We start from the raw sequence: 168,541 nt of genomic DNA, 5'->3' as shown, positions 1-168,541 counted from the left end.
GGCGTGCGATGGCCCCGATACTGATCGGATAGGGTCGGGAGTGATCATTCTGTCATGATTTTTGGTTACTTTTCATCAAGGAAAAGTAACAGCCTTCCCGGCTTGAGGGAATTAAATCAGGAACGACGAACAAAATTACACCCCCGCCCTTGCTCGAGCGGTCTATAACAAGCGAGACGCAGCAGGTTCTCATTAACTATCCGGCCAAAACATCTAGAGGCTACTCCGAATTAACTATGAGATTCCGGTATTCTTCGTGCCTCAGAAACCGGAATGACCTTTTTCCCCGTTAGTCATTCCGGTTTTGGACAAAGCACAGCGATGGATAAATACCGGAATCTTTAGTAACAGTGATTTGGGTTGATCAATTTTCCGCCATTGCAACCTTATGTATGGTCATCCCCACTTAAGGAATGACTCCAAGCGGATAGCGGTAGTTGGTATGTGAGCCATTGGAGTTCTTATGGTCGATCACATAGATGTGGACGTAGAGGTTCTCCCCACTTTTGATGTTCTTCCCCACTATATTGGTGCTGAAATGTGACGTGAGTGCAGGCTGTGGGGTATTACAGTTGTTGCAGTTTATTTCACTCATATAGCTGTAGTACTCGTGTTGCCCAAAGTTGTAAATAGCCCCGGCATTCACATCCACGGTGGTAAAGTTGAAAGACACGACTGAGCCCAGGTCTTTTGAGAAAGTGTGCACGTCGAATTCAATGCTGAGGTCTTCTGTCTTCGTGAATTGTGGGTTGGTAATGAAAGCATTATCCGGCACCATGGTAAAACTGAAAGTGTGATCGCTAAATGTGTTGCGGTCGCCCTTGTCCTCTACTTCCACATGCAGCTGGATCAGGTTGTCACCATTGGCGTAAATAATGGGGGAGAGGCCAAATAGCGTATCCGGCACCTCATCATAGTAGATGGGGTTATCATTGAGCTCCAGAGACACCGTGCCGATTCCCGTTACGGTTAATTGTTTCCCGTTTTTCTCAGGGTCTGAAAGCAGGAAAACCATGTAATCGGCGTACCCAACGGAGGTGATGTAGTTCACCGTATTGGCTTTAGGGTAGAGGATTTTTATTTTGGCTGGCGTGTTGTCAATTTCTTTGTTGAACAAACCATCATCCTTACATCCAAAGGCCAGGAGTAGGGAGGCCATCATTACCTTGTTGAGGCGGGCGTATGTTTTCATTATGCGATTTTTATTCCGCTAGAGACGCCTGATGGTCGAAAATGGTTGGGAGTAGCTGAGCAAGTAGGGCCGGATTTATTTGGGCGGTGATAAACCTGTGTCAGATGGGCGGACAGTTGTAGAAAGGAGAGGTGGTGGTATTATGAAACGGTTGGGTAAGTTTTTCTCAATTAATTTAGCAGTGAAAGTCACCACCCTATGTCTCAAAAGATAAAAATAAGCCCGGAGGAGCACCTCAGGCACCCATTGAGGGTTCATGATCTGTTGTCGGATTATGAACTGGAGGATGTGTGGCGTTTTCCGGTCATTCTCCAACCCGGGCACTCCCTCGATCAGTTTTTGAAGTTGTTTAAATCCGCTGGCGATCAACTGTCTGGTAAAGGACTTGCAGGCCTGCTGTTTCGGTTCAGGTTGTTTTTGGGAAAGCTGTTTCACTGGGATGATCAGCAGCGGGTAGATCACCTGATTCCGGGCACGCTTCGTCATCGGTATGCCGAGCGGGAGCAGCTGACCTTTGCCCAGCTGCCAGATCCGGGCACGGGTGATTTTATTCCTGTGTATCAGCTGGAGAATGAATTCCTCTCCGAAATAGCCAACAAAACGGTGGAAGCTGCCCTGCATATCAGCAGGGTGTCGGAAGGCAGCATATGGGTGGTTCACATGGCCGTCTATGTGAAGCCAAAAGGTGCGTTTGGACGATTTTATATGGCCCTGATCAAACCCTTCCGGCTGTGGATTGTGTATCCGGCCATGATGCAGGCGGCTAAGAAAAAGTGGGAACGCTTTACCAATGAATCAAAACATGATCAATAATCAATGAAGCAAATAAGTGTCATCAATTCAATAGAAGTGCCTGAAGGGCACGAAAATGAAGCCTTAAAAATCAGGGATGTCTATGTTGAATATTTTAAATCAAAACCTGGTTTTGTGAGCTCCACCTTTTATCGCGCGATTAGCCGCAACAATAAGTTCAACTTTGTGAATATAGTGGTGTGGGACTCCTATGAGTCATTTGAATCCGTGGTGAACAGTGGATTTGAAAACGAGGAGGGACTGAATGCGGATAGCATGAAGGTGCTGGGTAAAGGATTTCCACTGCCCATAGAGGTTTCCCCGGGGCAATTCGAAATCATTAGAAACGATTAAGTATTCTTATATAACCAGCCGAGCGCCTACAGGCGCTCGGCTGGTTATTTGCTTTTTGCAGCTTAGTTTCTTTTGATCAGTTTTCGTGTTTCTATTACCCTCTGATCGGGTGAGAGGATTTTCAGGAAATACAGTCCTTCCGGCAGGCCTGATATATCGAAGTGTTTGGGCACCCCGGCGGACTTTTTCATTAGTTCCATCCCGGACAGGTTGTACAGACTCACGGTTTGGTTATAGGCCTTTTCCACTGTAAAGGTGTCCGTAGCTGGGTTAGGGAAGACATTGTATTGCCCTTTGTCCCCAACGCCCAATATGACTTCATTCCCTTCGAATATTCGGAATTCAGTGACACTCACCCAGGCGCCGGTGTATCCTGAGGCGCCCGTGATGGTGATCCGCACATACCTGGCCTGTGTCTGTGTAAACTCATCAGTGACCGGGGCCTCTACACTCCCGGGTGTGGTATTGCCGGTGCGGTCCACCACCTGGGTGTAGTCATCCGCCGCAGATTTTTTCACCTCTATCAGGTATTTGTACGCCCGGTCTTCAAAGAAGATTACTTCCGTTTTGCCTACGACTTTCACTTCGCCCAGGTCCACTTCCAGCCACTGCGGATAGACCTGCGCAGACCAGCGGGTGAGTGTGTTGTTATCCACTGCACCAGCTGGTGGATTTTCTGGTTGCGGTACTTCAGAGGCGCTTGCTGTTTGGTTAAAGGCCAGGTTGCCGGGCACTTCTTCCTGTCCTTCGCTCACAGGCGCTTCACCAGCCTCTGCTTCTATGGCGTGTGTCGCACTCAGCCAACCTACAAAGTGGTCTTCACTACCGTCTTCCGGACGGTTTTGGGCAATGACATAGTATTGGACTACGGGTACCGGTAGCTCCAGCTCCGTATAGCGTTTGAGTAAAATTTCATATGGTGCACTGTGTCGGGCCCATTGCGAACTGCTGTGGTAGCTGGGTGAGGTTTGACCCAATACCGAAAGCGTATAAGTCTCTGCACCGGTACGCAACCGGGCATCCGAATGGGTAAAGAGGCCGTCGTTACCCTGCTGATAAGCTACCTCGGCACATTGCGCCAGACCGATCAGGACGTATTGTGAGTGTACAAAGTCCCGGGTCAGCTCCGGGATCTGACCGGTGGTGCTGATATCATCGATCTGGCTGGTCACGTGGTTATAACCCTCATTGTAGAGCGCAGCGTCATTCAGGAAAACACCCGCCGACATGAGCGAAAGGTCTTTGGAGATAAGCCAGTTGGCCGTTTGGTAGATAGGGCCGTTGACGTAGACCAGTACCTTTTGTACGAAAGTTTCAAAACTTGTGGAGGACCAGCCTGAAATCCCTTGGTCGTAGTATTTGAGTATTTCAGCTCCGGCTATCCAAATGGGCAAAGCCCAGGAAGCTTCCAGGGTAGGTTGGTTGGGCTTGTTCTCCTCGGGAATCAGGGACTCAAAGGTCTCTCCCCATGCATCTGCGATTTCAATGGCCTTATCGCGGTGGGCATCATCCCCGGTCACCACCCACTTGATGGCATGAATGTACAGGGCATGCGCATCCTGACGAAAGGCGCGCTCCTCATCGCCCACGCCGGAGGCGATCACATGTACGTTGGCATATGGAGTAGGGGTATAGTCCAGGTTTCCCAGTGCTTCGTCAGCCATTCGGGCATAACCAGCCACCTGCGGGCTGCCATTGCTGGTTTGGACAGCATCTTTCAAAGCATCCAGTTCTGCCTGACTGCTGAGCACTCCCGGATGGACAAAGGTGTCCGGTGCTTGTGCATAGGTGTATTGCGCTGCTGCGAAAAGAAGGGCGATGATGAGTAGTGATCGCTTCATTATTGATTTCTTTTATGATTTACGGTTTAGTGATAGATCCGGTCCGCGAAAATTGAGCATCTGGATTTGTATCTAAATGTACAGGGGATCAATTCCTCCGAGGGAGTCACCCCCTGGACAGACCAGAGGTTTGGATGATTGTAGACCTATAACTGTACTTCTCTTGCCATGGAGAGTTTCTGGCCTGATTGCTTGGGTATAGGAAGTGAAAAGGTATGATGCTTCGATGGAGTTCGGTATGACATTTTCATATGGGCTCGTGTTGTGATTGTCATTCGGAGTGTGCGTAGTTCTGGGTTTTGTAATTTGTTATGTACTGTAACTCTAAGCTTTGTCGAAGAGCAATATAATGCCAGGCTGAGCTTAAGCATTGTCATCCTGAGCTCCGTCGAAGGATAGGACAATGCTAACAAAGAGGATACAAATGACATCCAACCTCGCCACCTTGTCTGATGGTTCGACAGGCTCACCATGACAGATGGGAAGGCAATGCTTTTCCGACGGATTTTTCTGGAAGCCTTTTACTAGATGAGATTCCCGCCTGCGCGGGAATGACGGTTCTCACAACCATGACAGAATGGGGAGGTAATGCTCCTTAAAGGCGAGCTTAACTTTATTTGGATGCAAGTTCGAACGAGATGGTGCTATCTCGAGAAACCCTTGTAAGATTTAGATTTGAGGTTTTCAATGTCCGCTAAATCTTTATCCCGGCCCAACTTCTGTTTATCCAGAATAAGATCATTTTTGGAAATGATATTGATTTTTGTGCCCTCAATTATTCCTTCCTCTTTGTTGAGATAGCATTTTGCAAAGTCTTTGTGCTGAAAGGCTACCAGTTCCGGAAGGAAATCAAAATGGAATTGGTCAACACGAAATTTGATAAAGGTTTTCTTTGGATCAAATATCATTTTGGATAGATCACTTTCGAGTTCGGGAGAGATTTCTGAAATCGCGCGAATGAGCCTTGTGAAATTATGGTTAGTCGCCATGTACCAAACATCAACATCATATTCAATGCCTGGTGGCATGTTCACCGATGCTCTGGGTGTACCATAAAAGCTAATGGCTACACCCCCTATGAACATGTAATCAACTTTATTGCTATTGAGTGCCCGACCTAATTTTCTGATTCCCTGAGCCAGATCTTTTTCCATGAGCTGGACTTTTTAATCATTTTTTGACCTTGATTAGCCCTAATGATTGCGCGGCCTGATGCTGACGTTCTTTTTCCTTAGCTGAAAGTGGACGATCAGTTCTTTCGGACTTCAATTCCAAGAATGAGCTATATAGTTCTACAGAAGGCATGGGTTGTAAATTTAGCGATAAATACTGTGAATCAAACGTTTATCATGTTAAATGGTTATGGCCAAACCTATTGGTGTGCTCTGCATATTTGGCATGAAAACAGAAGAATTAACTCATGAAAGCGTACTATTAAAAAAGGTCGTTCCGAGCAGCTCAACGAGCAGTCCGAAACGACCTTTCCAGTCTCTTGGTGTTCAATCTTTATCAGATAGCGGCATTGCCTTTTTCGCCCGTGCGAATACGGATGCATTCCTCGAGCGGAACCACGAATATTTTACCGCTTCCTACCATCTCTCCATCATTGGATTCGGTGGCTCTTGTGATGGCCTCTATGGTTCTCTCTTTGAACTCATCGTTTACAGCGATCTCCAGCCGGATGTTGGAAACCATAGTGGGGATGACCTTCTGCCCCCGGTAAATCTCTTCGGTGATCCTCCTGCCATGCCCCGATACGTTACTAACCGTGATTCTGGCAATCCCGGCCTCTATAAGCGACTCCCGGACCTGATCGAGTTGATTTTCTCTGATGATTGCAATTATTAGTTTCATGTTCGTTTAGCTAGGGTTAATCATTCCATATCCTTTTTCTCCATGGTAGGAGCTGTCCAGTCCTTTCATTTCGGCTTCTTCTGTCGCTCTGAGCGGAACTATCTTATTCAGTACAAAGAGTATCAACAAAGTACCCACTCCGGCGTATGCCAGGGCAATAAGAATGGCCAAAGCCTGTACGCCCAGCTGATCTATGACGCCCCAGGTGCCACCGGCCAGTCCGGCAGCGTCTTCCATCCAGCTATCGCGGATGAAGAAAACAAGCAGCAATGCACCCACGATACCACCCACTCCGTGTATGCCAAACGCATCCAGTGTATCGTCATATCCGAGTTTGTTTTTGATCATAATGGCCAGGTAGCAGATGCCACTGGAGAAGATCCCCAGGGCAATGGCTCCCATGGGTTGTACCACACCAGCAGCCGGTGTGATGGCCACTAAACCTGCCAGAATACCTGACGCAAACCCAAGGGCCGTTGCCTTGCCCTGATGAAAACCTTCAATTAATATCCATGCAAGGGCACCCGCTGCCGCTGCTATTTGTGTGACCGTGAGGGCCTGAGCGGTGCTCAATCCACTCTCTATGCTACTGCCGGCATTGAAGCCAAACCAGCCCACCCAAAGTAAGCCCACCCCAATCATGGTCATGACGAGGTTGTTTGGCTGCATCGGCAGGTGTGGGTGTTGTTTCCTTGCGCCCAGATAGAGGGCTGCCACCAGCCCGCTGATTCCCGCGCTGATGTGTACCACAGTACCCCCTGCAAAATCGATGGCCCCGTCTGCCCCCAGGTTAAACAGGTACCCGTCTGACGCCCACACCCAGTGACAAAGAGGATTGTAGATCAGTATGCCCCAAACAGCAATGAAAATGCAGTAGCCCTTGAAAGAAATACGTTCCGCAAAAGCCCCGGCAATGATGGCAGGGGTGATGATCGCAAACTTCCCCTGGAACATGGCAAAAACATATTCAGGAATGCCGTCGGTGATGACATCATCAATGCCCTGCAGCAGGAAGTAGTCCGGGCTCCAGCCGAACCACCCGCCAAGTATATTAGGCCCAAAAGCCATGCTGTATCCGCAGATGACCCAGAGGAGGGTCATAATGCCCATGGCCGTGAAGCTGTGCATCATGGTGCCCAGTACATTTTTGGTTCGCACCAGGCCGCCATAGAACATGGCAAGTCCGGGGATCATGAGCAATACAAGGGTGGTGGATGTCAGCATCCAGGCGGTGGCTCCTGTATCGATGGCCGCTTCATCTCCCGCAAAAGACTGATAGCCAAAAAGAAGGAACATTAAGGAATAGATCTTCTTCACTTATTGTAAGGTTGATTTGATAAATGTTTATGCGAATTTGATAAAAATGAAATAATATTTCGTGAATTCTTTGAACAGATTTTCAATATTTTGATAAATCTGAGAGAATGGGGCTAAAAGTTTGGGGGACTGATCTGGACTGAGAAAGTGAAAATGTTTGATGCTTCGACGGAGCTCAGCATGACATTTTCAAACGCGCCCGCGTTGTGATTGTCATTGGGAGTGTACTGAAGACCTGAGCTTTGCATCTCCGAGCTTAGGCATTGTCACTCTGAGCTCCGTCGAAGAGTAAGACAATGCCAGGCTGAACTTAAGCATTGTCACGCTGAGCTCCGTCGAAGCGTAAGACAATGCTCGTCAAAGAGGATTACAAATGACATCCAACCTTGTCATCTGTATGATGGTTCGACAGGCTCACCATGACAGATGGGAAGACATGCCTACACAATCGATCTATCCCTGGGCCTCTTATCAGATGAGATTCCCGCCTGCGCGGGAATGATATTTCTCAATGACAATACCAGGGTTTTTGGATTCAATCCACGCACCAGTGGGTTCTGCCGTAAGGCCATATACCAGTCAAGCCAGGGGATGAAAATCCCCTGGCTGGTGTTTTGAAGCTAATTTCGAAGGTCTCAAACAAAAAGAAGCTGAACGCCTTCCTCCTGGGCACGACCATAGAAGTCACCAACAGTCAGTACTTCATCTACTCCTTCCCATAGGTCTTCCCGGTTAAGGTGAAACATCTCCATGGCGAGTTTGCAAGCAAAGACCTTTCCGCCGGAGGCTTTGTAGATCTCGAGAAATTCGCTCAGCGGTGGAATATCCAGCTTATCCATTTCCTTTTTCATCATATTGCTGGCCAGTGACTCTATGCCTGGCAGCCCACCCAGCATGGTGGGGATGTGAAGGCCCGGGTTGCCTACGGTAGCTACATGCAAATGATCCATCTTCTTCGGCTGGAGCATTTCTAATCCAAAAAAGGTACAGAACAGCTCAGACTCAATTCCCTCCATTCGGGCGCCATTGGCCAGGATCAAAGCCGCATAGACAGAATCGATCGTGGCTTTGGACTGGATGATCATGATCTTTTTGAGTGGCTTCACTGCTTTCTTTTTATCAAGTACTGGTTTTTCTAGCGTTTCCATGATTCGTTTTTTTAGGTGTGTTTATATACAACTGGCAGGCTTGGGAATACCCGCAATTCTGGAAGCCTTTTTGAGTGGGCCTTCAGGGAAGAGTTTGTAAAACTCCGCAATGCCCACCACCCCTGATTTACCAATTTTCCTGATGGAGAGGGCCGTGCCTTTGACTTGTTCGGCCCGTAGATACTCCAGTACTTCCCAGTGTCTGTTGGTCAGGTCTATCGCTTCTTCATCAGCTATTTGTTCGGCGATTTCCTTATTCCATTGGTTCATGTCCAGCAGATAGCCTTGCTCATTTACATTCACAGGCATATTGGCGATTATAGTTTCCATTTGTTTTTGATTTTAAGTGTTAAATAATTTCTACTTCCTTCTTTTCTGTTTTTTTACCTTTCATGCTCATCTGCGGAGTGATGAATGGGATACTCAGGCCTTTCATGAGCATATTCCAGTAGATCCATCTAAAGCCTAGTTTGCCCAGATGATTGAGCTTATTCTCTTCCAGTAGTTTGAGTGGCCCGAATCCGTCGATCGGAAATTTTCCCGGTAGGGGTTCTGTATCATAGTTAAAGTCGATCAGCATGGCCTTGCCGTTGCCTGTTTCCACAAAACAATTGGCGTGCCCGTCGAAATCTTCCACAAGAGGCGTCCCGTCGATGTAGCGCAGAATGTTCTTCAGGAGAATTTCGGACTCAAAGTGAGCCACAGACCCGGCTTTGGAGGTGGGTAAGTTGGTCGCATCTCCCAGGACAAAAATGTTCAAAAATGCTTCAGACTGCAGGGTGTGTTTGTTGGTGGGGACAAAGTTTAAGTCATCACCCAAGCCTGATCTGAGCATCAGATCATCACCCATATTGGTGGGTATTGTCACCAGTAGATCGAAGGGCACTTCCTTTTCATCCCAGGAAACAATTTTCTTGTTTTCATTGTCCACCCGGGCGATGGCAAAATCAGGCACAATATTGATCCCTTTTTCCTTGAGCAGGTAGCCCAGTTTGGAGGCGGCTTTTGGCTTGGTGAAAGCACCATCCAGTGGAGTCACATAGTCAATAGTGACCCGGTCGCGCATGCCTTTGCTTTTAAAGTAGCTATCTGCGAGAAATGCAAACTCAAGAGGAGCCACAGGACATTTGATGGGCATTTCGGTAATGTGAACTACCAGCTTCCCGCCATCCCAGTTGTCGAGTTTTTCTCGGAGATTATGGGCTCCCTCGAAGGTGTAAAAATCAAAAACTGACTGATGCCATTCCGGACCACTCATTCCTTCCACTTCTTCCGGCGCTATGCGGCTGCCGGTGGCGATGATCAGCAGGTCGTAGGCTATAGATGTTCCGTCATTCAGGACCACCTTGTTGTCCTTGCCTATGATTTGTTCAATGCCCTGTTGGATGTATTCGACTCCCTTGGGGATGTATTCTGTGATTGATTTGAAGCAATCCTCCGGTTCGTAGATGCGAAAAGGGAGGAAGAGAAACCCCGGCTGATAGTAGTGTTTCTCGCGTTGATCCACGATGGTGATTTTCCATTCCTGAGGTAATTTCCCAATGAGGTGGTTGGCCATCATGGTGCCGGCGGAGCCAGCTCCCAGTATCAGTAGATTTTTCATGACTCTTCATTTAAAATGTGATACAAAGGTGCGCCCTGCGGCGATGGGTAGAAATGACGGATGTCACGAGATGAAGTGATTATTGATAGGGTCAACTACGTGAGGAGAGTTGATTTCATTGAAAAGTGGATGCGGTAGCAGGAAGTGAAAATGATTGATGCTTCGACGGAGCTCAGGCATTGTCTCTGTGAGCACTGGCATTGTCACTCTGAGCTCCGTCGAAGGATAAGACAATGCTCGTCAAAGAGGAATACAATGACATCCATCCTCGCCATCTGTGTTCGACAGGCTCACCATGACAGATGGGAAGACGTGCCTACACAATCGATCTATCTCTGGGCCTCTTACCAGATGAGATTCCCGCCTGCGCGGGAATGACGGTTCTCACAACACAATCACCGAGCTCTTCGGGATTTGAAATCCCGGAAGAAAGAGAAAGAGGATTTATAATCCGGTTTTTTAATGCAAGCATAACCTCAAAAATCCATGGACAGCCCAAAGCAGGTTGCAAATCTGAGCTGAGACACAATCGGAATCCTCTTCATTAGTCAATAAAAACAAGATCAAGTAAACCTTTCTCTCCTGCATAATCCCTCGCTGAGCTATACCGGTAATGCTCTGGTTCTGATACTATTTCTGCTTTTACCGGGTTCATGTGGATGTAATCTAGTTTCTGATCAAGAAAGTGATTGGAGGTGATTTCCTTGGCGTCATTGCCATCCTGCCAAAATTTATAATTCTTGATTTTCGGATTGTACCTGCCACTAAATTCAAATCGATCAAGCACCCATTTTCGTCTGCTTTCTGGTTCTTCCTGAATTGAAGCAATGATTGTTTTATTGGTGAATTTTTTGAAGTCACGAAGAATATCAGAAAGGTTATGCTCTTCGTCAGCCGAGGCAATGAGGTGTAAATGGTTCGACATCAGGCACCATGCATATAATTCGAGACCTTTCTGTTGTTGGCAGTATTTGAGCGAGTTGACTATATGGTGTTTGTATACAGGACGTGTAAACACATCCACCCAGTCAACTACAGTTAAGGTTAGAAAGTAGAGATAACCTTGCGAGATTCGATTTTTGATTCCCATTGGATGAAAATAGTGATAATTAAGGGATTATAAATCCCTTAACCCGTAAGATTCGGATAGCATATCCGAATCAGCTGGTATTGCTGCCGGCCTGGGCGTGTTATCAGTTCACCATCCTCCCGAATTGCTCCACTTTACCACTTTCCCCCACCATCCCCACACAAATTTCTAATCGCTCCACTTTTCCCCACCGGGTGGGGTATTTGCTCCTGTTTTGTACAATTCCAGCTTAAAGTAGACCAATTCTACGTCCTGTCATCCAGTGAGTTAACCTGCATATTCACCGTATTGGTCGAAAAATCAACGATTATGGCTTAATTTCAAAGTTTTTATAAAAAGTGGAGTAAAGTGGGGGGTTGTGGTTGACTTTGTCATACTTTTTGATACATTTGTATTGGTGGTTTATATTTTTCTAGCTCTGTGAGAGCAGAGCAAACTCAGACATGGCTTTTTTTACAAGCGAGTATGAGTGCAAATTGGATACTAAGGGTAGGCTAGTCTTACCTGCGAAGATTAAGTCTAGTCTACCCGAGGTTTCCACGCACGAACTCATTATCCGAAAAGGATTTGAGCAAAATCTGATCCTGTATCCAATGTTAGAATACAAAAAGATACATGCCAAGATAGCTGCGCTCAGTGAGTTCAACGCAGAGCAGAGAAAGCTAAAACGCAACTTCTTCAGGAGCATCCAGCAGGTGGATTTGGATAGTGCAGGACGATTATTGATCCCCAGGCAGATGCTCGCTCATGCCGGACTAGACAAGGAATTGATCCTGATAGGGATGGGCAATTACATTGAAATGTGGAACCCTCAGCTTTTTGAGGAGCATCAGATAGATGATTCGGAAGAGTACTCGGCACTGGCCCAGAAATATCTGGACGAGTAAATGAGTACCTATCACACACCGGTCTTATTGGCACAGTGCATTGATGCACTCGATATCAAACCCGATGGAATCTATGTAGATGTCACCTTCGGTGGCGGGGGACATTCCAAAGAGATACTCAGCAGACTCGATACGGGGATGCTATATGCTTTTGATCAGGACGCTGACGCAAAGGCCAACGCTGAAGCATTTCGGCAAAATCGTTCTTTCACATTTGTAGAATCCAACTTCAGACACCTGAAAAGGCAGCTTCGCTTTTACGGGGTGAAGCAGGTAGATGGCATTCTGGCAGATCTGGGGGTTTCCTCTCATCAGTTGGACGAAGGGCAGCGGGGATTTTCTACCCGCTTTGACGGTGCACTGGACATGCGCATGGATCAGGGTGCGGCGGTCACTGCCCGCGACATAGTCAACGACTATGAGCAGGATGACCTCATTCACATCCTCAGTGCCTACGGGGAGATCAAAAATGCTCGCACACTGGCAGCAGCCATCATCCGGGCACGGGGCAGCAAGGCCATCACCCGAAATGAGGAACTCAGGGAAGTAGCCCTGAAAGTGGCGCCCAGAGGAAAGGAAATGAAGTACCTGGCACAGCTGTTTCAGGCCATCCGCATCGAGGTAAACGATGAGATGGGTGCCCTGCGGGAGTTTCTGGAGCAGACCGCCGAGGTGATCAGGCCTGGAGGAAAGCTGGTGGTGATGAGCTACCACTCCTTAGAGGATCGCCCGGTCAAAAACTTTGTGAATTCAGGGAATATGAAAGGACAGGTGGAGCAGGATTTTTATGGCAATGTGATCAGACCCTTCACCCCGGTGACGCGCAAGCCAATCATACCGGATGAGGAGGAGATAGAAAGAAACAAAAGAGCACGCAGTGCAAAATTGCGAATAGCAGTGCGCAGTGAAGATAAAAAATAGAAAATACCAGAGGGTCTGTGCGAGCAGACCAAAAGATTAAAAAAAATGGCAACCAATACGTACAAAATACCAGGCAAATCTTCAGGCAAACAGGGGAGCTTCTTCACCCTGCTGGAGCGGTATTTACCAATGGACGAATCATTGGCAGAGGTGATCCACGTACGTTTCCTCCCACAAATCCTTTTCATCTGTGGGCTGTGCATCGTCTACATAGGCAGCAGGCACTACGCAGAGAAGAAAATCAGATCTATCAGCCGACTGGAAACCCAGGTGGAGGACCTGCGTGCAGATTTCACCACACTCAAGGCCGATTACAAATACGCCAGCAAACAGTCAGAAGTGGCCAAGCAAGCCCGGTCACTGGGTCTGGTGGAAAGTGATGTTTCACCCTACAAAATCATTGTCGCTGAGGAATGAGTATCAAAAAAGCCATATTGCTCCGAGTCAGGATCGCATTTATGCTGGTATTCTTGTTTTCTGCAGGGATACTTTTTCGCATTATCACCGTGCAGTATGCAGAGGGTGATAAGTGGAGAGGGTATGCCGAGACCATGGGTTTGCAGGTAATGAAGGTAAATGCCACGCGTGGCAATATCTATGCCGATGATGGCAGCCTGTTGGCGACCTCTTTGCCCTTCTATCAGGTGGCTTTCGATCCTTACCTTCCGGGAAAAGAGCTTTACAATGCGCACATAGATTCCTTGTGTTACCTGCTCGCCGATTTTTACGGAGATCAGTCGCCCGCTCAGTATCGCCGCAAAATAGATGCGGCACGCAAAGAGCGGAGGCGGTACATGGTGCTCAACCGGCAGGAGGTCGGGTACCAGGAGAAAAAAATGATTGAGCGCTGGCCCATCTTCAGGGAAGGGCGGTTGACAGGCGGGATTATCTTCGAGAAGGTGGAAAAAAGATTTCTGCCTTTTTCGCATTTGGGATACCGAACAATTGGGACGGTCAATTCCGACAACCGCGGCGTAGTGGGGCTGGAGTACAGCTTCAACAGAGAGCTGGGAGGCCAGAATGGAGAGGCACTGTTTCAGAAGATGGCTGGCGGGGGCTGGAAGCCTGTGTATGACGGGTCGGAGATTCGCCCCAAAGACGGCTATGACATCCAGACCACCCTCAATGTCAACCTGCAGGATGTTACCGAATCGGCACTCTACAAAGCACTACAACGCCACCAGGCGGACTATGGTGCGGTGATCCTCATGGAAGTGAAAACCGGCGAGATCAAGGCCATCTCCAACCTGAGCAGAAACAGCAAAGGAGAGTATTATGAGCGCTACAACTATGCTGTGGGCAGCCAGGGTGCCCGTGAGCCAGGGTCTACTTTTAAGCTGGCCAGTATGATTGCGCTGTTGGAAGATAGCGACATCAAGCTGACAGACACCATCGATACTGGCAATGGTGCTATGAAGTTTTTCAATGAGACCATGAAGGACCACAAGCCGGGAGGTTATGGCATCCTCACTGTGAAGGAAGTGTTTGAGAAAAGCTCCAACATCGGTACAGCCAAGCTGATCACCAGGCATTTTGGAGACAATCCATCCAGGTATACGGATTACATCAAAAATATTGGACTCGATCAGCCGTTGGGCTTCCAGATGGTGGGTGAGGGGATTCCTTACATCAAGGATCCTTCGGACAGTACGTGGAGTGGGATCTCGTTGCCATGGATCTCCCATGGCTATGAGCTTAAGATGACCCCTCTGCAAACGCTGACTTTGTACAATGCGGTGGCCAACAATGGAAAAATGATTCAGCCTATCATCGTGAAAGCGGTGAAAAAAGCCAACAGGAACATAGAAAAATACGAGCCCAAGGTGCTCAATCCGAAGATCTGCTCCAAAAGCACGCTGCGGGATGTGAAACTGATGCTGGAAGGCGTGGTAGAGCGGGGTACCGCTTCCAATATCTACAATGAGAAATACAAAATCGCTGGTAAAACCGGTACCGCCAAGAAGGTGGTGAACGGGCGCTATACCAATGCCTACTATACGTCGTTTGCCGGATATTTCCCGGCGGATGATCCAAAATACAGCTGCATTGTGGTGATCGATGATCCTAAGGGCTATCAGATCTATGGTAGCGATGTGGCGGCTCCGGTATTCAAGGAGATCGCTGACAATATCTATGCCCTGGAGACCGAGCTGCATCAGGAGCTGCCGGATCAGCGTACACAGTTTGCGGGTATTTTCCCGGTGATCAGGTCTGGCAAGCAGGACGAGCTGAAAATGATCGCTAACGAATTTGGAATTTCTAACCATTCCCAAACGGAAGCCAGCTGGGTGACTACCGACGTGGTGAATCATTCCGTGTTTTGGGAAGACAATACGCCCAAGGCGGAGCGGATTCCGGATGTGCGGGGCATGACCCTCCGGGATGCCATTTACGTGCTGGAAAATGCCGGACTGAAGGTGAGCGTACAGGGCAGAGGCCGGGTAGCGAAGCAGTCCATTGTGCCGGGTACGAAATTTTCAAGAGGAACGAACATAAAGCTGGAGTTGAGTTGATGAAGACGCTGAAAGACATATTATACGGAGTATCCCTTACTGAACTGCACGGTGATCGTGAGCGGGAGATCTCGTCTTTGGCGTTTGATTCCAGACGGGTGAAAAAGGGAGGTCTGTTTATCGCCATTAAAGGGCTGAATGTAGACGGACACGATTACATCGGGACCGCTGTGGATATGGGGGCAGTGGCCATCCTTTGCGAAAACTTACCAGAGAAGAGAAAGCAGTCAATAACGTACATACAGGTGGATAATAGTGCTGCTGCGATGGGAATCGTGGCAGCCAATTTCCATGACAATCCTTCCAGAAAGTTGAGCCTGGTAGGAGTAACTGGCACCAATGGTAAAACCACCACTGCGACATTGTTATTCCAGCTCTTTCAGCAGCTGGGCTACAAGGTGGGTTTGTTATCCACTGTGGAGAACAAGATTGACCACAAAGTATTAGATGCTAAGTTCACCACGCCAGACAGTCTGCAGCTCAATGAGCTGCTGGGGGAGATGGTGAGTCAGGGATGTACCCACTGTTTCATGGAAGTAAGCTCTCATGCCCTGGTACAGCATCGCACCAGTGGTCTACAGTTTGCGGGGGGCATTTTCACCAATATTTCCCATGATCACCTGGACTATCACGAAACCTTTGAGGCCTATATCAAAGCCAAGAAGATGCTTTTCGATAAGCTCCCCAAGGAGGCTTTTGCACTCGTGAATGCAGATGATAAGCGCGGGATGGTGATGTTGCAAAATACCAGGGCGGAGAAAAATACCTATTCCCTGAAATCGATGGCGGACTTCCGGGCGAAGATCCTGCACAATACCCTGCAGGGTTTGGAGCTGGATGTGGACGGAATCAGCGCCTGGTTCAAACTGATTGGTGACTTTAATGCTTATAACCTGCTGGCGGTTTATGCGGCGGGTGTACTGCTGGACGAAGAGAAAGAAGAAGTACTCACGGCCCTGTCGCAGATAGATGGAGCCCGTGGACGATTTGAGCAGGTCTACAATCCCAATAACATTTTGGCCATTGTGGATTATGCGCATACGCCGGATGCATTGGACAATGTACTGCGGACGATAGATAAACTACGCACGAGGCAGGAGACGGTCATTACAGTGGTGGGTTGTGGTGGAAACCGTGACAAAGCCAAGCGTCCTGAGATGGCTCGTATCGCGGCGGAGTTTAGCAATAAGGTGATTCTTACCTCGGATAATCCAAGGGATGAAGACCCGGCGGTAATCCTGGAGGAGATGATGAAAGGGGTACCCAAGGTGGCTCAGAAGAATACCATGATCATTCAGGACCGGAAAGAGGCCATCCGCACGGCATGTAACCTGGCGGGGAAGATGGATATCATCCTGGTGGCTGGCAAAGGACATGAAACTTATCAGGAAATAAAAGGAGTGAGAAATCACTTTGACGATAAAGAAATATTAAACGAAATGCTGAATGGCCAATAAGACTATGGACTCTTTCAACCATTGACCATTGACCATCTTAAACTAATGACTGAGTAAAATGCTGTACTACCTGTTTGACTTTTTAGATAAACAATTTGACCTGATGGGGGCTAGCGTATTTCGCTACATCTCCTTTCGGGCGGGTATGGCTGCGGTGATTTCTTTGCTCATCACCATCGTATTTGGTAAGCGGTTTATCAATGCTCTCAGGAACTTTCAGATGGGCGAATCTATCCGTGACCTTGGGCTGAAAGGCCAAATGGAAAAGCAAGGCACACCCACCATGGGCGGAATCATGATCATCTCTGCGATCATCATTCCTACACTGCTTTTTGCTCAGATCGGCAATGTATACGTGCAGCTCCTGCTGATCACGGCCTTGTGGATGGGGATCATAGGTTTTACAGACGATTACCTCAAGATCAAGAAGAAAAACAAGGATGGTCTGAAAGGCAATTTTAAGGTGATTGGGCAGGTAGGACTGGGCTTACTGGTAGGCCTGGTGATGGTGATGCACCCCGATGTGATCATCCCCGAGCTGGGCGGCATGGGCCTTGAGGACAGCAGCTCCATTGTGACCACTATTCCTTTTTTCAAAGACAATGAATTTCAATACGACTGGTTGTTACCTTATTTCTTAGAGGATTATACCTGGTTGATTTACGTGTTGGTGGTGATTTTCATCATCACAGCAGTATCCAATGGCGCCAATATCACTGACGGACTCGACGGACTGGCGGCCGGTACATCAGCGATCATCGGCCTCACGCTGGCCATCCTGGCATACCTGTCAGGTAATGCGGTTTTTGCGGAATACCTGAACATTGCCTTCATCCCCAATTCAGGAGAGCTGGTGATTTTCAGTGCGGCTTTTGTGGGAGCCTGCATTGGTTTCCTTTGGTACAATTCATACCCCGCGCAGGTGTTTATGGGCGATACGGGGAGCCTTTCACTGGGTGCCATCATTGCCGTATTGGCTTTGGTCATCAGAAAGGAGCTTCTTATCCCGGTGCTGTGCGGCATTTTCCTGATCGAAAACCTGTCGGTGATCATTCAGGTGTCTTATTTCAAATATACGCGGAAGAAATACGGAGAGGGGCGAAGGGTTTTTCTGATGTCTCCGCTGCATCACCATTACCAGAAAAAAGGATGGCATGAAGCCAGAATCGTGACCCGCTTCTGGACCGTGGGCATCCTGCTGGCTATTCTCACTTTGGCAACGCTTAAACTTAGATAAACCGATATGACTCTGGAACAACTCTCTCGTCTCAATGAAAAATTTCAGCAGAAAGCCTCAGGTCTGGCCGAACTGCTGCCGGGCAGCAATTTGCTGACCTTCTCTACCACCATCATCAGAACCACCAAAAAGCTGGATGTGGTACTGAAAAAGGTTTTAGGGGCAAAATCAGAAGGAAGTTTCTATACCCAGATAGAGGCCATGGAAGAGGAGATGGATGAGTTGATCTTCATGATGGATAGGCTGGATGAGGCCAACCGAAAAAGAAACATTGGTACCATCACAGATGTGGTAAAGGCAGGATACGAGCTGGTATCTCTTTATTCACTGTGTTGTGATCAGATTTTAGAAAGAAAGACTAAAAAACAAGACGAAATTGAATGAGTAAATCTATTGCCATATTGGGAGCAGGCGAAAGCGGAATTGGTGCGGCCATACTAGGGTTGAAGCACGGATATCGCGTCTTTCTGTCAGATGCAGGAGCCATTTCTGCGGACAGAAAGCTCGTGTTGCAATCCTATGGGATAGATTTTGAAGAAGGCGGACACACTGAGGACATCATATTGGCCTCAGATGAGGTGATCAAAAGCCCGGGTATTCCTGATAAGGTACCCATGATTAAGGCGCTGGCGGCAAAGGGAATTCCAGTCATATCGGAGATCGAGTTTGCTTACAGATACATTCCTCAGCATGCCAAAGTGATCGCCATTACCGGCACCAATGGAAAAACCACGACCACACTCCTCACTTATCACATCCTGAAGTCTGCAGGTTTGAAAGTGGCACTTGGTGGCAATGTGGGGGTGAGCCTGGCCAAGCTGGTGGCCGAGGGGGATTATGATTATTTCGTGGTGGAGGTGAGCAGCTTCCAGCTGGATGGTATTGTGAAGTTTAAACCGAATGTGGCAGTGCTGCTCAATATCACACCTGATCACCTGGACAGGTATGATTACGACTTTCAAAAGTACGTGGCATCCAAGTTCAGAATCACCGAGAACCTCAGTCATGAGGAGTCTTTCATCTACTGCGCAGACAGTGAGCCGGTAACAGAGGAAGTGGCCAAGCGCAAAATAGAGGCTTGTCTCTTTGCTATTTCGGCCACTAAAAACCCGAAATGGGAGGCCTATATGGATGATGAGCACCTCATTTTCAATTACCGATTTAAAGAAAAGGATAAGAAACATACCATTCCGGTATCGGAAATCTCCCTGATCGGTAAACACAACATGATCAATTCCATGTCGGCGGTGCTGAGCGCCCTCACCATGGAGGTGTCCATAGAACAGATATTGAAAGGCCTCAAAACCTTTGTGAATGCACCTCACCGGCTGGAGTTCTGTGGAGAGATCGATGGAGTGGGCTTTATCAATGATTCCAAGGCCACCAATGTGGATGCTGTCTATTATGCCTTGGAAGGCATTCGTCAGCGAATCATCTGGATTGCCGGCGGGATAGACAAAGGAAATGAATATGATCAAATCGCTGCGCTCGTGGCTGACAAGGTCAAAGGGCTGATTTGTCTGGGGGTGGATAACAGTAAGCTGACCGACCGGTTCAGTACCACGGTGGAGACCAGAGAAACCCGCAGCATAGAGGAGGCGGTGAGTTTGGGGTATGAAATGGCTGCCAGTGGAGAGGTGGTGTTGCTGTCGCCTGCCTGTGCCAGTTTTGATTTGTTCAAAAACTATGAGGACAGAGGTGATCAGTTTCGCGTGGCGGTGAAAAATTTGAAAGAGACTAAAAGAGCAAAAGTATGAACGTGATCAAAGATTGGGCATACAAGAACTTAAAAGGCGATCCGGTGATTTGGTTCATCGTATTTCTGCTGTCTATGCTGAGTATTTTGGTGGTGTACAGCTCCACAGGTAGCTTGGCTTACAAAATGATGGAGGGTGATACGGAGTATTACCTGTTCAAGCATTCTGCGTTGGTGATGTTGAGTTTGCTGGCCATGTGGGTGGCACATAAGATAGACTATCGCTATTATGCGAAGCTGTCCCGGCTGGCACTTTGGTTGTCCTTGCCGCTGCTGTTATTTACCTGGCAGTTTGGAACCAACATCAACGAGGCCTCCAGATGGATCACCATTCCCCTGATCAACCAGGCCTTTCAGCCTTCGGATTTGGCCAAACTCGCGCTGGTCATCACTTTGGCCAGTATGTTATCCAGACGTCAGAAGAGCATTGATGATTTTCAGAAAGCCATCATACCCATTTTGGTATGGATTGGGCTGATTTGTGCACTGATTGCCATGACCAACGTGTCAACGGCCATTTTGCTTTTTGGTACTTGTATGCTGATGCTTTTTATCGGACGGGTACCCATGAAATACCTGGCCATCCTCATGATTATCGGGGTGATTGCGGGTGGAGTGGCGCTTACATTCGGACAAAGAACAGGTACAGCGGTGAGCAGGGTGCAGAGCTTTTTCAGCGAAGATGAGACACCATTCCAGGCCAAGCAGGCATACATTGCCATTGCCACCGGAGGACTTACCGGAAAAGGCCCGGGACAGAGTGACCAGAGAAATTATTTACCCCATCCATATTCAGATTTTGTGTTTGCCATCGTGCTGGAAGAGTACGGGCTTATTGGGGGGATCACGGTATTGTTCCTTTATTTGGGACTGCTCTACCGGGGCATGAAGGCGGCCGCTGAGAGCCATAGGGCTTATGGAGGGTTACTGTCCGCCGGGTTGTCCTTTGCGCTGGTCATGCAGGCCATGGTCAATATGGGTGTGGCGGTTGGTTTGGGGCCCATCACCGGATTGCCCTTGCCACTGATCAGTATGGGAGGTACCTCGCAGCTCTTCACCGGGCTGGCACTGGGGATCATTTTGAGTGTGAGCCGTGGTGAGATAGATGACATTGGTTCGCCACTGGCGAATAATTTCAAGTCAAAAGAACGAATTAAAGAAGCAGCATAATCGAAAAGCAAGAGACATATCGTCCATTACCATTGCGGATCATGATAAGTGGGGGCGGCACAGGCGGCCACATTTATCCTGCTATTTCCATTGCTCAGGCCCTTCAGGACATGGTGCAGGATGTAGAGATTCTGTTTGTGGGGGCACAGGGTAAAATGGAGATGAAGAAGGTGCCTGAAGCGGGATTTCAGATCGTAGGCCTTTGGATCAGTGGCATTCAGCGGAGTTTGTCTGCGCAGAATCTGATGTTCCCATTCAAAGTGATGTCCAGCCTGTTCAAAGCTTTTGGTTTGATTCGTTCATTCAAACCCCATGCGGTGATCGGTGTGGGTGGGTACGCCAGCGGGCCATTGCTTTATGCGGCTTCCGCCAAAAAGGTGCCTACACTCATTCAGGAACAAAACTCCTACGCCGGCCTCACCAACAAATGGCTGGCTGGCAGGGTGGATAAGATTTGTGTGGCCCACGGAGGCATGGAAAAATACTTTCCGGCCGAAAAGCTGGTAGTGACCGGAAACCCGGTTCGCAAGACCATTTTGCTCAAACCTGATCTGAAACCTTCTGCTTATGAGTTTTTCGGATTGGATTCATCCAAAAAGACAATCCTGATCGTGGGTGGCAGCCTTGGGGCGCGATCCATCAACGAATTTATCCTGGCCGGGTATGATCGCCTGGCAGCTTCAGGTTATCAGGTGATCTGGCAGACGGGGGGATATTATTTTGAAGAGATGAAGCGTAGGGTAACCAATCCCACAACGAATATTCTATTGAAGGACTTTGTACGGGAGATGCAATATGCCTACGCCGTGGCGGACGTGGTGATTTCACGGGCCGGAGCTTTGTCCATTGCCGAGCTGATGCTCACGGGCAAGCCTAGCATACTGGTACCCAGCCCCAATGTGGCAGAAGATCATCAAACCATCAATGCTATGGCACTGGTGGAGCGTGATGCTGCCGTGCTGGTAAAAGATAATGAAGCAGCTGAAAAGCTGATTGACACGGCGTTCGAACTCATCGAGGATGAGGACCGAAAGCGCATATTGAGTGAAAATATTAAGCGTATGTCTCACCCGAACTCGGCCAAAGACATAGCCAACGAAATATTGAAATTGATCGCATGAAGCTGAAAGACATACAAAGCGTATATTTTATTGGGATCGGCGGCATAGGCATGAGCGCCATCGCGCGTTGGTTCAATCAGCGCGGCGTGAAAGTGGGCGGCTATGACCGGGTAGATACCAATCTCACCACACGCCTGTCTTTGGAGGGCATGTGGGTGCACTATGAGGACAACCCGCGTAATATCCCGGCAGACTTCATGGACAGGGAGAAAACCCTGATCATTTACACGCCAGCCGTTCCGAAAAAGCATGAGGAACTGAGATACTTCCAGAAAAAGAAGTTTATTGTGATGAAGCGCTCCGAAGCACTGGGAATCATTTCTAAAAAGCATTATACGGTAGCTGTGGGTGGCACCCACGGAAAGACTACCACTTCTTCTATGGTGGCGCACCTGCTCAACCAGTCGGAGAAGGGCTGCTCGGCCTTTATTGGGGGTATCATGACCAACTATGACTCCAACCTGATTGTGGGCGGGGAGGATGCCCCTGTGGTAGTGGAGGCCGATGAGTTCGACCGGTCATTTCTGTGGCTGTCTCCCAACTACACGGTAGTTACGTCGGTAGATCCTGATCACCTGGATATTTACGGCGATGAGGAGCAGATGAAAGACGCATTTGGTGAATTTGTGAAGCTCTCAGGTGAGGATGGTAATACGTTGATTCACCATGCGGCAGCAGAGAAGATCAACATGCACCTGGAGAACCTCTACTACACCTACGGTATTGATAAGGGTGATATTCAGGCCAAGGCACTCAGAGCTGTCAATGGCATGTTTGTGTTCAACTATCATGGCAATGAGGTGATCAAAGACCTGACACTCTCCGTGCCTGGTTTTCACAATGTGGAGAACGCTGTGGCAGCCGTGAGGGTGGCGCTGGATATGGGCATGGATCCCGAGACGATCAAAGCGGGCATAGCCAGCTACAGAGGGGTGAAGCGTAGGTTTGAATACATTATCAAGGATGAGAAGTTCACCTTTATAGATGATTATGCGCATCATCCTACGGAAATCACTGCATTTCTCAAGTCTGTCAAGGCACTATTTCCCAGAAAGAAACTGACCATCATCTTTCAGCCGCATTTGTTCAGCAGAACGAGAGATTTTCAGACGGGCTTTGCAGAAAGTTTGTCTCTGGCCGATGAAATAATCCTGTTGGATATCTATCCGGCTAGGGAAGAACCTATCCCCGGTATAACTTCGCAGATCATTTTCGATAACATCACCAGGGAGCAGAAAGTCCTGTGTGAAAAGTCAGAATTGATGGAGGTGATGGCCACCAGGAATGTGGAGCTGTTGTGTACCATTGGAGCAGGAAATATTGATCAGGAAGTACCAAAACTGAAGAATTACTACCTAAAAAAATACGAGATTGAATCGTGAGCTAAAAACCATATTGTTCCTTTCTGTTTCAGCAGTTATCATGCTGGTGATCATTGGATTCACCGGGGTGAAAAATGGGGCGAAACCCGTGAATGATGTGCTGGTGAATATCCAGGATCAGAATGGCGATTTCTTTACCGACAAGCTGGAGATTATGAACTTGATCAATGCCGGTAATACTGATTATGTAATGGGGCAGTCTATCAGTATGCTGGACCTGAAGGCTCTCGAGCATAGGGTGGAGGCCAACCCTTTCGTGAAAGAAGCACAGGTCTATAGAGATGTAAAAGGGAACCTGGTAGTGAATGTGGAACAGGCCCAGCCGATTGCCAGGATTTTCAATCGCAATGGCCCGGATCAGTACATTGACATGGACGGCACGCTGCTGCCTACCAATGCACGGCATACGGCGCGGGTACCAATTCTGGAACTGGAACGCTCATTTAGCTGGGCCAAAAACATTACAGAGACCGACTATGGAAAAGATATATTGAATATGCTGAAGTACGTGGAGGAGGATGAATTTTGGAGGGCACAGATTGCCCAGATAGTGATCGCCAAAGATGGAGAGCTGACGTTGCTCCCACAGGTGACCAAGCAGGAAATTAAATTCGGAAAGCCAGATGACCTGGAAGGGAAGTTTAGAAAACTTAAGATTTTTTACAAAGAGATCTTGCCAAACAAGGGGTGGAATACCTACAGTTTGGTAAACCTCAAGTTTAAGGATCAAATCGTCTGTGAATAAAAATATGAGTCTTCGGACTGAAACTGAAAATTGCTAAAGAAATGGAAGATAAAATCATCGTCGGACTGGACATAGGTACCACCAAGATATGCGTCATCGTAGGGCGTAAAAATGAATTTGGTAAACTGGAAGTGTTAGGTATGGGAAAGGCAGTATCCGACGGAGTGATCCGCGGGATTGTCACCAACATTGACAAGACAGTAAATGCCATTGAGAAAGCTGTGGTTGAGGCCAGCGAGCAATCCGGTATTGATATCCGGGTGGTCAACGTGGGCATAGCCGGTCAGCACATCAAGAGCGCAGTACATCACGGGTCCATCACCCGCGACAGTGATGATGAGATCACCGTGGAAGATGTTAATCGACTGACTAATGACATGTACCGCATCGTGATTCCTCCAGGGAGTGAGATCATCCACGTGATGCCCCAGGATTATATCATCGACTATGAAGATGGCATCAAAGACCCTGTGGGAATGTCAGGAGTGAAAATGGAAGCTGACTTCCATATCATCACGGCACAGACCAACGCCATCAATAACATCAATAAGTGCGTACGCAGAGCGGGCCTCGATATTGAAAATCTGATCCTGGAACCTTTAGCATCCAGTTTGGCGGTTTTGAGTGATGAAGAAAAAGAAGCCGGCGTTTGTCTGGTAGACATTGGTGGTGGTACCACCGATATTGCGGTATTCTATGACAACATCATCCGACATACGGCAGTCATTCCTTTTGGTGGTAACATCATTACGTCAGACATCAAGCAGGGCTGCATGGTGATGGAGCATCAGGCGGAGCAGCTGAAGACCAAATTTGGACGGGCCATTTCCGAGGAGGCCAATCCAAATGAGATTGTGTCTATCCCCGGATTGAGAAACAGAGCACCCAAGGAGATTTCATTAAAGAACCTGGCCCATGTGATCGAAGCCCGTATGGAGGAGATCATAGAGATGGTGCACACCGAGATCATTACCTCTGGTTTTCATAAGAAACTGGCGGCTGGTATCGTAGTGACCGGTGGTGGCTCGCAGCTGACCAATTTACAGCAGTTGTTTGAGTACATGACCGGACTGGATACACGCATTGGCTATCCAAATGAGCATTTGGGTAAGAGCAAAGTAGATGCCGTGAAGAGCCCGATGTATGCTACTTCAGTAGGTTTGGTGCTGTCCGGCTTCAGGGCCATCGACATCAGGGAAGACCGATACAATGAGAAAATAGCTAAAGGCAAGGCTTTGAAGCCTCGCAACAAGCAAGGCGCTAAGTTTTTTCAGAATATTCTGGAAAAGACCAAGGGACTTTTGATCGATGATATCGACGATGAAAAGGATTATTAATAAGATAGAGTATTTGAAAATTGATAGAAGGACTGTTCGTCATTCAGCCTTCGAATATTAAACGATAACGTCATGGCAGAAAATATGTATCAATTTGATTTACCCACACACCACAAATCCATCATTAAAGTGATCGGAGTAGGTGGAGGAGGAAGTAACGCCGTAAATCACATGTATAACCTTGGGATCAAGGATGTAGAGTTTGTGGTTTGCAACACAGATATTCAGGCGCTGGAGAGTAGTCCGGTGCCTAATAAGCTTCAGCTGGGAGTGAACCTTACAGCAGGTCTGGGAGCAGGAGCAAATCCTGAAAAAGGAAAGCATGCAGCCCTCGAGTCTACTGAAGACATTCGTGAGATGTTGTCTGAAGATACCAAAATGGTCTTTATCACTGCCGGAATGGGTGGCGGCACAGGTACAGGAGCCGCTCCGGTGATCGCACAGATTGCCAAGGAGATGGATATCCTTACTGTGGGCATTGTCACAGCGCCCTTTATGTTTGAAGGTCGTAAGAAAATTCAGGCTGCTAATGATGGTATTGCTGAGCTAAAAGCCAACTGTGATACCGTTCTTGTCATCCTCAATGACAAGCTGCGGGAGATTTTTGGTAACCTGCCGATCAGGGAAGCCTTTGGGCAGGCAGATAATGTATTGACCACTGCGGCCAAAGGCATTGCTGAAATCATCACAGTCCCTGGTTATGTGAATGTGGATTTTGAAGATGTGAAGACCGTCATGAAAAATGCAGGAGCTGCTGTGATGGGCTCTGCACAGACACATGGTGAAAACAGAGGCCGACGTGCCGCTGAAGAAGCCCTCAATTCGCCGCTGCTCAACAATCAGAATGTGAACGGAGCGGATAAAATCCTGCTCTCCATCATGTCTGGTGAGGACGCTGAGCTGCAGATGGATGAGCTGGCGGATATCACCGATTACATGCAGGAGTTTGCTGGTGAGGATGCTGAAGTGATCTTCGGTCACGGTGTGGATGCTGACCTGGGTATGAACATTCGGGTGACGGTCATTGCCACTGGCTTTGGTGGGGTACAGGAGATTCAGCCTGTGGCCAGAAAACAAAATACAACACCAGCACCTGACTCCAAGCGAGTATACGACCTGGAGTCTTCTCGTCAAATCAGACTTTTTGATAGCTCTAAGGACGAGGAAGAAGAAGATGAGGAAGATTTTGAAGAGAAGAAAGAAACGCCCAGGAAGGATACCTTCACCTACGATTTCCTCAAAGACGAAATCAAGAAGGCTGTAGAGGAAGAGGATGAGCTGGACGACAATGATTTTGAGTTTGACCTGGGAGGCGGCTATGAAGTGTTTGATGAAAGCGACGAGGAGGAAGAAGATGAGAAGGAAGCAGAGGATGATTTTTTCTCGATAGAGAGCCTGGAGCGGGGCCACAGCCCTTCTAAAAAGCTGGAGCTGATGGAGCAGCGCAGAAAGCGCGAGCAGATGCTGGAGGGAACCAGCAAGGAGGATCTTTCTACTCAGAACTTTAAAGAGAAATTTGATGTGCCGGCTTACGAGCGCAAAAAAGTGACTTTTGCGAAAGTGCCACACAGTTCCGAACGTAACATTTCAAAGTTCAATCTCACAGACGATAATCAGATACTTGGAAACAATAAGTATCTCCATGACAATGTAGATTAAGGCAGTTTTCTGCACATGACGAGGGTTGCCCAATTTATTGGGTGACCTTATTTTGAATAAAACGCAGGAATGCTTGATTAAAATATTTCAATTGAGCCTACGTTTTATTAAACTTGGACTTAAGTACCTTAATATCTTAGAAAATGAAAAAAGCGTGGGCCAACTTTGTTAAGACTTTTCAGCCAAAATACAGCGTGGTGGTGAATATGTATCATGTCGTGCCGGGCACACCTGTGAAGAAACATGCTCATAAGCATGAGTTTGGAAAAGGCGAGCTGGATGAAGCTTCTATTTTCTTCCACAAAGTGGTAAAGAAGCACTCTCAGTTGGGATTTCCCAACACGGAAGTACAGTTGATCAAAGGTAAGAAAACGGTCGTTCAGGCTAAAAACTATGGTCCTGTGGAACTGGTGAAAGGCCTCAATGTACAGAGCGCTTAACACCTTCAGGGTAATATAAAACATTCAGAGAGCTCCCACCGGGAGCTTTTTTTGTTGCTTACTTACGAGGTACCTTGGATCAATCCATATTTCTGGGGTAAGTCCATAAGATTATATTTTTACCAATCGCATTAATGTACTCGTAATTCAGAAGACTATTGGCCGCTAAGGCGGGCGGAGCATCCAAGCCTTGCCCGGCCGGGACAAGTGTGAATCATTTTGACTTGGAGATTTCCAAAAAAGACCTCAGCACTTATAAGTCAAAATGATTTTTTGCGTTGGTGCCCTTTCTTTTGCTTCGTTTTCTTTGGGCAAGCAAAGAAAATGAAGGGTTAGCGGCTCAGCCGTTAGCTGGACTATACAGTGAATCAGATCACTAGTGCCAACATCCAACTTCAATGCAATTCCCCCATAGGTTTTCAGATTGATCCCTTTTCTATTTCAGTGAAACATCAACTCATCTTTCCCCCAACTTTCCAAATTGATCCGGTACCTTCAGGTGTTCCATCACCATATGGTAGCCATTCAGAATAAGGACACCCCCAATGAGGACAATACTCCGGAGAAACCTAATGGTTTAGGGTTTGAGAGACGTCCCACATAGGTCTGACGAAGCATTTGCCTATTCCAGAATATCCCTAAACTCCGTAAGTGCTGTACTGTTGCCGATGACCGTGAGCGTGTCACCGAGGAGAAGGTGCGTGTTCCCATGAGGAATGAAGACTTCATCTGCCCTTCGCAGGACCACGAGTGAACCAGAAGGGGGAAATGCCACTTCCATGACCATTTTTCGATGAAGATCCTTTTTGGTGAGGTGTATTTCCTCGATCCGGTACATGCCAAAACTTTCAGACAATGAGGCAAGTGTTTCAGGTCTCATGATCATGTCTTCTACATGGCTGGCCAGGAGCTCATCTATGTCTATCAGTTTCAGGTCCGATTCAGTCTCAACCAATTCATGCGAAGCGGACTGTTTCCTGAGAATGATCTTACTATGATTCAACACGTTTTTGACATGCAGAGCCAGTTCCTGATTGAGTTTTTTGGACTCCGTGAGCATAATGATCAGGTCCGGAGTGCGGATGTCCAATTTCTCAAAAACTGAGGTGTTCAACTCATCCACAGCCCATATTTTGAGGTTTTTTTGTTCGAAATCAGGAATGATTGCTTTATTCTGAACAATTGTCACGCAAGGGATGTCGTGCATCTTGATGCGTTCGGCCAGCAATAAACTAGCCTTACTGCCCCCAAAAATATAAATGCTATAGTAGAGGTCTTCTTCGCGGCTGAAGATCTTATAAGCCAAAGGCGAGAGCAGACTTGTGAAAATGGCTGCCGCCACTATGGCTGCATTGTCCGCGGCTGTAATCACTTGCAGCGATAGGCCTATTTGGGCAGCTGCGATGGTCAATCCCATGCGGGCGGTGAGTAGTACCCCGCCGGCAAGTGCTTTTTTGAGCCCAAAGACTTTAATTAGAATGAGGGCGGGTAATACCTGGGTCACAAAAAAGCCCAGAACCAAAGTGAGTACAAATGGAATGGATTCCCCAAACTGGCTGAGTGCCGATACGTCCAGCTGCACGCCCACCATGATAAAGAATATGGGGATGAAAAAACCATAACTCATGCCATCCAGTTTGAAAATCAGGGCCGAACGTTCTTTGTTGATAAACAGGCTGAGGAGCACTCCGGCGAAAAAGGCACCCATGGCCAGCTCCGTGTCTATGAGGTAGGCAATGAGTACAAAAAAAAGAAGCAAAGCCACTGTGCCTCTCACCCGTATCTGACTGGCAGCATGCTCCAGGGTGTAGAGTACTTTCTGGAAGGTTCGCACTTTGATGAGTCGGCTACCTACCACGTACGTAAGTATGAACACTGCGAAAATGACTGTGAACAGTAAGAGCTCTACCTGAAAACCGTTTTTCAACACGCCTGAATACACGGAAATAAGGATAATACTCATGATGGTGGCAATAGCGCCCTCCATGAGCATAATCTGACCAAATTTGCGGGTGAGTTCCCCTTCGGACTTCAGAATGGGAACTGTAATACTCAATGCAACAGTAGGGAAGAGCAGGATGTAAAACATCAGATCTATGTCCGCAAACTGGCTAATCAACCAGGCCATCGGGATGGATAGAAGCAAGGAGCCGAAGTAAATGAATAGAGCCACAAGCAGTGAATTACTCAGGATATCGATCATCTTGATTCGCCCTTGTGGTAGAGAGGAGATCATCTTTGGGACATCAATCTCCAGTCCCGAAAGGAAGATCAGAAACAGAAAGCCCGTACCTGCCAGGAAATCCATCAATGGGGAGGGTTCGATCAGGCCAAGGACATAGGGACCAACAATGACCCCCATCACAATTTCTACAATCACAGAGGGTACCTTGCTCACTTCCAGCCAGGAGAGTGTCAGGGGGACGATCCAGGCAATTATGAAAATGACAAATAAAGGCCAGTAGTTGAAGGTTTCCATGTGGTATGATTGCTATTTTTTTGAAAAATAAGCAAAAAAATGCCACCGAGGTATTCAAGCCAGCAAGTTTATGACTTGCCTCGTGATACCCCTAATCGATCAATCGATTAAAGTGCCCGGATTAAGCAGTGGCTAATTTTTTGTCATAGGATCCGGTACCCAGCTGATGTAGCAATGAGAAGTGGCTCCTAAGGGCATCCAGAAAGGTTCTGTGTTGATGATAAGGTACATCATACTCCTCGGCTGTTTGCTTCACAATGGCAGAAATATGCCTGTAGTGTACATGACAGATGTGTGGGAACAGATGATGCTCTATCTGAAAATTGAGTCCTCCAACAAACCAGGAGAAGAAAACGCTTTTGTTGGCAAAATTAGCCGTAGTTCTCAGCTGATGAACAGCCCAGTTATTTTCTATGCTTCCATTTTCATCGGGCACATAGAAGTTGGTTTCGTGGATAACATGAGCCGGCTGAAAAATAAGGGCCAGGAACAATCCACTGATGAAGTGCATCAGCAAAAAGCCCAAAAGCACCTGCCACCATGGGAGTGCAATAACAATGATTGGTAGCACCAAAAAGATGGCCAGGTACCAAACCTTATTGAAAATTACTTCAGCAAGGGCTGAAGCGAATGTGTAACCTTGTGGGGCCAGTAGGTCTCTCTTGTTATAGCGAATGACCTGTTCAAAGTCTTTGCTCAAAAACCAATAAATGGTCATGATCCCATAAAGAAATGGCGCATAGAATACCTGAAACCGATAGATGCTTTTACGCTCCTGAGTGGGGGAAAAACGCATCACACCTTCTTTTGCAATGTCCTCATCATGTCCATCTACATTGGTGAATGAATGATGCAATACATTGTGCTGAATCTTCCAGTTGGTGTGGTAGGCGCCAAGAAAATTCAGGAGATAGCCCAATACATTATTCACGTGCTTATTTTGTGAATAAGCACCGTGATTCGCATCATGCATGATGGAGAGTCCTATGCCGGACATACCAATACCCATCAGTGTCCACATGCCGATAACGCCCCAAAGTGAGGTTACTACGCCAGTGATCATGAGGATCATCGGAGTGAAATATAAAGCAATCATGAAAGCAGTCTTGAATTTCATTTCAAGATTGGCATGACGAGAGATGTTATTCTCCTTGAAGTGGGCGTTAACGCGCTTTCTTAGTTCTTTGAAGAATTCAGGACGGTCCTGAGCGTTAAACTTAACCGAAGGTTGACTCATATTGATGGGTTTAAGTCCCCAAGATAACTCTAAAAGCCAGCATTTAAATGAATTATGTGTTTTGTTATTAAAAACCTTGCTGCATTTATACAATCGATTACCCCATTTGTGGGGTCAATAATCTTCGGTGATAGTTGACCTGGCCGAGGTGATAATTCAGGTGTCCCTCCAAATGCATTAGAAAATGCAGGGTGGACATCGGTTTCCCGAAAACTTCTATGGGGTATACACCATGGAATTCCGGGTCCGTTAGCTTGGCAAGCGTAGCAGATACAACTACAGTCGTTTCCCGAATGTCCTCAAGGATTTTAGCTTTCGCTACACCCTTGTCGGAAAACTCTGCCTCGCGGTTCCTCACATACCCGGTCTCACCCAATACCGCTCCAATGAAGTGCTGCAGGTTGCCAATCAGGTGCAAAGCCAGATTACCCGCGGAGTTATTAATACCGGGAGCGGTTTTCCAAAGATCTGATTCTTCAGAGTAGCTTTCCACCTCCACAATTAATCTGTTGAGGTCTTTTTCAAACAGGGTAATGAGTATTTCTTTCATGGGATCAGCCGATGGCCTGTTTAAGGTCTTCAATCAAGTCTTCAATGTCTTCTATCCCGACAGAAAGTCGGATAAGCGAGTCTGTCAACCCGGCTTCCAACCTTTGGTCTCGTGGGATACTCGCATGGGTCATGCTGGCAGGGTGGCCGGCCAGAGATTCCACACCTCCCAGAGACTCTGCCAGTGTGAAAACTTTAAGGTTCTCCAATACTTTGAAAGCTGCGGCCTGACTATCATCCGCTAACACAAAAGAGATCATGCCGCCAAAATTTTTCATTTGCTTTTTGGCCACTTCGTGGTTGGCATGGTTTTCAAATCCAGGCCAGTACACATGCTTCACTTTTGGGTGTGCTTGCAGGTACCTGGCCACTTGTTCTCCATTGTCGCAGTGCCTGTCCATTCGTACGTGCAGGGTCTTGATGCCTCGCAATACCAAAAAGCAGTCCTGAGGGCCCGGTACCGCGCCGGAGGAATTTTGAACAAAGGCAATTTGCTCATCAATTTTCGGATCGTTAGATCCTACAAAACCCATGACCACATCTGAGTGACCAGCTATGTACTTGGTGACCGAGTGCATCACCATATCTGCTCCCATGTCCATGGGATTTTGCAGGTATGGACTGGCAAAGGTGTTGTCCACCACGGTTTTTGCACCCACAGATTTGGCCAGATTCACTACCGCCTCTATATCCACAATGCTCATCATCGGATTGGTGGGAGTTTCTATCCATACCAGCCTCGTTTTTGGGCTCAGTGCCTTTTTCACCGCTTCAAGATCCTGCATGTTCACAAAGGTGAACTTGAGGCCGTACCGCTCATAGATTTTTGTGAAAATCCTGTAAGTACCGCCATAGAGGTCGTTGGTGCTTACAATTTCGTCGCCAGGTTCCAGTGTTTTCAGTATGGCATCGGTAGCACCCATTCCTGAGCTAAAGCACCTGCCAAACCTGGCGTTTTCAAGGGCCGCCAGATTAGCCTCCAGGGCAGTCCTTGTCGGATTTTGTGTGCGGGCATATTCATAACCCTTGTGCTGACCGGGAGAGGCCTGTGCATAGGTAGAAGTCTGGTAGATGGGTGTCATGATGGCACCTGTGGTAGGATCGGGCTCCTGACCAGCGTGTATTGCTTTGGTTCCGAATTTCATAGGTTAACTATTAGGGTCTTTTTGGGGTACGAGTTGTGAGGGAGCAAAGTTAGAAGAATACCTGACTTCCCGAAGTGAATGTCGTGAGGTGGACTGGAAAGTTTTTCCGGAATTTTGACGCCAAAGGGCAACGAATGCAATGATTATTTCGTAAAGTGTTTAAGTTGCAAAACAAAAGACTCACTATCTTCTAAAATACTTAAATATTGTAATGTCATAATGAATTAGGTTAATGTTGGTTTACAATATTGAGTACACCCCCGGTTTCCGGGGGTGTTTTTTTTGATTCATTTTTATTTTATACAAAACATGAAAAAATAAAACCCGGGAAATGTAAACTGCGTAAAAGTTTTTTATACATTTAGTGAATTAATAAAATTACAGGGGATGAAAGGAACCAATTTGGGCGAATTTGAGGAGGTAGTACTGCTGACCATTGCCTCACTGATGGATGAAGCCTACAGTGTGAATATTGTAGATGAAATAGAAAAGGTGACGGGTAGAGCCACCAAGTTGGGGGTGGTGCACGCAGTGCTGAGGAGGCTGGAGGATAAAGGCTATATCAGTTCGGACCTGGGAGAACCTACCAGGGAAAGAGGAGGAAGGCGTAAGCGTTTTTTCAAGATTTCCCATGCCGGTAAAGTGTCCTTGCTGAAGGCCAGAGAACAGCGGGATCAGCTGTGGAGCACCATTCCGGATGTAGTATTTGAAGGACTGATATGAAGAGGCCAGGCACCCCACCCAAATGGCTCGACAGGCTCCTGAGCTGGTACTGCCGGCCCGAGCTGCTAGAGGACCTGCAGGGAGACTTGCACGAGTATTATCATCGAAACCTCCACAGAGGCAGGTTCAGGGCGAATATCATCTACCTGTTGGATGTCATTAAGTTTTTCAGGCCATACACCATCAGAAAACACAAAGCACTGCAAAACCTAAATCCATTTTTTATGCTTGGAAGCTACTTCAAAACCTCAGTGCGCAGCCTGGCCAGAAATAAAGTGTTTTCGGCGATCAACATAGTGGGCTTGGCCATATCAATGTCTGTAGGCATACTGATGATCACTTATCTCAGTGAATTGTTCAGTTTCGATCGATTTCATCAGAATGGAAACCGGATCTACAGAGTCCTCACTACCTATAAGGGCATCACGAATGATGAGCCGATCGACCTGGCGTCTACTTCCATCTTTATAGGCAAGAGACTCCAGCAGGACTATACCGGGATAGAGCGGCTTACCATTTTGAGGAGGAATTTCACAGCTGATCTGAAGGAAGGAGAGCGGATCATTAGTGGGGAAGGGCTTTGGGCTTCCGAAAATTTCTTTGATGTATTTGATTTTGAGTTGGTATCGGGCAATCCTGCCACAGTACTGCGCGACCCCAAATCAATTGTCATCACCGAGTCACTAGCCAAAAAGTTGTTTAAAGATGAACAACCAGTAGGGCGAACCATAGCGCTCATGGGGCAGGAGCGCTATGGGTTTCAAAGTGGAATGATCACAGGAGTGGTAAAGGATCCGCCGGCCAATTCTCATATGGAGTTTGATATGTTGGGTTCTCTGAGTACGCTGGACCATTACGCCGCAGGACAGGAGGAAGAAACTTTTATGACCCAGTATAGCAGTGTCTGGATGAATTATGTATACCTGCTTTTGCCGGAAAATCAGCGCGTGGATGTGGTACAGAAGCATCTGGATCAGATCGCCGCAGAGGAGGGAGAAAAGTATGACCGGTTTTTTATTACCTATGCGCTCCAAAACCTTCAGGAAATTGTACCGGGAAGGGACCTGTCTAACCAGATAGGGCCAACGGTTCAGTGGAAAATGATCTATTTGCTTGTGGGGCTTACTCTGATTGTTATTTTATCTGCCTGTTTCAATTATACCAATTTGTCTATTGCGAGATCACTTAGGAGAGCCAAAGAGGTGGGAATCCGAAAAGTGATTGGGGCTGGACGTGGGCACATATTTACACAGTTTGTCTTTGAAGCTGTTATGGTAGCCATGATAGCCCTGTCGCTGGCTTATGGTCTGTTCCTGTTACTTAAGCCGGAGTTTATTCACCTGTTTTTCCAAAATCAGGTGGTGACACTTGATTTTCAGTGGATTTACTTGCTGTATTTTGTCATTTTCGCCTTTATCATTGGTCTGGCGGCCGGTATTTTACCATCCATATTCCTTTCAGGTCTTAGAGCGTTAAGGGTGCTTAAGGATCCTTCCGGAATGAAGCTTTTTGGCGGCATGAGCCTCCGAAGAATGTTGATTGTGTTTCAGTTTACCCTCTCCATTGGCTTCATCATAGCCGCCACTATTTCCTATCAGCAGTATCAGTTTGCGGTCAATTTTGATTTGGGTTTTGAGACAGAGAATATTCTGAATGTAAGACTTCAGGGCAATGATGCAGAAGTATTGAGGAGCGAATTTTTGAAAATCCCTGAGGTGGAAGGCATCTCCATGTCCGGGATGCTCCCTGCTACTGGCGAAGTATGGGGTGATGATGCCAAGTATAATGACCCTCTGGACTCTGTGAGCATCCATGTCAACTATGTGAATAAAGACTATTTGGAGCTTCACCAATTTGAATTTTTGGCAGGCGGAACCTTCCCGTATGACCTCAAAAAGGATGAAGACCCCAGGTTTACCATTATCAATGAGCGCCTGATGCGTCGATTCGGTATGGAGGACCCACATAAGGCGCTCGGAGAAGTGCTGACAGTGGACAGGAGTAAGAATGTGCAAATTGTGGGTGTGGTGAAGGATTTTCAGCACCAGCGAATTTCTGAAGGTCATGAGCCATTTGCTTTTTTGCAAGGTTACGAGGATTACCATCTACTCAATCTGAAGGTAGCGAGTGACGACATGGTAGAGCTCATGAGCAAGTTGGAGGCGGTATGGAAGGAAGTAGACCGGGTGCATCCCTTTCAGGCAGAGTTTTATGAAGATAAGATTCAAAAGGCCTATACCCAGTTTCAGACCTACTTCAAAGTGATCGGGTTTCTGGCCTTCCTGGCTATATCCATCGCTGCGCTGGGGCTGCTGGGCATGGCTATTTTTACTACCGAGACACGTATGAAGGAGATTAGCATCAGAAAGGTACTGGGTGCCACCGAACAGCACCTGATCTATATTTTGTCCCGTGGTTTCGTGATGATGTTGCTGGCAGCTTCTCTCATTGCTGTGCCGGTGACTTATCTGCTCTTCGAACACCTGGTACTGAATGATCTGGCCAATCGCGTTGTGATTGGCCCGGTAGAGCTCCTTTCAGGGGTGGTAGTGATTTTTTCCGTGAGTATGCTCACAATCGGGTGGCAAACAACCCGCGCAGCCCGCACCAATCCGGCAGATATGCTTCGGGATGAGTGATTTTTTGATGAACCTTAGAAGTTAAAATCCGCTTGAGCGGATTTTTTTGTTTGAGGTGGTTATCTTTATCATCCCTTCCTGTGCTCAATCACCGAACGTCATATGAGAATATACCTTTGTGCGTTATTGCTCGCACTGATCATTTTACCACTTAAGAGTCAGAACATTGACAGCCTCACACAGGCACTCAATCACAGTTCCGGATCTGAACGAATCGATGTGCTCTTTCAGCTTGCTGAGGCTTATATGTATCAGGATTGGGAAATGTCTTTGCAATATGCACGTGAGGTTGAAAACCTTGTGGGTAATGAAAAGAATACTCCATGGGCATTTGAGGCGGCCTATGTTTTGTCCAAAGCCCTGGAGGGGCTTGGAAACTATGACGAAGCCCTGACTTATGCCAAAGAGGCTGTGGAACTGGCCCAAAATGACGCTGACAAGGCAGATATTTTCCACCACCTGGGGCATACTTATGAATCGCTCTCCGAATTTCAGAGTGCTTTGGATTACCATCTTAAAGCCATAGCGTTGAGAAAGAAGAGCGGGGATTTGAAAAAGCTGGCCAACGCCTACAATTCCCTCGCTTTTGTCTATAAAGGGATGTCACTCTACGACAGGGCCATAGTGACCCTGGAGGAAAGCCTGTCCATTAGCCAGGAACTTGGCGATGCATCGGGTGTTTCAAAGGCCACCTTCAATATTGGTCTGATGACCATGGAAATGAACAAGCATGCCGAAGCAATACCCTACTTCAAGGAGGCGATGGTGGGGCTCAATGAAGAGGACTTTCCGCATCAGTTCAGTTACTATTATAACAATATGGCCAATTGCTTTGAGAAGCAACTGCACATCAATGCTGCTTTTTATGATTCAGCCCTCATCTATGGTAAGAAGAGTCTGGTCATCAAAATGCGACTGAATAACCTCCGTGGTATTGCCAACTCTCACAATACCCTGGCAGCTACCTATGAGCGCGCCAGTGATTACAAAAACTCCTTCTATCATGCCACCGAGGCGCTCAGGTTATCAGATAGTCTGGATTTCAAGCCGATAAAGAGGAATGCCCTCAGTTACCTCATTACCGCAGAGCTTGGTCTGGGCAAAACAGAATCCACCAATGACCACTTTGAAGAATACATAGATGTGGTGGAGGAGATCAACGAAGCTTCGTATTCACGAACCCTTTCAGACATGGCTTTCAAATATGAAACAGAAAAAAAGGAAGCAGAGAATTTATTGCTGAGAACGGAAGCAGAGCAGCAGAAATTGATTAATCTGTTACTTCTCAGCTTGGCGGTGGTATTGGTGGCAGGATTGGTCTTACTGATCTACTTCTTCAGACTGAAACAGCGTACTAATGAGAAATTATCAACAGATAAGAAACTGATCGAAGAGCAGGCCAGGCGATTGACAGAACTCAATGACCTGAAGTCACAATTTTTTGCCAATGTAAGTCACGAGCTCCGGACCCCACTCACTCTGATACAAGGGCACGCTGAGGATGCCATGAGTATCAAAAAGTTGCCTGCGCAGGCTTCCGAGCCACTCAAAAAGATTAAGAGAAATGTGCATCAGCTGGCAGTTATGGTCAATGACTTGCTGGACCTCTCCAAGATTGAGCTAAAGCAAAAACTGGTGACAGTGAAACCAGTGGATGTGGATGGTCTGTTGAAGCGGATCTGTGGCGCATTTTCTTCTCTGGCGGAGAGCCGACAAATAGGGCTCTCCTATACCAGCAATCAGCATGAGGTCACGGCGGCAATGCTGGATGAAAATCAGTTTGAAAAAGTAATCAATAACCTCATATACAATGCGTTCAAGTTCACACCTCAGGGTGGTACTGTGAAAGTGACAATGAGCAGGGTCCTGGAAGGGATTGAGGTGCTGGTGACAGACAATGGCACAGGCATCAGGCCAGAGGAAGTTCCCTACATCTTCGATCGTTTTTATCAGGCTAAAGATCAGATGTCCACTTCATTTGGGTCAGGGATGGGCCTTGCCATCTCCAAGGAACTGATCGACATGATGGGTGGTGAGCTTTCTGTAACCAGTGAGCTGGGAAAGGGCAGTACGTTTAGGATGATCCTTCAGCCTACTGACGAAACACCCGAAGCCCTGGTGGGTGACAGTTACCAGCTGGAGGCGGTGACCCCCGCGGACCTGCGAATGGATACGCTGGAAATACCGTCAGATACTTCCGTGATGATTGTGGAAGATAATCCTGACATCAGGTCTTATCTCGGGACTATTCTGCGGGATCACTTTCAGCTGATCATGGCTGAGCACGGGCAGGATGCTTTGGATCAGCTGGAGCGTGAGAGCCCGGACCTGATTCTCACCGATGTGATGATGCCTGTGATGAATGGCTGGGAGTTCATAGAGGCCTTGCAAGGGAAACCTTCCAAGGCCAAAATCCCCGTCATTGTGCTCACGGCTGTGGCTGAAAATCAGGAGCGTATCAAAGGGTTGAGAATGGGAGTAGATGATTACATTCTCAAACCATTTGAAGCTGAAGAGCTGCTGATAAGAATCTCCAACGTGGTGAAAAACCTTCGGGAGCGTATCAGATGGGCCAAAGAATTTGAAGAGGAAGATGAAAAAGTCCAGCTAGGAGATCAGCATGACCTGGTGCTCAATATCAGAGAATATGTCAAAGAACATGTTGCTGAAAAGTCCCTCAATGTACTTCAGGTGGCTATGCACCTCGGTTTGAGTGAGCGTCAGCTTTACAGAAAAACAGCAGAAGCAGTTGGCATGTCGCCCTCCAAATTGATTCAGGAGATTAAGCTGCAACATGCCAGGGAGCTGCTGATCAGCAATCGATTTGATAAACTTTCGCAGATAGCCGGAGCAGTAGGTTTTGATTCTACCTCGCACTTTTCTAAACTTTATTTGGAAAGGTTTGGGAAAAAACCAATCGATTATTTCTCTTAGTGCTCTTTAACCCGGAGGGATGAATATCAAGCCAGCAGACAGACTTGCGCAATTTTCAGAGTATTACTTTTCAGCAAAGCTGAGGGCTATTCGTCAGCTGATGGGTGAAGGAAGGCCCATCATCAACCTGGGAATAGGCAGTCCGGATCAGATGCCTCATGCGGAGGTGATCGGAGCACTTTCGGGCGCTGCTCAGTCTGATGATGCTCATGGTTATCAGCCTTATCAGGGATTACCTGCGCTGGGAGAGGCCATTCGAGGGTTTTATGCCCGAGAATACCATGTGAATACCGGGGATAAGGCAGTATTGCCCCTTTTGGGTTCCAAAGAAGGGATCATGCATACATCCCTGGCCTACCTGAATCCCGGCGATCAGGTGTTGATTCCGGCCTTAGGTTATCCCACCTATACTTCTGTGACCCGTATTGTTGGGGCGGAGCCAGTCTACTTTCCGCTGCTTGAGTTATCCGGCTGGGCACCGGATTGGGAGTTTTTGGAGCAGCTGGATTGTTCCAAAGTGAAAATACTGTGGATTAATTATCCCCACATGCCTACAGGCACCAGGGCGGATAGGGACTTACTGGCCAGGTATGTAGATTTTGCCAGATCGAGAAACATACTCCTCTGCCACGACAATCCTTACAGCTTTATTTTGAACGACACTCCACTGAGTATTTTCAATATAAAAGGTGCAGAAGAGGTGGCCATCGAACTCAATTCGCTGTCCAAGTCCTATAACATGGCCGGATGGCGGGTGGGATGGGCCCTCGGGAGTGAGCAACTCATTCAGCCCGTGCTCCAGATCAAAAGTAATATGGATTCCGGGATGTTCAAACCAGTGCAGTTGGCCGCTATTAAAGCGCTGAACCTCGATCACAGTTGGTTTGAAGGGTTGAATGATCAATACCGGCAGCGCCAGCTTCTTGGTTTCAAAATCATGGACCTGCTCCAGTGTGAATATGCTGATAATCAGTCAGGTATGTTTGTGTGGGCCAAAGCACCCAACGGGGACGGTGAGGCATTTGTGGAGGAGCTACTGGAGCGATATGATGTGTTTATGGCTCCTGGATTTATCTTCGGAGAAGCTGGTAAATCCTATATTCGCCTGTCGCTTTGTGCTTCGGTAGAGGTTTTGGAGGAGGTTTATAAACGCATGTCATGAAAGTATTATTTGTGGGTACCGGATTAATTGGAGGTTCTTTTTCATTGGCCATGAGGGCGGGTGGCTTCTTGTCTGAGGCTGGTGGCTATAGTCGCAACCCTGCCAATCTGGACCGATCCATTGTGCTGGGTATCATCGACCAAAAGTTTGACACCCTTGAATCGGGGATCCTATGGGCGGATTGGATTATCCTTTCTATTCCTGTGGACGTCATCTGCAAGCAGCTTCCCGGAATATTGGATCAGCTGCGGCCAGGACAGGTGGTGATCGATTTTGGATCTACCAAAGGCAAGATATGTGAGGGAGTCGCTACTCATCCCCGGAGGGCTCAGTTTATTGCGGCGCACCCGATCGCCGGCACTGAGTACAGTGGTCCTGATGCCGCGTTTGCCAGTCTTTTCGAGGAAAAACTCATGATTATATGTGAATTTGCGAAAACCGAAGAGAAGGCCCTCACTTCTTTTAAAGAAGTCTGCCAGGGGCTGAAAATGCGTTTGGAGCTGATGGAAGCGAGGGCCCATGATCGCCATCTGGCTTATATTTCACACCTCAGCCACATCACATCGTTTGCACTTAGCAATGCCGTCCTTGATAAAGAAAAAGATGGCGACATCATTCTGGAGCTGGCTGGATCCGGATTTGCTTCCACTGTCCGTTTGGCCAAGAGTTCACCAGAGATGTGGGCGCCTATTTTTATGGAAAACAAAGAAATGGTATTAGAAGCATTGAGCAACTTCCTGCACAAAGCTGAGGATTTCAAAAAAATGCTGGAAGAAAACGATGATTCAGGGCTTCAGAAGTTTTTGGAGTCAGGAAGGAATATCCGCAGAGTGATCAACTGAAAATTCCACATTTTGGGCATTTAAATATCCCATAAATAGGGTATTTATTGGTCAATTTATTCCCGTAATGGGTTTTATTGAGGGTTTCTGTTTTATATTTCGTTTTCACCGCTGGACGAAAGATGAAGTTACTCTGTAAAGTAGTTATTGTGGTAAGCCTCTGTGCTCTATCCACGTACTTTTCATGGGCAGGCGTTTCCCAGAATGCCTTTTCTGGTCTGGACATGGCCAGAGACTCTTTACGTATAGCGGGGGTAATTGTGAAGGTGGAAAGCGGCCTGAAGGCAGGCACTTTATCCGCCGACAGTGCCAGCAGCTTCTTTCACCACCTGGCCAAACAATATCAGCTTACACACGATTTTCAGCAGGCACGCACTCATATCAAAAAATCCCTGGAGTTGTTGGATGATTTGGAAAATAAGGAGCTTGTTGCGGCTAATCATCTTTTACTGGGAGATATGGCGATGGAGGAAGATGACAATGCGATAGCCCTTGAGCTCCTGTCAGCCGCCCTGAAGATTTACGAAAACCTTGGCGACTCGGTGAATTATTTACTTACTCTGCGAAAAATCGGAGTAAACTACGATTACATCAATGATCACCCTACGGCCCTCCAATATTATGAAGAGTGTATAGAGTTGGCTCAGAAATTGGGCCGACAAGATGTGGTAGGTGCATGCTATAACACCATAGGCAGCATTTATTGTATCGAGGGTGAAGAGAAAAAGGGAATTCAGATGTATGAAAAGGCCGTACGGATAGCTCAGGAAACCAACGACAGGGTGCTACTGCATAAACTCTATCATAACATGGCCCTGACCTACAAAGACCTGGAGCTGTTTGGAGAAGCTTCGGCGTTTCTGAATAAAACACTGGTAATCGCAGCTGAGTTAGAGGACCCCAAGTGGTTTGGCTTTAGCTATCAGGCAATGGGGCACTATTACTATGCCTATGGGAAGTTGGATTCAGCTGAGTATTTCATGAAGAAGGCCCTGGGGATAGCGGAAAAAATTAACAATGCTCAACTCCGGGTGAATGCCTGGGAGGTACTGGAACAGGTTTACAGCAGGACCGGACGTTATAAGGAGGCTTATGATGTTTTCAAGCTCATCAAGGTGGAGGATGATTCTATTTTCAATTTGCAAAATACCCAGCTTATTGAATCCATTAAAGCCAAGTACCAGGCTGAAAAGCATGATAGGGAGTTGGCCGAGAAGAACCTTCAGCTACAGGAGGCCGGTTATAACATGGACAGGCAGCAGAATATGCAGACTGCTCTGGTAGTGGTGGTGGCTCTGCTTGTGATTATTTTGTTTCTGATATACAGAGGTTATACACTTCGTAAAAAAGCGAATGACATGCTGCGCCTCAAAAACAGTGAAATAGAATCGCACATGGCTCAGGTGGAAACCCTCAATCAGACAAAAAGCCGGTGGTTTGTAAATGTTGCGCATGAGTTGAGGACTCCGCTAACATTGATTAAAGGTCCTGTGAATCGCGTTATTGCCGAGTATGATCTCCCGGATGAGGTGCGGCAGGATTTAATGATGGTGGAAAAGAATGCCAACAGCCTGGCCAATCTCGTGAACGAAATCCTTGACCTCTCGCGTCTGGAGGAAGGTGAAATAAGCCTGAATGAAAGTACTTTCGGGTTGTGTGAGCAGGTTTCAATGATCGTTAGTTCTTTTACTTCAAGGGCGGAGCAGCTGGGAGTAGCGCTGCATAACCGATGCCCAATGGACGTGTACATCAAAGCTGACAAAGAGAAGATCAATAAGCTCATGGTCAACCTGATCAGCAATGCGCTCAAGTTTACCCCCAGAGGTGGAGCTGTAGAGGTGTTGGTGCACGCGGATAAAGGATTGGAAATATTGGTGAAGGACACCGGATCGGGAATCAGCCCCAAAGACCTACCTTATGTTTTTGATCGGTTTTTTCAATCGACAGACCCCGAGCATCAGATGCAGGGAGGAACGGGTATAGGCCTGGCACTTTCCAAGGAAATAGCGGAGATGCACGGTGGGGAGCTTAAAGTGAGCAGTCAGTTGGGCGTGGGCAGTGTATTTACCCTATCGCTTCCTGCGCACATGATTACTACGGCAGTTGAGGAGGAGGTCGATTCCAGTGAAGATACATCTCAGGTAGGCGCGGCGGAAGCATTATTGTCGCTCGATAATCGACCAAGCTTGTTACTGGTGGAGGACAACAAGGATATGAGCAGTTATGTGGCCTCACTGCTGGTGCCGCATTTTGAAGTAGTGGAAGTAGCCAGTGCCGAAGAAGGTTTACAGGTGCTGAGAACCCAGAACATTCGCTTCATTGTTTCTGATGTGATGATGTCAGGAATGGATGGTTTTGCTTTTCTTCGCGAGGTGAAGGCGGATCCGCTCTGGAGACACCTGCCGTTTATCCACCTGTCGGCTTTGGCGGATGATAACCTTCGCAAGGAAGCGTTGCGGATTGGAATCGACGACTTTCTTACCAAACCATTTGACCCTGAAGAGCTGATCATCCGGGTTAAAAATCTCTATGACAATTTCCTGAGCCGTATCTCTATCAATGTACAGTCGGATGAAGATTCGTATGATGAACGCATCATGAAACGGCTAAAGAAAGAAGTGCTGACCAATATAGAGGATGCCAACTTCAATGTGCTTCGCCTGGCGGATGGAGCAGCGATGAGCGAGCGTCAGCTTTATCGCTACCTAAAGGGAGCTACTGGCCTTACACCACTGCAATTTATTCAGGAGATCAAGCTCACCAAAGCCATTGAGCTGGCACGAAAAAAAGTGTATTCCAGTACCAACGAGCTGGCGTCTGCTGTCGGCTTCAGACAGGCTTCCTACTTCTCCACACTTTTTGAAAGGCGGTATGGGAAAAAGCCGGGTACTTTCCTCAAGTCATGACCCTGAGTTGTTCAGCAACGGCTTTTCGATAGGTGCGACTGATGGGAATTTTCACCTCACCGATTAGTAGCTCCTCTTTTCCAAATTCAGAAATTTGGAGTTGGTTGACCAGGAAGGACCTGTGGGTGCGTATAAATCGCTCGGGTAGTTTATCATGAAGCTCACTGATCTTTTCTTTGGTTATGATTAGCTCAGCAGTGGTATGAATTTTCACATAATCGGCCAGACTTTCGATGTAAAGAATCTCCTCCAATGCCAGCGCCCGATTCTTGCGATCCACCCGGACGATGAGCTGCTCCCTTTCATTTTTCTTTTTAGAGTCCTCCATCTTAGCCAGGAGGTGCTCATTGCGCTGGTAGCGTTTGATCAGCAGGATGAAGGCATTGAGGAAAACGATAAAGTACAGCGTGGAGGTGAGCAGGAATAAATTGGTGGAGTAAGGATTGAGGTTGGCATAGGTATAATTGGCCAGCACAATGAGCGCAATGGTCAGGACGATCAGCTCCAGGTAGATAGAAAAGATAAGCGTGTAGATAAAGTATAGCCCAAAGTGGGTGTATCTTCTGGTGAGGAGGTAGGCCGGAACCAGATAGTAGTTGAAGAAATAGGAAGTAGCGAGTGCCACCGGCAGCAGGAAAGTAACGAAGTAAAAAGCTTCTATAAAGTCACCGTTGGCCTGACCAAAAGTGAGCACCAAAAAGAGGGAAACGGTACTCCAGAAAAGGAGGTGATGGATGATTCGCATGCTTTCAATTTGGCTCCAAATTCGTCAATTTTGATGAAGGGAGCACTTTTTGTCGATGAAATACCGGTTTCGATAGGGATTCTGCATTGGATGAACGTGGAGCAGGCAGCTAGCTTTGAAGCATGATTTTGTTTCATTTAAACACGAAAAATTATGTTTGAATTATTTATGATGGGAGGTCCGCTTTTTATGGGGATCATCACAATTATTTTTATCGCGGCGCTGGTGGTGTCGGTGAGGTTAGCGTTGCTCATCTTCGGAGGAGCGTCGGTAACATCGGATCAGCTTTTCAGGCAGCTGGGTTATATCAAGTCCATTGGACTCTTTGCGCTTGTGATGGGTGTACTCGGGCAGATGGTCGGGCTGTATAGTGCATTTGCTGCAATGGAGCAAATGGAAGGGGGCGTAGCACCGCAGTTGCTGGCTGGAGGATTGAAGGTGTCTTCTATAACCACACTGTGGGGATTGCTGAGCTACGGGATCACTTTACTTATTTACCTGATCTTATCAGCAGTAGCCAAATCAAAACAGGCTTGATTTAAAAAAAACAATCCAGGGTGGTCAGCGACCACCCTGGATTTTTATGGTGCTTGTTCTTAGTTTCCTGAAAGTTTCACACTTTCATATCCCACTGAACTGAGTATTACCTCACTGGCAGGATTGATCAGTTTTAATTTGAAAGTTCCGTCTCTGTCAGAGACTGTGCCGGAGGTGGTATTCTTCTCTACAATGTTCACACCTGCCAGAGGCTTGCCTTTTGGGTCATATACAGTGCCTATCCATACACCTTCCTGAAGGTTTGCACTGATTTTCATGCGGTCATTGTCATTCTCCACTTCATTGATAACGATGATGCCTTTCGAATTTCCGTCGTTGGCTAACTCGTCTTTATTGAGCTTGAAGGTGACAGGCAGCACCATGCGCACGCGTACATTCTTACCACGTTGCATACCGGGGATCCATCCGGCAGAGTTGGTCATCACTCTTTCTGCTTCGGCATCACACCCGCCTCCGATTCCTTTCACCGTGGTGACTTCTGAGATGGTGCCATCTGGCTCCACAATGAACTGCACATACACCCGCCCTTCTATGCCTTTTGCCCGGGCCTCAGCCGGATAGGTCATCTCTTGCCCCAGGTAATTGTAAAAACTGGTCATTCCGCCGGGATATCGGGGCTGGCTTTCTACCATTGTAAAGACCTCACCTTCCATCTTGGATTTCTCGGCTACATAGTCAAAATTGGCTCCATCTTTCATGAGGGCTATGTAGATGACATTGTTGGCTTTGTCAATATTCATGGTATGAATGAGTTCCTCATCGATATCCTGAAGTCCTTCAATATCAGACAGCTGGTCTCCTTCCCTCACTTCCAGTTTGATAAAAGCCAGCTGATCCTTCATTTGCCCCAGATCCGTCTGCATACCCGGAGGTAGCTGATCAAAGGAGATGGCATTGCTTTGCTCGCCCATCTTTTTGATTTCGCCATCCAGTTGTTCATTGCAGGCAAAGGCGATAGCGAGAATGGCGCATAAGGCCGTGAGTGCGCCCACTTTCCAGGGCTTGAGTTGTGTTACTTTACGTTTCATTGCTTTGAGTCGTTTTAAGATTAAACCATCATGGAAGGAGCTGGCCAGGCTCAAACCATTGGATTTTAGAATAGAACTGATCAGTATAGATGAGTACTGGTCCATGCTGTATGACTTTAATGCATAGGCATCGGCCTGGTACTCATGTATTTTTTTAATTTCATTTTGAATCCACCAGGCACTGGGCAACCACCAGAAGCAGGCCCTGAAGAGCTGGAAGAACAGGATGTCGTAGCTATGCCCCAGTTTGGCATGGGCAGATTCGTGGTTGAGCATTGGCGTAAATTCTTCCTGATCCATGGAAATGTTTTTATCCATAAAAATCCAGTTGAAAAAAGTGAAACTGCCGCGCACGTTGGCAGCCCTGCGAACATATATCCCATTGACCAACTCTGGTGTGCTGACATTTCTCAAACGAAGGAGGTAGGCGACGCCTCTGACCACCTGAGATAAGAACCAGAAGCTGATGAGGGCATAGAGCCAAATGATGAAGGAGAAATCGTAGCCGGCATTGGATTTGGCGTTGATCATTGCCGGGTTTAGCAGGTAAGTGACCACCTCTCCAGACGGTGTGCCTTGCTTCGGCGTAAGGAAGGCCACTACCGCGGGGAAATGCAAAAGCGGAACGACAATCGAAAGGAGGGTAGCGCCCAGGAGGTAAATCCGCAGCTTGTTGTAATCAGACTCCTGACGCAGAAAGACAAGATAGCCCACCATGAGTATGCTGTGGATGGCAAAAAGTTCGATGAGGTAATTGATCATGATGATTTCTTTTTGAGTTGGTTGAGGAGTTGCTCCAGTTCACTCACACTCAGGTTTTCCTCCTCTGTGAAGAATGAAACCATCTGCTTATAGGAGCCACTGAAATACTTTTTCACAAAACCCTTCATGAAAGTCTTGGTATAGGTGTCCTTGGAAATAAGGGGGGCATACTTATGTGATTTGCCGTGAGCCTCATGGCCAACAAACCCTTTTTGCTGCAAAATCCGCACAATGGTGGAAACCGTGTTGTAGGCGGGTTTGGGTTCTGGAAGGTGTTCTATGATCTCTTTGACAAAGCCAGATTCCAGCTGCCAGAGCACCTGCATGATCTCTTCTTCGGCTCGGGTAAGTTCTTTGATGGGTTCCTTCATATCACTTCAAACTAAGATTATAGTTCAAAACTATATTTTTAGTTTTAAAAAAGCAATGAGTTTGAACTAATTATTTAGTTAATTCTCCATTTCATCCTTTAAATACCTCTGAGCTTATTTTTTTGAGAATAGAATTGAATTGATAAGGCTCTTCCAGACTGGCATAATGGCCACACTTGTTGATTTCAAAAATTTTAGTGATCCCTTTAAGCCCGCGGATATAATTGACATTCACTGTAGGGTCCTGCACACCCTGGATGACATAGACAGGTCTGGGGTCACTGGCCACTATGGCGGTTTCGTCCAGCAGGTGACCCTCCACCATGGCTCCGTGGTAAAAGGCCGATCGGAAGGTGGGGTCAGTCTGGATAAAGTCATCGCGGAGAAGCTCCCGGCCATTCGGGCCATAGGTAGCTACAGCCATGGTCGTGTCCAGCTCTTCCTCTGAATAGTCTGCTTTGAAATAGGTGTTCAGGGCCTCACAGGGGAGAAAAGCTTCTTCCGCATTGATTGGTTTCTTAAGAGGTGGAGTTCCAAAAATGACCAGGCCCTTGCAGTCAGGAAGCTCCGGTAGTATTTCTATGGCCAAATGACCACCGAGAGAGTTACCGATGAGGAGGAAGGGTTCATGGGCCTTCTCCTTGATGAAATCGATCACTATTGATCTGAGTGAGTGGATGTCGTAGGTTTGAGGATCTCTTGGGGATCCTCCGTGCCCGGGAAAATCCAACCGGATCAGCGTATGATCAATACTGGAGGCGAAGGTATCATTGAATACTTTGCATGAACTGGAGTTACCATGCAGAAAGACAAGTGTACCTTCTCTTGACCCTTTCTTGATTTCAAAGTGTAAATTCATTTACGGAATTTTTGGCCTAACCGAGTTAATTTAATAAATTCAATATAAACCCCGAAATTCAGTATCACTTCGCTCTAAAATTAGACCGAATGGCCTACACCACTGAAACTGAGTCTTTCCACTACAACCGGCTTCAAGTACACCAGTTGCAGGATCTGTACGTCACGGATCGGAACCGGTTCATGGAGGTCATTGATTTCTTTCCACTAATGGTGTCCAGCAATGATGTGGATGGATGGAGTTTCAGAATGTTGAATAAGGCCTTTGCAGATTATTTTGAACGGGACCAGTATTTTTTGTTGAAGGTGGATAATGCATACTCCACCAAACTGGTGCATCCCGAAAGTCTGAAATACATTGCTCATTTCCTGAAAAGCCATCCGTTCCAGGAGTGTGCAGATCAGGTGATCACCTATTTTCAGAATGTCAGGAAACCAAGCCAAAGAGAATACGCCTGGTTTTTAACCTATAAAAAATTTCTGGATAAGGATCACTACTTCAGCCTCTACCACAGGCTACCGGAGTTGGGTCGAACCGGACGAATCCTCCGGGATTTTTTGGGAGAGGTGCCAGTTTCCATTACCAACTATCTTAAGTTCCAATCGCTGACCTATCGTGAAAAAGAGGTGCTGGGGTATGTGGCGCGGGGGCACACCAATCAGGAAATCGCCGAAAAACTGATAGTATCCAAAGATACCATCCGTACCCATAGAAATTCCATCTGGAAAAAACTGGGAATCAAGCGTGTGCAGGATTGCCTGATCTACGACATGTTCTTTGGGGAGTAATCTTTTACCATTTCCGGGCTGTTATCACCTGTTTCAGCTACTACCTTTTTTGTAATCCTTGAGTGTTTCCATCCGGAATTCTCCCTTCTAAAAATACGCTCTTGAGCGTATTGACTGAAAGATATGGGTGAGTCACCTTTGAAAGAGCCTTAGCAAATTCTAAAAAGCATTTACCGATTTATAGGTATTGATCTGGTTATGAGGCTGTTGTAATTTTATTATCATATGGAAGATGGATAAGTCATTCATCCCAACCAATTGTGTGCCTAAACCAACCGCCTTATGAAACTAATTATTTACATCCTGAAAATGACCATCATCTCTATTGCCCTGCTGAGCATTAGAGAAGCGAAATCGCAAACCAATGCCGGGGATTCCCTGGCTCTCGTCGCCCTTTATAACAGTACCGATGGGCCCAACTGGACCAATAATACAAACTGGTTATCTGGCTCGGTCGAAACCTGGCATGGTGTGACTGTAGGTGGGGGTAATGTGGTGTCTCTCGATCTTTCCGACGATGGCACTTTTTCCTATAACGGCAATAACCTGGTGGGCTCGATTCCTGAAGAAATCGGAAATCTGGCAGAACTCACCTTTTTGAGCCTGGCGGAAAACGGCCTGACAGGTACCATCCCAACCACCCTGGGTAACCTGGCTAATGTCCAATACTTATACCTAAGCGCAAATAGCTTATCAGGGGGTATTCCCGGCGAATTGGGAAACATGACTGCCTTGACGGGCTTAACCCTATTTGATAATCAACTGACAGGATCTGTCCCGGCTGAATTGGCCAATGCGACTGCATTGAATCTGTTGTACATTGGGGACAATAGTCTCTCAGGGACTCTTCCAACAGTGCTTGGAAACCTTGATATGGTCAAATTTGATGTGCGCAATAACCTGCTGTCTGGAACCATCCCTTCTTCTTTTTCAAACTGGATCAATGTAGAGGAATTCGGACTGTTTGGAAATGATTTTGAGGGATCGATACCTTCTGGTATTGGATCGAGCCTGGTTTTCTTCGACATTAGCAGTAATGCCTTCAGCGGGCTTCCGACCATTTCAGCTCCCCTGGCGACAACTTTCAATGTCTCCAATAACTCCTTCACCTTTGAGGACCTGGAGCCTAATGTATCAGTCATCACCTCAAATACCGGGCAAAAGTCTTTTGGCAGCCCACAGAACCCACACGTTGAGATTGGAGCAGATACATTGCTCAATGCCCCCCTTCCGGGGGCCGGGGTTAATGATTCTTACTACTGGGAAAAGGATGGGGTGGTTGTTTCAGGGGCGACTGAATCTACCCTTGCTCTCACTAATCTACAGGTAGCTGATGGTGGTGAGTACATTTTGTATGTGACCAATACGTCATTCCCTGGCCTCACACTCAATAGTCAGCCGATCAACCTTTCTGTCGGCCCCACAGGGGACAGTTGTGAGAATGCGATTGAAGCGGTGTTGGGTACCAACTCCACCGTCTCAGCGCCGCGTTGGTTTTACTATTCACCTTCTGTTCCGTTCGAGAAGGTGACCATCTCATCTCTTGGCTCAGGAATGGATACCTATCTTCGGGCCTACTCATCATGTGGTGGCGAAATCATTGCTGAGCATGATGACGTTGACTACCCCACTTATCCTGAATCCGAGGTACAACTTATCCTCACCGATGAAGATACTGTTTGGATAGAGTGGGCAGATCAATGGTCAAGTAATGGTTTTGAGTGGACTGTTACTTCGGAAACGTTTTCAACCACTAATGCAAGCGATTCCCTTGCGCTGGTGGCATTCTACAATGCCACCGACGGTCCGAACTGGCACCACAATGACCATTGGTTGTCTGGTCCGGTGGAAATATGGTATGGAGTACAAACAGAGTCAGGGCGCGTTACTGAGCTGCAACTATCGGGAAACAATCTGGGAGGAAGTCTTCCGGATGAGGTGGGTAATTTGGATCAGCTGCAACATCTCAATTTGAACAATAATAACATTTCTGGAGCAGTACCGGAGAGCATAGGTAACCTCGTCAATCTTGAGGTGCTCGGGTTAACCAATCCAATCAGCTCTTTGCCTGCGTCTTTAGGGGAATTAAGCAATATGTGGAGTTTTAACATGGCCAATTCTCTGGTGACATCCATACCTGAGGGTTTATGGAGCCTGCCTAATCTCTACGACGTGAGGTTAGTAGGCAACTCGGAGCTGGAAATCACACTGCCCGATACACTCGGGAAAAATAGTGTGCTTGACTTTTTCTGGCTGGATGGTTCTTCCCTGTCTGGACCGTTGCCGTTCGGCCCTGACAACACCAGTTTGCGTGTGTTGAGAATCCAAAACATGGAAATGGGTGTTGACTTTCCTCTGGAGATTACCCAGATCCCCAGTTTGCAGGAGTTGAGTCTGGTGGGAAATGGGCATACCGGATTGATACCAGAGGAGCTGGGTGCTCTTACAGGACTTGTTTATTTAGATCTGGGTTTGAATCAATTTTCTGGACCAATCCCCTTGGCGCTAACGGAACTCACCAGCCTCAACTACCTCAGTCTTTTCAGTAACCAATTGTCAGAAGGCATTCCTCCTGAACTCGGCGAAATGACCTCACTGACTGACTTAATATTATCCCATAATCCATTGGGAGGAACGATCCCTCCTGAACTGGGGAACTTGACCAATCTGACCTTTTTAACTCTAAGAACGAATGAGCTAACCGGTACCATTCCACCTGAATTAGGAGCCCTCATCAACCTGGATGTATTCAGTGTCAGGTTTAACCAATTGGAAGGCGAGGTACCTCCTGAATTGGCCAATCTTACCCAGTTGAATGAGTTCCATCTTCAAAACAATTTGCTTACCGGATTACCTGACTTCTCAGCGCTCAGCCCTTCCATTTTTACAGTTTCTAATAACCTGCTGACCTTCGAGGATTTGGCGCCTAATGTTGGTGTCGTGACTGTATATTCCCCTCAGCAATTGGAGGTGCCGGCATACGATACCATCGTGGCAGGAGGATCGGATCTGATGATCTATTACCCGATTGCCGGAGAAGGCAACACTTACCAATGGTCCAAAAATGGAGCAATCATAGAGGATGCGCTGGCTGATAGCCTGGTTCTCACAAACGTATCGGTGGACCATAATGGTATTTATACTATGGAGGCCAAAAATGAGAGTGTACCGAATCTTACCCTGACTACTGATCCATTCTATGTGACTATTTCGGGTACCGGAAACGAACTCACGGAAGGCCCGGAATGGACATACGCCTATGCCTTTGGAGAGACTGCTACCAGGAGCAATACTGCCGGAATGGAAGTAGATGCAGAGGAAAACCTACTGGTTTATGGAAGTGTTGAAGGTACGGTTTTCGGACAAACCATCGCGGGAGATGGGGCTTTTTTGGCCAAGATGGACGCCAACTATAACATCTTATGGCTCACACACTTGAAAGGTGCCGATGCCCGCTCAGGTATTGGCGATAAGCTTGTGCACGACCAATCGTCCGGGGCAAATTATGTCATCGGGCAGCGCGGATTGGATGATCTGATTATTCAGGATTCGGTGATTACCTCTTCCGAAGGGCCTTATAATTATTTCATTGCAAAATTTTCTGCTTCGGGTAGTTTCTTGTGGATTGAAGAGTTTCCTGCACAAATTACCCTGGATGACCTGACCATTCTATCAGACGGGGTGTTGCTGTCTGGTGTGTTTACGGCAGGATCTCTTATTGTGAATGGAGAAACCATGACTAATCAAGGTTCAGGAGACTGTTTCATGATGAAGTATGATGCCGATGGATCCAGGGTCTTTGTGAGGACGGTTGGCGGATCGGAGATAGAGTATTTATGTATTACCGCTGCAGATCAGCAAGGAAATATTTACCTGGCCACAGAGGCCACGTCCCCGGGAGTCACTATGGAGGATGGGGCTGTTTTTCCCATGGAGGATGGCGATGGAAATGTACTCGTAGTGAAGTATGATAACAGTGGGACACGTATCTGGCAGGATTCTTATTCTGGAAGTCCTACTACAGACTATTCCAGCTGGCCTACAGCGCTCACCATAGACCCCGTTGGTAACCCTGTACTCAAGGGCTGGTTTGGAAAAAAGCATGGCTTTGGCTCAGATACCCTGATCAGTCCTTTCAATTACAATAAGTTCTTATTTCAGCTATCGCCTGATGGGTCAGTCAATTGGGCAAAAGGCATTATGGAAAAGGAGTATGGATTTGGTTACAATGAATTGGAAACCGACGAGGAAGGAAATATCTATGTCATCTCTGATCAACGCGGTGATCTTTATATTGAGAACACTAAGTATCCTTTGGTTGGGAACCAGGATGTATACATCCTTAAGTATACCAGTGAAGGTCAGGTAGATTGGATCAAAAGCGCCACTACCACTACTGGAGTGGCCAATTTGGGTGTAATGGCTGTGGTAGACGAGGATAACCTGTATTTGGGTGGTTCTTTTTCTGATCCAGCCTTTGTACTAGATGATTATACACTGTCTTCTTCTGATATTTCTCATGGCTTCATGGCTTCTATTGGAGCAGCGAGTTTATCAAAGGATTCTGTTACCCTGGCAAGCATTTACCAGGCTACCGATGGAGACAATTGGTTGAATAATGAAAACTGGCTTTCGGGAGCTGTGGATGCGTGGTACGGTGTGGAGGTTCAAAATAATAAGGTGATAGGTCTTGCTCTGGCTGGCAATCAACTGAACGGAGAGATCCCTGCTGAAATCGGTCAGTTGACAAACCTCCAAGCTATAAACTTTGCCAACAACCAGCTGATTGATGTGCATGACAGCATCACTACTTTGCCAAATCTAAGAGAGCTTGATCTCTCAGGTAATGAATTAGGACAATTGCCAGTTGGTCTGGAGACTATGTCTCTGGATTCGCTATTTGTCAGTCATAACCAACTGGATTTTGGAGATCTCGAAGCACTGAATGGGGTGCTTTATCACTGGTCGTATGCCCCGCAGGATTCTATCGGTGTGGGGTTGGATACTGTCTTGAGTGTAGGTGAGGATCTGATCCTTATGGCCGATGGAGGTGGAACTGTCGATAGCTACACCTGGAAAAAGGATGGGGAGGTCTTGGTTGATCAACTCACCGAGTCGCTCAAACTATTGAATCTGACCATCGGTGATAAGGGAGTCTATACTTATGAGGTGAATAACTCCTTGCTTCCGGACCTTACATTGTACGGTCGGGAGGTACGATTGGTAGTATCCTCGCTGGAGGATGATTCTCTGGCCTTATTGCAAATTTATGATGCCCTGGATGGAGCCAATTGGGCACGATCGAATAACTGGCGGTCAGGGGCACCTATAGCGGAATGGACAGACGTAACAGTGAAAGACTCCCGTGTCATTGCAGTGGATCTCTCTGAAAATAATTTATCGGGTGATTTTCCGGAAATTTCAAATGGTTTAGTGGGGGCAGACACCCTTGACATTAGTGGAAACCATATAGTTTCTCTGCCTGATCTTTCCGGTCTCGCTTCACTTCGGTTGTTGGATGCTTCTCACAACCGGCTCGGTTTTGCTTCCCTGGAGCTTAACCAGGAACTGACCAACCTGCTTTATATTCCGCAGGACAGCATCGGCGTGCGCATCGATACACTGGGGCAGCAGGGAAGCGAGTACCTCCTTACCAGAGAAGTCTCAGGGTCTGCCAATACCTATACCTGGTTCAAACAGTCGCTCTCAGGTGGAGGGGTCATCGAGTTGGAAAATAGTGGCCCCACGCTGACCATTAACGTGAATGGATTTGGTGATGAGGGCGCCTATTATGCAGAGGTGACCAGTACGGTAGTGACTGACATTACCCTTGTGACTGAGCCGATTATCTTCAAAGTGTCTTCGCTGGAAAGGGACTCTACCGCGCTGGCCAACATGTACGCACAGATGAATGGAGCTAATTGGACTGGAGAAGCGGCTAATTGGCCCAATGAATCATCTATTCACGAGTGGTTTGGAGTAACCATAGAAAATGAACGGGTTACCGAACTTGAGCTTCCGGAGACCGGATTGACCGGTGCTTTGGGTAGAGACATTCTCGATGTGGCGGGACTGGTGTTGGTAGATTTGAAAGACAACAGGATTTCAGCTTTGCCTGATTTCTCAGCTCTGAAAAACCTCACTTCTCTGGATGTTACTGGCAATCATCTGGAATTTGATGACCTGGAGAAAAATATGGACGTATCGGGAATCATCTATGCTTCTCAAAGGCCCGTCGGAGGTTCCGCACAGGAGACCATTCCTCAAGGGGAGGATTATGAGGTAATTATTTCTGTAGGCGGAACTGCGAATAGTTACCAATGGACACTGACCAATCACCTGGGAGCGAACCCTACTGCCGATGTTACCGGTACTTTGGTGGTGAGTGGTATCACCTATGAAACCATGGGTGAATACTACCTGGAAGTCACAAGCAGTTTGGTGCCGGACCTCACTTTGACCAGCGGTGTGTATGAAATACTGGCAAGTGCCGACCTCACGTTCAAGGCACTCGACCTGAATGGAGATCCTTTTGTGGAAGGTGTTGGTTATGCGTTGCGGGTCAATGCACCGGGAATACCCTATGATACATTTGGGATTGTCAATGGAGCAGAAGCGGGGTTTGTGTTTGATGACCTGCTTTTGGGTGATTACCTGATCTCAGTAGAGCCGGAGGACCTTGAAGAATTTCTTCCTACCTATTACCCGGGGACGGATTTGTGGGTGGAGGCAGAGGTATTCAAATTGAGAAATGACAGCACTGAAGAGCTTAATATGGGACAAATCCCACCGGAGCTGCCCCCATTGCCAGACGGAGGGGTGGTGACCGGAGACGTGGGTACCACGCTGGGTGATGAAGAAGGAGGGCGTGTAGAGGCCCGGAGAAAGGTGAAGCGTGCCGGATGTTCTATTCGCAGGTTTGTGAGGAGCGGACGCATAGATCAGGATGGTACTTACGTTTTGATAGCCTATGTACAGTCCGACGATGAGGGCCGGTTTACCTTCACAGACCTGGAGAGCGGCTTGTACCGATTCAATGTGGAATATCCGGGGATACCTATGGATCCAAATTCATTCGTGGAATTTGAAATTGGCGCAGATGGAGTGGAGAGAAACACTTTTGTATTGGCGGTTACAATCACTGAAAACGGGATCGTAGTAGAGAGAACGAACGTTCTGGGCTTTCGCAGGAAATACTTCAAAGACCTGGAAATATACCCCAACCCGGTTGAGGATGTACTGACCATTAATTATCGGAAACTTGTTTCGCCGAATGTAGTGGCGAGGCTCGTGGATATGAATGGAAACCTGCTGGAAGAGCTCATCCTGAAAAACGGATTGGAGCATCAGTTCCAGCTCCAGATGAATCAACTGCCTGCGGGCGTGTATCTCCTCAACTTTGTGGACAGGAGTTCAACAAAAGGTCATATTGTGTCTTACAGGATTATAAAACAATAGGTTGTGGTTTGTGATAATAGGGCAGCTATAGGCGAATTTTCACCGTCGTAGCGCAGCAGCCGGCTCCCAGGGAGCCGGTTTTTTTCTGGGTTACCACTTCACAGCCACTTTGCCAATCGATTTTCTGCTTTCCAGGTAGGTATGAGCATCCGGTAGTTCAGCGTATGGGTACTCTTTGCCTACTGTCGGTTGGATGGCACCAGATTCTGCCAGGTCAATCACCGCCCGCAGTGAACGCTGAAAGGCCTCAGGCTTGTGGTCAGCAATGCGAAGCATATTGATGCCAATAAGGGCAGTGGATTTGGTGACAAATCCGATAGGACTCCACCATCCAAACCCAAAAACCAGTTTGAGCATTTTTATGATGTTGCCACGCGCTTCGGTCATTTTGGAGGCTCCGTAAAGAACAAGTCGCCCACCCGGCCCTAGCAGTTTAAAGTCCTTTTTTACATAGTCTCCACCAATGGGATTGAAGGTAGCGTCTAATTTTCGCCCGAAACCAAGTTTTTCTATTTCTACCTGATAGTCCACTTCCCGGTAGTTAATGGGGTAGTCCACTCCAAGTCCACGGAGATACTCCATTTTTTCCTCAGAACCTGCCGTGCCAAAGATCACACAGCCCTTTCTTTTCAGAAGCTGGATAAGTGCCGTGCCCACTCCACCGGCAGCGGCATGTATGAGCACATGGTCACCTTTGTAAAGGCTCACCGTTTCTTCAGCAGCAAAGTAAGCAGTGATGTATTGTGTGGCCAGGGCCGTGGCTTCCCCCACACTGAAACGTTCGGATATTTTGGCTACAGCCATCGCAGGAGAGATCACATGATCTGCGTATCCCCCAAACCTGGTGAATGCTAACACCCGCTCGCCAACTTCAAATCCCTCTACTCCAGCACCGATTGCTTTTATTCTACCCACATTTTCATAGCCCAGGACAGCTGGGAGCGGTGGGCAGTCCCGGTAAATACCCAGTCGGGCCATCACATCAGCGAAGTTGAGCCCGAACCCTTCAGATTCGATAAGCAATTCCCCACTCCGGGGAGTGGGCGTGGCCTGTTCGCGGAGTTCAAAAGCTTCATTGGCTGCTCCGTTTTTTACAAGGGCAAATACTCTCATGAGCGGTTAGTTTTTAGGTGTATTGAAGTGATCGTTCATTCGGGATTCGAGTTCTGCCTGCCCCAGGTAAGAGGGAGACAGTGACTGTTGCCCCGGAAATTTCTCCATTTGCAGGGTTTGTGTAGGGAAGGCGAAATTGACCCCTAGTTTTTTGCCCAGCTTAATGATCTCAATGAGCACTTCATGCCGGGCCTTTAGCTCGGCCGGCCAGTCTGGCACCTCAAAGAAGATATAAAACATGATATTGAGGGAGAAAGTCGCCATATCGTTGAAATAGATGTTGTAGTAGTCCTTACGCGTGTCCGGATGGTTTTCCACAATCTTTCTCAGGCCTTTTACGAAGGTTTCTATCAGTTCGGGAGGAGTGTCGTAAGTCACTGCTATCTGGGTGTAGAAGCGGCGATACTGGCGCATGCCGTGGTTATCAATGGTACTGTCGGCCAGTTTGCCATTAGGCACATACATCAGGGAGTTTCGGAATGTACGGATTCTGGAAGACCTGAAACCAACTTCTTCTACGCTACCGTCTATTTCGCCGGAGGTGATCCAGTCACCGATCTGGAAGGGCCGGTCGATAAAGATCATCAGCGACCCAAAGAAATTTTTGATGGTATCCTGGGCAGCCAGCGCAAAGGCTAATCCACCAATGGAGAGTCCGGTTAATAGCGGGATGATTGGAATGTCCAGGTTTTGAAGGATAAAGAGGGTACCAACCCCCACTACGAAGGTTTTGAGTGTCTTTCTCAGCAATGGAACAAGTTGATCGTCCAGAGTGCTTTCGGTCTTACGCGCCAGGTTTTCCAAATACATGGCCAGAATATCCACCAGCCTGTAAAAGACAATGGTGCCAAAAAGTGGAAGCAATGCTCTAAGGATAAGCATTGACCAATGAGCCACGTTCGGAGGAAACTGCAACACCGGCAAGAACACCCGAAGGAGCAGGATCACCACAAAAATACTGATCGGTCGGGCCACAGGGAGTAAGAAACGATCGGCCAGACGCTCATACCCGGCATTTAGCAGCATTCGGGTGATGAGTTGCTCAAAGAAGAAAGTGAATATTTTGTGAATGACCACACAAAGCATAGCCAGGATCAACATGCCCAGGTATTGGTAGAGGTAAAGCCCCATAATCTTCCTGGTACCCATTTTGGGAAGCAGTTCTAGCAGTTTATCTGTGCCAAATGGGAACACTTCATCGTGAATTTCATCAATCGAGGTGATCGTGGATTTGGAGTACATCCATTCGTTACCCCGCTTTTCCAGGAAAATCTCTGGCCGGTCTTTGCTGATCACATACTGTGCCCGGTTCCGGGTACTGTCCCGATAGTTGGGGTTTCTCGGCAGCTCATCCATATTGATGTAAGTACCTTCCCCATCCCAGATTTGCTTTAGCTTGATGGCACTCAACATGGCATCTTCTTTTTCGATGCCCGGTAGTCCAAATGGGACAGCCGCCAGATTTTCATTGTAATGATCCTCCTGAAGGTAATAAAGGTGTGTCCTCACCGCGGCATATGGAGAGGATAAATCCACAAACAGCGAGTCCTGAGAAAAACCCCAAAAGGAGATGAAACAAAGTCCAACGAAAAGCAGTTGCTTGCTCATATTAATCTCTTTTTTTGGGGCAAAGGTAACCGTAAAATCCTTTTACCTTTGGAGCCCTTTGTAAAAGCAAACTGAATTTATGAGTAATCCTTTTTTAACTGTATACAACACCCCTTTTGAAGTCCCACCTTTTCATTTAATTAAGAATGAGCACTATATGCCGGCTCTCAATCAGGCCATAGTTGAAGCGCGTGAGGAAATCGAAAATATTGCTAGCTCTGCAGCGCCAACTACCTTTGAGAACACCATAGAGGCACTGGAAAAATCAGGAGCGCTGATGGAGCGGGTTACATCGGTATTATTCAATCTAAACTCAGCAGAAACCAATGACGAGCTACAAGGAGTGGCTCGTGAGGCCTCTCCTTTATTGTCAGAGTTTGATAATGAAGTGAAACAAAACACCCGGTTGTGGGAACGGATAAAAGCGGTTTACGAAAATCGGGCGCAACTGTCTCTGAATGGTGAACAATTGATGCTGCTGGACAAGACCTATAAAGGTTTTGTGAGGAGCGGTGCAGACCTTGACGGAGCCAAAAAGGAACGTTACAAGGAGATTTCTATTGAGCTTTCCAGACTTTCACTTCAGTTTGGTGAAAACCTGCTGGCTGAGACCAATGATTTTCTGTACCTGGTAGAAAGCAAGGAGGACCTGGTTGGTTTGCCAAAGGATGTCATCAGCAGGGCAGCCGGCACCGCTAAGCAGAAGGGTCACGAGGGAAAATGGGCATTCACGCTTCAGGCACCTAGTTACATGCCGGTGATGGAGTATGCCGATAACCGTTCGCTCAGAGAGAGACTTTACAAAGCCTATATGTGTAAGGCGCTGAAGGGAAATGAACGTGACAACCAGGAGATAGTATTGCAGCTATCGAGGTTGAGAGCTGAGAAAGCCGAGCTACTCGGATACGAAACCTATGCGGAGTACGTACTGGAGGAGCGCATGGCCGAAGCACCTGCTAGGGTCGAGGATTTCTTAACCGACCTGATGACACGGGCCCTGCCCAAAGCAAAAGAAGAGGTGGAAGAGCTGCGTGCTTTTATGAAGGAGCTTGGAGCCGAGCACGAGCTTCAGCGATGGGATTGGGCTTATTATTCAGAAAAGCTCAGGAAGAAGAAATATGATCTGGACGATGAACTTACCAAGCCATATTTCAAGTTGGAAAATGTTATTTCAGGAGTGTTTCAAACTGCCGAGCGCCTTTTTGATATTTCTTTCCGAAGAAACGAAGGAATTCCTGTTTATCACCCGGATGTTCAGGCTTATGAAGTGTTAGATAGCAAGGGGGAAGTCACGGCTATCTTTTTTGCTGATTTTTTCCCGAGGGACGGTAAGCGTGGTGGGGCCTGGATGACCTCTTACCGCGATCAGAAAAAGGAGGGAGGCCAGAAAGTCATTCCACATGTATCTATTGTTTGTAATTTCACCCCTTCCTCTGAGGATGTGCCGTCATTGCTCAAATTCGATGAAGTTACCACCCTCTTTCATGAGTTTGGACATGCCCTGCATGGTATGCTGGCGGATACACGCTATGCCAGCCTTTCCGGTACGCATGTATACTGGGATTTTGTGGAGCTACCTTCTCAGATTTTAGAAAACTGGTGTTACGAAAAAGAGTGCCTGGACCTGTTTGCCAAACATTTTGAAAATGGAGAGTTGATTCCCGCCGAATACGTAAAAAGGCTAAAGAAGAGTGCCACTTATCATGAGGCATATGCCACTGTAAGGCAGTTGAGTTTTGCTGCTCTGGATATGAGCTGGCACAACATTCCGTTCGAAAAGGCTGGCAGCCTGGCCGATGTTATGGCTGTGGAGCAGGAGGCGTTTGCCTCTACTGATTTGTTTCCACCTGTGCCGGGTACCAACATGAGTGTACAGTTTGGGCATATTTTCGCAGGCGGATATGCTGCCGGATACTACAGCTACAAATGGGCCGAAGTGTTAGATGCTGATGCTTTTTCTGTTTTTCTGGAAAAGGGAGTTTTTGACAAGGCTACGGCACTTTCTTTCAAAGAAAATATTCTGAGCAAAGGAGGTACTGAACACCCAATGACACTTTATAAAAAATTTAGGGGGAAAGCTCCGGCACCTGATGCTTTGCTGAAGCGTGCAGGACTGAGTTAATATTTGATCTCAGAGTAGAGGGTTTTACCTTCTGCTCTGAGTGTCTCTTGTATGTCCGCTACGAGGCTGTCTAATTCGTTTTTGAGCTTTTGTATTTCCTCTTTCATCAGCGGAGAAGGACCAAAAACCAACTCTTTTTCACTTGGTGAAACTAATTTTTCCCTGTAATTCCTGTCCGTAATGATGCGGTTCAACTGAGCAGACACCACGCCGATCAGGCTCAGGGAATACTCGGGGTTAAACTTGAGCTGCTTTTCCGGGATGGCATAAAGCATGGATCCAATCTGGTAGTTATTGAGGCCGATGGGCTCATGGGCATCCCGCTGGAGTGTGCAAAGTAGCCTGATCATCTTTTTCAACCCACCATTGCACCGTGTGTCTTTAGAGTTGATTCGTGCAATGTTCAGAAAGGGAAGATACTTTCTTCGGGTTTTCTTGGCCAGGTTGTATTCGCTGATACCCCGGTCTATTTCTCTTTTGGAAGCCGTGTATTCAGGGTTTTGTAGCCAGATGGCCGGCAGAATTTTCACTTCACATGTCGGTTTGAGCGTTCTTAGCCGGATGTCCAGCTTACTGCTATAATCCACTTCTTTGAATGACAGATCGCCTGAGAGCACTTCCAGAATTTCCCTGGCCATTCTCGAAACCGTAACCCATGGTTTGTTGTCGCCGGGCTTGGCCAGCACCAAAAGCTCCACTCCACCATAGAGTACCACGTGGGTTTCCGTCTGGATGGCTCCCTGATACCGAAAATCTACATTCAGGTTGATGGCTGCAAAAGCCTTTTCAATTTTTTCCTGAATTCTCTTAGTGATGTGAAAAGTTTTATAGGCATAAGAAGGGTCTATCTCCTGCATTCCTTCCAGCGCATATTTAAGGCATTCGGCATATTCACTTTCCTCAAAGGCTTCGGAGATTATTGATTCCCGGAGTGCTTCGTCATACCTTCTTCCGAGAAGATTTTCCAATAAAACACTATAATCTTTATTCATAGGAGGCCGTGATTCCAAGCAAAATAAGTATTAAGGGTGAAAATATGAATTTTAACTTAATAAAGTAGCATGAAAGACTGTCTTTGGCTCAAATCGGAGCGCCGGGAAGGGGATGCCATTTGGAAGATTCTACCATCAATCTGATAATTTTTTGTGGTCAAAGATGAGGGTGGGGAGTTGTGAGTTGTTTTTTAAGAAAAAAAATGTTTTCCTTTGCATTATTATGAAGCTGATAGCCGTCATATCTCGCACACGATTCTGCTAATTCCTTAGCAGTGCTTAGGGGTTTCCCCTGATTAGTAATTTTCCATTTTTTACATCATAATATCATGTCTGGAGCTATCAGTAAATTTCTGAGAATATTCAAATTATTTATCGCTGCCTTAAGGGGAACAGAAAGTGAGTTCACCTCCGGGAGTATTAACAGGGCTATTTTTCTATTGTCCATACCTATGATCGCTGAGATGGTCATGGAATCACTTTTTGCCGTGGCAGATGTCTTTTTCGTATCGCGGGTGAGTGTCAATGCAGTGGCAACGGTAGGCCTTACAGAGTCTGTACTGATGATCATTTATTCAGTGGCCATTGGGCTGAGCATGGCCACCACGGCCATTGTGGCACGCAGGGTGGGCGAAAAGAAGTTTAAAAAAGCGAGTGATGCCGGGTTTCAATCTATTTTTCTGGCGGTCATCATCGGTGCCCTTCTCGGGGGTGTAGGGTATATTTTCGCTGAGGATATACTGATACTGATGGGAGGGAAGCCGGACCTGATCGCTGAGGGTTTGGGTTTTACGCAGATTATGCTTGCGGGTAACCTGAGTATTTTTCTGCTTTTTTTGAATAATGCCATTTTTCGTGGCGCCGGCGATGCTGCCATTGCCATGAGGGCACTTTGGCTGGCCAATGGTCTAAACCTGATCCTGGATCCACTCCTGATATTCGGTTGGGGTCCAGTGCCGGCATATGGCGTGGAGGGAGCGGCCATAGCGACCACCTTAGGAAGGTCAATAGGGGTGCTTTATCAGGTGTATCACCTGATGAATAAGCGCGGGATTATCAAGATTGGCTGGGCCAATGTGGTGATCAGGTTTAAAACCGTGGTGGAGCTCCTGAAGATTTCATTGGGTGGAATGGGCCAGTTTCTGATTGAGTCGGCTAGTTGGATTTTTCTGGTGAAGGTGATGTCTTTATTTGGTGCCGAAGCGTTGGCGGGGTACACCATTGCCTTTAGGGTGATTGTATTTACCATACTTCCCTCCTGGGGAATGTCCAATGCTGCGGCAACCCTTGTAGGGCAAAACCTGGGCGCATCGGCTCCCGACAGGGCTGAAGAGTCTGTATGGAAGACGGCTTTTTACAACATGATTTTCCTGGGTCTCGTATCAGTGGTGTTTTATCTGGCCGCAGAACCCATTATAGGCATTTTTACGGTTGAGCCGGGAGTGGTGGTCATTGCTGTATCTGCCCTCCAGATCATCTGCTTTGGGTACGTTTTTTTTGCTTACGGTATGGTGATAAGCCAGGCTTTCAACGGTGCAGGTGATACCCGCACTCCCTTGATTGTGAACTTCTTTGTCTTTTGGGTGATACAAATCCCACTGGCTTACTGGCTATCCGTGTACCTTGACTGGCAGGCGAATGGTGTCTTTTTTACCATCGCATTTTGTCATTCGTTGCAAGCGGTTATCAGTATCCTGCTCTTTCGCAGGGGCAGGTGGAAAACGATGATGGTTTAAAAGGACACGGAGATGAGTTCCAGGTTTCTGTCTACAGCACGGTAGATCTGGAACTCATTTTCATATTGCATGACCGAGATGGGCTGGGTGGCTGCAAGAGGCCTTCCGGTTAGCAATTGACCCTCACGGTCATAGAGGTAAAGGTAAGACCCACCCGGATCCACGAAAACGATGAATTCTGTACCAGCCCCCAACTGATAATACTGATGATGAAGCGGTGTGCTGGAGAAGTAATTTTTCTCAAATAAGACCAGACCATTCTCATCAAGTACCTCGTAGCTATTTTCCGTTTGACGCAAAATCAGGTAAGAATCTCCAGTCACATCTTCTATGATCTGAAAATTCGTTTTTGCACCGGGTTTGTACAACTGCTCCCTTCGTGCAAGTCTGCCTTTCAGATTGATTTCTATTAGCTCACCACCGGTGGTCAGGAGGGTAATGGTGGACTTTTCGAGGCTATTGGCACTACTCACAAACAGCTCGTCAGATATTTCTGAGTTGGTTTCCAATGGAAAGCCCGGATAATTATCACCTTTTCTGGTAAGGACGAAGAGCTTGCCATCTTTCCTGATCGCAATGATCACGTCTTTTCCATCTATTCTTCGGTGCAATGGTGCCTGCACGAGGGGTTTTCCGAAATTCTTAGGACTCCAGCCTTGCAGGGGTTTCAGGTCTTTATCGGTGAGGTACATCAAGCCCGTGTCGTCGGTAATGGCATACCTGTAGTTTTTTGTGTTGTCATAATCAATGATCCCGAAATGGCTGATTTCTTTGATTTGAGCAAGTTTTTTGGGAAACTCAGGGAGATAAGCTCCGGTTCGGTCCAGTATATGCACTTCATCTTTGGTAGCGAAGATGTATTGCAGTTTCCCATTCTTATAATAGTCAATTTGTTTCACATCACCGATGATGGGCGCCGTGATACGGTGATCCCAGATCACGGAGAAGTCGGTACCAATCAGGTAGACATTATTGGCCGTATCCTGTACAAATACCTCTTTGAGTTTATTGTTGTGATTCGTGACCAGCCACGGCTTGGTTTTAATGAAATCAGGAAGGATGATGGACCTCAGTGTTTTGATGCGCTCAGGGATACTTCTGTTGGGCAGGTTAGGCTGATAGACAGTTACATTGGTGTAAAATTTATCATCCACGGTGCTAAACTGGAAAGCGAGAAACTCCAGATTCTTAAAGGAGAACTGATTTTCAGCAAAATGATCCTTCCAGGAAGGCTTTAAGGTGTTGAGTAGCTGATTCCAAACCCTGGGCGTGTTCACGAACAAGCTGAAGCTGGCCTCTTTATTGGTTTGATCCAGAAAGTGACTGATGCGAAGTGATTTGGTCCAGGTGCCCTCATTTTCTATTGAAATGGTGAAGTTTTTGAGTTGCTGGAGATTGTTGCTGAAGATCAGGTTATTTCGATACTGGAGATAGTAGGAATCCTCAAAGCCTTTTGCGAGGTGGCCCAATAGTGCATATGGAAAGTTGGCCACAGGTAGTTTTCGGATTTCATAATCCCCATACTGCTCATGATAGAGGGTGTCACCGGTAGTAAGCATATGGCGCTCACCGGCTGAGTTGAAAAACTTGAGGGCTTCACCCATGTCATTGACTTCCAGAATCAACAGTTGATGGTGGTCGCCGGTAGCCGCTGATTCCATGGTCACCAACCCTATTTCTTCATCGATGAGATTAAAGGTATAGTTCACATCAAAGTCTGCTTCCTTCAGCAGCTTTGTTTGGTATTTCAGTACATCCGGGGCAGTCGTCTGAAAGTACTGATGGAGGGATGTGCCCAGTGCGGCCGGATCACGGGTGCTAAAGTGGTAAAACCATGAAGCTTCTGTGGGAATGATATTGGCTATGTCAAATTCTGCTCCGGAGGAGGATTTGAAATTACTAAGAAACTGAGCCGGATGGTCTACAAAAGAGAATCCGGTAAAGTTTGCGGTTTTATCGCTGACTTTCAGGTCAAGAAAGGAGGATTTTGCCAGATCCAGGTTGGTCGGGTCTTGTGTGAATATGTTGATCAGGGCCGTAATCCGGTCCATGTTCAGGTAAAGATTACCATGATCTCTTTCGAGTTTCGTGAGGCCTTTCAGTTCGGGATTTTTCTGATCAAACCCGATCGTTTCATCGTAGGCCACCGTACGGATGGCATCTTCTACCAGGAAGGCGGAGAAACTGCCGATGAAGTAATTCTTGTAAAAAATATAGGTAAAACTATTGTCGGGGCCATCACCTACCAGTTCTGTGATGGTAAAGCCTTCATATTCTCTAGTACGTTTGACATAGCTGGCCTCCCGAAAGTAGGCCTGAGCTTTACTGATGTAGGTTTGCTGGGAAAGGTTCTGAATCTCTACAACGAAGAGAAAATCAAAGGACTTACTGGAAGTAATGTTGAGGGAGATCAGCAATGGATTCTCTCCAAAGAAATTGCGGAAATTTCCCTTGCCTGCCAGGCTGTCCAGCAGATCGATGTGATTGTCGATGTTTTTAACTTCCTGAAGATAGTTGAGATTTTTCCAGATGCTGGTTTGCTTGATTTCCTCAAGGGAAGCCAGAGGTGTGGAAGACTCATAGACCAGCACGGAAGTGCCCGGTACAAAAGACCACAAGGTCAGGTCAGCATTTTTCACCCATTTGTCATAAGTGAAATATCCGGCACCCAGGAGTAATACAATGGATAAGAAAAGGAGAAATCGCTTCAACAGATCGCTGATTTTAGCACGAAGATACTAAGGAATCATTTGAATTTAAACGCAATAAAAAACCCCGAGGGTATCGGGGTTTGAATTTTTAATTTTAGGTGAAACTGGAGGAGAGAAATTCCCGGTTCAGCCTGGCTATGTTCGTCAGGCTGATCTCCTTGGGACATTCCGCTTCACAGGCACCAGTATTGGTGCAGGCTCCGAAGCCCTCTTCATCCATTTGGGCGACCATCTTCTCAGCTCTCATCTTACGCTCCACCTGCCCCTGAGGGAGTAAGGCAAATTGCGAGACTTTGGCGGATACAAAGAGCATAGCAGATGCATTCTTGCAGGCTGCTACACAGGCACCACAGCCAATACAGGTAGCCGCATCAAATGCTTTGTCAGCATCGTCTTTATTGATCGGAATGGCGTTGGCATCCTGAGTATTTCCGGATGTATTCACCGAAACATACCCACCCGCATGCTGTATTCTGTCAAAGGAACTCCTGTCCACGATCAGGTCCTTGATGACCGGAAAAGCCTTCGCCCTGAATGGCTCAATGTAGACCGTATCTCCATCTTTGAATTTTCTCATATGGAGCTGGCAGGTGGTGATGGCTGTGTCCGGACCATGAGGTTTTCCATTGATCTGAAGTGAGCAGGCGCCACAGATACCCTCCCTGCAATCATGATCAAAGGCTACAGGATCGTCTCCCTTGCCGATGAGCTCATCGTTGAGAACATCAAGCATTTCAAGAAATGACATATCAGGGGACACATCCTTGATGTCATAGTTGACAATCTTCCCTTTATCGTCGGCGTTTTTCTGACGCCAAATTTTTAGTTTAAGGTCCATAATTCGGTATTTATTTTCCGTAAAGTGCCTTGCGGCTATTACTTGTAACTTCTTTCTTTTACTTCGATGTTTTCGTATTTCAGCTCCTCCTTGTGGAGTACAGCCTCACCTGGCTCACCCTTATATTCCCAGGCCGCAGCATACTGAAACGCCGGGTTTCTTTTGGCTTCTCCCTCAGGGGTTTGATGCTCTTCCCGGAAGTGTCCGCCGCAGGATTCCTCACGATGTAAGGCGTCTTTGGCAAACAATTCACCCAATTCGAGGAAATCAGCCACTCGTCCGGCTTTTGCCAGCTCTTCGTTGTATTCGTTAAGCGTTCCCGGGATTTTTACGTCCTTCCAGAAGGCTTCCCGGATTTCCTTGATTTCAGTCATGGCTTCTTTCAATCCCTGAGCATTTCTGGCCATCCCTACTTTATCCCACATCACTTTGCCCAACTTTTTGTGGAAGTAATCCACTGATTTGGTGCCCTTATTATTGATGAGCCTTTCCAGTTGATCCCTTACACTTTTCTCTGCCTCGTCAAACTCTGGCGTATCAGTTGGGATCTTTCCGGTCCTGATGTCATTGGACAAGTAGTCTCCGATGGTATAGGGCAATACAAAATATCCATCTGCCAGCCCCTGCATCAGGGCGGAAGCCCCGAGTCTGTTAGCTCCGTGATCGGAGAAGTTCGCTTCGCCAATTACATAGCAGCCCGGTATGGTCGACATCAGATTGTAATCCACCCAGGTGCCACCCATGGTGTAGTGTACCGCAGGGTAGATCATCATGGGCATCTCATATGGATTGTCATCTACGATCTTCTCATACATCTGGAAAAGGTTGCCGTATTTGGATTTGATTACTTCTTTGCCCAGGTCGGTGACCACTTTTTTGTCATTTTCATCCAGTCCCTTCAGGTGTGCCTGCTCTTTTCCATACCTTTCTATAGCAGACGCAAAGTCCAGATATACCGCTTCTCCGGTGACATTCACACCGAAACCTGCATCACATCTTTCTTTGGCGGCTCTGGAAGCCACATCACGAGGCACCAGGTTGCCAAAAGCAGGGTATCTCCTTTCCAGGTAATAATCCCGGTCTTCTTCCGGGAGGTCTGTGGCTTTCAGCTTTCCGGCCCGAATAGCTTCCACATCTTCCATCTTTTTAGGCACCCATATTCTGCCATCATTCCGCAATGATTCAGACATGAGGGTCAGTTTGGACTGGTGATCGCCGGATACCGGGATACAGGTAGGGTGAATTTGGGTGTAGCAGGGATTGGCAAACCAGGCCCCTTTCTTATGTATTTTCCAGGTAGCTGACACGTTACTCCCCATAGCATTCGTGGAAAGAAAAAATACGTTGCCATATCCTCCGGAAGCAATCACTACTGCATGAGCGGAGTGTCTTTCAATTTCGCCAGTCACCAGGTCGCGGGCAATGATGCCCCGTGCTTTGCCATCCACCATGACCAGTTCCAACATCTCATGGCGGTTGTACATTTTGATTTTTCCGCGGGCTATCTGCCTGTTCATGGCTGAGTACGCTCCCAGCAGAAGCTGCTGACCAGTCTGTCCTTTCGCGTAGAAGGTTCTGGATACCAGTACCCCTCCAAACGATCGGTTATCCAGAAGCCCACCATAATCACGGGCAAAGGGCACACCCTGTGCTACACATTGGTCGATAATGTTGGCTGAAACTTCAGCCAGTCTGTAAACATTGGCTTCACGAGAACGATAATCTCCACCCTTTACAGTATCGTAAAACAGTCTGTAGGTAGAATCTCCGTCTCCCTGGTAATTCTTGGCTGCGTTGATCCCGCCCTGAGCCGCGATGGAGTGAGCTCTTCTGGGAGAATCCTGAAAGCAAAATGTTTTTACGTTATAACCAAGCTCTGCAAGGGTGGCTGAGGCAGAACCTCCTGCCAGTCCGCTTCCTACTACGATAACATCAATAAGTCGCTTATTGGCCGGGTTGACCAGGTTGATGTGATTTTTATAATTTGTCCACTTATCTGCAAGCGGGCCTTCTGGTAATTGTGAGGGGAAATTAGAACCTATCTGCATGACTTGATTAATGATTGATGAAGTGATAAAGAGCGATCAAAACGAAACCCAACGGAACAACGATGGCATACGCCTCGGTGAATTTTTTGATGCCTGGGGTAAATTTATTGTTGATCCCCATGGATTGTAGTGACGACTGAAAACCGTGCAATAAGTGCAGGGCAAGCAGTACGAAGGAAATCACATATGCGCCAACCCTTAGCGGATTCTGGAACTTGTGCACCAGCTCATCATAATAGCGGTCGGTTACTTCAGGTAGCTGAGCTACATATTTATAGTTCATCTCCGGAATCCAGAAATCGATGAAATGGAGCCCCAGGAATGCGAGAATGACCAGGCCACTGTAGATCATGTTTTGAGACATCCATGAGGCATTTCCAGTGTCCTTTTTAGCATATTTCATGGGCCGGGAAGCTCTGTTTTTTGCTTCCAGTATAAATCCCATCACAAAGTGAAACAGCACTGCAAAAATTAAAACCGGCTGAAGTAGAAACTGCACCACCGGATTGGTACCCATGAAATGGGAGGCCTCGTTAAAGGCATCTGCACTGATAACCGAAAGCATGTTGGTCGTAAGGTGCATTAGTAGGAATAAGACCAGAAATATTGCCGAAAGGGCCATGGCAAACTTTCTGCCGATGGAACTCGAAAAGGTATTGGAAAACCAACTCATATGATTATCTGAATTTTCAAATTTATGTCGGATTCAAAGGTAGTCCCCAAGTTCCACCCAAACAATCTAAGATCTTATTTTGAATCTGTCTAAATAAGTTTATTTAAGTTCAGTTAGGGGTTATTCTTTAATTTAACTGTTTTGGAATTGCGAACCGAGTGTTTATCTGAGATGTTTAAAGAATTAGGGAAATTTTTCATTGGCTTCATGCTGTCTGTGATCGGGTTTGGAGCATGCGCAACGCATATTTCCGGCGGCTATATCAGCATAAAAAAGGTAGAGGGCACTACTGTTACACTGCGTGTCATTGGTTTTAGTGAAGCGGCTTCTTCTGTCCACTTCGGGCATGGCGTTTTATCTTTCGGTGACGGTACAGTCAACAGTGCAGAGGTGGTGGTGACTCGCAAGTCGATATCAGATCACCATGATTTGGTCAGCTTTGAAGTGGTGCATGCCTATGCAGGACCCGGGGCGTATACAGTAAGTTATTCAAAGGATATGAGGACGGACGGGATTTTGAATGTTACTAACTCAGTCAGCGAAAGTTTTTACATAGAGACGAGTTTTGTGATTGATCCTTTTTTTCAAAATTCCTTTCCTCAGTTTGATGCATCTCACTTACTACTGGCTGCTAACATGAATAGGTTCACACAGGCTGTACAGGCAAGCGATTCGGATGGGGATCTCCTGGTCTTTAGTCTGGTCACACCGAGGAAAGCCCGGGATATGAGCGTTTCTGGTTATCATTTTGCCGGAGCTGAGGTGGATCCTTTTACCGGCAATATGTCCTGGGATGTAGGGAATCATGCGTCTGGGCAAGAGTCATTGTATACGTTTGCTGTTCAGGTGCAGGAGATGAGGAAGCAGGAAGATAATTGGTTGACGTTGAGCCGTACTATTTTGGATTTTAATGTGGAGATTGTTCCTTCTGTAGAGAATCATCCCACTATAGAAAGCGTCCTTTCAGTTTGTGAGGCGGAAGCGTTTTACCTGGAGTTGCAGCAGGCAGGTCAGTGTTCTTTGGAAGTGGACTTACCTTTTTATCAGTTAGCGGATGGTAGTCAGTCCACATCTCTGAATGGCCTATCTGTTCAGGGAGACACTGTTTTTCACTTTGACCTGATTGCCTCCGCAAAAAACTACGATTATGGGCACGTCAGGGTGTATTCTGAAGATTATGTACAGAGCAGAAATGTCTTTTACAGCCACGCGTGTGAATCACTTACAGCTATCAGGGAGCTGGTGACTGGTGTGCCACTCGATTCGCAAGAGATTTCTTTGTATCCCAACCCCTCGGATGGAGATTTTAAAATAAACGACAAATCCGGCAACCTTTCCCGTTATAAAATAATTACCCTATCGGGCAAACAGATTTATACAGGAATGGTCCAAAATCCTTTAGTATCTTTAAGCCATCTAGGTAATTTGCAGCCCGGGACTTATGTGATCCAATTTTTCGATGGTTTTGATCGTTTGATTGGGGTGGAAAAGTTGCTAATTGTTGAATGATTGAATGAAGAACAGCACGGTTAATCCTTTCGTTATTAAAATAGCTTGTTGGCTCATCCTGTTTGGTTTGGGCATCGGCAGTGTTCATGCCACTCACATTCGCGCTGGTGAAATCACCGCCAGGCGGATCAATAATCTTACCCTTACCTACGAGTTTACTTTCACCGGATATCGGGATTCCGGATCGGTCATTCATTTCGGAGATGGCATTTTCCGGTTTGGCGATAGCGAAATCCAGGAGCGGGGATTCAATATCGTGGAAACACCCATTGATAATGAAATAGAAATGGTGCAGTTCAAAGTGGTGCATACCTACCAGGCTGCCAACTCCTACGTGGTGAGCTACGAAGAGAAGTTTCGCAATGAAGGGATCATTAATATGGATAATTCAGTGAATACCACGTTTTATGTGGAGTCCATGATTGTGATTGACCCTTTTTTCGGTCTCAATAACACCCCAGTGCTTTTAGTGCCCCCAATAGACTTTGCGGCCGTAGGTGCCAGGTTTATTCATAACCCCGGGGCCTTTGATCCGGATGGGGACAGCCTTTCATACAAGTTTGTGACACCCAAGCAGGCACGGGGTGCCGAGGTAAATAATTATCGGGTGATGAATGCACCTGAATTTTACAGCATCCCTAACCAGGGAAATGAAGAACAAAATCGTTTTGCCAGTTTGACCATGGATCCTGTGCGCGGCGATCTGGAGTGGGATGCCCCTGGTGACCTTTTGAATCAGGGTGATGTGGCAGAATATAATGTTGCCTTTGTCATTGAAGAATGGCGCCAGGTGGCCGGACAGTGGTTTAAGCTTGGGTATGTCACTCGGGATATGCAGATCATTGTGAAGAAAACGGACAATGAGCGCCCGGAACTGGAAGTTCCCGAGGACTTGTGTGTGGAAGCCGGGGAGACCGTCAGCGAGATTATTCAGGGTACAGATCCTGATGGTCAGCAAGTGAAACTTGAGGCCTACGGAGGCCCTTTTGAGGTCAATGGTACATCAGCAACTTACCAGCCAGATCCAGCTACCTTTCAGGGCCCGCCAGGCTTTTTATCCTTTGAGTGGGAAACAGAATGCGGACACGTGCGTGTGCGGCCTTATGAGGTGCAGTTTAAGGTTACGGATAAGCCGGATGTAGGGCCCAGACTGGTGAATTTTGAAACCCTGTTGATCACTGTGGTAGGCCCTTCTCCGAAAGGTCTTGAATCCAGCATTCAAACTGGAAAATCTATCAGGCTCAAGTGGGATAAGTATAATTGTGTGAATGCCGAATCTATGCAGATATGGAGGCGGGTAGGAGAGTTTGAAATAGAAGCAGATGATTGTAATGTGGGGATGCCTGCTAATTCGGGGTACCGATTGATTGATGAAATACCGATGCTGGACCCTGTCAGTCAGGATCCGATCACTGAATATTTGGACAATAATGAAGGGAAGGGTCTGGCTCCCGGAGCGAAATATTGCTACAGATTAGTTGCTACTTTCCCCTTGCCGGGTGGCGGTGAGAGCTATGTGTCCGAAGAAGTCTGTGACAGCATTGTCATAGATGCACCAGCTATCACCAATGTAGATGTGCTCACCACCAGTGAAACAGAGGGAAGAATTTTGGTCCGCTGGGCTCCACCTTATCAGATAGATCAGGTACTCTATCCTCCGGACTATAAATATGATGTTTTCAGAGCAGAAGGATTGAATCCTGCTGCGACCAAGCCTTATCAGCTGATTGCTTCCGGAATTACAGATACCGTGTTTACAGATATCGGTCTCAATACTTTCGCCAATGCCTATCATTATTTTGTGCGTTTTTATGATGCCGGCGGGGTGCTGGTGGATTCATCGGCCACAGCCAGCAGTGTTCGCTTGGCTCTGAGGCCTTTGTTGAAGTCCATCGAACTCAACTGGGCTGCATCTGTGCCATGGTCCAATACCGTTCAGGATTATCCATACCATTATATATACAGAGATCAGGTACTGAGTGGTGACCTGGATCAAATGGTGCTGATAGATTCTGTAGATGTCACATCTGCAGGTTTTTACTATTTGGACAATGGTAATTTTAACGATGAGGTGCTGGATGAAGACATAGAATACTGCTATGCCGTGACTGCTCAGGGCTCTTACTTCAATCCTCTGCTGCCGGAGCCCCTGATCAATCGCTCGCAGATAGGATGTGGACAGCCCAATGATACCATACCACCCTGTGCTCCTCCCGTAGTGACCATTGCAGATCAGCTGGATTGTGCGAGTATATTGGCCAGTCAGCCCTGCGGATCCAATAATTATACCCAGAAGTTGAGTTGGACATCCGACGAAGATCCGGATTGTGATGATGATATTTCCTTCTATAATGTGTATTTCACGTCTAGCGGTCGAGAGGAAGATTATGCTATCATAGCCACCCCATCTGACACACGGTATGATCATATGGACCTTTCATCTTTGAAAGGTTGCTATAGGATATCGGCCGTGGATCGGTCTGGCAATGAGAGTGAGCTGACGGAAGAAATCTGTAATGACAACTGTCCGGTCTATAAACTGCCGAATGTATTCACACCGAATAATGATGGCATCAATGATGTATTTAGTCCACTTTATAAAAAAGGACTCAACATTGCCAACTTCAATGATGCGGACTGCCCCAGATTTGTTCTTCAGGTGGATTTTAGGGTTTTTGACCGATCTGGATCGGAACTATACGCCTACAACTCATTTGAAAACCCCGAAGGGATCTACATCAATTGGGACGGAAAAAATAAATGGGGTCAGGAACTACCTGCGGGGGTTTATTATTATGTAGCTGAAGTCACCGTGGATGTGCTGAACCCGAAAGACACCAAATGGACGCTGAACGGTTGGTTACAAATTCTGAAGTAGTAGAGAGTCCCGTTATCTTTTTTGATGGGGTGTGCAATCTCTGTAATTCTGCGGTGAATTTTGTGATAGACCGGGATACGGACAGACAATTTCTGTTTGCTTCCCTGCAGTCTGATTTTGCGCACGATAAGTTGGCCCGATATGAGGTGAATCCATCACTCCTTCAGAGCATACTCCTATTGAAGAATGGTCACCTATACCATAAAAGCGATGCAGCACTGGAGGTAGCGAGCCTTTTGGGTGGTCCCTGGCGGTTGCTGTCGGTTTTTAAAATTGTTCCTAAGTTTATTCGGGATTTTTTCTATGACTGGATTGCCAAAAACCGCTATCGGTGGTTTGGGAGGCAGGAAACGTGCCGGGTGCCTACACCTGATTTGAAGGAAAGATTTCTCGATTCTTATTGATGTTTCGTAGCTTTGCACGCTTAAAATAACCAATCAACTCAAAACGTAACATATGAAGTCATTTGTATTTCCTGGACAGGGAGCACAGTTTCCTGGTATGGGGAAGGATTTGTACGATAGCAGCACTAAGGCCAGGCAACTCTTTGATCAGGCTGATGATGTTTTAGGTTTCAAACTTTCAACCATCATGTTTGAAGGTACGGCCGATGAGCTCAAGCAGACCAAAGTGACACAACCAGCCATCTTTTTACATAGTGTGGTTACCGCCCTGATCTCCGATACCTATCAACCAGACATGGTCGCCGGGCATTCCCTGGGAGAGTTTTCTGCACTTGTGGCCAATGGTGCACTGAGTTTTGAGGATGGCCTCACGTTGGTGTCTAAGCGCGCGATGGCCATGCAAAAGGCCTGTGAGCAGCAGGAGTCCACGATGGCTGCAGTTTTGGGCCTTGCAGATGAGGTAGTAGAGGATATTTGTGCAGGCATCGATGAGGTGGTGGTTGCAGCCAATTATAATTGCCCGGGTCAGCTGGTGATCTCCGGCTCCATCAAGGGTGTCGAGATCGCCTGTGAGCAACTCAAAGCTGCGGGAGCGAAAAGAGCTTTAATTTTACCAGTAGGGGGTGCTTTCCACTCTCCATTAATGGAACCTGCACGTGAAGAACTGGCGGCGGCCATAGAGGCCACAGCTTTTGGTGCACCCAAGTGTCCTGTTTATCAGAATGTGGATGCCAAAGGACATGTCGATATCATGGAAATCAAATCAAATCTGGTTTCTCAACTCACCGCTCCTGTGCGGTGGACACAAAGTGTCAATGCCATGATAGCAGATGGAGCCACGTCATTTGTGGAGTGTGGCCCGGGTAAGGTATTACAGGGGTTGATCAGAAAGATAGATTCGGGAGTAGAGACGGCCAGCATCTGATGCGTAACCTCCGAACCATATCGATGATGATCTCCATTTGTCTGCTCATGATCATGGGGGGCTGCCGAAAAGGCCCCTCAAACTCTATAGATAAGAGCAGACAGATCAAAAAAGGAAAGCCCATACCTTGCCCAATTAAAGACTGCTAATGCATAAAATTACCATTGCCATAGATGGCTTTTCGGGTACGGGAAAAAGCTCTACCGCTAAAAATGTAGCGGACGAGTTGGGTTACACCTATATAGATAGCGGCGCTATGTATAGGGCCACGACGCTGTATTTTCTGAGGCAAGACGTTTCCTTAGATGATGCCAGCCAGGTTGAGCATGCCCTGGATACCCTGGATATTCGCTTTGAGGAGGGACATGTGGTGTTAAATGGTGAGGATGTAACGGATGAGATTCGCACAATGCGGGTCAATGAGCATGTGAGTGCTGTCAGTACCATTGCCATGGTGAGACATGCCATGGTGGCTCAGCAGCAGAAAATAGGGAAGGGCAAAGGAATTGTAATGGATGGTAGAGATATAGGTACTGTGGTTTTTCCTCATGCGGAGCTCAAGGTGTTTATGACCGCCAATACAAGAATTCGCGCCGAGCGGCGCCAGACTGAATTAGCAGAAAAGGGCATCATGGAGGAACTTAATGTGATTGAAAATAATTTATCACAGCGAGATGAGATTGACTCCACAAGGTCTGAATCACCGCTTCGTAAAGCAGAGGATGCCGTGGAAATAGACACCTCAAATTTGACTTTTGCCGATCAGGTTCATAAAATTGTATCCTTAGCCAAAGAGAAAATCCATGCAAGTTGAGATAGATCCACATTCAGGGTATTGTTTTGGAGTTGAGTTTGCCATACAAATGGCAGAAGATGAGATGGAAGGCGGGCAGGAACTGTATTGCCTGGGGGACATCGTACACAATGCCATGGAAGTGGAGCGCCTGTATGCCAAGGGGCTACGGACGATCACACGTGAGGAACTGGAGCAGTTGCATGATTGCAAGGTGCTCATTCGGGCGCATGGCGAACCGCCCGAGACGTATGAAACGGCCCTGAAAAATAACATTGAACTGATAGATGCTTCCTGTCCGGTAGTATTAAAACTTCAAAACAGAATTAAACACTCCTATGACAAAGCCGTGGCCAGCAATGGTCAGGTGGTGATCTATGGCAAAACGGGACATGCCGAAGTGGTCGGATTGACGGGACAGACCAATGACGAGGCGATTATCATCAGCTCAGAAGAGGACCTGGATCAGATTGACTTCACCAGACCGGTGACACTATACAGTCAGACCACCAAGAGCACCAAAGGCTTTTACCACATCAAGGCGCTTATAGAGGAGCGGATCAGCAAGGAGAAAGGAGAATTTACCGTAGAGGACTTTAATGCCAATGACAGCATCTGCCGTCAGGTGTCCAACCGGGAGCCCAAAATGGTGGAGTTTTCCAATAAACATGATGTAGTCCTTTTTGTGTCCGGTAAGAAGAGTTCTAATGGGCGGGCGCTATACAATGTGTGTCTGGAAAATAATTCCCGGAGCTACTTCATCGAAAACGAGACCGAAATTGAGCTCGACTGGATTCACTCGGAGGATCGTGTGGGTATTTGCGGAGCTACTTCCACTCCTCGTTGGCTGATGGAAAAAGTAGCTGAATTCCTACAGGCTCAGGAGCCTCAGTTGGCTGGAGTCTGACACTTTTCCTGATGTGGAAAAACAGTTTCCTATTGATGCTGCCAAACATTTCATTTGAACATTTTTTTTGTATTTTTGCTCAGATTTTCAAGTAGATCGCAACTATACAAAATGTCGAAAACGATAAAGCTAAAAAGAGGTTTTGATATCAACCTGGCCGGAAAACCGGAAAAGAAAATCTCAGAGTCTTCTCATTCAGAAACTTACGCTTTAAAACCTACCGATTTCATCAACATGTCCAGACCAAAACTTTTGGTCAAAGAAGGAGATACTGTGAAAGCAGGTACTGCCATGCTGTACGACAAAATGTCGGAAGGTGTGAAGTACTGTGCTCCGGTGAGTGGTGAAGTGGTGGAAATTAAGCGTGGAGAAAAGAGAAAACTACTGGAGATAAAGATACTGGCGGATAAAGAAGTGGTTTTTGAGAAGTTTAAGACTTTCTCTACCTCTGATTTGGCCAATTTGTCTAAAGAGGAGGCCCTCCAGCAAATGCAGGCCGGCGGTGTGTGGCCAAACATCATCCAGAGACCATTCGGAATCGTAGCCAATGCTGAGGATACTCCTAAGGCGATCTTCATTTCGGCATTTGATACCAATCCACTGGCACCGGATGTGGCCTTCCAGTTGGGTGACAAAGAAAAATTCTTCCAGGCAGGGCTGGATATCCTCAGAAAATTGACGCCTGGCAAGGTGCATCTCAATATCAATGGGCAGGCTGAGGTTCCTCAGGTTTTTGCTCAGGCCAATGGGGTAGAGCTGAATAAGTTTTCTGGACCTCACCCGGCAGGGAATGTTGGTGTGCAGATCCATCACCTGGATCCAATCAGTAAAAAAGACATTGTGTGGGCAGTAACTCCTTATGGGGTGGCTCAGATAGGTCAGCTGTTCATAGAAGGCAAGTATGATGCATCCAAGCTTGTGGCCATTACAGGCTCAGAAGTGAAAAACCCGGGTTACGTAAAGACTTACTCAGGTGTGATGCTTGAAAAGCTTTTCGGTAGCGAGGTGCCTACAGGTCATTTGCGATTTATTGCCGGAAATCCTCTTACCGGAGAAAACTGTGGCAAGGCTGGTTATTTGGGTTTTTACCATAATCAAGTCACGGTCATCCCTGAGGGCGACTATGAGGAGTTTTTGGGCTGGATCAAGCCATCAACTAAGAAACTAAGCTTTCACAGAGCATTGGGATTGCTTTCATTCCTGAACAGAGGAAAAGAATATGCAGTAGACACCAATACACACGGAGAAGATCGTCCATTTGTGGTTTCCGGGGAGTTCGAGAAAGTCCTCCCGATGGACATCTTACCAACTTATCTTTTCAAGGCGATTATCTCTGAGGATTATGATGACATGGAGGCACTTGGAATCTTCGAACTGGTAGAAGAGGATGTAGCCCTGTGTGAGTTCATAGATCCTTCTAAGAATGAGATACAGAAGATTTTGAGGGAGGGTATAGAAATGATAAAAAATAGCTAATCATAAACATGAAGCCATTACAAAACCTGTTTGATAAACTAAAGCCGAATTTTGAGAAGGGCGGTAAGTGGGAGAAATTCTACACACTGTACGAAGGGCATCGTACCATTGTATTTGCTCCTGATCTCACTACTGGCAACAAAGGCGCGCAGATTAAGGATGCGGTGGATTTGAAACGGATCATGATCACTGTGGTGATTGCCATGATTCCGGCACTCCTGTTTGGGATGTGGAATGTTGGACATCAGCATTTTATTTCTATAGGTGAAGACGCTGTATTGCTTGACAAAATATTGATTGGTGCCCTGGCAGTGGTTCCAATCCTCATCGTTTCCTACTCAGTGGGTTTGCTCACTGAGTTTACCTTTTGTGTGATCAGAAATCACCCCATTAGTGAGGGCTTTCTGGTTACAGGTATGCTGATTGCACTGATTATGCCTCCGACCATTCCGCTATGGCAGGTGGGATTGGCTACTATTTTTGCGGTCGTTATTGGTAAAGAAGCTTTTGGTGGCACAGGGATGAATATCCTGAATGTGGCACTTACAGCAAGAGCTTTTCTTTACTTTGCATACCCTTCGAATATTTCAGGAGACGTTTGGACCTATTTTGGTGATAAACAACCTGTAGATGCCTTCAGTGGCGCTACGGTATTGTCTTATGGAGCTACTGCCGTTTCTAACGGTACCGATATGATGGCCGATATGTCTGCACATTGGTACGATGGAATGTACTCCTTTTGGAATTTATTTATAGGAATCATTCCCGGATCGATTGGAGAAACTTCTACGCTAATGTGTCTGATAGGAGCAGTTATACTGGTAGGGACTGGTGTAGGTAGCTGGAAAATCATTGCCAGTGTATTTGGTGGGGCCTATTTTATGGGCGTGGTATTCAATCTTGTAGGTTCCAATTCTTATATGGACCTTCCTGCTCACTACCATCTGGTGGTTGGGGGTATGGCTTTTGGTGCAGTATTCATGGCTACTGACCCTGTATCAGCGGCACAGACAGAAGTTGGAAAATGGATTTATGGCTTTCTGATTGGGTTACTTACAGTGCTTATCAGGGTGGTAAATCCGGCTTATCCTGAGGGAATCATGCTGGCGATTCTGTTTATGAACGTTTTCGCTCCACTTATTGATTATTACGTAGTAGATGCTAACAAAAAACGAAGATTAAAACGTGCAACGGTCTAATACATACATTATCTTATTTTCAGTTGTCCTTACAGTAGTTTTGGGCGGTTTGCTATCACTTGCTTCAGTGGGTCTTAAGCCTGCTCAGGACAAACAGGTAGAACTTGACACCAAGAAGAAAATTCTGGGTGCGGTGATGGATATTTCTTCTATTGAGGAGCCAAATGAACTTCTTGCCCTTTATGATAAGAAGGTGAAGTCGCTTGTAGTGGACTACAATGGTGCGGTGGTTACCACTGACACCAAAGGAAACACGATCGTAGCAGAGAAAGTGAATATTCAGAAGAACTATCGCTTTGCTCCGGAGGATCGTTTGTATCCTGTTTTTAAGTTCATGAATGAAAAGGATTCATCCAAAGTGGAGGCTTATGTTTTTCCAATGTTCGGGTCAGGACTGTGGGATTGGATCTCAGGATACCTGGCAGTTGGCAATGATCTGAATACCATCCTTGGAGTGGCCTTTGACCATAAGCAGGAAACTCCAGGGCTTGGAGCAAGAATCACTAGTGATGTGGTGCAAAAACGTTTTGAAGGCAAGGAGATTTATAACGAGAAAAACGAACTGGTTTCCGTAAAAATGGTGAAAGGCGAAGGCAATGCTAACCTGACCTCACATGAAGTGGACGGCATGTCCGGAGCCACGCTGACCGGAAAAGGAGTCAACGAGATGATGGTTAATTACCTTACTTGTTATCAGGGATATATTAAAAAAGTAAAGGCTAGCAGAAGTAGCGTAGCAGTCAATTAATTTTCAAATAACTCAAATTATGAGTACTGAAGCATTAGAAGCACCAGAAGTAAAAGAGGAAGTAAAGCAACCAGCTGAAGCGCTTTTTTCCAAGCGGAGAAGGCGCATTGTGGCTGATCCGTTGAACGAGGATAACCCGATCACCATTCAGGTATTGGGGATTTGCTCGGCTTTGGCGATTACCATCAAAATGGAACCCACATTGGTGATGTCTATCGCGGTGGTATCTGTTATTGTTTTTTCAAACCTGATCATCTCACTAATCAGAAACCTGATTCCGGGACGGGTCCGGATCATCGTTCAGCTAGCCATCATTGCTACGCTCGTAACTTTGGTGAGTGAGGTACTGAAGGCTTATTACTTTGACATGTATAAGGTGCTCGGAGCTTTCGTGGGGCTGATTATTACCAACTGTATCGTTATGGGTAGGCTGGAAGCATTTGCCATGGCCAATAAGCCTTATGATTCTATACTCGATGGTTTGGGAAGTGGATTCGGATATGCCTGGATCATTCTGGTTGTAGCCTTTTTCAGAGAGCTCTTTGGATCAGGTTCTGTATTTGATTTCAAAGTGTTTGAAGCCATAGGCCTTTCAAATTTCCCAACAAATGGTCTGATGGTGGATTCGATAGGGGCCTTCATGGTATTGGGAATTCTTATTTGGGTCCAGCGATCAAAAACAGGTTACGTAGAACACTAAGCTAAAGACATCATGGATATTTTTAATATAGCACTTAAAGCCACTTTCATTGACAATATGATCTTTGCCTATTTTTTAGGCATGTGTTCATTCCTGGCCGTTTCTAAGAAAGTTTCTACGGCCTTTGGTCTTGGATTGGCGGTTATTTTTGTTTTGACTATTACCGTGCCGGTTAACTGGCTCTTGCAGGAGTATGTACTCAAAGAGGGCGCTTTGGCCTGGTTGGGTTCTGATTTTGCTACTGTGGATTTGACGTTCCTTCAGTTTATCATGTTCATAGCAGTAATCGCTTCTATGGTGCAGTTGGTGGAGATGATCATTGAAAAGTTTTCGCCATCACTTTACGGATCTTTGGGTATTTTTCTTCCCCTGATTGCTGTGAACTGCGCCATTCTTGGAGCTTCATTGTTTATGGTACAAAGGGATTATAGCATAGCTCAGGCCACTGCCTACGGGTTTGGTTCTGGTCTTGGATGGTTTCTGGCCATCATTGCACTGGCAGCCATTCGTGAGAAGTTGAAATACTCAAGTGTACCAGACGGATTGAAAGGCTTAGGGATCACCATGCTCATCACAGGTTTGATGGGATTGGCGTTCAAGTCCTTCATAGGTATTGCACTTTAAACTATTCACCTAAGAAATTCAAAGGGCTTTGTCGAATGCGACAAAGCCTTTTTTGTTTTAACTTCATCCCTAAAAAGCAGCTATGTATATTCAATCATTACTGAGGTATTTCCTGAGAGGCTTGTTGCTGGTGACGCCAGTTAGTTTGACGATTTACATCATTGTGGAGATGGTGAAGTGGACGGACAGTTTACTGCCCATCAGCATTCCCGGACTGGGGATGATCACAGTACTGTTTGTTACGGCATTCATTGGCTACCTCGCCAATACCCTCTTTGCCAAACCTTTTTTCGATCTTTTTAGCGACATACTTAAGAAAATTCCGATTGTGAGCTTTCTCTATACGGCCATCAACGACCTGGTGACCGCTTTTGTCGGGGATAAAAAGAAGTTTGACACCCCGGTACTGGTGCCCTTTGATGAGCACGGCATGCTCTACAAGCCCGGTTTTATCACCCAGAAAGATTTATCGGAAATCGGCCTGCCCGGAATGGTAACCGTATATCTCCCTCATTCGTATAACTTCTCCGGCAATGTCTTCATAGTGGATAAGTCACGTCTTATGACGCTAGAAGGCAGCAATACTGAGCTGATGAAGTACATTGTGTCAGGTGGAGTATCTGGTGCAATTAAAAGAAAGCCATAAAATATTTGGTGATTAAAATAAAAATAACTCCTTTTAAGCTTGCTATTGGTTATTAATAGTTGATAATTTTGTCTTAAGAATTAGATACGAGTTGAAAACTTATATACACATATCGTCTTACTCTACCCCGAGGCTAATGTCTCCCAGGCGCTCTGCCTGATATGTTTATATAGGACACTTACGCAGTGACCTGCCCCTCGCTAAAATTCTTTATTCACCTATTCTTTATTAAAATGGACAAATTTGTTGTATCGGTTGCCGATGCATCACATATACATTACGCTGAGCAAATCTGCGATATGATTGCTGACAGTGCCGAAAAAAGAGGCACTGGCATAGCCAGAAGATCTACTGAGTATGTTCAGGGAAAGCTGGCTGACGGAAAGTCGGTGATTGCCCTGACCAAATCAGGTAAGCTTGCCGGTTTTTGCTACATTGAAACATGGGGTCATGGAAAATATGTGGCCAATTCGGGACTCATTGTAAACCCCGATTATCGAAATAATGGTTTGGCCCAGGCCATCAAAGCAAGGGCTTTCAAGCTTTCCAGAGAAAAGTACCCGGAGGCCAAGCTTTTCGGTCTGACCACCAGCATGGCTGTCATGAAAATCAATTCAGATTTGGGTTACCGACCGGTTGCTTTTTCTGAGCTCACGGATGACGAGGCCTTCTGGAAGGGCTGTAGCAGCTGCGTAAACTATGATATTCTCACCCGCAAGAACCATCAGCACTGCCTGTGTACGGGCATGCTCTATGATCCTGAGGAGAAGAAGCGTAAATGGAAGCAGCGCAGCAAAAAGGTGCAGGAGAAATTAATGATGTGGAAACAAAAAGTACAGATTAAATGAGTGATCAGAAAAAGGTATTGCTGGCTTTCAGTGGTGGATTGGACACCACTTATTGCTCACTTTACCTCAAGGAACTGGGATACAAAGTATACACTGTCACCGTCAATACCGGTGGATTTACAAAGGAGGAACTGGACAAACTGGAGGAGCGCTCCCGATCATTGGGGAGCGAGTCTCATTCCAATGTAGACGTTACCGAAGAGTTTTATCAAAAGGCCATCAAATACCTCATTGCGGGCAATGTGCTAAAGAATAACACATATCCACTTTCAGTGAGTGCTGAGCGGGTTTTTCAGGCTACGGCCATTGCCAAGGAAGCCATTAAACTTGGCGTAGATGCCATTGCCCATGGGAGTACCGGTGCTGGCAACGATCAGGTACGTTTTGATATGATCTTCAATATCCTGTGTCCTGAAAAAGAGATCATTACGCCCATTCGGGATAAACGTCTTTCCAGAGAAGAAGAAATACAATACCTGATTGATCACGGAGTGAGTGGTAACTGGGAAAAGTCCTTGTATTCGGTGAACCAGGGTCTTTGGGGCACCTCGGTAGGGGGAAAGGAGACTTTAACTTCAGATCAGTTTCTAGCGGAAGCGGCTTTCCCAAGTCAGTTAAAAGAGACGGGTGAAGAAGTGGTGGAGATCTCCTTTGAAGGAGGCGAGCCTGTTGGTTTGAATGGCAAGACCCTCACACCAGTGCAATGCATAGAGCAACTCAATACCCTAGCCAGTGGCTATGCGCTGGGGAGAGATGTCCATGTGGGGGATACCATTATCGGCATTAAAGGGAGAGTAGGCTTTGAAGCCGCCGCCCCGGTCATCCTCATTAAGGCGCACCATACGCTTGAGAAACATGTGCTCACCAAGAACCAGTTGTTGATGAAGGATCAGTTGTCACTGACTTACGGCAATCTACTTCATGAAGGACACTATCTCGATCCTGTCATGCGTGATATTGAGTCATTCTATGACAGTACTCAGAAGTATGTGTCCGGAACGGTAAAAGTACATCTGGCACCTTATCGATTTTATGTGATCGGTATTACCTCGGAGCATGACCTGATGCAATCCAGCTTTGGTAAATATGGCGAAATGAACAATTCATGGTCAGGCGAGGATGTAAAGGGCTTTTCTAAGATCTTCGGAAACCAAAATATGATTTATCACAAAGTCCACCAGACGGATGAGTAAAATCAGAGTAGGAATATATGGAGCAGCCGGCTATACGGCCGGTGAGCTGATGAGATTATTAATTCATCACCCAAAAACGGAAGTGGTCTGTGCCCAAAGCGAGAGTCAGGTGGGGAAGAAGGTCACCGAAATACATACGGATCTGATTGGAGACACCAGTCTGGTTTTCAGCGCCGATTTGGATCAAAATATTGATGTACTGTTTCTGTGCAAAGGTCACGGAGAATCGCGGGTATTTCTCGAGCGTCACCCGATTCCTGATTCAGTTAAAGTGATCGACCTGAGCAATGATTTCAGGCTAAAGGCTGACGCAGACGGTTTTGTTTATGGTCTTCCTGAACTCAATGGGTCAGCAATACAAAAGGCAACTAAGATTGCCAATCCGGGCTGTTTTGCTACCTGCATTCAGGTGGGACTGCTGCCAGCTGCTCAAGCTGGGATTATCCAGTCGGAAATTCACACCACAGGCATCACGGGGTCTACAGGAGCTGGACAGTCCTTATCACCCACGTCTCATTTCTCCTGGAGAAACGAGAACATGAGCGTTTATAAAGCTTTCACCCATCAGCATTTGGATGAAATTGGAGAAAGTATATCGCAGCTGGCAGGGAAGGCCCATGTGGTGAACTTTATTCCTTTTAGGGGCAATTTCACCCGAGGAATCATTGCCACCTCATATTTTGAGACGGAGGCCTCAGAGGCTGAAGCTTACGCACTTTATGAAGCGTTTTATAAGGACCAGCCTTTCACTCATGTCACCAACAAGAATCCTGACTTGAAAATGGTGGTGAATACCAACAAAGCAGTCGTCTATTTGAAAAAAGAAGGCAACAAGCTTTTGGCTATTTCGATGATCGACAATCTGCTCAAAGGAGCTTCGGGTCAGGCTGTTCAAAATATGAACCTGATCTTTGGACTGGAAGAATCAATGGGCCTCAATCTTAAACCAACCGGATTTTAGAAATGGAGTTAACGGATAGCAATATTGCCATACTGGGGGCAGGTAATCTGGGGATTGCCATTGCCCAGGGAATAGTAGAGGAGAAACTTAAGGATGCCGGACAGATTTGTCTTACACGTAGAAACCTCGACCATGTGGGGCATTTGAAGGCTAAGGGATTTCAGGTGTCCAGCAACAACCTGGAAGCAGTCACACAGGCCAAAATGGTTTTGCTGTGTGTCCAGCCCAAGCAGTTGCCCAAGCTTCTGGAACAGATCAATCCGGGTCTGACCAGAGACCATCTTTTGGTATCGGTCATCACCGGAGTTTCCATTGCTGAGATCAAGAGTCATTTGAAAGTGGAGGTACCGGTGGTTCGGGCCATGCCCAATACAGCCATTGCCATTGGAGAGTCCATGACGTGTATCTGCTCTGAGGATAGTAAGGAAGATGCTTTGGCAGTGCAGAGGATTTTTAATGCACTTGGGAAGACCCTCATCATAGAAGAGAAGCTGATGCAGGCGGCCACGGTACTTGGCGCAAGTGGGATTGCTTTTTTTATGCGCTACCTTCGTGCTGCTACCCAGGGAGGCGTGCAGATGGGTTTTCATTCTGAAGATGCACAGATGATCGCTGTGCAGACCGCCAAAGGCGCTGCCTCGTTGATTTTGGAAAACGGTCAGCATCCTGAAGTGGAGATAGATAAGGTTACAACCCCTGAGGGCTGTACCATCGCCGGACTGAACGAAATGGAGCACCGGGGACTGAGCTCGGCTTTGATAAAGGGCTTGATGGTGTCTTACGACAAAATAAAAAATATAAAATAGCATGCGACATTTTACTTCTGTAAATGATGTAAAAGATCTCGATGGGTTTGTGCAAAAGGCACTTGCTTTGAAGGAATCCCCCTTTGCCCATAAACACCTGGGAGAAACCAGAACGCTCGGACTCTTGTTTTTCAACTCCAGTCTGAGAACCAGAATGAGTACTCAAAAGGCTGCGGCTAACCTGGGTATGAATACCATGGTCATGAATGTGACTCAGGATTCTTGGCAGATAGAAATAGAGGATGGAGTGGTTATGGACGGGGGTAAAGCTGAGCACATTCGTGAGGCAGCTGCGGTGTTGGGACAGTATTGTGACATTTTGGGTGTGCGGTCTTTCCCGGCCCTGCAGGATAGGAAAGCAGACTACAGCGAGAAAATTATCAAGGCATTTATCAAGCATTCCGGGGTGCCCGTTGTAAGCCTGGAGTCAGCCACTCTGCATCCGTTGCAGTCTTTTGCTGATTTGGTGACCATCTCCGAGTTCAAAAAGACACCCAAACCAAAAGTGGTTTTATCCTGGGCTCCGCATATCAATGCCCTGCCGCAGGCCGTCTCTAATTCATTTTCGCAGTGGATGACCCATGCTGATGTTGACTTTTCCATTGTACAACCAAAAGGCTTTGAGTTGTCAGATCAGTTTACAAAGGGAGCCAAAATTTATTACGATCAGGAAGAGGCTTTTGAGGGGGCTGATTTTGTGTACGTCAAGAACTGGTCGTCCTATAAAAACTATGGTGAGGTAGGCAACTATCCCAAATGGATGATTGACCAGTCCAAATTGGTCAATACCAATCAGGCCAAAGTGATGCACTGCCTGCCCGTACGTAGAAATGTGGTGATCGCTGATGAAGTACTCGATTCAGAAAGCGCCATCGTGATCCACCAGGCAGCCAACCGGGTGTTTAGCGCACAGACTGTGCTTAAAGAAATGTTGGAAAACCTTTAGTATATGAAACAACCACTCAATGTCATCAAAATAGGAGGGGCGGTGATCGAAGATCCTGAAAAGCAGCGAGCCTTTTTGGATGGATTCGTGGCCCTCAAAGGTCCCAAAATTCTCGTGCATGGAGGTGGACGCATTGCAACAGAAATAGGGGAACGACTGGGTATGGAAGCCAAAATGGTGGAAGGCCGCCGTGTTACGGACGATGCCACTGTAGATTTGGTTACCATGGTATACGGGGGGCTTGTGAATAAACAAATGACCGCTAAGCTCCAGAGCCTGGGAGTGAATGCTATTGGACTCACAGGTGCAGATGGTTCTATTATCAGGTCGGTAAAGCGTCCGATCACCAACGGAGTAGATTATGGATGGGTGGGTGATCCTGTAGAAGTGAATGCAGACTTTCTAAGTAAAATGATTGAAGCCGGTGGAGTGCCAGTGATTGCCCCACTAACGCATGATGGCGCCGGACACATCCTCAATACGAATGCAGATACCATTGCCGGAACCATTGCTTTGGCGATGGTTGACTTTTTTGAGGTCAATCTGGCACTCACTTTTGAACTGGACGGAGTGCTGGCGGACGTAAACGACCCTGAGTCTTTGATCAATCCATTTAAAGAATCTTTTTTTATCGAAATGAAAGAATCAGGCGCTATTCATAGCGGGATGATTCCTAAATTAGAGAATTCATTCAAAGCTCTGCACAGCGGAGTGAAGGGTGTGAGAATCTGTAAATACGATCAAATCAACTCAAACCATGGCAGCCTCCTTCAAATATAACACGGATCAGCTCCATAGTGAGGCTGTGGATTTGCTAAAGCAACTCATTTCTACCCAGAGCATTAGCCGGGAGGAGGATAAAACAGCCGATCTTATTCAGCGATATTTTGAGGAGCAGGAAGTTCCTGCTGAGCGAAAGGGCAATAACGTATGGGTGAAAAATCAGGATTTTGATGAATCCAAACCCACCGTATTACTCAACTCCCATCACGACACAGTAAAACCGAATGCAGGATATACGAGAGATCCTTTTGATCCCACAGAAGAGGATGGAAAGCTCTTTGGGCTGGGGAGTAATGATGCGGGTGGGGCCTTAGTGTCACTCATCATGACCTTCATGTATTTTTATACCCAGAAGGATCTGAAATACAATTTGATTCTGGCCGCTACTGCAGAAGAAGAAATTTCCGGACCAGGCGGAATTAAGAGTATTCTGAGAGAACTCGGGGAAATCAGCTTTGGAATAGTGGGGGAGCCTACCGAAATGGACATGGCGATTCATGAGAAGGGGCTGATGGTGCTGGACTGCTATGCCAAAGGTGTGGCCGGACATGCGGCACGTGATGAGGGTGAAAATGCTATTTATTTAGCGATGAAAGACATTGAGTGGTTTCGCACCTACCAATTTCCCAGGACTTCTGAGACTTTGGGGCCGATTAAAATGTCGGTGACGATGATTACCGCAGGTACCCAGCACAATGTGGTGCCCGACACCTGCCACTATGTGGTGGATGTACGGACCACTGATGCGTATAGCAATGAAGAAACACTGGAGCTGATCAGGGCACAGGTACAGAGCGATGTACAGGAGCGATCCACCCGATTGCAGCCTTCCGGGATCACCAAAGATCATGAAATTGTAAAGGCTGCTGAGGCATTGGATACGAGGTTTTTTGGCTCACCCACCATGTCAGATCAGGCACTGATGCCTTTCCCAACGGTGAAAATAGGCCCTGGAGATTCCAACCGTTCACATATGGCAGACGAATATATTTTCGTAGAGGAGATCAAAGAAGGCATCATGGGATACCTCATGCTGCTCAATAAGCTTTTTAAATCAAATTAATATTCATGAAACTTTGGCAGAAGTCTACAGACGTCAACAAAAAAGTTGAAGCATTTACTATTGGAAATGATCAGGAGTTGGATTTGCTTCTGGCGCCCTATGATATTTTGGGATCATTGGCACACATAGAGATGTTAGAGAGCATTGGTCTGCTGACAAAGGATGAGTTGGAGGTGCTCAGCACCGAATTAAAGGAGCTTTATCAACTAGCCAAAACCGGTGAGCTCACCATTGATCCGGGGATGGAGGATATACACTCACAGGTGGAGTTTTTACTTACCAAGAAGCTGGGAGAAGTAGGAAAGAAGATTCATAGCGGCCGATCCAGAAACGATCAGGTGCTGGTGGATCTGAAAATGTATTTTCGGGGTGAAATAGAAGAGATTGTAGGTCTTGTAAAATCACTTTCAGATACCCTGCTGAGTCAGAGTGACCGCTATAGGGAAGTGCTTATTCCCGGATACACACACATGCAGGTAGCCATGCCTTCTTCTATTGGGCTATGGCTGGGGGCTTATGCTGAGAGCCTTTCAGATGACCTCATTGCTTTGAGGGCGGCGTTTGATATTGCCAATAAAAATCCACTGGGTTCTGCTGCTGGTTACGGCTCATCATTTCCACTGGATAGAATGAAAACCACAACACTTCTGGGTTTTGAAGAGCCTAATTATAACGTGGTGTATGCACAAATGACCAGGGGTAAATCGGAAGTGGCTCTGGCTACCGCGATGGCCTCTGTAGCCGCAACACTTAGTAAGCTGTCCATGGATGTTTGTATGTATGCCGGTCAGAATTTTGGTTTTCTATCATTTCCTGATGAGTTGACCACTGGTTCCAGCATCATGCCGCATAAGAAAAATCCGGATGTTTTTGAGTTGGTGAGAGGACGGTGCAATCAGCTCATGAGCTTGCCCAATGAATTAAACCTTATCCTCAGCAATCTGCCAAGCGGCTACCACCGCGATTTACAGCAGCTTAAGGAGCATTTGTTTCCGGGTATACAGACCCTGAAGCAATGTTTGGATATTGTGGATTTCGCCCTGGGCCAGGTGAAAGTAAATCCCGATGTGATCAACGACAGTAGGTATGACTACCTGTTTACGGTGGAGTTGGTGAATCAGTTGGTATTGGAAGGAATGCCCTTCAGGGATGCCTATAAGGAGGTGGGCAAGCGAGTGGAGGAAGGCACCTATCGACCGGATCGGGAGATAAAGCACACTCACCTGGGTAGTGTCGGTAATCTGGCCAATGATCAGGTGGCTGCAAAAATAAAAAGGGAACTGAGTAAGTTCCCTTTCATCCACATAGGTGGGTGTTTTAGCAGTCTGACTGCTTAGTCTATCTTTAGTTCAAAGTCGAATGGAATCCTCAAGGCACTGGCAACAGCCTCGCCTTCAGCATTTTTTGCTGGTTCGAATTTGAGATCATTGAGCGCTAGCTCAACAGTTTCTTTTAGTTTACTACATGGATATGCGAGTGCAGTGGTGCTGGAGATATTCCCTTCCGCATCAATTTCCAGGTACATAATCACTTTTCCTTCGACACCACTTTGGTTACTTACCGTTGGGTATTTGATGCTTTCCGCAACTTCTTCCAGATTAATGGCTCGTGCCTGGGTAAGAAGGCCGGGATCCGAAGCAGCAAAGGCAAGTGTGGTAAGGGATACTAAAGCGAGGGAAAATATGTATTTCTTCATTTGATATTTTTAATCTTGTGTTACTCAATCAATACGGTAATGTTAACCAAATATTAATTAATTAACAATTAGATAATATTAAGTTTTCTGAAAATAATGCTTCCTCATTTGCGCTTATTATTAACGAGCTAATTCTTGTTTTCAGGAGCGAGGAAGACCGGCCCTTTGCTATCTTTAATGCCCATGTCTAAACCATTCCATATTTACAGGTCGGGAGCCGGATCAGGCAAGACTTTTACCCTGGCCAGGTCCTACCTGACCATTGCACTTGGCCGCCCAGCCGCTTTCCGGCATATTCTGGGTGTGACTTTTACCAACAAGGCCACAGAGGAGATGAAAAACAGGATTGTGGCCATCCTCAAGACCCTTGCGGCGGGAGAAACTCACCCCATGGAGGCTGACCTGTGTGCTGACCTGGGGATTAACAACAACGAACTAAAAAAACGGGCCTCAGCTACCCTCAGCGATATTCTCCATCAATACGGTCGCTTCAGCATTGTTACGATTGATAGTTTTTTCAATCAGGTCATTCGGTCTTTTGCCAAAGAAATGGGCCTGCAGGGCACCTTTACCATAGACCTGGATCAGAAGACAGTACTGGAGCGAGTGATAGATAAAATGCTCCAGGAGATAGGGGAAGCCGACAAAAAACAACTCAGGAACTGGCTCACAGAGTTTGCTGAATTGAAAGTGGAAGACGGCAAATCGTGGGATTTCCGAAAGGACATTACCGCACTTTCTGGGGAAATCCTGAAAGATGAATTTAAAAAGCACTCACAGGAGGTGCTAAAACTGAGTGAGACACCGGGATATTTTGAGCGAATCAAAAAGGAACTAAATGAGATCAGGTTCGGATTTGAAAACCAGGTCAAAAGGTTTTGCAGGGAATTCTCAGAGTATCTGGAGCAAGAGGGACTCACGATTAAGGATTTCAGTGGGGGAGGGAATGGGCCTGCGGGACTTTTTAAAAAGCTGGAAGGGCTGGTTTTTGAGATTAGCCAGCCCAGGCGGGCCGCAATGGATAACATAGAAGCCTGGCTGACCAAGCCAAACCTTAAAAAAGGACACCTGAATCACTACCTGGAGTCCTTCATATTACCAAGGTACAGTCAGTTGATCCATTATGTCGATCAACATATGGTTCGCTATGCTTCCAGCCTTGAAGTGCAGCGCTACCTCTTTACCTTTGGTATCCTGGCACAGGTGAATAAGTACATCCAAAACTACCGTGACGAGAATGATGTGATGTTAATTGCCGATTTACCGGATTTCCTTCATCAGATCATAAGCGATAGTGATACGCCTTACATCTACGAAAAGGTCGGCTCCAATTACAATCATTACCTTATCGATGAGTTTCAGGACACGTCGGCTTTTCAGTGGGAAAACTTTATGCCATTGGTGAAGAACACCACCGATGAGGGCAATTTCAGTATGGTGGTGGGGGATGTGAAGCAATCTATTTACCGTTTCAGAGGTGGCGAATGGGAACTGCTTCAAAATCGACTCAAGGAGGATATTGGTGATTATCATGTTGAAGCGCACAATTTGGATACCAATTGGCGCAGCGATCAGCGGATTATTGATTTCAATAACTCCTTTTTTGAATCCGCCAGGGATTTTTCAAAGGATCATTTTTTTAATCAGGCAGAGCGTGTGCTGGATCCGGTACTGAAGCAGAAGGTTTCTGACCGTGTGAGTGAGGTGTTTGATACCTTCTCTGACGTGACCCAAAAGGGCGCTAAACCAGACGGAGCGCCGATAGGCAGTGTAAGTATTGAGTTTATCTCTGATGACGATACCGAGGATGATGAGAAATGGGCGGATGAGGCCATCACCAGGACCATTCGCTATGTGGAAGATCTGCAGAGAAAGGGGTATGAGCTTAGAGATATCGCCATCCTCACACGATATAGCAGCGAAGGCAGAAAGGTAGCGGATGCATTTCTGGCTTACAGAAACTCAGAAGAGGCCGATCCGGAGCTGAAATATGACGTGGTAAGCAGCGAGGCCCTGTACCTCACATCCAGCCATCTGGTCAGGTTTATTGTTTCGCTCATCAAATGGCTGAACGACGAGAAAAACACCATTGTACTCAACGAATGGCTTTATGAGTACCGCAGGTACATTTCCCGGGAAGAGACCGTGGAGAGTGACATATTCTCCACTTATCAGGATTGGAAAGCTTTTGTACCCAAGGAGTTTGTCAAGCATAAAGAATACATGAAGACACTACCGCTTTATGAGCTGGTAGAGGGCATTGTGCGAATATTCAGTTTGAATAAGTTCAAGCAGGAGTTTACTTACTTGCAGGGATTTCAGGATGCCATCCTTGACTATTCCAAAAATGAGCGTGGAGACATTCCATCATTTCTGGAGTGGTGGGAGGAAGTACGAAAGGAGCGTGCTATTCAAATTTCGAATGACAACAATGCCATCAAAATACTGACCATCCATAAAGCCAAGGGACTGGAGTTCCCGGTGGTTCTGCTGCCATTTTTGGGGTGGAGCTTTGATCATGATGGCACCAAAGACAACATTCTATGGTGTGAGGGAGCCCTGGCGGATGCTCCGTTTAACAGGCTTCCTGTCATACCGCTGAAATATAACAACAAGCTGGCCAACACTTACTGGGCAGAGGCCTACTACCAGGAAAAGTTAAAAGCATACCTGGATAACCTGAACCTTCTCTATGTGGCATTCACCCGGCCTGTGGAAGTACTCATTGGCTTTGGGAAGTTGCCAAAGCCCAAGGCGAAGTTTGGCAGCACCTATGACTTGATGTTTGCGTTGCTGAGTACCACTGAGTACTGGCAGGAGTCTGCAAGTACTTACCGGGTGGGAGAAATCCCTGGTAAAGAAAATGTCCGTGCATCCACCCTTGAGTTTGGTTTGGACGAGTACCTTTCTACCCCATGGCGCGGAAAGGTGAGTGTGCAAATCAAGGGCTCAGCCGAGCTCAGTGAGGCGGTTTTTGTAGATGCCACCCTGCAAGGGATAAGAATGCACGAAGTGCTCAGTAAGATCCACTATGCTGCCGATCTGGACCAGTATGCAGGGCATGCCGATTTTGATCAATTGAAGGCCATCATCTCGCATCAGGATTTGGCGGACTGGTTTGATCCTAAATGGACGGTGGCCAATGAGGTGCCGATCCTCCTTCCTGGTGGTGATTTTAAGCGAATAGACCGGATCAACAGATCAGAGAAAGAGACCATCGTGATAGATTTTAAAACAGGATCTAAGAGGAGTAAGGACAAGAGTCAGGTGGCAGAATACATTCGTATTTTGAAGGAAATGGAATACCCGGGCGTACGGGGTTATTTGGTTTATTTGAGTGATTTAACTGTGGAGGAAGTATGAAGACAGATCAAGGGAAGCATTCATCACCCACGTTCATCACGGAACTTGCCGAGCGAATTCTGAAGGAAAATGATGGAAAACTGGACCAGGTCACTGTAGTCTTTCCCAACAGACGAGCGGGATTGTTCTTTCGCCAGTCACTGTCCGCATTCATCACCAGGCCTATTTGGATGCCTGAAGTGGCCAGTATGCAGGATTTTGTGGGACGGTTCAGCACGGCCAGACCTATAGAGACCCTGGAAGCCATTTTTGTGTTGTTTGAGGTCTATAAGGCCCATCAGAAAAACGAGGAGACTTTCGATCAGTTCTTTTTTTGGGGTGAGATGATCCTCAGGGATTTTGAGGAGATTGATCAGTATTTGGTCAATCCGGAGCAGCTTTTTACCAGCATTAAATCTCAGAAAGAACTGGATGAGGAGTTTTACTTTCTGGATGAAGAGGATAAGCGTATCATTCAAAGTTTTTGGTCTAGCTTTTTGCCCAAAACCACCAGGAGCCAGGAGGCTTTTTTGGAGACCTGGAAGATTCTCCTGCCCATCTACACGGAGTTCAAAGCGACTTTGCGCAGACGTGGTGAAGCTTATGGGGGGATGATCTACCGGGAAATTGTCGAGCATTTGTCTGAGACCCATTTACGCACGGGACGTAAGGTGTACTTTGCAGGGTTCAACGCCCTCACCTTTACCGAAGAGAAGATCATCAAACATTTTGTGCAGGAGGAAAATGCACAGGTGATATGGGACCTGGACGACTATTACTTCAGTAATCCGAGACAGGAAGCTGGTTTTTTTCTGAGAGACTATGCCCGTGATAGCATTTTGGGAAAGACTTTCCCCACGGAACGGCCTCAGCGATTTGAAACTGAAAAACAAATGGATGCCACAGGGGTATCGCTGGAGGTGGGGCAAACGAAGGCGCTGGCCGAAATTTTAAAAGAACTGTCTTCCAATGAGTCGTTTGATCCGCAAAGGGCAGTGGTGGTACTCCCCAAGGAACACATGCTATTTCCCACCCTGCATGCTATTCCGGATGAGATTGATAAGGTGAACATCACTATGGGTTATCCACTGAAGGACACCCCTGTTTATAGCCTGCTGGAGAGTGTACTGCTGCTTCAAAATATGCGGAAGGACAATCTGATCAATGGTACTTCATTTTACTACAAGCCTCTGATAGAGCTGCTGGAGCATCCACTTCTTTATGTATTGGAGGAGGAACCCATTAAAAAACTTGTACGTGAGATCAGAACCCGAAACAGGATTACCTTGTATCAGGAAGAGATTGTATTGGAGCACCCCATCTTCACCTTGATTTTTCAAAAACCAGAGAATGCTTTCGAATACCTTCTATCCATTCTGAAGGAGCTTTATGCAACCTGGAAAGATAAGAGTCATGACCTGGAGTTAGAGTTTATCAGCAGGTTTTACCTGCATGTCAGCCAGCTGCATGAAATGATGGGGGAACGCTCTCAGGGACTGAGCTATGACTTCCTGATCAAGCTGTTTCGAAGGCTGGCCCGAACCCTGAAAATTCCATTTACAGGTGAGCCTTTGAATGGTCTGCAGGTGATGGGAATCCTCGAAACCAGAAACCTTGACTTTGACCATGTATTCATTCTGAATATGAACGAGGACAGCTGGCCTGCCGCTCCCCGACGTGGATCTTTTATTCCGTATAATATTCGAAAGGCCTTTGATCTCCCGGTGTTTGATCATCAGGATGCTATATACGCTTATCTCTTTTATCGGCTGCTGCAGCGGGCCAGGCATGTTCACTTCTTTTACAACACGGTGGCCGAATTCAACGTGAATGGAGAACTGAGCCGACTGGTGCAGCAGCTTGAAGTAGAATCGAAATTCACCATCCACAAGCGAATACTGGCAAGTCCTATTAAGACGGAGGCCCCCAGGCCTATTGTGATTCAGAAAAATGAACCCATTCTGAGGAAAATGGAGCGCTATCTTGAGGGTTTTGAAGGCGACCGTGAAACCAGGCCTTCCGCATTCACACCCAGTGCCATCAATACCTATCTGGATTGCAGGCTGAAGTTTTATTTTAAATACGTAGAACGACTCTACGAACCCGATGTGGTGCAGGAGGAGATGGATCCCATGGTGTTTGGAAATATCCTCCACGACAGCATGGAGCTGCTTTATAAGGAGTTTATCAAACGCGAGAAACGTGATGTCGTGTACCCCGAGGACCTGTTTTGGATTAGGGAAGGGGTACGGGGAGCCATCAATAAAGCGTTTATCAAGCACTATGGCATTAAGAATGAAAAGAAGTTTCAGCTGGAGGGACGGTCGGTCATCGCCGCGGACATTCTCACCAAATTCATTCATAAGATACTTGAATATGACAAGCAGTATGCGCCTTACCGCATTCTGGGATTGGAGGCAGATAGCAGAGATGGCTACTCCATTGATTTTCCGATAGCGGCAGATGGCAAGGCCAGACGTGTAAGACTTAAGGGAATCATTGATCGGCTGGATATCAAAGAGGGCAAAGTGCGGGTGATAGACTACAAGACGGGTCGTGATGAGAAGGTGTTTACCACGGTGGAGTCTTTGGTGGACAGGGAGGATAAAAACCGGAAGAAAGCCGTTTTTCAGGTGCTTTTTTACAGCTACTTATTTAAGAAGAAATTTGTTGGCGACTATGAAGTAATAGAGCCCGGTATTTTCAACAGTCGGGACCTGTTTAGTAAGGACTTTGAATGGAAGGTTTTTGATAACCAGCAAAAGACAGGAGTGTCTAATTTTGATCAATACGAAGCTGGGTTTGAGCAGGTATTGGAGGATGTGCTCACAGAAATGTACAGTGTGAATCAGCCCTTTGATCAGACCACAGACCATAAGAAATGCGGATTTTGTCCATATCGGGAAATTTGCGGAAGGTAAGGAACGGTTTGCCTGGGGAGGTGGTTGTGTACTTTGTGATTTACGATTAACTTAACCATAATTGCACATTTTTTAAATTCCCAGGGCGAATCGAATGAATAAAATCAATGATTTAGGATCCCGATCAGATCGCAATGCAGCATTTAGTCGTGAGCTACTGGCGGAGGCGGATGACGAGAAGCTCAAGATGATAGTGGAGGAGGCTGCCCGCGACCTGAACACCCCCATCGCACTTGTTACCCTGGTCATGGAGCACGTTCAGTTTTTCAAGGCCCATTATGGGTTGCCACAGGATCTGGCAGACATGAGGGGAACGGATCGGGACATCTCCTTTTGTCAGTTTGTGGTGGATAGTGGAGAGTCATTTGAGGTAGAGAATGCCCTCACGGACGACCGGGTCCCGAAAGAATTGGTAGAGCAATATGATATTCGGGCCTACATGGGTATGCCAGTCACCTTCAATGATACGGTGGTAGGCTCACTTTGCGTGCTGGATACCAAGCCCCGGAAATTCACAGAAACTGAGCGTGATGATTTAAGAAAATTATCAATGCTGGTGAATGGCAGACTCTCGGCACTGGCCAGCCACAGAAATCAATCCAATACGGCGCTCCTGGAGCATGCGGCCTTTCCGGCGCTGGTAGAACTGAGGGGATTGCTAAGGCCAATCAGGTCCGGGATCGATGTGGGACATGCCACCATTCTGGAATTGAGTACTTTTTTGCGGATAGCCGAGCGCTCATTGTATGGCCGCACGTTTTCAAAGGAGGAGATGTTAAAAACACTATCACGCGCCAAGGAAGCGTTGGATAAATACCAGAATGGCTTATACGACATCACCGTGAGTGTGGATGACGCAGAGGATTCCATTGATGCATTGGAGCATGTTTTCCATTCATCCACCACCACTTTACTGTCGGAGATTGCCATCTCCGGGCGGGAGCTGGCCAGGCATAGTACGGTCCAGAGCGGAGGCGTGCTCTTGCCGGAAATTGAAGAGGATATATTTGTTTCCACACCCCGGCCATTCGGAGTGTCGCTTCTGGCGATGACACTCTCTATGTTCGCCTCCAGAATGGTCAATCTTGGTCTAAAGGAAAAGATCAGGATCACAATGGAATCTACAGTCGCTAATGCCGCCCTGGTGTTGGAAGCCAAGGGAATGCCCGAAGCGAACCTATTGGAGATAGTCAAAGAGCTTAAAATACACACTGACGAGAATCCTACCGTATCAGTACGAATGGAAGAAGGTCGGGTTAAACTCCTTTTCTCAGTAGTAAAAACCCGACTATAGTCGCAGGTTTAACCCTCCTTTCCCCAGGAGTCAAAAATCTTCACGTCAGTCCATTTGTCCTTGTTTTCCGCTATATATTTCAAATGAGCCTGATGTTTTTGATATACATCCTGATCTTCTTTACTGGCAAAGGTCACCACCAGACTTACTGAATAAGTGTTGTTGACCACCTCGCGGGGAGTGCCGGCAGGTTCTCCCAGGTGATAGTTGACGATTTCAGGCACCTGACGCAGAAAGTCTTCAGTGGCTTGCTGAAAGGCTGCAATATCCGTCTCTGGCTTCAGCCAAAAGAAGACCATATGAATAAAACGACCATCTATTACTTTGTCTTTTTGTGTGGCTTTCAACATGGTGGGCATAAGGCTTAAACCGGCTAGGGATAGTAGTGATTTATTGAAAAATGTTCTTCTCTTGTTCATGGAATTGGATTTTGAAACCAATTTATAAAAAAATGATCAGTCGCGGATTTCCTTTTTCAGGCGATCTGAAAATTGCTTCTTCACTTTATCAATTTTTGGCCTGGAGACGTTCATAATGTATGGGTTGAAGGGGTGATTTTTTTCATAATCCTGATGATAGGCCTCAGCTTCATAGAAGATGGTGTAGGGAGTTAGTTCAGTGACAATTCTGAAAGAAAACCTCGCCTGAAGATCTGCAATCTTTTCTTCTGCAAGGTCTTTTTGCTCCTGATTGTGGTAGAAAATTGCACTCCTGTACTGAGGGCCTACATCCGGGCCTTGCCTGTTGAGCTGGGTAGGGTCGTGTGCAGTGAAGAAGATGTCGAGAAGTGTGCCGTAATCAATGACCTCCGGGTTGAAGTAAATTTGAACCGTTTCGGCATGTTTGGTGCGACCGGAACTGACCAGGTCATATTTGGCATTGGATTGTGCTCCGCCGGCATATCCGGATACCGCTTCTGTCACTCCATTAATCTGTTCGAAAGACGCTTCTATGCACCAAAAACATCCGCCGGCAAAGGTGGCAGTGTCGAGGGTAGAAAAATTCTGATCGCTTAGTTTGTTGACGGTTTGGGTAGTACTGCTGTTGCCATTGCAGCTCATGGTGAAAGACAGCACCAGGATTAAAAATAAATTTTTCATATTAATATCGTTTGTCATACAACATTGCAACGCAAAAACAGTTTATACCGATGAAAGCAAGCTGCTTTTTGGACGGAAAATGTAGTCGCGAATACATTTGAAAAAAAAGTTGAAACGTTGTGAACCAAAAGGCTAAAACCAGGGTTTAGGTATTGAATTCGATAAAAATATTAAGGTTAGGTTAGGCGGTGATAGATGGCGCGGCTCCCGAGAGGGGGTCGCGCTTTTCTTTTTTATTCATCGGTGAGCTGCAGCCATCGGTTTCTCCTCTTGACTACCGCTTTTTTGAGCTGATTGTTGGGGAGATATGAAAGTGTAATTCTGGGATCCTGGACAGTGGTGAATGTCGCGGTTTTTTCATCTCCAAATTGCTTATAAGTGACTGGGTATTTTTTCCCAATTTCCAGAGAATTGATCACTCTGTTGAGGTCGCTGGTAGTGCTGACTTCTCTTCCGTTCATTAAGAGTATCTGATCTCCTTTTTCTATACCAGCTTCGTAGAAAGCCGTGCCACGAAGGATGGTACTTTGTACATATCCGTCATCATCCAGCTTGGGGTTGCCAAAGTAAGCGGATCCTGGATTTTGAAGAGACATTTTGATACCAAACTCAGCGAATAGTGCTTCAAAGTCAGGGAGGTCACTCCCATAAATTTGATCCCTGAAGAATGCGGCGGCAAATTCCTTGTCTTTGGTTAGTTCACCCAATACGTTTTGCAGGTCCGTCATGGTGTATGGAATCTCTGGTTGCCCGTGTGCTAGCCACACTGCCTTCATGTACGCATCCAGCGTTTTATCATATTTTGTGCGCAGAGTAAGGTCAAGTCCCAGCCCGAGTATGGCACCGTAACTATAGTAACTAATGAAGTTGTTGGCGTAGTTGGTTTCATCATTGGCCGTCCCTGCATCCGTGAATGGCGCATTCTGACTCATTTCTATCGGGTTTCTGAACGAACGTCCCGGGCTGTTGAGGACATAATTCAGCCCACTTACCAGTCCTTTGATGTATTGCTCAGGCTCGAGTATCTTGGCTCTGGTGATTACCAGCTTGTCAAAGTAGGAGGTGAATCCCTCACCAAACCACAGCGCTTCAGACAGATTGGGCACATCAAAATCAAATGGCTCTAATGAGGCTGGTCTGATGCGTTCTATGTTCCAGGCATGGAAGAATTCATGAGCCACGGTACTGATGTAGTAGTTGCCAAAGCCCTTAATGTCACCTGTTCCGGTGCATACGGTAGAGTTTCTGTGTTCCATACCGTCTCCATCCACCCAGGGGTTATAGGCCATTAAAAAAGTATACCTGCCAAAGTCAAATTTTGGGAGAGCGCCGTAAATCTCCTGTTCTTTTAGTACCACGGCCTTTACCCATTCGGTATAGCCATCCAGCTCAGCCTCTGTGCCTTCATGCATCATGGCGATCTCTATGGTTTGACCACCTACGTCCCATCTCCGCCAGGAGATTTCACCCACCAGGGTAGGACTGTCATAGAAGTAGTAATAATCCGGAGCACTAAAAGTGGAATCATTTTTTTTGATCAACTGGGTGGCCACATCCCATTTGGGATTATCAGCCGGGATGATGAGCTGGATTTCCCGATTCTGAAGGGCCGGGGCGTATACAAACGTCGCGGGCATGTTCATATGCAGCTTTTTGGCGTCCACACCCATATATGTGCCATCAGCATGATTTCCATACAAGGTGTAAGTAAAGTTCACATTACCTCCAGTCACAGGTACTTCCCATGAAAAAGGAGTAATTCTTTTTAGAACCAACGGATTACCCGCTCCATCAGTAGCCACTTCTTCGTACACATTCTTCACGAAATTATGGGCGGCATACCTACCTGGAGAAGTATTGGGCATACGGATTTCCAGGGTTTCTCCTGTCAGGTCTGAGAACATGACATTGATGCGCAGTTCATGATGATGTATGTTTCCCAGCTCCAGACTATAGCGGACAGGGGATTGAGCGTTTGTTTGAATGAATGCGGTAAGAATTGAAAGTGCAAAGAGTATTCTGAGCATATGATGATTGAAGTTTTTTTAAGGTTCGAATATACTAAAATGATAAAAGGAGAAGCCCCAATCGATTGGTGTTTTGATGAGTAAATCACAATCTCTTTAGATACTTATCGTCATGGAGAAGGTAAACTCAAATACCTTTGCGGCATGAATAATCTATCTGTGGAGAATCTGGCCAAAAATTACGATGAGCGCCAGCTATTTGAGAATCTCACTTTTGGACTGGAGCAGGGCCAGAAGGCTGCTTTGGTGGGGGTGAATGGTTGCGGGAAGTCCACCCTATTGAAGATTATTGCGGGAATAGAACCTCCGGATCGTGGGGAGGTATCTTTTAGAAAAGGCGTACGCGTGGCCATGGTGCCCCAGAGCCCGGAGTTTGATGACAATGACAACATTGTTCAGGCGGTTTTTGCAGAAGACATTGAAGAGCTTAATGTGATCCGCGATTATGAAATAGCCATTCATAAGGCTACCGTTGATCCGGAAAATGCACCGGATCTTACGGATGTGTTGGAGCGGATGGATCAGCTGAATGCCTGGGATTATGAAAGTCAGGTTAAGCAGTTACTGGGTGAATTAGGGCTACATGACCTGGAGCAAAAGATGGGCGAACTGTCCGGAGGACAACGTAAGCGCGTGGCTTTGGCTCGTGCACTGGTGGTTAAGCCGGATTTTTTGATTTTGGATGAGCCCACCAACCACCTGGATCTGGATGTGATCGAGTGGCTGGAGAGTTACCTGGCCACGGCCAACCTTACTTTACTTATGGTGACTCACGACAGGTACTTTCTGGATAGGGTTACTAATGAGATCATGGAGATCGATCAGGGTGAGCTTTTCAGGTACAAAGGCAATTATCAGAACTTTTTGGAAAAAAAGGCGGAGCGCGAAGCACAGGATGCAGCCACAGTAGATAAAGCCAAGAACCTGCTGCGAAAAGAGCTGGAATGGATGCGAAGGCAGCCAAAGGCCAGAGGTACCAAGGCCAAATATCGGGTGGATGCTTTCTACGAAACCAAAGACAAGGCCTCCAAAGGAATACAGCGTGCAGAAATGGAGGTAAACCTGAAAGGTGAGCGCCAGGGCAAAAAGATTCTCGTGATGGAGCATGTTTCCAAGCGATTTGATAAAATCAAAATCCTCGAAAATTTTGAGCATACCTTCCAGCGGAAAGAACGTGTGGGAATAGTGGGACCCAATGGCGTGGGTAAATCCACTTTCCTGAATCTCCTGATTGGTAATATATTACCAGATAGTGGCAATATGGAATTGGGACAAACGACCAAATTTGGCTACTATACTCAGGAAGAGCAGATTTTCAACCCCAACAGCCGGGTGATAGATGTCATCAAAGAGGTGGCTGAAGTGATTAAGATGGCGGATGGTTCGGTCATTACCGCTTCCCAACTGCTGAATCAGTTCTTGTTTCCGCCGAAAATGCAGTTTAACATGGTGGGTAAGCTGAGTGGAGGTGAGCGAAGAAGACTTCAGCTACTGCGTGTGCTGATGAACAACCCCAATTTCCTGATACTGGATGAGCCTACCAATGATCTTGACCTGATGACTTTGAACGTGCTGGAGGATTATCTCGACAACTTTGAGGGTTGCCTGATGATTGTTTCCCACGATCGTTACTTCATGGATAAGCTTACTGACCACCTGTTCATATTTGAGGGGGAAGGGCAAGTGCGTGACTTCCCGGGTAACTATACAGACTTCAGAGAGCAGGGCGGAAAGCTGGCCAAAAAAGAGGAGGCCCCTAAGAAATCTGCCGATAAGAGTGCCCCGCCTGTAGAGCCGGTAAAGACAGAGAAAAAGAAACTATCCTATAACGAGCAGCGGGAATACGACAAGCTGGAAGGAGAAATAGCTAAACTGGAAAAGGAAAGGGATGTGAAGACCGAAGAGATGAATCAGAAGACCGATTTTGAAGAATTGCAGAAGCTAGCTAAAGAGCTGGAGACCATCAAGGACACCATAGAAGAGAAAGAAATGCGCTGGCTGGAACTGTCAGATAAGGCAGGAGTGTAAAATCATCTTACGGTTAATAAAAAAGGCCCATTCCGACAGGAATGGGCCTTTTTTGTACCAGGTATTGTGCCCGCTTATGATTGGGCCAAAGAGGTTCGCCTTTGGAAATACACGTAAGAGACTATCAGAATGCCCAAAAATACAATGGAGCCTACAGAAGCTGCCAGTGGGTCACCACTGGAGAGGTGTGCGTAAAATGCCGACACAAAAGTGAGGGCAAAGCCAAAGTAAGCAAACTCTTTGAGCCGGGTAGGTACCATAGGTAGAATCAGGGCAAGAGCACCTAGTACTTTCGCGATGCCTAATTCCACTCTGAAATAATCTGGAAAACCCAGGTGCGTACCCATTGCATTTTTCACGTCCTCGTCGGTGAAATATGAAAAGGCTGCAAAAAGCATCATCAATGAAACGATTCCGGTGGTGGCCCAGTAGATAATTTTGTCTTTTTTCATCTTTTTGTTGAATTTGAATCAGTTATGAAGAGAATTGATCAGGTAACTGTACCTGAATCTCAATTTTTCTCGTTTGTATCAGTTTAATACGGCGAAAATAAATAGTTGGCTATACATTAGTAACCAATATCTTAAAGTATATCACTATACTTTTGTATAGTAACCTGATAATCAATTATATGAGTATAGTTTCAGAATTGGAGGAAGTAAGGAGTTGTTCCACGCATTTCGTGCTGGCGATCAACGATACGCTCAATGTCATCAGTGGTAAATGGAAGCTACCCATCATAGGATCACTGATGTATGGTAAAAAGCGCTTTAAGGAACTGGAGCGGGATATTGCTAAAATTACTCCCAGGATGCTTTCCAAGGAGCTAAAGGAGTTGGAGATGAACGGGATAGTGAGCAGAACAGTACATCCTACCACCCCTGTTACGGTTGAGTATGAATTGACTACTTCGGGCGAGTCACTCAAGCAAGTTCTGGAGCCAATGGTAGAGTGGGGGGTGCAGCACCGCAAGCGTGTTTTTGGTAAGTAATTTCATTGCTGGTCCTCCTGGAAGGGGTACGGGGCCTTGATGAGTCATAAAAAAAGGTAGCACCAGATACTCATCTTTTAAAATACCAGTAAAGCGGGAGGGCTTTAGTCAAAGGACTGATGGTTAAATTTAGTGCACAGGGCCTGATAGCACCCTTGCGATGCCCTGACCAGCAGGGATAAATAGCCAGGGAAGGAGGGGTATCAGAAAGCGACCGTCCCAGTTTTCTGTGGTCAGACTCACCATCAGGATTTGGCTAACTATGAACAAGCTGGTAAAGAGTTTTAGCTGATTCCATCTGACCAATCGCAACTCGCGAATACCGAAGTAGTAAATTGGGTAGAGGAAAAGCACAATCAGCAGGTTATGCAAGAGGGAAAAATAGGGCTTTATATGCCCCAGATAGAGTAGGCCTTTCATCAGGGACAGCTTGATAAAATAGAGGGGGTTATACACCACAAATAAAATCAACCGGGATATGGGTGAATGCCTGGGATCGGGTATTTGTAAATTCCCGGGAGGGTCGATCAGCATGCTAATATTTGGATATATGATTTCGGCCTTTGCATAGCTCTCGATAAAAGAATTTGCATAATCTGTCATGACAAAATTCAGGAAAAAAAGAAGTGCGGAGAACACTGCGATCCCGACGGTGGCACGACAAATTCCCGACAGTTTTTTGACCTGGGTATGGAACCAGAGAGAGCCTAAAATGGACATTAGAAAAAGCATTCCAGGTGGCCGGATGAAGGTGGTAATGATGATCAAAATGAACGATCCTAAATATTGTGCCTTGCTGTGTGATGAGCGTAGAGAATAGACCGAAATAATGACCATGCTGGTAAACAAGGAATCCGTGTAAAGAATCATTGTCCATTGATGAATCTCGGGCCATAGGATATAGAAAAGCGTAGCGATCATGGCTGATGGGTAACCACCCCAGGTAACCGCCAGACGATATAGTGCCACTGCGGCAAGTCCGGATGCCAGCACCTGTACCAGGACGATCATTTCGAAGGGAGCTCCTATTCGGTGTATTAATGCGAGCAAGCACGAGTAGCTGCTGTACCAAAAGGTGTAATCTGAAGACCATACCCCTTGATTAATAGAAAGGGCATCGCTGATGTAGAAGGCTGTGTCTACCGGTGACTTGATACCAAAATGAAAGTAGGTGGCTAGCTGAGCTAAAACCCAAAGTACCAGCAAAAGGTACCTGGATGCATTCCTTTCGGTGAAAGTTTTGAAAGCGGTGAATGCTTGTTGAGGGATCATCAGGTCTCCGGAAAGGGTGGTATCGGCAGGTTGTGCTGTCTCAGAAAAGAGAGCTTATCCCAATAACCTCGTTGAAGCTGTATTTTCCCCTCAATCACCTGAAAAAAGCCACAGCCCCGCAGGCCAAGAGGATCTTTCCATTCAAGAATAGCCCACTCACCGTCCTCGAGTATTTGCTCTACTATGCAGGTCATTTCGGCTTGTGCAAACTCCGACTTAAACATTTGATAAATGGCTGTCTTACCTACTATGGGCTCATTGGCCACCTGATGATTGATGGCATCGTCATGGTAAAGGCTGGCAAGGCCCTGGGCATCGCCGGCATTGAATAAATCCACCCATTGCTGAACGAGTGCTTTAGGTTTGATCATATCGGTCAATTTAATTGTGAAATGGCATCTTCATAGAGATGCTCCAGCAAATACTCCTGGCCTACCAACTCCCCAAAGTACAGCTCAAACTGGATCAGGACGGGGCCCAGGTTTTCCATTTTGTGAGTTTCCATGTCAAAGTATAGGTCCAGAATATTGCTGATGGTTCTATCCGTTATTACCTCTTGCATCAGGTATACGTAAGTGAGTTTTTCTGTCGTTTTGAAATCAAATTCAGAAATAATTCCAGTTGTTTTTGAGGTCTCCCAGGCGGTATTGATCATAATTTCGTTGATCAGGCTTTGGCCATCGGTAAGCACCCCAAAGTTGAAAAACGGATATTGCTGTAACTGCTGCTTCAAGGTGTCAGTTTTACCCTCATTCAGGTCACTTAGTCTGTTCCTGATGGACGAATGTCTTTCTTTCCAGGTTTGAACAATGGTGAGGTTTTGTTCGAGCTCCTGTTTGATACTTTTGAGTGCAAACTCTTTCTTCTGATTGGTTTGGTAATCCGTGTACAGCTTATTGATGAGGAGTGCAAACAACACACTGAATACTATAAGAAGGCCATCGGCAAAGTACTTTTTCATATCAGAATTGGTTGCGTCCTAAACTAGCCCTACAATAAAGCAGCACCGAATACTCCCGCACTGTCGCCTAGCTTAGGTTTGATAATGGGTGTATTGAACGATGGATTAAAAACGTGCTTTTTCAGGGAGTCCACCCCTTCATTGTACAACACGTCCAGGTTAGAAACCCCTCCACCTATCACAATCACATCCGGGTCCAGCACATTCACCACGTTGGATAGCCCCAACCCAAAAAAGTGAATTAACCGGTCAATGGTTTTTTGGGCTACCGGATCGGTTCCAGCTTTATAGTCGGCATAGATATCTTTCAAAGATCTTTTTGTGCCTGATTGCTCGAAATAATAGCGCTCCAGTGAAGGACCCGCCAGGATTCTTTCTGCACACCCCTTATCCCCACAGTAGCAATCGCCACCGCTCAGATCCAGAAAAGTGTGACCCCATTCGCCACCGATTCCCTGGCGTCCATTGAGTACTTTACCATTGATGACAATGCCACCCCCGGTGCCAGTGCCCATGATTACGCCAAAGATGACCTTAGCCTCAGGAAACTGCTCATGCACCGCGCCCATTTCAGCTTCTGCCAGAGCAAAACAGTTCGCATCATTGGCAATATTGATGGGAATGTTCAGTGCTTCTTGCAGGAGTTGAGCAAATGGCTGGTTATTGAGCGCCAGGGTATTGCTGTTTTTAAGAAGGCCTGTCTGAGGATCTACAGAGCCGGGCGTGCCAATTCCTATTTGAGTTGGTCGTTCTCCTACCTGCTCCACCAGAATGTCCAGAAGTTTTGTGATCTGACCGACGATGTGCTCCAACCCTTTTACAGCCTCTGTGGGCACCCGTTCCCTTGCCAGTACTTTATGTGATTCATTCAACACAACACCTTCTATTTTGGTGCCTCCCAGATCAATTCCCCAAAGCATATATTGCGAATTTTTTAATGTTAGTATCTAAATGTGCCTAAATTAACCGAAAAATATCATTCATGAATAGACGAATTCTTTATTATTCAATAGTGGTGGCCATGGCTGGCTTTTTATTTGGCTTTGATACGGTCGTGATTTCCGGGGCCAACCTGCCCATCAAACAACTTTGGAATACCTCAGACTGGTTTCATGGTACTTTTATCATGTCTATGGCGCTGTGGGGAACGGTGATAGGTGCCCTGGCAGGAGGTATACCCACAGATAGATACGGGCGTAAGACCACACTCTTTTGGATCGGAGTTCTCTATTTTATTTCAGCCCTGGGTTCAGCCCTGGCTACCGACCCCTATTTATTTTCCTTTTTTAGATTTATCGGCGGGTTGGGAGTAGGCGCTTCCTCGGTCACGGCACCCACTTATACCTCCGAGATAGCCCCGGCCAAGAGCAGGGGGCAGATGGTGGCTTTGTATCAGTTCAATATTGTGTTTGGGATTCTCATAGCCTTTATTTCCAATTATTTGCTCAAAGGGTTCGATGGAATCAATGACTGGCGATGGATGATGGGGGTAGAAGCCATTCCGGCACTGGCTTACACCCTGTTAATATTGGGTGTACCCAAAAGCCCAAGGTGGTTGATTTTGCATCAGAAAGATCACGATGCGGCCCTGGAGGTGCTCAGGAAGACCAACACTGAGGAGGAGGCATTGGCGGTAATAGCGGAAATCGAAAAGGATGGTAAGGCCTCAGAAGCCATTAAGGGAGGGGTGTTTTCCAAGCGCTATAGTATCCCGCTGATGCTGGCTTTCCTGATTGCCTTTTTTAACCAACTCTCCGGGATCAATTTCATTCTTTATTACGCGCCAGAAATCCTGGAGAAGGCGGGTTTTGCTTCTTCTGACTCCCTGCTTAGCTCCATTTCTATTGGTGGTATCAATTTGATATTTACCATTTTGGGAATGTACCTCATAGACAGAGCGGGGCGTAAACAGCTCATGTACATAGGTTCCGTCGGGTACATTGTCAGCTTGCTGATGGTGGCATACGGCTTCTACACGGAGGCCAGTGCCAATTTCAAGTTAGGCTTTATCCTCATGTTTATTGCTTCCCATGCGATTGGTCAGGGTGCAGTGATCTGGGTATTTATCTCCGAGATTTTCCCCAATAGAGTCAGAGCATTTGGTCAGGCGTGGGGTTGTGGTACGCATTGGGTGTTTGCGGCACTGATCACGCTCTTTGGTGCGGTGCTGATCAATACTTTTGACCCCTGGATGGTTTTCGTTTTCTTCGCGGGATTTATGGTGTTACAGCTTTTATTCGTGATGTTCCTGATGCCGGAGACCAAAGGTGTCTCACTGGAGGAACTCCAGAAGCGGTTGGTCAAGGAGTAATGGATTGACCAAAAGGTCAGAACGACTTTAACCTTTCTTCAGTCTCATTCATCGAGTTATTCGGGTTAGTCACCGAGTAATTATTTGATGGGTGACCGTAACGGGCAATATTTGCTTACGTTTTGAATTTAGGTTGGATGTCCTTTATACCCTGGGTTAGTTAATAGCTGAGTAGTTATAGAAGATATTCCAAAAAAACGCCCCTGAGGAGGGGCGTTTTTTTTGTTTTATTCATCCTTAAGGCATTCCACAGGATTGATAAGTGAAGCTTTGAGTGTCTGATAACTAATGGTGAGCAGTGTAAGTACCAGTGTGGCTACCGCGGGTAAGATGACCAAAAGCAACCCAATGTTAATGTGATAGACAAATCCATTCAGCCATCCTGAAATAAAGAAGTAAGAGACAGGAAGCGCCACCAGGCAGCCTATTCCGATCAGGAGGAGAAACCGCTGACCTATCATGGAAATGATGCTGAATATGGAGGCTCCAAGTACTTTTCTGATTCCGATTTCTTTATAGCGGGTTTCTATAATAAAACCAACCATACCGATGAGCCCGAGACATCCTATTAGCACAGCAATGACTGTGAACACCTTGATCATGGAGCTCAGCCGCTCCTCGGCCTGGTACTGCTGGTCAAAGAGATCATCCATAAACTGGTACTGAGGACTATTCAGCGGATCAAATTTGGTCCATATTTCTTCTACATGAGTCAAAGCACTCTGCAGATCTCCGGGAGAGATTTGCATACAGATCGTGCGCATATTCCAGTCACCCTTAAGGATGACCATGGGAGTGATTTCACTGTGTAACGATTCGAAATGAAAATCTTCGGTGACACCCAGGATTCTGCCTGCCCTGTAGATATGATCGTTATATTGACCGTAGGAGAGCTTGCGACCCACGATATCTTCAGGATTATCAAATCCGAGTGCTTTGGCTGCAGCTCTATTCACAAGATAATACCCCACAGAGTCGGTACTCATTTCCATAGCTGAGGTGAAGTTCTTGCCCGCCACCAGTTCTATTTCGAAGGTTTCCAGAAAATCTTCATCCGCCAGAATAAAGGGTAGCCTGAAGGTGGTTTGCACTGCGGTTTCATCTTTGAAAAAACCAGAATCCCAACTGTCTGCCAAACGGCCTGTAGGGACGCGTGAGGCGTAGGTGCCTTTGTGAATGGCAGGGTGACTCAGAAGTTCATTTTTGAAAACATCGAGGTTCCGGATGTTTCTGGTCATGGACAAGTGTAAGATCTGATCTTTGCGGTAGCCGGGGTCTGAGTTTTGAATGAATTTCATCTGGCCCTCGATCACCGCCAAAGTAAAGAGCAAGCCAATGGTGACGGCATACTGAAATGTGATGAGCCAGCTTCTGAAATTCCATTTGTTGCTGTTGATAGCCGCCTCACCTTTAAGGGCCTGTATCAGGTTGATCCTGGAAAGGAAAAGGGCCGGGTATGATCCCGAAATGATGGCGACCAGTATGAGCAGTAGGACAAGACCCAGGAGGAGTTCTCCATTTTCCAGCACATTGAGCGTCAGCTGTTTCCCCATGAAATCGTTGAGATAGGGCAAAGCAAGCCAGGTGAGAAGGATGGCCACGGGAAAAGACAGTAGGTTGACCATCAACGACTCGGTAAGAAACTGCTGAACGAGGGACGATTTCTGTGCACCGATGGCCTTGCGTACTCCTACTTCTTTGGTTCTTCTGGAAAAATGTGAGGTAGCCAGGTTCATATAATTGATACAGGCCACTACCAGTAGCAGGACGCCTATGGTGCCAAAGATGTACACCTGCTGTAAGCTTCCGTTGCTTTCTATTTCACCCTCCAGGTGCGAATTGAGGTGGATACTGAGCAGGGGCTGCAGCTCAAAATCGTAGGCTTTTTTGGCAGGAATTCCATTTTCGAAAAGTCCCACATACTTGTCAAAAAAGTCGTCTTTGTATTCTTCTATGCGTCTGGGATCGGTGCCGTCCTGCAGCCTCAGGTAGGTGAGCCAGTTGTAGTTTCCGGTCACATTGTTCATACTCTCTCCAAACACCGGAACTAAAAACTCCATAGGAGCAAGGTATTCAAAGTGAAAATGTTGGTTTTGCGGCATATCCTCCATCACTGCGGATACCACAAAGGAAGCCTTCATTCCATCCCTGATTATCTGTACAGTTTTGCCCAGAATGTCCTGATTGCGCCAGTCATTGCCAAAGAGTCTGATGGCACTTTGCTCTGTTAATGCGATGGATTTGATCTCCTTGAAAGCTGATTCCGCATTGCCCAGGATAAACCGGAATGAGAAAATATCAAAGACATCATCATCAGCGAAAACTACCTGCTCCGAAGGAAAGACCTTATCTCCAACCTGAATGTCCGGGAAGGCCCAGGCATAGAACCGGGCAGCATGGGTGATTTCGGGGTAATCTGCCTTGAGCCGCTGGGCGTGCCCTGCAGAAGCGAAGGCCCAGTGTCTGTTCACCTCTCCGTCCTGGTTGAAGTTTTTAACCGTCAGCCGATAGATATTGTCAGCATGGACGTGATGCTTGTCATAGCTGAGCTCATCTTTGATGAACAAGGCAATAAGAATGAAAGCGCAAATTCCGGTAGAGAGCCCGATGACATTAATGACGGTGCCGGCCTTGTATTTCCAAAGGTTTCGAAGGGCGACAATTAAGTGATTTTTAAACATGGATCCGTTGGTTGGTATAAGGTGATTGATTTTTGATGATTTGGTGAGTCCGGGACGAAAAAGCCTGATGACCTGCCAGTAGTACCAGAGGAGCGCTTTTAAGGGGCCCTTTGCATGCTTCAGGATGTATTCCTCTTCCAGGTCACCCTGTATATCCTCCAGGTATTCTGTTTTGCAGAAAAAGGCCAGCAGCCGGTTGGCACCCTTTGGTGGTTGGATATTCAGGTCTTCCATCAGGCAATTTTAAAGGCCATATCAGGGATGGCATCCCATAGCTGATTGCGTGTTTCCCGGCTGAGGGCCAGGGCTTTTTTTCCCAGATCAGTGACAGTAAAGAAGCGCTTGCGTTTGCCCCCTCTCATGGCGGTCGCTTCCCCAAATTCCGAATTCAAATAGCCTTTCTGCTCCATTCTGCGCAAGGCACTCTGGAGAGCACCGATGCTCACTTTTCTGTTCAGTCTGGATTCTATTTCGGCTTTCAGTGTCACACCGTAGGCATCCCCAAAGAGGATGGCCACTGTGAGTAGTACAATTTCCTCAAATTCACCGAGTTGAAAGTCTTTCATGCTTTTTATTCCTATCTGTATATAAAATATTAAATTCCTATACGTAGTTTATATAGAAAGGTTAAACCCCAAAGAGTATTTTGGAGTTTCTTGGGGGTAAGCACCGAAAAGCTTTACTTTATACAAACAATAAAACACATTTGACCATGAGAAAGATTTTTTTATCAGCTATCCTCGTACTGGCCACCATAGTGGGTTACGGACAAGCCAAAGTGGAATTAGGACTAAAGGGAGGCCTGAATCTGGCGAACATTAACAGGGAAGATGCTCAGGCTACCTACGAAAGTGCTACCGGGTATCATGGAGGGGCTTACGCCTTAGTGAAGGTGGCTAATATTGGTATTCAACCGGAGCTGCTTTATTCTACCCGAGGTACTCAGGTTTCTTTTAATGACATTTCAGGTGACTTCAAACAGGAGTACACTTATCTGGATATCCCGGTGATGTTGAAACTGTACGCCGTTGCAGGTCTGAACATACAGGTAGGGCCTCAGTTCGGAGTGCTATTGTCTACTGATGGCAAGATCTCCGATGGAAATGGCGGTACCACCTCCATCAGCAAGGATAGTTATAAAAATGCGGATATTAGTGCAGCTTTTGGGGCTGGCTGGGATGCTCCATTCGGAGTGAATTTCACTGCAAGGTACATTTTGGGTCTGACTGATATTGACAGTGGGAGTGAAGAAGCTAAAAACAGAACCTTTCAGCTTTCCCTGGGATTCAGGTTATTCAAAGTAGGGAGCTGATCCCTGACTTTTTGAAGGAAAACCACTCCAGTAGCTACTGGAGTGGTTTTTTTTATTTATCGAATGATTATCAGAATTCAGCGGAAATGAAAAACGATCACTACTGATTGTAAATAGCAGCGTAATGGCCAGTAAAATGCCAATCAGGATCAGTAAGGTTTTGGTACGATTTGTCAACGGTGCGTCTTGTTAGGTAACTCTAAAACGGTTGAAGATGAGTAAACCCTTATCTTCATTTCCATCGACACCTGATCTTCCGGATTGGTGGGAAAGGTCTAAGAAAAAAAGGCCTGCTCAAAATTTCTGAGCAGGCCTTTTTGATTTTTTTGGGAAGGAGGGGATTAACAGAACTCCTTGAAAACCTCCACCAGGTGGTTGGCGATCATTTCTGCAGATCTTCCTTCTATGTGATGTCTTTCCACAAAGTGCACGAGCTCACCATCTTTGAAAAGGGCAACTGCCGGTGAAGATGGAGGGAAAGGCATGGTATATTCTCTTACTTTGGCGGTGGCTTCCATGTCCACACCAGCAAAGACCGTAGCCAGGTGATCAGGCTTCTTGGCGCTCAGGTTGAGGGCGGTGGTCACTCCCGGTCTGGCTGTACCAGCGGCACATCCACACACCGAGTTGATCACGATCAGGGAAGTTCCTTTGTGATCTTTCATGAGGCTGTCTACTGCCTCTGCAGTTTTCAACTCCTCGAACCCTACATGTGTGAGTTCGGTACGCATTGGAGCTACAAGTTGTTCAGGATACATATCGTTTTTGTTTTATAATCAGTTTTTAAAATTTCTAGTCAGAATTACATGAAGCCGAGCTCCAATTTGGCAGTCTCAGACATCATTTCTGTAGTGTATGGAGGATCAAAGGTGACTTCCACGGTCACGTCGTTCACCTCCGGGACGGCCCTGATTTGTCTTTCTATCTCACCAGGTATTTCCTCAGCAGAGGGACATGCCGGTGAGGTCAGGGTCATGAGGACATGGATGTTGTTGATCGGGAAAATATTGATTTCGTAGATCAACCCCAACTCATATACGTCCACTGGTATTTCCGGATCATATACCTCCTTAATGGCTCTCACCACTGATTCCTTCAGGCTCAGATCGTCGGCTATTTGTGTTTTATTTTCTTCTTCCATCGCTATGCGTCGGTTTGAGTTTTAGAACTTAATGCAAGGGCATAAAGTTTCATTTGTTTGATCATTGCCCCAAAGCCATTGGACCTTTGTGTTCCTATAAATCTGTTCATCCCAATTTGCTGGGGGAAAGTAATTTCGGTATTCAGGATAGCTTCGGGAGCCTCTTTAGAGAGTACCCTTACGAGCAGGCTTACCAGCCCTTTGGTGACTGCCGTATTGCTATCGGCCTGAAAGATGACCTGCCCTGCCTCATTCGCAGAGGCCGCCATCCACACCTTGCTTTGGCAACCTTTCACAATGTGGTCATCATTTTTTTTATCCACAGGCATATCAGGTAGTTGCTCGCCCAGCTCCATGATGTAGTTGATGGTCATTTCCATGTCTCCATCGAGCATGGAAAATTCCTCCACTATTTCCTGTTCTTTTTCGGCTATGCTCATGACCTGAATTTCTTTACAATCTCACTGAGGGCCTCAGCAAAGGTGTCAATCTCTTCTACGGTGTTGTAAACAGCAAAGGAAGCACGTACAGTTCCGTCTATCTGAAAATGGTCCATGAGGGGCTGGGTACAGTGGTGTCCCGTTCTCACGGCGATTCCGCGTGCATCCAGCAGCATTCCCAGGTCAAAAGGGTGTACTCCATCTATCAGAAAGGAGATCACACTGGTTTTGTTGGCGGCAGTGCCGATAGGCCTGAAGCCGTCAATGCCATACAATCGCTCCTTACCTCTTTGCAAGAGGGCCATTTCCTGCTGATGCAGGAATTCAAATCCGATGCCCTCAATGAATTCTATAGCAGCTTTGAAGGCCACCACATCTGCGATATTGGGTGTGCCTGCTTCAAACTTATAAGGGATATCATTGTAGGTAGTTTTCTCAAAGGAGACGTCACGGATCATCTCTCCACCACCCTGGTAGGGGTCCATGCTTTCTAATAGTGCGCGTTTGCCATAAAGCACTCCCACACCTGTCGGGCCGTACATTTTGTGGCCGGAAAAGGCCAGAAAATCGCAGTCCAGCTCCTGCACGTCAATCTGATGGTGTGGAGCGGCTTGTGCGCCATCTACCATCGCCACAGCACCTGCTGCGTGAGCTCTGGAGATGATTTCAGCCACCGGGTTGACAGTGCCCAGTGAGTTGCTGATGTAGACCACTGAGACAAGCCTGGTCTTGTCTGTCAGGAGTTGATCGAAATCCTCCAGCAGAATTTCACCATTGGGCTGTACGGGTACCACTTTCAGTAGGGCACCTGTTTGCTCACAAACGAGCTGCCAGGGTACAATATTGGAGTGATGCTCCATGCCTGAGATGATGATTTCGTCTTCGGCTTTCAAAAATTTTCTGGCGTAGGCCTGCGCCACCAGGTTGATGCCCTCAGTGGTGCCTTTGGTGAAGATGATTTCTTCAGCTTCACCGGCATTAATAAATCGCTGAGCGGCTTTTCTGGTATCCTCAAAAGCGGTAGTGGCTCTTTCTGCTAAGGTGTGAATCCCCCGGTGAATGTTGGCATTGTCATTTTGATAATAATGAACCAGCGCATTGGTGACACACTCGGGCGTTTGAGAAGTAGCTGCATTGTCAAAATAGATCAGGGGTTTGCCATTGACCTGCTGATGCAGGACAGGAAACTCTTTTCTGATTTGTTCGACAGATATGCTGGTAGCAACGTTCATTTTATCCAAGCTTGTTGGTGATAATGTCTTCTATTTCGGCCGTTACCAGGTCATTTTTCACTTCCTGGAGGGTCTCATTGGCAAATGCATTGAGCATGAGTGCTTTTGCACGCTTCTTATTGATCCCTCTGGATCTAAGATAAAAGATCGCCTCTTCGTCCAACTGACCAGTGGTACATCCGTGTGAGCATTTCACATCGTCTGCCCATATCTCCAGCTGTGGTTTGGTATTTACAGTGGCTGTGTCGGACAGCAGAATATTATTATTGGACTGAAACGCGTTGGTCTTTTGCGCTTCGGGTCGCACATAGATTTTACCATTGAAGACCCCACGGGAGTTTTCATCCAAAATACCTTTGTAGAGCTCATTGCTGAAGCAATTGGGCTTCAGGTGATCCACCGAAGTGTTGTTGTCTACATGGCTCTTGCCTCCAAGCTGATAAAGGCCATTCATGTGTGCTTCACAGTTTTCCGCATCCACGTTGATGTAGATGTTATTTCTGATCAGTGCTGCTTTGAAGCTGAAGGTATTGGTGTAAAACCTTGAGTCTTTTCCCTGAGTGGCATAAATGCCCTCTACCGCATAGGTACTGGTGAGGAAGTTCTGAATTTTGGTATACCTCAGTTCAGCATTGGGCTGCACGTCCGCTTCAAAAATGGAAACACTCAGGGTGTTTTGCTCTCCACGAATAATGGTTTTTTCAAAGATATTCAGTCGCGAACCCGTTTCGCTGCTTACCAGTATTCTTGGGTAGACAATAGAAGCATCTGCCGTACCATCCACAAAATGGTAGATGAACGTATCCTTATTGTCCTTGTTTTTTGAAGCCTTCAGGTAAAGCCCCTGATTGAAATAAGCAAGGTTCAGCAAAGCGAAAGCATCAGATTCGATGTGTGATGTTTTCCCAAGTAGCCGTTGAATGTCGCTATGCTCAGTGAGGGCCTGATCGTCTAATACCCGGATGGTAAGGTCACTTGAAGGACTGACTATGCTGGAGTACTCTTCTGTGAAGAGGCCGTTGATGAATACAAGGTGGTTAGCATCCTCTGCCTGATAGAAGTGAGATTGACAGTCCGCCTTAGAGAAGTTGGCGGGAGTCATCTCCGCAGCAAAGTTAAATTGCTTGCCAAGTATCCTGCTGATGGGAGTATACTTATAGGCTTCACTTTTTGGTGCCGGCAGCCCCATGGCAGAAAATTGCTCCAAAGCACCTGTCTTAAGTGCTTTTAGTGGGCTCTCGTCTGCAAAATGCTGTCCTATCCATTGCTGGAATTGCTCCGAAATGGTCTGCTCTATACTCAAAACTTCACTCATGATTTAATAGACTTTATATTGCGGCTACTTCTTCTTTGATCCAATCGTATCCTTTCTCTTCCAACTCGTAGGCCAGGGTTTTGTCGCCTGACTTCACAATGCGCCCCTGATACAATACATGAACAAAATCCGGCACGATATAGTCCAGAAGTCGCTGGTAGTGAGTTACCACGATGCTTGCCGTATCAGCAGACCTGAGTTTATTGACCCCATCGGCCACTATTTTCAGGGCGTCTATGTCCAGCCCGGAGTCTGTTTCATCCAAAATGGAAAGCTTAGGCTCCAGCATGGCCATTTGGAAAATTTCATTTCTTTTTTTCTCACCTCCCGAGAAACCTTCATTGAGCGATCTGCTCAACAGGGCCTGATCGATATCTACCAGTTTCATTTTTTCCTTCATTTCCTTCAGGAATGAAACAGCGTCCATTGCTTTGAGGCCACGGGCCTCGCGCACCTGGTTGACGGCAGTTTTGAGGAAGTTGGTGGTGGATACACCGGGGATTTCTACCGGGTACTGAAAGGCCAAAAAGATGCCTTCTCTGGCACGCTCTTCAGGGGCCAGGTCAAACAGGTTTTTGCCCAGGTAGTCTACCGTGCCACCATCTACTTCATATTCTTCTCTCCCTGCCAGCACTGAGGCGAGGGTACTTTTGCCAGATCCATTCGGACCCATGATGGCATGTATTTCTCCGGCTTTTACTTCCAGGTTGATTCCTTTGAGAATCTGCTTGCCTTCTATGGAGGCGTGTAGGTTGTTAATTTTAAGCATTTATAAATGGTATTTTCTTATCCGACACTTCCCTCAAGTGTGAGGGCCAACAATTTTTGAGCTTCCACGGCAAATTCCATGGGTAGCTTGTTCATTACTTCTTTGGCAAACCCATTGACAATCAGGGCCACAGCGCTTTCTTCATCAATCCCCCGCTGCTGGCAGTAGAAGATCTGGTCTTCCCCGATCTTGGAGGTGGTGGCTTCATGCTCTACATGAGCTGAGCTGTTTTCCACATCTATGTATGGGAAGGTGTGTGCACCACACTGATCACCCATGAGCAGGGAATCACACTGTGAGAAATTTCGCGCACCTTCAGCACGTTTCATGATGTGCACCTGCCCGCGGTAGCTATTTTGTGATTTACCGGCAGAGATACCTTTAGACACGATCCTCGACTTGGTGTTTTTACCAATGTGGATCATTTTGGTGCCCGTATCCGCCTGCTGGTGATTGTTGGTGACTGCCACGGAATAGAACTCTCCCTGAGAGTTGTCTCCTTTTAGGATACATGAAGGGTATTTCCAGGTGACCGCAGAACCGGTTTCCACCTGGGTCCAGCTAATTTTGGAATTGTCACCGGCACAAATGCCACGTTTGGTTACAAAGTTGTAAATCCCGCCCTTACCGTTTTTGTCACCAGGGTACCAGTTTTGTACGGTGGAGTACTTTACTTCGGCATCTTTGGCAGCGTATATTTCTACTACAGCTGCATGAAGCTGGTTTTCATCGCGCTGAGGGGCCGTACAGCCTTCCAGGTAAGAGACATAGGAGCCTTCTTCTGCCACGATGAGCGTCCGCTCAAACTGGCCAGTATTGGCCGCATTGATCCGGAAGTAGGTGGAAAGTTCCATAGGACATCTTACGCCCTGTGGGATATAGCAAAAGGATCCGTCAGAAAAGACGGCAGAGTTCAGGGCAGCGAAATAATTATCAGCTGCAGGGACTACAGATCCCAAATATTTTTTGATGAGCTCGGGATGCTCTTGTACAGCTTCGCTGAAGGAGCAGAATATAATACCACGCTCAGAAAGGGTTTCTTTAAAGGTGGTAGCCACGGATACAGAGTCGATGACCGCATCTACCGCTACGCCGGTAAGTCTTTTTTGCTCGTTGAGGGAAATCCCCAATCGCTCGAAGGTTTTGAGCAACTCAGGGTCGATCTCATCCAGGCTTTTGGCTTTCTTATCTTGCTTGGGAGCTGAGTAATATTTGATGTCCTGGTACCCAATGGCCGGGTATTTGACGTTGGGCCATCGCGGTTCTTCCATTTCTGTCCACCGCTTATAGGCTTTTAATCTCCAGTCCAGGAGCCACTGCGGCTCTGATTTCTTGGCTGAAATAAATCTTACAATATCCTCATTGATACCCAGAGGCGCCTCGTCTGCCTCAAAGTCCACATGCCATCCATGCTCATACTCTCTTGAGGTAAATTCTTCTAAGATTTGGTCGTCTTTACTCATAAAGATTATTCGATTCCTTGTATTACTTGGTTAACTCCCAAAAGCCTCGGAAGTTTTACAAAGTAAACACTTATTTATATTTATTCTAAATAAGAACCGAACTTAAAGACCTACAGCACTTGGGAATGTTTGTTCTTTATCAGAACAACAGGTGTCTGTTAAGACTTTCTTCCAGGGAAATGAACGTTTCGGTACGCTCAATACCATCTACCTTTTGGATTTTATCGTGAAGAACATCCTTGAGGTGTTTAGTGTCCCGGCAGTGGATCTTAATGAAGATGTTATAATTACCCGTGGTGTAGTGAACTTTCACTATTTCAGGAATGTCCTTGAGTTGTTCTACCACGCTATCATATAAAGATGATTTTTGCAGGTAGATACCCATGAAGCATGTGACGTCATATCCCAGCTTTGAGTAATCCATCTGAAGAGTGGTTCCTTTTACGACTCCCATCTCTTCGAGTTTCTTCATGCGGACATGCACGGTGCCACCTGAAACAAAGACCTTTTTAGCTACCTCAGTATAGGGTATTTTCGCGTCCTCCATCAATAGATTGAGGATTTTGAGGTCGACATTGTCAATTTCGTAATTCTTGCTCATCGTAACTGTGCTCGTTTCTAATTATTCAATAATAGATATGCAATTTTAAACAGTATCTAAATATAGAGCAAATTTATTAAAATATTTTTAATATTATATCTGTTCTATTACTTTTGAACTATCAAACTGGTTTTGGAAATGCCAAAGCTTATACTGTAGGAAATAATTATTAAGGAACAAAGCCTTGTGTTTTTAGAAATAGTCAAACGATTATTATAAAACAGGCCTTGTGGAGGTTCGAATCCTTCTCCTATAGCCATCATTTTTGGGTTAATGTTGTTTATTGAATTTGGTCGTGGTAGGGGTGCCGCGGCCATTTTCTTTTTAAAGCCCATGGGTTTTAGGCTCCGGTCTTAGCATCTGCTCTTCTCAATTTCATTTTTTTCTAACTCAGGTCTGGGGTCAAGTCCTCTGCCGAAACCACTGTTTTTGCCCGTTAGGGTGTCAACTGAATTTGGTTTTACGATCATTCATTAAAATTTTATAGAATATCATTGGGGTTTTGCCAAATAATGAATTGGAAAAATCTAAATTTGATTAGATGAAACATAATTTTAGCGCTTAAAACGCACTTAAATTATCATATTGTTAATATTATAGTGCTCATTTGATTTGATGTGTAAATTTTAACTAAAAGAGTTGAAATTATTTTAATAAATCAATGGATGTACTAATTTTGAAAAATCAAAACGCATCGGAGACGCCGATGCAACTCACTGTAGGGTGATGAAATTGGCAGACATGCCCTCCTGTCTCGGGGGTGGAGATAAGGGATAAATTCCGGTTTCTTTCACGATAACCTATTTAGGTAAGTTATCGTGAATAGTCGGAGCTAACCGCTCTGTGGAGGTTCGAATCCTTCTCCTACAGCCATTTTTGGGTTAATGTTGTTTATTTGAATCTGGTCGTGGTAGGGGTGCCACGACCTTTTTCTTTTTATACCCAATATTTTTCGCCAAGCTTTTATACATCCCCAGTATCCTTACGGAGAATTCCCTTTAATTGTATTTACTTCTTTCAGTGTTCGCAGCGTTCACTTCGTGCAACGTTGTTTATTTGAATGCGGACGGCCAGTCCTGGTCGTGGCAGGGTGCCAGGCTACGCGCCCCGCAACTTTTTTCTTTTTATACCCATTCGTATGTGGCCGTGGCAGGATGCCAGGCTACGCGCCCCGGGCTACGCGTCCCGGACTACGCGTCCCGGACTATGTGCCCCATGATTTTCTCTTTCTATACCCTTTATGTGTCGTTGTGGTAGGTGCCATCGTATAGCCAAAAATGGGTTGTTCAGGATTTAAAAACTGCTAGATTTGACTGTATTAACATCAACAGCAGAAATATTTGACAGAAAAAAATGCTTGCAGAAACTTTAAAAAAATCGTTTGACAAATACTTTATAGCACCAATTGAAGCGTGGAAAGAATTTGCTGAATTTTGCGAACCTATCATATTTAAAAAAGGTCAAATAATTAAACCACAAGGGACTACTGAAAAATATTTTTACTTCATAATAAAAGGTAGTGCAGGAATATTTTTGTGGAAAGAAAATAATTTCGTTTGTCTTGATTTTGCATTTGAAAATAGTGCTTGTTGTGATTATATGTCATTGCTAACAAAGCAACCAACGGAATTAGAGGTTGTAGCCCTTGAAAAATCTGAAATGATAAGAATTTCAAGTAACAATTTTCATAATTTAAGTCGTAAATCAGTAGGACAAGTGATTATGCAAATGACAGCAGAAGCCTCATTTGTAGAAAAACAGCAACAACAAATTGAACTCTTGACGAAAACAGCGGAGAAACGTTATAGAATTTTACAAGCAAAATTTCCTAATATTCATCAACGAGTTGCTCAAAAACACATTGCTTCATATCTTGGTATTACGCCACAAAGTTTAAGCAGAATTAGAAATACTACGAATTGATTTTTTACCATTTGGTAACGACTTTCAATGAGGCAATATTGACTTTTGCATCTTAATAAAAAAAAGAGAAGATGCGAAAAATTCTAATTCTTAGTTTGACAATTATGTCAAACTATGTATTTGCACAAACAAATTTAGACAAGCAACCTGTTCTACGAAAAGGTTTTGTTATTGGGTTTGGGCTTGGGGCAGGTGCGTTAACGCTGAACACCAATGACACCACCCAAACCTCCTTTTCCACAACATTGCCAAACATAAAAGTTGGGTATATGCTAAATGAAAGACTTGCCTTACTTGCCTTATTACCAGGTGCAAATTACAAGTATGATGGAAAAGACAGAGGCTTTGAAGCGGTAATGGTCGCAGGGCAATATTGGATTAAAGATAATTGGTGGGTTTTAGGTGGTACAGGTTTGACTTTTGATGCACCAGCATTTTATGATGTAAAAGACCCAAAAACGGCAGTTTTCCACACAGGTGTTCCTGCTTTTATCTTTGCAACAGGATATGAGGTTTGGCACAAGGGTCGTTTTGCGTTAGACTTACAGTATAGAATATTTCTTGGAAAATCGAATCTCCCAAACAGCGGGCATAGGGAAGGTGTTTCAAATATGTTTATAGTTGGATTCAACTGGTATTAAATATGGTAAATTTTGCTCAATACGGACTTTTAGTTATTCTAAACCTTCTTTTAGTTCTACACATTTGTATTTTGCTAAAAATCATTCCTTACCGCATAATTTGGGGCGGACGATTAAAAACAGACACTGAAATGTACCGTTTTGAAGCGGTATCCATTTTAATAAACCTAATTTTTCTATTTGTCATATTAGTGCAATCACAAGTTTTGACAATAGACATACCGAAACAAGTAATGACATTTTTGTTTTGGACTATGACCACTTTGTTTTTATTCAACACATTGGGAAATGTAATTTCAAAGAATGCATTAGAGCAAAGGCTATTTGCACCAATCACAATTATTTTGACAATGCTTTCCTTAATTTTAGCCCTGACAAACTGATCTGATTATAAAGTAAATACGCCTAACAATGTATAAAAAACATAAGTGGCTCTGTGGTTTTCGGAACTTTTAGAGCATTTAATCAGCTCCGCCAAATCTGCGATTTGGCTATTTTCAATCCGAAACATTATCTTCATCAAAGCGCATGATTCATGCAGTGGCGTCAATAATGCAAAGTGAAAAAACATCTTTGGGTACTTATAATTTTTACGGTTTGCAGCAGTTCTTGTCTAATTAGAATGTAATCTGATTAGATTTTGCTCTTGCTGGAGTTGTCTCCAGCGAGCAAGACAAGGCTGGCGGGTCACGCACCTTCCTTGTAGAGGCTTTCTTTCAACCCGAACGCTCGACAGGTATGAACCTGAAACCTCTGCGCAAAGGAGGGATGGCCCGACAGAATTCCGGGCGTGCGATGGCCCCGATCATGATCGGATAGGGTCGGAAGTGATAATTCTGTCATGATTTTTGGTTACTTTTCATCAAGGAAAAGTAACAGCCTACCCGGCTTGAGGGCATCTCTATAGCCAACAATGGTTTGTTCAGGATTTAAAAACTACTACATTTGATAGCGTTACAAGCGAGTAAGAGCCATTGGGGTTGATATTCGGTTGTTGTGGGTAATTGGCCGCTCGGAAATGAAGATCAAGCAAATAAATTTCTCATCGATTCAGCAGTATCTGAATTACACGGATCAACATTCCAACGATCATAAAATCCGACTCTACAGAGGACAAGAAGAAAGCTCCTGGAATTTAGACTCTAACCTCTACCGACTTGTAAATGATCACAAGAAGGTAGATGATTTCTATGAGATTGAGAGTAACATCTTTTCGGACTTTAAAAATTCATTAGCATCCCGTGAACCTAGCACAACTGAACGAACAGACTGGGAAATATTGGCGATAGGTCAACACTAAGGATTGCCAACTCGATTGATAGATTGGACTTCCGACCCATTGATTGCACTATGGTTCTCATTTGAACGAATGAAATCCAACCTGAACGATCGTGCAGTTTGGCGATTGGTGGTTGACGAGATGAACTTAGTTGATTTCAATAGAGATAAACTATTTCATGGACGGTTTGTAAAAGTATTTGAACCTCCTAAAAAAGACCCTAGAATTATTGCTCAGAAAGCATGGTTTTCCATTCAGAACATGAGATTATTTGGAAATCGAGGGGGTGATGGGCTTCCTAAATTCAACGAATATAACACAATGAATCAGATGGAAGAATTTGAATATCACTTGATCAAGATGGTCTTTCCAAACTCTTCAAGAACAGAAATACTTAACGAACTCGACAACAAGGGCATTAACCACAGCAGCGTTTTTCCAGATTTAACAGGTGATTGTAGAAAAATCAAATGGAAAAACCTTGAATAAACTACCCACAACAATATGTATAGGGCATGTGCTTGCGTGCTTTCTACATGCTGTATCTGGACTTGACCGTGAAGTCTGCCGCCGAGAAAGTTTTGTGGTATTTGGAAACTTTAGTCTGCGGGATTTTTTCACTTCAGAACGCTGTGCTTTTCACAACTTTGGAAGCACCGACAGACTTCACTACTTTAGTGCTATCCATAAAATGAGAGCACACGCCTCATACATGGGCGTCATAGCCAATAAGAGATAACCGTAATCTTGAAATTCATCAATATCATATTAGCAGCTTTTATTTTTTCTTGCCAACATACGAACGAGCAACAAAAATCGAAAGTTGATTTTTTTGAGAATGAGTTGTTGTCTAACTCCAATGAACCTTTACTGAATATTTATTACCAATCTGACGAATGTGGCGAATGGGGTGGTCATGAAGAAACAATGGTTATTTCAAGGAACGATGGCAAAACATCATACGAACTAACTTATCAGGAATATAGTGTGAACTGCGATAGCATGATAACCGAATATAGCAAGTATGGATATTATGCAAGACCATTGAAAGAATTAGTTCGAACGACAAAAGTGGTAATTGACGAACAGAGGAAACAATCAATACTGAACTTCTCAACCGACATGGTTAAATCAAAATTCAATGAACCATTTACGGGACATTCAGGCGTTATTCTAACGATCTCGAACTCGGATTCAACTTTTATTATCAGCACTTGGGGAGGAACTGACAAACATTACCTGAAGCTGGTTAGCAACCTGGAACTGGATGAATAAACTGGCTAATATGTATGAGGCATGTGCTTGTGTGCTTTCTACAAACTGCATCAGAACTCGACCGTTTCGTCTTCAACCGAGATAGATTTGCGCTATTTGGAAACTCCAGATTGCGGGATTTTTTAACTTCAGAACGCACTGCCATCTACAAACTTTGGATGCACCGGCAGACTTCACTAATTTAGTGCTGTCCACTAAGTGAGAGCACACGATTCATACAGTGGGGTTATGGGTAATTATCAGAACGCAGATGGAAGAGAACAACTACTCAGCAACATTAACGATAAAACCGGCTGACCGTAGTAAAAAAGCATAAAAAAAGGGGCTAAGCCCCTTTGAAGTTTTTCAGTCCTGACCACCATCGTCACTGACGCTCCACGGCGGGGTGATGCCATTGCTGCGGCAGTAGGCGATCAACTGGCCCATGTGCTCACTGGAGTGGGTCACCGCAATGAGCGCCGCTGACATGGAAGTGAACTCTCCGGGAAAGGGGAACTCTACCTTCTTAGCCAGGTCAGCCTCAGAGCTGCTTTTCACAATGTCAATGACGAATTTGTAGGAGTCCTGCAGCCCGGCTGTCAGTTGCTCTTTGGTTTTGAGGTTTTTCTCTATGTTCATCATATCCACCGTCTCAGGGATCACAGCGCCCATTTTCATGGCAAAGAAATAATTGGCCGAAACAACGTGCGCCAGCACTTCTCCGAAAGTGCGAACACCTTCTTCGGGTGACCAGCTGTACTGGTCAGCGGGTACGGCATCCGCCAGCTGCATTACCCTGTCGGAGTAAAAGGACAGCGTGCCGGAAGCTTCATTTTGGAATTGATCCTGGGCCTGCAGCGTTGTGCAGATCACCATAGCGGACAAAAGGAGTAGATTTTTCATCATCAATAGAGTTAAGTAAGGTTAAAAGTCTATCCTGAATTTAAACTTTTTGATTCACTTTTCAGCGTGATTTATGCAAATACATGAAAGTCCTTTATCCGGGTACGGGCTCCAGTTGTCCTTTTTTGATTTTAAAGGAAAAATAAAGGATGCTTACCCCCGTGACCGCCAGGATGGCAATGGTGGCCCAGCTGGTCCAGTTAGCGATCCCGTTCTGATTCAGCACCAGGATGAGGGCTATGGCCATAAAGGCAGTTCGGAACACCTCTAAAGGTATGGACCACGTGCGGGCCTGCAGCAGTCCACCCCAGCTGATGATGGCCATGAAAACACCGCCGGACAGGATGAGCCGATCGAGGGCTGAAAGGGGTGAAGACAAATTGATGACCACCATGAGGTATGCCAATGTGATGGCCACATGCGCGATCAGGTAAGGTTTCAGGTTTTTGTATTGAGCACTGCGGTACTTCACCTGTTCGGCTTTGGTGTAGCCTATCCGGTCTTTTTTTTCTGTTTCCAGTCCTCTGGGTCGCCAGCCCAGCGGCATAAACCACAGCCTGATCTTATCCCACCAGTAGGGAGCGGCCACAGCATCGTCCCAGAGCTGCTTCCAGTACTGAAAGTTGACAAAAATAGGATCCCACGTCCTTGGCGGGTGCGTCACCCCATAGCAGATCTCTTCATCCTCTTCCTCAAAGGTGCCAAAGAGCTTGTCCCAGATGATGAGAAACTCTGAGTAGTTCTTATCGATGTACTGCGGGTTTACCCCATGATGGACCCGGTGATGGGAGGGGGTCACGAATAATTTTTCGAACCACCCCAATCGCTTAATTACCTGGGTATGATGCCAGTAGGCCAGCAGCAGGTGTATGGCCGCCATGGCATAAACGGCTTCAGGAGAAAAACCAATGAGGACGAGTATCCAGTCGAAAAAGACAAACTGAAAGAGGCGCTGCGTAAAGCTGGCGCGGATGCCTACGGAGAGGTTGAGTTCTTCAGAGGAGTGGTGGGGCATGTGGGCCGCCCAGAAGACGTTGATGGTATGTCCGGTACGATGAAACCAGTAGAACACAAAGTCCTGTAGCAGGAGGAGGAGCAGCAGGAAGTACCAGGTATTGGGAATCTGCCAGGGGGCAAACTGGTAGAGCCAGCCGTACCATTTGAAGACAAAAAATGCGACGGCCAGGTTGACACATTGGTTGCCAATGCCGGTGGCCAGATTGGTGATGGTATCCTGAAAGTTGTAGTAAGGCTTTTTGGTCCTTACGCTGTAGATGATTTCGGCCAGGAGCAATACCAGTACAATGGGGGTGATGAAGGTATAAACATTCATAGCGGTTTTAGGTAGTGTCTGACCAAAACAAAATCCACCAAAAATCTGTTCGCTTGTGTGGAACTTTTTTAGGAGTCCTGGCCGGTCATAAAGGTCAACTCCAAGGCTGGCGGGGGATGTTAGGTCTACTTTTTTGAGAGATAATGGATTTTTCTAAGCACAGGTACAGTGAATACAAAACTCAGTAGTATGACGAAGAGTCCTGAGTGCAGGATCGAAGTGGATTCCGGTTCCAGGTAGTATTGGGTCAGCACAAGACTGACCGTATACGGGAGCAGGAGCGTCAGCGAGATCACCAGAACCCAAACAACCACCTTGGGAAACCGCATAAGAAGGTTCACGCCGATCTTTTGCATGAAGTACCAGGTACTCAGAGAAAATATCAGAAAAATGATGATAGTGATCAACGATGTTTTCATTTTGTTTCTTCAATTAAGCAGGTTGTTGGGCTACAGCTAAATGGCACTCAAATTTTGAGTCAAAATGAGTCAAGAAGTTATAAAATTGAGAGGTTAATTGCAATTACCTCATTGATAGCTGAGCATAGCATCTTTATTGCCCGAATTTCTGGTGGTAATTTTAATATTATCTTGATTGGTTCACGATCGTTCTGAAGGTAAGGTTCACCCTGGGGGTGTTGACTTTTTTGGTGGGTGGTAACCGATGTAGCCAGTGTGTCTGTGTGGTGCCAGTCATCACCAGCAGGCTGCCATGCTCCAGTCTCACGTCCACCCGCTGTTTGGTGGTTTTGTGTTTGAAAGAGAATTTGCGCTCAGCACCAAGGCTCACCGACCCTATGGCCCCATTTCTTTTCAGGTCTTTTTCGCCATCGCTGTGCCAGGCCATGCCTTCCTCACCACTGTGGTAGAGGTTCAGCAGGCAGGAGTTGAAGGTTTCTCCTGTGGCATTTTCGATCACTTGTTTCAGTGACAGGAGGTCTTCTGTCCACGGCAGGGCCTGTTTGGTGGTGTTGGAGTAAGTGTAATCGAACGGGCGGTCGCCGTACCAGGCCACCTTCCTTTTGGTGGTAATGTGCTTACCAAAAATGACGGCTTCATCCGGGCGCCATTCAATGAGGTGCAGCAGTTGGTGCAGGTAATGATCAGCTTCAGGGATCACCTTCCCATAGTAGTTGACCTTGCCGTCATGAGGCAGCAGGTTGTGTGTAGGGTCTGTCAGGTCATTAAATAACTCCATGTTTCCATTTTTTGAAATCCGCGTGCATACAGCTGCCACAGGGGCGATAGCCAAGAACAAGTGCTTCCGATTCACTCTCGAAAAAGATACGGTTTTCCCGGTGCATGCGTTGGCCGGATCTGCATCTGAGTTTTCCATAAGTCTTCGACTGGCGATGCCCCGCGAGGACCAGTTGCCCCCTTCTGATTTCCTGGCGAAGCTCCACGTCTGTTAACTCTGTATGTAATACCATTAGCTCTGTGCATCATGAAAAATGATTCCCAGTGTACACCGACTTCCCGAATGTACTTCACTCACACCATGCTTCATCGTGGCCCGGTAGTAGTCCTTACTTCCTTTCACAGGCCGAAAATTGGTGGTGAAGATCAATGCGTCTCCTTTTGCGGGCCGCAGCACATGTGCCTTACTCTGAGCCCTTGGGATTTGCTCGGTCAGCACAAACTCACCGCCGGTATAGTCTGCACCCGGCTCGCTCAGGAAAAGCACCAGTTGGAGGGGAAAGTACACTTCTCCGTAGAGGTCCTGATGCAGGGTGTTGAATCCTCCGGTTCCATAGTTCAGGATGAGCACGGTGGGCTGCATCTGGTTTTGATCCCGGCAGCGCTGGTGCAGTTCCTCCAATGAGCCCGGATACCGGATGGGAATATTCAGGGCCTGCATCCATTGGTTGGCGATAGGTGCCAGATGTGGGTACATGGTTTTTCGAATCGACTGAAGGAGGTGCGGTAGTGGATAGTTAAAGTACTTATATTCCCCAAGGCCAAAGCGATGGCGTTCCATGACGACCGTTTTGCGGTACAGTGCCGACTCTGGATACAGTGCTTTTAGTGCATTAGCCTCGTCTGTGGAGAGCAGTCCCTTCACCTGAGCGTAGCCCTTCACGTGCATGGTTTCTGTGATGTCCGCCCAATTGAGCTGCTGGATGTCCTGTTTCATCCTGCTGTGGTTTGCGCCACTTCCCATCCGATCATGGCTGTCTTGCGGCTGCTTCCCCAGTGGTACTGCCCAAACTTGCCCGTCGACTGGATCACCCGGTGACAGGGGATGAGGTAGGCCACGGGATTGTCTCCAATGGCTGTGCCTACGGCTCGTGAGGCGGTAGGTTTGTTGATCTCGCTGGCGATCTGTCCATACGTGGAGAGCCGTCCTGCGGGGATTTTGATCAGAGATTCCCAAACCTTCAGCTGAAAATCCGTGCCTTTCAGGTGGAGTTTGATTTGATCCAGCCGGGTCCAGTCATGCGTGAAAATGAAAAGCGCATTTTGCTGAATCAAATCCAGTCGTTGGTGGTATGTGGCGTTTGGAAACTTACTTTCCAGCTCTGAGAAAGCCAAAGCGGGATCATCGGCAAAGGCCAGATAGCAAATGCCTTTGGGCGTGCTGGCCACCAGGATATTCCCAAATAAGCTGTCGGCGTAGCTGTAGTTGATCGTCAGGTTTTTGCCACCATTTTTATACTCAGCGGGGGTCATCCCTTCTATGTTGACAAAGAGGTCGTGTAACCGCCCGGTGCCGGACAGACCGGTTTGATAAGTGGCTTCCGAAAGAGTGGCCTGACCATCTTTGAGGAGATCCCGGGCATGTGCGATACTGATGTATTGCAAAAATTTCTTGGGACTTACTCCGGCCCATTCGGTAAAAAGACGCTGAAAATGAAAAGGACTAAGGTGTACTTGCTCCGCTACTTCATCCAGATTGGGTTGGTCCCGGAAGTTGGCCTGTATGTAATCGATCGCTTCGGCTATGCGACGAAAGTTGATGTGTTCCTGAGTGTTCATCTTTCTTTGGTTGAGTAAATATGAGGTAAAAGTAGGAGAGTGGAGCCGGCCGGAACACCCGAAAATTGCGGAGTTTCCGCAGTGACCAAACTGAAAATGGTCTGAGGGTTGGCAGGTTCACCAAGATATTTCCAGCTCTCCATGATAGTTTCGGCTAATATGACATTTTCACATGGCTGGCTCCAAAGGCATAGTCACCTGCTTGTAGATGGTCACTTTGAACCTGGCATTGTCACACTGAGCTCCGTCGAAGTGTAGACAATGCCTTCCATTAAATTGGTTCGACAAGCCGTGGCAGCACGGAGACATTTCAAAAACATTTAAATTTGATCCCGAATGCGAAAGGAACCTGTCAAAAAATCATGAAGAAGTCTGAGCTGTCTGTCTCCGGGCAAGTAACCAGTGAGCGGCTTTCTCATTTAAAGAGACAGATCGACACGCTCCGGCAGGCACTGGAAGAGGTAAGACAAAAGACCAGTGCTTTTGAGGCTCAACTGCGGGCTCACCTGATCAATGAGCTTATAGAAGAGCAGGAGCTCACCGTGCTGTATAAGCAGCAGAAGCTGGCCAAAAAGGAACAGCGACAAGCGCAAAAGAGAAAGGGTAAAAACTACGTGCCTCCTGATGGGCTGAAAAGTATCCGCAACACCTCAAAAACCATAAGCAGCGAGTCTGACCAAAAGGAGATGAAGCGAATCTACCGGGAAGCCATGATGTATGTGCATCCGGATAAGTTTTCTATGGATGACCAGAAAATAGATGTGGCCACGGATGTTACTGCGCGTTTGATCAGCATCTATCAATCTGGTGATCTGGCGGCGCTTCGTGCCTATCATGCGCATATCTTCAGTGATCAGGAGCTGGTGTCTATGATGGCGCCAGCCGCGGCTACCGTAGCACCTACGGTTTCTGCTTATGATTACCTGGAGCAGGAAAAGCTCAACCTGGACCAAGCACTGGCACAGGCCAAAAACAGACAGACCTATCGGGTGCTCACCACATACAATGACCCGATGACTTTTCTGGAAGAACTGAAAGCCTATTATGAAGACCGAATCGCCAAACTGAGAAGGCGAACCAGGACCTAGCACTCGTCATTCTTCGATCTCCATCGTCCATACGTTTTGCCTTGGCAGCCCCTGTTCGAGACGGGCCCTATCCACCACCTGCTGAATGAAGCCTGTTTTCGCACGGGTGTAATCTTCCAGAGTAGCCAGTGGTATGGAAGCCAGATGTTTTTTGAGGTTATTGTATTCCACCACCAAATCGGGAGCCTTTCGGAGATAATCCCGGAAAAGAATTTCATTGCGTAGCATAAAGTGCTCATTCCAGGGCAAGACATGGAGGTTGTGTGTCCACACACCTTCTGAAGTGTATTTTGAAAAAAGGTATCTTTCGTTCATTCCGGTGTGAACATATTTGAAGACCATTGGCTGGAGTTTTTCTTCATAATATGGAAATGAATGAAAGGGGGATACGGCTAAGAAGATATCGATAACGGGCTTGGCCATGAGTCCGCGGACAGCGGTACTCCCTACATGTTCAATGGCTTGGGTATCCCCCTTAAAAAGCCGCATCAGGGTTTGCTTCATCGTTTCGAAACGGGTCGGCCAGGCTTCTGAGTAGGGTGAAAGATGAATGATCATTTGTTTCAAAAGGGTGATGATTCCCATTATTCGAAAATTCAGGTGTTTGGGTTGTAGTTTGACTGAACCAGAAAATGCATAGACTCAACGAGTATCCTGAAATGACAATGTGGATGACCATATGTTTGAAGCTTAAACAGCAAGAATATGTTCGGAAAGTTATTTGGCAAGAAAAGCGGAACATCTCTGAAAATGAGATATAGTAGTTCGGAAAAACAATGGCAGGTCTATGCAGATGGGAATCTTGTCTATGTAGGAGATAGGTTGGGGTGTCAAAATTTCATCACTAATTCAAGTTTCGCCTATCAGCGCAGCTAATTATCCAGGGGTGTTTTCTTCCTGATATAACCCCTGGTCGTTCTTATAGTCGTGCCTTTTTACTAATTTCATCCGGTGAAAGGATGGCTATTTTTGGCACTATGGACGATCTGCTCCCTTGTAAAAGGACAGCAGAGCATTGATTTATTCACCCTCTCTTTCAAACATGGCTTTGGCCAGCCTGTCTCTGGTCAGCCGGTAAACGCCGCAGAGAATGTGGCGCTGCTCAATCTCAAAGTACCCGTTGTTTTTTCTGAATCCACTATTTGGTACAGCGACCTTACCTATCAGGGGTTTGTCGTGAACTATGGAGAAGGGGCTACAGGTGTGATTGACCCCACCAGGCTCCATGGTGTGATTTTACAAACGGGTCTGGTGCGAAAGCTCAGTGAAACCACAGGTTTTCAGCTACTGCTGGCACCCCGATTCATGTCTGATTTTCAGGAAATTGACCAACGACATTTTCAACTTGGCGGCATTGGCTTGTTTGAGAAAAAGTACAGCGAGCGGTTACTCATGCGCTATGGACTCATGTACAATCGGGAGCTTTTCGGGCACATGTTTGTGCCGCTGGTTTTTGTGAATTGGAAGCTTTCTGAGCGATGGTCTTTGAATGGTCTCCTGCCGGTTTTTGGCAAACTCAACTACCAGGCGTCTCCTCGGCTTGGCATGGGGCTTAGCCTGTTTGGCTTGATTACCTCATTTCAGCTGGGTGATCCGGCGTACGATGGAGACTATATCGAGCGAAAAAGCGTGGATTTGAGTGTTTATGGGCGCTATCAGATGGTTGGAAATCTACACCTCGAAGCGCGCTTTGGCTATGCCCTGGGCAGGAGCTACAGACAGTTTGAGGAAGGTGATGAAGTGGACTTTCGCATCACCATTGCCAGTTTTGGAGATGATCGCGTGCAGCAAAATGTAGACTTTTCTCCAGGCCCCATTGTAGACGTTCGCCTGGTTTATAATTTGCCTTTGGATTAAGAAGGTGTTCATTTTCCAGGTGGTGACAAATTTTTAAGTCCCATGCCTGCCATCGGCCCGCTCATAGTGCTTTTTGGCCATTCAAAACAGACCTTGGGTTGCCTCCGATTATTTCTGTTAATTTTAGAAAAAAAAACCATTAACCATGAGAAATTATTTAGTGGCCTGTATGGCTGTCTTGCTTTTGGCTGTAGGGTGTACCCCACAGCCTGACACCCCAAAGGAGGAGGGAGTATTCCCTTATCCCATCCAGCAAACCCAACTGGACAATGGACTGAATGTGGTCACAGTGCCATATAACAGCCCCGGACTTGCTTCTTTTTTCATTGTGGTGCGAGTAGGCAGCCGCGATGAGGTAGAGGAAGGAAAGACCGGTTTTGCTCATTTCTTCGAGCATATGATGTTTCGCGGAACTGACAAGTATTCCAAAGCGGAATACAGTGAAGCCCTGAAAGCCATAGGCGCCGCAGCCAACGCCAATACCTGGTGGGACCGCACCGTCTACCACATGACTGGAAACGCTGAGATGCTCGACAAAATGTTTGAGTTGGAAGCGGACCGATTCATGAACTTGAAATACTCAGAGGAGGACTTTAAAGTAGAAGCCGGAGCGGTAAAAGGTGAATACACCAAGAGCTATACCAGCCCCTACATGAAGTTGTACGAGAAGACTTATAACACAGCTTTTACTACTCATACCTATTCTCACACCACCATTGGGTATTGGGAAGACGTGGTGGACATGCCCAATCAGTATGATTATTCACTTGAATTCTTTGATCGCTATTACCGTCCTGAATACTGCACGGTACTGGTGGTAGGAGATGTGACCAGCGACAAGGTGAATGACCTGGCGCGCAAGTACTTCGGTGAGTGGCAGCGTGGCACCTTTACCCAGGAGATCACGCAGGAGCCCGAGCAGACCGAAACCAGGTTTGCGCATGTGCAGGAAGCCAATTTTCCTCCCATCCTGAATTTGAATTACAAAGGCCCCGGGTTTTCAGTAGAAAATAAGGACATGGCCATCCTGGACATCATCAGCAGTCTGGCCTTTTCACAGAAGTCTGACATTTATAAGAAACTGGTAGTAGAAGAGCAAAAGGTACGGGAGCTTTCGGCCGGAGGCCTGAACACCGTGGATCCGGGTTTATGGTCAGTAGATGCTATGCTCGTGGACAAGGCGGATATGGCTTATGTGAAATCGGAGATCGACAAGGTGCTACAAGACCTTAAGACCAACCCGGTTGATTCCATTCAGCTGACACAAACCAAGAGTTTTATCAAGTACAGCTATGCCATGGGTATTGATAACCCCAGTGACATAGCCAATTCCTTGTCGTGGTACATCTGGCTGACAGGTAATCCTGCAGATGTGAATAAGGCCTATGCCAACTACGAAGCAGTGACCGCTGAGGACATCATGCGTGTAGCCAATAAGTACTTTGTAGATGAGCATCTCACCGTGGCTACCATTTCTCCTGATGAGGAATTGCAGGTGTCAGAAGAATTGAACATCAAACTTTAACCCGATCAAAATGAAGAATCTAGTATATATGTTTTTGAGCCTGTTGAGTTTGACTACAGTAGCTCAGAAGGTGGTGGAACTGCCCATGGCTTCTACCAAAATTGTTGTAAAAATTGCCTTTGAAAACGGATCCATGAGTGACCCTGTTGGCAAGGAGGGACTCACCAACCTCACGGCTGCCGTGCTCACAGAGACAGGTAGTGATCAGTACACCAAATCAGAAATTGATGACCTGCTGTACCCAATGGCCGCTCAGTACAGGGCTTTCACTGACAAGGAGATGACCACATTTACCTTTGAGGTTCATAAAGATTTTCTGAATGAATTTTATACCATTTTTAGGAGCCTGCTGCTGAATCCCAGTTTTGCTGAGCGTGATTTTAGTCGGGTGAAGTCCAATACTGAGGTTTACGTGAAGGAAGTGATCAAAGCCAGTTCGGATGAGGATTTTAGTAAAATGGCACTGGAGTCCAGACTTTTTGCTGGTACCAGATATGCCCACATGAAGCGTGGATCCATCAATGGACTCGCCAATATCACCAGGGAAGATGTGGTGAATCATTATAAGGCGTTCTTTACCAGAAACAATGTGACCATCGGAATTGCCGGAGATTATCCTGCCACTTTTTTGGAAACCCTGAAGGCCGACATCAATAGCCTTCCGGATACTCAGCCTGAGGTTCCCGAGTTGGGAGAAGTACCGATGCCTGATGGTATTCAGGTGCAGTTGGTGACCAAGCCCGACAATCTGGGTACTGCCATTTTCACGGGCTATCCCATCAGCATCAACAGAGCCTCTGCCGACTGGCCGGCCATGTTGGTAGTGAATTCTTACCTGGGTGAGCACCGCAAATCCTACTCCAAGCTCTATCAGCTGATCAGAGAGACCAGGTCTATGAATTATGGTGACTATACCTACATAGAATGGTATGAGGCCGGAGGTAGCAATCAGCTTCCGCTTACGGGCTTCCCCAGAAGTCAGAATTATTTGGCCATTTGGATTCGACCTGTCCAGACTGCTTACAGTCTGAAAAGCCAGTATCCAGAGCTGGGCGATATCAAAATCGGTCACGCACACTTTGCCATGCGTATGGCACTGAATGAAATTGATCGTGTGAAAAGCGAGGGGCTAACTTCTGAGGAATTTGAGCTGACCAGACAGTTTCTCAGAAGCTATATGAAGCTGTACATCCAGTCGCCCGAGCGTCAGCTGGGTTTCCTGATGGATTCGCAGTTTTATGGCATGGAGAACTACATCGCTGAGATGGATGCCAAACTAGCCAGCCTGACTTTGGAGGAGGTGAATGCAGCGGCTGCCAAATATCTGCAGACCGAAAATATGTACATCACCATGATCACGGATACCAATGAGGCAGAGCCACTCAAAAAGAGTCTGATGACCAACGCTCCGTCTCCAATGTCCTATTCAAACATTATCAGGGAGAGTCTTCCTGAGAGTGTGTTTGAAGCCGACAAAAAAGTGGAAGCCTATCCTATGAATGTGAAGAAGGTTGCTATAGAGGCACCAGCGTCGCTTTTCGTGGATTGATTTAGCTTGTTCTTAAATGTTGTGAACAAAAAACGCGGGCATAAGCCCGCGTTTTTTGTTTGAGTACAGTATGCAGCAAGTTTGGTTTATTTGATCAAGACCTTCTTTTTGGTGTCTCCAATGGACAGCACATACAAGCCAGCCGGCAGGTCTTTGAGCATTTCTGGCTCATCCGCAGGAGCAGCAGTACCTTTTCGTGCAAGTTGATTGGTGAGAAGGTTATGCACCTGATATTCCAGTTGTTCCTCACCATCATATTGCATGGCATACCCACCGTAAGCACAGAAAGTGAAGGTGAGGTTACACGATGCATTGTAGGCGTTGAAGGTGACACAGCCACTTGAGAGAGAGAAATACATGTATTTCCCACCTGATCCGGTGTACCAGTAGCTGGGACTTCCTGAGGTTTTTACCCAGGTCCAGCTGGACATATTCATGGCCACAGTATTAGAAGCGCCGCTGCTCACATTGTTATAGGTATAGAGCGCTCCTCCGTTGAGCGTACCTGTGCAGTCTGCTATCACACTGACTGTTTTTTGTTTGCTGGGCTTAAACTCACCCGAACTCATACATGAGGTTCGTAGATACACTTTCACATATCCAGAGCCCGCCGAGGATTTAGCCTTGACAGTTACTGAGGTGCTGTTGGACGAGAGGATATCAAAATAGGAAGTGTTCACCCCCCAGTGATCTGCCGATATATTGGAAGGTGCAGAAAGGGTATAGGTGGCTGTGGCTCCTATGGATACAGAGGAGGGGCCCGATATGCTGACATCCGAGGTGGTAGAATAAAACTTATGACTGCAGGCGTTGGTAAATGACCGGGCGTGACCGTGGGTGTAAACTTGTGATCCGAAGCCCGGTGTGCTGGCCAAATTGCCATAATCATAGGAGTACATCCCACCATTGAGTACCACCGCCGAGTGGTCAGCATTGTTCTGACTGATGTTCATGGAGATGGCTTTCGCTTCATAATTATTACAGACTCGAATGAAATCATTGTCGGTCTCTATGGTGGCCGAGCTAAGATTTGAGATGCTGCTTTGGTTGCTGGGATAGCCACTGTTCATGTTTACCCAGCCTTTCACCAGGGCTGCTTTCACATATTGGTGACAGTTGTAGTTGGTGTAGGTGCCGCTGATCACCGAGCCCGTCGGATTGGTGCAACTCTGTGAGTACCCCGCAAGGGTATAAAACAGGAATAAAAGAATCATGGTATACTTCTTCATTTTTTCTAACATTTTGATTTTGAATTATAGGTATTGCTCATACTGTATTCGTTGACAAAATGATAAGAAAATCTGGTAAAAGGAAATTTCTGATGCCCTCCTTTATTTAGATAATCTCAGAGTTTTTTATGGCTTCTTCTGTGCACCACAGGATTATATTTTGCCAAAAGGAAGGATACATATCGAATGTTTTATCTTTTTAAAATGATAATGATTCTTTGTAAATTGCAATTTTACCTAATTCAAAACGTATGTATAAGTTAACACACAAATGTGTAATCCTGTCAGCTGTAGTTTGCTGGCTGGGGTTACAGGCGCTCTATGCGCAGACGTCCGCACAGGACATTTCGAACAACCTCATGAATGATCAGCGGGTGGCTGAGTTTACCATGGAGCCGTCCAGGGGTACACCATCACTGATCAAAATGAACCCTACGGGGACGACACTTTCATTGAGTGAAACCCCGGATTTTTTGCAAACTGTCCTCGGTCTGGGGCAGGAAACATCTCTGATCAATGAATCCACCACACAGACCAATGGTGTGCAGGTAGATAAATATCAGCAGTACATCAATGGGATTAAAGTGGAGCATGGCGTGTTCAAAGCTGTCTCCAAAAAGGGGATAGTGCTGGGCTTCACAGCTGAATACTACAGCTTACCGCCCGCCATTCCATCTTCGCCGGTATTGAGTGAGTCAGGTGCACTGGAGAAGGCCCTGGATCATGTGGGTGCGGTCACCTATGCGTGGGATTATATCCTGAGTCTGGGTAACTCGCCGGAAATCACAGCCGCATACAATGCAGCTTATCCCACTGGTGAGTTGGTTTTTGTAGACAATTACCTCACAGAGGTGGTGGATCTGTCATTGGCTTACAAGTTCAATATATATGCCGCAGAGCCTTTGTCCAGAGCAGATGTGTATGTGGATGCCAGCACAGGGGATGTACTGTTGCTGGATGCCATCATCAAGCATGCAGATGCCGGACATACAGCGGCTGACATAGCCGAAGAGATGATGCCTGCCACAACGGCCGTGGGAGACACGCGATATGCAGGCACCCGGAATTTCGATACTTCCATGGATACCGATGGAAACTGGGTACTCAACGGGGTGACACCTACAGGCATTGAGAACGAAACCCGCTCCTATGAAGGGATCGGAGGGGTGCCACTGAATATTCCTGCTTTGGCCCTGCTGTCAGTGCCGATAGCCGATGGAGACGGTGATCTCCTGCACAGTGAGACCCCGGATAACAACTGGACAGCCGCTGAGCACAGAAAGGATATTTTTTCAACCACGAATCCTTATCCCATTGCTAATGAATCAAACAATGATGATGTGGCACTGGACGCGCATTGGGGAGCTGAGGTGGTGCTCAACTACTGGAAGGAAGTACACAACCGCTCCAGTTATGATGACCTGGGTACCAAAGTGACCAATTATGTCCACTACGGCGATGCTTATGACAATGCCTTCTGGAACGGAACCGCCATGACTTATGGCGATGGCAGTTATCAGGGGGGTACCAACCCCGATGGGTCTTTTGCGCCACTTACGTCGATGGACGTATGTGCTCATGAAATAGGTCATGGGGTGTGTGAGTACACTGCCGATCTGGTATATCAGCGAGAATCCGGGGCCATGAATGAAGGCTTTTCAGACATCTGGGCAGCTTCGGTAGAAGCTTACGTGCTTTCTCAAATCGACGGATCCCTGAACTACGATACCTGGGGTATTGGAGAACAGATCGATGAACGCGATGGCGGGATTCAGCCCGGAGAAGGGATCGTGAGTGCACTCCGGTGGATGGATGACCCCAAAGCTGCCGGAGATCCGGATTCATATGGTGGTGCCAACTGGATAGATCCGGAATGTGGTACACCCACTCTTGCCAATGATCAGTGTGGTGTGCACACCAATAGCGGTGTACTCAATAAGTGGTATTATCTGCTTGTGGAAGGAAGCGGCCAACCGCTCTCGCTTGGTCAGGGCAAGCAATCAGCAGATGATGAAATAACCGATGCGGGGAACGTCTATTCAGTACAGGGTCTTGGCTTTGAGAAAGCTGCCAAAATCACTTACCTGGCTGAAACGATGCTTTCCCCGAATGCAAAATATGCAGAAATGAGGGCCGCTTCAATATTTGCAGCTCAGACACTCTATGGTATTGCTTCGAACGAAGAAGAACAGACCACCAATGCCTGGCATGGTGTAGACATAGGGGCTGCCTACGATCCGGGAGAGCCCAATACCATTACTTTTAGCGATAGCAACATCCGGATTTTATCAGAAGACAATGAACTCAGTGGATGTAATGATTTCAGGACCTATACCATTGTGCTTACAGGTGTGGAAATCTCTCCGGCTGCTACCATCAGCCTGAATACTTCTGGGAGCTCGGCTACCATGGGTCAGGATTTTGATCTTTCTTCAGAATCACTGACCTTCTCAGGCTCGGAGACCAAGTCACTTGAGATCGTGATATACGATGATGGGGTGATTGAGGGAAGTGAAACTATTTCACTGTCTTTCATTTATAATGGAGCCTTTCATAAGCAGGAATTTGCCATATCTGACAATGATTTTGCGCCCCGCACAGGCACGGAGCCTATGGACTTAATCTCAGAAGCGTTCACCAATGATGGAATACCCTCAGGATGGAGTGTATTGTCCTTTTCCGATGGAGTTAATGGTTGGGATTTTAATGGTCAGCTTTCAGCTGAGGGTCGTGCCTATGTCACAGACGGCCTCACGGAGATACCTTTTTATGATCAGAACTCTCCATCGAATAGTATACTGAGGTCTCCACTGATCAATGCTGCAGCCACTAGTGATGTGATGGTAAGCTTTGACTGGGAAGCAGGTGGAGAAACGGATGCAATAGATCCGGGTGTGATTTTTGACTATGGTGAATTCGTTTATTCTTTGGATGGCTCCGATTACGTGTCTGTACAGCAGTTTGTGGGCAGTGGTCCACTGGCGGTGATTACCGAAAACGGCACCTTCAGTACCGTCATCAATGCCCTGGATGGCCAAGCCTTTTTCCTTGGGTGGAGATGGTACAATGACACCAATGCGGGTTCGCAGTTTAGTTTTGCGATAGACAATGTGAGCGTAACAGCCACTCCCGCAGGCATAGAAACAGAAGAAGGAGCGCTGGCAACGGCCACGGTGCATGCCGGTCAGTCAGTCTATTTTATGAGCGATTCAGATCAGGCTTTGATCGCTAAAGTGGAAAATGCCTCTGCAGACCTTGGGTGTGTTACCCTGTCGGTTACCGATGCAGGATCCAGCTTTGAAGTGTTCTCAAACATCTCTACTGCCAGGCCCTCCAAGGCATTTGGCATCAGTGTAGGGAATGAAAGTGCCACGTATGACCTGACGCTTTATTTCACAGATGGAGAGCTTAATGCCTTTGATGAAACCGTGGAGCTGATTCCTATGAAGGTCAATTCAGCGGACATGGATGATGCCGATGACAGGTTGGGGAATTTTCAGTTAAATGGCGTTTTGACAGATGTGAACAGTGCCGATCAGTACCGTGCCTACACCGGAACTTTTAGCGGCTCTGGTTCAGTAAGCATTGTTCAGGATTTTGCCTATTGTACAGCGGCTCCATCACCCTGGTCGTCCGATGATGTCGGCAGTGTGAGTCAGGCGGGAAGCTTATGCTTTATCGATGGCATGTTTGAGCTGAGTGCCAGTGGCAGTGGAATCGACGATAAATCAGATGAGTTCTACTTCACCTATCAGCCAATAGATGGTGACGGTGAGATCATAGCTCGGGTGGATGGCCTTGACAATACAAACACTGAGGCCAAAGCGGCTGTCATGATCAGAGAGTCTCTGGCGGCCAATTCTAAATTTGCTATGACCACCCTGGTGGCAAATCCGCTATTGCTTGGTCCGGCCGTGAGAATGGAATACAGAAAGACGACGGGCGGAAAGGCCAAGACCACCGGATATGAGGCCGGCGGTGCACCGAAGTACATCCGCATTGTGAGAACTGGCAATAGCATTTCCTCCTATGTGTCTGCGACCAATGGCAACTGGTCATTGGTGGGTAGTACTACGGTAAATTTCGGCCAGGTCGTTTATGTTGGGCTGGCAGCTACTTCCAATCTGGACGGCGCAACGGCTGTGGCATCCTTCAGTGATGTGTCGGTGCAAGGATCCGCAGGAGCCAGAAAAGCGCAGACTGTTGCTGCCACTGGGCCCAAGGTACTGCCTCAGTTTACTTTGTTCCCTAACCCTGTAGTGGATGTAGTGAATGTGGAGATGCCTGATACTGAGATTAGCCACATAGCGATCTACAACCTGTCTGGCAAAGCGATGAAAATGTCGGATTTCAGCAACCCTGAGGGTCGTGCGGTGCTGGATATCTCAGGCTTGAACAAGGGTTTGTTTTTGATGAAGGTATTGACGACCGATGGGCAGATACTTCATCAGCGATTCTTCAAACAATAAGACAGCGCTGAGTAGCTAAGAGTATAAAGGGTGGAAGCGATTCCACCCTTTTTTTGTTTTTACGCTGTGATCTTCATCACAATTTTACCGAATTGGTCGCTGTTGTCCATCCTGTCGAATGCTTCGTTGATCTGTTCCAACGGATATACCGCATCAATGACCGGGTGTATTTTCCGATCGGAAAATAGTTTCAGCATTTGCTCAAATTCCTGGCTGGTACCCATGGAAGTACCATGGATGGATAATTGTTTCCAGAAGATCACCCGTGGACTAATGTCCTGTATCATGCCGGCTGTGCGTCCAAAAAGGACAATTCTTGCTCCGGGATTGGCGATCTCTGTCAGGTATTTGAAGCCCGGTCCACCGGCGCTATCAATGATTACATCAAACCCACCAGACAACGCCTGCAATTGTTCATGCCAATTGGGTGCTTTGTAGTTCACTCCTCCTTTTGCTCCCAAAGCAACGGCTTTTGTGATTTTGTGATCGCTACCCGAAGTGACATACACTGAGGCTCCGGCCGCTACTGCAAAACTAAGGGCCATCAGCGCAGCGCCGCCACCTATCCCCGTGATGAGCACCGATTGCCCTGGTTCGAATTCGCCCCGGGTGAAAAGTGCTCTGTAGGCTGTGAGGCCCGCCAGGGGTATGGCAGCGGCTTCCTCAAACGATAGGTGAGCAGGTTTGGTCAACACGTACTCTTCGGGAATGCTGACGCGTTCGGCAAAGGTGCCATTGGTTGGAAATCCGAGAATTTCATAGTCTGCGTGCTGCACCCGGTGATCAGGGCCCCAATTCATCGAAGGGTTAATGATCACTTCGTCACCAGGAGAAAATCGGGTAACTCCGGAGCCTACCTGTTCTACTACTCCGGCTCCATCTGATCCCATGATGATGCGTGTATCGCTTTGTAATTTTTTTTCTTTCAATGACCAGAGTTCGTGGTGATTGAGGGACGCTGCTTTTAATCTGATGAGTACATCTGATTTGGAGATTGCGGGCTCGGCTGTTTCCTGATACTCCAGTTGGTTGTTTTTTGGGTTGAGAACTACTGCTTTCATGTAGATTAAAAAATAAGGGGTTATCGTAAATAAGCGAGTAAACCCCAAGAGAGCCTTACTTAGTTCCCCGAAAGCTGTGGCCAGCGTTAAAAGTTCTCATTCATGAGTGCTTAGGCTTAGTTCTGGGATTTTAAAGGATTCCAGAAAAGCAGGGCTCCAAAGGCTACAGCGAAAGCGGCGTAAACTATTGCAACCACCCAAATCACCGTGGGTAAGTCCGAGACGGAAGTCAGTGATTTCATCAGTGCCAGGCCGGCAATGGCATAGTGACTGAAATTGGCCACAGCCACAGGTCGGTTATAGATTCCTCCAATTCTGCCGGTTTTCGTCATCCAGTTGAGCATACCAAATCCAAAATAGAGCGCACCCAATAGTTGCAGAATGAGGATAAGGGCGGGGGTACCTTCCGCACTGATGGTCAGGAGGATTTCCTCAGGAGCGAATGTAAGGGCGATCCCTGCCAGTGCCAGAGTGACGGCACTAAGTGTCATAAGTATTTTTGTATTCATCATTTTGAGTCTGGATAGTCTTGTATAATTATCATACCTCGTTCGTGCTTAATTTGCTTTTGAGTTGAGGTAGGATCATAGTTATGGAATAATAAAGGGCTGTTGCGATTAGCGCAACAGCCCTTTATTTGATGATATCAATGGACTATTTCTGAGTGTCTATTTTGCCATCCTCTATTACATCGCCTTTCTCATTGAGATCAATGATGTCGTATCCCAATTTGGCAAGCTTGGCTCTGTTGGTGGCTGCATCACCCACCACCAGTATGTAGAAGTTCTCGTCCTTCAGGTATTTGTCCGCCAGGGTGTTCAGCTCTTTTCTGGAAATGGTTCTGATGATTTGGTTTTGCTCGTCCACAAAGGTTTTGTCCAGATTGTAATGATTGATTCTACGTAGAAATCTGGCTTTCTGACCCGGAGTTTCGTAATCCAGTGCATCTCTCTGCCCGATGGCACTGCGCATGAAAGCAAGCTCACTCTCGGTCATTCCGTTCGTACGATAGTTGGAGATTTCCTTCATAAACTCGACCACTGCACTGTCTGTGGTATTGGCTTTTACACCAGCCGAGGCAGTGTATGGTCCCGGATCATCGTCCGAGGAAAAGTAGCCTCTGGCGCCATAGGTCCAGCCTTTGTCCTCTCTCAGGTTCAGGTTGATTCGACTGTTGAAGGCACCTCCCAGCGGGAAGTTCATCAGGTAGGTCTTGAAATAATCTCCCGTAGCATCATAGGGCATATCGGTCACATAACCAATCCTGATCTCAGACTGAGGGGCATCCACCTTGTCCACCATGTAGATCGTGGTTTTCCCAGAGGGTTTTGCCTTTGGCAGTTCCGGGATTTTTACTTCCTTGGCTTCCCAGTTTTTCAGAAACTCCATCTTATCAAGTACCGTTTGACGGTCTATGTCACCGATGATGGCCAGTTCGGAAATTGATGGGGAGTAGTAGTTGTTGTAAAAATTCTTAACATCCTCAAGGGTTATGGCGGCTACAGTTTCTTCGATTCCGCTATTGGGTACGGAGTAGATGTGCTCATCACCGTAAAGGAGTCGGTCAAAAACCAGGTTAGCAATAGCGCCGGGATTTTTCTGTCCGGCTTTGATGCCCTCAAGTTGCTGGTTTTTTAGTCTGTCAAAGTCCTCCTGATTGAACGCAGGTCTTTTCAGTACTTCGTCCATCAGCTCCAGGGTACGATCCAGGTTTTTCACCAAAGTACTGGCAGAGATGGTGGTTTGTGAGGTGCCGGCATATACACTGATGTCACTGCCTATTTTCCTGAGTTCTTCCTGAATCTGCTCTGAGGTATAGTTTTGGGTAGCTTCGTTCATCAGGCCGGCTGTGAGTGAGGCCAGACCGGACTTCTTGGGGTCGTAGGCATCCATTTTATGGCCACCATTTATGGTCAGTTGGACCTCTACTACGGGAATTTCATCTGTTTGAGTACCAATCACCTTGATGCCATTTTCAAATTCTTCTTCCCAGAAGTCAGGCACCTTGATGGTAGGGTTAGGGCCTAGTTCAGGTCTTTTGCTTCGGTCAAATTTGTCTCCCTGAGGTCGGGAATAGCTCAGTCCTGAATAATCTGTGGTCGGGAATGTGCTTTCTCCGGATGTGGGGATCACGTAATTATCCGGTTGTGCCGGAGCAGTATCAGCATCGGGGATTACACTTTGGATCACCCCTTTTTTATTGTAGATGTATTGGTTGAATACCCGCATGACATCTTCCTTGGTGATATTGAGGTACCTGTCCAGATCGTATTTGATGGCGTTGGCATCTCCATAGATGGTTTGATAGTTGGCCAACTGAGATACCTTACCACTCACGCTTGCCAGGCCATTGATGAGGTCCGACTCACGGCTGGCCTTGAACTTGGTGATGTCATCGTCACTCACCCCGTTTTTTGCAAATTCGTCCAGGATGGCACGCATTTCCTGCTCAAATGCAGATAAGGTCTGCCCGGGAAAGGGGAGCACGAACATGGTGAACTCACCAGATAGCTCACTGGCTGGGTGGAATGTGGAGGCCTGAATGGCCTTTTGTGTCAGTACAAATTTCTTATAAAAATAGGAGCTTTTGCCCGTGCCCAGGATTTCTGCCAGACAATCCAGCGGAGCTTCGTCGGGGTGAAAAGCCGGTACTGTAGGGAATGTGAACATGATGGCCGGAAAGCGGATGTTTGAGTCTACATAGGAGACATACCGGTCAGATTTTAACACAGGGGGTTCCAGCTTCATAGGGTCTACCGCAGGTCCGGCCGGGATCACCCCAAAGTATTTTTCCACCATGGCTATTACCTGATCAGGCTCAACGTCTCCACCCACCGTGAGGGTGGCATTGTTAGGGCCATACCAGCGCATGAAGAATTTTTTAAGGTCATTTACATCTACCCGGTCCAGGTCTTCCAGTTTGCCTATGGTCAGCCATGAGTAGGGGTGTCCGTAGGGATACAGGGCTCCGGCAGTCACTTCACTCCATCGGCCATAGGGCCTGTTGTCATAGTTCTGGCCTTTTTCGTTTTTTACCGTAGCTCGTTGCACTTCAAATTTCTTCTGGGTCACGGAGTCCAGAAAGAACCCCATGCGATCCGCTTCCAGCCACAGCATGGTGGCCAGCTGATTACTGGGTACGGTTTCGTAGTAGTTCGTTCGGTCGCGGTTGGTAGAGCCGTTGAGCCGGCCACCGGATTCTGTCACTATTTTGAAGTGCTCTTCGTCGGCCACATTTTCTGAACCCTGAAACATCATGTGTTCAAAGAAGTGAGCAAAACCTGATTTTTGGAGTTCTTCCCGGGCTGATCCCACGTGGTAGGTCACGTCCACATGTACCAGGGGGTCGGAGTGGTCTTCGTGGATGATCAGGGTAAGCCCGTTATCGAGCTGGTATTTTTTATATGGGATGACAATCTCATCGCCTGTTTTGGTGACTTCCTCTATCAGCTTTGTCTGGGCAAAGACCGACCAGCTGGCTAGAGAGATGAGCATTAAGAGCAGTGATTTCTTCATAGTGAGGTTCTGTTTTATTGATTTGGTCATGTAGCATTTGGGGTTAAACGCTGAATAAAATGTGTTATTTGAAATTTTTAAGTTTCAGAAATGATATCCTCAGACCTTCTGGAAAAGAGGATCCTTTTCTGGCAAGGTTAATATTAGAGAAAATAGTACGGTATTCAAATCCTAAAAGTGAGGTTTGGGGGATATGTGGGGATGAATGGACAACAGACGGATCAGTGGTCTTTTTCTGTAGTGAAAATGGACCTATGGAACCACTATTAAAGTAGCTTTTGATTGGCAATGATTTGCTGCTGCACTATTTCTGTATCAGGAGTTTTCCGTGTTGCACACCGTGCTGCGTGGTGATTTCGATCAGATACACCCCATTCTCTATGGCCGGTACTTTCCATTCGTAATTCACCAATCCCGTTTGCTCCAGGTGGATGGACTCCCTTATGAGTGCTCTTCCTGATAAATCCAGTATGCTTAGCGTGATCATTTGCTGATGCGAACTAAAGCTAAAAAAGACATGGTCACTGGCCGGATTGGGATAGCAAATGACTGGAATGGAGGGTGCGGTTACACCCAGAGTCACTTCCTTGTTAGCATAACCGGGAGTACCCCCATCGGGGTGTTCGTACCAGCTTTCGGACAGGCTGTTGTCCAGGGAAGGGTCATCCAGTGCCAGAGAAGAGCCGCCACCTGCCGATGCTGTGGGCCAGGGGGCAGATGGAAGATAGCATACTTCATCAATGGTTTCCCCATTAGGATCGAACAAGCGGAGGCATTCGCCATCACCTGAGAAGCCAAATTCCAGTTCTCCCAGCACATTATGCGCCGTGCTGTGAAAGCTACTGTAGGCACCCAGATCCTTTGCGATTACCAGGTAGCCTCCAGCATCTATGACCGTACCGTCGGGAATTGTAAAGCTGTTTTCATCATCCCCATCTTTGAACACCCAGCCGGAGAGATCCATTGCTGCATTGTTAGGATTATGCAGCTCCACCCAATCTTCGGTATCCAGATTTTCTCCCGACTTATAGTTGATTTCATTGATGACAATGTCATTTCCTGAACCCGTTTCAAAGACGGCTGTGACTGTCATGTTTTTAGTGAGATCGAGAAATATTTCGGGCTGTGTGCCGGTCACATCACCTTCCCACCTCACAAATTTCCCGCCGTGGGAAAAGGCCGACAAACGCACGGGAACTCCCTGAAAATAGATTCCTTTCCAATCGGACTTGTCCGTCACCAGTGAATTGACCTGTACAGCGCCGTGGTTCGGGTTACTGCTTTTCACTGTGAGTGTATGTTCTCCAGAGAGTCCAAATTGACTTCTGAGGTGCTGCCTCACATATTGTGGTCTGTTTTCCGCAAACGTCTTCATCACTGAGACTTGATACAACCAGTTATTGTAGTCACCACCCCATCGACTCATGTGCTGGGCTATTTCAGGAGCGATTTCATCACTTAGGACATTTATTTTAGCCAGTGTCTCCGCCGAAGAGAGGGCTGTGTTGAGCTGGTCAGCAAATGAATTGATAAACAGGTTTTTAAAGTTCTCGTTTTTCAGGAGGTTTCTTAGCAGAAACGTAGACCATGCCGGATTTGGCCAGCCGGGACCATTGGGATCCAGGGCGAAGCTGAGGGTATTGTTATAGTAATTTTCACCACCATATACCCCAAATCCAAAATCTGTATCATAGGTTATCCACCTCCATTTGGCACCGGGCTTATTTTCTTTCCAAAACTTGATGTTATTGCCTGGCCAGTCGGTGTTGTCAATGAAGATGTTGCCAATCTGATATTGAGCAAAGTTGAAGACATCCACGTGATTTTGCACGTACTCATAGTGCTCGTCTTCAGCAAGGTCGTGATCGGCTATGTAGGCAATAAGATCGTGATAGCTGGAAGGGTCTCCTTCTACAGAGGCTCCGTTGGCCTCCAGGATGATGATGTTATCCGGATCCAGGTTGTGGTGATTAGCGAGAAAATCCTCATTCACCTTCTCCCTAATGTTTTGGATGCCCCAGTATTCACCGTTCAGATAGAGCACTGCCGGGCGAAATGCCTGACGATCTACGGTTTCGTGAAACAGGGAGGTCATGAAGCCGTCCCTAAACATGGATGAGTTCCAGTCGTTGCCTGAATTACGCAGAACCAGGCTATTGAAGTGATTCATCGCAAGGTCAGGAAATACCTGATAATTAATAGCCTCAGCTCCATATGATTTTCTTGCAAAAATGGCCAGCGACTTTTGGGCACTAGCCCTGGACCAGGCACCGAAAATTTTTGTTCCTGCTGCCAGACTAAAGGCCTGGGTACCGTCCGGTTCGTAAAGTTCAATGTGAATAGGTTTTTCCCAGTCCTGCCAGAAGTTGGCTCCATAGTGGGGGATGTTCGATTCGGCGTTTGGCCCCATTACATAGATGCCTTCATGCTCATCCCACAGATGATGGGGATCAGTGGATACAGAGACCACTGGAAGTGAGTGATTGGCATTGAGAAGGTAGGTGTTGGCTGATACATTTACCGGGATGCTGTTTTCTTTGATGACCACTGCTTTCACTACAGTGGTTTTGTCAATGGTTATGGGGCCGGTGTACAGGGCGGCATTGCTTAGGTCGGGATCAGCGCCACTGGTGGTGTAATAGATGCTTTCTGCGCTCCCACCGGAAGAGAGCGAGAGTTGAAAACTACCAGAGAATGAACCTCCTTTCCTGGAAAAACTCACCTCTTCAGAGAAGTATTGATAGCCCTGGCTGCTATTGGCGGTACCAGGGGTTGGTTCGGTGAAATAGAGCAGGTTTTCCAGATCGTCAACCGGGTGTCCTATCGAGATATTGGCTCGCATGGGGCCGGTGAACAGCGAGTCTGTAACCACTCCATCTGACCCAAACAAGTAGATGGTCTCCCCATCCGCTGAGATCTTAAAATCCGTGTGAAGGCTATTGGAGGGAGCGGTGAGAAAGGAAGATAATCCTACCTCTGAGGGGCTTTTTTTACCCACTGACAGGAATGGAATAGCAGATAGATCGGACGATGTGGCATTTACATTATGCACCTGCACGCAAAGGACATTTTCACCAGAGGTCAAAATGGAGCTAAAATCGGCAATTTCAAATGCTTCAGGGCTACCACCAGAATAGAGCTGTGCTTCATGATCAGGTGAAGCGAAGGCATCAAAATCCGCTGAAGTCAGGTTGCTACGAGCAATCTCTGAGCCGTTGAGGTAAGCGATAAATCCATCATCGTAATCCATGTGTAAAACCACTTGCTGGAGATCTGCCAGATTATTTATCTGAAAAGTCTTGCGCAGGAAGACCGAACCTGCCTGAGAGAGTTCGGTGTTGTCATCATTATCGCCATAACCAAACCCACTAGGGCCACTTGACCAATTGGAATCATCAAACGAAGGGGAGGTCCAGTCAGCAATGGGCGCTTGCGGAACGATGTATTTCCAGGTGTCACCCAGGTCAATAAGTGTTTCCCAATAAAGAGGTGGATTTTTACGGTCTTTATCCGATGCGAATATGAGTTGATAGCCACCGGGTGCGATGACTACATTCTCAAAAATCCATGCGCTTTCCTTTTCATCTGACAAACCGAAACCGGAGAGATCCACTGCTGTGCTTCCGGTATTGAAGAGTTCCAGCCAGTCGGGAGTGTCACCATCCTCGTCCCTGAAGGTGGTATTGGAGGCCATCACTTCATTGATGATGATTTGCTGGGCCGGGAGGATTTCGGGGAAAAAGAGCAGGACGGATAGGAAGCAGATAATGGTTGATTGACCAAAAGGGAGGTGTGAAATCATCAAGGATTAAATATGAATTTCGAAATTTTGTGAAGATTATTTTATAAATCTAACGAAATGCGTTCGTGTTTTATGTGTACATCTTACGCATTTGAAAAAAAATAGTATCTATCAGTATCATATTTTCACCAACTAATCAATGGATATAATACAGTAAATCCGAAGAAAATTTCATAACAAACAGGCTTTAAGAAGAGGATTACCCCTAAAGTATAATTTACCGATTTCCGAATATGGTTCATCACCGGTGTGGGGTATTTTATCGAAATTAGCTTTCAGTTGTGTATAAGGAGAGTTAGATTAGTTTCGTGATCAACCAGACTATGAGACTTTTACTTGCTACATTGGTTTTCCTTTCCTCCATAGGAAGCTACGCTGCTTGTCCCAGCCCAACCACTACGGGTAATTTTCTAAACCCATCTGGTCGAATAGATGACCACACAGATCTTGTTTCGGATGACTGTACCCTGGATCCTAATGATTATTCAAATTTGCGAATTAACAATAATCGAACCCTTACCGTGAATGGGAATCTCCTGATCACAGGAGATTTCACCATTTATGGCACGTTGGTGGTGAATGGCACGGTGACCATTGAGGGCGATCTGACGATTGACGGAGATGGTCAGTTGATATTGAATGGTGGGTCTCAAATGGAGGTGCAGGGGGATGTGGATAATGGTGGATTTTTTTCAGCAATATTTGCCCCGGCAGGCCAGGGTGGGGATGTAGATGGCACCCTTATCGTCGGTAATGATTTTAATAACAACAATGGCGGGGTGATGAGCGTGGGAGACGGGGGAGTGATGGACATAGGTGGCGCATTAAATGCGAACCCCGGAAGTTCAATGACTGTGGCAGATGGAGGCACTATGTCGGCCGGCTCGGTGAATGACCCTGGCGCGACTGTGAGTGGGCCGGATGACTGTAGTGATGGCTGCTGCGGGGTAGGGTGTAGTGCTTTGCCTGTTACACTTATTTCTTTTAGTGGTGCGTTTGAGGGAAATACCATATCCCTCTCATGGTCCACAGCATCTGAAGTCAACAATGATTATTTCGAAGTAGAAAGGTCTCAAGATGGTCATGATTTTGAAATGGTGGCCAGAGTGAGTGGCAATGGTAACTCCAAGAGCCTTATCAAATATGAATACAGTGATGAGCAGGTATCAGCAAATGTTTATTATTACCGGCTGCTGCAAGTGGATTTTGATGGGGAGTTTGAGTATTTCCCGGCCATCGCTATAGCTGCTTCTCCAACACCAGGTGAGCGGTTCTCAGTATTCCCAAATCCCATCACCACGGGTGATTTGACTATAGTCTGCCCAGATATACCTTACAGTGGGGTTCCCGAAGCTTATATATATGACGCCAACGGATCTGTGGTTCTACACGAAATCCTGAACACAGCGGGGAGCCGATGGGTAATTGAGCATCCGGATGAGTCGCTCACTCCCGGAGTGTATCTGCTCAGAGTGATTGCAGGTGCTCAGGCATACACCAGGCGGTTGGTCGTCAAGTGATGGGCTAGCTGTTCTTTAGAATCATCGCACTTCCCTGCCAGTCAGGTATTTCTACTAATGTTTCCGGGATGGTCGGCATAAATTTATCGAGTGCTTTTCGGATGCCTTCCCAGTTGTGGTTATAGTCATGAATGATGATTACCCCACCCGGTGATAGTTTGGGATAGAAGTATTCCAAAGCAGCCAGGGTAGGTTTGTAGAGGTCCGCATCCAGGTGTACAAAGGCGTACTGTGATTCCTGAATACCTGTGGCCGATTGAGGAAAGAGCCCCGGATGAAACTCCACATTTTCATTACCATTGATATAGTCTTTGACCATTTCGAGTGAGGTGTTCGAAAAGGTGGTGGTACTGTACTTTTCTTCGTCACGGTTTTCTGAGCCCAGATCGCTTTCATGGAACCCTTCAAAAGTGTCAAAAAGGTGTAGCCTCCTCTCAGGATCCATTTCATGCAAGATGTTGGCGGTTTCCCCCTGATAAACGCCCAGTTCGGCAAAAGCACCAGATACTCCTTGTTTACGGAGGCGCTCTACCTGAAGCCAGAAGGTGTAGAACCTCACCTTATCCCGGTAGGTTCTTTCCAATGTTCGCAGGTTTGCAGAGATCTGGTGCCGACGGAGAGCCTCTTCCCACTGGTAGGGCTTGCTGATCTTGTAAGACCACTTGAGCGTAAGCAGATTGTAGCCAAGAAACAGGAGGATCAGGACAAGTAAAATGCTGATAAGGTCTATGAGCTCAAGGGTAATGGCGGTGTGCATATATCTGACTTTGATGCACTGCGAAACTAAGGATTTTGATGGTCAAATGAGTAAGTAGGCTAGCTTTACGATCGAAAGCGATCCGCCAAAGGTGTTCACTTCCTTTATTCCGGGCTTAGAGGATGATTGTGATATTTATATTCTTTTGATTAGAAGCTTTTCTAAAAACTCATCAAGATTAGAGTCACTTGGTCGATGTACATTATTCATTATCAAATTGGCAGATGAGTCGAACAAGCCCTGATAAGGATACGCGAAAATTTGATCACTTAGCTGGTTATCAATATCAAAGTAATGTGTTCCTGTTTCTCCGTACTTGTCAATATATCTATCGAATCTTTCTCCGGGACTACTAGTGCAAATATTTAAAAACTGTATATCCTTTCCATATTTCTTAACGAAGTATTCCTGATGCTCAAAATCCAAAGCACAACCACGACATCCAACAAACCACATATTGAGGTATGTATATGGAAATTTGCTGATTTGTTCGCTGAGGTTGATTGCATCTCCTGCTCTGGAGTAGACCACAGTATTTTTATCAATTGTAAATTCAAGCGACCTTAAGGAATCACTCAGATATGCATAGTAATCGAGAATCTTGTTGTCATATCCCTTTGAAGCCAATAGATACCTTAAAGAATCAAAAGAGTCCAAATCACATTTTGCGTAATTATCAATAAATTTGGTTTCAAAAATCTCCTTTACCCGTCCTGTTAAATTGGTCTCTGAAAACTTAAACAGAACTCTGAGGAAGGCATCTAATCTGGGTACACCAACCTGCTCCGGAATATATTCGTCAATATTGGATTCAGCAGCAACCTTTAGAAAATCATACAATAAATGGCTGTTTTGAAAGGACGAATCTTTGTAATCAACCATATCTAGAAAAGTGTAATACCCCACTGGCAACTCGGTGGTATCAAATCTCAGATATTTTCTGTTTACTGGTTCGCTGATCTTTCCTCGTAGATACTGATATCTTAAATGATTTAACTCATAATGGACAAAATCTGCACTAAGTCCGAGTCCGTTTGTATCCTGATCAAACTGGTGTAACTCTAAATTGTAAGCCGAATCCATCAATTTCAGAAAATCTTCATAGGGCTGATCCCTTGCTTGGAACTGAATGAGTTCTATTTCAGAGGAAAGGGGGTTCAGCGCCTTGTTTTGAAAGTACCTATACCGATTGGCTCTTTTCCCCTCAAAATGTATCTGTCTGATAAAGTCATCATTGTCAGATTTGATTTGAGCAGTGAGGTAGACCGAATCTCCCGGATAAACCCATACCTTGAATCTGTTAGGCCCTACAGAGAGCCAGAGTTCACTTGGTGTTGATTTCTTAAATCTAAAACAAAAATACTCTGTTGAATCTGGTTTGAATTCGAATTGTTGGTATTGACTTGAAACATCCTGAACTGTTCGTATTTTGACTTCTCTCCAAAATGAGCCTTTGATATTTCCACTAATGACTACTTCATCATCACCGACCGGTAAGTATCTTGTGGTTTGTTCACAGGAAAGAAAATTGAGAATAACGAAAAAAGAAATGATCAATTTTTTCATGGACTTAAAACATCCAGGTAGGTGAAGAAACCACAGCGTACCCACGAAGCTTCACCTAAGCTACCACAATAACCAGTGCAAGTCAAATATTATCCTTAGCAGCTTTTACTTCAAGCGGGTTTCGTAGGACTGTATCCATTCATCTGCGGTCACTTTGCTTACGAGATCACCGATGAGCTCAAGGGGAATTTCGTTGATCTTCTTAAACCGGATGCAGCTTTTGCCCATATCCAGTCTGGTTTTACAATGCAGGGGATAGGCTGTTGTAAACCAATGCATGAGGTCCGGATCTGCATAGATGCCCATGTGGTAGAGCGCAATGAAGTTTTTCTGAGCGGCGATATTGATAAAGGGGAGCGGCAATTTAGGGTCGCAATGATAACCCGTCGGGTAGCGCTCATGAGGTACCACATACCCGATCATTCCGTAGCTCATTTTTTCTTCAAATCCGTCTGGGAGGTGGTCTAAGATGGTCTGTCGGAGTTTTTGAAAAGGCTTTTGTCTCTCTTCGGGCAACTGGCTGATGTACTCTTCGGGGCTGTTAGCGTTGATCTTCATGGTGTTTGATCCTTATGGTTTAAAGCTGGTTCTTATTCGGTGCGTCAGGGTTAACAATCATAGGTCGAGGAGCGTGGGATTGGGGTTTTTGAATGAATCTTTAAAAGTATAAACAATGGGAGTGAAATGGTATCTGCTTTGAACAAAGTTGAACAGAAAGAGAATGAAGCATCACGACACGGTATGGGCGACCCTCTGGAAACGTGCTTCCCAGTTAAGTGGGCAGAGTTGGCAATAAAGTGTGTATGTTTCACTTATTGTTGCACAACAGGTCGAATTTCATGTTATTCACGTTTTCTATCATGCTAGCGCAAAGGTTTGAGATTTTACCTTACATGTATTTACCTGCTGATTGCCAGCTGGTCGCTCACCGCCCAGGTGCTTAGTGACGAGGTGAGATCTATCTACAATTTCAATAGTGCAGGTCGGTTTATTGAGGTGTGGGACAGCCTGGAGCAGTCTGGTAATGGTGTTTTTCAAAACCCTGTGGGCGAGTGGCTGGCTCCCGTCGAATACTTTTATGAAAAAGCAACGCTCGATCAGGATACGGTGACTCTTCAAAAACTGACTTATCCTTTGGCCCTGGTCTACCATACCCTGGCTTTGTATCAAAAGTGCATTCCTCTGCTGGCGGAGTTGGTGAAGCGGAAGGAGTCTCTGACTGGCCATCGCTATGAATATGCAATACTGAAGCTGGAGGAAGCTTACCGACGTACGGGAAACCTCAAGGAGGCCATTCCCCTGAGAAAGCAAAGAATAGATGCCGGATTTGAGGATAGCTTTTGGGAAATCTACGCCGAGGCAGACCTGTTTACAGAAGCCATCAAGGATTTCAGGCTTTCTGAAGATTTGCCACCTCAAGGCTGGAACAGGATGGTTTATTTCATGGACCTGGCCTCACTTTTCAAAGAAAATGCCGACTATGACAGTGCGATCTACTATTATGAGAAAGCACATGAAGATGGACGGCACATTATGACTCACACCGAGTACGATGGGAAGTCTCCGTATACAGAATCCAATAAACACTACTGGACAGCCTACTCTGGCGGCATGATTGGTCAGGTGCTGGTGGCACAAGGCAATTATGAGGAGGCGATACCTCTTTTGATGACGGACATAGCAATGAGCAAAACGATCCATGAGGTGGATAATACCCTCAATAAGCGTCTGGATCTGGCTGAGTGTTTCATTCACCTTGAGGATTTACCACGTGCAGCGAGCTATATTGATACAGTCAAAAACCTATTGGGCAACAGAGGTTGGCTGGTAACCCGGCGGAGGCTTTTGGAAGTGGAGGCAGAGTATTTTTATGAAACCAGGCAGTTTGGAAATGCCGCCAAATACCTCAAGGAATTTAATAAACTCAATGATTCGCTCAATGAAATGAGTAACCGAAACAACCTCATTGCCATGACCACTCTCCTTGATTCAGATCAGCAGCGAGCTGTCCTGGCAGAACAGAAGCTTGAAATAGAGAAGGTCAATTCAATCAAAAAAAACCAAAGCAATCAGGTGAATCTGCTGATATCAGGGATGGTGATACTTACCCTGGTGATTGTCGTTTTGTTTCTCAACTATAAGCAAAAGCTGAATAGCAAATTGGAAGCCGAGCGCAAGCTTGAAGAAAAAGATATTTTCCTGAGAGAGTTGCACCATCGAATCAAAAATAACCTCCAGATCACCTCGGGACTATTGCAGCTGCAAGCTGATAAATCCAATGATGATTTTGTGAATTCTGCGCTGAAGGAAAGCAAGGGAAGAATCAAGTCCATGGCCCTGATTCATAATTTATTGATAGGAGACAATAGCGTTTCGTCGGTTTCACTAAAGAAGTATATTGAGGAGCTGGTCAGGTTGGTGGAGCAGAGCCTGGGTCGGGCAAAGGATATCCGGGTGGTTACCTACATAGAGGATCTCGAAGTGGATGATGAACTGGCTGTTCCGCTGGGGTTGATTATCAATGAGATTCTGACCAATAGCTACAAATATGCCTTTGATTCTTCTGCTGGTGAGATTTCCATTCGGTTTTGTAGAAACGAACAAGGGGGTGAAATCCTTGAAATCCGCGACAATGGAAAAGGTTTTCCAGCGCATTTCTCGATAGAAGAGTCCGATTCGCTCGGCATGCAGCTGATCACGATGCTCTGTGGGCAGATAAGAGCTAATCTGAATATTTTTTCAGATGGTGGTGCCGTCTATCGGATTCAATTTAATACAGATTAAACGATGAGTGAGAAAATCAAAATATATGTAGTGGAGGATGAGGCCATCACTGCGGCCACAATCAAGAGCTATTTGCATCAGGTGGGTTATGAAGTATGTGGAATGGCCGATGAGGCCACTACAGCCTGGAAGGAGATTCAGTCTGTTAAAGTGGATTTGGCCATTTTGGACATCAACCTGATTGGCGAGAAGGATGGCATCTGGCTGGCGCAAAAAATTCACGAGCTTGGCACCATTCCCTTTATTTTTCTCACGGCCTATGGCGACCGAAAAACGGTGGAGAGTGCCCTCACCTTTAAACCCGATGGTTATCTGATCAAGCCATTTGAAGAGATGGATTTGTACACTGCCATCAAAATTGCCCTGGAAGCGTTTTCCAATAGGGCGACCACCAAGCCACTTGCCGAGACCGACAATGTAGTGGTAAATGACAGCCTTTTCATTAAGGACGAGCATATTTTGGTCAAGCTGACCATTGACGATATTCAGTTTGTGAAGTCAGATGGCAATTATCTGGAGTTGCACCTGACTTCCAAAAAACACCTGGTCAGGAGTAAGCTCACGGATTTCGCTGAGAGGTTGCCTGGAAACTTCATTCAGGTGCATCAGCGCTATCTGGTCAATTTATCAAAGGTGGAAATGATCGGCAATGGTTATCTGACAGTTGCAGGTAAAGAAGTCCCCATTTCAAAATCGTTCAAAGACAACCTCTTTGGCAGTATTAAGACCATTTAAATGCGGTTTTTGGAGAGATTATCATCTTAAGAAAATTCGCTGGTCATACTTCACAGCATTCGAGCCATACTTCACTTTTTTTCAGCAATCATGTCCTTTGAAGACTAACTATGGTGATTGATAATCTTAGTTAATATTCAAAATTCACCGACATGAGAAAACTTTTCGCCTTAGTATTATTCTTTTTACTAACCCACTGGTCGTGGGCCCAGACAACTTACACAGTTGCCAATACCAACGATGAGGGTGCCGGTTCTCTTCGCGAAGCGATGACGCTTGCAGAGACTACTGCCGGGGCAGACATCATTGACATGTCAGGAATTTCCGGAACGATTACTCTGGGGAGTGCACTTCCTGACATCACCCAGAACCTGACCATCAATGGACCAGGATCAGCTGATCTGGCTATAGATGGTGCAGATACTTATCGCATCTTTTTTATTGTGAATGAAACTGCTCCAACGGTTGTGATTAACGATCTGACGCTGCAAAATGGATTAGCCAAAGGGGAAGACACACGATATGGTGGAGCAGGCGCTGGAATGGGAGGAGCCATCTATGCTGATAATGCCAATCTGAGTTTAGAAAATGTAGTCCTTGACGGAAACACAGCGCAGGGTGGAAATGGGGGTGTCACTGGATCCGATAGTGGCGGTGCCGGACCCTTTGATACTGGCGGGGCTCAAGGCTCTTCAGGAGCCAATGGAAACCCCGGAGGTACTGGAGGATTTGGTTCTGGTGGCGGTGTTGGTGGTGCGGCCACTGTCTATGGTGGCGGAGCCAACGGCAGAGGCGGAACAGGTGGATATGGTGCCGGAGCAGGAGCTCCTGGGGTTGCCAATTTTCAAGCGCCAGGTACATCACCAGGCGGAACAGGCGGAACGTTCGGTGGAAGTACAAATTCATTCAATGGAAGCTCAAGCTCTAGTGCAAGATCCGGTGGTGGAGGCGGAGGCCTTGGCGGTGCACTGTTCGTCAGAACTGGATCTGCTGAATTCACAAATGTGACATTTTCAAATAACCAGGCCACCAAAGGCCTTGGTGGAGCCTACTCAAATGATGGTCAGGGAAAAGGCGGAGCGCTCTTCCTAATGGATGGCGTGACGGCAGAGGGAGTAGGAGTTTCTTTCAGTAACAACACTGCTTCAAACGCTGGAGAGGATGATTCTGATAACAATAACAACTACGGAGCACTCAGTATTATTACCAATATTGTGATTGAATCCAATCCGGAAGATGATGAAATATCGGAAGGTGAAGATGTTGTCTTTTCTGTTTCTGCTACCGGAAGTGGAACCACTTATCAGTGGCAGGTAAACGAGGGCGGTGATTGGTCTGACATGGAAGACGATGATCAGATCAGCGGGTCGGATACCGAGGAACTAAGCCTTACTTGTCTCGATATTAACTGGGATCAGTACCAATTTCGATGCGTTGTGGACGGAACACTGAATACGGAGACTTCCGAGGCAGCTACCCTTACCGTGAATCCTGCACCTGCACTAGAGGTCACCATTACCGGACAGGATTTTGTATTGTGCGGCGCTCAGTTGAATACCTATACGGCAGTGGCCGAAAATGTGGAAACCACACCCGAATACCAGTGGTTGGTCAACGGCGAGGAAATAGCCGAAGAGACCGAGGAAACCTTCACTTATGAAGTTTCTGACGGAGACGAAATAAGTGTCATTTTGAGTGAGCCAGGCGCTTGTTATACAAGAGCTGCTGCCACCTCTGAGATTATAACGATAGAAGAAAGTGATACTATAGCGGTCACTACCGATGCTTCTTCAGGTGAAGGCAGTTTCGCATGGGCCATTGAATTAGCCAATGATGCAGCTTGCGATCAAACGATCATAGTGGATCTGACTGGCTTGCCTGACAATTCCACCATCAACATCAGCGGGATACTGATAACTGCCAGCAGATTGAAGATCCTGGGGCCAGGCCGGGATCTGCTTAAGTTTGAAGACACGACCCCTTCAGGTTACTCCATAAGTTCTCAAGGCATGGAATACCTTGAAATGTCAGGATTTGAACTCTTCCACGATCAGGAAAATACCAATGATGGGTTGAAGCTTGAGTCAAGTATGACAGTTCTTTCAGAAATAGCAGTGTCAGGTTATACACAAAACGGGATAAGCACCGTATCCATGGACAATGATTTCGATCAGTTACTCTTATCTGATAACAGGAACGGTATTTTATTCTATAGCTCTGAGCTAGGTGCCGAGACTTCCTCGGAAGTACCTGCAAGTGTCTCATTGACAAACTCTGAGTTTGATAATAATGAAACATCCGTATTTATTAATGATTTTCAGTCCTTCACAACCTCAACCATTGAGAATGTAGTGATCAAAAATAACCAGGATGAATACGACGGAGGATTGCAAATCAATCTTTACAACTCATCAGGAAGTTTCACCACCACGCATTACATCACTAATGTGTCCTTTATCAATGCATATGGAAGTGGAGCCAACCTAAAGGCATCTGACGGGAATGATCAAATCATTGCTCATTTTACCAATTGTACCTTCTCTGGAAATGGTATTCGATCGTATGACGACAATCTGGATGCTGAAACTACCTATATTTCGGCACTGGCCAACAAGAATTCTGAGGCGATACTTACCAATTGTACCTTCGCACAAAACGCAATTGCCATTAGCTATGATGAGGTTTCGGGAGGAAGCGCCCTGGCAACCATTAAGAACTCCATTTTTGTGGGGAACACGATTAGCAATGTATATACTTCAACAGGCGAGGCAACAGTAACAGAAGCTAATAATATTGGCTACCCGACCTTTTCAGGAGAAGCCTCTGACGTGATCAATACAACCCTTACCGATCCAGGCGGGACTGGCCTTTTGGTTCATGAATTAGTCGTTTGTACTTCTTCTGCCCTGGATGCCGGTGATGACTCAGTGGCACCTGAGACAGACCAATTGGGCAATGACCGACAAGGGATTTCTGATATTGGTGCGGTGGAATCACAAGGTTTTATTAACACACAACCACAAGACCAGACCGAATTACTTGGAAATGAAGCAACTTTCTCTGTGACGGCAAGTGCTGAAGCACCCACCTATCAATGGCAGGTGAGCAGTGGCGGTGAATATACAGACCTGGCTGATGATGCCACTTATTCAGGGACTCAGACCAGTGAGCTTACGATCGCCGAACTATCAGATGACCTGGATGGAAACAGCTATCGCGTGGTGATTAATGGACTCTGCGAAAATATTTCGAGCGGTGCGCTTTTGGAGGTCATTCATTATCCTACTTCCGAGGATGGTTCGGTTACGATGCTTGAGGACGCTACTTACACCTTTCAGGAATCAGACGTTGCATTTTCGGATAGTGATGAAGACCTCTTTGCCGGGATACAAATCATCACAGACGTATCTTCGGGAGACCTGTTGTATGACGGAGATGCGGTCAATACGGAGGTTATCTATTCTGACCTTACACTCCTGACTTTTACGCCAGAGGCCAATGACAATGGGGATGATTACACTTCTTTCACATTCAGAGTAGCGGATGATTCTGGTGGGGATGTGCTTAGTGAGCTGATCTATACCATGACCATCAATGTATCGTCGGTTGGTGATGCGCCCACGGACATTTCACTTTCCAAAAGTGATATAGATGAAGACGCAGCGGTTGGTTCGGCGATCGGCACGCTGACGACCACAGATGCGGATACAGATGACGCCTTTAGCTATGAAGTGCTTACGTCCATTCAGATCGAGGGACAAACCATTTTCCCGATTGTCGCCAGCGGTGACCAACTGATCACTACCGTGCCACTGGATTTTGAGCAGGTTCCTCAGTATTTGATACAGGTGAAGGCGACAGATGCTTATGATTTGACCTTTACGAAATCATTTTTACTATCGACCAATGATGTGAATGAAGCGCCCACCAATCTGACACTTAGCGCGAGCACTGTCGATGAAAACTCTATGGTGGGGAGTAAGGTAGGTGACTTTAGTTCGGATGATCAGGATACCGACGCTGCAGAGGCCACTTTTACTCTGAAAGATGGCGTTACTGATCATGCAGCTTTCACCATTACAGACAATGCGCTTTATGTGGCCGAGCTTTTGGATTTTGAAACCAGGTCAAGTTATGAAGTGACCGTGTTGGCCAATGATGGTAACGGTGGCGAAACAGAAGAAACGTTCACCATCACGGTAAATGACCTCAATGAGGCACCCACCGCTATCGCGCTTTCTGTAGCTTCCATCAATGAAAATGAGGCTTCGGGTACTTTAATAGGTGTACTGACTGCTACGGATTTGGACGCAGACGATACGCACACCTTTTCGCTGGCTTCCGGTGTAGATGACAATGATTCGTTCACAGTGTCTGGAAATGAGCTGTTCGCTGCTGAGTCATTTGATTTTGAGACGAAAGACACCTACACTGTCACAGTCACTGCGCAGGATGCAGACGGACTAACTTATGAGGAATCCCTGACTGTCTCTGTGATCGATGTGTTTGAGAAATTGGATCAGGTAATCACTTTTGGTGTTTTACCTACCAAAGCCTTCGGAGATGCTGATTTTACACTTTCAGGCTCATCCACCAGTGGTTTGGCTCTGACTTATGCTTCATCGGATCCCACCATAGCTGCCCTAAGTGGCACCACCGTGAGTATTCTCAAGGTGGGTTCCGTGAGCATCACTGCTTCTCAGGCAGGGGATGATACGTACAATCCTGCCACCGAGGTAGTGCAAACTTTGACCATCGGAAAGGCTAGTCAGGCCATCACTTTTGGTGCTTTGGAGGATAAAACTTTCGGAGATGCTGCCTTTGACCTCACGGCTACAGCTAGCAGCGGTTTGTCGGTAAGTTACCTGTCGTCAAATGAGTCCATTGCGACTGTCTCTGGCGCTACAGTGACCATTCATGCTACGGGCACAGTGGAGATCACAGCCATACAAGCAGGGGATGACAACTACGCAGCGGCGAGTGACGTTGTTCAAACTTTGACCATCGGAAAAGCTGGCCAGGCCATCACTTTTGGCACTTTGGAGGATAAGACTTTCGGAGATGCCGATTTCGACCTGGTGGCTTCCGCCAGTAGTGGACTGGCTCTGACTTTTGTCTCATCTGATCCGGCTGTTGCCAGCGTGAGCGGCAGTACCATCACCATTCATGCCGCCGGTTCTGTGACCATCACTGCCTCTCAGCCTGGTGATGACAGCTTTGCTGCAGCCACGGCAGTGGAGCAGGAGCTCACCATTCACAAGGCCGCTCAGTCTATTACTTTTAACGAATTGGAAGATGTACCGGAAGGAAGTGCACCGATCGCCCTCACCGCGGTAGCATCATCAGGTCTGGAGATCACTTATACAGTCATCGGGCCGGTTACCCTATCGGGCAACGAGCTTACGGTTACAGGAGCAGGTTTGGTCACTGTTACGGCCAGTCAGGCAGGTAATGGCAACTATCTGGCAGCAACTCCTGTAGGGGTTTCCTTTGAGGTAACAGCGGACCAGTCGATCGTACTCAGTACGCTGCAGGAGGGGTTGAGGGTTTATCCCAATCCGTATGCGGAGCAGTTTACCCTGGACGTAACCAACTTATATAGAGGTACGGTGAACCTCAGTTTGACTGATCTGAGCGGAAGGGTGGTATTTTCAACTGGTTATGAGAAACAAGCGGAGCGGTTGGTGATGCAGGAAACTGTGGAGGTGGCTCCAGGAATATACACTCTGATCCTTACGGTGGGCAACGAGCGGGTGCTCCGGAGGGTAATCAAGAAATAGGAGGTTTAGGCACTAAGGCGGATAGACTTTCAGGTCTATCAAAGGCAGCTCCAAGGGAGCTGCCTTTTCAAGAATTCACCGCTGGTTAAAGCTCACTTCTTTGGAAGTGGGCTTTTTTTGGATTAGTTCAATGAAGGAGCAATGGTGAGGTTGGCGAGATTCACATGAAAGTCAAAGTCGCACAGTCCCTGGAGATCCATTCCCATTTCGTAGATCTCAGTGTTATATTTCTCGGCCATCCAGTTGATGGTAATGTGTTTGCCCTGCGCTGCAGCAGCGTTGAGCATCTTGATGGCCTGAAAGAGGAATCGGGTGGTAAAGGCATTGAATATCTTGTATTCAAAGTTGATCGTAATGCCTTCGTTGGCAGCCAGGTGATCCTCTATTTCTTCAAGTATCACGCTGTAGCAGATTCTCAGTTCTGGCTTAAGTGACCAGCCTTTAATGATCAGTAAACTCCTATTTTCAAGAAAGTTGATGCTGAGTGGCCCGTCTACCTTGAGGTTTCTGTTTTCTATTTCGTGGAGCAATGGATAGTGTAGTGAGTAAGCGTTCATGGTTCTTTGTTTTTAGCTGTGTGAGTAGTAAAGGTTCTTATGAAAATTTGCCGATTTTAATGGTAACACCTGCCTGCAGTGTAGGCCTAAGCATTCGGGTGCCCATCCCCATTGTTAACTTCACCGGTGGAATAGGATTAAAGTAGCCGAGGAGTGAAGGTGTAATGGCGAAGTTTTCACCGTTGGTCACGCCTGTACGGACGTTAAGGTCAAAACCTATGAAGTCATAATGCTTCAGGGGAAGGTTGAGGTACATGCCAGTGAATTTCTTTTCGTAAAATCTGTAAGGCAATTCCTGGTTGTCAAGGAATTTGTTTGGTTCCTGATGAAATGCACCTACCTCTACTTTGCAAGGAAAAACATATCCGACGGCTGTGCCCAGTTTAATGCCTACCTGAGTTTGCTCTATGTAGGATTTGGCTGTGATGCCCTGAGCATGGGATAACTGTGCCAGGAGAATGATAATAGTGAGTGTAAAGAATTTTTTCATGTGAGTACGTTTTGAGTTCTTAATAATGATGTAAAGTTGGGACGATTCACACCGCTGTGTTAGAGTGAGTCACTGAATGTGATTTTTGGGTTATTCACACAACCGAATGCGTGTTTCGCGCAGGATGGTTTACCTATAGTGGAGTGAGGTAGGCGAAATAGCGGGTTGTATCTAAAGAATAGTGCCTTGGAGAGTGATAGGCAATAGAAGGTAGGGGCTACCGGGCAGTCACGCCTGGGGATGGGGCTTCATATAAAAAGGCAGCCCGGGAGCTGCCTTTTCAAATCACCGCTGATTAGGGCCCCGTTTCCAGGACACTATTTTTAGTTAGTTGAATGAGGGGAAGATGGTATGATGCTCCAGACTTACCCGAAAGTCAAAGTCGCACAGACCCTGTAAGTCCATTCCCATCTCATAGAGCTCTATGTTATTTTCTTTGGTGATCCAGTTGATGGCAACGTGCTTGCCCTGAGCGGCAGCAGTATTCAGGTTCTTGATGGCTTTGAAGAGAAACTGTGTGGTCCAGGTGTTGAATACTTCATAGCCCAGGTTGATGGTGATGCCTTCCCGGGTAGCCAGATGCTCCTGGATTTCTTCAAGAAGCACTGAATACACTATCTGAAGTTCTGGTGTCACGGACCATCCTTTGATGCTCAGGAAATTTTTCTTTTCAAGGAAGTTGATGCTTAATAACTTCTGATTGTCAGTGGTTGATGAAATGTTGGCTGGGGTGAGTTGTGCGAGTGTGTTCATGGCGTTTGCAGTGAGTGATGTAATGGTTCTTAATTGATATAAAATGCGGTTATTTTAATTTTCCCAGTTTGATGGATACCGCCGCTTGTAGCGTAGGCCGAAACATCCTGGTGCCTACTCCCAGCCCCAATTTGATGGCGTTGACAGGACTGTAAGATCCGAGCAGTGAAGGAGTAATGGCAAAGTTTTGACCATTGACTGCTCCGGTACGGACGTTCAGGTCGAAGGTTAGTTTGCTATAGTGTTTCAGTGGCAGGTTGATGTACATGCCTGTAAATTCTTTTTCATAAAATCGTTCAGTGATTTCCTGAGCATTCATGAAGTCCGCAGTTTTCTGATAGAAACCACCTACTTCCACTTTGCATGGGAATGTATAGCCAATGGCAGTGCCAAGTTTGTTACCGATTTTGGTTTGTTCCATGTAGGACCTGGCAGTGATGCCTTGCGAATAGATAGCTTGTGCGAGTAACAGTGCGATAGAGAATGTAAATAGTTTTTTCATTACGGTGACGTTTTTGATTACTTGATGATAAAGCAAAGTTGCGGTGATCCGCCTCCCTGTGTAAGAGTGAGTCACTGATTGTGATTTTTAGGTCTTATACACAACCGGGTGTGTGTTTCGCGTAAGATGGTTTACCTATACTGTTTTGATTATTTCGCAGGATTGTCGGGAGGAGCTAAAAAACATATGATTTCCTCGACGGGAAATCATATGATCGCACAGATATGAATGTTATTGAATACGTCAGCACGCAGAGCGCTTAGTCCAGGAGCGAGGAAAGGGTAGGATCTGGGAGTGACAGGTTAAAACTGAAATGACAAAGTGCTTTCAGTTCCGCCCCCAGTTGAATGAGATGGTCATCGTGTTGATTGATGATCCAATGGATGTTAATACGTTTTCCAAGGGTATGAAATTGGTTGAGGGTTTGGACTGTTTCATACAGAAACCGTGTGGTGACAGAATGCAATAGTTCGTAGGAGAAGTAGATGGTGAGCCCTTCTTTTAAGGAGAGGTGCCGTTCTATTCTTTCACGGGTAGACTGATAGCAGATGTTGAGTTCGGGTGTAATGGACCACCCTTTGATAATAAGCAGATTGTGGTTTTCTACAAATTTGATCTTGAGCAGTTTCTCATCTTTTTGGCACTTTTCATCTTCTTTGTACTCGGGGTTGGTAGGGCCTTTCATGTTTTTTGCTGGTTAAGTTTATATGATTTTTTGGGTGGTGAAATGATGGAGCCGCTCAGTAGAGCTTGTTAAGCCTGATAGCTAAGGAAGCTTGTAACGTAGGACGAAACATTCTCGCACCTACGCCTACACCCATTTTGATGGCTTTGACCGGGTTGTATGATCCAAGCAGGGAAGGAGTGATTGCAAAATTTTGACCATTGACCACCCCGGTTCGTACGTTCAGGTCAAAGTTGATTTTCCGGTAATATTTGAGTGGCAGGTTCAGGTACATTCCCGTGAATTCTTTTTCATAGAACCTTTCGGTGATCTCCTGAGCGTTCATGAATTCCGCATTTTTTTGATAGAATCCACCTACCTCTACCTTACAGGGGAAGATGTAGCCTACGGCAGTTCCTAACTTGTTACCAATGGCGGTTTTTTCCACATATGACCGTGCAGTGAGGTCCTGGGCACTTAGGGTGTGGGTGAAGAGAATTGTGAGCGCGATTACGGTTAGCTTTTTCATTTTCTGTTGAGTTGGTTCTTAATGATGAAACAAAGCTCAGAAAATCAAGCGTCCCTGGTTAGAGCGTGTCACGCAAAGAAATCTTTGGGTTATTTACGCAATAATCTGCGTGTTTCTCGCAGGTCTAAATAGTATATAGCGGTCAATTTGAAGGAGCACATATTATGAAGGATACCCCGTGCGGGAAGTATTGTTAAACGATGTTTCGCTCTACGGCGTACATCACCAGGCCCGCCACATTTTTGCACCCCGTTTTTTCCAGGAGATTTCGCTTGTGTGACTCCACAGTCCGTGTGCTGATGAAGAGTTTGTCGGCGATTTCCTGGTTGGTATATTCATTGACGATCAGCAG

Annotated in this window: 134 protein-coding genes and 1 pseudogene (1 of these 135 cut by a window edge); 69 read left to right on the top strand and 66 right to left on the bottom strand. The window is 46.5% G+C overall.

The window, feature by feature from the left end; genetic code table 11:
* Positions 1-406 precede the first annotated feature (406 nt).
* On the bottom strand, positions 407-1,192 hold the full coding sequence (locus RIH33_RS19400; protein WP_406651295.1) for a hypothetical protein: 786 nt from the start codon (positions 1,190-1,192) through the stop codon (positions 407-409).
* Between the two features lie 198 nt (positions 1,193-1,390).
* Between RIH33_RS19400 and RIH33_RS19395 the strand changes: the two genes are divergently transcribed.
* Positions 1,391-2,005 (top strand): DUF2867 domain-containing protein, encoded by a 615-nt coding sequence (locus RIH33_RS19395; protein WP_406651297.1) that lies wholly within the window; start codon positions 1,391-1,393, stop codon positions 2,003-2,005.
* A gap of 3 nt (positions 2,006-2,008) precedes the next feature.
* On the top strand, positions 2,009-2,338 hold the full coding sequence (locus tag RIH33_RS19390) for an antibiotic biosynthesis monooxygenase family protein (RefSeq protein WP_406651299.1): 330 nt from the start codon (positions 2,009-2,011) through the stop codon (positions 2,336-2,338).
* A 62-nt stretch (positions 2,339-2,400) separates the two neighbouring features.
* On the opposite strand, the gene RIH33_RS19385 is transcribed toward RIH33_RS19390, so the two are convergent.
* The 8 genes from RIH33_RS19385 to RIH33_RS19350 form a co-directional block, all read right to left on the bottom strand.
* Entirely contained in the window at positions 2,401-4,179 is a 1,779-nt protein-coding gene (locus tag RIH33_RS19385; protein WP_406651300.1) for a discoidin domain-containing protein, read from the bottom strand.
* A 644-nt stretch (positions 4,180-4,823) separates the two neighbouring features.
* On the bottom strand, positions 4,824-5,333 hold the full coding sequence (locus tag RIH33_RS19380) for a hypothetical protein (protein WP_406651301.1): 510 nt from the start codon (positions 5,331-5,333) through the stop codon (positions 4,824-4,826).
* Positions 5,334-5,688: 355 nt separating this feature from the next.
* Positions 5,689-6,033: a P-II family nitrogen regulator gene (locus tag RIH33_RS19375; RefSeq protein WP_406651302.1), complete on the bottom strand. Its 345-nt coding sequence runs from the start codon at positions 6,031-6,033 to the stop codon at positions 5,689-5,691.
* 6 nt (positions 6,034-6,039) lie between these two features.
* Positions 6,040-7,350 carry an ammonium transporter gene (locus RIH33_RS19370; RefSeq protein WP_406651303.1) on the bottom strand — a complete coding sequence of 437 codons (1,311 nt, stop codon included), beginning with the start codon at positions 7,348-7,350 and terminating at the stop codon, positions 6,040-6,042.
* A 635-nt stretch (positions 7,351-7,985) separates the two neighbouring features.
* On the bottom strand, positions 7,986-8,498 hold the full coding sequence (locus RIH33_RS19365) for a DsrE/DsrF/DrsH-like family protein (protein WP_406651304.1): 513 nt from the start codon (positions 8,496-8,498) through the stop codon (positions 7,986-7,988).
* A gap of 21 nt (positions 8,499-8,519) precedes the next feature.
* The gene (locus RIH33_RS19360) at positions 8,520-8,828 is read right to left on the bottom strand and encodes a TusE/DsrC/DsvC family sulfur relay protein (protein ID WP_406651305.1); all 309 of its coding nucleotides are present in this window, start codon (positions 8,826-8,828) and stop codon (positions 8,520-8,522) included.
* Positions 8,829-8,847: 19 nt separating this feature from the next.
* Positions 8,848-10,101, bottom strand: coding sequence for an NAD(P)/FAD-dependent oxidoreductase (locus RIH33_RS19355; protein WP_406651307.1), 1,254 nt, complete (start codon positions 10,099-10,101; stop codon positions 8,848-8,850).
* Positions 10,102-10,645: 544 nt separating this feature from the next.
* Positions 10,646-11,191: an REP-associated tyrosine transposase gene (locus RIH33_RS19350; RefSeq protein ID WP_406651308.1), complete on the bottom strand. Its 546-nt coding sequence runs from the start codon at positions 11,189-11,191 to the stop codon at positions 10,646-10,648.
* Positions 11,192-11,634: 443 nt separating this feature from the next.
* Between RIH33_RS19350 and mraZ the strand changes: the two genes are divergently transcribed.
* The 15 genes from mraZ to RIH33_RS19275 all read left to right on the top strand — a co-directional run bounded on the left by mraZ (position 11,635) and on the right by RIH33_RS19275 (position 27,816).
* Complete coding sequence (gene mraZ / locus RIH33_RS19345) at positions 11,635-12,078, top strand: division/cell wall cluster transcriptional repressor MraZ (protein WP_406651310.1); 444 nt, start codon at positions 11,635-11,637, stop codon at positions 12,076-12,078.
* The gene (rsmH, locus tag RIH33_RS19340) at positions 12,079-12,999 is read left to right on the top strand and encodes a 16S rRNA (cytosine(1402)-N(4))-methyltransferase RsmH (protein WP_406651311.1); all 921 of its coding nucleotides are present in this window, start codon (positions 12,079-12,081) and stop codon (positions 12,997-12,999) included.
* A 45-nt stretch (positions 13,000-13,044) separates the two neighbouring features.
* Positions 13,045-13,416, top strand: coding sequence for an FtsL-like putative cell division protein (locus RIH33_RS19335; protein WP_406651312.1), 372 nt, complete (start codon positions 13,045-13,047; stop codon positions 13,414-13,416).
* The gene (locus tag RIH33_RS19330) at positions 13,413-15,512 is read left to right on the top strand and encodes a penicillin-binding protein (protein ID WP_406651313.1); all 2,100 of its coding nucleotides are present in this window, start codon (positions 13,413-13,415) and stop codon (positions 15,510-15,512) included. Before RIH33_RS19335 ends, RIH33_RS19330 begins: the two co-directional genes overlap by 4 nt.
* A complete protein-coding gene (locus RIH33_RS19325) occupies positions 15,512-16,969 on the top strand; it encodes a UDP-N-acetylmuramoyl-L-alanyl-D-glutamate--2,6-diaminopimelate ligase (RefSeq protein WP_406651314.1) in 1,458 nt (485 codons plus the stop codon). The genes RIH33_RS19330 and RIH33_RS19325 overlap by 1 nt, the downstream gene beginning before the upstream one ends.
* Positions 16,970-17,027: 58 nt before the next feature.
* Positions 17,028-18,206: a phospho-N-acetylmuramoyl-pentapeptide-transferase gene (gene mraY, locus RIH33_RS19320; RefSeq protein ID WP_406651315.1), complete on the top strand. Its 1,179-nt coding sequence runs from the start codon at positions 17,028-17,030 to the stop codon at positions 18,204-18,206.
* Between the two features lie 6 nt (positions 18,207-18,212).
* A complete protein-coding gene (locus tag RIH33_RS19315; protein WP_406651316.1) occupies positions 18,213-18,590 on the top strand; it encodes a hypothetical protein in 378 nt (125 codons plus the stop codon).
* Positions 18,587-19,963 (top strand): UDP-N-acetylmuramoyl-L-alanine--D-glutamate ligase, encoded by a 1,377-nt coding sequence (gene murD, locus RIH33_RS19310; protein WP_406651318.1) that lies wholly within the window; start codon positions 18,587-18,589, stop codon positions 19,961-19,963. Before RIH33_RS19315 ends, murD begins: the two co-directional genes overlap by 4 nt.
* On the top strand, positions 19,960-21,132 hold the full coding sequence (locus RIH33_RS19305; protein WP_406651319.1) for an FtsW/RodA/SpoVE family cell cycle protein: 1,173 nt from the start codon (positions 19,960-19,962) through the stop codon (positions 21,130-21,132). The genes murD and RIH33_RS19305 overlap by 4 nt, the downstream gene beginning before the upstream one ends.
* A 41-nt stretch (positions 21,133-21,173) precedes the next feature.
* On the top strand, positions 21,174-22,253 hold the full coding sequence (gene murG / locus RIH33_RS19300; protein ID WP_406651320.1) for an undecaprenyldiphospho-muramoylpentapeptide beta-N-acetylglucosaminyltransferase: 1,080 nt from the start codon (positions 21,174-21,176) through the stop codon (positions 22,251-22,253).
* A complete protein-coding gene (gene murC, locus RIH33_RS19295) occupies positions 22,250-23,635 on the top strand; it encodes a UDP-N-acetylmuramate--L-alanine ligase (RefSeq protein WP_406651322.1) in 1,386 nt (461 codons plus the stop codon). Before murG ends, murC begins: the two co-directional genes overlap by 4 nt.
* Complete coding sequence (locus tag RIH33_RS19290; protein WP_406651323.1) at positions 23,625-24,380, top strand: cell division protein FtsQ/DivIB; 756 nt, start codon at positions 23,625-23,627, stop codon at positions 24,378-24,380. The genes murC and RIH33_RS19290 overlap by 11 nt, the downstream gene beginning before the upstream one ends.
* Before the next feature lie 41 nt (positions 24,381-24,421).
* Positions 24,422-25,717, top strand: coding sequence for a cell division protein FtsA (ftsA, locus tag RIH33_RS19285; RefSeq protein ID WP_406651324.1), 1,296 nt, complete (start codon positions 24,422-24,424; stop codon positions 25,715-25,717).
* A 72-nt stretch (positions 25,718-25,789) separates the two neighbouring features.
* On the top strand, positions 25,790-27,376 hold the full coding sequence (gene ftsZ, locus RIH33_RS19280; protein WP_406651325.1) for a cell division protein FtsZ: 1,587 nt from the start codon (positions 25,790-25,792) through the stop codon (positions 27,374-27,376).
* A gap of 143 nt (positions 27,377-27,519) precedes the next feature.
* The gene (locus tag RIH33_RS19275) at positions 27,520-27,816 is read left to right on the top strand and encodes a hypothetical protein (RefSeq protein ID WP_406651326.1); all 297 of its coding nucleotides are present in this window, start codon (positions 27,520-27,522) and stop codon (positions 27,814-27,816) included.
* A 622-nt stretch (positions 27,817-28,438) separates the two neighbouring features.
* Here RIH33_RS19275 and RIH33_RS19270 read toward each other — a convergent pair.
* The 4 genes from RIH33_RS19270 to RIH33_RS19255 form a co-directional block, all read right to left on the bottom strand.
* Positions 28,439-30,295, bottom strand: coding sequence for a cation:proton antiporter (locus tag RIH33_RS19270; protein ID WP_406651328.1), 1,857 nt, complete (start codon positions 30,293-30,295; stop codon positions 28,439-28,441).
* A 121-nt stretch (positions 30,296-30,416) separates the two neighbouring features.
* Positions 30,417-31,532, bottom strand: a complete 1,116-nt coding sequence (locus RIH33_RS19265; protein ID WP_406651330.1) for a fatty acid desaturase family protein — start codon at positions 31,530-31,532, stop codon at positions 30,417-30,419.
* Positions 31,533-31,629: 97 nt separating this feature from the next.
* Positions 31,630-32,082 carry a DinB family protein gene (locus RIH33_RS19260; RefSeq protein WP_406651331.1) on the bottom strand — a complete coding sequence of 151 codons (453 nt, stop codon included), beginning with the start codon at positions 32,080-32,082 and terminating at the stop codon, positions 31,630-31,632.
* A 4-nt stretch (positions 32,083-32,086) separates the two neighbouring features.
* Positions 32,087-33,226, bottom strand: coding sequence for a cystathionine gamma-synthase (locus RIH33_RS19255; RefSeq protein ID WP_406651332.1), 1,140 nt, complete (start codon positions 33,224-33,226; stop codon positions 32,087-32,089).
* Positions 33,227-33,613: 387 nt separating this feature from the next.
* Here RIH33_RS19255 and RIH33_RS19250 point away from each other — a divergent pair, with 387 nt between their 5' ends.
* From RIH33_RS19250 to RIH33_RS19225, 6 genes are all read left to right on the top strand, one after another.
* Positions 33,614-33,949, top strand: a complete 336-nt coding sequence (locus tag RIH33_RS19250) for a PadR family transcriptional regulator (protein WP_406651333.1) — start codon at positions 33,614-33,616, stop codon at positions 33,947-33,949.
* Positions 33,946-36,588 carry an ABC transporter permease gene (locus RIH33_RS19245; protein ID WP_406651335.1) on the top strand — a complete coding sequence of 881 codons (2,643 nt, stop codon included), beginning with the start codon at positions 33,946-33,948 and terminating at the stop codon, positions 36,586-36,588. The genes RIH33_RS19250 and RIH33_RS19245 overlap by 4 nt, the downstream gene beginning before the upstream one ends.
* Before the next feature lie 102 nt (positions 36,589-36,690).
* A complete protein-coding gene (locus RIH33_RS19240) occupies positions 36,691-39,522 on the top strand; it encodes an ATP-binding protein (protein WP_406651336.1) in 2,832 nt (943 codons plus the stop codon).
* A gap of 19 nt (positions 39,523-39,541) precedes the next feature.
* On the top strand, positions 39,542-40,684 hold the full coding sequence (locus RIH33_RS19235; RefSeq protein WP_406651338.1) for a pyridoxal phosphate-dependent aminotransferase: 1,143 nt from the start codon (positions 39,542-39,544) through the stop codon (positions 40,682-40,684).
* Complete coding sequence (locus RIH33_RS19230) at positions 40,681-41,526, top strand: prephenate dehydrogenase (RefSeq protein ID WP_406651339.1); 846 nt, start codon at positions 40,681-40,683, stop codon at positions 41,524-41,526. The genes RIH33_RS19235 and RIH33_RS19230 overlap by 4 nt, the downstream gene beginning before the upstream one ends.
* Positions 41,527-41,648: 122 nt before the next feature.
* Complete coding sequence (locus RIH33_RS19225; RefSeq protein WP_406651341.1) at positions 41,649-44,432, top strand: tetratricopeptide repeat protein; 2,784 nt, start codon at positions 41,649-41,651, stop codon at positions 44,430-44,432.
* Here RIH33_RS19225 and RIH33_RS19220 read toward each other — a convergent pair.
* The gene (locus RIH33_RS19220; RefSeq protein WP_406651343.1) at positions 44,422-45,177 is read right to left on the bottom strand and encodes a LytR/AlgR family response regulator transcription factor; all 756 of its coding nucleotides are present in this window, start codon (positions 45,175-45,177) and stop codon (positions 44,422-44,424) included. The genes RIH33_RS19225 and RIH33_RS19220 overlap by 11 nt on opposite strands.
* Before the next feature lie 153 nt (positions 45,178-45,330).
* Here RIH33_RS19220 and RIH33_RS19215 point away from each other — a divergent pair, with 153 nt between their 5' ends.
* The gene (locus RIH33_RS19215) at positions 45,331-45,714 is read left to right on the top strand and encodes a MotA/TolQ/ExbB proton channel family protein (protein ID WP_406651345.1); all 384 of its coding nucleotides are present in this window, start codon (positions 45,331-45,333) and stop codon (positions 45,712-45,714) included.
* Between the two features lie 59 nt (positions 45,715-45,773).
* Here RIH33_RS19215 and RIH33_RS19210 read toward each other — a convergent pair whose 3' ends face one another.
* From RIH33_RS19210 to RIH33_RS19200, 3 genes are all read right to left on the bottom strand, one after another.
* The gene (locus RIH33_RS19210; protein WP_406651346.1) at positions 45,774-47,525 is read right to left on the bottom strand and encodes a TonB family protein; all 1,752 of its coding nucleotides are present in this window, start codon (positions 47,523-47,525) and stop codon (positions 45,774-45,776) included.
* Positions 47,522-47,884 (bottom strand): BlaI/MecI/CopY family transcriptional regulator, encoded by a 363-nt coding sequence (locus tag RIH33_RS19205; protein ID WP_406651419.1) that lies wholly within the window; start codon positions 47,882-47,884, stop codon positions 47,522-47,524. The genes RIH33_RS19210 and RIH33_RS19205 overlap by 4 nt, the downstream gene beginning before the upstream one ends.
* A gap of 103 nt (positions 47,885-47,987) precedes the next feature.
* Positions 47,988-48,755 (bottom strand): alpha/beta fold hydrolase, encoded by a 768-nt coding sequence (locus tag RIH33_RS19200; protein WP_406651347.1) that lies wholly within the window; start codon positions 48,753-48,755, stop codon positions 47,988-47,990.
* 89 nt (positions 48,756-48,844) lie between these two features.
* Between RIH33_RS19200 and RIH33_RS19195 the strand changes: the two genes are divergently transcribed.
* On the top strand, positions 48,845-49,543 hold the full coding sequence (locus tag RIH33_RS19195; RefSeq protein ID WP_406651349.1) for a LuxR C-terminal-related transcriptional regulator: 699 nt from the start codon (positions 48,845-48,847) through the stop codon (positions 49,541-49,543).
* Between the two features lie 282 nt (positions 49,544-49,825).
* Complete coding sequence (locus RIH33_RS19190; RefSeq protein ID WP_406651351.1) at positions 49,826-57,001, top strand: T9SS type A sorting domain-containing protein; 7,176 nt, start codon at positions 49,826-49,828, stop codon at positions 56,999-57,001.
* Positions 57,002-57,091: 90 nt separating this feature from the next.
* Here RIH33_RS19190 and RIH33_RS19185 read toward each other — a convergent pair whose 3' ends face one another.
* A complete protein-coding gene (locus RIH33_RS19185) occupies positions 57,092-58,114 on the bottom strand; it encodes a zinc-binding dehydrogenase (protein WP_406651352.1) in 1,023 nt (340 codons plus the stop codon).
* Positions 58,115-58,120: 6 nt separating this feature from the next.
* Positions 58,121-59,722 (bottom strand): mechanosensitive ion channel family protein, encoded by a 1,602-nt coding sequence (locus RIH33_RS19180; protein ID WP_406651353.1) that lies wholly within the window; start codon positions 59,720-59,722, stop codon positions 58,121-58,123.
* A 79-nt stretch (positions 59,723-59,801) separates the two neighbouring features.
* On the opposite strand from RIH33_RS19180, the gene RIH33_RS19175 reads away from it, so the two are divergent.
* Complete coding sequence (locus RIH33_RS19175; RefSeq protein WP_406651355.1) at positions 59,802-61,844, top strand: M3 family metallopeptidase; 2,043 nt, start codon at positions 59,802-59,804, stop codon at positions 61,842-61,844.
* On the opposite strand, the gene RIH33_RS19170 is transcribed toward RIH33_RS19175, so the two are convergent.
* Complete coding sequence (locus RIH33_RS19170) at positions 61,841-62,836, bottom strand: hypothetical protein (protein WP_406651356.1); 996 nt, start codon at positions 62,834-62,836, stop codon at positions 61,841-61,843. The genes RIH33_RS19175 and RIH33_RS19170 overlap by 4 nt on opposite strands.
* 329 nt (positions 62,837-63,165) lie before the next feature.
* On the opposite strand from RIH33_RS19170, the gene RIH33_RS19165 reads away from it, so the two are divergent.
* Positions 63,166-64,572: an MATE family efflux transporter gene (locus tag RIH33_RS19165; RefSeq protein ID WP_406651358.1), complete on the top strand. Its 1,407-nt coding sequence runs from the start codon at positions 63,166-63,168 to the stop codon at positions 64,570-64,572.
* On the opposite strand, the gene RIH33_RS19160 is transcribed toward RIH33_RS19165, so the two are convergent.
* The 4 genes from RIH33_RS19160 to RIH33_RS19145 all read right to left on the bottom strand — a co-directional run bounded on the left by RIH33_RS19160 (position 64,569) and on the right by RIH33_RS19145 (position 70,842).
* Positions 64,569-67,283 carry a hypothetical protein gene (locus tag RIH33_RS19160; RefSeq protein ID WP_406651359.1) on the bottom strand — a complete coding sequence of 905 codons (2,715 nt, stop codon included), beginning with the start codon at positions 67,281-67,283 and terminating at the stop codon, positions 64,569-64,571. The genes RIH33_RS19165 and RIH33_RS19160 overlap by 4 nt on opposite strands.
* A 94-nt stretch (positions 67,284-67,377) precedes the next feature.
* Positions 67,378-68,121, bottom strand: a complete 744-nt coding sequence (locus tag RIH33_RS19155) for a succinate dehydrogenase/fumarate reductase iron-sulfur subunit (RefSeq protein WP_406651360.1) — start codon at positions 68,119-68,121, stop codon at positions 67,378-67,380.
* 38 nt (positions 68,122-68,159) lie between these two features.
* Positions 68,160-70,169 (bottom strand): fumarate reductase/succinate dehydrogenase flavoprotein subunit, encoded by a 2,010-nt coding sequence (locus tag RIH33_RS19150; protein WP_406651361.1) that lies wholly within the window; start codon positions 70,167-70,169, stop codon positions 68,160-68,162.
* Between the two features lie 7 nt (positions 70,170-70,176).
* Complete coding sequence (locus RIH33_RS19145; protein WP_406651363.1) at positions 70,177-70,842, bottom strand: succinate dehydrogenase cytochrome b subunit; 666 nt, start codon at positions 70,840-70,842, stop codon at positions 70,177-70,179.
* 171 nt (positions 70,843-71,013) lie between these two features.
* Here RIH33_RS19145 and RIH33_RS19140 point away from each other — a divergent pair, with 171 nt between their 5' ends.
* From RIH33_RS19140 to argH, 20 genes are all read left to right on the top strand, one after another.
* Positions 71,014-72,351, top strand: a complete 1,338-nt coding sequence (locus RIH33_RS19140) for a T9SS type A sorting domain-containing protein (RefSeq protein ID WP_406651364.1) — start codon at positions 71,014-71,016, stop codon at positions 72,349-72,351.
* Between the two features lie 4 nt (positions 72,352-72,355).
* A complete protein-coding gene (locus RIH33_RS19135) occupies positions 72,356-75,229 on the top strand; it encodes a gliding motility-associated C-terminal domain-containing protein (RefSeq protein WP_406651366.1) in 2,874 nt (957 codons plus the stop codon).
* The gene (locus RIH33_RS19130; RefSeq protein WP_406651368.1) at positions 75,193-75,633 is read left to right on the top strand and encodes a thiol-disulfide oxidoreductase DCC family protein; all 441 of its coding nucleotides are present in this window, start codon (positions 75,193-75,195) and stop codon (positions 75,631-75,633) included. The genes RIH33_RS19135 and RIH33_RS19130 overlap by 37 nt, the downstream gene beginning before the upstream one ends.
* A gap of 52 nt (positions 75,634-75,685) precedes the next feature.
* On the top strand, positions 75,686-76,558 hold the full coding sequence (gene fabD, locus RIH33_RS19125; protein WP_406651370.1) for an ACP S-malonyltransferase: 873 nt from the start codon (positions 75,686-75,688) through the stop codon (positions 76,556-76,558).
* Positions 76,559-76,706: 148 nt separating this feature from the next.
* Positions 76,707-77,372, top strand: coding sequence for a (d)CMP kinase (cmk, locus tag RIH33_RS19120; RefSeq protein WP_406651371.1), 666 nt, complete (start codon positions 76,707-76,709; stop codon positions 77,370-77,372).
* A complete protein-coding gene (locus tag RIH33_RS19115) occupies positions 77,362-78,258 on the top strand; it encodes a 4-hydroxy-3-methylbut-2-enyl diphosphate reductase (RefSeq protein ID WP_406651372.1) in 897 nt (298 codons plus the stop codon). Before cmk ends, RIH33_RS19115 begins: the two co-directional genes overlap by 11 nt.
* Before the next feature lie 111 nt (positions 78,259-78,369).
* On the top strand, positions 78,370-79,734 hold the full coding sequence (locus tag RIH33_RS19110; RefSeq protein WP_406651373.1) for a Na(+)-translocating NADH-quinone reductase subunit A: 1,365 nt from the start codon (positions 78,370-78,372) through the stop codon (positions 79,732-79,734).
* Between the two features lie 8 nt (positions 79,735-79,742).
* A complete protein-coding gene (locus RIH33_RS19105) occupies positions 79,743-80,933 on the top strand; it encodes an NADH:ubiquinone reductase (Na(+)-transporting) subunit B (RefSeq protein WP_406651374.1) in 1,191 nt (396 codons plus the stop codon).
* Between the two features lie 49 nt (positions 80,934-80,982).
* Positions 80,983-81,681 (top strand): NADH:ubiquinone reductase (Na(+)-transporting) subunit C, encoded by a 699-nt coding sequence (nqrC, locus tag RIH33_RS19100; RefSeq protein WP_406651375.1) that lies wholly within the window; start codon positions 80,983-80,985, stop codon positions 81,679-81,681.
* Positions 81,682-81,700: 19 nt separating this feature from the next.
* Positions 81,701-82,381, top strand: a complete 681-nt coding sequence (locus RIH33_RS19095; protein WP_406651376.1) for an NADH:ubiquinone reductase (Na(+)-transporting) subunit D — start codon at positions 81,701-81,703, stop codon at positions 82,379-82,381.
* A gap of 12 nt (positions 82,382-82,393) precedes the next feature.
* Positions 82,394-83,005: an NADH:ubiquinone reductase (Na(+)-transporting) subunit E gene (gene nqrE / locus RIH33_RS19090; RefSeq protein ID WP_406651377.1), complete on the top strand. Its 612-nt coding sequence runs from the start codon at positions 82,394-82,396 to the stop codon at positions 83,003-83,005.
* Between the two features lie 82 nt (positions 83,006-83,087).
* On the top strand, positions 83,088-83,651 hold the full coding sequence (locus RIH33_RS19085; protein WP_406651378.1) for a DUF502 domain-containing protein: 564 nt from the start codon (positions 83,088-83,090) through the stop codon (positions 83,649-83,651).
* Positions 83,652-83,884: 233 nt separating this feature from the next.
* Positions 83,885-84,499, top strand: coding sequence for a GNAT family N-acetyltransferase (locus tag RIH33_RS19080; protein ID WP_406651380.1), 615 nt, complete (start codon positions 83,885-83,887; stop codon positions 84,497-84,499).
* Complete coding sequence (gene argG / locus RIH33_RS19075; protein WP_406651381.1) at positions 84,496-85,692, top strand: argininosuccinate synthase; 1,197 nt, start codon at positions 84,496-84,498, stop codon at positions 85,690-85,692. The genes RIH33_RS19080 and argG overlap by 4 nt, the downstream gene beginning before the upstream one ends.
* Positions 85,685-86,653 (top strand): N-acetyl-gamma-glutamyl-phosphate reductase, encoded by a 969-nt coding sequence (gene argC, locus RIH33_RS19070; RefSeq protein ID WP_406651382.1) that lies wholly within the window; start codon positions 85,685-85,687, stop codon positions 86,651-86,653. Before argG ends, argC begins: the two co-directional genes overlap by 8 nt.
* A gap of 2 nt (positions 86,654-86,655) precedes the next feature.
* Positions 86,656-87,459, top strand: coding sequence for a pyrroline-5-carboxylate reductase (proC, locus tag RIH33_RS19065; protein ID WP_406651384.1), 804 nt, complete (start codon positions 86,656-86,658; stop codon positions 87,457-87,459).
* 1 nt (position 87,460) lies between these two features.
* Positions 87,461-88,405: an N-acetylornithine carbamoyltransferase gene (locus tag RIH33_RS19060; protein ID WP_406651385.1), complete on the top strand. Its 945-nt coding sequence runs from the start codon at positions 87,461-87,463 to the stop codon at positions 88,403-88,405.
* A 3-nt stretch (positions 88,406-88,408) separates the two neighbouring features.
* Positions 88,409-89,185 (top strand): acetylglutamate kinase, encoded by a 777-nt coding sequence (gene argB, locus RIH33_RS19055; protein ID WP_406651386.1) that lies wholly within the window; start codon positions 88,409-88,411, stop codon positions 89,183-89,185.
* The gene (locus tag RIH33_RS19050) at positions 89,163-90,251 is read left to right on the top strand and encodes a M20 family metallo-hydrolase (protein WP_406651387.1); all 1,089 of its coding nucleotides are present in this window, start codon (positions 89,163-89,165) and stop codon (positions 90,249-90,251) included. Before argB ends, RIH33_RS19050 begins: the two co-directional genes overlap by 23 nt.
* Before the next feature lie 5 nt (positions 90,252-90,256).
* Positions 90,257-91,588 carry an argininosuccinate lyase gene (argH, locus tag RIH33_RS19045; protein ID WP_406651388.1) on the top strand — a complete coding sequence of 444 codons (1,332 nt, stop codon included), beginning with the start codon at positions 90,257-90,259 and terminating at the stop codon, positions 91,586-91,588.
* On the opposite strand, the gene RIH33_RS19040 is transcribed toward argH, so the two are convergent.
* The gene (locus RIH33_RS19040; RefSeq protein ID WP_406651389.1) at positions 91,585-91,947 is read right to left on the bottom strand and encodes an energy transducer TonB; all 363 of its coding nucleotides are present in this window, start codon (positions 91,945-91,947) and stop codon (positions 91,585-91,587) included. The genes argH and RIH33_RS19040 overlap by 4 nt on opposite strands.
* Before the next feature lie 183 nt (positions 91,948-92,130).
* Here RIH33_RS19040 and RIH33_RS19035 point away from each other — a divergent pair, with 183 nt between their 5' ends.
* From RIH33_RS19035 to RIH33_RS19025, 3 genes are all read left to right on the top strand, one after another.
* On the top strand, positions 92,131-95,310 hold the full coding sequence (locus tag RIH33_RS19035; RefSeq protein ID WP_406651391.1) for a UvrD-helicase domain-containing protein: 3,180 nt from the start codon (positions 92,131-92,133) through the stop codon (positions 95,308-95,310).
* Positions 95,307-98,210 (top strand): PD-(D/E)XK nuclease family protein, encoded by a 2,904-nt coding sequence (locus RIH33_RS19030; RefSeq protein WP_406651392.1) that lies wholly within the window; start codon positions 95,307-95,309, stop codon positions 98,208-98,210. Before RIH33_RS19035 ends, RIH33_RS19030 begins: the two co-directional genes overlap by 4 nt.
* Before the next feature lie 94 nt (positions 98,211-98,304).
* The gene (locus RIH33_RS19025; protein ID WP_406651393.1) at positions 98,305-99,504 is read left to right on the top strand and encodes a GAF domain-containing protein; all 1,200 of its coding nucleotides are present in this window, start codon (positions 98,305-98,307) and stop codon (positions 99,502-99,504) included.
* An 8-nt stretch (positions 99,505-99,512) separates the two neighbouring features.
* Here RIH33_RS19025 and RIH33_RS19020 read toward each other — a convergent pair whose 3' ends face one another.
* The 3 genes from RIH33_RS19020 to RIH33_RS19010 form a co-directional block, all read right to left on the bottom strand.
* Complete coding sequence (locus RIH33_RS19020; RefSeq protein ID WP_406651394.1) at positions 99,513-99,923, bottom strand: Dabb family protein; 411 nt, start codon at positions 99,921-99,923, stop codon at positions 99,513-99,515.
* Between the two features lie 36 nt (positions 99,924-99,959).
* Positions 99,960-100,604, bottom strand: coding sequence for a peptide-methionine (S)-S-oxide reductase MsrA (msrA, locus tag RIH33_RS19015; protein ID WP_406651395.1), 645 nt, complete (start codon positions 100,602-100,604; stop codon positions 99,960-99,962).
* A gap of 233 nt (positions 100,605-100,837) precedes the next feature.
* Entirely contained in the window at positions 100,838-102,631 is a 1,794-nt protein-coding gene (locus RIH33_RS19010) for a M61 family metallopeptidase (RefSeq protein WP_406651396.1), read from the bottom strand.
* Between the two features lie 144 nt (positions 102,632-102,775).
* On the opposite strand from RIH33_RS19010, the gene RIH33_RS19005 reads away from it, so the two are divergent.
* Positions 102,776-104,659: an ABC-F family ATP-binding cassette domain-containing protein gene (locus RIH33_RS19005; protein WP_406651397.1), complete on the top strand. Its 1,884-nt coding sequence runs from the start codon at positions 102,776-102,778 to the stop codon at positions 104,657-104,659.
* A gap of 74 nt (positions 104,660-104,733) precedes the next feature.
* Here RIH33_RS19005 and RIH33_RS19000 read toward each other — a convergent pair whose 3' ends face one another.
* The gene (locus tag RIH33_RS19000; protein ID WP_406651399.1) at positions 104,734-105,111 is read right to left on the bottom strand and encodes a DoxX family protein; all 378 of its coding nucleotides are present in this window, start codon (positions 105,109-105,111) and stop codon (positions 104,734-104,736) included.
* Positions 105,112-105,290: 179 nt separating this feature from the next.
* On the opposite strand from RIH33_RS19000, the gene RIH33_RS18995 reads away from it, so the two are divergent.
* The gene (locus RIH33_RS18995) at positions 105,291-105,650 is read left to right on the top strand and encodes a winged helix-turn-helix transcriptional regulator (protein ID WP_406651400.1); all 360 of its coding nucleotides are present in this window, start codon (positions 105,291-105,293) and stop codon (positions 105,648-105,650) included.
* A 129-nt stretch (positions 105,651-105,779) separates the two neighbouring features.
* Here RIH33_RS18995 and RIH33_RS18990 read toward each other — a convergent pair whose 3' ends face one another.
* Genes RIH33_RS18990 through RIH33_RS18975 form a run of 4 tightly spaced genes read right to left on the bottom strand, consistent with a single transcriptional unit; the run spans position 105,780 to position 108,803 of the window.
* Complete coding sequence (locus RIH33_RS18990; protein WP_406651401.1) at positions 105,780-106,922, bottom strand: hypothetical protein; 1,143 nt, start codon at positions 106,920-106,922, stop codon at positions 105,780-105,782.
* On the bottom strand, positions 106,922-107,290 hold the full coding sequence (locus tag RIH33_RS18985) for a nuclear transport factor 2 family protein (RefSeq protein ID WP_406651420.1): 369 nt from the start codon (positions 107,288-107,290) through the stop codon (positions 106,922-106,924). The genes RIH33_RS18990 and RIH33_RS18985 overlap by 1 nt, the downstream gene beginning before the upstream one ends.
* An 8-nt stretch (positions 107,291-107,298) precedes the next feature.
* A complete protein-coding gene (locus RIH33_RS18980) occupies positions 107,299-107,883 on the bottom strand; it encodes a hypothetical protein (RefSeq protein WP_406651402.1) in 585 nt (194 codons plus the stop codon).
* A 29-nt stretch (positions 107,884-107,912) separates the two neighbouring features.
* A complete protein-coding gene (locus tag RIH33_RS18975; RefSeq protein WP_406651403.1) occupies positions 107,913-108,803 on the bottom strand; it encodes an ROK family protein in 891 nt (296 codons plus the stop codon).
* Between the two features lie 62 nt (positions 108,804-108,865).
* Between RIH33_RS18975 and RIH33_RS18970 the strand changes: the two genes are divergently transcribed.
* Positions 108,866-110,194: a sugar porter family MFS transporter gene (locus RIH33_RS18970; protein ID WP_406651404.1), complete on the top strand. Its 1,329-nt coding sequence runs from the start codon at positions 108,866-108,868 to the stop codon at positions 110,192-110,194.
* A 227-nt stretch (positions 110,195-110,421) separates the two neighbouring features.
* Here RIH33_RS18970 and RIH33_RS18965 read toward each other — a convergent pair whose 3' ends face one another.
* Both RIH33_RS18965 and RIH33_RS18960 read right to left on the bottom strand, forming a co-directional pair.
* The gene (locus RIH33_RS18965) at positions 110,422-113,109 is read right to left on the bottom strand and encodes an ABC transporter permease (RefSeq protein WP_406651405.1); all 2,688 of its coding nucleotides are present in this window, start codon (positions 113,107-113,109) and stop codon (positions 110,422-110,424) included.
* Complete coding sequence (locus RIH33_RS18960) at positions 113,109-113,441, bottom strand: PadR family transcriptional regulator (RefSeq protein ID WP_406651407.1); 333 nt, start codon at positions 113,439-113,441, stop codon at positions 113,109-113,111. Before RIH33_RS18960 ends, RIH33_RS18965 begins: the two co-directional genes overlap by 1 nt.
* A 146-nt stretch (positions 113,442-113,587) precedes the next feature.
* Between RIH33_RS18960 and RIH33_RS18955 the strand changes: the two genes are divergently transcribed.
* Positions 113,588-114,187: a porin family protein gene (locus tag RIH33_RS18955; protein ID WP_406651409.1), complete on the top strand. Its 600-nt coding sequence runs from the start codon at positions 113,588-113,590 to the stop codon at positions 114,185-114,187.
* A 341-nt stretch (positions 114,188-114,528) separates the two neighbouring features.
* On the opposite strand, the gene RIH33_RS18950 is transcribed toward RIH33_RS18955, so the two are convergent.
* The 8 genes from RIH33_RS18950 to RIH33_RS18915 form a co-directional block, all read right to left on the bottom strand.
* Positions 114,529-114,945 carry a BrxA/BrxB family bacilliredoxin gene (locus RIH33_RS18950; RefSeq protein WP_159584662.1) on the bottom strand — a complete coding sequence of 139 codons (417 nt, stop codon included), beginning with the start codon at positions 114,943-114,945 and terminating at the stop codon, positions 114,529-114,531.
* 44 nt (positions 114,946-114,989) lie between these two features.
* Complete coding sequence (locus tag RIH33_RS18945) at positions 114,990-115,328, bottom strand: iron-sulfur cluster assembly protein (RefSeq protein WP_406651411.1); 339 nt, start codon at positions 115,326-115,328, stop codon at positions 114,990-114,992.
* 2 nt (positions 115,329-115,330) lie between these two features.
* The gene (locus RIH33_RS18940; RefSeq protein ID WP_406651412.1) at positions 115,331-115,768 is read right to left on the bottom strand and encodes a SufE family protein; all 438 of its coding nucleotides are present in this window, start codon (positions 115,766-115,768) and stop codon (positions 115,331-115,333) included.
* Positions 115,765-117,000 carry an aminotransferase class V-fold PLP-dependent enzyme gene (locus tag RIH33_RS18935; protein WP_406651413.1) on the bottom strand — a complete coding sequence of 412 codons (1,236 nt, stop codon included), beginning with the start codon at positions 116,998-117,000 and terminating at the stop codon, positions 115,765-115,767. The genes RIH33_RS18940 and RIH33_RS18935 overlap by 4 nt, the downstream gene beginning before the upstream one ends.
* A 1-nt stretch (position 117,001) precedes the next feature.
* Positions 117,002-118,315 (bottom strand): Fe-S cluster assembly protein SufD, encoded by a 1,314-nt coding sequence (gene sufD, locus RIH33_RS18930; RefSeq protein WP_406651414.1) that lies wholly within the window; start codon positions 118,313-118,315, stop codon positions 117,002-117,004.
* A 13-nt stretch (positions 118,316-118,328) separates the two neighbouring features.
* Complete coding sequence (gene sufC / locus RIH33_RS18925) at positions 118,329-119,084, bottom strand: Fe-S cluster assembly ATPase SufC (RefSeq protein ID WP_406651415.1); 756 nt, start codon at positions 119,082-119,084, stop codon at positions 118,329-118,331.
* A gap of 17 nt (positions 119,085-119,101) precedes the next feature.
* Positions 119,102-120,547, bottom strand: a complete 1,446-nt coding sequence (sufB, locus tag RIH33_RS18920) for a Fe-S cluster assembly protein SufB (protein ID WP_406651417.1) — start codon at positions 120,545-120,547, stop codon at positions 119,102-119,104.
* 139 nt (positions 120,548-120,686) lie between these two features.
* Entirely contained in the window at positions 120,687-121,148 is a 462-nt protein-coding gene (locus RIH33_RS18915; RefSeq protein ID WP_159584655.1) for an Lrp/AsnC ligand binding domain-containing protein, read from the bottom strand.
* A gap of 1,353 nt (positions 121,149-122,501) precedes the next feature.
* On the opposite strand from RIH33_RS18915, the gene RIH33_RS18910 reads away from it, so the two are divergent.
* The 5 genes and pseudogenes from RIH33_RS18910 (at position 122,502) to RIH33_RS18890 (ending at position 126,266) form a co-directional block, all read left to right on the top strand.
* Positions 122,502-123,071 (top strand): Crp/Fnr family transcriptional regulator, encoded by a 570-nt coding sequence (locus RIH33_RS18910; protein WP_406652908.1) that lies wholly within the window; start codon positions 122,502-122,504, stop codon positions 123,069-123,071.
* A gap of 71 nt (positions 123,072-123,142) precedes the next feature.
* Complete coding sequence (locus RIH33_RS18905; protein WP_406652906.1) at positions 123,143-123,712, top strand: hypothetical protein; 570 nt, start codon at positions 123,143-123,145, stop codon at positions 123,710-123,712.
* 1,018 nt (positions 123,713-124,730) lie between these two features.
* A pseudogene (locus RIH33_RS18900) lies at positions 124,731-125,078 on the top strand (FRG domain-containing protein); the annotation flags it as partial.
* Positions 125,079-125,081: 3 nt separating this feature from the next.
* A complete protein-coding gene (locus RIH33_RS18895; protein ID WP_406652912.1) occupies positions 125,082-125,480 on the top strand; it encodes a hypothetical protein in 399 nt (132 codons plus the stop codon).
* Between the two features lie 258 nt (positions 125,481-125,738).
* On the top strand, positions 125,739-126,266 hold the full coding sequence (locus RIH33_RS18890; RefSeq protein ID WP_406652904.1) for a hypothetical protein: 528 nt from the start codon (positions 125,739-125,741) through the stop codon (positions 126,264-126,266).
* Between the two features lie 345 nt (positions 126,267-126,611).
* Here RIH33_RS18890 and RIH33_RS18885 read toward each other — a convergent pair whose 3' ends face one another.
* From RIH33_RS18885 to RIH33_RS18855, 7 genes are all read right to left on the bottom strand, one after another.
* Positions 126,612-127,151: a DinB family protein gene (locus RIH33_RS18885; RefSeq protein ID WP_406658725.1), complete on the bottom strand. Its 540-nt coding sequence runs from the start codon at positions 127,149-127,151 to the stop codon at positions 126,612-126,614.
* A gap of 91 nt (positions 127,152-127,242) precedes the next feature.
* Positions 127,243-128,481 (bottom strand): sterol desaturase family protein, encoded by a 1,239-nt coding sequence (locus RIH33_RS18880; protein WP_406652901.1) that lies wholly within the window; start codon positions 128,479-128,481, stop codon positions 127,243-127,245.
* 125 nt (positions 128,482-128,606) lie between these two features.
* The gene (locus tag RIH33_RS18875; protein ID WP_406652900.1) at positions 128,607-128,900 is read right to left on the bottom strand and encodes a hypothetical protein; all 294 of its coding nucleotides are present in this window, start codon (positions 128,898-128,900) and stop codon (positions 128,607-128,609) included.
* 166 nt (positions 128,901-129,066) lie between these two features.
* Positions 129,067-129,678, bottom strand: coding sequence for an alpha-ketoglutarate-dependent dioxygenase AlkB family protein (locus RIH33_RS18870; protein WP_406652899.1), 612 nt, complete (start codon positions 129,676-129,678; stop codon positions 129,067-129,069).
* Positions 129,665-129,910 carry an Ada metal-binding domain-containing protein gene (locus RIH33_RS18865; RefSeq protein ID WP_406652897.1) on the bottom strand — a complete coding sequence of 82 codons (246 nt, stop codon included), beginning with the start codon at positions 129,908-129,910 and terminating at the stop codon, positions 129,665-129,667. The genes RIH33_RS18870 and RIH33_RS18865 overlap by 14 nt, the downstream gene beginning before the upstream one ends.
* Positions 129,910-130,614, bottom strand: a complete 705-nt coding sequence (locus RIH33_RS18860) for a 2OG-Fe(II) oxygenase (RefSeq protein ID WP_406652896.1) — start codon at positions 130,612-130,614, stop codon at positions 129,910-129,912. Before RIH33_RS18860 ends, RIH33_RS18865 begins: the two co-directional genes overlap by 1 nt.
* The gene (locus RIH33_RS18855) at positions 130,611-131,456 is read right to left on the bottom strand and encodes a methylated-DNA--[protein]-cysteine S-methyltransferase (protein WP_406652894.1); all 846 of its coding nucleotides are present in this window, start codon (positions 131,454-131,456) and stop codon (positions 130,611-130,613) included. Before RIH33_RS18855 ends, RIH33_RS18860 begins: the two co-directional genes overlap by 4 nt.
* A 362-nt stretch (positions 131,457-131,818) precedes the next feature.
* On the opposite strand from RIH33_RS18855, the gene RIH33_RS18850 reads away from it, so the two are divergent.
* Positions 131,819-132,544, top strand: coding sequence for a hypothetical protein (locus RIH33_RS18850; protein WP_406652893.1), 726 nt, complete (start codon positions 131,819-131,821; stop codon positions 132,542-132,544).
* 6 nt (positions 132,545-132,550) lie between these two features.
* Here RIH33_RS18850 and RIH33_RS18845 read toward each other — a convergent pair whose 3' ends face one another.
* Entirely contained in the window at positions 132,551-133,129 is a 579-nt protein-coding gene (locus RIH33_RS18845; RefSeq protein ID WP_406652892.1) for a GrpB family protein, read from the bottom strand.
* 366 nt (positions 133,130-133,495) lie between these two features.
* Between RIH33_RS18845 and RIH33_RS18840 the strand changes: the two genes are divergently transcribed.
* The 3 genes from RIH33_RS18840 to RIH33_RS18830 all read left to right on the top strand — a co-directional run bounded on the left by RIH33_RS18840 (position 133,496) and on the right by RIH33_RS18830 (position 137,475).
* Entirely contained in the window at positions 133,496-134,401 is a 906-nt protein-coding gene (locus tag RIH33_RS18840; RefSeq protein WP_406652891.1) for a DUF6268 family outer membrane beta-barrel protein, read from the top strand.
* A gap of 145 nt (positions 134,402-134,546) precedes the next feature.
* Entirely contained in the window at positions 134,547-135,926 is a 1,380-nt protein-coding gene (locus RIH33_RS18835) for a M16 family metallopeptidase (RefSeq protein WP_406652890.1), read from the top strand.
* 10 nt (positions 135,927-135,936) lie between these two features.
* Positions 135,937-137,475: a M16 family metallopeptidase gene (locus tag RIH33_RS18830; RefSeq protein WP_406652889.1), complete on the top strand. Its 1,539-nt coding sequence runs from the start codon at positions 135,937-135,939 to the stop codon at positions 137,473-137,475.
* Positions 137,476-137,561: 86 nt separating this feature from the next.
* Here the strand turns inward: RIH33_RS18830 and RIH33_RS18825 are convergent, their stop codons facing one another.
* Entirely contained in the window at positions 137,562-138,704 is a 1,143-nt protein-coding gene (locus tag RIH33_RS18825; RefSeq protein ID WP_406652888.1) for a hypothetical protein, read from the bottom strand.
* Positions 138,705-138,955: 251 nt separating this feature from the next.
* On the opposite strand from RIH33_RS18825, the gene RIH33_RS18820 reads away from it, so the two are divergent.
* Positions 138,956-143,173, top strand: a complete 4,218-nt coding sequence (locus tag RIH33_RS18820) for a M4 family metallopeptidase (RefSeq protein ID WP_406652887.1) — start codon at positions 138,956-138,958, stop codon at positions 143,171-143,173.
* Between the two features lie 59 nt (positions 143,174-143,232).
* On the opposite strand, the gene RIH33_RS18815 is transcribed toward RIH33_RS18820, so the two are convergent.
* The 4 genes from RIH33_RS18815 to RIH33_RS18800 form a co-directional block, all read right to left on the bottom strand.
* On the bottom strand, positions 143,233-144,234 hold the full coding sequence (locus RIH33_RS18815) for a zinc-binding dehydrogenase (protein WP_406652886.1): 1,002 nt from the start codon (positions 144,232-144,234) through the stop codon (positions 143,233-143,235).
* Between the two features lie 116 nt (positions 144,235-144,350).
* A complete protein-coding gene (locus RIH33_RS18810; RefSeq protein ID WP_406652884.1) occupies positions 144,351-144,746 on the bottom strand; it encodes a hypothetical protein in 396 nt (131 codons plus the stop codon).
* Between the two features lie 142 nt (positions 144,747-144,888).
* Complete coding sequence (locus RIH33_RS18805; RefSeq protein WP_406652883.1) at positions 144,889-147,750, bottom strand: M16 family metallopeptidase; 2,862 nt, start codon at positions 147,748-147,750, stop codon at positions 144,889-144,891.
* A gap of 304 nt (positions 147,751-148,054) precedes the next feature.
* Positions 148,055-151,552: a CotH kinase family protein gene (locus RIH33_RS18800; RefSeq protein ID WP_406652882.1), complete on the bottom strand. Its 3,498-nt coding sequence runs from the start codon at positions 151,550-151,552 to the stop codon at positions 148,055-148,057.
* 323 nt (positions 151,553-151,875) lie between these two features.
* Between RIH33_RS18800 and RIH33_RS18795 the strand changes: the two genes are divergently transcribed.
* On the top strand, positions 151,876-153,072 hold the full coding sequence (locus RIH33_RS18795) for a T9SS type A sorting domain-containing protein (RefSeq protein WP_406652881.1): 1,197 nt from the start codon (positions 151,876-151,878) through the stop codon (positions 153,070-153,072).
* A gap of 4 nt (positions 153,073-153,076) precedes the next feature.
* Here RIH33_RS18795 and RIH33_RS18790 read toward each other — a convergent pair whose 3' ends face one another.
* From RIH33_RS18790 to RIH33_RS18780, 3 genes are all read right to left on the bottom strand, one after another.
* Entirely contained in the window at positions 153,077-153,829 is a 753-nt protein-coding gene (locus RIH33_RS18790; RefSeq protein ID WP_406652879.1) for a TylF/MycF/NovP-related O-methyltransferase, read from the bottom strand.
* A gap of 135 nt (positions 153,830-153,964) precedes the next feature.
* Complete coding sequence (locus tag RIH33_RS18785) at positions 153,965-155,395, bottom strand: TlpA family protein disulfide reductase (RefSeq protein WP_406652877.1); 1,431 nt, start codon at positions 155,393-155,395, stop codon at positions 153,965-153,967.
* Between the two features lie 105 nt (positions 155,396-155,500).
* Complete coding sequence (locus RIH33_RS18780) at positions 155,501-155,953, bottom strand: DUF1801 domain-containing protein (RefSeq protein WP_406652875.1); 453 nt, start codon at positions 155,951-155,953, stop codon at positions 155,501-155,503.
* A gap of 318 nt (positions 155,954-156,271) precedes the next feature.
* Here RIH33_RS18780 and RIH33_RS18775 point away from each other — a divergent pair, with 318 nt between their 5' ends.
* From RIH33_RS18775 to RIH33_RS18765, 3 genes are all read left to right on the top strand, one after another.
* Positions 156,272-158,179, top strand: a complete 1,908-nt coding sequence (locus RIH33_RS18775) for a sensor histidine kinase (protein ID WP_406652874.1) — start codon at positions 156,272-156,274, stop codon at positions 158,177-158,179.
* A gap of 3 nt (positions 158,180-158,182) precedes the next feature.
* Entirely contained in the window at positions 158,183-158,914 is a 732-nt protein-coding gene (locus RIH33_RS18770; protein ID WP_406652872.1) for a LytR/AlgR family response regulator transcription factor, read from the top strand.
* Positions 158,915-159,066: 152 nt separating this feature from the next.
* Positions 159,067-164,694, top strand: coding sequence for a cadherin domain-containing protein (locus tag RIH33_RS18765; RefSeq protein ID WP_406658724.1), 5,628 nt, complete (start codon positions 159,067-159,069; stop codon positions 164,692-164,694).
* Between the two features lie 122 nt (positions 164,695-164,816).
* Here RIH33_RS18765 and RIH33_RS18760 read toward each other — a convergent pair whose 3' ends face one another.
* The 7 genes from RIH33_RS18760 to RIH33_RS18730 all read right to left on the bottom strand — a co-directional run.
* Complete coding sequence (locus RIH33_RS18760) at positions 164,817-165,251, bottom strand: SiaC family regulatory phosphoprotein (RefSeq protein WP_406652869.1); 435 nt, start codon at positions 165,249-165,251, stop codon at positions 164,817-164,819.
* Between the two features lie 37 nt (positions 165,252-165,288).
* Positions 165,289-165,741, bottom strand: coding sequence for a hypothetical protein (locus tag RIH33_RS18755; RefSeq protein WP_406652868.1), 453 nt, complete (start codon positions 165,739-165,741; stop codon positions 165,289-165,291).
* A gap of 327 nt (positions 165,742-166,068) precedes the next feature.
* The gene (locus RIH33_RS18750; RefSeq protein ID WP_406658723.1) at positions 166,069-166,494 is read right to left on the bottom strand and encodes a SiaC family regulatory phosphoprotein; all 426 of its coding nucleotides are present in this window, start codon (positions 166,492-166,494) and stop codon (positions 166,069-166,071) included.
* Between the two features lie 49 nt (positions 166,495-166,543).
* A complete protein-coding gene (locus tag RIH33_RS18745; protein ID WP_406658722.1) occupies positions 166,544-166,996 on the bottom strand; it encodes a hypothetical protein in 453 nt (150 codons plus the stop codon).
* 259 nt (positions 166,997-167,255) lie between these two features.
* Positions 167,256-167,681 (bottom strand): SiaC family regulatory phosphoprotein, encoded by a 426-nt coding sequence (locus RIH33_RS18740; protein ID WP_406652863.1) that lies wholly within the window; start codon positions 167,679-167,681, stop codon positions 167,256-167,258.
* Positions 167,682-167,736: 55 nt separating this feature from the next.
* Positions 167,737-168,189: a hypothetical protein gene (locus tag RIH33_RS18735; RefSeq protein ID WP_406652862.1), complete on the bottom strand. Its 453-nt coding sequence runs from the start codon at positions 168,187-168,189 to the stop codon at positions 167,737-167,739.
* A gap of 193 nt (positions 168,190-168,382) precedes the next feature.
* A protein-coding gene (locus tag RIH33_RS18730) for a response regulator (protein ID WP_406652860.1) crosses the window boundary here: on the bottom strand, positions 168,383-168,541 show its 3' end. The gene runs 483 nt beyond the window's last position; the window shows 159 of its 642 coding nt (coding positions 484-642); its start codon lies off the right edge, out of view; its stop codon occupies positions 168,383-168,385.

Origin of the sequence: Marinoscillum sp. (assembly GCF_040222955.1) — a bacterium.
GTDB lineage: Bacteria > Bacteroidota > Bacteroidia > Cytophagales > Cyclobacteriaceae > Marinoscillum.
This window is presented reverse-complemented; position numbering and strand designations above follow the sequence as displayed.

Coding starts and splice junctions, on each gene's coding strand:
- RIH33_RS19080 (WP_406651380.1), top strand. CDS start 83,885: ATGGACAAATTTGTTGTATCGGTTGCCGATGCATCACATATACATTAC.
- RIH33_RS18790 (WP_406652879.1), bottom strand. CDS start 153,829: ATGCACACCGCCATTACCCTTGAGCTCATAGACCTTATCAGCATTTTA.
- RIH33_RS19330 (WP_406651313.1), top strand. CDS start 13,413: ATGAGTATCAAAAAAGCCATATTGCTCCGAGTCAGGATCGCATTTATG.
- ftsA (WP_406651324.1), top strand. CDS start 24,422: ATGGAAGATAAAATCATCGTCGGACTGGACATAGGTACCACCAAGATA.
- RIH33_RS19140 (WP_406651364.1), top strand. CDS start 71,014: ATGTTTAAAGAATTAGGGAAATTTTTCATTGGCTTCATGCTGTCTGTG.
- RIH33_RS18750 (WP_406658723.1), bottom strand. CDS start 166,494: ATGAACACACTCGCACAACTCACCCCAGCCAACATTTCATCAACCACT.
- RIH33_RS19000 (WP_406651399.1), bottom strand. CDS start 105,111: ATGAAAAAAGACAAAATTATCTACTGGGCCACCACCGGAATCGTTTCA.
- RIH33_RS18865 (WP_406652897.1), bottom strand. CDS start 129,910: ATGGTATTACATACAGAGTTAACAGACGTGGAGCTTCGCCAGGAAATC.
- RIH33_RS19210 (WP_406651346.1), bottom strand. CDS start 47,525: ATGATCAATTACCTCATCGAACTTTTTGCCATCCACAGCATACTCATG.
- RIH33_RS18895 (WP_406652912.1), top strand. CDS start 125,082: ATGAAATCCAACCTGAACGATCGTGCAGTTTGGCGATTGGTGGTTGAC.
- RIH33_RS18845 (WP_406652892.1), bottom strand. CDS start 133,129: ATGGGAATCATCACCCTTTTGAAACAAATGATCATTCATCTTTCACCC.
- sufC (WP_406651415.1), bottom strand. CDS start 119,084: ATGCTTAAAATTAACAACCTACACGCCTCCATAGAAGGCAAGCAGATT.
- RIH33_RS18735 (WP_406652862.1), bottom strand. CDS start 168,189: ATGAAAAAGCTAACCGTAATCGCGCTCACAATTCTCTTCACCCACACC.
- RIH33_RS19355 (WP_406651307.1), bottom strand. CDS start 10,101: ATGAAAAATCTACTGATACTGGGAGCTGGCTCCGCCGGCACCATGATG.
- murC (WP_406651322.1), top strand. CDS start 22,250: ATGAAGCTGAAAGACATACAAAGCGTATATTTTATTGGGATCGGCGGC.
- RIH33_RS19390 (WP_406651299.1), top strand. CDS start 2,009: ATGAAGCAAATAAGTGTCATCAATTCAATAGAAGTGCCTGAAGGGCAC.
- RIH33_RS18760 (WP_406652869.1), bottom strand. CDS start 165,251: ATGAACGCTTACTCACTACACTATCCATTGCTCCACGAAATAGAAAAC.
- RIH33_RS18995 (WP_406651400.1), top strand. CDS start 105,291: ATGAGTATAGTTTCAGAATTGGAGGAAGTAAGGAGTTGTTCCACGCAT.
- nqrE (WP_406651377.1), top strand. CDS start 82,394: ATGGATATTTTTAATATAGCACTTAAAGCCACTTTCATTGACAATATG.
- RIH33_RS19325 (WP_406651314.1), top strand. CDS start 15,512: ATGAAGACGCTGAAAGACATATTATACGGAGTATCCCTTACTGAACTG.
- RIH33_RS18980 (WP_406651402.1), bottom strand. CDS start 107,883: ATGAAAAAGTACTTTGCCGATGGCCTTCTTATAGTATTCAGTGTGTTG.
- RIH33_RS19220 (WP_406651343.1), bottom strand. CDS start 45,177: ATGCGAATCATCCATCACCTCCTTTTCTGGAGTACCGTTTCCCTCTTT.
- RIH33_RS18975 (WP_406651403.1), bottom strand. CDS start 108,803: ATGCTTTGGGGAATTGATCTGGGAGGCACCAAAATAGAAGGTGTTGTG.
- RIH33_RS18820 (WP_406652887.1), top strand. CDS start 138,956: ATGTATAAGTTAACACACAAATGTGTAATCCTGTCAGCTGTAGTTTGC.
- RIH33_RS19180 (WP_406651353.1), bottom strand. CDS start 59,722: ATGAGCAAGCAACTGCTTTTCGTTGGACTTTGTTTCATCTCCTTTTGG.
- RIH33_RS19130 (WP_406651368.1), top strand. CDS start 75,193: ATGGACGCTGAACGGTTGGTTACAAATTCTGAAGTAGTAGAGAGTCCC.
- RIH33_RS19185 (WP_406651352.1), bottom strand. CDS start 58,114: ATGAGAGTATTTGCCCTTGTAAAAAACGGAGCAGCCAATGAAGCTTTT.
- RIH33_RS18795 (WP_406652881.1), top strand. CDS start 151,876: ATGAGACTTTTACTTGCTACATTGGTTTTCCTTTCCTCCATAGGAAGC.
- RIH33_RS19110 (WP_406651373.1), top strand. CDS start 78,370: ATGTCGAAAACGATAAAGCTAAAAAGAGGTTTTGATATCAACCTGGCC.
- RIH33_RS18755 (WP_406652868.1), bottom strand. CDS start 165,741: ATGAAAAAATTCTTTACACTCACTATTATCATTCTCCTGGCACAGTTA.
- RIH33_RS19165 (WP_406651358.1), top strand. CDS start 63,166: ATGTCTGGAGCTATCAGTAAATTTCTGAGAATATTCAAATTATTTATC.
- argB (WP_406651386.1), top strand. CDS start 88,409: ATGAAACAACCACTCAATGTCATCAAAATAGGAGGGGCGGTGATCGAA.
- RIH33_RS18810 (WP_406652884.1), bottom strand. CDS start 144,746: ATGATGAATACAAAAATACTTATGACACTTAGTGCCGTCACTCTGGCA.
- murD (WP_406651318.1), top strand. CDS start 18,587: ATGAGTAAATCTATTGCCATATTGGGAGCAGGCGAAAGCGGAATTGGT.
- RIH33_RS19260 (WP_406651331.1), bottom strand. CDS start 32,082: ATGAAAGAAATACTCATTACCCTGTTTGAAAAAGACCTCAACAGATTA.
- RIH33_RS19170 (WP_406651356.1), bottom strand. CDS start 62,836: ATGAATAAAGATTATAGTGTTTTATTGGAAAATCTTCTCGGAAGAAGG.
- RIH33_RS19365 (WP_406651304.1), bottom strand. CDS start 8,498: ATGGAAACGCTAGAAAAACCAGTACTTGATAAAAAGAAAGCAGTGAAG.
- RIH33_RS19250 (WP_406651333.1), top strand. CDS start 33,614: ATGAAAGGAACCAATTTGGGCGAATTTGAGGAGGTAGTACTGCTGACC.
- RIH33_RS19150 (WP_406651361.1), bottom strand. CDS start 70,169: ATGCAGATAGGTTCTAATTTCCCCTCACAATTACCAGAAGGCCCGCTT.
- RIH33_RS18970 (WP_406651404.1), top strand. CDS start 108,866: ATGAATAGACGAATTCTTTATTATTCAATAGTGGTGGCCATGGCTGGC.
- RIH33_RS18780 (WP_406652875.1), bottom strand. CDS start 155,953: ATGAAGATCAACGCTAACAGCCCCGAAGAGTACATCAGCCAGTTGCCC.
- cmk (WP_406651371.1), top strand. CDS start 76,707: ATGCATAAAATTACCATTGCCATAGATGGCTTTTCGGGTACGGGAAAA.
- RIH33_RS18935 (WP_406651413.1), bottom strand. CDS start 117,000: ATGAACGTTGCTACCAGCATATCTGTCGAACAAATCAGAAAAGAGTTT.
- RIH33_RS19275 (WP_406651326.1), top strand. CDS start 27,520: ATGAAAAAAGCGTGGGCCAACTTTGTTAAGACTTTTCAGCCAAAATAC.
- ftsZ (WP_406651325.1), top strand. CDS start 25,790: ATGGCAGAAAATATGTATCAATTTGATTTACCCACACACCACAAATCC.
- RIH33_RS19035 (WP_406651391.1), top strand. CDS start 92,131: ATGTCTAAACCATTCCATATTTACAGGTCGGGAGCCGGATCAGGCAAG.
- RIH33_RS18745 (WP_406658722.1), bottom strand. CDS start 166,996: ATGAAAAAACTATTTACATTCTCTATCGCACTGTTACTCGCACAAGCT.
- RIH33_RS19175 (WP_406651355.1), top strand. CDS start 59,802: ATGAGTAATCCTTTTTTAACTGTATACAACACCCCTTTTGAAGTCCCA.
- RIH33_RS19190 (WP_406651351.1), top strand. CDS start 49,826: ATGAAACTAATTATTTACATCCTGAAAATGACCATCATCTCTATTGCC.
- RIH33_RS18875 (WP_406652900.1), bottom strand. CDS start 128,900: ATGAAAACATCGTTGATCACTATCATCATTTTTCTGATATTTTCTCTG.
- RIH33_RS19240 (WP_406651336.1), top strand. CDS start 36,691: ATGAGAATATACCTTTGTGCGTTATTGCTCGCACTGATCATTTTACCA.
- RIH33_RS19195 (WP_406651349.1), top strand. CDS start 48,845: ATGGCCTACACCACTGAAACTGAGTCTTTCCACTACAACCGGCTTCAA.
- RIH33_RS18945 (WP_406651411.1), bottom strand. CDS start 115,328: ATGGAAGAAGAAAATAAAACACAAATAGCCGACGATCTGAGCCTGAAG.
- RIH33_RS18835 (WP_406652890.1), top strand. CDS start 134,547: ATGAGAAATTATTTAGTGGCCTGTATGGCTGTCTTGCTTTTGGCTGTA.
- RIH33_RS18870 (WP_406652899.1), bottom strand. CDS start 129,678: ATGGAGTTATTTAATGACCTGACAGACCCTACACACAACCTGCTGCCT.
- RIH33_RS19315 (WP_406651316.1), top strand. CDS start 18,213: ATGACTCTGGAACAACTCTCTCGTCTCAATGAAAAATTTCAGCAGAAA.
- RIH33_RS19225 (WP_406651341.1), top strand. CDS start 41,649: ATGAAGTTACTCTGTAAAGTAGTTATTGTGGTAAGCCTCTGTGCTCTA.
- RIH33_RS19145 (WP_406651363.1), bottom strand. CDS start 70,842: ATGAGTTGGTTTTCCAATACCTTTTCGAGTTCCATCGGCAGAAAGTTT.
- argC (WP_406651382.1), top strand. CDS start 85,685: ATGAGTAAAATCAGAGTAGGAATATATGGAGCAGCCGGCTATACGGCC.
- argH (WP_406651388.1), top strand. CDS start 90,257: ATGAAACTTTGGCAGAAGTCTACAGACGTCAACAAAAAAGTTGAAGCA.
- RIH33_RS19395 (WP_406651297.1), top strand. CDS start 1,391: ATGTCTCAAAAGATAAAAATAAGCCCGGAGGAGCACCTCAGGCACCCA.
- RIH33_RS18785 (WP_406652877.1), bottom strand. CDS start 155,395: ATGAAAAAATTGATCATTTCTTTTTTCGTTATTCTCAATTTTCTTTCC.
- RIH33_RS19040 (WP_406651389.1), bottom strand. CDS start 91,947: ATGAAGAAATACATATTTTCCCTCGCTTTAGTATCCCTTACCACACTT.
- murG (WP_406651320.1), top strand. CDS start 21,174: ATGATAAGTGGGGGCGGCACAGGCGGCCACATTTATCCTGCTATTTCC.
- RIH33_RS18885 (WP_406658725.1), bottom strand. CDS start 127,151: ATGATGAAAAATCTACTCCTTTTGTCCGCTATGGTGATCTGCACAACG.
- RIH33_RS19115 (WP_406651372.1), top strand. CDS start 77,362: ATGCAAGTTGAGATAGATCCACATTCAGGGTATTGTTTTGGAGTTGAG.
- RIH33_RS19380 (WP_406651301.1), bottom strand. CDS start 5,333: ATGGAAAAAGATCTGGCTCAGGGAATCAGAAAATTAGGTCGGGCACTC.
- RIH33_RS19010 (WP_406651396.1), bottom strand. CDS start 102,631: ATGCTCAGAATACTCTTTGCACTTTCAATTCTTACCGCATTCATTCAA.
- RIH33_RS18940 (WP_406651412.1), bottom strand. CDS start 115,768: ATGAGCATAGCCGAAAAAGAACAGGAAATAGTGGAGGAATTTTCCATG.
- RIH33_RS19060 (WP_406651385.1), top strand. CDS start 87,461: ATGCGACATTTTACTTCTGTAAATGATGTAAAAGATCTCGATGGGTTT.
- RIH33_RS18855 (WP_406652894.1), bottom strand. CDS start 131,456: ATGAACACTCAGGAACACATCAACTTTCGTCGCATAGCCGAAGCGATC.
- RIH33_RS19335 (WP_406651312.1), top strand. CDS start 13,045: ATGGCAACCAATACGTACAAAATACCAGGCAAATCTTCAGGCAAACAG.
- mraZ (WP_406651310.1), top strand. CDS start 11,635: ATGGCTTTTTTTACAAGCGAGTATGAGTGCAAATTGGATACTAAGGGT.
- RIH33_RS18825 (WP_406652888.1), bottom strand. CDS start 138,704: ATGAAGAAGTATACCATGATTCTTTTATTCCTGTTTTATACCCTTGCG.
- RIH33_RS18950 (WP_159584662.1), bottom strand. CDS start 114,945: ATGTATCCTGAACAACTTGTAGCTCCAATGCGTACCGAACTCACACAT.
- RIH33_RS19025 (WP_406651393.1), top strand. CDS start 98,305: ATGAATAAAATCAATGATTTAGGATCCCGATCAGATCGCAATGCAGCA.
- RIH33_RS19400 (WP_406651295.1), bottom strand. CDS start 1,192: ATGAAAACATACGCCCGCCTCAACAAGGTAATGATGGCCTCCCTACTC.
- RIH33_RS19350 (WP_406651308.1), bottom strand. CDS start 11,191: ATGGGAATCAAAAATCGAATCTCGCAAGGTTATCTCTACTTTCTAACC.
- RIH33_RS19200 (WP_406651347.1), bottom strand. CDS start 48,755: ATGAATTTACACTTTGAAATCAAGAAAGGGTCAAGAGAAGGTACACTT.
- RIH33_RS19020 (WP_406651394.1), bottom strand. CDS start 99,923: ATGAACAAGAGAAGAACATTTTTCAATAAATCACTACTATCCCTAGCC.
- RIH33_RS19105 (WP_406651374.1), top strand. CDS start 79,743: ATGAAGCCATTACAAAACCTGTTTGATAAACTAAAGCCGAATTTTGAG.
- RIH33_RS19265 (WP_406651330.1), bottom strand. CDS start 31,532: ATGAGTCAACCTTCGGTTAAGTTTAACGCTCAGGACCGTCCTGAATTC.
- RIH33_RS18910 (WP_406652908.1), top strand. CDS start 122,502: ATGCTTGCAGAAACTTTAAAAAAATCGTTTGACAAATACTTTATAGCA.
- RIH33_RS19305 (WP_406651319.1), top strand. CDS start 19,960: ATGAACGTGATCAAAGATTGGGCATACAAGAACTTAAAAGGCGATCCG.
- RIH33_RS18770 (WP_406652872.1), top strand. CDS start 158,183: ATGAGTGAGAAAATCAAAATATATGTAGTGGAGGATGAGGCCATCACT.
- RIH33_RS19230 (WP_406651339.1), top strand. CDS start 40,681: ATGAAAGTATTATTTGTGGGTACCGGATTAATTGGAGGTTCTTTTTCA.
- mraY (WP_406651315.1), top strand. CDS start 17,028: ATGCTGTACTACCTGTTTGACTTTTTAGATAAACAATTTGACCTGATG.
- RIH33_RS19155 (WP_406651360.1), bottom strand. CDS start 68,121: ATGGACCTTAAACTAAAAATTTGGCGTCAGAAAAACGCCGACGATAAA.
- fabD (WP_406651370.1), top strand. CDS start 75,686: ATGAAGTCATTTGTATTTCCTGGACAGGGAGCACAGTTTCCTGGTATG.
- RIH33_RS19375 (WP_406651302.1), bottom strand. CDS start 6,033: ATGAAACTAATAATTGCAATCATCAGAGAAAATCAACTCGATCAGGTC.
- RIH33_RS19085 (WP_406651378.1), top strand. CDS start 83,088: ATGTATATTCAATCATTACTGAGGTATTTCCTGAGAGGCTTGTTGCTG.
- RIH33_RS18905 (WP_406652906.1), top strand. CDS start 123,143: ATGCGAAAAATTCTAATTCTTAGTTTGACAATTATGTCAAACTATGTA.
- RIH33_RS19215 (WP_406651345.1), top strand. CDS start 45,331: ATGTTTGAATTATTTATGATGGGAGGTCCGCTTTTTATGGGGATCATC.
- RIH33_RS18860 (WP_406652896.1), bottom strand. CDS start 130,614: ATGAAACAGGACATCCAGCAGCTCAATTGGGCGGACATCACAGAAACC.
- RIH33_RS19385 (WP_406651300.1), bottom strand. CDS start 4,179: ATGAAGCGATCACTACTCATCATCGCCCTTCTTTTCGCAGCAGCGCAA.
- RIH33_RS18830 (WP_406652889.1), top strand. CDS start 135,937: ATGAAGAATCTAGTATATATGTTTTTGAGCCTGTTGAGTTTGACTACA.
- RIH33_RS18850 (WP_406652893.1), top strand. CDS start 131,819: ATGAAGAAGTCTGAGCTGTCTGTCTCCGGGCAAGTAACCAGTGAGCGG.
- RIH33_RS18955 (WP_406651409.1), top strand. CDS start 113,588: ATGAGAAAGATTTTTTTATCAGCTATCCTCGTACTGGCCACCATAGTG.
- RIH33_RS18915 (WP_159584655.1), bottom strand. CDS start 121,148: ATGAGCAAGAATTACGAAATTGACAATGTCGACCTCAAAATCCTCAAT.
- RIH33_RS18765 (WP_406658724.1), top strand. CDS start 159,067: ATGAGAAAACTTTTCGCCTTAGTATTATTCTTTTTACTAACCCACTGG.
- sufD (WP_406651414.1), bottom strand. CDS start 118,315: ATGAGTGAAGTTTTGAGTATAGAGCAGACCATTTCGGAGCAATTCCAG.
- RIH33_RS18815 (WP_406652886.1), bottom strand. CDS start 144,234: ATGAAAGCAGTAGTTCTCAACCCAAAAAACAACCAACTGGAGTATCAG.
- rsmH (WP_406651311.1), top strand. CDS start 12,079: ATGAGTACCTATCACACACCGGTCTTATTGGCACAGTGCATTGATGCA.
- RIH33_RS19235 (WP_406651338.1), top strand. CDS start 39,542: ATGAATATCAAGCCAGCAGACAGACTTGCGCAATTTTCAGAGTATTAC.
- RIH33_RS19030 (WP_406651392.1), top strand. CDS start 95,307: ATGAAGACAGATCAAGGGAAGCATTCATCACCCACGTTCATCACGGAA.
- RIH33_RS19135 (WP_406651366.1), top strand. CDS start 72,356: ATGAAGAACAGCACGGTTAATCCTTTCGTTATTAAAATAGCTTGTTGG.
- argG (WP_406651381.1), top strand. CDS start 84,496: ATGAGTGATCAGAAAAAGGTATTGCTGGCTTTCAGTGGTGGATTGGAC.
- RIH33_RS18990 (WP_406651401.1), bottom strand. CDS start 106,922: ATGATCCCTCAACAAGCATTCACCGCTTTCAAAACTTTCACCGAAAGG.
- RIH33_RS18880 (WP_406652901.1), bottom strand. CDS start 128,481: ATGAATGTTTATACCTTCATCACCCCCATTGTACTGGTATTGCTCCTG.
- RIH33_RS19245 (WP_406651335.1), top strand. CDS start 33,946: ATGAAGAGGCCAGGCACCCCACCCAAATGGCTCGACAGGCTCCTGAGC.
- RIH33_RS18965 (WP_406651405.1), bottom strand. CDS start 113,109: ATGGAAGACCTGAATATCCAACCACCAAAGGGTGCCAACCGGCTGCTG.
- RIH33_RS19005 (WP_406651397.1), top strand. CDS start 102,776: ATGAATAATCTATCTGTGGAGAATCTGGCCAAAAATTACGATGAGCGC.
- msrA (WP_406651395.1), bottom strand. CDS start 100,604: ATGAAAAATTTATTTTTAATCCTGGTGCTGTCTTTCACCATGAGCTGC.
- sufB (WP_406651417.1), bottom strand. CDS start 120,547: ATGAGTAAAGACGACCAAATCTTAGAAGAATTTACCTCAAGAGAGTAT.
- RIH33_RS19095 (WP_406651376.1), top strand. CDS start 81,701: ATGAGTACTGAAGCATTAGAAGCACCAGAAGTAAAAGAGGAAGTAAAG.
- RIH33_RS18740 (WP_406652863.1), bottom strand. CDS start 167,681: ATGAAAGGCCCTACCAACCCCGAGTACAAAGAAGATGAAAAGTGCCAA.
- RIH33_RS18805 (WP_406652883.1), bottom strand. CDS start 147,750: ATGAAGAAATCACTGCTCTTAATGCTCATCTCTCTAGCCAGCTGGTCG.
- RIH33_RS19270 (WP_406651328.1), bottom strand. CDS start 30,295: ATGGAAACCTTCAACTACTGGCCTTTATTTGTCATTTTCATAATTGCC.
- RIH33_RS18960 (WP_406651407.1), bottom strand. CDS start 113,441: ATGAAAGACTTTCAACTCGGTGAATTTGAGGAAATTGTACTACTCACA.
- RIH33_RS19050 (WP_406651387.1), top strand. CDS start 89,163: ATGGCAGCCTCCTTCAAATATAACACGGATCAGCTCCATAGTGAGGCT.
- RIH33_RS18800 (WP_406652882.1), bottom strand. CDS start 151,552: ATGATTTCACACCTCCCTTTTGGTCAATCAACCATTATCTGCTTCCTA.
- RIH33_RS19360 (WP_406651305.1), bottom strand. CDS start 8,828: ATGGAAACTATAATCGCCAATATGCCTGTGAATGTAAATGAGCAAGGC.
- proC (WP_406651384.1), top strand. CDS start 86,656: ATGGAGTTAACGGATAGCAATATTGCCATACTGGGGGCAGGTAATCTG.
- RIH33_RS19255 (WP_406651332.1), bottom strand. CDS start 33,226: ATGAAATTCGGAACCAAAGCAATACACGCTGGTCAGGAGCCCGATCCT.